The organism is Spirosoma arboris, from assembly GCF_009754945.1.
GTDB lineage: Bacteria > Bacteroidota > Bacteroidia > Cytophagales > Spirosomataceae > Spirosoma > Spirosoma arboris.
This window is the reverse complement of sequence record NZ_WPIN01000004.1, coordinates 576,714-753,652: the sequence shown is the minus strand read 5'-3', so window position 1 is coordinate 753,652 and position 176,939 is coordinate 576,714. Positions and strand designations below refer to the sequence as shown.

Sequence of the window (176,939 nt, the reverse complement as noted above, 5' to 3'; positions counted from 1 at the left end):
GGCTTCGGGAAATGATTGACTGGAAACCCGTTTTAGGATGTCGGCAACATCCGGATTATCATCGACCAGCAATATGGTAAATTGAGCAGGCATTGAACCAATTAAGTAAACGCAGCGTGGCAAATATAAACGTTTATGTATAGGCTCTATAAAGATCTCTAGGTCATTTTCTCCTCTTTTCAAGCAAAAGATTTAGGGATTGCAGATATAAAGAATACATCGCTAGAGTTATACGATTTTTGTTCCCCTCACCCCTGTTGATGGTTGGACTTTTCTCACCTACCAAATCCTGTTGTTGACCCGCCAAATGGGGTCATTCACAACATTTGCTTCAATTAGTAGCCGAACATATGTTACTTTTGGCTACTTGTCCACAGGAAACTTTCCTTTTTTAACCTTAAAGCCCCTGACCAGCTATGGCAGGGGCTTTTCCATTGTCTCAGTTTCTGCAACAAATTATGCCTTCAGTGAGTAGATAAGACCAGTGATAATTTTCAAGAAAGGTAAACAGCCGTTACTTACTTAGGTGGCGGCTGTTTCGTTTACTAGTCTAACTCTTTTCCCCAATAGACAGCCCCCTGTATAGTTGAGAAGGCCTTGTCCTCACCTTTCGGTCAAGCATAAATCCTTAATCAGGCGCAATGTCTTAAGGCTGGACTCATTGCCGCTTTTAGCCCCCCGCATAGCCAACGTTATACAGTTTAACAGGGTTTTGGAGTTACTCCAATGGAAAGAGTATTGGGTTGGTTGAGGTCGTTGTGGGGCTCCGTAGAAGTCAAGAAGTTCGTTAAGATCACTCGTCATCATTAGTATACTGTTTTGTCTATAGTTCTATAGTCTATATGTTAATATTTTTCAATGTAAAGTCAAGTAATAGTATTTGGACTAAAAAAATGTAGTATGGTAACAAAAAAAATGCTGGCCCTATCCGTAGGACCAGCATTTTGGTCTAACCTATAAGAGCTCGCCCTCTCAGGCAATCAACACATTAAGTGAGTGTTTAGCTAATAAGTTAATTTAATTACTTATCGGTAACATCGGTCTTTAGTAGCCTATTTACTAGCCCTATTTCTTTACTTGATGTAGAAGTACCTAGCCATCATCTGCTTAATTGGTGGCTGATTGATTCCGTCTCTATCCAAATTACGTCCTGGCCTACTACTTTGTTTCTAGTTCAGGGAAGAAAAAGCCCTTATGGGAGTAGAAGAAACGGATTAGCAGAGGTGATAAACGAAATCAGGTCATACCCAACAGGCATGACCTGATTGACTCACCAAAAGGATTTTTAGATTAGTAAAACTCACTCACGCCTAAAATACTCTTAGGGAGTGAGGGAATGGGCTATCAAAAGCAAGGTATTAAAGGCCACCAAAACTAGTTCCTGTTAATCTTATAGTTTCTCTGGGGTTCTAATGCCCATTGCCTTACTACTTTAAACCAACGAAAAGGTTGACTAGTACTAGCAACCAAATGATCGCTGTTTCAATCAGGTCAATCAGCCGTTATCTACTAGGTGGCGGCTGATTTGTTCAGAAAAAAAATGAAATACGGGCACTAGTTGGTGTGCCCGTATTTTTGTTAACAAGTATACTCGTTAACGGCTACTACCGGATCTGGACCGTAGTCCCTATTTCACTGGCTGGGTATGAATTAGAGCGAAGATTAATCCGGTATAAGCTTCGTTTCAGACTGTCAGCACGCGTTTGGCTAATGGCTATTTTTGTTAACAGATAGGCAACCACATAATCAATTAGTTTGCAAACTATAAATCTGACATCAAATTTGTTAATGATTCATGTCTAACAGTTCGGTTAGCTTGCAAGCTCTTATGGGTTAGGAGAAAACGTTGGCACTAGTAGGACCAACGTTTTTTTATGTGTCCAAAATACACGTTCAGAGTCTCAATAATACCGACGTGAATCTAACCCATAAGAGCACGTACATCATAAAGAAAGTGTTGGCCCTGCCCTCTCGGAGGATGGGGTTCTTTTTTTCAGCGAAAACTGCTCTTAATGTGCCTGGTTACGCTCCAATGCGTATGGATATTACTACTAAAAGGGAGCTTATGTCTATTCAGTAAATATGATTTAGCCAACATTTATACCTGTTCGCTGCTTGTAGGGGTATGACTACCCAAACCACTGGCCTTTCGCTCACGGAGTCGAGTGGACGCCAACTACTTCAATCCTCCATTGCCGAGTATGTTTCCTTTCTGCGTCGCCAGCCTGCCATCTGTGGCACGCCTGAGCAACATGAGGCACTGATTAAGCATGTGGCTAAAGGTCACGAATTAATCAAGCTGGTAGCCTCAGAACGACTGAAGATTACCCGCCAGCTTGACAAGCAGAAGCATGACTGGATGGAGGTAGAGAAAGAGATGACTGCCCCTATCCTGACAGCTATACAGCCCCTTAAGGACGCTGTTGACCATTACAACCGGGAGTTGCTTCGAGTACGTGAACACCAGAAGGCTGAAGCGGCTCAGCAAGCCTCTGCGACTCCTACTGGTGAAACTAATTGGCTCACACCCGAGGTTTCTCTGGCGGCCATGCCCAAGGGTGTACAACTAAAGTGGGCCATTGAGATTGTCGACCCTAACCAGGTACCCAATGGCTACTGGATCATTGATGAAGCCTCCATTAAGGCTGATATTGCGAATGGTGCGCGGGACATACCAGGTGTACGGATTTACGAAGAGGCTATCACTACTTACCGTAAATAACAGGGCGATTGGTACCATTACCTTATTTCAGGCAATACGCTATTCCCTTTTCAGCAGTCAATTTGTTTACTCAATCAATTGACGATGTCGTAAACGAGCTAGACACATGAAAAAGATACAAATCGCCGTAGCCGTGGTTTTGCTGGCTGGAACCTTACAGGCACGGGCTCAATCCGGAAGTACTCAAACCCCAAACAATAGTCAGCTAGAGGGTAAAGGTGTTCCCTACAACAAGGACACTAAACAGAAAGGTAAAGCTATACCTAAGCGGGCGGATCATCCACTGCCTGCTTCATCAGTCGGCACGGGAGTTGACGCAGCAGCTAACCCCAATAGTGGTGTTTCCCCCGGTAGTCACACGGCTCAACGGGAGACAAAGATGGATTATAAAGCGACTGGAAAGGGCAAAAGTACTTTAAAGGGCAAGCAATAAGCAAGCAGAGAAAACGCCCCTTACTAGTTGCCTCTAGATCTCGCTCACTCTATGCATTCAAACCAACCTATGAATTAAATGATAACAGCCCCGTCACTAGGCGAGGCTGTCTTTTTATTGACTGTTATAGGTCAATTAACACGCGGGGATATCTGCTTCGCCCCTTGCCGTATGGCCTTCTAAACCTGCCTAATTTATTGATTGCGTTCCTTAGCCGACTTCCGGGCGTGGCAGGACTTGCAGAGGCTCATTAAGTTGTTTTCGTCCAGGAATCCACCACCTAATCGAACGGGTTTCTTATGGTCCACCACAGTAGCTGGTGTTAATTTCTTATTGTCCAGACAGTATTTACAAAGCGGCTCTTTCTCTAGCTGGAGTTTACGGGTACGTCGCCAGGGTGCGTTGCGATAGTCCTGATTTCGTATGCCGTTGTAGGTCTCGTTTGCCCAGCGGGATTTAGGCTTTTCCTTAGGCATCATCCAAGGGCGTACAATCTTTTTTAGTGTAGGCATGTTCGTAATTTGTTTATAAGTAAAAATAACCTAATTACCCTGATTATCAATGGGAAAGGCGAGATATTTCGATATTAATAGGCACCTACCCCAGGGGTGGGTAAAATCTTGAAAGCCGTCGCCTGCACGAATCGCAGTCCTAGTCTCACACGCACCGTGTCAAAATTGGGAATGGGGGTTACCAGTAGCTTCATATGTTCCTCCCCATCGATTATAACCCCATTGCCTCCTCAAATTCGTCCCGCTCCTTGACCTGCCCCATACCGATCCGGGTCCGGGCTGAGGGAGTAAAGCCATACTGACCCGCAATCTTTAGCGCCCGATCGAGGGCCTGGTTGCCGATCCCCATCCACGGGTTAGGCATGGGGTAGCCATTGTGCGAGGTGATCACCTCCCCCTCAAGGGCCAATTGCTCCTGAGCCTTCCAGTACCGACTCACCTCTGCACAATAGGTGGCCAGTAGACGCATATCGACAACGGTCAACATCTTTAAGGCTTCAAGGGCGGCTGTGGTCTCATACCACACTTGCTTGGCCAATGCATTCCCCTCAAGCTGTTCTGGGGGGCTAGGAAGCGTCTGCAAGGGTTCGGGAGCCATTTGGTCAGGTAGCACCCGGTCAGATCGTGCCGTGCCCTGTAAGCGCTTTAATTCAGTGGGTGTGTTGGGTCTACCAATCATGAGTTTCTAGCAATTAAAATGGATACAACATGCAGGGCATTAGGCAACTTTAAAGACGCCTTCCCGGTCGGCCCGCTTATTCATCAGGGCTTGCAGTTTGCTTTCTGCCGGTTTCTTTTTAGGTACTGGTACGTTCTTTCTTGACACGGGGGTAAAGCCAAATTGAGCACCCCACTTCATAGCTGCCGCGCTGGCCTCATTGTAGATCTTCAGAAGTGGTGGCGTTTCGACATAATAGATTTTACCGTCCTCATCCCGGCATTCCCGAACCACACCTTTCTTTAACTCTTCAGCGGCTTCCTCCGCAATTTGCAAATGCATGCAGTATAAACCCAGGGAATCCAGGTCAGTTTCGGCCAGAATACACTCATTTTGGAGTAGTTTGGTGTACTTTTCCACTGTTTTCGCCCCGTTTTGGTCAGGTATACCGGCGCTTCGGGCAGAGTTTCTATGGGCTGAGGTTGCACAGAATCGGGCTCTACGCGATCCTTTCGGGCTGTTCCTAGTAATTCTTTCTCTTCCTGGGTCTTTCTTGGATTGGGCATGATGATCATTTTTAGTTTTGAACTGACACCGATTTTTTTGGGGTGGACATGCGATTCGCGGAGAGGCCGTCTTTAGGGATTTGACCTACCCCTCCCCTACCTAGTTTACCATTGCTCTTGCAAGACTTATCAAGCCATGCTGATAAACTCTTAAGTCCTGCCGACTAGCAGTTGTAGTAGACTGATTGATCTTTGCTTTATTAACCTCTTGTCTGAAGATCATGAACCTAATCGAGCAAATAGAGCAGGCTGAACAAGCCCTTATCAAGGCCCAGCTAGCCTCCGACGCTGACACGCTGGATACCTTATTGGCAGATGATTTACTCTTTGTAGGTCCCGATGGTGAGCTGTATGATAAAGCAATGGATCTGGCCTCACACCGCGCTCGTACCATGTATATCACTAGTCTGGTAGCCCACGAACCTACTATTAAGTCCATAGATAATCTGGTGATTGTGTCGAGGAAGGCCGATATACAGGGCGTATTTGACGGGCAGGAAGCGGGTGGGCAGTACCGGTACTTCCGGGTGTGGGCTAATCGGCAGGGTCGTTGGCAGGTCATTGCGGGTAGCATTACATTAGTTGCTGGTGCTTAATGGATACTCGGTTAATGAAGGGATACTATTACCCGTCTCGGGCTCGTATTCGATGGGGAAGTGCATATGCAGGATATCATCCAGTTCAGCCATTTCCCCGTCTATAGCGACGCGGCTAAAGACCACACGCAGAATGGTTTTGAGCATACTTACCTCCTCATCCATCGGCTTATTATCAGTTTCCAGGTAGAGATCATCTACCAGGAAGAAAAATCGATCCATGTACTTACCCACAATGGGGTGATTCATATACTCGGGCTTTTTGTACTCTTCAGGATTAATCATGATTGTTATAATTGTTTGTTTAAAGAGCTAAGCCTAATTGGCTAAATGATGGATTTTGACGCTGCCACTCGAAAAATGAAAGCGGCTTAATTGTCGGTACCGCATCGGGCGGGTTGGGTTCATCCCATTCAGCTGGATAGCTATCACAGGGCTCAACAACTAAACGCTCGATCTGGTCCTCAATAGGCTTGATTACACCGACAGGGGTTGTAATGTTCGTTACTACCTGAACTGCTTGATCGTCCGGTTCCAGGCAGCGTTGTAGCGCTTTGTGAGCAGCTATCTTATTCCACCATAGCGGAGGATGTCCGAATAGACTCCATTTGTAGAGTAGTGACTTGGGTAACTTGATCGTTCGTTGATTTAATTGCGAATCAACCCTTGTATTTACGGGCTCAGTTTCTCTAACGGTTACCAATATACGACCATCTGTTTCTTCAAGACTTTTGTAGGTTTTGTAGGTAGGTAGAGTACTCGTTTCTGATTTATTTTTGAGCAATGTCGTTCGCTCTGGTGGCTCATACGGCAGCAGTTCTTTCCAGGTAATACCCGAATCCCGGCAGCGGCAAAAAAACGTTTTTAGCTGAACCTCTTTATAGCTCCTGAGGCAATGCGTATACTGCTTGTCACAACTGACCGTCTGGTACTCGGGGTGACACTGGCTAATAATATGAAAGTAGTCCCGGCCATTTTCGCCAAATGTGCTGGCGATATCACAACCGATGGCGTACCAATTGTTGTAACCACTGGTAATATCGATGTTTCGCTTACTGATCTCACCAATGCACACCTCTACCCGTTGGCGCTCGGTATCCGCATCCGCTGTTGGGGCAAACTCACGGGTAGCTACCGGTTGAGGCTCATCGTAAAGCTCAAATAGCATTACCTTCTCGGCAAAATAGCCATCTGGGTCATACGAGTAACCGCGCAGGCTGGCCACGTTTCGGGGCTTATCATCCAATCTGATCTTGTAATGAGCAAATACCCGAAATAAGGCGTCAAAGTGCTGTCCATGCCGCTCCGGATGGGCAATAGGAACAAGGCCCCAATAGCCAGTTCCTGACACAGACAGACCACAGTAGGCCACAAAAGGTAGTTTAGCCAGTTGTGCTTTCAGATTAGCATAATTACGAATATGTGGATTGTCTTTGAAGTCAATATCGAACTGAATAAACCCACTATGGCCACTCGGCACCAGGCTTGATGCCTGTCGATAGGTAAATACGCCACTCGGAGTAATAGCGGGCAAGGTAGCTTTGAGAGCATCCCGCTTGAGCTTGTCTGATTCTGCCCGGATTGTCAATACTCTATCCCGGTATTTAGCATTGATGAGCCACAGGTAGAGGTTAACAGGCTTCGGGTTGCCAGGTGTGTTGTAGTTGGCAAAACAGGACACCTCAACATTTAGGGCTTCTCGAGTATCTAGATAGGTAGCCATATATTTTTGAAATCATGCACTCGACCTACCTACAGAACCTACAAAAGGTCTAAAACGGGGTTTTGTAGGTTCTGTAGGGTGGTAGACTACTCGTTTTTAAAAATTAATTGTGGATGAATCAGATAGTGGGGTGCTTCGGGTCTGCCGTTGGCTGGCGTGGGCGGAATTATTTCTTTAAGCCAGTTTCGGGTAATTAATTCGGATAGTGCTGAATCAACTGCATCGGCAGTCGTCAGCCCAGCCCACCCTTTTTGGCGCACCTCACGAACCTTGAACCCGTTTTTCAAATCGCCTGCTTTCAGGTGCTTCAACAGGTCTTTGGCTGCTACAGCGCTCACTGTGTCTAATAGCCCATAAACGCGCCGTGCATGGGATTGGAGATATTCGCACCACTTAACGGCCATCCTGGCCGCGTCGATGGACACAAGCCGTTTTTGTGAACCAGGCACCTCAACTGGATTTGATTCGCAGTTCACTACGTGAAAGATTAGCGCCAGTGAGGGCATCAGCGAACGGTATTTGGTGAAATGTTCCAGTAATAGCCCAGTTTCATTGGGTAGTACCTGCGTTTCCCACTCGGTTAGCCATTCCTTAAAAACCTGCTGGGCTTGGGCTTCGAAGCGAGTGTAGGGAAGCCGGTTATACTCATCCGCATCATAGGCAATGTCGGCAAAGTCGGCGTCAACGAGCTGCTGAATCAGGGCAAACGCTTTGTCGCGAGCCCACTTATCAGGATATTCATCGGTATAGGTCCAGGGCACTTTGTCGGGGTAAACGGCGAGCTGTAAACGTTGCACAAAACCATCATTGTCATGTCCTGTTGCTGCTTTCAGGTACCCTAGCAGTTTTGAGGGTTGAATCCCCCCGAATAAGGCAATACAGACATTTTTAACGTGGGTTGTGCCTCTGGCCATTCGATCAATAATAATTGAGCCATTCCCATTCCAGCCTTCCAAATAAAAAGCCCTATCCTGCTCCCGTCCCGCCTTATCCCAGGCGGCAATTAAAGCGATCAATTCATCCCGGCAGACCAGCATCCCAGTCGGATTCTCATTGAGCAGATCAGCTAACTTTTCAATGGTTGGATCATTGGCTATAAATCGCCGTTCGATCGGCTTCTGGGGTGCTTCGGGATAACCTACCGGGCTTTCTACCGGTTTACCTTTCATCCGGTCCTGTTCCTGCGACTGATAGACCTTCTTTTGGACCTCATAGGTTACCTGTTCAGCTTCGTAGCGTTGGAATTCCTCTTCGAACTGTTTTCTGGCTTCAATACTGATCCGGTGGAGAGGTTTAAACACCTCACTGACCGATGGGGTTTTCATGCTTGAAGGGTCTCCAATAACCGCCCCCCATAAATTAGGGACAATAGTCCAGTCGTCTCGATTTTTTGGCTGAATCGTCAACCTAGTTCCAATCAAGGAGGAGAACATGTTAATGCTGGCCACTACCACATAGTCTAATGGGCATTTCATTCGGTAAGCAATGTCCGTTAGCCAGGGACGCAATGGCTCTGGGATCATCTCTGACTCCAGCTGTAATACAGGGAGTAAATTAGTCGTGATAGGTTGAGGAGAAGGCCATTCTTCAGGCTTTTCGTTGGCTGTATCACCAGGCTTTTGCTCAAACTGAGATGGATCAAATTCATCAATATCTACATCAATTTGTGTATCTTTGTCCTGTTCGGGTGTCATAAAATCAATGAGTTAAGCGGGTTGGTGCGTGGTGGCATCAGCCCGTTTTTTGTGGTAGTGGATGGAGCCCAAGGAGGTATAATCGAAGTAGCACATCAGAAAGACGGGGTGATTAGTTCGGCGTAGAACTTCTCGAAATCATCAAACGAGCGAACGATCAGGTAAAAGCCTCCAGCGCTGTTGATCTGCAAGGCGATTTGCTGTTGCTTTTTGCTCAATCGGTCGGCTCCGATTTTAATCTCCAGGCCCACGAAATGGCCCTCAATACAGGAGATCACATCCGGTACGCCAGTAGTAGCTCCCGATGGTCGGTACTTACCCAGCTTCTCATCGTAAAGCCCCGTCGTGTTGATACGGGCGGCAAAATGGCCACGATTCCGTAAGAAGGAAATTAGTCGTTTTGTTAGCGCATTTGCCGTTTCTGGTTTCGGCCCTTTCAGTCTACTCTTACGAGCAGTATTTGCTCCAATGAAATTTTGGAGTTGGCGGAAGGCAGGGAGTTGGTTCATGCATTTCGCCCTTTTAGATCTGCTCTAACTTCGTCCACACATTCCGCAGTGGTCTTTTTACGGCCAGCACGAATCCAGCTTTCCAGTTCCTGGCGCGAGAAGTACAGCTTTTTAGCCCTCTTCATAAAAGGAATTTCGTTGCGCCCAACCATACTATATATGGTCGGAACAGCAAGATTCACGAACTCAGAAGCTTTCTTGATTGTGAGTAAATCTGGCTCAGAGATAGAGACTACCGGTGTAGTATTAAATATGGATGTCGATCCATATTTAATAGCCGCACTCACCGCATCAGCGATAAGTGTTTGTAATTCTAGGGGAGTTGTGATTATAATTTTATTTGCTTCCATGTCTATTTAACTTGGTAGAACATGGCAGCAAGTAAGGTCTAAGCAATTCCGGCAATTCCGGCAATTCAAGAAATGGAATTACATACTATTTCTATTTATTTATCATTGCTAGGAATATCGTCTTATACTGTTGTTGAACATCGTTCTGTTTATTGAACATGCCTGGGTCTTTAGTTCCCATATTTAAGCCGGAGAAATAAGAGTTAAGCAGTTCTGCCAAATGGCAACGGTCAATTTGTGGATAAATTTTTGCCCTTATCTCCAAAACTTCGATCCAGGCTACTAAGACTGATATACTACTATATGAACCACGTTTTTTGCCAATCCAGCCACCTGCATCATTTATAACGGGAGTCTCTAGTTTATATAAGGCTTCAACGCAGCTGCTAATGTCATCGGGATTCCTAAAAATGGATGTAAAATTATCGTAATGCTTAACTAATACTTGGCGTTTTCCGGTCTTTACAGGTAAAACAATATTAGGAGATTGTTTATGCCTTGCTTTCTGTTGCTCAAACTGTAGTTCATCTTCTACGGCTAGTTTAGCAACAACGTCCTTAAATAAGCTAATGAAATCTGAGTCATTTAATGACGCCAACTCTTTATTGTCTCCTGCGTAATCAATTAGATCATAACAAGCGTATTCAATATGGTGCGCAAACGACTCAAAAGGCATTTCATTTGCCTTTTTGACTAAATACATCTCCCATTGTTTTAGTAATCGCCTGAACATCTTTTCTTTATCAGCAAGCAGCTTCAGGCGCTCCTGAAAAGTAGGATCGTTCTTAAGCCTTTCAAAAAAGGCCCTAATGCCTTCACTGTGAATTCTTAAATCATTTAATAAGTTAGCAGTAGGCTGAAAGGCTTTTCGGATTGATTCAGCATAGATAATGATATTCGGGGTAGCAAAGCCCTTTACAATTGGAATATTAAAGTTTGAAGCAGGTATGGTAAGAAGGGGTTTAACTGAATTTATTATAGAGGAAGCAGCAGATATTGACGGAGAGGAAAGGGAGGCCATTGCATTTTTAACCGCCAAATTCATGATTTTTTGCTGCTCTATAATAGGACGAACCATTGCACTCCATTTCTCAATCTGAGCCCTACCTTCTTCAGTCATTGGAATTTCTCCCTTTTCCATCTTTGCTAATTCGCGGAAAGGAATTCGATTATTACTCATATACTAGGATTTGAAGTTTAGCAAGTTACTGGCATACTGCCGTTTGACATCATCCTCAAAGCTATCCAGGTAGTTCTCGGTAGTGCGTAAATCATGATGGCCAAGGCTTTCACTGATGAATTCAATAGGAGCTCCAGAACGCTTTAAAACAGTGCTAAATGAATGCCTAGCAGTGTATGTAGTCACAGGCTTATCAATTCCTATCTCAATGGCCATTCTGCCCACGTACTTATTCATTGAGCGCGTCAAGTATTGCACCAGTTCCCGTTCTCGCTGGGGTGTTACGTCCATGGGTAGAATTGGAAATACATAGTTATCGGGCAAACGATGTTTAGTGCCCCATTTATCCAAAATAGCGCGTGACACATCGGTTAGGATCACAACAACCGCCTTTTGATTTCGACGCTTGGTCCTAGCTGTCTTGGCTCGAATGAAGCTTACCCGGTCCCCATCGATATCTTTCCAGCGCAGGCGGCAAATGTCCTTAACATTGATCCCATTGCAGAGATAGGAAAAGAACCAGAAGTCTTTAGCCCGATCAGGTAGGCTTCCGACTTCCGTTGAGAATTGATAGATCTTCTCAATCTCCGAGAGTGTCAAGGCTTTCTTTACATTACGGGCCGCAGGTACTTCATATTGATTCTTGCCGAACGGGTATTCTTCAGGTGCAATAATCCCTTTAGCCTTAGCCTGGTTGACGATGGTACGCAGGTTACGCAGGTAAATACTAACCGTTGTAACAGACTTTCCTGCACCTGTAAGGTAGTCGTCATACTTCTCCAGAAACGAAGCGGTAACCTCTTCAAATCGCAGGCGAGGCTTAAAGCCCTTCAATGAGTTTAGCGTAGTCTGGTAAATGGATGCCGTTGAAGCGCTGCCCTGCTTGGCCATCTTTTTGATTTGCTCCTCAAAGGCGTGATAAACATCCTCAGCTCTGGCTTTGGTATCAATCGTGTGATCAGCAAAGTAATCTTTCTCAAAGCGGGCAAACGTGAAATGCGACAGGTCTTTCAGAACTGTATCGGCATCGCTTTCGTAGGTCTTGATTTTATCCCGAATCTCCCGAAGCTTTTCATCGCGCAAACGCTCCCCATTTAGTTTTTCCCATTCGGGCTGGGTTAAATCCGGTAGCTTGACACTATAGTACTTACGGTCACGCTGAAACGTCACGCGCAGTCTTAGAGGGTAGGTGCCATCCTGTTTCTGTCGACGCGTATCCAGCACAATAGCGGCTGTAGGTTTGGGTTCCTTCGGCGTTTTTGCCATAAATTCAGGGGCCTTTTATATAGTAGGCAGAGGATCGATAGTATTCAGGCGTTTGATACACAATTTGATACACAAATCTAATCAATAAAACGTAATAACCATAAGATAGTAGAAATAGAATAATTGTTAACCTATTGATTAATAGCTATATTTGTAAGCAAGAAGAGATAAAGAGAGGAAACGATAAAGGGATAGATTCTGCCTTACAAGCAGAGGGTCGGCGGTTCGAACCCGTCAACTCCCACTAGTGAAAATCAAGCACTTAGCATCTAAATGTTAAGTGCTTTTTTCATTTCTACTAACACGTTTACTAACACACCCGATCAATTCGGGCCAAGCCCAACAGTTGTGGAGGGCGTTGTTTTTTTCTAGGCTTGTGTTTTCGAACCAAGTTCATTTGTTTTAGAGGGCCACATACCCCTGATCAAGTTACTTTTACTCAATTTCATTCTGGATCATTTTGAGCTTATATTGGTCGATCAGCATGCACAGACCTTGCATCTGCACCTTGAGGAATTAAATAATCAACCTAAAGAGCAGCAAAAGGACAATTTGTTGTCTAAGGGTTTGTTTTCCTGCATTACCGTACAAAATTTCCCCATGCGGAGCCATCAGGTCTTGCTTCATATCAAACAGTGCCGATGGCTCAATCTAGCCCCGACTGAATCGTTTAATACCAAAATCAAGGCCTTTCGCAATCAATTCTGTGAAGTTCGGAATGTGGAATTCTTCCTTTATCAACTGACTCATTTATATGCCTAAGCCAAGTCGCTCCACAACATTTAGATTTGATCCATCAATAAGCCAAACCCTTTTTAGGAGAAATAAACATAATAAAACGAGTTCAGTAGGTAGTGACTTTAAGTTGATAAGTCGTGACACTGCGTTTCAATCGTCTTCAATCAGTCAACAATACCAGGGTTTTCCTGATCGAGATCGATAGAAAGTAAGTTTGTACTATTATTAGATGTTATAAATACTATTTTTTACCAAGCTAGCCAGTATAATATTGTATAATTCATAGGAGCTAACGAATGACATAGTTACCTTCATTAATCGGGCACAGTTAAGTAAATCCAGAAAAAAAATTGTTTAGGAGCGAAATGATCAGGCTCATTATTCAATAAATTTTACTGAACTTCGACATCCATGCTGTATCTGCAAAGGGGGGGTTGGGGCTTCTTTAAGGTCGGAACCCTAATGAATAAGCTTGGCTAGTGTTCTACAAACTCATCTATACCTATCAAAATGATACGTTGATATGAGAGATGTCAATTTAAGACTGGAAAGCAAGTGGAATATAGGGTAGTAGATGCACGACGAATTGGAGTTATCGGGCACAGTGAAGGAGCAACCATTGCCGCTTCAAGGATTCCGAAAATCAGATGTATGCTCGCCCTCAATGGCCCTGTCTTGCCTGGCTACCAAGATATTTTACTATCTACCGAGCAGCGGCTACGAGAAGCAGGTATATCCGAAGATACTATTGGTTCCTATCTAACCAACATGCGACTTTATTTAGGTCGCCCTGCTTCTACTACACTGGAAAAAAGAAGGCTAGCCGCCCAGTACATCGTTCGGTTTGAGATTAATAGACTACCTGTTGGCCAACGAGCTAAGATCACAAAGGCAGATCTACAGTGTCCTTTATTCCGACCGCAATGATTTTACCGGATTCATCAACGCAGCTTTGAGACTCTGAAAACTCACCGTCAATATGGCAATGCCAATGGCCAGAAAAGCGGCCACAACAAATACCCACCACGAAATAGCGACGCGGTAGGCGAAGTTGTCGAGCCATCGGCTCATGGCGTACCAGGCAAGGGGCGATGCAATCAGAATGGCAATGGCAACCCAGACAATAAATTGGCGCGACAACAGAAACAGGATTTCGGGAATACTAGCCCCTAACACTTTACGGATGCCAATTTCTTTGGTGCGTTGCTCGGTTATGAAAACGGCCAGACCAAACAAGCCCAGGCAGGCAATAAAGATGGCCAGGGCCGAAAAGACCGTAGCGATAATACTCGTTTTTTGTTCCGATTCGTAAAGTCGGGCCAGCCGCTCATCTAAAAACGAATAGTGACATTGTTCCGTTTTTTCGAATCGTTGCCAGGTTTCTTCGATGTAATCAATCGCATTTTTTGTGGCATTGGGCTGAATTCGGATAGTTAAAATACTGGTGGCTTGCCGAACGGGACTAAGGTGAAACACCAAAGGACGAACCTGGCGGTGAAGCGATTCATAATTGAAGTCTTTTATAACACCAATGATTCTATAGGTTTTAGAGCCATTTACATCGACTTCGGTCAGTTCCTGATCTAACGGGTTGTTCGTATTAAATGCGTGAAGGGCCGCTTCGTTGATGACCACGGCAGTGCTGTCGGCCGGCCGATCGTTGGAGAAAAAGCGCCCGGCTTTTAACGGCACCGCAAACGTTTTTACGAAATCCGCATCGACGTCTAGAAACTGGCTTAAAATGGGATCAGTACCCGACCGTTTCCCCAACAAATAAGCACTTCCCGGAATACCGTTTGCAAATAATAAGGATGAGTTGCTGACCGATAATATGGCTGGATTTTTCAATAACTCAGCTTTAAATGGTTTGAGTTTATCGCCTAGTGCTGCTCCATTGTTGATCGAGAGTAAGTGCTCTTTGTTGAATCCAAGGTCTTTATGCTGAAGATACCCTAATTGGTTTCGGATGATGATCATACCCAGAATTAGCGTAATGGATATCGAGAACTGGGTAATCACCAACAGGCTTCGTAAGGAGGATTTTCGTTTTTGTACGCCCGATTTTAACACCTCGACCGGCCGAAAAGACGACAGGAAAAAGGCGGGATAACTTCCCGCCAGCAGGCCTACGAGAAGTGTAAAAGCAAGTAGCGCCGGAAGGGTATACGCATTGGTAAAAAGCGGTAGTGTCAACTGCCGACCTGCAATCTGGTTGAAGCCGGGAAGCATGAGTTGTACCAAAAACAACGCCACAAGGACCGAAAGACCGGTCAGTAGTATGGATTCGGTCGTGAACTGCCCCATTAGTTTTAAGCGACTCGAACCAATGGCTTTTCGGATGCCTACTTCTTTGGCGCGCTTCTCAGAACGGGCTGTCGATAGGTTGACGAAATTGATGACGGCAATCAGCAGAATAAATAACGCCACCACCGAGAAAATATACACATACGTACTGTCGCCAATTCGGGCGTTACCCCACTCGGTATTGGGGTCGATATTGTATTGCCGTTTTGCGTGCAGATAAATGGATAATAACGGTTGCATCCGATACTCAAATACATTGCCGTTAGCCAGAAATTGCTGCATAGAAAAACCCAATGCTTTTTCGATCTCAGGTCCTAAACGGCCAAGAATGGCTTGCTGCATTTTGCGCTCGACCCGCGTAGGATCTGCCCCCTCTTTGAGAACAATGTAAGTGGAGTAATTCCCCTGCAGCCAGTTTTGTTGATTAACCTCGGGATAGGTCGACATCGACAACAGGAAATCGCAACGGAAATGCGACTTAGCGGGAAAGTCTTTCATGACACCCGTAATCTGATATGAGTTTGTTCCGTCGACCAGAAACGATTTTCCCGTCGGGTTTTCCTGTCCGAAGTATTTGCTGGCCATGGTTTCGGTCAGGACAATGCTGTTCGGATTTTTGAGGGCAATCGACGGATCACCATGAATGAAGGGAAGCGTAAACACATCGAAATAGGTGGAGTCGGCCGTGTAGATGCTGTTTTCCCTGAAAATCTTGTCTTTATACCGCAAATCATGTACACCAAAGTAGCCGATGCGTGTTTGGGTGAGCACTTCAGGGAGCATCTGCACGAGTGTAGGACCAGCCGGAGGTGCCGTCTTGGCATTGTTCGATTCTTCGTTGTTAATCGAACTGTGAACGTAAAGCCGATAGGTCTGGCTGGCTTTTTTATTGAATGCGTCGAAGTTTAGCTCATCGAGAATGAACAGGAACAACACGATGGAACAGGCAATCCCCAACGCAAGTCCGATGATGTTGATGGCCGAAAATCCCTTGTTGTTGAGCAGGTTACGGTAAGCTATTTTGACATAATTCAGTAGCATGGCAGGGCTAGTAAAAAGGAGATGTATATGGTTCTTGATAATATGGTCGGGATACCGCACCACCCGCACCGGTCATTACGATCTGGTGCGACGGATCGAGGTTTCATCAGTTGCGTTCACCCACCCAGAAAAGCCCATTTCATGGTTTGGTTATTTTCTCCTATAATTCCGGACAAATAAAAGACCAATTGCCTACATCAGCTCTGATTTGCGTTTGACGCGGTTTTTGACAGATTGCGTGTAAGTTAATTGTCCGATTCTGGACACGTGATGTACCTAAAACGGACAGAAATTGTAGGAGGTAGTTAAATGCGTACCGTTGAGCGACGACCTATCTATGGTGGGTTATCTGGCTTCGTCGGCGATCAATTTCCTGGCCAGAATTTGAGAGCATAAAAAAGTTTGAGGTGCTCCAGGTTATTGACTTAACGAGCGACTTGTCCCAGATGATTTCGGATAGGAGTAGCAGCCGGTTTTTGCTCAAAAGCAACCTGTCTTTCCGTAGATCCGCTACTTTTGAGTAAGTCTACTGGTTGCCTAACATAATTCACCTCAGTTTTTTTTATGGTCTCCCTTTGCTTTACAAATAGGAACAATCTCCTAAAACGCTAATTTTACTAGGTTGGCCATTTTCAATGGAGCATCAAATCGTCGAACGCTTTTGTAAACTTGGTCTATGAACACCAGCATCACCCTTCAACAGGGCATGACCCATCAGCAGGTTCAGCAAACACTGGAAGCCAGATGGCCGCTCTTAACAATTGTCCTTTTCCAGCCCTCACCCGGCTTTTACAAAGCGGATCGATTTGATGAGGAGGCCTATGTAGCCCCTGACTATGTGCTGAGCAAAATGGGCCGATCTACTGACCCGATTCAGATTCAGGGAGACATGGCTGAATCCACCGTGCGTAGGCTGCTTTATGAGACTTATGGTCTCGAATCGATCATTGCTTATCGCTACAACCCGTATGGAAGGCATGTGCCGGGCACCACGTTGGACCAGCAACAGGAAACAATGCGGTCCTGGTGGGAGGCATTTATCGAGACGCACCAGCGTAGCCCTACTATCGATGATCAGTTCATCCCCTACTAACCTTTCCACTTAGTTATCTAGGTCAAGACTACTCCCAGTAGATTATCAGTAAAGCTAAATTTCATGGTCTCAAAAAAGGCTCCCGCCTGAGACGAGATGTATTTCCCTTTTATAGGGCGTTTTATGGGATGCTTGAATACAATGTCTATGAAAGAATAATACCTGCCGAATGCTGAGGCTTTAAACGAAAACGAACCTAATCCCCAAATTGAACTTTTCAAGAAAGCATCTTTGGACTTTTCAAGAAAGCTGACGGACCTATGAGGCCGGATATTTGCAGCATCATTTTTTGAAAATAAATTATGTCAAAGATTAATTTGAAAAATCGTTCGCAGCCCAAGGCCTTTATCATTACTGGCCCTACCTCAGGGATTGGCCTAGCCACGGCCTTCGAATTGGCCAACTACGGCACACTCATCCTGGTTGGCCGCAATGCCGACAAGCTTGCCGACGTTCAGTCGAGCATTCGGCAAAAAGGTCAACAGGCCATCACAGTCGTTTGCGACTTATCGGATTTGGTAAGTGTTCGCCGGGCTGCCCAGGAGATCATAGCCTTAGATATACCCATTGCAGGACTACTCAATAATGCCGGAATTTCGCCTATGAAAACGGCTAAAAGTGTACAAGGCTGGGATCTAGTGTTCACCACCAATCATCTAGGTCCATTCGCCTTGGCCGACGCGCTTATTCCTCACCTGCCTGATGGAGCGAATGTCGTCTTCATTGCGTCCGCCGTGGAAGACCCAGACCGCAAGCCGGTGAGGTTCTTAGGCATGAAAGGCGCTCGCTTTCTGTCAGTAGAAGCGAGTGCGAAAGGAGAGTGGAAACATCCCCTTTCTAAAGCGCCCGGTGCTGATGCTTATGCCACGTCCAAACTGTGCGTGCTGGCCACGGCAATGGCCTTAGCTCGGGAAACACCCAGGCTCCATATCAATGCGGTAGAGCCCGGTATCACACCCGGAACCGGGCTGGGAGGAGATGCCCCCGCTATCCTTCATTTCCTGTTTGGCCGTATACTCACCTTATTTCCGCCCTTCGCCCAGTACAGAAGTACCCCCCAAAAGGCAGCACGAATCATCACCCATGTGCTGACCGATGAATCGGGGAAAACCGGAGTGTATTTTGATGAAAAAGGGCAGCCGATGCTCGGCTCAAAACAGGTGCGGGACGCCAAATTTCAAGACATGGTCGTCTCCCAGACCCGTGCCTTTTTGTCGAAAGCCCCCCAGACGCTTCCTGAGTAAAACCAAAACTAGTCTTGGCGACTAATTGTCAATCGTAAAATCCCTAGTATTGTGTTGATTGTAAATACATGATCAACTCGGTAAGATCATCATGAAAGCCTCTGTCAACAAGACTTGTCTGATTGGGCCTGCCCTACGGGAGGAACAGTTTATTGCTGAACACTTATTTTTCTATTTGAAAAAGGGAACCATCAGTGGGTATGCTAGTGGTAAACACTATACCTTGCATGCGGGTGAGTACGGTATCACTCGTAAAAACCGGTTAAGCCGACAGGATCCATCAAAAGTAACGGAGGAAGTAGAAAAAATAATTTTCGTTTTTGATGAGTCCTTTTTGCGGACATTTCAGGCAAAGCACCAGTTAATTACCACCCCATTTAACTCGGAAGAGTCCTTTATACGGTTATCAGGCAACGTGTTGTTCCTCCATTTTATTGATTCGTTGACACCTTATTACAATGATCAGGGGCAGATGGATGCCGCTTTTTTCGATGTAAAACGGGAAGAACTGTTGCTAATTCTCTTGCAATTGGAGCCCGAATTAGCTGGACTATTCTTTGATTATGGCGTTCCTCAAAAAATAGACCTGGAAGCCTTTATGAACCGTAATTATCGGTTTAATGTGACTATCGACCGATTTGCGTATTTAACCGGCAGGAGTTTATCAGCTTTCAAACGGGACTTCCACAATCTATTTAACGAAACCCCAAGCCGCTGGCTGCTTCGAAAACGACTGGAGGATGCCTATAACCTACTCGAAAAACGAAGTCAAAAGCCATCGGATATTTACCTGAATTTAGGCTTTGAAACTTTATCGCATTTTTCAGTTTCTTTTAAAAAGCGATTTGGTCATAACCCCACTGATTTGACCGGGCCCAAGAGAAAAGTTGCGGCTAACTAAATCGAACCCTGAATAAGTAGTCTGTTGCTGGTAGCAAACCCGGTGGTCGATCGTCACGCAATCTCAAAATACCCTCGATTTTAGCATTAAACTCGATTAGTTTTAGCGACTCCTGCGCGAGTGCTTAACGATCGCTCGAATACCCAATATAAGGGCGACTGGGATGGCCACATACCCGACTAGCTTAAGGACCACAACTAACCAATACAAAACGTAGTTCATACCGATTGGAGACAGCTTGATTAAGGTTGCTTGACGAAGATACCAGGAAAGCTACTCATTTTCTACCTACTGAGCACAAAGTGAAAGGTTTACACGGCAGAATGGCAACCCGTTGTTAGCGATAATAGGAATAATCTTGACCAAGAGATACGTTCACAGTACCTAAGAAGCTGACAAGGCCAATTGAAAGCCAATTGAAAGCCAACTTAAAGCATACCTAGTGCATTCATTCGACGAAAATTTGTCATGAACCAATCCTTCTCAAAACCGAAACGATCAAACGCATTTGGCATACTCGCTAGTGCATTTGCCCTTATTGGCTGGGCAATACCCATCGAACTTCTTTTCAGTCTGTTGATCGTAGTAGCTGCTTGTGCGATCATTGGATTGGGGAGCGACCGAACTAAACTGTTTAGTGGGCTAGCGATCGGTATGGGTTTACTGCTGTACTTTATACGGTATCGATATGACCTGGGAGCCGATGAGTTAGATAAGCAGCGATACGAAGTACGTTATGAGGTGGATTGCCAGGATTGTAGTGTCCGATTCACGAATTCTTCGGGTGGTGTAGACGAAGAAAAAGGGGTTCGTGGTGGCTGGAAGAAGGTCATTCATGCCCCTGGAAATTTATTTATCGATCTTACCGAACGGCGCTGATCCAACGGCATCTGTTCGTCTGTTTGTGAATGGTACCTATATGGCTGGACAGCGTTCGTCAGGTCATTATCTGGCCGCCTTTGCCAGTTGTCGCCCCCGCGATTATTACGATAAACGCTAACCTGTTCGAGACAACTTTGACTACATTATTTCCCTTCAGCTTGCTGGTTTAGCTGAGTAACATCGTCTCACTAAATCGCTCTTTTGGGGGATCGCATGGCGCACATAAAAGCCAAAAGAATTAAACCGAAGACCTAAACATCCAGCAAGCCCCGTTCATTATATACATTCTCTTCTTTTAACAGCGCATCGACTTGCTTGTCAAGTTTGGGCAAGTACATGGCCTGGATATAAACAACATCCACGGGATTATAGGAGACACCGCCGGCTAACTCGTAGCCACTGGACAACCGATCAACCACTTGCGATTCGAGCAATTCAAGGGTTTCGGCGGCTTCAACGACATATAACTTCATAACAATAAGAATCTGGTCAATACGCTGGCCATCCTAAAGGCTGGCCTGTATATACTACTAATTACTTGACTTATTAGTTTTCGATTGACGAGTAGTCCCACCTGTAGAAGCCTTTATCTACACTTCTGCCTACAATGACAGTCTACTTCAAGATCTCAATATACCCTCCCACTTGAGACGTAATTAAGCTTTATGGGATACTTCTTAAAATCGCCAGGCTGGATCGCCAATGCAACACCGTCTCCGAAAGCTAACGCATAAGATCCATTAAATTGACATTAAAACTGGATTCACTCAAAACCGGATCGCGTTAGCGGAATGTCAAGTAGTTATTTTTGAAGACTATCAACTACGCACTCGCTTTGACCCATGTGCTCAATCTCAATCGCTCAGTTCGGTTTTGTCTGTTTAGGGCTGCTAGCCGCACTTCCTCGGTTCACTTTAGCCCAAAATGACTATGTGGCCAACACCGCCAATGCTTCCTCGCCAGGCTCCTATAATACATTAGTAGGCCCCAGCGCCGGGAGTAATATTACCAGTGGTATCAGTAACAGCTTTGTGGGCCATCAGGCGGGCTACAACAATACCAGCGGTAACTATAACAGTTTTGTGGGTGCTTCAGCGGGATACCTTAATGCCACTGGAAACTATAATAGTTATGTGGGTACGTCAGCGGGCTACAGCAATTCCCGAGGTAATTATAATAGTTATTTAGGCTTTCAAGCGGGCTACAACAATATCAGTGATGCCAACTGCTTTGTGGGCTATCACGCGGGCTACACCAATACGAGTGGATTCGCCAACTGCTTTATGGGCTTTGAAGCGGGACTCAAAAATACCACGGGAGTCCAGAATAATTTTGTGGGCTATGGAGCAGGGACGAGCAACACGACCGGTGCTTCCAACAGTTTTTTTGGCACTGATGCGGGCTATTATAATACGACGGGTAGTAACAATAACTTCTTTGGTTATTCAGCGGGTCAATCAACGACAACCGGCAGCAATAATGTGTTTGCGGGGTATCAGGCGGGCAGTGCCAATACGTCAGGCTACAGTAATGTGGCCACGGGGATACGGACGGCCTATAAAAATAGCCTGGGTCATAACAATGTTGCGGTGGGGGATTCGGCAGGCTATAATAATACGGTGTCTGGCAACACCTTCATTGGCTCCAAGTCAGGCTACAATAACACCACTGCAACGAACAATACTTTCCTGGGCTATCAGTCGGGCTACAACGTCACCACGGGTAGCAACAACATCATCATTGGCCCCACCTCAGGTACCGCTATTTCCGAAGGTAGTGATAACGTGTTGATAGGCTACAATAGCCAAGCTAATGAAGGGATTTTTAATGGCATTGCCATCGGCTCTAACAGCTGGGTAGCCAGCAGTAATTCACTAATCCTGGGTAATGAAGTGAATGTGGGCATTGGCACATCGGCACCCATGGATCGATTGGAGGTCGTGAGCCCAGCACCCGATAAAAGTGGTGTTCGTCTGACCAAGCTCACAACGTCGAGTCCCGCTTTGCTGGCCACTGATCAGTTTTTAACGGTGGATGAGTGGGGCGAAATTGTCAAAGCTCGCTACCAGCTTCGGATTACCCATCCCAGTGAGTGGAGCGATAAGGTATTTTCACCCGCTTATCAGCTACGCTCGTTGTCATGGGTTGCTGCTTACATTGCTCAGCACGGGCATTTGCCGAATGTTCCCTCGGCAGACGAAGTGGTTAAAGAAGGGGTTGATTTGGTAAAGATGAATGCCACCTTGCTGGAAAAAGTGGAAGAGTTGACCTTGTACTCCATTGATCAAGATAAAACCAATCAACAGCAACAGAAGCAGATTGAGGATCAACAGCATAAAATTGACCGACTGGAGAAGCTAGTTAACCAATTGCTGGAGAAAAAGTAAGCGTATGCTTCCAGGATTGGGCTTAATTCAATCTGATGGTTGAACGGTTTGATAGCTTTTCCTAGAAAAGCTCACCAAACCCTCCTACATGAGACGAAAGCGTCCATAGTTTCCTTTATCTAAACTTGTTGGGAATGCGGTTGGCTAGATTTAACAAATTCAGCGCCATGAGATAAGGCATGATGAAGGGGAAAGCAGGGATGGACACTAAATAAGTGGCAATCTCCAATGGCTCAAATGAAAACGAGGGGAGCACACCCAGCAAAGCACCGACTAAACTGAAAAACACGTAGAGACGACAAGCCTTGGACCTGAACCAGTTGGCTGATTGTAGGGCCAATCCAAAAGCAGCCGTAACCAAATACAAAAGGGCTACTTCCACTCCGCTAATCCAATTAAAAAGGGCACGCATGGACAGGTACCAATCGGGCCTTTTCGCCAGCGAAGCGGCCGAAAAGTTGGTAAACGATTCACCTAAAAAGCTACCCCAATAGGCCATGTTGAGAATAAATAAAGGTAATGCAACGCCCATCGCCAGCAAACCCAGTAACCAATAGGGCTGCTCACCGCTCTGACGGAGTTTGTTAGCCAGCAAAGTCAACGCAACCGTAATCAGAATCCCCCCCGCTATAAGCAGTGAATAGCGGATCTGTTGTTCGGTAACCGTGTTCAACCATTCGGGTATAGAAGTGGGCGGAGGTCCCATGCCCGCGAAAACGGTAAAACCAATCCAAGGAATAATTACTAACAGGGCAATGTTACCGAGTTGCCTTTGCTCAGGATCGGGATTGAAAAAGCAATTCTTTCCCAGGCCCCAGACTGCGATTGCCATCAGGGCTGCATGGGCCAGCCAGATAGGTAGATAGAGTTGGGGGCTGCTATGGCCAAGGCCAAGGGCTACTCCAGCAGCTAAGAAAGGCACAAGAGTAAGGTAGAACCGGCTAAGGGCTTGTCGATTGGTCATAGTGAATTAAGGTAGCAAATTCTGCTTGGACTTGCAACAAAATACTGGACAACTCTTTAAGGAACATGGTGAAATTGTCCACTGTGATAATCAAAAGGGGAAAGATAATCCAGTACGGAATGCCTCCGCTGCCTGTTGTACCGCACGGGCGGCTCCGCAGATTTCCACATATTCAAAGACTGCCTGCTTAGCCATCGCTCGATTAGGAAACGCTTGTTGATAGACCAACTCTGACTTTAATGTCTTGAAAAAGCTTTCTGCCACGGCTTATTAACAAGAATTTATTACTTCAAAGCCTCATGGTATCTATTACAGTTGAATGGATGGATTGCTGCTAGTATGGTATTGATCTGAGAATGTGAATTTTACTCACTTATTACTTATCAATTTAGTCGTTAACTTTATAACAATATTTAATTTTATAGCACTCATATTCAGATACTTAATATTGAATTGACATAATAATACTCTTAGTATGGGATGTAAGTTTCTTCCTACATGTCTTGGGCCACTAGTATCAGGTCTAGTGACCATCTTTGTTATACCAGGATATTTTGCAAATGCGCAGCCTGGTGCCGTAGTATATAGCGACTTAGCCCGACAGCGATTGTTAATCCGCATTACGGCGCAATACATCCATACCATTAGTCAGGGACAAATCGATATGGACAGTGCCATACGTATTCCCTGCAAAGTCTATGCGTTAAGTCCTTTGCTTGCCTACAATGAGGGATTTAGTAACGGAGATGGAAAACCCTCAGCGGGCACCAGGTTGCTGGATGCAGGAAGAATAGCAGAAGCCAAGGCACTGCTTGGCACGCAGCGACGGGAAGCACGGCTTCGGTTGTTGCTGGAGTTGGGCAGTTACTTCGTTTTTAAGCCGGGCGCCGAAAAGGCCGATCTTGAGCAGGCATCAAAATACATAAACGAAGCGTTACTTCTGAGTAAGAAAGCCCCCCTTCTATGGAAAGTTGAGAGTATGGCTCTTCAGGCTCATTGGCTTGAACAATCCGGGCTTGCCGCTGAGGGCCAGAAGGTATTTGATGAACTAGTGACCTTATGCGATCTATCGGGTAACGTACTGACATCCGCCCAGGTATTGCTGCGTGCCGGAGAAGTACTTCATTATGGAGACCCTGCAAGACTTATAAAACTTGAAAAAGCCCTGTCTATTTTTAGAAAAGCAAATGCAAAAGAAAAAGAAATTGAAACGCTGTCTCTGATTAACATTGACTATTTTGTTTCCAAAAAGTATGATGTAGCAGAAAATTATTTGCGCACAATTGTCAACCTTCAAGCCCTCATAAACTTTCGTCATCAACAATACCCATACGATGCATTATCCTGGCTGGCTTACCGAAAAGGAGCCCTTACCGATGCGTTGTCCTACTCTAATAAAAGTTTGGCGAGCCTGACCTCCAAGGCCGATTCTACATTTATTAGTTATTTCTACATACGAAGGGGACTTATCTATGAGCGACTGCTTAAATTAGACGAGTCTCTTACCTGGTATGACAAAGGGTTGGAAAATAAGACACCCGCAACACGTTTATTTTGGTACAAAGCCCTCATAGGCAAAGTACTAACGCTTAATGAAGTTGGTAAAGCAAACGATGCCTTGCTTCTGCTCAAGGAAGCAAAAAGAAACTATCCGCCTAACACATACTTTGACAAGATGCACTTTGCCTTCCTGCTTGGAAAGACGTATGACAATTTAAAAAAATTTAGCCTCGCAGAAAGCAACTACCAGATCTTTTTGACCATGGTAGAAAAATTTCCGGTAGAATATATCCATGACGAATTCCCTTCGGCATTTTTTCAGATTTCTACCTTTTACCGCACAATTGGTAAAACCAGCCAAGCAAGAGAGTATCTTGAGCGGGGAAAAGGGTATATTTCTTCATTCGATATATTGGCCAAGAACAATTATTATTATAATCTGTTCAAAATCGATTCGATAGAGGGGCGTCATCTGGACGCGATCAGGCATCTTAGGCTTAGTTACGAGTTTACCGACTCGGTGTTTAGTTATGACCAACGGAAACGAACAGAAGAATTACTGGTGAAATATGAGGCTGAGAAAAAGGACAAAAACATCCAATTATTGAACAGTCAAAATCAGCTGGAGCGTATAAGAACCGAACAGGCGCACCGAACCAGGAATATTATGTTGGCAGGTTTGGTGCTAACGTTGATCATTATCGCGCTATTATTTAACCGTTATCTCATCAAACAACGAACGAACCGTAAACTTGTAGCGAATCAGCGAGAACTGGATCAAAAAAATAGTTTTCTAGAAACTCTGAATACCGAGCAGGACAAACTCCTCAAAGAAAAAGAATGGTTGTTAAAGGAGGTTCATCATCGTGTTAAAAACAATCTTCAGATGGTAACCAGCTTGCTTTATTCTCAATCGGTGTATTTGCAGGATGACACGGCCAGACTGGCCGTAAAGGACAGCCTTCGCCGGATGCAAGCTATGGCCTTGATTCACCAAAAGCTTTACCAGGATGAAAATACGTCCAGCATCGCCATGCCGGAATACATTAATGAGCTGACGTGTTACTTGCAGGAGAGTTTCGATGACAGTGGCCAGATCACGTTTCGACAGACAATTGAGCCCTTATCTCTTGACGTATCACAGGCAATTCCCCTTGGGTTGATCGTCACTGAAAGTATTGTCAACACCATTAAGCATGCTTTTCTAAATGGACAGAAAGGCGTTGTGAGAATAGAACTTCAACAGGATGGACCTGATTATTTAGTACTAAAAATAGCAGATAATGGTATTGGCCTACCCGCAGGACTTGACCTAAAGGAGTATAACTCGCTTGGTCTTGAACTGATGCAGGGGCTGGCGAAGCAATTGAATGGGCACTTCAAGATTGAAAACAATAACGGTGTACTGGTGACCGTCAGGTTTATAACAGTAAGCAAACATTACTCGGACACATCCTCACCTGAAAAAATTTCGTAATCAACCTGTATGAATACCAAAATACTGATTGTTGAGGATGAGTTTGTGGTTGCCAATTCGCTCCGTATACTTTTAAGGCAGGCCGGCTACAGTGTGAGTGGTATCGCGGTTTCGGCTGAGGAAGCCTATGAGATTTTGCAAAAAGATAAACTCGACCTTGTGCTGCTGGATATCAGATTGAATGGAGCCGAGTCTGGTATTGATCTCGCCAGAAAACTAAAAGCTGAAGATATTGCCTTTGTTTACTTATCCGCCAATTCAAGCCAAAAGGTACTAGAAGAAGCGAAAAAAACGGAACCGTACGGGTTTCTCGTCAAGCCATTCAGGGAGAAGGATTTGCTGGTAGCATTGGACATTGCGGTGTATCGTCACAAGAATAGGTTCGAATCAAAATTGCGACAGGAAGCACTATTGGAAAGGCAACTGCTGGAGATTAGCCATGAAACCTCGGATGCCAGGCAGACGTTTTTAAAGATTGCCCGGGCAATACGAGCGTTTATACCATTTGATCTTATCGTATGCGAAACCAGGCCGCTTACGGCTTCCCAAATTAGTGATTACGGTTATTTACGTGTCGGCTTTGATGAATATCAGTTCATTGGTAAAGAAGAGTTACTAACAATTGCAGGTTTAAAAAGCGACGTTTTATCCGTAATCATAGAAAATAGTTCTACAGATAACCATGTGGCTACGTATAACAATGGGGGAACGACTGATGCTGTACCCGTTACTCCGATGCAAAAGGTTTGGCTAAACTGTTTCAAGATAGAGTCATACCTGGTATTTCCGGTCGCCCTCAGCAATGGATCTTGGGTTCACTATTCTTTTTATAGTCGTCTGCCCGATATGTATGCGCCAAGTCATGTGGCCTTGCTGAACCTTTTCGTAAGCAGTTTGACCAACGTTACTAAGAAATTAGTCCGGTCTGACGTGTCATTAACGTCCACAACACGGCCATCTGCCGATAGGAAGCATGAGAACACCAAGGATCATCAAGGCTCTGTTACGGAATTTACCAGCATTATTGGAAAGCATCCGCTTTTACTCGCAGCCTTAGATCTTACGACACAGGTGGCGCCTTACAAAACTTCAGTGCTACTACTTGGTGAAAGCGGTACTGGAAAAGAAAGCATTGCGCAGGCCATTCACACACTCTCTGCACGGAGTAACGGACCCTTTATAAAAGTCAATTGTGCGTCTATTCCGGCGTCACTAATAGAATCCGAGCTTTTTGGCCATGAGAAAGGAGCATTTACTGGTGCCATAGAAAAGAGGAAAGGAAAATTTGAACAAGCCCATGAAGGGACTTTATTTTTAGACGAGATCGGAGAAATGCCGTTGGACATGCAAGTGCGGCTGTTGCGGGTTTTACAGGAAAAGGAAATTGACCTCGTAGGGGGCAAGTCGCCCAGGAAAGTCGATGTGCGTATTGTAGCAGCTACGAACCGAAATCTGGAACGTGAAGTTGCCGAAGGCCGGTTTAGGCTTGATCTTTATTATCGGCTTAATGTTTTCCCGATCACATTACCGCCACTTCGTGAACGAAAAAGTGATATACTGGCACTGGCGTTTTATTTTGCCAACCGGTTCTGCAAAGAGTTCAGCAAGGATTTCAACGGGATAGCGGCATCAATGATCGGCGAATTGCAGGCTTATAACTGGCCGGGAAATATTCGTGAACTCGAGAATGTGTTGGAGCGGTCGGTGATACTCAATGACGGTAAATCTGAACTGGAACTAAAGCAAAATCTCATGGGTATAGAAGCCCAGTTATCCGGCAAGCAAGAGATCGAAACGTTCGGGGATGTTAGGCGCATTCAAAAAGAGACAGAGCGGGAATACCTTATCTCCGTTCTCAGAAAAACGAACGGCCTTATACGAGGTGCCAATGGGGCCGCCGAATTACTGAAAATAAAGCCGACAACCCTCGAAGCAAAACTTGCTAAATTGGGTATTCAGCGGGGGGATTTAGGGATCTGACAAGGCTGTATAAGCTTTGCGTAACAACATCACCTCCAATAATTTGGTAGTTGGATACTTTTCGCTCCAATATTTTTGGAGTGAAAAGTATCCGTTTTAAAGTTTGTAAATTATAGCATATATTTTAATATACTGATATTCAGATCTTTATATCAATTAGTTGTTTTTTTTTCTTCTCGATGATTGAATGGTACGAAATTGTTTACCGTCATTTTATCAATGATAGGGTAGTTCAAGCTGTTGGCATTAGGTTTCATGAATCCAGGAAAAACCCCTACGACATCCGTTTTCCCTAACAATGAGGGCCGGAATGTTTTTTATAGAAACTGGGCCACGCGTAACGAACCAAAGGGGATAGTCCTGATCGTTCATGGATTGAATTCCCACAGCGGGTATTATGAAAAGTTTGCTGCGCAGCTAACCGAAAATGGATATGATGTTTACGCAATGGATCTTCGAGGCCGAGGAATGTCTGAGGGTGAACGATATTACATCGGTGATTATCATGACATTGTAAGTGACATTGATTTATTAGTAGATATTGCAAGATCGGCACATCCAACCATTGCTATTTTCTTATTGGGCCATAGTGCAGGTGGTGTGTTTGCTTCGGTTTACGCGGTAGGTAATCAGGACAAGCTAAGTGGGCTTATTTCCGAAAGCATCGCATTTCAGATTTCTGCCTCTGGCATTGCCCAGGCCATCATTAAATTCATAGGTTATGTTATTCCGCATATGCGTCTGATCAGGTTGAAAAATAAAGATTTTTCCCGTGACAAGGCTATGGTGGACAAAATGAATAACGATCCCCTGCTGGAAAATGAAAAGCAGCCAGCACGGACAATGCAGCAACTCTTTCTGGCGGCAGCGTATTTAAAAAAGGAAATGCCTCATATTAAACTCCCGCTTCTTATACTTCATGGTACCGCCGACAAAGCAACTAAGTCCACTGGAAGCCAATACTTTATGGATCATGCATCTTCGACGGATAAGCAACTGAAATTATATGAAGGGTATTATCATGATTTGCTCAACGACAAGTATAATGGAATCATCATCAAGGACACCATACGTTGGCTCAACCAAAGAGTCTGATTAGAAACTAGTATCTGATTACGTATATATGCTACCGTCAGCAGGCAGTAAGAAAAAGCATGCCGTGCGTATCTGTATCGAAAGTTAATCGGAAGGGTATCCCTGCTTAAGCCCCAGGCCTGCAAGTGGCGCAAACGCACCGAGAGCCTACAGCCAATGGAAAGTCGACATCATTTGGCTTTCCCGATCCGACTTGGCCAAAAAGTAACGAACGCCTATTTAATCAATTAACAACTCTAAGTTTTCAATTATGAAAAAGAAAATTTTGTTTATGGTAACTAGTGCAGGCCTCATTGGCCCCAAAAATCGTAAGACCGGAAGTCTGCTTACAGAATTGGCCCACCCCTATGAAGCGTTTAAAAAGCAAGGGTATGATATCGACATTTACAGCGTCAAAGGAGGAGAAGCACCAATAGATTTGGTCGAATTAGATGATCCGATCAATCAGGCATTTCTTAATGATGAAGGACTTACCAAAATGAAAACCACCAAGAGCATAGACAATTTATCGATTGACGGCTATGATGCGGTGTTCGTTCCAGGCGGTTTGGGACCGGTCGTTGATATGACGGACAATCCGCCGGTACAGAAAATTTTGTCATCTTTTTATGAAAGTGGCAAAGTGGTGAGTGCGGTCTGCCATGGACCGGTATCCCTGGGCAATGTCAAATTGAAAGATGGCTCTTATTTAGTCAAGGGCAAAAATGTAACGGGTTTCAGCGCTGTCGAGGAAGCGAACTATGCGAAGGAAGATGTCTCATTTGAGTTGGAAGACTTATTAAAGGAGCGCGGGGCCAATTACAGTGCCGTCGACCCATGGCAGGCTTACAGCATTACCGACGGACGATTGGTTACTGGACAAAATCCGGCATCCGCTCAAGGCGTAGCCGAAAAGGTAATAGCGATTTTAGAATCCAATTTTTGAAATACATTAAAAAATTAACTTTCAAAAAGTATGAACGGAGGTGTGATTAACACAATTGCAGAATGGCGAACGAAAGATGGTCAGCTCGAAACGGTACTGAAATTACTGGCCGATGTGGCAGAAAAAAGTACGGAGGAGGAGGGCAATCTTTTCTATACTGTATATCAAAGCTATGCCGCTCCAAATACTCTTTTTTTAGTCGAGGGATATAAGGATGAAACGGCATTGGATAAACACCGCGATTCAGCGCACTTTCAGGGTATAGTGGTCGAAAAAATTGTCCCACTACTCGAATCGAGAACGGTCGTCCGGGTTAGCGCATTAAATCTTGATGACTTCAAGAAGGATGAATAAAGGTCAGCGCAATTTTCGCATAAACGTAAGCTAATTGCTGGAGTCGTTTAAAAATTCATACTCCCTTACTAATTACAACGCCGATCTGGCACTGAAACAGGCTGAATAATCGATTTTTTCATTCATTTTATAACCAAAATCTCATGAACAGCTTAGCACTACTTTTACTATCAGGAGCAATCTTATCTATTTCAAATTCGGAGGCTCAGACAAAAAAATCTGATCCCGTAAAACCTACCATTATTCTTGTCCATGGTTTATGGGCAGATGGATCGTCATGGAGCAAAGTTATACCATCCCTAGTTGCTCAAGGGTATAAGGTCATATCTGTACAAAACCCGACTACCTCACTTGAGAATGATATTGCTGCCACCCAACGAGCTATAGCTCTTGCTGGTGGTGATGTAATTTTGGTTGGTCACTCCTGGGGAGGCTTCGTGATCACTGAAGCCGGAGATAATCCACAGGTAAAAGCATTGGTTTATGTGGCGGCCTATGCACCCGACAATGGTGAAACCATTTCCTCGTTAAGTGACAAAGCGGCACCGACCCAACTTACATCATTTTTACAAGCGGAAGGTGGGTTCATAAGTCTTACAAAAGAGGGTGTAACGAAAGCATTTGCCAATGATCTTTCGGCTCAGGAACAGGAGTTGGTTTTTTCTGTACAACAGCCAACCTCCCCTGAAGTATTTAAAGGAGTGGCGAGTAAAGTTGCCTGGAAACAGAAACCTTCCTGGTATATAGTGGCTTCTGAAGACAAGACCATCAACCCCGATTTGGAACGCTTGATGGCTCAACGGGCAAAGGCCAAAACCACCACCTTAAAATCATCCCACGTAGCTATGTTATCCAAACCCAACCAAGTTTTAGAGGTAATTTTAGAAGCTGCAAAACATGTAACTCAATAACTCAAACAATATAGATAATATGCAGACTCCTTCCTCAGACAGCTACATTCATTTCGGAACAAGGGCTTAATGTTTCCTACAAAAATTGGAAAGCAGTCAATAGTCCAAAAGCCATTCTCGTTTTTGCTCACGGATTTAATTCGCACAGTGGTTATTTCCAATGGGCTGCCGAACAATTATCTGCCCAACATTATGAAGTATACGGGATTGACTTTCCGGGCAGAGGGAACTCTGACGGAGAAAGGTATTACATAGCTGACTATGAACAGTTTGTAAAAGATCTTGATAAATTAGTGGACATTGTACAGTCAGCACATCCAGATTTGCCAACATTCTTGTTAGGTCATAGTGCAGGAGGTGTTTTGTCGGCCATATATGCGGTAGAGCATCAGGATAAACTCAGCGGTTTTATTTGTGAAAGTTTCGCGTTTCAGGTACCTGCCCCTGATTTTGCCGTAGCCGTTTTGAAAGGGCTAAGCCACTTATTTCCTCATGCACACGTATTGCGACTGAAAAACGAAGATTTTTCCCGTGATCAGGCAGCGGTTGACTTTATGAATAATGACCCGCTCATTGCGGATGAAGTTCAGCCTACTAAAACCATACAACAATTATCACTTGCCGACGAAAGACTGAAGGCGGAAATACCTACCATAAAACTGCCACTGCTGATACTTCACGGCACAGCCGACAAAGCAACTAAGCCAAGTGGAAGCCAATATTTTTATGACAATGCCTCATCAGAAGACAAAACACTAAAATTTTATGATGGACATTATCACGATTTATTAAATGACATAGACCGAGAAATTGTAATGAACGATATTCTAAGTTGGCTAAACAATAAAATAAGCTAACGAAAACTGCCACCGACCGGCTTTTGACAAAAGCCGGTCGGTGGCAGTACTGATTAGTTGTCGGAAGTAGGTTAACAGTCGTAATTCTGTTTGGCCGATATATGGAAAAATCGCCAAAGGCGATAACTAATTCTGTTTCAGCGGGCAATTCATCTAAAATTCACCATTCATGAAAACCTCAATCGGTATCTCGGCTGAAAACCGGGAAGTTGTTGCCCATCAATTAGCCAAACTACTGGCTGATGAATTTGTGCTCTATACTAAAACACTAAATGCACATTGGAATCTGGAAGGGATGGACTTCCATTTGGTTCATCTGTACTTCGAAGAACTCTATACGCAGTCGGCCGAGATTGTCGACGATGTAGCCGAACGCATTCGTCAATTAGGGCACTATGCCCCGGCCACGCTGAAAAATTTTCTTCAACTTACTCACCTGACCGAGCAGGATGAGAATGGTAATGACAGTCGAAGTTTGATCAAAAAACTGCTGAGTGACCATGAAAGCATTATTGACTTCATCCGGGGTAATATTGATGAGTTTGTCGAGGCCCATAAGGACGCAGGCACTAGTGATTACATTACCGGCCTACTGGAGAAACATGAAAAAATAGCCTGGATGTTACGAGCACATCTTAAGTAGATAGGGCAAATCCAAGACAATTAGTATGAACTAGTAATTCCAAAACTACCACCACATACAATAGACGCTCCCATTTATTCGATAGCGATTTTTAAAATTACAAAATCTGCAATTCACTGATTATTAATAATTTAATTTATTTTTAGTGTTAATATAAAAACTTTTTCAGGTTGGTATTTTATTGGTTAAGTAGTTCGCAGGGATTATAGTTGAACCGATAGATGGGCGCTATCGACAATCAGTTTTGAGCCGGTAGGTGTGAAATACCTACAGCTAATAACCCCAAGGATAGTAAAAGAGCTTTCATTAGACGCCGTGATCATGGGGAAGACTACGTATGATATACTGGCACCTGATCATCTGCCCTTCACCAAATAGGGAACAACGGTTGTGCTAACGCGGGACAAACAGGCCCAATCAGCTAACGCAACGGTAGTCTTTACCCAAGCAACTCCCGCTGACATAGTCCAGATGCTCACAAAGCGAGGGCATACCGAAGCAGTTATCATTGGCAGGGCTATATTAGTGAGTTTGTCAAAGCTAGTTTGGTGACTAATCTTTATGTAGTACTGAAGCCCGTGCTGTTTGGAAATGGTTTATCCCTACTAACTGGAGTGGAGATTGATTTTAAATTAAATCTAGTAGAGATCAAAAAACTAAATACCAACACCGTCCAGCTACATTATGCAGTAGATCACTAATCACCTTTGAGGTCTACTGCACCCACCCTATGTGTATTTTAATAGTCAAAATAAAAAACACCTGATTTTTGCATTGTTAATCCGTCTTGGTCTCAAGAAGGAGCGATTTATGAGATTGAGTCAACGGGAAGGACAAAATATTTATACGCTTTGTACATCTACCAGGGTAATGTCCCATACGGTATAGCTTTTGTCTCAAACGAGATAGTCCTTCCTTATATCAGCTGCTTATTTTGGCATGCCATACGCGTGTCTGCTGACGGGCTTTCCTCTTTCTATACACCCATGAACCGCTTTTTTTTACCCTTCCTTTTTCTGGCAAACCTTACGATTCTGTCCAGCGGATTGGCTCAGCAATCGGCTAGCCGGTCGAATGGAACGCTGCCTCATCAGACCCCTCAACGCATCCGCTTCGAGCATCTGACAGTGGCTGATGGATTGCCCGAAAATAGCATTGAATGTATGCTACAGGATCATTTAGGCTTCATATGGCTGGGTACGCAAGGAGGGCTAGCTCGATACGATGGAACCACGCTAGTCTCCTATCAGTATGATCCCCAAAAGCCGAATACCCTGAAAGGAGGACTGATTAAGGCGTTGTATGAAGATCGCAACGGGGATATCTGGATCGGTTGTGAAAGCCTCTTCCGCTATGAACGGGCTACCGGACGATTTATTGAATATCCCCAAAACTCCCCTGAAAAACTGGATCAACGTGTGGGATTCATCAATTTTATTAAGGAAGACAACCAGGGGAATTTATGGACGATTACAGTTAAGGATCAATTGCAGATATGGGTGCTTGATCGGCTAAATCCCCGTACCAAAACCTGGACCTACTTTCGACATAATCCTAAAGACAGCCATAGTTTAGCGAATAATGGTCTTTACTGGAATACCATAAATTCAATCCCTGATTGGTCTTTCGCTGAGGATGCGAATGGGAAAATATGGGTCGTAACCGAGGGCCCTGAAGGGAAAACGCTGCATTGGTTCGACCAGCAAACGGATCGTTTTACTCGTTATACACCTCCTGCTGCATTGACTAGTGCTTTTAAGGAAATCACTACGGTAAGCGTCGTTAAGCAGCAGCTCTATCTGGCGAGTAATCACCGAGGGTTGTTTCGATTAAATCTGCAGACGGGACAGCTTGACCAGCTTACCCATCAATCTACTCAGGCAAATAGCCTGCGTTCGGATACCGTGGTACAAACCCATCAGGATCGCTATGGGGTACTATGGGTGTCTACGAAACAAGGGCTGGACCGGTTGAATCTCGAAACAGGCGCGTTTACCCACGTTATCTCGAAGGCGAATGATTCGTCTACCCCCAGTGGCGGTATATTGAAATTTCTGCAGGAGATGCCCAACGGCGATCTATGGTTTGTTACCCGTAATGGGCTAAATTTTTATGATCGGCAGACTGGTCAGTTTGTACGCTATGAGCTCGACCCAACGCTGGGCGAAGGCACACTGCACGGCCGGGCAATTAACTCATTTTTAGTGGATAAAACAGGGTTGGTTTGGGTGGGTTCCTGGTCAGGTGGCTTGAGCAAACAAAGTCGGCTACTCACGTTTCCGTTACTGACCTCCGATCCCCAAAAACCGAATAGTCTACAAAGTCCGAGCGTTTCGGCGGTTTATGAGGCACCATCGGAACCAGGAATTATCTGGTTTGCCACGGAAACGGGCCTGGATCGATTCGATAAAAAAACAGGTATATACACCCATTATAAGTACAACAGGCTAAATAGTCACTCCATTGGTGAAGGCAAGGTAGTCGCTATGGCCGAAGACCGGAAGGGGCGATTCTGGGTCGCTACGGGTAGCAACGGCCTATATCAGCTAAATCGAAAAACAGGCCAGTTCACACAATTTGCTCATAATCCGGCTCAGCCTAATAGCTTGATGATTAATTACCTGAATAAGTTGCTGGCGGCTTCGGACGGAACCCTCTGGATAAGCACCGTCGTTGGACTTGACCATTTCGACCCCGATCGCCAAACATTTACCCATTATTATAAAACGGAGTCCACATATACGCCCGCCCTATTCGATCAAATTAACCAGTTAGCTATCCCGAAACGACAGGTAGCGGCCATTGTACGGCCTGGGCCGAATGTAGACAGAACCGTAAACTTTAGCTTAACGCAGCCTGAAGACCTGTTCGTTGTCGCTGGAGTTGACGTGTTTACATTCGAGAAACTTAGTTATGGCTGGATCGAAGATGCTGCCGGGAAAATTGTCTGGGAGTATTCGGCATCCAACAGCGTAATCGATGGAGCTTATCCTAATGTCAGACTGCAGGCCAATGTAATTCGGCTACAGGCTGGTCAGTATCGACTCCGCTATCACTCCGGTAAAGAATATGCTTATGGAAAGTGGACACACGCTCCGCCCACCCACCCTGAATTATGGGGCGTTCAGCTTATCCAACTAAATTCGCCGGAAGTCCTGACTCTGAATCGTTTACTGAAAAAGCGATTTTCAAACGGAATGTCCAATGCGTCTCTCTTTCCGCTTCGGGCAGATGCCAGCGGGCGCATATGGATTGGTTCCAACAGTGGGGGAGTCGTCGTGTTTTACCCTGCTACGGGGGCGTTTAAATCGCACTATGATTTTTTTGAAGGGCCTATTTCTACGCCAACGCTATTGGCCGATAAACAAACAGGCGGTTTCTGGGTAGGCGATCTCACGCGTGGCTTATTATTGCTGGATCAGCAGGGCAAAACAACCAAGCGCTACAGCCTAACGGACGGTTTGCCAAGCAATACAGTACGTTCCCTTCAACCAGACAAGGAATATCTATGGATCGCCACCGACAATGGCTTGTGTTGGTTAAATCCCCAAACTGGACAGCTTCGGTCTTTTGGCCTACGAAATGGCTTACAAAGTTTGGCCTTTACAACCGATGCGTCGTGTAAAACCAGCGATGGCGAATTATACTTTGCGGGACCTAAAGGAGTAAATGTCTTTTATCCTGGCCAGCTCCAATTCGACTCAGCCGTCCCCCCTGTAGTCCTAACAGATCTGTTCATCAATGGCCAGCCCGCTACGCTTGGCCCTGATGGGCAACTACCCAATCATATTTCGATCACGAAAGAAATTACCCTGCCTCATGGCCAAAACGATCTTACGTTACAGTTTGCTGCGCTGAGCTATAACCGAGGTAGCGAATCGCAGTATGCCTTTAAATTATCTCCGATCGATACCGCCTGGGTGCCCATAGGAGCCACTCGGCAGGCTCGCTTTCTGGATTTACAGCCCGGTACCTACACCTTTCAGGTCAAAGCGGCCAATGCCGATGGGGTCTGGAATGAAAAAGGAACGAGTGTTCAAATAACGATTTTGCCTCCCTGGTGGCGTACCTGGTGGGCGTATTTACTTTATTTATTGTTTTTTGGCGCTCTGTTGCGAACCTATATCGTGTACCGTTCACGAACATTGCGTTGGGAGAATCGGATGCTGGAAGAAAAAGTGGCCCAGCGCACCAACGAAGTTCAACAGCAGAAGGAAGAAATCGAAACCCAGCGAGACTATCTGGAAGAAACCCTAACTGAACTGAAATCCACCCAGGATCAACTTATCCAGAAAGAGAAACTCGCCAGCCTAGGCGAATTAACAGCCGGTATCGCCCACGAGATTCAAAACCCCTTGAACTTTGTCAATAACTTCGCAGAAGTCAGTGCCGAGCTCGTTGAAGAATTAAAAGACGAACTGGATCGGGGTGATACCCAGGAAGCCAAAGCCATCGCGAATGACCTGACACAAAATTTGCAAAAGATTCATCACCACGGTGGCCGGGCCAGCAGCATCGTCAAAGGTATGTTGGAACACTCTCGTACTGATTCGGGCGAAAAGCAGCTTACCAACCTGAACGCCTTGGCCGATGAATACCTCAAGATAGCCTACCATGGCTTCAAGGCTAAAAATAAAACTGGATCATCGGACCGTTTTAACTGCGAGTTAGTCACCGACTTTGACCCTACCCTAGCGCGGATAGAAGTGGCTCCTCAGGAAATAGGACGAGTATTACTAAATCTGTATAACAATGCTTTCTATGCCGTTTCTGAGCGAGCCAGGCAAGTCAACGATCCCGAATATAAACCGACCGTTGAGGTCCATACGAAGCGCCAATCGGATCGAATCGTCATTCAGGTGCGAGACAATGGTACGGGAATTCCCGAGTCAGTAAAAGCTAAGATTTTCCAGCCGTTTTTCACCACCAAGCCTACGGGAGAAGGGACAGGATTAGGCTTGTCGATAAGTTATGATATTATTACGAAGGGGCATGGTGGAACACTCGCCATGGAAAGTGCAAAGGAGAAAGGCACAGAATTTACAATTAAGCTACTGCTAAAAGCTCTATAAGTTATTTTCGATCTAACAACATCGCCTTTTACTGAACTTAGCAAAATTAAATCTCTTATAACTATGCTAAAAAAAATACTCACTGTTATAGGCTTATTAGTCATTTATTCAGCAAATGCTACTGATACCTTATTTGTTGTGAGAGACACTATGCTGCTCAACAAAGACTATATTCGATTAAGACCTATTACTTGGAAGTTTCATGAAGGCAAAAATGAGAAATGGGCTGTAAAAGATTTTGATGATTCAAGCTGGCAGGAAGCTACACTTGAAGAGGTCGAAAAAATGCAAACAAATGCTAAAGACTACTGCTTTAGGCTTCATTTTAGAACAGAATCTTCTCCCGATAATCCATTATATATTCGTACGAGTTTAGGGATACCATCTTTACTATTTCTAAATGGGAAACAGATTAACCATGATAAAAAAGAGTTCAGTTTTAGTGATTACAAGATTGATTATACAATAAATAATCCGGTTCTGATAGATATGTATAAAGAAAACACAATTACAATCTTTTCGGATTTCAGCGTTAGAAATTTTATAAAAAATAAAACTTGTATAGCCCCATCGATTCAAGTTAGTCCTCAATTAATAACTGCCAAGTCGATGCAAAATCAAAAAATCAGGATTCAGAGGTATTATATGATGCTTAGCTCAACAGCAGCGGCACTAGCCTTACTTACATTTTTTTCCTGGTTTTTAGTATTTCAGGACAGAAAAGATAAAAGTATGGTATGGATAACTACCATTATATTTATCCAGTTAGCCGGAGGAATATTAAATCTTTTTAGAGAAGAACTCACTTTATATTTAAAAGATCTTACTATTTTTGATTTAATTAACAATCTTATTACTGTACTATGGGTATGTTTAATTCCAGCCGTAATTTCAAATGTTGTATTAAATAAAACAGATAAAATTGCCAAATACTTTTCCATATTTAGCCTAGTTGCTTATGAGGCTCCAGACTTTTTCACTACTAGTGTTCTCGTTGAAAAATTTGGAGGCATTTTCAAGTTAGCTTTAGGTATTATTATTGTCATCTATATTGTTGTCTTATTCAAAAATAATCTATCAAAACTAAGCAAGCCACAATGGGCTGTAATACTAGGTTTATTTATAACGCTTATGTCAGGAATCATTACAATTGTAATGGACTCCTATTTTTCAATAGAGTATACAACCTATTATTTATTAACATTTATCACTTATATTTCATTTCCTGTTTCTCTGTTGATTTACGCATCTCTAAGCTTGAGACAAAATTTTGTTACTATTCAGGAAAAAGCCCATCAGGTAACTAAACTAAGTGCCGAGAAAGAAAAAATTCTAAAGGATCAAAACCAACTCCTCGAACAGCAGGTCGAAGCCCGTACTGCTGAATTAAAAGCCTCGCAGGTTCAACTCATCCAGAAGGAAAAACTGGCTAGTCTGGGTGAACTAACGGCGGGCATTGCTCACGAGATTCAAAATCCCTTGAACTTTGTCAACAACTTCTCGGAGGTCAGTGCCGAGTTGGTTAGTGAAATCCAGGATGAAGAAGCCAAATCTGATCGCGATGTAGAATTGATTCAGGATCTGCTCACCCACCTCAACAGTAATCTGCAAAAGATCCATCACCACGGCGGTCGGGCCAGCAGTATCGTTAAAAGTATGCTCGAGCACTCACGCACCGAATCGGGCGAGAAACGACCTACAGACCTGGCCGCTCTGGCCGATGAATACCTTAAGATTGCCTTTCATGGGATGAGGGCCAAGGACAAGTCCTTCAACTGCGAATTAATCACCGACTTTGACCCAGGTCTGGAGCAAGTCGTAGTCGCCCCTCAGGAAATCGGCCGGGTACTGCTTAACCTATATAACAATGCCTTTTATGCGGTTTCGGAACGGGCTAGACAAGGTAAAGATTCCGATTATAAGCCAAGGGTTGAGGTTCGTACAATTCGTGACTCGAACTTTCTCCAGATTCAAGTACGGGACAATGGCATCGGTATTCCAGAGTCGGTAAAGAGCAAGATTTTCCAGCCGTTCTTCACTACCAAGCCCACGGGCGAAGGAACGGGATTGGGCCTTTCGTTGAGCTATGATATTGTCACCAAGGGACATGAGGGAACGTTAAGAGTGGACAGTCAGGCGGGTGAAGGGACTATGTTTGTCATTGAATTACCACAACGACAAAAAAACAATTTCTAGGTGTAACCTCGTACCCTAAAACGCCCCAATTAAGCAGCAGACACATGTGCTCCTCATCATTTCAGTTGGGAGGGTATTTTGAGAATGTCCGGTTTAAATTTAATAGCTGTCCGACCCAATCTCTAGTTTACCGATTTGCCCTCAATTCAAATAATGCTTTTTGTAGTGGTTAGGGCTAATCCCGGTTTGTTTCTTGAATAAGCGGGAGAAGTAAGGTGGGTTTTCAAAACCTAGCCGATAGGCAGTTTCCACCACGGTATAAGCTCCGCCATTGAGCAGATTCTTGGCCTCCGAGACCAAGGCGATGTGAATGAGCTCCAAGGCGGTTTTCCCCGTTTCCTGCTTCAACAGATCGCTCAGGTATCGTGCCGACATGTGCAGCTCAGCCGCAATCATAGCCACCGTAGGTAATCCTTTTTCCTCTAACAATCCTTTCTCAAGGTACGCTGATAAAATGGCATTGAACTTAGTCGCTGTTGTTCCGGATCCGATCGTACGATTTAGGAACTGTCGTTTATAAAAGCGCTGGGAGTAGTTGAGGATCGATTCAATATGGCCCAGAATAATGTCCCGGGTGAACTCGTCCTGGTTGTTCGTATATTCGACCTCTATTTTCCAGTAAAGCTCCCAAATAATCTGCTGCTCCTTTGGGGATAGATGAAGTGCTTCATTCAGTTCGTAGTTGAAATAGCTGTACTTCTTAATGGCCGTATGCAGCGGATGGCCGCTTAGGTAATCGGCATGAAACCAGATCTCGAAGCCTTCACTTTCCAGGGCGATATCCTTCATTTGTATAGCCTGCTGTGGTTTCATAAAATACATCGATCCGCTCTGGTGGTCGTAGCGTGTCCTGCCGTAGCGGATCTCCCCGGAGCGAAGTGGTTTCAAGGCGATAATGTAGAAATCCGTCGTCACTTCATAGCTGGATATGCTCCGCAACGGGTTACAGGTAAAGAGCGTCAGTAGCGGATTTTCCGGTCCTGGATAATTATTGCAGTGATGTACATCACTCAGGCTTTTGAAATGCATATGATGAAACGTTACGATCAGCCTAGACACAGGCCCAGGCTGATCGGTTATAAACGGACGACTACTTGATGCCCCTAGAGGCCATGGGCTTCAATAGCAACCGGATTCCACTCTTCCCAGCTAGCCAGCCGCTGCTCATAAACCGCTTTGGCCAGCGGGAGCGCTTTTTTGCCCAGGAACAAGCGCAGCGGAGGATTTGTTGCATCGACTAGTTTTAGAATAGCTGCCGCTGTTGCTTTTGGATCGCCGTAGGTATCACTTTCGGTCATGGCCGGATTTGAATAAAGCGCGGTCCGTACCTGGTCGTAGGCTGTAACAGGCTTACTTTGGATCGTTGATGCCGTAAAGTCGGTAGCAAATCCATTTGGCTCGACGATCGTGACATGAATACCCATGTCTTTGGTTTCCAGGTAAAGGGCTTCACTAAAGCCTTCGACCGCAAATTTACTGGCACTGTAGATCCCTACGGAAGGAAATGTATAGACACCCAGCGCACTGGATAGTTGCAGAATATGGCCACTGCCCTGTGCTCTTAGTATGGGTAAGGCAGCCTGGGTGATCCATAGTGACCCAAACAGATTCGCTTCAATGATGTCCCTCGACTCCTGCTCGCCGAGTTCTTCCACCATGCCAACGACACCCATTGCTGCATTATTGATTACGACATCCACCCGACCAAAATGAGATTTTGCCTTTTCCAGTGCTGCAAAGCAGGCTGCCCTGTTGGTTATATCCAGTTCTAGCGGCAGCACCGCGCGGCCATACTTTTCGACCAACTCGGTTAGTCCGCTACCCTTTCTTGAGGTAACAACGACCTGGTCACCTCGCTCCAAAAAAGCTTCTGCCCAAATTCTGCCAAATCCGCGGGATGCCCCCGTAATAAAAATTGTCTTCACCATTGCCTCTTCTTTTTTTTGATGAGGCAAAATTACCCGGTTGGCCACCCGCGCTCCTTATACAAAACAGCAGAATACGGATACGATTTTACGACGAAGCCAAAGGAAAGCTGTTCCAGTACCGACTTGTAAAGGATGACTAGTGGCGGAAGCGTCGCGTAAAATACCCAATTAAAGAAGTTGATACTTGAGATTTTCTTCGTCGCACACAGGAGGGTATTTTGAGATTTTCTAACTGTCAGGTACAAAATGAATTTGTGTAATTAACTTATCGGGGTAGGTCCTGACCCGAACAAGATAAAAACTAGTTGTCCATCTACATTTTACCGTTAAGTCATTTCATCTAACGATTATTGTTTGGAGACAGCTCTTTTTACCCGTTGGCCCTCTGGAAAGATTCCGGAAGCATGGCTAAAGCCAAACCTGTCTGAAAGCTTTTGGGATGCTGCCTTTAAAACACTACCTGTTGAGGATTATATCAGAGCGATGCTTGAGCATAAAACCATATTAGACCCGACAGTATTCATTGATAAAAATGGGTCAACAAACCCGGCCAGAAGCCAAGCTGCTAGAGTGCGTACAACAGCCCATTGGGAAATTGATAAACGTTTTACTAAGCTGGCTTTGGACCGCGGGGTACCCGTCTGTACAGGTACCGATACGGACAAGGAAAAATTCGTTCAGCAGGAAATAAAAACGCTAGTCCACGATTGTGGCTTTAGCCCTATGCAAGCTATTGTTAGTGCAACGAAACATGACGCAATGGCACTTGGTATTGATGATAGAACAGGCACAATCCAGCCAGGGAAAATAGCGAATCTGGTTATCTTGTCCGCTAATCCGGCTGAAAACATTGATAATTTAGACAAAGTGGCGTTGGTCATTAAAAATGGACGAATGTTCAACGCCAAATAATGATCCATAAAAATACTTTAGTATCACTTAAAACGCCCAATTTATGGGGATGTTCAGGGAGCAATGACCAAGAATCAATCGTTGCCCCCTGAACGAGCGTTTACAAGCCGCTGATAACGCGGGCATAGACATTATTACTCAAATTTCCATCGTAGGTCAGGCTCAGATCATCGGCAAAGGATAGCAGAAAACTCTTTTGTTTCTTAAAGCGACACCTGTATCCATTGACAATCTCACCACTGAGCAAATCAGCTTATTAGGTTTGGGTCGTTCTAGGAGAATGGCAGTCCTTTGCTCTGGATGATGAGGCCCCTGCTTTATTAGGGCAGATTGGTTTGCCCTCAAATCGCGTGATTGGCAATATACAAGTAAGCGGCTTTGTCAAAAGCGATTTTATAAAAGCCCTTTCAACCTATTTGATAGCGTATCCATAAATACAAATACAGTCCATTAAATTATAATTAAAATACTGATTATCAGCCAATTAACTTAATCGAAATTTAATACCGTTCACTCAATTTATGATAGATAGTCTATGGCCTATGAATGACATTTGAAAGCACCCTTTAAACTTTCAAGAGTCACAATGGAAACGAACTTGAGTATCGATCAGTGTAGAATAGTTCCCAATGTGGAAAATCAAATAACCGATTTTGTAAAGAGTAAGCTAGTTCCCTCTCTTAACCCGAAATGACATAAAAATCTGAATGTCAGCAACTTGCTCAACGATAAGTTCCTACCTCGCTTATGAAGTACTTTATCTGTTTCCTGTTACTCGTCCTCATTTCCTGTAAGCACAATCAAGATACCCCAGTAGCGACCAACACAAACGCGCCGACCTCATTTGACCAGATCAGACAGGTAGTCGTTCGCTCAGCCGACAGCCCGCTGGGACAGGTTTTCCATAGCCCAGACATCAACAAAGATGTACTGGTATTCGGCACCAAAAACAGTTACGGCTACCTCAAGCAGGTGCAGTTCGTGCTTGTTACGGATGCCAGCACAAAAGAGTGGATTTTATACGAATTCAATTCCAGCTACTTACCTATCTGGGCGCGGCTGTCGAAGGGCTATACGATCGGCTTTACGAATTACAATATGACCAGCAGAACGGTGACCATAACGGGTTACCAGACCGACACGCGAGCTAAGCTGGGGGCTATGGATGGGGTCAAACTAGACCAGAATGTATTTGACTGGGCCAGTGGGGCGCAGACGATACTTGATCAGGACCTGCGAACGGCGCGGGTAGCCAGTCAGTGCAGTCAGAGCCAGTACAAGGCAGCAGCAGCCGGGTATTTTGCGGTCAATGCGGCTGGTTGTGCGTTGGGAATCAGCGAATTCGGCACTGGCATTGGCATTCCTGCTGCCATTCTGAGTATCTACAACACCTATCAGAGTTGTAAAAGCGCACTGGGCGTATTGGGCAATATTGCCTCCGGCCAGCCAGCTGTCGGTTGCCCATCGGCTCAGGACATTGCCAATAATGGAGCGTCCTGTCTGGAAGGTGAGCTGAACGCATTTTCGGGCAATCCCTACAATTTCGTGCAAAGCTGCGCGTCGGGCATTCTGGCCAACGCAGCGGCAGCGGCTGCCTGTGACTGCAAGCCGACCGACGATCCCCTACCCGCCCGCAGCACAGGTGACCCACACCTGCGCACGCTCGACGAACTCTATTATGATTTTCAGGCCTACGGCGAATTTACCGCCCTAAAAGCGACGGCGGGTGATCTGGAAATTCAGGTTCGGCAGGAAGATTACAACAATACGGGCGTGGCAACGGTCAACACGGGCGTGGCCGTTCGGATGGGCAGTGATGTGGTTTGCGTACTGGTGAACCCCAACCGACTGTACGTCAATAAGGTACTAAAAACGGACGCGTTTACTAGTTTACCGCTCAGCAATGGCACCACGCTCACTAAAGATGGCAACGACCTGACCTTGACCAACGCCCAGAATGAAAAAGTAACGATTGAGTGGCGTGGCGGTTATTATTTGCTCGATTATCTGGTAACCCTCAAAGCGGCCCGGGCCGGGCAGGTAAGCGGTCTCTTGGGGAACTTCGATGGCACACCGGGCAATGACCTTATGCTCAGCACCGGTGCGGCTGTCAACCGCTTTACTGACAATATAACGGGTCCGTACGCCGATAGCTGGCGGATTCAGCAAGCGCAGTCGCTGTTTGTCTATGAGTCCGGGAAAACGACGGACTCCTATACCAATCGCAACTTCCCACGCACCAGCGTGACCCTGACGGATGAGCGCAAACAATGGGCCGAGGGTATTTGCCAGAATGCCGGCATCTCTGATCCTGATTATCTGCAGGACTGCATTTACGACGTAGCCATAACGGGTGAACCAACGATTGCGGAATCGGCCGCCTGGGGCCAGAAAGCGGATGGCGTTCCAACCTCACTGCCACTGGCGGCCAACAGCGATTTTAACCAATTCCTGAATGTACGAATGGAGCTTTCGAGTACACAGACCGATCTGGACCAACTAAATCTGCTCGACTTCGATGCTGGTAAAGTGTATAAACTGCGTGATGGTGCAGCCCACGCAGCTACGATCGACGCCGTTGGAACGGAGTACTGCGGTAGCAACCTGACAACACCTTTCACGCTCAAAACATGCGATCAGTCGTGTGGCACGGGCCCGATCTGGAACGTGATCAGCAGTCAAAACTGGCCGACGCTTCAGCGGGGAACGCTGCTTTATGTGGGCGCTAACAATAATCCGGGCATTCTGTTAAGCCAATGGAACAGCATTCAGCAGTCCAGTGATATAAAAGCGCTGGTCCGCTCTAATTTCGACAAAGACAATACGTTCTCATCGGTGGTATTGGAGAGTAGTGGTACCGACCAGAATACGTGTTTGCCGACCTATCTTCAGAATCGGTTTCTGTATACGTTTATAACGGGTCAGGGCAAGCTTGGCCTGTTTCGGATTACGGGCAATGGCACCACGGCCGAAGGACGCCGGTGGTATACTATGGACATTAGAATTCAGAAATAGGGCGTTCGCATCGTTGAATCGAGCGGTATCACTGGTCGATTCAACGATGCGAACGCCCGGTTGCGTCATGGGATGAAACGGCGCATTGCGAATATGCTCAATGCGTTCCCCTTTCAGATATTGCTTTAGATAATCAGACACATAGGCAGGCCCATTGTCAGACAGCATGTGGGGATGTTGACCGCTTTTCAGGTTGCTCGCTTTCAGAGCCGCTTGCATGTAAGTAAGCGTGTAGTCCCACATTGAGCTGGTTTACCCTCTTTTATTATTGGGATTGACATGTTCAAAGAAACCTCTTCCCGTTTTAAATGTCTGATTGTAATAGATGCCAATACGAACAAACCTACCGATCACAGTCAGCCAGTGTGGCGGTCACGATCCGTTGCTTACCGTTGTTCTCAATGGTCTGTTTGGTGGCAATGTTACGGCTGTTCTTAACTACGTTGATCAGTTTATACTCTGTCACTAAAACGGCTTTGCCGGTCGGGTCTACTTCATAGCCTTTTATGCTGGTATAACTATTGCTCATCCAGGGTAAGGTGTAGAAAATATCAAAAGGCAATCCGTGCGCAGATAAGAGTGACTCGGCATTGGTAGTAGTCCGATCAATGGTAACATCTTCATAATAATACCCGCCCTTTCCATCTGGCTCACTAACTCTGAAATTACCCTGAGTATCGTAGCTATATTGAGTTTCAAACGATGTACTGATCGTAGGGTCGGCATCGGCTTGTATCTTGGTAATTCGATCCCGTTCGTCGTAGGTAAGGCTGGTCGTTAAAAACGGCTTATTGCCTAGCTTATCCACTAGTTTGGTCAGTTTTCCATCTGTCCAGGTAAAGCTAACGGCATCACCAATACCTCTGTCTGTTACCTTGGCAGGTGTTTTTCCGTTCACAGTAATAGTCGCTTCCCTAATCTGATTCGTGCTGGTATAGCTGAAGGTGTAGAGATAGGTGTCCTTAAGGGAAGTCGTATTTTTTGGGACATCGATCATCATTTTGGCAATAAAACCGGCCTCATTGTAGGTGTACGTATAGGTGTACCCATTCCCCCGGTCGATAAATAGAAGTTTGCAACTGGCATCTGTCTGGCCGGGTGGATTTACATCCGACGGATTGCAGTTCAATATGATTTGCGCCATCATACAAAGTACAAGGGCAAGGCGAAGCTGTTTCATGGGGTTGGTGTGTTGCTGAGATCAGGCCAGTAATTTCTCAATTGACGCCTGGCATAACTGGTGAGGATGGTAGGTCATGAATTCTTCGCGTAGGCGCTTTACATTACGCTGGTACGAAGGGTCGGCCAGCACCTTCTTCACACTTTCCCGAACTTGAGCCGAGGTGGGTGTTTCGGTTTTTAGGCTGACGCCCAACCGGAAGTAATTGATACGAGCGGCAATTTCACTTTTGCCTTCGTGTATCCCGGCGGCTACCATGGGTAAGCCATTCTGAGCAGCCATCAGTACGCCACCGTAGCCAGCATTGGTAACGAACACACTGGCCAGTGGCATTACCTCCTGAAAATCAATATAATCCTCAATCAGTAGATTTTTTTCTGAAAATCTGGCTCGTAAGGCAGCTGTACCTGTCCCGCCCGTTGTGGCGATAACCAGCGTGTTCGGGTCGTTTCGGAAAGCCTCGAGTGTAGGAACCAGCAGCTTTTCCGGGTCACGCTCTACGGTTCCCTGCGTAACTAGTACAATCCGTTGATAGCGATTTAACTTAACAGCCGGATAGAATGGGCGTTGATCACCTGTCTGGTGCGGTAAGAGTGGCCCAACAAATTGAACGGTTGGACTGACCACATTTCGTGGATACTCAAAGCCAGGTACGCCACTCTGCCAGTAGATATCCACTCGCCGAACTAACGTATCGAAAAAGAGCCTATCTGTTACAGCCAAGCCGTATTGTTTCGCGAATGTGTTGAACAGGTTAGTACAGGGTTTAAATAGAATATTCGTGGTTACGTACCGAAGGAAATCCTGCTTCAGGCGACCCCAAAACGCAGGGGAAGGCTCCAATCCCATGCCCGCTGGTGGAAGATTCGTAGAGGTTTCCCCCAGGGGGGCAATCCCAACGGCAATGACGGGCACCTTGAGTACGCATTTTATGAATGGAGAGGCCATAAAAAAAACGTCACAAATCACCAGGTCAAATGGGAACTCCTCCTGAATCGCTTTTAGATCGGCCATAAACTCAGGAATCCGCAATAGGAAGATGTTCTTCATGTCGAAGCGCAGACGATCAACGGTACCTTTTATGCGTTGTCGTTCGGGGAAAACCTGCTCCAGATTGAGCTGATTAATCTCCTGTGCCTGTCGAAAGCTGTAATAGGGAATAGACAATTTTTGAATGGCTGGCGCATAGCTCGGGCCACTGTACCAGCGCACGTCGTAGCCCTGATTCTGGAGGTGAACGGCCAGCCCTGTCAGTGGCTTGAGATGGCCATCCATCGGCATGGTGGCGAACAGGATTCGTTTAGAAAACATTTGGTTTGATACAGAATTGCGATGTTTAAGACAAAGCAAGTCTATACCTGTCGGTTTGCCCGGCGCACTTATTTAAAAGCACTGAATGAGTATGTAAAAGCCCGTTTCATCCTGTCGATGTGAAACGGGCCCTGAAGATAATGATGCTTATAATTAATCTGTTACACAGCTTTTATCACATCGACTTAGCGTAAAAAGCCTTTAGATTATCCCGGTAATTACGCGTCCATTTCAACTGTTGACCGTTTTTTAATTTGACGATATAGTCCCCATTGAAATAGGTTTCTACTTCAGCAATGTAGTTCAGGTTAACAATATAGGAACGGTGAATACGGACAAAATCGGCCGGATCGAGTTTTGTTTCCAGACTGGTCAGGCTTTCATAGATAGTATGCCGTTCCAGTCCTGCTCCGGCGTTTCTATCACTCCGGTTCTCTGTGTGTAGTGTAATATAATTCCCGTCGGCGTCAAGATGACTTATTTCATCGGTGTTAACGAAATACATTCGCCCCGTTTCTTTGACCAGAATCCGGCGCAGGTAAGCACCCCTGGGTTGCGAAGCCTGTTCTGTTATTAACTGATTGACCAAGGTTTCGATGCGGGGCTGAGCTTGTTGAGCCAAACGCTCCTGCACACGTCCGAGTGCCTGATAAAACCGCACTTCGTTGAATGGTTTGAGCAGATAATCAATAGCGTTGACCTCGAAGGCCCGAAGGGCATACTGGTCATATGCCGTAGTAAAAACGACAAATGGCTGGTGATGGGGCCATATTTCTGTTAATACTTCGAAGCCGTCAAACTCGGGCATCTGAATATCCAGAAAAATAAGATCAGGCCGGTGCTGTAGAATTTTGATAACAGCTTCCGCACCGTTTCCGGCCTCATCGACGATGTTAATTGACGGATCGGTTTGCAGAAACGTGCGAATGACCCCTCGGGCCAGCACTTCATCATCAATGATGATTGAGCGATAGATGGGCATGATTGGATGTGGTTAGCAAGCTGGTTTGACAGGGGAAGGTTAGTAGAACGATGGTACTACCACCAGTTGGTTGATCAAATTCGAAATGAGCGGCTTTCCCATAGGCCTGTTGCAGGCGCAGACGGGTATTGTTCAAGCCCAGGCCGCTACCGCCACTCCGCCCATTCCGGCGTTGGCCGACGCCATTGTCAAAAACAGTAATCTGAATATCTCCAGACCGTTTTCGGGTTGTGATCCGAATCAGCGCATCGGTCGTTAAGCCCGATATTCCGTGCGTAACGGCATTTTCAACCAACGGCTGTAGCAGGAGTTGAGGCACCAGGCAATTCTCTGTGTCAGGGTCAATGTCGTACTCGATGCGTAGCCGGTCCTGAAAACGAATCTGCTGAATAGCCAGATACTGCTGGGTCAGGTTTAGCTCATCGCGCAGGGACAGGAAGTTCGTGTCCTGGTGGGCGAGTACTCCTCGTAGCAGATCACTTAAGGCTGTGACCATGTCGATTGCTTTGCGCGTGTCATTTTGTAGCATCAGGCTCACAATGGCGTGGTGTGTATTGAACAGAAAATGAGGATTCAACTGCATCTTCAGCGATTGAAGCTGGGCGCTGGTCAACTGCGTTTTTAATTGCTCATTGTTCAGTTCATAGGTAAGATTTTGCTCTTTAAGTGCCTGAAATTGATACGTATAAACGATGATACTATAGCCTACCACAACCAGCAGATAAGTAATAACCGAGAGTGAGTATGAATAAAAAAACCAGTATAGGATATTGACAGGACCAATCCATTGCCCGGTTTCATAGAAGAATAAATGTAAGAGACACCCATACGAAACAACCGCGATCAGCAGCGCATACAGCGACGCAATCAGTACATGGATCACAATCATCTTCCCCCAACTGGCTTTGTTTTCCATGAGCCGAATGGGAAATCGGTGGGCTGCGTATAGAATCAACGGTGTAAATCCCAGCCACATCAAATACGTAATTAGCCATTGAACCGAAGACGCGATATACATCTTCGACTTTCCCTCCACCAGCCAAACCAGTGTGTGCTGGATATAGGAAATAATGGATAGAATCCCCCAAAACACAAAAGCGTATCGCCAGAACTGTCGACTGGAGATGGGAATGTTGGCTTGCTTTAAAAGTTTGTCGATGCTCGTCATGGTTGATGGGCGATAAATCGAACCGTCAAGATAAGATTGTACGGACTGTTTTCTACGCTTAAACTAGTCAATCTGAATGAATTGAGCTTGTTTACTTAAGTTTAACTCCAAGGACTTCATGGGCCAGTTGCCAGGCGCCCTGTCGCTTTCGCCAGATGCGAATATAACCTTGCCGAGACTGATTGAAAGTCGCATAACCATAACTAAAACCAAAATCGCCAGCCGAAGACACAATCACCCGAACAGGCTGATAATCAATTTTCTGACTGGAAGCTTTGCCAAGATTTTGGGCTGCGAGCCCTGAGTAAACCAGACTACCTTCCCGCAATAGGCGAATCGAGTCACTGGCAGGCAACACTAGCTGGTAGGCGGCTTGCAGACTTTGCGTGTGGGCTACCTGTACAAAGGCAACTTCGGTTTGCATTAACTCTCTACCAACTACCGATGTATCCACGATCCCTGTGGCTTTCCTGGCAAATTGAGTGGGGAGTACTAGCGTAGCCTCTGGTCGATCAGGCTTTCCATGCGAGCAGCCAAAATCCAGTAACGCTTTCCATTGGCCCGTTGCCGTTTTGTGCCAAACGCTGGTAAACTGCCCGTAGCTAACCGGTTCCTCGTTCATTGAGTGCGGACGAAATTCAAATGGCCCAGTTGTGTAGCCCATAGTGCCCGAAGCTGAGATTTCAGCGTAGGTAGGTCGCCAGGTTAATTTCCCCTGTCCGTCTAGTATGTGTTGGTATGTTGATTTGCCGGGCAAAAAGCGATTAGTCAAAAAGACTACGGATTGTTCATCCAGATTTTCAACGAAGGCTTTTGGTATTCCCTGTTCGAGAGCCAGTCGGGCAAATGCCTGCTCGGCGGCAACCAATTGTTCGTAATCGGCCTGAACCGTGAGCGGATCGGGAAGAAAGGAATATACCCATAAAGTACCAGCAAAAAGCCAGATGATCTGACGCATACAAGTTTATGATGAAGTCGTTAAGAAATGGTGTAGCAAACTAAGGTGCCTGGCCATCTACCAGCAGGATTTATTATCTCAACTGGATGATTGGTTATTTGAATCGAGTGAAATGCTGGTTGAAATTTTTATAAGCTAGCAGGAGAAGGGCTTGGCCCAAACACAGCGGAGTATTCATCTTAAAAAATCCGATATAGGACAATTGATCCCGGACCAGAAAAGATAGACTCGCTCATCTTAATCCAGATGACAAAAGTTGCTCTACAAATAATGGTTACTATCGTTCAGCGCATCTTGATTTACGCCGAAACGCCTGGATTCTAGCTTTGTAGACCGATTGAAAAGCAGTCAGGAGACTCGAACCCCCTGTTTTCAACGATTACAACCAAGCGTCTTTTTAAATCAAAATGTATGAAAAAAACAGTTTTAGTAGGCACACTTGCTATTGCCGCTCTAGTATGGAATTGTAAGGAAAATGAAGGTGTAATGGCTACTACCTATGTACTCGACGACACCAAGTCGGTAGCCGAATGGAAAGGATATCTTCGTACGGGTTATTTCAATGAAGGATCGATTCAAATCAAGAGCAACAACCTGACAGTTCAGGACGGGAAGGTGACAGGGGGAACGTTTAGCATTCCGCTTTCGTCAATCAAAAATTTCAACTTGCCGATCGACTCCCTCAAACAGCTATTGATTCATCACTTACAAAGTGAAGACTTCTTTAACATGGCACTCTACCCTGACTTATCTTATACGATAACAAGTGTAGCGCCTTATGATGGTACTGTGGGTATTGCCGGTGCGAACTATCAGGTAAACGGAAATCTTACAATGCTGGGCAAAACGAATCCGGTTTCGTTTCCTGCCAGAATCAATCTAAGCAATAATGACTTTACAGCCGAAGGAACGCTCAAAGTAAACCGGACTCTGTGGGGAATAACGTATGCTTCTGACCCGGCCCTGCCTGACGCCAGTTTCATTAAACCCGACATTGATATTCACCTCAAATTAGTCGGTAGCCATCTGTAATTTGAGAACGTTCTTCACCAGTCAACCCAAAGCGACTATTCAGACTGATTTTCATCTGGATAGTCGCTTTGGGTTGACTGGTGAAGATATGGCTGCTTTATTAAGGTTCTTTATACTCCAGAAACATACAGTTTGTACACGACCAGTACGGGACTTCACCATAAAAATCCATCGTTGCCGAACCATCGGCAGAGTAGGTTCCATCTACTCGATTTCGTAACAGCAACTTCGTACCAGTTGGCTTGTAGATTGCCGTGATTTTGTACCGCCCGATCGGCACATCGGGAATGCGATTATAGTAGGTATCGTATCGATACACCATTGATTTTCCGGCAGTTCCGTCAATGAGCGGGCCAACGGGTGTGAATGTAAAGTCAATATTCTGGGTATCATAAGGGCCTTTCCCTAATTCGTTGGCCACATCCACCGAACCACCATAGAAAGCGCCCGGATTGTCGGGTTTTTCACCCGACAGTTTCCATTGAAAATTACGGACTGCCCCATCGTTTCCTAAAAAGGCATCAGGCTTATCCGCTTCCAGATCCAGTATATAACTCTTACCATTATACGTTCGCCGAATTTGGGCGGTAGCTACCCAGCTTCCATTAGGTGTTTGGATACGGTAATTGCCGCTGGCGTCGCTAGTTGCCAGAATATTATTGTTGTAGAACATTGTATTGTCGGCAATGATGGTAACGCCCGGCAACGGCTTCCCCTGCGTATCAACTACCCGCCCCGACAGATGGCCTGCCGTTTGTTTGCCAGGTTCAGGGTCGGCCCCTGATGGTGTGCAGCCGCCACCCGTTAGCAGGCCTAACAAAGTAAAAGCGGTGAAGACGCTATACACTTTTTTGTTCAGCACTTTATTCATCGTTACTTCCCGATTATTTTTCAATGAGAATGGATCCCTGGGCATTGTTTTCAAATTTATTGGCCGTGGCGGCATCGGCATTCAATTGATTTCTAGCCTCATAGGTTGTGAAAATCCCATAGCCTGCACTTTGGCTGATTACTGAATTTTTGATCGAAAAGCGGGTCGTCGAGCCACTTATAGCAATGTTCGTTTTCTGACCTGAAACCAATTGGCTACTGCCACCTCCACTGATGTTGACGTAGTCAAGTTTATTATTCAAGCTAGCTGAATAACTAAAGTGCAATCCGCGCCATTGACCAGCGCCGGCTTCAACGCCACCGAACGTTATTGGTCTGGTAGCAGTGCCAACGGCAGTCAAATAGCCTTTACTATCGACTAGAATAGAAACATCTCTACTTAGTTGAAGCACTACGCCGGGATTTAATCGTAGTCCGGTTTGAACGCCCAGATTCGTCAAGATCCGGTACGGAGTTTTATCGGCAAATCCTTTCCAGACCGTTTCTGTCGTTTTAGTGGATAGGTTGGATTTAAGAACCTCAATTACATTGCGCCCGTTATTACTGCTAAAAACAGACAATGAATCCAGCGTTTTTACATTGTCGGCAGACACGTAAGCACCCGATTCGGTGTTATTGCTAAACGTGTTAGCGACGAATTCTCGTAACGTGCTTCCATCGCCGGCATGCAACCCATACCCATCCGACTGGCTGACAAGGCTGTTTTTCAGGCTGAGTTGAGCCTTACCGCTTAAGGTAAGTCCAGCCTTTACAGCCATGTAGACATCCCGTCCACCCCCATGCAGGATCTCAACGTTTTCCAGCACGTTGGCGCTACTTTCAGAGGTGATCCACAAACCCTGCCAGGAGCCTTTAACGGCTTCCTTCCCCACCAGCCTGATTTTTTTGGCTGCTTCGCCCTGTGCTATCAGACTACCGCCATCGTTGGTTACATTGAACTGGGCATCCCGGGCGAAGGCAATCACGACTCCGGGTTTGAGCGTCAGTTGGGCTTTGACGTCCAGTTTCTTGTCGACTACATAGTCGGGGAAAGCCGGGTCCTGAATACGATCTTCCAGCACAGTGTTGGCGCGAATTTGCTCACTTAAGGGCGCGGCTTGTGTAGGTGTGACGATTACCGTGACTTTATCGCTACTCTTATTCTGACCGTTGGAAATCGTTACTTCAAACGCATATTCCCCCGCCTGATCCGGCACAAACGAAGGCCTGGCAGTTGCACTATTACCGAGCGTTACCGTGCTGGCTGCGGGTTTTTGGATAATAGACCACTGGTACGTAAAGGGCTTATTGTCGCTGTCTTTGGAGGCACTGCCATCCAGGGTAACTGTGATACCAACCTGAGCCGTTTGGTTTAGGCCAGCATTAGCGGTCAGCGTACCGGGTGTACTAGTTGGAGTAGGATCGGGATCTTTTTTACAGCCCGATACGAGTAAGGTAACCGCGATTACGGCTACCAGAAATCTGTTGAGTACCATTTGTCTAATTAATAATAAGGGGTAAAAATTAGAAGGGGTAATTATACAGGCGAAGGCCAGCCTATGGGAACGATGTTCGAGGGCGCAACGGCCACTTCAGCAGAAGCTTCCTTTCAGACAACCGCTTAGCAGACCTAACCAAATCAATGATTTCACCGGTGCTATGACTAGACGGCTTTCCAGATCATGGTGCCGGTATAGGTTACCCCACTTTCCTCAAATCGGCTAATCGTTTTAATTGACGCACCAGCTGATGTCACTTCCCATTCGGTCTGTATAGTGGGGTCATCCCGGTCGGTAATTTTTAGGACACTCCGGGATTCATCGTAGATCCACGTTCCCCCATTCAGATCATTGGGGTCGTCGTCCGGGCATTTCGACGCTCCAAAACCCACAGTGATTTTGCCGCCGGTATCAAACCTAACGGTATTATCTAACTCACAAGATGCCATCAGAATGGTTAAATCGGTATCTGGTTTTTTGTCTCCATCGAGATCAATAGCAGGATCTAAGGTAAAGGTATCCAACTGGTAGGTTTTGCCGACAAAGGGTGGACCAGACGGGACTGGATCAGGATCGGTTTTGCAGGACGTAGTGAATAAGAGCAGGCCCAGTGTCAGGCCATACAAGGGACGTGTCAACGACAAGTTCATATACTGAGATTTAAATAAATGAAACGGATATAGTTTCTTATCAGTCAATTAGTTAACCGATTTATACTGCAAAAAAAGGAGCAGGCAACCGTTGAGCCGTTGTGGATTATCCGAAATGGATTAGTGATTATGTAAACCTGTAGGCTAAGCGGGTAAAATTGACGTTTCGCCGGGTCATCTGCCTATAGCTCGTCTGAATGGACTTTTTTTATAGGTGTCGTCTGGATGGAAAACAGCTAGCATCACTAATCGCTAGTCAAATCAGCCTTTCAGGCATCTACCAGCAAGATTGATTTGTATTAGTCATTAGCTATAAGCAAAACACGGCCTATTGACCCCATAAGAATATATTTTCAAATACTGGTTGCACCAGTTCGGATAATCGCTTCTAACCAACTCACTACTTCCGTGTTGCTTTGCCTTAACGTTTGACTGATCGGTCTAGTCGGCGCGAATTATGGATGCCATTCAACTCAAAATCCTGGTTCACTTGTTTACTAGTAATACTATGTATCATAAACATCTTATTATAATAGCCTTCCTACTTGTAGGGTGCAAATATCCAGATACTGTCAATGGAGGGGAAACCTCCAATTGGGATGAACATCCCGCTTTAAGCGTATATTGGTATACGGTCAACGGCTATGGGTGGCTTGTATTCCGATAAAATCTAATAAGTCCATTCTGGTTAAACACGCCAGGATTTTCGACTTACAAACATCTTTCGAACTGGCCTCACCGGGTGAGCATGAAATGACCAGAGGTCAGGCATCAATCGTTGAAATAGAACCTTCAGCCTGATTAGATGGATCATTACTCCAGAACAAGGATCAATATAGTATACTGGACATACCGGTAGTTTATCCGAAAACCAGCGGTAACCAAGTTTAGGCGGAAGAAAGGCACTTCAGCATTCGATTACATCAACGCTCAATTTTGGGCTTTTCTTTTTTAATTTTATGATTACTATCCGACTCTCAACGGTTATTCAGCGATCTGTAGCTGATGTTTACGACTTCCTAGGTTGTTACGAAAATGATATCCACTGGCGTACTGGCGTTGTGGACATGCAGCAGAACACCTCCGGTACTGCCAGAATTGGTATGGAAACGCGGGAAGTAATGACGTTTATGGGTAGCCGAACGGTTACCACCGCCAACGTAATTGCTGCCGAAACAAACCGCCGAACAGCATTTCGGTCAGTTGAAGGTCCTGTCAAGGCATGGGGCCAGCGGCTGTTTGAAAAGCACCCCACAGGTACTCGCTTTACCTACGAATTGAATCTGGAGCCGACTGGCATTTTGGCCTTACTCTCTCCCATTGTTGGCTATCTGTTTCGCCAGCAAATGACCAGCGACTTATCCAAGCTCAAACTACAACTCGAAACTGGCCAGCTAATTCAATGAATAAACTCCTCTCATTCACAACCTGCGGCCTACTCACGATGGCTTCATTCACCAATACTTGCTCAAATCGAATACAAGTCGCCGAGATATCCGCATTTGTCTCCACTCCCGATATGGCACTCTGGGTATCAGCGATTACCGGAAAACTTTGGTTGGCACTGGCGCAACAAACGGTCTGCACGACCCTTCAGATTCTGAATGAAGAGGAGGTTCTCTATAATACCTCACTCGATTCACGCCAGACGACGATTAGCCAGGCATTTGACTTATCTGACTTTGGAGATGGCACTTATCATGTTGCGATTAGCATTGGCAGTCAACTAATCTCGAAAGAGTTGATAATTACACCCCTATCAACCACCAGAACTATTCAACTCATCTAGCTCATACAGGATAAAAATGGATTCTACACTAGCTTTTGTCATGAAAAAACACCTTATTCTCTTTACCGCCCTGTTCAGCTTGTTGGTGCTGGCCTGCAAGCCCGATGCAGGCAGTAGAGACATTAGCCCACAAAAAGGTTATGTCTCGGGCACTGTAACGGATACAAAAGGTAAGCCCATTGAAGGGGCCTTCGTATTCATTAGCAGCACGGGCCCATACTCAAGTGGCGCATCTGCGCACACAGATAATAAGGGTCACTATCGCATAAAAATGGATTACGGTGCCTACCGAATCTACGCTACCTTCGACAAACAGTACGCGGGCAAAACCTATGAAATCCAGCTCAAACCAGGCAACGCAGATAGTTTTTCGGTCGATGACAGTCCCATTATTGATTTTAGCTGGGTGTTATCAGGTAGTAAACCCGTTCCGCTACAGGGCTATTTTGGTGGCTACATTGGTCTTTATCAGGGCGAGACGAATATTCCTAAGAACGAAGTCGAATTCACCTTCACTGCTTCGGAGCTTATCGACGGAAGCGTACCAGGTGGGCCAATTGTACTGAAACCCGCCAATGCCAGTGTCCAGTATCTGGAGGATTTACCACTTGGTAAATACAGTGTCAAAGCAGTTCACAAACCCTCGGGTGGTACGGCCCGACTACTGGCTTTAAAAAATAAAGATACCGGTGAAATCAGTGCGTCGAATGGAGCCATCAGCATGGAGTTCAACCCTGAATCAGGTGGATTTTACCGGGCAAACATTGAGTTTTTTGAACGTTGATTACACCGAATTGAGCCATGCTGACAATAGCCAGTAAGAAAATCAATTTTAAGGAATATGGCGGAGTACGCGATAAACAAGCCATTGTCTATTGAACAAATGATACAAACAAGGAAAGGGCATTACCCTTCTGCATGTGATCATCCTGTTCTTCCTGAGCCATACCCGCTGCAACTCATTGGCGATTAGGGAGTAAACCATATGAATCATTAAGGAGGGGCACATGCGGTGTGAACTAGTTCACATATTAAAGCACTAATCGGAGAACTGATGCGCTAAATCTGAAAATATACACCCAACAACGCACACAACAGAGCGGTAATGCTGCATGCCTCACGCCAGTACATATACGCCAGCCATTGATCACGTATCGTAGCCCAATTAGCCGGATAGTCGGTTAGTGACCAACTTTGTATCAATTGATTCAGGGGAATATTGCCCTTTAAGGCAATGGTCAGATCAATGAGGATAAGGACTAAGATTCCTGTTGAGAGCAGAAACGAAAATGACCCAACCTGCTGACGAAGCAATATCAGCACCACTGTACTGACTAATACACTAATTAAATAGATCACTTTCAGGTAAGGGCCGATCACTAAGTCAATTGCTTTTCGTTGTTCGATGAACGTACTGGCCGATACATTTTTCAGGCCAGCAGTGCCTCCTATCAGGAAAAAAAAAGCCTGCCCGGCAATAATGCATAACAGCAGGGTTTGGATAAATTGGGTTGTTTTCAGTGCCATAAATCAAAAGAAAATAGTATCAAACAGGGTTCGTTCAGCCAGACTCCCTATTGAACCCAGTTATTGGTGTCAAAACAAACCTGCCGTTACCTGTTTTGCTTTATGGTTTATCCAGATTACCTGAAAAGATGTCTGAACGCATATTTTTGCCATGTCAACTGAAAAGTGATATGGTTTAGTCGAAGTATCGCTTGGCGTTCTGCCAAAACTTGTCTAGTGGCTTGTTAGTTGGGTATCAGGCTTGGGTGCTTATCGTTCACCTGGTGTAGCAAATCAGCTATTTTCCACTCGCATTTGTCCACTTTCGACTGACGACGTATAGCCGGCAAAAAGGGTGTTTTTACAAGAAATTTATAGGTGGGACCGTTTTTTGTGGCTTAGTTTGGTACAAAAAGTTAACCTATCACTAACGCAACTTTAGTGGTCTGGTTTGACTCTTGCATTAAGATGCATATATAATTGTACTTATTACTTAACTACAGTCCATCTACTACCAATGAAACAATGCCTGTACCTGTTCCTAATTCTAGTAAGTCCTCATTTACTTGCTCAATTCCCACCAACCGACTATGTTGCCAATTCTAGTAACGCATACTCACCTGGTTATTATAACGCGCTCGTTGGTTCCCAAGCAGGGCTCAATATCACAATCGGTTCTGGCAACAGTATACTAGGCTATGATGCGGGTCGTAATACTACCACCGGTAATTACAATAGTTACGTAGGTTATTCAGCGGGCTTCGTCAATTCCACCGGAAATTTTAATAGTTATCTAGGTGCTTACTCCGGTTCTCTAAATACTTCTGGCTTCAATAACAGTTTTGTAGGGTCTTATGCCGGTGCCATGATTAAGACTGGCTATGCCAATACGGCTGTGGGTATGAACGCTTTGTACAATAACAATACTGGCAATAATAACGTCATGATAGGAGATTCGGCTGGGTTTTATAACACCGTCTCGGGTAACATCTTTGTGGGGTCTAAGGCAGGCTATATAAACACGATAGGTTCACAAAACACCTTTATTGGCTATCAGGCAGGCTTTAACGTTACTGCATCGGCTAACACCTTTGTGGGTTATCAAGCTGGCCGAAGCGTGACGACAGGTAACAACAACATTATAATTGGACCCAACTCTGGCACGGCAGTGACAGACGGCAGTGAAAACGTCCTCATGGGCTATAATAGCCAAGCCGAAGATGGGCTCTACAACGCGACGGCCATCGGTGCTGGTTCGCGAGTAGCCATCAGTAACGCCTTTATCCTGGGTAACAACGCCAATGTGGGAATCGGCACCTCAGCCCCTAAATCACGACTGGAAGTCGTTAGCGAAGCGTCAGGGACTAGCGGGATACGGTTAACCAATCTAACTAGTCAGCATCGGACGGCTCAGACTACTGATCAGTTCTTAACTGTCAATGAGCATGGCGATATAATCAAGGCCCGATACCAATTACGCATCAACAACGCCAATGAGTGGAGTGACAAGGTCTTTTCAGCTGCCTATCAACTACGTCCGCTGGGCTCGGTAGCCGATTATATTGATCAGCATGGTCATTTACCTGGTGTACCCTCCGCAGACGAGGTCGTCAATCAAGGAGTAGATTTAGTCAAAATGAATGCGACCCTATTGGAAAAGGTTGAGGAATTGACCTTGTATAGCATTCAACAGCAAAAAGAAATTGACCAGCTTAAACAATTGGTCAGACAATTAGTAGAAAAGAAGTAGACGTAATAAGCTTAGCAGTCCCATCTGTGACGATAGGGCTCGTTTTATCAAAAGACAGTTGTGATGATAATGCTAGTACCCCGGTGACTGTGATAGCAGGTGCCTTACCTGTATCACTGGTGTCCTTTACGGCAAAAGCACAGGCAGATCATACGGTTTCACTAGCCTGCACAACCTCTCTTGAAAATAACAACAAGAGTTTTTTGGTCGAGCGAAGTAAAGAGTTGAAAACCTTTGATAAAGTGGGCGAAGTAACCGATTTAGGAGCCAACAGTAATGCGCTAAAGAACTACCACCTGGCCGATTTCACTCCCTATCAGGGTACTAGCTACTATCGTCTGACTCAGACTGATCTGGATGGCAAGACGACGGTTTACCCAGTGGTGCCGGTGGTATTGCGTTTAGTTGTTGAATAGATTTTTTTACAATGACTATCTGGGATAGGTCATAAAGCGCAGCTGTTTTGATGTCAATCAGGGTCAGAAAGCCTCTTCTATCTGGTTTAGCCTTTTTCCATTCCCTCACTTTCGGCAACAAACCATTTGCTTCCTGTGTAATAGAAAGTCAGTGATAATCTAAAGTTTATACAGCCGACATCTGCTTAGGTGTCGGCTGTTTATGCTAAAAAAATGCCGACTCGATCCGGGTCGGCATTTCATTCTAATCCACACCAATATGTACCTGAGGGGTACACAACTTTTGGTGTAAAAGGTTGTTGCCAAGCGGTTTTACTATTAAAAAACGCTGGCCCTACCAGTGCCAGCGTTGAAGACCTACCGTTAACTGATTGCAGCATGGCAATCGCTGATTAGACTACAAAGAGATAGTGAGCGTCACAAGAAAAACGCCAGCCCCAAGTGAGACCAGCGTTTCCAGGCAAATGTCTCGATTGGGACCATTGGGTAAGGAGAGATTATTCATTAAAGTGAGCCAAGTTGGAATTAGCTAACTTGACTCACTCTAATGAATAGTCTTAGAATAGACATTCAATTCTCTTTGACTATTCGTCATTCATTTTGGCAAACATATGGCCCTCCTGACAAAAATTAAACGCTCACTTTTTATCTGGATAGCTATTGGGCTGGTGGTACTGGTTAGTTCATTCGCACTGATCTACTGGCTGGGCTTAGGTAGCGGTAGTCAATCCTCAGTACTATACGGGCAAGCCTATTCAAGTCCTCAGCTAACTCAGAATCCCATTCTGGTAGTGGTTTTGCACGGGGATGCCCCTTTCAATAAGCCCACTTATCAATATAAACTAGCTCAACAAGGAGCCCAACAAAATAATAATGTGGTAGCCGTGGGTTTGCTTCGGCCAGGTTATACTGACCTGGAGGGGCATCACTCAGCGGGTCAACGCGGCTGGACAACAAGTGATAATTATACCCCATCCATTATTAAGGCAGTAGTCTTAACTATCCAGGACTTAAAGAAACGCTATCACCCCCGCAAAATCGTAGTGGCAGGTCACTCGGGCGGAGCGGTCATTACTGCTGATGTAATGAGTCAATATCCAGATTTAGTTCAGGCAACCTTGTTAGTAAGCTGCCCCTGTGATGTTGACGCCTTTCGGAGGCACATGGCTGATCAACAAAACAATTTACTTTGGCGTATACCGGTTGAGCGTTTATCGCCCATTGAACTGGTGCATCAGGTTAGTCCTTCAACTCAGATCACCTTGGTAACAGGGAGTATTGATTCAATTGCATTGCCCACTTATACGTACCGCTACGCCACTCTACTCCGCAACAAGGGCATATCGGTCAAGACAGTGACATTGGCGAATCAGGGACACGAGATTTTTCTGCGACCAGAAGTATTACTTCAGCTAAAAGAGTTAATTAACCTTTAAGCAACGAGATTCGTATGCTGCTGATTCTATGTCATGATTTCGTGCGGTCAATGACCATATACTAATTCCAGCGGGATCGGATTTGATCGTAGGTTGCGGGTATTCATCTGATCAGGAGTTACATACTCCAGATCTAAGCTGCTATCTCCTGCTTTTTGGTAATAATCGAGCTTAAAGGAATAAAAGCCTTTTTGTAGCGGAACTATATAGGTTCTTCCTTTTCCTTCAGGTAGGCTGTCATTACCGATGAGCAACTGCCCACCGAGTGAGAGTCGGGAGCCATCGTCCGATTCAAGGGCGAAAATATAATAACCGGCTACTTTTATTTCAATCTGGCCGCTCAGTACCAGGCCGAAATTCGTACGACGGGGCAACTTTGCCAGCTTGAAATCTTTATCAGCCCGTCCTTCCTTAACGGCTTGCAACGTATCGAAATCAGGTAAGTGGTTCCACTGGCCTTCATAGTAATGATAATGAAAGCCTCCTGGCGTGAGGTTCTTGTCCCGCTTACCTGGTAGCAGTGCGTTGCCCGCCTTGAATACACCAGTTGTTAATTTGTCATAGGTAGGATTAGCCGTAAAGGCTCTGGTGATCACAGTAGTTGGTTGACTGATGGTCAGTACCTTATGAATGAGTGAAGACGTTTGCGAAGGCGTCGTTCCATCGGTGGTATATCGGACTTTCGTCGTATCGTCAAAGTTCCATAGTCGGATAGGCTTACCGGTTAGCAAAATACCGTTCATCGGATGAAATACTGGCGCTTTGTCGTGATACCCTTCGTAAACGTACCGTAGCCCATCATAAATGCTTTTCAACCGAATGGTACCATGTGTTTCGCCCTCGTAGGCTACCGTTTTCGCCTGTATTTGTGCCGGAGCATAGCGTTGTAGAATAGAATCCATTCGGGTAATGCCCATCTCGTTCATACCTTGTCCTTGCCGTCCACTGATGTAGAGCCGCTTGAGTGAAGGATGTAGTTCAGGTAGTGTTTTAATGGCCATTCCCATCATTTGCCTGTTCCCCCACCAATAGCTCGGATCAGCCGCTATATAGCCAGAAAAGAGTTCGGGTTCGTTCAGGAGGGCATACGTTACGAATAAACCACCAAACGAGTGTCCCCAAAGGAGATGGTTGCTATTGGCGGGATACGTCTTGGCTATATAAGGAATGAGCTCCTTCTTAATGAAAGTCAGGAAATCCTTTGCTCCTCCAGAAGTTGGATGATCCTCTTCATGGGTCGGGGTCAGGTCTTTATTCCGGTCGATGTTATTGATACCAACAATGATAGCTGGAGGCATAAAGCCCTCGTGATGAATGAATTGAGCTATCTGGCTGACCAACGGCGTGTTTCCGTCGCCATCCAAGACATAAATCACATCATATTTTTGCGCGAGCGCTGCCTTATAGTTTTCAGGCAGTATGACCTGAATGAAGCGTTGTTGATTTAAGGTAGTCGAATGAAGCGAATCTGTTTTGATGAGTGAAGACTGAGCTCCCACATAGCTGTAAGCCAGCAGACTAAGCAACAGAGAGCCAATTAGTTTCTTGAAGTGCATACGGAGGCCGTTTTGATACAGGGAAGATGTTCAATTGGCGCTATTGGTTGCAGTAGTTGATCTATTAATTTATCAATCCAATAGGGTTTTCTTGAAGTCGCAAAACTATTTTCTATCTGACTCCTGAAAGCAGGCAGAAGGAATCATTTCTGTTCGTCGGCATTGAGATAAAGCCGTTTGCCCAAACGCCAGTATTCATCTCACAATTATAGTGTAGATTATACAACAGTCTTTCCAACGCTTATCGTTTAATCTCGGTCTACTCAGGAAAACAAATTTATGAAGCGCTTTAAATGGCCTTTAATTCTACTTATTGGGTTGTTAGGTTGTTCAAAATCTACTCCTGATCCCGCTCTTAGCGGAGACACGAATGCGATGCTGAATGACCAGGCTTGGGGTGGGTTTTCCACTACCTGGAGAAATCCCAGTGACTCTTGTGGGATTAATACGATAAATCTGAGTATTGAAAATAAGCTACCTTATCCTAAAGCCCGCTTACAAGCTCCTGCCTTATGCGCAGGGTATTGTGGCGATCAAGCGCTTACGTTTCTTAGAATACCTCTGGCGGTTGGCGTGTACACTCTCTCAACCCCTCAACCTTGCCAGGCTAGTACGAATAAAGTTGGTGTAAGCTTTATGACATTAATTGGGGGCGATGTGATTCGCGATCAATACCAACTAGATTTAACTAAAACCGGAACGATCAAGATTACAAAGTATGACCCGCAAAGAGGTGAGATTGAGGGCACTTTCGAGGTGTCTTTAATCAGGGACAAAAGCAGACAAACCACATCCGATGCCGCAGAAACGGTCAATTTTCGAAATGGATTATTTAGGGCTAAGCTACTTTAAGTAATTTTCTAGACGGGCTAAAACAAACTCAATCTACCCTCTAACTTGCCTTAAAAATCAGTATCTGTCAGTTCGAAATTCTGCTTGACACGAATGGTGCCGTTTTCCTCCGTACCAGGAGCATAAATAATGCGTTCGGGTTGAATAGCCTTCTGCACATTACCAATGTCGCGCTTTCGGTTGGCGTTGGCGTCAATAATCAGTCGGACGCGGTAGAGGCCCGGTTTAAGCCGACCAAAACTGTAGGCTGGCGTTCCGTAAGCCGTTCGGATTACTTTGTATTTATCATCCAGCAACTCTACAATGAAGTTTTTTCCTGCTGAGCCAATGGTTGCTGGGCTAACATGCCCAGCAATCAGGCCGTAACTATCTTCCTCAGCAATGGTATATCTGGCAGAATATTTGGCCAACGTATCGCCCTGAACGCTAATAAATGAGCCTTTTTGCAATCGGAACAGCAGACTATCGCGCAGGTTGGTCGATTGTTTTATAACCAATCGGGAGTTGTTATTACTCCACGTCAGATTAGCTGGCGTGAGTGTAAAGGGTTTTGTGCTATCGGGCCCGATAATGATCAACTTTGTGTCGTAACGAAATACTGGCTTACTAAACACCAGGGTAAATTCCAGATTGTTGTCAATCGGTTCGCCTGCCGGAGGGCTTATCTGAACCGTCAGCGCGGATCGATTTTTGGCCCTCGTTTTCAGGGGAGAAAAGTAAATTCGTTCTCTAAGTTCGGTAACATTTCCAACCGAATCTTCAGCTACAATAGTGAGGTGTAGTGTATCGTCGGCAGCACGGTTGGCTGGTCGGAATAGGCGAATCATTTTAGGGTTTTCCAGAAATGACACCAGCGTATCACCTGTATAAGGAGCTTCAGTAATCGTTGTAGACGTTGCCGAGGTGGATACAGCCGTTGTTGAAACCCCAGTCGTGGATGTAGCTGTTGAGGAAATGGCCGACGTAGACACAGGTTTACCGTATCGCAATTTATAGCTGGCAATACCGCTACTTAGCTCTAATCCCAGTGTTTCGTCGGTTCGTTCGCGTCGGCTGATTCGTGGTTTACCGTATCCACGAAAGGCCACCATATTGATATCGCTATAATTTCGATTGAGATTCAGTACACTGTCACGAAAAGCAACCCGCTCCCCTGGCGTATTATTCACAAGATTCAAATCCTTATCGTCGAAGCCATACACTTTATAAGGTCCAGCCTTTACATTTTCAATGCGGAAATTGCCACTACTATCTGTCCGGGCAAAATATTGAGGACGTTTCCGGTTGATTGGCAATGTATCGGTAGATGCAAAAAGACCAACAACAAAGCCTAGCAGAGGTGTTCGACTTTCGTCGTCGACAACGTTGCCCGTTAGAAAAAGCGAGTCGATAACAGGGCCCGTACTGAACACAACTTTGGTATTTTTGGCAATATTTCGCTCCGTGATGTCCTTAATCCCATCCGCAAAATCAATGGTATAGGTGGTGTTGGGCAGGAACGGTTTATTAAAGTTCAATCGGAGGCCCTGAGGCAGCGATTTCACGACGAATGTATTGCTGTCCTGGGGCGTAATCGTAATTTTCTGCTGGAGGTTTTCGCTGTTCACATATTCGTCAAACTCCAGTTCAACGGTTTTTCCTTTATAATTTAATTGGCGGGCGGCTGGCATACTACTCACTAACTTTGGTGCCAATGTATCCTTCTTGCCGCCGGGCGGTTGAGCTACCTGAGCGCAGTTTTGGAGCAGAATCGGAAGAGCCAATAAGAAAATTACTACGAGGTGGCGAAGCGTCATGTTTGAATTAATCAGACTACAAAGGTAAACGTCCGTTTATCGTTAATCCGTACCGATTGACATAAAATGGATGGTGGCTTCGTTAGGTTGTATAGAAATTTAAGAAAAATTAACCGTTCATGACCCACCTTCGTTTTTATGTACTCATACTTCTTGTTGTATCGGCGGGATGGCTGTCGGGCTGTTCCAGTTCGGCAGATCATTTAGACGAACAAATTAGTGATGCGCTGGACGACAACACCATCGACGTAGCCGAAGCTGACGCCCTCCGGGTATTTGTAGCGCAGGAAAGCAAAGAGCTTGGTAAGGATAAAAAAACGGCAGCCCTGCTCACTCCCGATGGTAAACTCGATGAATCGGCTCTACTGGCCTATATTAAACGTAATCGTGTTTATCGTAAGTTAGCCAAAGACGGCAAAACGCCCACCGTAAATTTGTCGGGTACAGTGGCTTCTGGCAAGCCGTTACGCTTAAAACTCTATCTGGAAGCCAGCGGAAGCATGTTTCCTTACGACGCGCCTGGTGGAAACGGGGCTTTCAAGCGAACTCTCAACGATGTGCTGACCGAGTTCGATGCTGTCAATCCCGGTCAAGGCAAACTGTTCGTCGTGAATACTGAGGTCAATGACCTCGGCTTGTCGTTACCACAGTTCTTCAAGGAGAAAAATATATTTACGGTTGCTAAAACCAAAGGCAAGACGACCAGCACCGATTTCGAAGGGATTTTTACCGAAATCCTGCGTAATACATCCGGCGATGACTTGAGCGTTCTGGTCTCCGATCTGATTTATTCCGACCCTAATCTGACGGGTATGAGCGCTCAAAAAACGCTCGATGCAGCCAGCTCATTGCTCACAACGGTATTCAATCCCTACGCCAATACACACTCGATGCTGGTGCTGAAATTCAACGCCGACTTCGACGGGACGTATTATAGCTGGAACAATGCTAAGAAAAAATATGTGGGCGAACGACCTTATTATCTCTGTCTGATTGGCCGTAACGAAACCATCCAGCGACTTTATCAGGACCAAACTTATCAGACCATCCGGCGATTCGATCAATTGCCGGGCTTTGCCGATTCGTGGTTCTTTGGTCGCGATGAAAAAGCTGTAACCCCATTTTATACCGTGCTGGTCACTGATCCCGCTCGTAAAGGTCGTTTTAAACGGTCTGACGAAGAAGTTCGAAGCCACGCCAAAGCTGTTCACGCCCTTACGGATGTACAGCCTGACGTGACCGACAAAAGCCTGACGGTTCCGATAGCCGTAGATTTGTCAGCCTTACGTTTACCAGCCTCCTTATTGACCGATGCCAGTCAGTATGTTGTGGATGGAAAAGACAATTTCAAGGTTTCTGGTGTTCAGACGTATGCGGGTGCGAATGGTACAACTCACAAACTGTTGCTCACTACCGACAAACCTGCCCGAGGTGAACGTACTGCCACGATTCGGCTACGTCGGCAGTTTCCGCCCCGCTGGATTGCCAATACCAATACAACCAATGATGCAGAACCCGATGCAAATTCGACCTTTGGCATTCAAAACCTCTTACAAGGTGTCGAGCGCGCTTACAACCCAAATAACCAAACCGAATATTTTACACTTATTATCAATTTACAATGAGCGAAAGAGTGAATAAGCGAAAGAGCGGGCTGGCGATCCAGCGAAAAGCTGACGCGAATCTTCTTTCACTCATTCACTCTTTGGCGCTTTCACTCATTAAACCATGGAAGAATCACTCTATAACTTTTACAACCTGTTCGTTAACGGAGCCTTGCTCGAAGATTTATATCAGGAAGAATTGCTGTCGCCCCTAACCTGGACAGCTATCGGCCTTGCCTTTGTGGTGGCGTTTGCGTTCTACATCTGGCCATTCAACAAAGTAAGTTTCAGCGGTATGGGTAGCTGGTTGCTCATGACGGGTGTCAGTGCGCTATTACTGTTCATTATTACCCTGGTTACCTGCTATCAAAAAGCCAATCAGGACATTCCCCGCGACGAAGCCGATTCTAATCAGGGTACTTTGTTCGACCAGGGCATTAGCGTATTCCTGAGTTATGCATTCGAAATGGCTTTACTAACCGCTCTTATTTTCTTCATCATTTCGATGGTGATGAAAAATTTCAGTAAAAACGCGAAACACCGGCCCATGCTGTGGCCGTCGAAATAACTCTTTTTTTGTCATTCCGACGATAGGAGGAATCTCAAAGTTGTGTATTAATCAAGCTTGAGATTCCTCCTATCGTCGGAATGACAAAAGGAGCCTAACATTAAAAAAACATGGCTAAACTATTTGTCTTCGCCATTGGCGGAACTGGCTCGAGGGTGCTGAAAGCCCTGACGTTTTTGCTGGCCTCTGGCGTTAAATTGAACAATACCGACGAGGTGATCCCGATTGTGCTGGACCCCCATGCCACCAACGACGACCTCCTTCGAACCAAAGATCTGTTGCGTGAATACGGCAACATTCGCGCGGGCATGCAAACCAAACCAACCTCTGGTTTTTTTAGCACCGAAATCAAAACGCTTAATCGGTCAATCGGTGGCAATGCCACTATTGCAGATACCTATGTTTTTGAATTACAAGGCGTTCAGCAAGAGAAATTCCGGGATTATATCAATTACGAAGGATTGGATGGACCGAGCAAAGCCTTCGCCAGTCTTCTGTTTTCAGAAGAAAATCTGGAAACCAAAATGGACATTGGTTTCGTTGGCAACCCCAATATTGGCAGTACGGTACTGAATCAGTTCCGGTATTCCGATGTGTTTCAGGCATTTGCAGAAAACTTTGGTGCTAATGACCGAATCTTTATTGTCAGTTCTATTTTTGGTGGAACCGGCGCGGCAGGCTTTCCAATTTTGCTCAAAAACATTCGGGGAGCACAGGCGATTGGCCAGATTCCCAATCCGGCTTTCCTCACCAATGCGAAGATCGGTGCGGTATCAGTGATGCCGTATTTCAGCCTGACGACCAACGACAACAAGTTGATCGATCCGGCTTCGTTCATCGCCAAAACCAAAGCGGCTCTGAACTACTATCAGAAGGGCGTGAATCCATCCGTAAACGCACTCTATTACATTGGCGACGATCAGACGAAAGCCTACACGTACGACCCAGGCGCGGGCGGACAGAAAAACGAGGCCCATTTTGTGGAAATGGCGTCGGCGCTGGCCATCGTGGATTTTATGAATATGGACGATAGCAGTCTGGCCGTTACGAATGGTCGTCCTGCGAACCCAGTGTATAAGGAATTTGGCATTGAACAGGATGGCATCAGCATTCAATTAGGCAACCTTGCCGCAGCCACCAAGCAATTGATTAGCTTGCCCCTGTCGAAAATGGCGCTGTTCAGCACATACTTAAGTCAACGACTTCGGCAGGCGGCTGGCACGGTACAATGGTCAAAAGCCAATCCGACTATTTCAACCTCATTTCTGAATTCCGGCTTTTTCAATAGCGTCAAAAATTTCGATACGGCGTTCCGGCAATGGCTTTCCGAGATGCGCGAGAACAAGCGATCGTTTGAGCCGTTCCTGCTCGATGCGGGCAATCTCGGCCATACTGTACGGGGCTTCGAGCCGAAAAAGAAAGGCATTTTCGGTGGTGAGTCGGATGTGAAATTAGATATTGTGGACGACTTCGACCAGACGCTCAACAAAACCGCCGAAGGCAAAGCCTATGGCAGTGAAGCGGATAAATTCATACAATTATTTTCAGAAGGCACCGATCAGTTTGTCCGCGAACGACTGCCTAAGGTGATGGATTATTAAACTTTTCAGTCTGATTTTTTTGTCATTCCGACGATAGGAGGAATCTCAAAGTTGAGTATTAATCAAGCTTGAGATTCCTCCTATCGTCGGAATGACAAAAAGGATTTAGTCCTTTACTCATGCCAACAACATTCAGCTTACATAACCCTACCCCTGGCCTGCACTGGTACGTTAGCAAACCGCTTGGTACCGACCAGATAGCCGCTATCCGTGACCCGCAGGGTGGTCAGACAACGAAACAGCCGACATCTATTCCGAGTCCGTTTGCCCGGATGGATCTGGTGCGTTCGGCCTTTCTGAATCTGGCCCTTAAACCCGACCTTAGTGGTACGATGAACGACCAGCGTATCGTGTCGGATGCACTTGATGTAGGTGAGTTGTTTTTTAATTACGACAAACTTAAAACCTATGTCACAATCACCCCGTTCGACGTCCATACCGATCTCAATCGGTTGCGACAATCGACAAATCAAGGGCATAAACGACTGGGCGATGCGCTGAAACTGTTTCTGGATCAGGATGCGCCTGAATACAACTTTGGCGACATTAATCGACTTTTCGTACTCAGCTATCGGGGGCGAGTAGTTGGTGGAACTTCGCCAAAAACCTTGTTCTTCAGCTCGGGCAACGACCTGAGCTGGGTCGATGTATCGATGGGGAACGACCGGTTGTTCGATGCCTCAGTTTGCCCCCTGCACCAGCGCGACATTGAATACCAGAAATTCTGGTACGCGATTAAGCAGTTCATGCCCAACTTCCGCGACCGTTTCCGCGAAGTGGACGACTACCTGAATCGAAGCCGTAGTTTGTTGCAACAACAAAACCCGTCTATGTTCTATGAGCATATCGAGTCGCACAATGGGCAGCCGCTGTTGACACGCGAAAAATTCGATCAGGATTTTGATGAACTAACTACGGGGCCCGGTGACATTGTAGAAGTGTTAGGCTTCCCGCTTCGCAAGAAAAAGTCCGATGCCCGCGCCATTGACAAGGTCAGTGATTTTATCATCAAATCGGACAAATACGCCCGATTGAACCCGAGTCAACCGCGGCCAATGGCGTTGCAAAACCGCTTTTTCCGGCAGTTTACGTATGTGCCCCAGGCGCAGTGGAATTCGAATACACCCGTGCCTTATTACGCTCGCGAATCGTGGCGCGACAACCAGCGGCCACTGCCGGGCCAGCCGGGAAATTATCCCTGGCTGACGGTCAGCGACTTGCTGGAACCGTATTTAATTCGGCTTCCTTTCCCAACCGATCGGGGTCGATTCTTCGATGGAAACCTTCAAACACCCGCAACTGATAAAGGATTTCTGCTCCCGCTCAAAAAGGATTTCTTTGATTTCTTCGATGTCGATGATCTGCTCATGGGTCGCGTTCGGTTGAAAATGACTCCTCAGGCTGGCGGTATTAATGTTACGCTCGACATTCCCGTTACGGCTCCCAATCAACCCGGCAACCAGTTCGTCACTTTCGAACGACTTTATAGTCAGACAGTTGGCAGTTCTGGCGCGCCCAATGAACTAACAAACGAGGGAATAATTATTGAAAACTCGTTTACGGTCAATATTTATCCGTTTGTTCGGTCAGGCGCTGTAACTGTGCCCGCCGATTATCGGGTTCAACTCATCGAATCGGGTTTTGATAGCCAGAATCAGTATGAACTAACCTACTTCGGTCAGAAGAACAATACAGAAGTAAAAGTTGAATCGAAACACCAGCGCACGGTTCGCCAGCAGAATACGGACGGTTCGAGCGTGTATTATGTATTGCGTGAGGAATTCGATTATCTGCAAACCAATATTCGTGGCGACGGTCGCGAAATGAACGGCATTCTGGTTCCACGCTGGCAGGTATACAACGGTGGTAGTAAGCAGTTTGAATTCTCGGTAGATTTCGGAACGACCAACACCCACGTTGAATACAAAGTGGACGGTGGATCGCCCCGCCCGTTCGACGTAGCCGAACTGACGCCACAGGTCGCTACGTTGGTAGCTCCCGCACAGTACAATCCAGCCTTGTTCGAGTTGTTTTTGCTATATGACCTGGAATTTGTACCGCCAACCATCGGTCCCGGTCGACCAGACAATTTTCCGACACGCACGGCCATTGCTGAGCCAATGAACCTAAGTTTCAATCAGCAGACTCAGGCGCTTGCCGACTTCAATATTCCGTTCTACGTAGAGCGTCAACCAGCGGGTTCTAACCGCATTACGACCAACCTGAAATGGGCAAAAACCAGCGATCAAACTGAACGGCGGGTAGAGGCTTTTCTGGAAGAGTTGCTGATGCTCATTAAAAATAAAGTCTTAACCGAAGGGGGTAATTTAGCACAAACGACCGTTTACTGGTTCTTCCCGGCCAGTATGACTCCTGGTCGCGTGAGTCAACTCCGCGCCGACTGGCAGCTGCTTTATGATCGATACATTGGTGGAGCAGCTGGGCGACTACGTGAGGTGTCGGAGTCGGTAGCACCGTTTTACTATTATAAGCAAAACCCAACGTTAAGTGCCTCGGCCCGCCCCGTTATCAACGTGGATATTGGCGGTGGAACGTCCGACGTGGTCGTTTATGAACGCAACGAACCCAAGTTGTTGACCTCATTCCGGTTTGCGGGCAATGCCATTTACGGCGACGCCTTCAGCGAGTATGGTGCAGCCAGTCACAACGGGTTTGTGCGCAAATACGCCGACCGTATTCAGACGCTGCTAGACAGCCAGAGCCTCGGCAATCTGAGCGACAATAACCGACGAATTCTGGACACGAACCGCTCAGAAGACATTATGGCATTCTGGTTTTCCATCGAGAAAAGTAACGATGTGAAGGCGAAAAGCATGCTGTCATTCAATGGAATACTGGCCAAAGATGAAGATCTAAAAGTCGTATTCGTACTGTTTTACACGGCGCTGCTCTACCACGTGGCTCGGTTGATGAAACATCGGAATATTAGTCTACCGGGGGCCATTACCTTTAGCGGAACAGGCTCTAAATTGCTCACCATCATCAGTTCCGACGATCAGATGCTGGGCAAACTGACGAAGGCTATCTTCGAGAAAGTTTACGAGCAAACTTATGATACCAGCGGACTGACGCTATTTTATGAGCGTAAAGGGCCAAAAGAAGTAACCTGCAAAGGCGCACTTATGCAACCCACAAACAGCCGTCCGGTCGATACAGAGGCTATCAATTATGTGTATCCAGCGACCTTCAACGACGAGTTCCCAGCCCTGACCTATGCTGACCTTCGGAAGCCAGAAGTGATCGACTCGCTGCTCAAAGAAACCAATGCGTTTATCGACTTCTTCTTTGCGATCAACCAACAATTTAGTTTCGTACGGAATTTGAATGTATCGGCGAGGTCGTTGGTAACTGCACAACAGGAATTGCGGACACATCTGGATACATCGCTTATGGATGGTATTCAGCGGAAAGAGGGCGATGTAGCTGCCGAGTACAGCGGCATGACGGATGCCCTTGGCGCACCTATTGAAGAAACGTTGTTTTTCTACCCGCTCATTGGCGCTATTAACAAATTAGCGAATGCGCTGGCGTAGTATTGGGCAAGTTGCGTGCTTTGCTCTGCTCCGTGCTGTCAGATTCTTAAATCTGACAGCACGGAGCAGCTACTATCTGCCGTTAGTTATAAATGACTTAGATGATCGGCTACTTAACCTTCTTTTATGCTAAGACTATCTTTTATAAGCTTCTTCGCACTACTTACATCAGTAACATTCGCCCAAAATATCAACCAGTCGGCGGTTGATACGATGACTAAAGATGTGGCGATCGCTGTGTTTGCGAAGATTAATCAGCCGAAAGCGCAGGAAATCCATACTCAGTTGTTGAACTGTGGCGACGGTTGCGATCCCCAAATGATTATCCGTACGGTAGGCAGTTGGGATCAGGTTGGGGTGAAAATGCAGGAATTAAATGAGCTAAAAAATACCGCTCCTTTTATTGCAATGTCGCCAGAAGAAGCAAATGTGGCCATTCGGAAGCAACTGGCTGATTTCTACGCCCGTTACAAAGCCGACAATAACTATGGAAAACCCCTTAGCCCAGCCATTCAGACACGGATACTGGCTAAAATTGACCAGATGTTACCTCCGGCTGCGCCCGAACCAGTCCCAGCAGTTTCGGACAGCTCAACTGCTTCTCAGGTCTCACCAGGAGACGAAGCAGATATAGATCCGACAGTTTTTAAACAGGGTCAATTGGAGAGTCGGGTAAAAGAGGCAGAAGCCAAACAACTCTGGATGATGATCGTAGGTGGTATTGTTGGATTGCTGGTTGGCGCGGGAGCCATTTATTTACTGTTGTATCGGGCAGCACAGGCTGAAATCAACGCGTTACTGACGGAGAACAATCGATTATCAAATTCTTTAGAATCACTCCGGCGACCTACTAAACCCGTCAACGAAGTCAATTCTTTACGAGTCGATTATCGCCCAAAAGCGGATGCCTACGATAAGATTGTTGCCGAATTAGGCACAGACAATCCGCTGATGGCCATACGGCAGTTGAAACAGCAGTTTAGTAAACCAACGCCTAAGCCAGCACAGATTGAGCCCACCATACTACCCGAACCGGTTCAACTGCAGGAGCAAATTCCTTTTGTTCGACTACCAGATCCCATACCTACTCCTCCCCGTTCCGAAGTATTTTACTTCCCTCCACCCGATCCCAACGGTCAGTTCGATCTAGCGCAGAAATCGGACTCTCTATCGCCCGAATCAGCTTACCGCTTCAGCGTTAGTGCCGATAATCCGTCGGTAGCCTCATTCCGGTTTGAGGCTGAACCTGGTCGTGTAGCCCGGTTTCTGACCTATCGAAATTATATGATTGAACCCGCCTGCGAGAGCGAGAATAGCTATACCGCTGCATATACTCGCATTGCCATGCGTCAGGATGGTCAGGCCATACTCGACAATGGTGTTTGGCGCGTGAAAACGAAGGCGCTGATCCGGTATGAGTAATTATTGTAGGAGTTTCGCAACAAGCGGTGAAAAGCCGTGCCACGGTTATTACATGACGCTCAAATAAACCGTGGCACGGCTTTTCACCGCTTGTTGCGAAACTCCTATATTGTTATGCTCCACTGGGTTAACTGATTTGAACGAAATGATGAATACCTGATCAACTACTAGTTAGGGCTAACTATTTTCTCATCAAGCGATTGTCTTTAAATTGGGAGACTTTTTGAACAAGCGTCCAACTCATAGTTAGTGGTTTTCTAACTATCCACTCAAACATCATCTGGCGAAATGGCAAGGTCTGTTTACGTCTCTAGTCAATTATTGGCTTCTCGATGGGTGTTTTTCGGGTGGATAGGCTTTGTTTTATTAATTCCCAATTCGCTCTATGCGCAATCGTCGGTGGAGCGAACGGTTCAGCAACTTACTAAAAGCGCCGACAACGAATCTGATCCTGCGAAAGCCGAAGCCCTTTATACAAAAGCCCTACAACTGCTTCCTAATGCTGATGCGGTTCGCATTGGGCGAGCTATTGTTCGTGGTCGGCTTGGACGCTATGCAGAAGGTATTGCCGATGCCACAGCCGCTATTGCGCTAGTCGACACAGCTGCTCGCTATTATGCGCAGCGGGCTTATTTACTAGTTCAGATAAGCGAATATGATCGTGCAGCCTTTGACTATAGTCGTGCCATTCAACTCAAACCTAAAGAAGCTACTTACTATAGCGGACTGAGTTACTGCCGAGTTAAACAAAATCGTCTTGCCGAAGCCCTGACGACCGCTCAAAAAGGCATCGACCTAAATCCTAACTCACCTTATCCATACCGAAATCGGGGTCGGGCGAAGCTCTACAGTGGTAAACCCGATGAGGCTATCGCCGATTTCCAGCGTAGTCTGGACCAACAGCACGGTGAAGCCTACCGTGTATTAACCGACCTTGGTGAAGCGTACGAACTAAAAAAAGACTACGCCCATGCAGCTGATTATTATACCAAAGCGCTGGCTCAGAAACCGGGTTACCCGGATGCCGAAGTACGTCAGCAGGGGTTACTTAAACAGGGTTTATTACCTTCAAAAACAAGCGGAATACCGAATACCGGCGTTACAAAACCTGCCGAAACAAATGCTGTCGCGTCTACATTCACTGGCAAACGAGTGGCTTTGGTGATTGGAAATTCTGAGTATCTAAACATTGCACCTCCTCTTCAGGATCAGCCCATAAACGATGCTAAAGCCATAAATACCCGACTTCGGGAATTAGGATTTTCGTCTATCATCGAGACAAACACGGAAGAAAAAACGCTTCGGGACAAGCTCAACGATTTTTACGAAACCGCTACTGATGCCGACTTAGTTTTCTTTTATTTCGCCGGGCACGGTCTGCAATACAATGGGGCCAATTACCTGCTCCCAACTGACATTGAAGTACATCCAACCATACCCAAACGATACGATGAAGATCTCACGAAACACGCCTTTTTGATCACGACACTGATTGAGCAATTGCAAAAGAAAAATCCACGATTCTGTGTCATTGTGCTCGATGCCTGCCGCGAAGACCCATTAAAAAACGTCAAAGCTCCAGTCGATGGTGCCGATGGAATGCCTCGTTTTACTCCTCCACCCTTTACACCCATTGTTGTGGAGAATTTCATCCGAAACTGCTGTGTGGCGCAGGCAACGACTGCCGGAAACCGCGCCTGGAACGGGCCGGGCCGCAATGGATGTTATACGGAAGCCCTATTGCGTCATCTAAAAAAAGGACACACATTAGAACAGGCGCTGAAAAGTGTGCGCAGCGAAGTACTCGAAACCTCGCAGAAGGCAGGCACGTTACAACGACCCGAATACCTGAACCAGACCACCGACGAGCTTATTTTCTGATGATTCCTCTACCTGACTCCATAAACAATGAAAAATATATGCTACCTCATCCTGCTTCTGTTGCTGCTGACGAACCAATCGGTTGCTCAGGCGCAGTTGAATGAAGTACCACTCGACAAGAAATTCACGAACGCTACGGTACTTAGCTTCGCGCCACCCTATTATACAATGGAGGTGTATCTCGAAGATGATCCTGACGCCCGGTACTCAAGCATCAATATTTCGAGTAGTACGCTCCTTCTAAAGCGATTTCGAAAGATCGACAAAGTAAAACCTGAGGATAAACTCACGCCAGCCGCCATTGTCCCCGGAATGAAAGTTAATCTGTACATCGATCATTATCAGCGCAGTCTGAAAAATATTGCCAAAGAAGTCGTGCTGTCCGACAACTATTATGGCTCGGTTACGATAACGGGACTATTTGAGTTTCTGGACGGGAAACGGGCTTCGGTCGATGGCCAATTGGTGATTCTCGACAAGGACGCTGTAGTGAAGGGACAGAATGAATGGAAAGACAAAAAATTCACCTCGTTCAGCGAACTCCAGTTAGGGTGCGAACTAACCTTACACGGCCAGCGCGAAACGGATGGCCTCATCTACATATCGCGCGGCACCGCCCGGCCCGTTGAGGAAAATACCGATGATCAGATGCTGCGTCGGGCGGTTGATTTGGGGATGAAGGTTGACCGAAACCGACTTAGCATCGGCAAGACATTCACCAAAGTCTTCGTTACTGACAACACACTTCAGGATTATGTGAATAGTATTGGTCGTAAACTCGTTCCACAATACTTACGAACGCTCCCCCCGCAACACCCTGATCATATTGATTTTAAATATTATTTTGTCGAAGATGAGTCAATGAATGCGTCGGCATTTCCGAACGGCACTGTCGTGATTCATACTGGTCTGTTAAAGAACATCGCTAATGAAGCGCAATTGGCTGCGATTATCGGCCACGAAATTGCGCACGTAACGCAGAAACATCAGGCTAAAAATTATCGGAATCGCAAAAGCTGGAAAACCATTACGGATGTATTATCGGTAGCAACTACCGCCGGGGTAAACGCATCGTCCCAGCAAACTAACCGGGCAAATCAGCGATCAAACCAGATGGTCCGAACGAATCCAACGAACCAGGGAAGTCGAACATCGGTGAACACAATGGGACCAGGTGGGTTTCCAATCGCTTTCCTGAATATACTGTCGGAAATGTATATCAGCGAATACAGTCGATCGCAGGAAATGCAGGCCGACCGTATTGGGTTACGCTATATGTACGATGCAGGTTATGATCCCCGTGAAGCAGCTAACATCTGGAAAAAACTAGCGCAGGATGAAAAAGGGGCCAAGCGCGACGTAGAGGCAACCAACATGATGATGCAGATGATGGATGAACCTACGGCGGCAAAGACTTCCTCTGAAAAATCAGTACCACCCGAAAAACGCGAGTCGATTTATGCCTCTCACCCTCGCTCTCGGGATCGTTTCAATCACATTAGCTTCCTGCTCTCAACGGCTTATATCAACGCCGATTTGTCGCAGGCAGTCGTCAACACGGAGAAACATGAACGAATGGTAGGGCTAATCAAAAGCAAAGCGACTCGCAATCGTCCGTCAACAGCAAAAGGGCCCAAACCATGAGACATACACTGGCAATCGGGTTGATCCTTAGCTTATTGGTAGTGAGTCCGTTGGTAAAAAGCCAGACGCTTCATTTTATTGTATTTGCCGATACCGACGATCCGAGTATTGGTGGCAATGACATGAAAACGTACAGCTCACTCACGGGCAATGGTGGCCTGGCTCAGACTATTGCCCAATACAGTGGTCTAACGCTGAATATGGCCGGATTTTATGGCCCTAAGTGTCAGGCGGTTGAAGTAGATAAAAAACTAAATGAGCTAAACCCCGGCAAGGATGATGTCGTCTTTTTTTACTTCGTGGGACATGGCTTTAACAGTCGCCAGAATGCTTACCCATCACTGATTTTCGGAAAAGCCACCGCCGATATCGCCACCATCGACGCATCGGCCCGTAACCTGCGCGAGTTATACGCCCGCATTCGGGCGAAGAAACCGCGCCTGACCATTGTGATGGGCGATGCCTGCAACAAAGAACGAACCGACCCACCCGTACCTATTACCAGCGGACGACCTATTGATGTGATGCCTCCAACCAATCTGAATCCCGAGCGTATCAAAAGCTTATTTCGAAACTGGCAGGGTGGTTTTTTTATGAGCAGTTCACAACGGAATCAGTTTTCGCACAGCGACCCCAAAGGCGGATGGATGAGCATATCGTTTCAAAACGCCCTGCTCGATTGGTGTTCCATTAATCGGAAAGGGTTACTGACCTGGAAAACACTGCTTGATGATGTTGTGAAACGTACCGAAGCTATGGCCAAGCAAAATCGCCAGACACAAAGTCCGCAATTTGAACAGGAACTTACTCCTTTCTCCGTCGCGCAACCAACTCAGCCAGCCCTTGTGAGTCGCTCGCTCACGAACACCAGACCCGCCGATGCACCCTGTCCTTCACTCGATCAATTTGTAAATGAGGTGGCCCTTGCCGGTATTCGGGAAGATATGCCGTTGCTTCGCGATATGAACAATTCCATAACGACGAATAATGCGGATGCCTATGCCAAGTCATTCTCCCTATTTTACAGGAATCAGAAGCCATTTTACGAAAGCCTAAATCGAATTCTGTTCAATCGAATTGGCGATTTGTCGCCCCGATGTCAGCAGCAATTCGATACCGATACAAAATGGGTTAAAGAAAGCACCGACGAGGTCAATGAGCGGTATCAGGTTATTCAGAAGTACGCACAACGACCTATTCAGTTAGTTCAGCAGGCCCGCAGCGATTTGCCTTCAATTATTCGCCGACTGGAAGAAATTCTGGAGCGGCTTGATAAATAAAAAATAGAAACACAACAATGCGTATCCTGAACCTTGGATTTATCCTTACGTTACTGGCCACGTTAACAGTGAACGGCCAGGCAAAATACCGGGTTGGTTTATGCCCTGGCTCAGTAGAAGGGTATCATACACTGGCGAAACAAGTGGCTAGCCTTCCCGTGCCGGACCAAGGCCAGAACGAAGCATTACTTCAGAAATATCTGATGGATTGGCGGAAAAACGAAAAGCTGGTCCGTTTTCAGGTAGCGATTCATTATCCCGACAAAAAAGTCCGTTTCTGGCAGGCGTCGGCTGGCGAGAAGGGACTCTTTTTTGAACAGTCGGTTAGTGCAGCCGCCGGCCGAGGAGGCCTGGATACCAATGCAAAGCCGGGCGATAACCAGCGTTGTTTTTTTCAGGATACGACCGTTGTACTGGACACGCTCCGTATTCGACTAGGTGACTTTACTCCCGAAACCCGATTTACACTTACAGTTGGCCAGAAAAACTATGCGTTGCCACTCAATGCTGCACGCACAGAGTTGTTGCTGTATGCAGGTATGTTTCCAGGATTGACAACAGGTCGCAATTTGCCCGCTCAAGTAGGTATAGATGGCGAAACACACTCAGTAACCTTTTATTTTCTATCGCCGGATGAGCGTGCTCAACTTGTTCGTTCGCTGCGAGGATGGACTATGGATCAAGCGCCACCCTGCTCCGAGCTACCCGAACTATTGGTCGCTTACCTGACCCGCAACTGGGGTGGAAAACAATGCGTTAGTCCGGCACTTTACCTCTCGGCCCAGCGGAGGGTCGTTAAAAGTCTGCTTCAGAACGAACAGATCACCTGTACTCCATGATTAGTCTCGAACTCGAATCGGAACACGGCTGGCTACTCGAAACACTCCTTTTTCTAGTCGTTTTCGGGGCCGTTTATCTGTTACTAAAATCTCTCCCCCGGCAAACATTTCGATGGGTATTTCCAATCGTAAATGCGCTACTGCTTACCGTATTCACGGTTTTCTATTCGGGTCAATTTCCCTTGCTACTTAAGGAGCAAGTTGCTCTGTTTTCTGGATTACATCACATTCAAAGCCAGTTACATCAGAATCAGTCGATCAACGCACTGCTGAAGGATAACCGCCTGTTACTGGTCGATGTGTCGCACGATCTGGCTTTAATTCCTGATTCATCCCTTAATGCCAGTTGGCGATCCAATCAGCTCATTACAGATCGACAGAAACTTGCCCAGTTTTTGAAATCGCTGACGAATGAGCAGGATTCGAGCCGTTATTTTGTCGATATGGTGGTTTGTGATCTGACGTTTGGCTCCTTATCGCCAAACAAAGCGCAGGATGAGGCACTGCAAGCCGCTTTCGATTCACTGAATGCGCAGCATCACTTACTCATAGCCAAGAGTGATCTGACGGAGAGTAAATCTGTACATGATAATTCGGCGGTTAATACCGAAGTGCTGGATGGTGGATCGGTCGATATTACGAAGTACTACGACGGAACATTCTTTACCTATGACTTTTTTGATTCGACAGAGCGCCACCTCGCAAGCCTGCCAACTGTTCTGTATAATCGACTCATGGCTGCTCCGTCTAAGCCGGGTTGCCCACCCAGTTCGTCTGCACAAGCTAAAGGTTTCATAAAATCTGACTTATTTGTGCCCGAATTCTGGATCGATAATGAGGATGTAAGTCGTGAGACGGAATCAGAGTCAGAGAGCGCCCATCCCTGGCTACCGCCTTTATTCAACTGGGGAGAAGCCGAATCGGACACTAGTTTGGAGAATGCTACCGGTCGGCTTTTGCCCAATCTTTTCCGGTTAGGCGAAGTCACCGATCCCGACACAACTGAATTCGGTGGGCGAACGGCCTTTCTGGAGCAACTTCGGGATAACTACAATCACTGCAAACGAAGCATTGTATTCATTGGACTGTTTGAAGATTCTGATCGTGATATGCACCATACCCTGGTGGGGCAAATGCATGGGTCCATTCTACTGATAAACATGTTTATGAACTTGCTCGCTGGTAGCCACTTAATCGGGTTTGGCTATTTGCTTTATTTAATGGCTGGATTTTGGGGCGTAGGCTATCTGTTGATGCAGGAACCGCATCACTTGAAAAAAAAGGCACCCTCTAAAAAGTCGGGTTCATGGATAAAATTAACAAACTGGCTACGTGAGAAGGGTTATACCTTTGCGCAGAGACTAATTAACAATCAGGCGTACATCCTTGCCTTTCTAGTTCTCCTGGGCGCTATTGCCTTTTTCAACCATCTTATCAATCTGGTCGTCATTGGCGTTTACATAGCTACCGTAACGGAGGTATTTGAGGAATTATATCATCACGAATCAGAACATCACGAATAACTTTTTTCGACAGCCTCGTAAATCCTGTCAAAAAAATATGAGGCAAGGTGTCGTGTCTGGGTCTCTCATTCGTTACATAGACATGAAAACCACACACGCCCACTTAATGGCTATCAGGCTCATTGCATTCCTATGCTTATTGGTCATGACTATCTACCTGTCAGGCTGTTCGGGTTGCTCGCGGTCGGGGAGTCATCAGCCGCGCAAAAAAAAGGGTAGCAAGACAGACCAACCAACCAGCCAAACAGCTGAACCTGCAACGCCAGCCCCTAAGCCGACACTCACTCAAATTGGAAGTGGGCCTACGGAGGTCATTATGGAAAAAGATAAGGGCGTTTATAAGGTACCGGTAATTATCAATGGTCATCCCATGAAATTCATTCTGGATACAGGGGCCAGTCTGATCTCCATCTCATCTACCGAAGCCGAATTTATGATGAAGCAAGGTACAATTACTGAAGCTGATATTGTGGGACAGTCGCGCTTTGAAGATGCCAATGGCGATCTGTCGCCCGGCGATATAATCCGGCTTAAATCGGTGCAGATTGGTGATCGGGTTCTGGAAAACGTGAATGCCAATGTGGTACGGAGCACGAAGGCTCCCCTCCTGCTCGGCCAGTCGGCCTTGTCGAAGTTTGGAAAAATTTCTGTGGATTACCGACGTAATGTGGTGACGTTCGACTAAAATTTGATGTTTATTTGCCTATCCGTTAATGCTTTATTTCTGGAGAAATTGACGGATTTTGAGTGCTTTGCATGACTAAAAACGCTTAATTGAGTCAATTAAATGATGACACTATTCCGGTCATTTTGACAACCATGAGCAAAAAACTAGTCGATTACATAAAATCGGTGTTTTCATTCTTCGGATTATTTGTTGCCCGACGATACCCAAATGCGGTAAATGGTCACGAGCTGGCGTATGATCTGAACGTAATTATTCGGAACGATAATCCGGTCTGTTTCGATATAGGAGCCAATCGTGGGCAAACCATTCAATTGCTTCAGGACTGTTTTCGTGATCCAATTATTCATTCATTTGAGCCATCATCAGCTACCTTTGCAACCCTGGCGAGTCAATCGTTTGGGTCACGGGTTCAGCTTCACCAGCTCGCCCTTGGCGAACAGACCGGAGTTGCCGAATTTCGCAATTACACACAATCTGAACTAAGCTCGTTTCTGCCTATGAACGCCGACAAATCGGAAAATATATTTGCGGAAGAAGAGTTGATTCTGACCGAATCGGTTCAGGTAGATACGCTGGATAGTTTCTGTTCAGCACAAGGTATCGAACAGATTGATTTACTTAAAATTGATACGCAGGGATTTGAGCTTCCGGTTCTTCGGGGAGGAGTTGACTTGTTCAAAAAGAAACGAATTAGAGCCGTTCTATTGGAACTGAACTTTTCGTCCTTATACGAAGGCCAGTCTGATTCACTGGAGATTCTTGCACTAATGCGCACCCACAATATGCGGTTAGTTGACTATTATGAAAAAGAACGGGCGCGTGGCCTAGAACTTTCGTGGACAACTGCTTTGTTTATGCGTTATTCTTAAAAATATTGATTTCAGCTGTAAACCCTGACGCGCCATCCAATGACGGAAACCGAACTGACCGACCGACTTCGTGAAGCCATTGTTCTCGACGGGCCCGACGTTTGGCGAACTAACGGCTATCTTCAGGATGCACAACAGGCAGGCCTTTCGTTGGCCGACGCACTCAAACGAGCGAACGAAGTAAGCCAGGAGGTCGCCAACAATAGCCTGCTGTTTCAAAACATACAGGCTCGTATTGCCCGATTAGCCCAACCCTCTCGTGCGCATTTGATTGAGCAGGATTTAAGCCAGATTATTAATGCCGCAACCTCTCTAAAGCTCTCACCCGACTTTGTCAGGAATCGATGGGTGCCTCTTGTCCTACAACGTCTGGCAGCAAGCTCGGCTCCAAAAACTCCGGAAGCTCCAGCTGTAGTAACTCCCCCAACGGTTAATACGCCGGCAACAAAACCCGACATCGTTGAGGAGTTGATCAAAAGCGAACCTGAACGACCTGAGCCAGAGCCTCAAAAAATTACGATACGAGACCCTGAACCAGTGGTACCACCTGTCGTGCCGCCACCTGTTGTTGTTGAAAAGGCAGATCCTGAATCTTCGTTTAACCTGTATGAGCCCCCGCCCATTGTACGGTCGTTTACTGCTACGCCCGCTCGTATACACAAGGGACAGTCGGTAACACTATCCTGGGAAGTTGAGAACCTACTGGCCGTCACAATTGATGATTTAGGCGAAGGGTTATCACCGACTAATCGAGGCTGGGTAAAACCAGCAAAGAGCACAGATTACACGCTTTTCGATGCCAATAATAATCCACTGAGTACCGTGCGGGTAGACGTAATTCCACGTGACCGAAGTGGTGTGTACGGCGTTCTATTCGCGCTGGCGCTGCTGGCTATTATTTACTGGTTTATTAAAAGCAGCAACTCAAAGAGCAATGAGCCGAAACCCAAGCCTAAAACCGAAAAGGCAACCAGTTCCTTGCAGGAGGAGCGGCCAGCAGGAGTTTCAACGGTAAGTCATCAGCAGCCCGACAAAGAACCGGAAACAACAGAAGCAACAGATACGCCAACTGAAGCTCCCAATACCCCGCCTGTTGCTTCAACTGATGTTCCGAAAAAAGAAGATAAACCTGTCAATAAACCCGTCGACGATACGCCTACGGCAGCCGTGTCAGCCCCGAAACCAGCTTCTCCTACCGATGCCCGACAAGGAAAATATGAAGAAGCTTTTGGCAACAAACCGTATGACAAAGTAGAACTGGGAACCGACGACCGCGGCTGGCGACGCGCTCGGAGTCATGGTCGCTGGGGATACATTAATGAAGCGGATGAATGGGTTATTCAGCCTGAATATGAAGCCGTAACGCCGTTTCGGGGCAATACGGCTTCTGTATTTCTGAACGGCCAGCTCATGACCATCAATCGCAACGGCGAACAGGTGAGGAATTAATCTCTCTATCACAACCCTAGCGTGACGCTTAGTTTCTGGAACGAAGTCCAATATCCAGAGGCCATTATACCAATGCCATTCCCGGAAAGTATTTTGAACTGATACGGACTCGTGCGAATTTCCTGATTATTAATGTAGAACCGTATCGTGTCGCCCTTACGCTGTATCATGAGTCTATTCCGATTTTTTTCGACGGATACACCCGGTGAGAAATAATCACCTGACATATAATCGCTAAATGTCCTCCCATTGGCTACTCGAATAATCGACACTTCGCCTTTCACATTCAGCATAAAAGCGTTGTAATTGAGTGAGTCTTTCACGCCAAAGAGTATTCCGCCCGTTGGTACCTGCCCCGAATCAGCCAGCACATCAACCTTTATCGTGAATATATCAGCCTTATTTAGGTTTATATCGACGGGCAGTTCAACTGCACTGAACGCCACCTGCTGAGTGCGTACATTCAGTTTGCGAACACTGTATCGACCCATACCGATCTGGTAATTGTAATCGCCACGATTACCGGATCTCCAGCCATTCCGATTGGTCGCAAAATCCCCTACAAAAGCCGGTCGGAAGTCGATATTGGCAGATGACGACGGGCCGGCAGAAGTAGCTTCCATCCGATCGCTCAATTGCGTTACAGACGGGCTTACCACAGCAGTCTTGCTAGTAGTAGTTAGGCGTGCAGTTGCTTTGAGCGTTACTTTCTGCCAGTCACTAGATGCCGAATAAATTGCCGATTTCGCACGTCGCCCCGTCGACTGCGCCAGGCTGATGACCGATGCCAGTGCTATAAAGCAAGTTGTCAGGAATAAACGCATGATTAATGTGTGACTTTTGAATGAACGATTGAGTAAATTTTGATGACGCATTAGTGAATCAGTCAAAATTAAAATGAGTACCGCACAACAGCTGTTACCTGCCCCGCCTGAATCCCCGGCCGAAGCATGACCGATTGACTATGTTGGGATGCTTTCTGCAGTTGACTATTGCGAAGTCCTTTAATAAACGTCAGAATCACATCGGCTGCCGCTACAACCATAGCCCCTCGTGTGGCCATAAAGTAATGATGGTGATGATCGTTGGCTGTTTGATAATACGGTTCACCAGCAGTCATGTTTTTCTGGTCCACATAAATGGCGTATTCATCCTGCGATTTCTTTCGCTCCGACAATCCATAGGCAATCAGGCCGTAGCACCCTATTGTCAGCAACGGACGTAACCCTACTTTAGGCTTCGGCATCTGTACAAAAATGTTACCGATACCTGGCGCCACGGCTGATAGCAAAGCCCAGGCAGGACCAGCGTAACGTGTTTTGGGTGGTCTCGTCGAATCAGGTACCATAGTTGCCGGAGCAGATTCCGAAGTCGGAGTCACAGTTGCAGGTTGAGGTGGATTCTGTTTAGGTGCTGGCGTCGAAACTGCTACTGAAGCTGGCGGTTGTGGGGCTGGTGTTACAACCACGGGAGTCGCAGGAGTTGTGGTAGCCGGAGCCGATGGCACCTCATCCAAGGCAAAAACGGACGGCTTTGTCGGTGTTGTTTTTTTTCGGCGAGCTGATTCTGCTGGTTCTGTTGTCGATGCAGACTCAGTTACGGGCTTAGTAGCTACCGGTTGAGAAGCCATGAGCGGGATACCTGTTTTTACGAGTACTTTTGCCTGCACTTCTTCATTCAGCGAATAGCCGTTGGCTAAGGCATCCCAGATTATTCGCCGATCAGATCCTGCTGTAATCTGAGTTCCTATATCGCCCCGTACAAACTCGGGCAAAATGCGCAACGGTCCGCGTAGTCGACTGCGCACCTCAAAATAAACAGAATCTCCAGGGCGCGCATTGATCAGATCATAGTGAATTTCGAGCTGCACTGAATCAACTACATAGATCTGAACATGACGAACGCGCTCCTGCGCCCGGCCCGGTAAAACCAGAAATAGGCAAAGAAAAAAAAGGAGTAATAGACGCATAATACGTTAATTGCTGACAGTAATTTGCCGGGTTGTTGTAAACTTATCATCGCACGAATTGGCAATATTGAGCGTAATCGTATACGTGCCTGGCTGATCATAGTTGTAGGTTACCCGCGTTCCAACACGAGTTTTGCCTTTATTATCGCCGGGGTCCCAGCCAGCAACGCCGATATCACCTTGTGGATTATCTAGAAAAAAAGTAACATCTAACTGCCCAACCGTATAGCCAATGGAAGCCGACGGTTTCGCACATACCGGAAATTTTTTCTTCTCTAAATCAAATGATTCACAGGCCATTGTGGTCAGCCACACCAATAAACAAATAGAATACCTTATCATAGTTATTTGTTGAGACACAACAAAGTAAGCAATACTTCTGCAACTGCGTATAGTCTAACGGGGAAATCCGCTTCTTATGTCGATTGTCATTTATAGATTTAGTCGTTAGCGGAACCCAACATTTTCGTAAATTTATACAACTCATTGCCTTACCCTATGCGCTGGTCTGCCAAAACCAAAGATGAATTAGTGGCCGAAATTCAACGACTACATCACGAACGCGACGGACACTCCCTGTCTGAAGCACAGCCTATATTCGACGTTCGCCAAACGGTTGGTCAACTCAATTTAGTTGGCCTTACTATTGAGCGCGACGGAACACTTAGCTATGCCAACCCGTACACCTATCGCGTAACGGCCTGGCAACCAAGTGACATTATTGGTAAAAACTTTTTCGAAATCTTCATTCCCCCTACCGATCGTGCCCGACTCGAAATTGAATTCGAAGAGGCTTTGGTCAAAGGAGGTTTCCCTGAGCAGAAAGAAATTACGCTTCTTGCCCGCTCTGGGGCCTTTCGAAATGTGCAACTCAACTCGGTCATTATTAACAGTGTTGATGGTCACGTTTCTTCCTTTACGGTTATTGGCGAAGATGTAACGAATAAACGTCGTGTTGCCTCAGCTCTGTCCAATACGAATGCGCAACTGCAAGACCTGGTCGACAACACCTCCGACCTGATCCAGTTGCTCACGCTCGATGGCAAATTCATCTTCGTAAACCGTGCCTGGCGTGAAGCCCTCGGCTATACCTCCGACGAGATTTCGGCGCTTAACCTGCGTGATGTCCTCCATCCCGATTATGCCACCAGCACGCTGGGCTTGCTCAAACGTATTCAGGACGGAGACAAACTTCCTTATGTCGAAACTGTTTTTCGGAGCAAAGCTGGCAAAACTCTGTTTTTATCCGGTAGTGTCAACTGCCGGTTCGATAATGGTCGTCCTACTGCCTTCCGTTGCATTCTGCACGATACAACTGGCAAAATTCGGGCCGAAAAATCGCAGAAATTGTACTATAGCATTGCCAACTGGACAATCAATACGCCTAACCTTGGTGAACTATATCATAAAATTCATGAAGAACTGGGCAACATTATTGATGCCCGCAACTTCTTTATTGCCCTCTATGACTCCACCAAAACGTATTTATCCTTCCCGTACTACGTCGATGAATACTTTGGGAGTAATATGCGGTTCACCAAGCGGAAACTGGGCAATGGCATTATCGAGTACACAATTCTGGCCAACAAACCTTTATTTCTGTACGAACGAGACATTCGTCAGTTAGAAGATCACCATAACATTGATCTATATGGCCAGCGCCAACCGCAGGTGATGTTAACAGCACCGCTCCGCATTGGCGACGAAATTACGGGGATCATTGGCGTGAAGTCGTACGATGATGCCCAGACGTATGGCCCCCGTGATCTGGAGTTGCTGGAATTTATTTCGGGGCAAGTGGCACTGGCCATTGCGCGTAAACAATCGGAGGCTCGTCTGGATAAGCAGAACGCCCGGTTGAATGCTATTTTCGACAGTAGTACGTATTTAATCTGGTCAGTAAATAAAGCGCTTCAACTGACCTCGTTCAACAAAAACTACGCTCGGCTGATTGAATACCAGGGCAACGAAATGCCTTCCATTCAGGCGCATGCGCCCGAACTTGGCTGGCGCATGGTTGGGGATGAAAATCGTAAACGACTCGAAGAGCGATATCGGCAGGCGTTCCGGGGGCATCCACAGAATTTCGAACTGCATTTTATGACACCCAGCGGTGAGACGTATTTTGAGTTTCACCTCAATCCAATTTTACTGGCGGGTGGTGTTATTGATGAGGTTTCGGGTATTGCCCGGAACATCACCAACCGCCGACGGGCTGAAATCGCTACCCGTCAGAGCGAAGAAAAATTCCGGGGTATCTTCGAAAATCTACAGGATATATACGCCCGTGTAGATCGGAAAGGGCGCGTTACGATGATCAGCCCGTCGATCTTCAAACGGATGGGGTACACACCCGACGAAGTGATGGGCCAGGAGATAACTAAATTTTTCATCGACGAAAATGCGATTCGCCACGCCATGTTTAAACTGGGTCGTAATCGTAGCCTGAGAAATTTCGAAGCCAGTATGCGTCGAAAAGATGGTAGCGAACGGCAGTACATGTTTAACATGCTGATGTTGAACGACGATCCAGGCAGTAATTCGGTCGTAGCCGTACTGGCTCGCGACATCACGGAATTAAAGAAGCAATCGGCCGAATTAGTGAAAGCGAAAGATGAAGCCGAACGATCGCTGAAAGTAAAAGAGCAGTTTCTGGCCAATATGAGCCACGAAATCCGAACGCCGATGAACGGAATTATCGGTATGATCGACCTGCTGAACGATACCCAATTGGATGAGGAACAACGCAGCTATGTAAAAACCGTCAAACGTTCGTCGGAAACGCTGTTGAACATTCTGAACGACATTCTGGACCTTTCCAAAATTGAAGCCGGCAAAATGGTTCTCCATGAATCACCGGTAGCGTTTAAGGAAATTTTCGAGAAATTGATTGCGCTATTTGGGCAACAGGCCAACTCTAAAGATAATACCCTGACCTATCACCTCGGCTCAGATCTTCCTACGTTCGTTATTGCCGACCAGACACGGCTTTTGCAAATTCTGTCGAATCTGACCAGCAATGCTATTAAATTCACAGAACACGGCGCCATCCGGGTCGAAGCATCGCTGATTAGTAAACGGGGCAAATTCAACCGCATGCGTGTAGCCGTTGTTGACTCGGGTATTGGCATTTCTCCTCAAAACATTAACCTATTGTTTAACTCGTTCAGCCAGGTAGATACATCTTCCCGAAAATCGTTTGGCGGCACGGGTTTAGGATTAGCTATCTCGAAAGAACTAGCCCATCTGATGAAAGGCGAAGTCGGTGTAGAATCGACAGTCGGTATGGGTAGTACATTCTGGTTCACGATTGAACTGAAAGAGACTGCCATTAGCCCAACGCAGCAAACAACGGAAGTGGCAGAAATTGCCCTGGCAAATTTCTTCAGTACCTACCATCCGAATGTGTTGTTAGTGGATGATAACGCCGTAAACCGTAAAGTAGCGAGTGAGATTCTGCGAAAGGCTGGCTGTATTGTCACCACCGCCGACAGTGGTCCGGCTGCTATTCGGGAGGTAGAACTAAGAGAAACCGTCGAGAATACCGAAGGATACGCAGGCTTCGATGTCATTTTTATGGACATTCAGATGCCCGACATGGACGGTGTTGAAACCACTCGCTTGTTGCGTGAACAGTTCGGTAAAAAGCTACCAACTATTGTCGCTATGACGGCTTACTCGATGAAAGAAGATCGGGAACGCTTCATCAGTCAGGGGCTCGACGATTACATTGCCAAGCCTATTCGTGCCCAGAGTCTGGTGGCCAAAGTTAAAGAACTCACAGATGCCAATCGGGCCAAGCATACGCCTGAATCTCCTTCGTTACCTGCTCCTAAACCTGCTGTAAAAGCAGTCGAACCCGCACTGCCCATTATCGACGCCGAGATTGTTGGACAGCTTCGGGATATTGGCGGTCAGGATCTGGTAGACAGTATTATGGAAGAGTTTGTGACAGAAGCAAGCGATTTAGTAAACGGCTCTCTGTCAGCCTATTCATTAGGCGACATTCCAACCGTGAAAAGCCACTTGCATACGCTGAAAGGAAGTGCCGGAACCATCGGGATATCCCGCGTAGCCGACATTGCCCGCACCGCCGAAGGCAAGTTGAAAGTCAATGATACCAGTGGCTTGGCCGAGGCTTTACACGCTCTAGAACACGCATTCGAGGAGTTTTTGACAGAGTGGAAGAAGTAATTATAGCCGCCTGGCTGGTCATAATCCAGGCAATATTCACAAAAAAACGGAGCCGTAACAGCTCCGTTTTTTGTATCAATAAGCCAATCAGCCTATTACAAATTTGCGTCTTCGCGGCTGTTGAAGGTATCGCCCTGGTTGATATCGCCCGTTTTAAGTCCCTTTTTGAACCAATACACCCGTTGAGCCGAACTGCCGTGGGTGAACGCATCGGGTACGACTCGACCTTGCGTTTGTTCCTGAATTTTATCGTCACCAATAGCATTGGCCGCTGTCAGGGCCGACTCAACGTCATTCTCATCGATCGCAATACTCTGACCCTGTGCATGGTGTGCCCAAACGCCCGCAAAGAAATCAGCCTGTAACTCCAGACGAACTGATACCCGATTATATTCCCGTTCGCTCATATGTTGGCGCATGGCATCTGTTTTATCCATAATTCCCAGTTGCTTCTGCACATGGTGTCCTATCTCGTGTGCCACGACGTAAGACATTGCAAAATCGCCGGGGGCCTGAAATCGCTGGGCGAGTTCATCATAGAACGAGAGGTCGATGTACACTTTCTGATCGACCGGGCAATAGAAAGGACCCATAGCCTCCTGTGCTGTACCACAACCAGACGAGGTTACTCCCCGAAACATCACTAAAACCGGCTTCTGGTACTGTGCGCCCTGTTCGGCAAACAGTTTCGTCCAGACCTTCTCTGTGCTGGCTAGTACTTTTCTTGTAAAATGGGCTGCATCATCATCAGCCTGTGGTCCAGATGGAGCCTCCGACGTTGCCTGATCAGGTGAACTACGGTTGAGCACTTCTGACGGATCGCCACCCAGTAACATGACAATAATGGCTATCACGACGGTGCCAATTCCACCGCCAACGAGTAAGCCTCCTCCACCGCTTCCCCGGCGGTCTTCGACATTATCACTCTCGTCTCCTCCTAACCAGCGCATAAATTTTCTCAGTTAATAAATGGTGATTACTTAATAAAAAATCATTGTGTTATAAGGTCATTATCAGTCCATTGCTTATCAATAACCCAGTTACTGAATGATGAATAGCTAATCTCTGCTGGCAAGATTACTGTTTCTGGCGGCAAAATGTTTATTTCCAGCGCAATTATTCATCGGGGGCGTGCTCGTTCATACTGAACCGGCCAGCTAATGGCATTATCCATAGCATGGGCAGCATGCAGTGGAAAATACGGGTCTCGTAAAAACTCGCGGGCCAACAACACCAAATCGGCCTGACCAGTTGCCAGAATCGTATCGGCCTGTTTGGGCGATGTAATTAATCCCACTGCAGCTGTCATGATATCCGCTTCCTGCTTAATACGCTCTGCAAAAGGAACCTGATAGCCGGGCTTCAAAGGAATTTTAGCACTTGCCACATTACCTCCTGTTGAACAATCCACAACATCAACTCCTTTTGTTTTCAGAATACTCGCTAATGCAATCGAATCGTCGGCAGTCCAGCCGCCTTCGGTCCAGTCGGTAGCTGAAATTCGAACAAAAAGCGGTAACTCTTTTGGCCATACGGTTTGGACGCGCTCAAGCACTTCGAGTAACAGCCGTACGCGATTATCGAAGGAGCCGCCGTATTCATCCGTTCGATGGTTGCTCAACGGCGACAGGAATTGGTGTATCAAATAGCCATGAGCGGCATGAATTTCAATCACCTGAAATCCAGCAGCATGTGCACGCTGAGCAGCCGACTGAAAATCAGTCAGTACCTTTTCGATACCTTCTGTAGTCAATGCCACAGGTGCAGGTTCTGATTCCTGGAATGGAATAGCACTGGGCGCTACGGTTTGCCACCCTCGTTCGGCAGTTGGTGCGATCATGTTGCCACCCTCCCAGGGTCGGCGGTGACTGCCTTTTCGTCCGGCATGAGCCAACTGAATACCAGCTATAACACCATTTTGTCTGATAAACTGAGTAATTCGTTTTAACCCTGGAATATGGTCGTCTTTCCAGATTCCCAAGTCATCGGGCGAAATTCGGCCTTCAGGAGAAACGGCTGTTGCTTCCGTAAAAATCAGGCCGGCTCCCCCTACAGCCCGGCTTCCCAGATGCACCAGATGCCAGTCATTTGAGAAACCATCTTCGCTGGAATACTGGCACATGGGCGAAACAACAATGCGATTTTTAAGCTGAATGCTACGAATGGATAGCGGAGAAAAAAGAATTGACATAGCTTTTTAGTAAGACCTAATGGCCTGTAAACATTCGATTCCCGATTATCGTTGATGAAGAAGCTGGTTGGATTAATCTTCATCCAATATTCAATCCAAATAGCATTTAAATCTAATCAAACAACTCAACGATCATGGCAAACGACCCTAAAATTGATCGGCGCGACGACGTAAAGCCGACAGAAGGTGAGCACAAATATGGCGACGTTGAATTCGCCGATCGGACGAACAAAAAATATCCAATCGATACGCCTGAGCACGTTCGGGCTGCGTGGAGTTATATCAACCACAAAGATAACGCAGCCAAATACGACTCGGATGAAGTGAACACCATTAAAGAACGAATTAAAAAGGCTGCGAAGAAACACGATGTGGCTATTCAGGACTAGTAGCCACTAAACTACTAGAACAGGTAAATTAGAAATCAATTATCACTGACAATGAGCTGAATATGCTCATCAAATCTGACATCTAATTGCCAGACTTGATGAGCATATAATTTTTATAGCCACAGGTGAGGTTATTAAATTCTTTCCCGATTCGGTCAACACTCAAGAAGTGTTATTAAATTTGCCCATCAGTTAAACGAATGCTTCCTCTCGGTTGGAATAAGAACCTCCTTGACTCTCGTGCTGACTTATTCAACTATATTAATCGGGGCACTTGAGCGTTAGTATTGTACTATTCGCCTGCTGCACCCAACTTTCGGCTACCGTTCCTCGATTAATTTTGAAGGCCAATTTTATGTTAAAGTCTTAAGAGTGAGGTGCTCAGTCCCAAAAAACCATCCCATAAAGCCCCATCAATTTTGGTTGAATTTCCGCTAAACGCCAGAGCGGATGAGCCTGCATTTTAGCCCATTTTCAATCATTTTTCTACGAAAAAATCAATCAAAAACTCAAAGTACAACCAGTTTGTACTTAATACGGAATGATTAAAGCTATTTACCAAGCATTTTTTTTGTGCATAGTACCCTATCTTCTCCAGGCTCAGTTTATTATTAACTCCCCCATGACCCGGTCGGTCATTCAACGGGATACCGCCAATCGGGCTCAACTTACTATCGCCGGTAAAGCACCAGGAACAGCCGCAACGATCGAAGCTCGACTCATACCCATGGCGGTTGGACAAGGTACGCCTAGTAACTGGAAACTTGTTGCAACTGTCAACGATGATCGAACATTTAGAGGAAATCTAGCGGCCCACGGCGGCTGGTATCGACTCGAGATACGAGCCAAATCTGCCACCACTGTGGTCGCCGATACCGCCGTTAGCCGAGTCGGCGTTGGGGAGGTGTTCGTCATTGCAGGACAATCCAATGCCCAGGGGGGAATCGCCACCGATGTCCCACCAGCCATCGACGACCGAGTCTCCTGCATCGACTTCTTCCAGCGTGACCAGATTGACAGCCAGACATTCCCCTTCCTGTTCAGTCATGTCAGTGCAGGAGCCAGCATTGGACCATCCAATGCGCCCTATCTCTGGGGAATTTTGGGTGATAGTTTGACTAAACGACTCAATGTACCGATTCTGTTTCTGGGGGCCGCCCAGGGAGGCAGTAACAGTACCGAGTGGACCAAAAGTGCTGCGGCAGCACCCATCACCCTCCCCTATCAGCGAGTCAGTACTACACTCTTATACTATATTAGTCGGCTGGGTATGCGAGCCATCTTATGGCATCAGGGCGAAAGCGACAGCGGTATAACTGAACAGACGTACTTTAACAATGTCAGCTCGCTCATCACAAAAAGTCGTCAGCAACTGAGCCATAGCCGTCTGGCCTGGCTGGTCTCGCGGGCCAGTTATATCTCAGGGACAACCAATAGCCAGGTGATTTCGGCTCAGAACCGGTTAAGTCACGAGGTCGCCGATGTGTATGCGGGTCCGGCAACCGATGGGTTGACTGGCCCCGACAACCGTGTGGATGACATCCATTTTGGCGGTCAGGGTCTGGTGCGTGTGGCTAATTTATGGAATCAGAGTCTGACCAACCTGTTTTTCAGTCAGTCGATTCCGTTCTCTCCCTCAGCTGACACGATTCGGACCGATGCAGGCTGGCAAGCTGTTACAAGTGGCACCGTGTTTAGCAGTCTACAGCGGGTCGGGTATCGGTATGAATCGTCGTCGCACAATTTTTTCCTGTTAGTTGGATCAAGTTCGCCCGTCGAAGGGCGGTTGGAGCGGCTGGATAGTGGTGATTTCACAGATACTTCCTGGACTACTCTTACCCGCATAGATACTTCAGGCTATGCCAATCCTGGCTTCAGTGATTATGGGTCGTTACGTTTTTATGCTCCCCAATCGCCTGGCGTGGGGGGTATATCACCAGGAAGTTATCGGTTATCTGTGCGCCCGGTTGGTGACAGTGGTCCAGGTTATCAACTCGAAACGGTCTTACACGATTTCCGCAACACGCTCTTCATTGGCAATGAGCCTACACCGCCCCCGCTCGTTATTCAGCAGGCCGATTTGAGTATGGCCATGCAAACCGACCGACGCATTGTAACAGTAGGCCAGCCGATTACCCATCAGCTATTTGTGATGAACAACGGGCCCCAGGCTGCCACTGGCGTGCGCCTACAGAGTCAGTTACCTGCCGGGCTCTCGTTTATTGATAGCCCACAAGCATCTGTTACGGCACTGAATGGTCTTGTTACAGCAGCATTCGATACCCTGCCCGCCAACACAACCAGGATGGTCACTATCCGAACGGACGTAACAGCGCCAGGACACTATGTTGTGGCCGCTCAGATTACGGCTGCAGACCAATTTGACCCAGACTCTACTCCAAACAGTGGTACAACAGATGGAGAGGACGATATGGCAACAATTGATTTTAGAACCAATGGCATTATCCGCTATGACTCCCCTAATCCCGGTGGACGAACAGCTGCTTCTAGTCCAGTAGATCAGCCTATTCCTGACCCTACCAAAGCCGACCTAAGTTTAGCCATACAAACCAGCAGTACCGTAGAACCGGGCGCATCGCTCACCATCGTTTGTGCCGTAAGTAATGGGCAAGGGCTAGCCGCAACTAATGTCGCGATACAAGTGGTCCTACCTACTGGCTGGCAATTACTTAATACAAATAGTTTCACCATCAGTGGACAAACCGTCACAGGTACACTTGCTCAGGTTCCAGCCGGTAATACTTCGCGGCTTATGTTGGTTGTGCGCGCAGGTTCTACTACCAATCTCGCCCAGCTGACCGGCCAAATCTCCCACGTCGACCAACCCGACCCTGACTCCACGCCAGGCAACGGCTACAATCGTGGCGAAGATGATGAAGCCACCGCTGATGTGCGAGTGCCATGAGCTTAGGTGAACCGTAGAGCGATCACTGCACGAAATGACTAGATTCAACAAGCTACTTCCGGTTTAAAAGCTGCTTTAGCAAGCCTTCTAACTCTGCCTGCTTTTGCTCCAATGTCTGTAGCTTTCGCTGATCCTGCTGACGTTGCTGCTGTTGCAGTTGGTTAGCTTTTTCTAGTTGAATACTATATAAGGTCAACTCCTCCACCTTCTCAAGTAGGGAGGTATTCATCTTAACCAAATCAATGCCTTCCTTTGCCACCTGCCCGGCAGATGGAATGCCGGGCAAATGCCCATGCTGACCAATATAGGCTTCTACAGAGGCCAGCGAACGCAGTTGATAAGCAGGGGTAAAAACTTTATCGCTCCACTCGCTGGCACTACTAATTCGCAGTTGATAGCGAGCTTTCACTACATCACCTTTTTCGTTGACCGTTAGAAATTGATCCGTAGTATAGGCTGGCACACTCCGACTGGTAAGGTGAGTTAGCCGTAGCCCACTGGCATCGGAAGATTCGCTGACGACTTCTAACCGGGTAGCCGGGGCTGAGGTACCGATACCCACGTTGGCTTGATGACCCAGAATAACGGCATTACTGATAGCGACTTGACTGTTAGACCCGATTGCAGTGGCATTATACAAACCATCTTCGGCCTGGCTGTTATAACCCAGCAATATGTTGTCGTCGCCGGTTGTGATGGCAGTGCCCGAGTTGGGGCCAATGATAATATTATTAGAACCCGTAGAGCTATTGAAGCCTGCCCGGTAGCCGCTAAATATATTATAATTACCTGTGGTATTGTTCTGTCCCGCAGAACTACCTATAAACACATTAAAATTACCCAGGTTGCTGAGGTAGCCCGCATTATTACCATTAAATACATTATCATGACCCATGGTATTGTGATACCCCGAATTGTTACCGGTAAATACATTACTCGTTCCGCTGGTGTTGGAATATCCTGCCTGACCACCACTAAACACATTAAAACTACCCGTGTCATTGAGTAAACCGGCGGCTCGGCCCACGAACGTATTGAAATCACCCGTAGTGTTCTGCCGACCCGCTTCATAACCCATGAACACATTTTGGGAGCCCAAGGTCGTCTGCTGACCCGCATCTACCCCGTAAAAACAGTTATTATAACTCATGGTCATTGAGCGGCCTGCACTGTAGCCCACCACCGTGTTTCGGTTGCCTGTCAGACTACCACTGCTACCCGCCCCTGGACCTAACAGCGTGTTAAAGGTGCCATAGGTAGCTGTAGCAGAATTATTGCTGGTAACGACTACGTAATTCCCCTGGGCACTGAGCCAGCCTGGGAGACTGCTCAAAACGATACAGAAAAGTAAACTTGTTTTCATAAACCAATTGATCAAAGTGAGTAGGACTTATCCCAATTGACTCAATATCAGAGAGGAAATCAATGGTTTAATTAAATTTTAATTCACCTTTTGAGCAACCGGTAAATGCCATTTAGCACTAGCGAACTCCTAGTTCAAGCCATCAATTTCTCATTCTGACAGCTACGAAATAACATGATTTGCCTTCTGAATTTGTGAATTCTCTGGGTTGAGTAGCCGTTCTCTAATCTGGCGAAGCGTTTTGATGCTGGCTTTATTACCCACCTTGGCAGTCGCAATGGCCAGTTTTACACAGTGGCGGAGGTTATTCGTACTGGCATACCGGGAGATGGTAAACGGAGTGTCGGGCAAACAGCGGCCCTGGTAATAATCAAGGAGGTCGTCAAGCTCGTTCATATGCAGGAGTATACCAATAGGAACATCTGTTGGTTTGCAAAAACGAGCGTTATTTTTTTAACGGTAGCTATCTGGCTTATCCGTACCAACTAGGGCATAAAAAAAACCCCAACTGCAAGGAAGGGGCTTTTACTATTTATGGGTATATGAACTGCTCTTATGGGTTATTGTTGAACAGCAATCATTTAGAATGTAATTCTGTCATTGGGTCACAAAAAAGCGCTGACTCTAAGAGTGCCAACGCTTCCTAACTAACCCATAAGAGCCTGCTACCTGTTAATAAGAAGCAATCGGCCGCAAAATAAATAACTTAGTATACATTCGATAACTTATTGACTAGACGGGAGCGTTGTTGAGTAGACGGTTGGCTGCTGAACAAACTGTGCCAATTTGTTTAGAGTAGCCTACCCATTATGTAGTGGCGTTTATCCCCAAAATTCCACGTTCCTGTACTTTTTTTTCTAGTTGCTAACAGATTTTGTTGCTTTGAGTCAACATAGCTGATACACCCTTGAAAAATCAATTATCCCTTTATTGGAAATGCCAGTTGACGGGTTGGTCACTGGCCGCTCTTTATTGGGGATACATCGGTATCACAGGCGGGAGGTTTAATATAGCCTTAGGCATTTTTCAGTTTGTTACAGATGTTGCGGTGTATAGCCTGATCACGCACCTGTACCGAAATTTTGCGTTACGACACCACTGGACAGATCTGGAAATCAATCCGTTACTAAAGCGACTTATTCCAGCAGTTTTTGTTTTAGGGCTTGTTTACGTGGTGGTTACTTTAGCCAAAATCTTTTTATTCCGGCTGTGGTTCACCGTTGGACCACAACAAGATTTTTTCCCATTTATCCGGCTTAATGGTGTAACGATTTTTATTGCTGGGGTCAGGCTGATGTCAATATGGCTGCTTGCTTATCATCTATACCATTATGCACAACGGGAAGTTAAGTCTACTAAGGAGAAGGCCCGGCAGGAAATCATCACCCGAGACGCCCGTTTGAGTAATCTCTCCGCCCAACTTAACCCGCATTTGCTGTTCAATTCCTTAAATACGATCAAGGCATTAGTGCTTGATGAGCCGGAGACGGCCAGACATGCAATAGATTTATTATCTGATCTGCTAAGAACAGGTTTGTATACGGGAGATGATGTACTTATTTCGGTCAAGGACGAACTGGAGCTGGTTATATATTACCTGGACCTGGAAAAACTTCGTTTTGAAGAACGATTGACCTATCAGCTGGACTTGGACGATTCGTTGGCATCGGTTCAGGTGCTACGTTTATCCATCCAAACATTAGTGGAAAACGCCCTCAAACATGGAATAAGCACCCGGAAGGCTGGTGGCCTGGTTCGTATCAAGATCTCGAAAGAGGGCGAATTTATCAGGATCATGGTTCAAAATCCCGGTTGTCTTGACTCGCGTATACCCGTGACCGGTGTGGGGTTGGCGAATTTAGCGGAACGGCTACAGCTGAAATTTAATGGTAAAGCCAGTTTACGCCTAGTGAATGAACCAGAGGCTGTTGTCTCCGCTATCGTACAGATACCTATCTCATGAGAAAGATAAACATACTGGTCATCGATGATGAGCGTCATGCCCGATCGGAGCTTAAGCGGCTAATTGCCGGTTTTCCTGAACTGAATTATATCGGTGAAGCAAGGAACGCTGATGAAGCACAACAACTTATCGAGGATAAACAGCCTGATTTGTTGTTTTTAGATATCCAGATGCCAGAACGTACTGGATTTGATTTACTGGAAGCTTTAGCGAATGTACCAGAAGTCATTTTCACTACGGCCTTTGACCAGTATGCCGTAAAAGCATTTGAGGTAAATGCATTGGATTATCTGTTGAAACCAATCCGGGCAGAACGGTTTGCGCAGGCGATCGCCAAATTGACCATGAAATCGGCTTTTTCCGGCCAGAGCAAACAGATTTTTGTAAAGGATCGGGATCAATATCATTTTGTCCGCTGGGAGGAGGTTTATCTGATCGAATCCATGGACAATTACGCCCGGTTATTCTTTGACAGGAAAAATGTCTGGCTGAAGCGCTCGTTGAACCAGCTGGTAAAAACACTGGACGAAGCGATGTTCTTCCGCATCAACCGGGCACAGGTGATCAACATGAATTTTATCCAATCGATTCATACTGCTGAAAATAGTCGATTAACAGTTACGCTGACCACAGGGCAAACCCTGAAGGTTTCAGATAGACAATCGGTCAAACTCAAAAACACAGGCAAAATCTAATTCAATCGATAAACTGAAAAATGACATGAAGAAAAAACTCATGATAGGATTAGTATGCCTTTTCATGGCCACTGCATGCCCGGCACAACCATTTAGATTGGCAACCAAAAATACTGCTGATAGCCTCGGCTTTGCGCAGGCGATGCAGGAACTGGCTACGAGCGTTTTAGCTGTCTATCGGCCCCAAACAGGTCAAAAGGACTCTTTCGATACTATTTTCCGCCTACAGCTGGTGACTGGTCAGTATACAGAAGCGAAAAAGAGCATCGCCCTGGTGCGGTCGTTGTCCAAAGATTCCACAGCAAGTTTATTATACAAACAGTATGAGTTGTTCGCCGAAGCCCGTCTACGACAAAGACAGAGCGGAGGTAGTTTCGGGGTGCACTTTACCCCAATACTGACTACTCTTTTTACAACGTTGGATGATCGACGTGCGTTGATTCTCTCAACGGCTTTTGCCAGTCGGAACGGGTTACTATCGCTGCGAAATGACCTGGATAAACTGCTATCTGGAACGAAAAAGGATAGTCTGAATTTGTCTGAGGCCATAGCGCTTTGTAGTCGGTATACTACCTATCTGGTCTATCAGCATGTTGAACCCATTGCCAGAATCGTATTAAAAGCCGATGATGAACGTCGGTTTATCATTGCCGATAGTGTTCTGATTAAAACGAAAGAAGGCGCAACACTTTCAGCCGTAGTCGTTCGTAAACGAGGGATTACGATTCCTCAACCCACAGCGTTGCTCTATTTTATTTACTCCAATACAGATAGGAGCCTGGCCGAGGCAAAATACGCGGCCGCACGAGGCTATGTGGGTATTGTAGCCGATACGAGAGGAAAACGGCTGAGTCCTGATCCTGTGGAACCCTATGAACATGAAGCCAAAGATGTTAACTCGGTCATCGACTGGATCGTTAAACAATCCTGGAGTAATGGGAAAGTGGGTATGTATGGGGGAAGTTATTCTGGCTTTGCCCAGTGGGCGGCTATGAAGTACCCGCACCCGGCCTTGAAGACAATTGTCCCTTATGTTGCAGCGATTCCCGGCCAGGGTTTGCCGATGGAAAACAACGTGTTCCTGAACGCCAATTATCAGTGGGCGTTTTACGTAACCAACAACAAGTATGTAGATAATGAGGTAAATAATGACAATCAGCGCTGGCGTAGCATGCGTAACCGGTGGTATGAATCGGGGGCAGCCTATGCGAAAATCGACAGCATTGATGGGACGCCTAATCCCTGGCTGCAACGGTGGTTACAACATCCTGCCTATGACGCCTACTGGCAAAGCATGGTGCCTTATGGAGCTGACTTTGCGAACATCACGATTCCGGTGCTGAGCATTACAGGGTATTATGATGACGGCCAGATTTCGGCCATGCAGTATGTTACTGAGCACTATAAATACAAACCCAATGCAGAACATTACCTGATCATTGGCCCTTATGATCACTTTGGCGCGCAGCAGGGAGGCATACCTGTTTTGCGGGATTACAAAGTGGACCCCATTGCCTTAATCAATACGAAGGAAATTACATTTGACTGGCTGGATTATGTGCTGAAGGGAGGCAAAAAACCGGACTTACTAAAAGATAAAATTAATTACGAAGTAATGGGTGCCAATAGCTGGCAACATGTCCCCTCCATCGAGAAGATGAGTGCTACGAGCGTAAAGCTTTATCTGACAGACCAAAAAGAAGGAAACAATTATCGGTTGAGCGTGCAAAAGCCTAAAATCCCCGGAACACTTAAGCAGGAAGTGGATCTGGCCGACCGAAGTACCGCCAACAATGATTATTACCCGGACCCAATTATCAGAAAGGAATTAAATCGAAGTAATGGTTTATTTTTTATTAGCGAACCCTTTGCGCATGCTGTTTCTCTCAGTGGGATGTTTTCTGGAGAGCTGAAAGCGGTCACCAATAAAAAAGATATGGACATTGGTATTGTCCTCTACGAGGTGACACCAGCGGGTGACTATTTTGAGTTGTCTTATTTTTTAGGTAGAGCAAGTTATGCCAAGGATGCAAGCCTTCGGCATCTGTTAAAGCCTGGTGTTATGGAAACCATACCTTTTTCGAAGACCAGATTGTTCAGCCGTCAGGTAAGCAAGGGCAGCCGTCTGCTGGTAGTACTGAATATTGATAAAAATCCTTTCGCGCAAATCAACTATGGTACCGGTAAGGAGGTAAGCCATGAGACGATTAGGGATGCTGGTGAGCCGTTAAAAATTAAGTGGTCTACTGATAGCTTTATCCAACTCCCCTGTCAACAAAATTTCGTTCGCTTTTAATGGACCGGAGTTGCTTAGTTGTTTTGAGTCAACCAACAAAAACGCCAACCCTATTAGAGTCAGCGTTTTTCTAATACGTCTACAGGCCCCGCATCCATTCTTCACAGATAGCAGATCGTAAATACATAGCCAACTATCGTGCCAAAATAGTAACAATAAAAAATGCTAACATCAACGAAATCAGTCAGTTAAATCTTCTTGTTTTAGTCAACCAATTCATCTATTAAACTACAATTATCAACACAATAGAAGGTAATTGCATAAAACAGGCACTTACGAATCAATAACGAATACAGGCAAAAACGACGGTTATTGTGCCCTCAACGTTTAGTAACTACCATCAGTTGATGAAGGTAAAGTATACATAAGATGATTACAGGTGATGAATTCCCGAGATGTGTATTAGTAAATCTATCCTTTTCTTTACTATAAATTCATTATTAATTTCATTAAAATCCGTATTTAATATATAAAAGCTACTGTTCGTTATTTTTGTATATTAAATACGGATTGGCATATATTTTGAAAGAAGCTTAATTAAGTTTACTATTTACAATAAACGTAAATATATAAGCCTATTTAGTTACTGAATTTTATATATACAATCTATTATAAAGCATAATTATACAAACGGCATATTCTTTGAAAAGCCTGTAGACGTATAAATACAATACGTCTACAGACCAAGCATATGTCCTTTACAAAAAAGATTAACGGGCTGAAACAGCCCGTTATAAGTATTGGTGCGCGTTCGTCGCCGAGTTCAGGAAAGACAGGTACGTTCTTTGGGAGTATTAATTGGCGTTCAGCTACTCCCAAACTACTTGTTCTGTCAGTCATTTTTACGCTTTCGGTTGGATTTGCGAAAGCTCAGTGCTCCCTTACAATACCTCATGTCACAACTTCCGGTTGCTATTCTGTTAGTGGAACCAGCAAAGCCACCGTTAGCGTCGAAGTAGCCTGGCAGAATCCACCTGCGAATGGTTACATCGTTGTTACTACAGGAGCACTAAGCCGGACAATCACTCCCGGTGTCATTACGGTGTCGTATGGCGGTGGTGGTACGACTACTCCCAGTGGGTCGCAAACTATTGTTTCTCCCCAAGTTGTAGCCTTCGAAGTGGATGCCAACAGCGCGTCAGGAGCAATAAATGCTCATTTTTCGAACAGTACTTCCTGTTCGGCTACAGCTTCCTACACGGCTCCTGCCCCCTGTCAGCCAATTCTATGTCAGTCAGGAGGGTTAGGTGGTCAGGTTTTTAATGACTACAATGCCAACGGCGTAAAGGAGGCCGCCGAAACCAATGGAGTCGGAGGTATTACGGTCACGGTTTTTCCCTGTATCGGTTCGCCCGTTTCTACAACAACGGACGCCTATGGTAACTGGAGTACCAGTGCATCACTGGCCTACCCAGTTCGGGTGGAATTCACAAATCTGCCAGCGGCTTACTTAGGTAGTTCGACTTTACAGGGTAGTGGTAGTCGTACTACGGTTCAATTTGTGGCAGCCAGTCAGTGTAATGTCAACCTCGGTGTTAACGACCCAATTGATTACTGTCAGGATAATCCGCTCCTTGTTTTGCCAACCTATAGTAGCGGTGACCCCTTAGTATCAGGAGCGGCAGGGTCTTATAGAGGCCTCATCGGCTTCCCTTATAACACGGGGGGAACAAATCTAAGTTTTCCGATGACGTTTACCATTCCAGCGTCAGCAGTGGGCACGCTCTGGGCGCAAGCTTACAGCAAAATCACAAAGCGATTGTTTAGTGCTGCTACACTTAAGCGGCATGCGGGTCTCGGACCGGGTGGTATAGATGCTATCTACATTACCAATCTAACGAATCAGGCCAGTCCACCAACGCCAACCTACTTTAAACTTAGTACGCTGGGCATTAATGTTGGCACCGTGCCAACCAATAGTACCCGTGGTCTGGTAGGCGACAAAACCCTACAGTCATCTGACCCTCAGGCATTCAGTCTGATTGGTACGGTTGGCATTGGCGGAATGAGTCTTTCTTCTGATGGGCAGACGCTCTATCTGATGAACATAAGCAATAGCTCTCTGTATGCATTGGATTTGAGTACGTATAATACGACATTGAACCAGGCCGATATTACACTAAAAGGTGGCCCGTATGCAGTACCTAGTCTTGGTTGTACCAATGGCGTGCAACGTTCGTGGGCGGTAAAGTTTTCGAAAGGCAAGGTATATGTGGGTACCGTCTGCAACGCTCTGTCAGGCACTAAGTCCGATTTGCGGGCAGGGATATTTGCGTTCGATCCCAGCACGAATGCGTTTAATAACCAACCTATTTTTGATTTTCCGTTAACGTACCCAAAAGGATATCCGGAAATACAGACACCTAGCATAACAGGTTGGTTTCCCTGGAGTAATACATTCAGTGACTTTGTTACGACAGGAACATTCGGTAGTGGTTCGAGCTTATCGACCAATGTGATTCGTCCGCAGCCTATCCTAAGTGATATTGAATTTGATATCGATGGTTCTATGATCCTTGCCTTAAGTGACCGGGCGGGGTTACAGACGGGTTTCCGTAACTACAATTTGACTGGTTCGGGAGACTACAGTGGCCGGGTTGGGGGCGATCTGTTAAGAGCATTTTCCCGACAAGGTACCTTCGTACTGGAAAATGCGGCTAAAGCCGGACCGTTTGTTGGTAGTAGGCCTAAAAACAATCAGGGACCTGGCTTTGGCGAATTTTATGTTGATGACTCGGGCGCTGGCGATACAGGTTCTAATCTTTATCATACAGAAATTGGTCTGGGTGCCTTAGCACTCCGCCCTGGTTCAGGTGAAGTGGTCGCGGGTGTGATGGACCCAACCGGCTTGAATACAGACTATCCATTTACGGCCTTTTCTGGCGGTGTTAGACATATGGACAATACAACCGGGTTAGTCAACGATGCCTTTGCCCTGTATTCATCACCAACTACGAATACCCGAGATGGTACATTCGGTAAAGCAACCGGGATTGGTGATTTAGAACTGCTTTGCAGTGAACAACAACTAATTGAAATTGGCAATAGGGTGTGGCTCGACGATGATAAAGACGGTATTCAGGATGCTTGTGAACCTATTCTGGCTGGCGTTACTGTTTCTCTTTATAAAAGTGGAACGCTCATTGCGACAACAATTACAAATGCCAATGGGGAATATTACTTCTCTAGCAAAAGCAAACTAACGACTGGCACCTGGAGTGCAACAGGGGCCGATACGACACTACGGCCTACTACAGCCTATCAACTTCTCTTTGGGAATGGCCAGTTTGCCAGTAATATATTGACAATTAATAATGGCAACTATGCCTTAACAACGGCAAACAGTGTTGCCTCAACAGCCAGCGATCTCAATGATTCGGATGCACAAATAGCTACGGTAGCCGGCCTTACTGCTCCTGTTGTTAGTTTAACCACAGGAGCTTACGGTGTAATCAACCATACACTTGATGTTGGTTTTGTATGTCTACCTACCACTGCCGGGAGTATTAGTACTACACTAGCTACCTGCAATATTGGGATTGGTACGGCCCAAAGTAATGGCCGAATCACGGTAACGAATATCCAAAATGCTAACCGGGCATTTCTAGTCACGACCAGTACTATACCATCCTATACTGCCACAAGTAGCCAGCCTATATCAGCATCAGCCGTATCCTTTACCGGCTTGAGCAATCCGACCAGTACCACCGGCACTACTTATAACGTAGTACTTTATAATGGTCCTTACTGCTATACAGTGATCAGTACGACGTTAGCCCAGGCTAGTTGCTGCATTTTGCAAGGTGTAACTGCGGTTCCATCTGTCTGTACGCCAGCCACAAATCTGTACAGTGTATCGGGCACGGTAAGTCTAACAAATAGTCCAGCTCAAAGCCTAACTATCAGCAGTGGCACGGCTATTCAACTAGTGGACGTATCAGCCGGACAATCGTCGGTAAGCTATAGCCTAACAGGGCTAACCAGTGGAACAGGCAGCCATATCGTTACAGTCGCTTCGTCGGCCACAACTAGTTGTGGTAATAGTGTTAGCGCAACCTACACTGCACCGGCCTCCTGCTCAATTGGTTTGACTATAACCGTTTCGCCGGGCCTATGTCAGACAGCTACGAACGGGTATTCTGTGACTGGAACGATTACGTTAACCAACGCCGTTTCGAGCACCGCTACCATCACCGATGGAACTGTATCGACCACTGTCGCAGTCAATGCAGGGGCCACTTCTGTGCCTTATACGCTGACTGGCTTGGCGTCAGGAACGAATTTGCATATAGTAACTGTCAGTTATGTGGGTAAAACCGCTAGTGTAACTTACTCCGCACCAGCCTCTTGTACCATAGCCGTGGCTCTAAGTGTTTCACCCGGCATCTGTCAGCCAGCGACTAATCAGTATAGTATCTCCGGCGCGCTTTCATTGACCAATGCTATAGCCGGGACCGCGACTATCACTGATGGTGCTATGACCACGACCGTCTCGGTCAGTGCAGGAGCCACCTCCCTACCGTATAGTTTGACGGGGTTGAACTCAGGAACGGGCTTACATACTGTAAGCGTCAGTTATGTGGGCAAAACTGCCAGCTTAACTTATACTGCCCCTGTTTCCTGTACCCTAGGGTCGGCCTTGGTTATTACACCTGGCTCCTGTCAATCAGCCACCAATCAGTATACTTTAACGGGTACGCTCTCGTTGACCAATGCACAGGCGGGTGTCGCTACCTTCACCGATGGAGCGGTGTCCACCACTGTAGCGGTGGGTGCTGGGCAAAGTTCGGTCCCCTTCAGTCTGACAGGTTTAATATCTGGTACAGCCAGTCACACTCTGACAGCGCTGTTCAATGGACAGACCCAGACTCAGACCTACTCGGCACCATCTTCTTGTACCGTCGCCGTAGCGCTGAGTGTTACACCAGGCATCTGTCAATCAGCGACTAATCAATACAGTATCTCCGGTACACTCTCGTTGACCAATGCCGTAGCTGGGACCGCTACCATCACTGATGGGGCTATAACTACGACCGTCTCGGTCAGTGCAGGAGCTACCTCCCTACCGTATAGTTTGACAGGGCTGAACTCAGGAACGGGATTGCATACGGTAACTGTCAGTTATGTGGGCAAAACCGCTAGCTTGACTTACACAGCTCCCGCTTCCTGCACCATAGCTATAGCGCTAAGTGTTACACCTGGAGTCTGTCAACCAGCTACCAACCAGTACAGCATATCTGGTACGCTCTCACTGACCAATGCTATCGCTGGTATGGCCACCATTACAGATGGAATCGCTACTACCACCGTGTCAGTCAGTGCAGGGGCCACTTCGGTGCCTTATCTGTTGAGCGGACTGAATTCAGGTACAGGTTCGCACACGATCACGGTGAGTTATGTGGGCAAAACCGTTAGCTTAACTTATACTGCCCCTATTTCCTGTACCCTGGGATCAGCCTTGGTTACTACACCTGGCTCCTGTCAATCAGCCACTAACCAGTATACCCTGACAGGTACCCTCTCGCTGACCAATGCACAGGCAGGTATTGCAACCTTCACTGATGGAGCAGCATCTACCACGGTCGCGGTGACCGCTGGACAAAGTTCGGTACCCTTCAGTCTGACAGGTTTAATATCTGGTACAGCCAGTCACACTCTGACAGCGCTGTTTAATGGACAGACCCAGACTCAGACCTACTCGGCACCATCTTCTTGTACCGTCGCCGTAGCGCTGAGTGTCAATACGGGAGTCTGTCAATCAGCGACTAATCAGTACAGTATCTCCGGTACACTCTCACTGACCAATGCTATCGCCGGAACCGCTACCATTACCGATGGAACAGCTACTAGCACTGTATCGGTCAGTGCAGGAGCCACTTCGGTGTCTTATCTCTTGAACGGACTGAACTCAGGAACAGGTTCGCATACGGTCACGGTGAGCTATGTGGGCAAAACCGCCACTGTGACTTATTCTGCTCCTGAAACCTGTATTACGCAACTGACGTTGACTAAGCGAGTAAGTCAATCTGTAGCAACTGTAGGTAGTGTGCTTACATACACGGTGATTCTGACAAATACAGGATCAATATCCGCAACGACAACGGTTCGAGACTCGCTCAGCACAGGGGCAACTTATCTACCTGGATCATTTAGTGCACCTGCAGGTACGACCTTCACCGCTGGTTTACCTGTTAGTTTATGGATTGTGCCCAGTATCAGTGCAGGCCAGAGTCTAACGCTAACTTTTCAGGTTCAGGTTGATAGTACGGGGATTCTCTACAACACAGCCAGTATTCCAGGCGATACCAGCCGAGTTTGTACCTCAATACCCATCAAACTCTGCCCAGGTGATGAGTATGCTCTGACAGCACCTGCCGGGCGAGCCGCTTATCGCTGGTATCGGGATGGTCAACTCATAGCCGGTGCGACCACCAATGTACTTAGTGTGACAGCAGGTGGAAGCTACAGTCTGGATATTGACAATATCGCCAACTGTCCTGATTTCTCATGTTGCCCATTGATTATCGAAGTCGACTCACTTCCAAGCTTTCAGGCGGTGGCGAATCCAGCTACCTGCCTAGGAAGTTCAGCTCAAAGTAATGCTAAGTTGGTAATTAGTGGTTTCAAATCGACTCATACTTACCAGTACTCGGCAGGGGCTAGCTTCAACCCAACAGCCTCACTGTCGGGGTCGGCTAAGGCGATTCCTGTAACTGGTATACTAGCCAGTAATTTGGCTAACCCAGTCAACGCTCAGTCTTATACGGTCCGGGTTTATAATCAATCGGGTTGTTACATTGATCAGACAGTGACCTTGATTCCTACAATCTGCGATTGTCCAGTGGAGGTATGTGTACCGTATGTGATTCAGCAAACCAAGCGTCCACGGCGCATTGGAGATCCGATTAACTAAAGGTTGGTCCACTTCCAAACAAAAACAAGTTACCCCAAAGACGCTGGTTATACTACTGGCGTCTTTGGGGCTTTTATCTATTGTACTTACTACTTATCCTTATTGAATAGAACTTTCGTGAATAACTGAGTTTAACATTAATTATTTACTAATCAGCAATTTATCAGTATTAACTAGTAGTAACAGAAAGTTATTGGGGTGCATATTGATCCATAAGTCGATACACTTTATCCCGGCTTCGTTTAATCCTCATTTTTACGGTACTAACCTTGAGGTTATATAACTCAGCAATTTCCTCGACACGCATTCCCTGTTCGTACTTAAGCTTTAGCAGTGTCTGCTCATTAACTGATAAGCTGGCCATTGCCTGTCTCAGCAGTTGAAGAGATTGTTCCTGAGTCTGAGCATCCTGCCATTCAGTCGAATAAGCATCTTGATTAGTTTCTTCGTCAAGTTCGGTAAGCGGCAGTCGTTTGGCTAATTTAAGCTGGCCAGCACAGTAATTGTATGTAATTGAATAAAGCCAGGTTGAAAAACTTGATCGTTCATGAAAAGTATCTAACTTACTAAACATCTTGATAAAGATGTCATGAGTAAAATCATGAGCATTTTCAGTGTCTTTGGTTATAGACAAGCAATGCCGATATACTTTGCTGGCATACCGATTATAGAGCGTCTCGAAGCATTGATTAGGTTGATCCGGCATGTATTCCCGAATCAGGGCTTCGTCGGTTAATAACGTAGACATAAATGGGTAGGGTAGTCGTGGACATGTAGTTTTGTGGCATAAAATTGGCAGTAATACACTCGGTGAATGGCTATTATTCGATGAACAGCATGAATTGACGGTTTTTGGGTAATTATTAGTTTCTTTTTTGCCAGACCAATAAGTTAATGTATCGAGAATTGGCCTCCCGCTCCAGTTTGGCTGTAGAATTCAGCAGGTATCTATCAGGAGAGTTATTTTTTAACCTATATAATTATTAAAAACAGGTATCTATTTTAATAATTATTTACATTAGTGCCTCATATGATACTTATAATTAAAGAAAAACAATTATTGTATACTTAAAATGAATAATATAGACGCGTCATTAACTCAACGGGATCAAAACGAGATAGCGATGCAGTTGAGGAGTCGACTAGTTAATACGCCAATTTATTCGCTGGATCTCGATCGACTAAACGAATTATACGGTGATGATACTGAGTATGCTGTCACTATGTTCGAGACGTTCCTAGAGGAAGTATTACCGGAATTCAGTGATTTTGACAGCTTAATTCAGCAACACCGCTGGGAAGAGGTGCGTCAACTAGCTCATAAACTAAGGCCAACACTCGGTATGGTTGGGTTAACGGATTTAGAAACGTTACTAGCTCAGTTTGAAGAACTGATCATAATGAAAGCCGAATCTCAACGAATTCACCGGCACTGGTACTTATTCCAGTCTGATCTACAAAGTTGTAAACCGCTTGTTCAGACTGAATGGCAACGCCTTCTGACAATAAATAAGCTATGATTCTGAAGTGTATAATCGTTGATGACGAAACGATGGCCCGTAAGGCACTACAACGGCTTTGTGACCAGCACGAGTCCCTGGAGGTAGTAGCTATTTGCGAGGACGCCACTCAGGCCTTGAAAATATTAGCGGAACAGGAAATCGATCTGATTTGGCTGGATGTTGAGATGCCCGAACTGTCAGGGTTTGACTTGTTGGATCGCCTTCCTACTATCCCACAAGTCATTCTGACAACGGGCAAAACGGATTATGCCTTCAATGCATTTCAATATCAGGTAACAGATTACCTGAAAAAGCCCATCGCGCTACCCCGATTTAAGCTAGCCGTTGAAAAGGTTCTGGCAGCTCAAAAGAAAAATGAGCAGGTACGGCAGGGCGATAATAAAGCCATTTATGTAAAGAGTGATGGCCGATACGTTCGCGTTCCCTATGATTCGATCATGTATATCGAAAATACAGGCGACTATGTCAAAATCCTGACTAACCACCAGGCATTTGTAGTCTATACGACCATGAAGTCCTTAGAAGAAAAGCTGGGAACCCAGTTTCTACGGGTGCATCGGTCTTACATCATCAACCTCGATAAAATCGTCGATATTGAGGAGAGTAATTTAGTCGTAGCCTCCAAAGTGATTCCCATCAGCCGCGCCAATAAAGCTGAATTGATGAGTCGGTTAAATTTATTGTAACCAGTCAGCCTTCAAATAGCTATCAGAACAGTAAATTTTATATTCATTCCGTTCTACAATTTGACTAATGTACCGGTCTGCGTTGACGATGTTTCTACCGATGCAGTGCGGGAAAGCCCTTTAAATGGATTGATCCGATGCATTAACCGATACCAAAGCTTACTCATTTTTTGAGTTTGCTTTAGCACTTGTCGTCGCCATCCACCAATAGGGTTATATTGATCCCAGGGAGTCATGCGTAGGTAATGATAAAACTCCTCTTGATAGTCTTTATTAGAATCGTAAGATGTATAAATAGGTTTAATACCCGTAAAGTGAATAATATAGGGATTGGGCTCATCATATTGAGCATAGCAATTCCAACGTCTGTCCAGCTCCAGCCATTGATTGGCTAGCACAACATTAAGACCGTACTGATCAGGAAAGACCGCGTATTTAACATTCTCTTCAATGCAACTAATGACACGTTCGGCAATATTCTGCTCACGCCAGGCAACGGGATTAATCAGCAAAAGGCCCGAATTAAAAATTTTGGTATCAGCCGCTAAACCTAATTCCTGGTAATTACGATACCCACCCCAAGAGCTTCCTACTACTTCGGCCCGGTCTATAACAGCACCTAGCAGTTTATCGCCCAAATCAATTGACCATAAAGGCGTTATGTCCTGATGGGCAATCATATCGACATCCAGATAGACAACTTTAGTCAGCTCCTGAGGAATAAAATAAGGAATAAATAGACGAACAAAGACGTTCCGGGGAAAGGTGGAGCGATCCATAGGTAAAACCACACCTGGAGGCAACGTCTCATCGATGGTTAGCCAATGGACACGAAAGACGGCCGGGTTAATGGCCCGTAAAAGTTTATTTTTGGTTACCGAACGAATACCGTCATTAACCAGATAAAGATCAAATTGAGTAGGTGAAGTAAGCTTTACTTCAATTGACTTGAGTAGGGAGGCTAGTAAGAGGGCAAAGCGATTATCACAAATAGTGACAAGGGCGAGTTTTTGATTCGATGGCATGAGTACATTAATGGGATAGACTAGAAGTTCTTGAGGTTGCTCGCACCAGGCGAGAAAGCTTGTTAGTTGTAGGCCATTTTCCAGCAAGAGGTGTTCATGTATAAGGGTTACTCTCTTAACAAATGAACGAAAGACTTAATTGCTTGGGTAGTCAGGGCAATCATTAACTTAGACTGACATAATAACCCATGTGGTAATGGCGGCAATAGCAAGCAGTGCGTAGATTATATAATTTAACAAGGTTGAATGCTGATTACGAGTATCCATAATTTCATAAGTACGGCGAGTAATTTTTTATAGGTTTAGACAGGGCTTGATAGACCAGTCACTATAAATTTATTAAAAGGTAGGTATGGCAACAAAAAACAGGCCAGGCTTAAGTATAATTACATTCATAGACAGGCCAAATACGGCCACGAATCAATAGTTTACGGCTGAACTGCATGGCCCAAAAATAGTTTTGTGACCTGCATAATGCCAGCATGCGTTTACGCACATTAATCAGAAGCAACTAGCCGATCTTCCGGTGTACTAAAATGGACGCCAGCTGTCCACAATCGTACACTTACATGCTTACAAAAAAAATATTTCAGCCTAATTATCAGTATCTTAGCTTTTTGGTATAGTAGTTGAATCGGTACTATCGTTGTTCCATTAATGCACTCAGCTAGGACTACTATATTCGGGTAACAGCATTGCAATGGAGTTTAGGTTAAGAAAACGTGAAGGCCATGCTCACCTTGAAGCATGGCCTTTTTGTAGAGTAGATTTCGGGTAGGGCGCAGCTTCCAATTTTCAGAAATCTCCATTAGCTGTGACCATGAAAAACGTAATCGTTAAAAACTGGCTACTTGTCATTAACCTCCTCCTGGTAGCCGACTATAGCAAGGCATCAACCCCACCAACTCCAGATAAATTAGTTGCACCCACTCAACAAGTCAAATTAACAACCAACGGTTGGAGGCAACTTTTCAATGGCACTGACCTTACCGGCTGGAAACATGTAGGCAAAGGAAGCATGTCCGTCGAAAAGGGCCTGATTCGTGGTCACGGCGGTATGGGACTGCTATACTGGACAAAAGAAAAATTCGGGAACTGTACGCTACGCGTGGTGTACAAAATGCAGAAAGAGAATAGTAATTCGGGTATTTATATCCGCATCCCTCTTGAGCCCCGCGAAGAATGGATGCCTGTTCATTATGGCTACGAAGTGCAAATTGACAACCACCCCGAGACATCAAAGGAAGATGACACCCACATCACAGGAACGCTTTATTCCTTGACTAAACCGATGGCCAAACCCGGCAAACCTGGTCCGGAATGGAATACGATGGAAATTACGCTCGACGGCCCGCGTACCATCATCTCGGTCAATGGTATCAAAGTGACCGATTATAAAGAAGGCGATCCCGTACCAGCACGCAAATTTGATTTCGAGCCTTACCGCGGTCTACGGCCAAATTCAGGCTATATAGGTTTGCAGAATCATGGCGAACACGATGTCGTTTATTTCAAAGAAGTATCGGTAAAGCCACTCACCAAAAACTAGTCCTGTCTACTCTGTACTTTACAGGCGATACCCAAAACTTCCCTTAGTCATCATGAATTACAGCGCAGTCAGTCAGGCAGTTAGTTCTATTTCTCAATACGCCAACAACAATACAGTAGGAAGAAAATTTCTACGTATGGCACTCCTGTTTGCAATAGCAACTTCACCACTTGCGGCTCAGGTACCAAAAGAATATAAAGGCAAACCCTTCAAGGATGCCGAATATACAAAAGGGGCTCAGTTAATACCCGGTCGTGTAGAGTTGGCCTATTATGATCTGGGAGGAGAAGGCGTTGCCTATCATGATACCGATCCGATTAATAAAGGCAGCGGAGAGCTCAATCGAAAACCCGACCATCAGCGTCCGGGTGTGCCCGAATACCTGGTGCATTTTAGAGAAAAAGAAGGCGTAGATATCTCATTTACAAAAGATTTTGCCGATTTCAACCACCCGAATAAAGTCGACCCTAAAGTGAACCAGTTATACCTTGGCTGGCAGGAAGATGGCGAATGGACGAATTATACGGTCGACGTCAAAGTTCCGGGTCAGTACAGAATCATTACGGTCTATGGCTTTCAGGACAACAAATCATCGTTATGGCTGAATAATAAAAAAGCCGTTGATCTAGTCTTACCCGAGAATACGGGTGATTATCATCGTTGGACACAGGCTACAGTTGGCGAAATTACATTTCCGGTTGCCGGTCCAAATCTGCTAACCTTGCATTACAACAAGGGTTCAAACCTGGCCTATCTGGACTTTGTGCTGGTTAAAGAGTTATCGACAGGTAAATAGAAATTCTGCCGATGAAGTTTTGAGGTAGAATTCAGCTAATCATTTGCTAGTATGTATGACCCCTTCAGGGTCAAATGTTTATAGTCAAGTTTACCTCTATAGACATTTGACCCTGAAGGGGTCATACATACTAACGTTTACTGGCTATTCTTAATCAGCGTTACGTAAAACCAGATCGCGTTTTTATAATCCTTAACACCGATGCGCTCATTGGTTCCGTGGACACCTGCCGTTTGTTCTTCCGTGATGGGCATGGGCGAAAACTTGTAGATTGATGGCGTAAGGGCCGCATAAAACTTGGAATCTGTAGCGCCAAGCATGACATTTGGCGCTACGATCACATCAGGGAAAATGCTTCGGATGGTTTTATGAATCGTCTGGAAAGCAAAATTTTCGGTACTAGAAAGTGGCACGGGATTGTTTCCTTTTCCCAGAATACTAACCGTAATACTGTCGTTATCAATCAGTTCCTTCACCCGACTGATAACCCCTTCTACTGTATCGCCGGGTAGCAACCGGAAGTTTACCGTAGCGACGGCGTCAATTGGCAGCACATTGTCTTTGGCTCCAGCCCGGAAAATAGTTGGCGCAGTAGTGGTACGCATCGTAGCATTTCCCGACTTTGTCTCCCCGACGATTTTCTTAATGATTGGACCAAAAAGCCATCGGTTTGCAAAGATCATTCGCTGCCCAAAGGAAACTTCCGAGGCCAGATAATCGATTAACCGATCTACTCCTCCATCCAGTCGAGCCGGGAATGGGTTATGTTCTAATTTACTGACCGCTTCGGCCACCATGCCAATACTGGTTTGTGCAGGCGGCATAGACGAATGGCCACCTTTGCCAATAGCTGTCAGCTCCAGACTTAAATAGCCCTTTTCGGCAATACTGATCAAGGCAACCGGCTTATTGACTCCCGAAACGCCCTCGGTTTTGATAGCTCCTCCTTCATCCAGAATATACTCCAGTGAGATGCCCCGTTTTTTAAGGGCAGTTGCAATGGTCTGGGCTCCATGACCTGATGTTTCTTCGTCTTGCCCAAACGCCAGTAATAGCGTCCGTTCGGGTTGAAAGTTCGTATGAAGTAGGTATTCGACGGCTTCAAGCAGGCCCATCACCCCTACTTTGTCATCGAGAGTACCGCGTCCATATAGATATCCATCATCAATGATACCCGCAAAGGGAGGCCGTTTCCACATACCCTGCGTGCCTTGAATAACCGGAACAACATCGTAGTGGCCCATTAACAAAATGGGTTTCAGTGCCGGATTACGGCCTTTCCATTCATACAATAAACTATATTGATTAAACGCCTGCGGGTTTAGCCGCTGGTGAATAAGCGGGTAGGAAGACCGTATGTAAGTCAGGAATTTATCGAATTGAGTTGTATCTGTCAGCGTGTAATCGGTATAGGAAACCGTCGGGATTCGCACAGCTCCAGCAAAGCGTTGAATGGCCGAATCAGGCACATTAATTGGCGCGGCTGGAGGCACATCTGCTAGCTGATGCGAGGTCAGACGAAGGGTATTAACCAGCAGAATAATGATTATCAGAACGAAGGAAAAAGCGAGGATTCGCCAGAAGAAACGCATGCGTTGAACCAGATAAGTTGTGAAGTGAGCGTTCAGCTAACCCAAATGGTTTCCGCCGAGCAGCTATAGTGGTTCAAAAACGCCAATATTTCAATAAGAACCAAATAAGGTTTGGTTAATCAAAAAAAGTACAAAATTTTCCAGCAACAATCTCTCTTGCCCTATTAAAAAATACGCTATACTTTAATCCTTTTGTCATCCCACCTTTCAGCGGGATGACAAAAATATAATTCTTACTCCACCCCTTTTACCTGCATCGGCAACGTATAAACAGATTCAGATGCTGTGATAAACAACAACTTACGATCTTTACCACCAAAACAGACATTACCCACCCAACGCGACGGTATCGGTATATTGCCCAGCTTAACTCCGGCTGGCGAATAAACCGTAACTCCCCGGCCTGAGATATACAGATTCCCCTGACTGTCGAGCGTCATACCATCCGAGCCCTGCGGAATAAAAAGTTGTCGATTCGTTAACGTACCATCGGCATTGATTTGATACTTGTACGTTTTGCTATCCCGGATATCAGCTACATACAGATACTTCCCATCGGGCGTACCAACAATGCCATTCGGTTGTTTTAGATCACCATCCACCAATACGGCTTCCTGCTTGTCTTTGGGTAAATAATAGACTTTCTGGCCTTCGATGTCTGGTTTTTTCCGCTCCCAGTAGTCGCGCTGGTAATAGGGATCGGTAAAGTAGATACCACCTTTGGGGTCGATCCATAAGTCATTGGGCCCATTCATTCGCTGACCCTGAAAATTGGTTAACAGAACAGTAATTTTCTTATCGGGGCTAATCGACCATAGTTCATCTTTTTCATCTGCACAGGAAATCAAATTCCCTTTTTTATCGAAATACAGTCCGTTCGAACGGCCCGTTTTATCCATGTACAGCGACAGTTTACCATCTGTGTCATACAGCCAGATTTTATCGTTGGGTTGGTCGGTGAAATATATATCCCCCTTCTTATTGACGGCTGGCCCTTCGGTAAATGTAAACTGATTGGATACCTGACGAAGCGTGGCACCGGGTGCCACCACCTTGATCGAATCAAGTCCTTTTCCGGTATTTTGCTGAGCCAATAAATTACTGGAAATAGTCAGTAAGGCCGTCAGGGCCAGTACCGCTTTGCAATACGTAGTCATAGGTAGAGTTGATAAATCTTTTCTACAACCAGTAAGCTCTTGTAAGCAAAAAACTAACCCTCAACCCCGTTTTTTCATAAAAAGAACGGCAGTCTATCGAATGGGCGTGTCTCTCGAATCGGCGTAGGCTTTGCTGAAATCAATTTTCGTCACCTTCCCAGCCACGTAGCGAATGCCCTGAAAGATGTGCTTGATAAACGTAGTATCACTTTCATAATCTGTTTTGGCGTGGCCGAGGGTCGTACACCAGGTATAGCCGCCATCGAAATTATAATACCAGGCCGAGGGGTATAATTCGGTATAGGAGCCCCCAAATAGTTTCACTTTTTCCGGCTCATCCTGATTCAGCGAGGTCAGGTCGTTTGCCATGATCACCGTGGGGCCGGGCGACATATTTTTGGTAAAATAAAACTCATCTTCTTTCTCCCAGATTTTCGGCAAGCCTTGCATAGATGGATGTTTTGTATCAATCACCTCCGCTTTGAATTTTTGAAACTTGGGATGCCAGGCAAACGTACCACCCAGCATTCGTTTAAACCAGGCCCAGTTACGTTCCGTACCCATCACCGAGTGAATGCCAACAAAGCCGCCACCCGCTTCGATATATCGCCGAAAGGCCAATCGCTGTGCATCTGTGTCAAATACGTCGTTGTTGGTGCTGGGGAAAATGAGCAGGGTATATTGCTTAAGATTATCTTCCGTAAAAACGGTTGCCTGACTGGAGGAATCGACACTAAAGCCATTCTGTTGACCCAGTTTCTGGATGCATCGTATGGCATTGGGGATATTGTCGTGAACATAGCCTTTGCCATTCTTCGTGTACACCAGCACTTTCACCTTTTTCCAGTTCACGTTCTGGCTTACTCCAGCACCCAACGTGATCAGGACTAAACACAACGCAGACAACCCTATAGCCGTAACTCGATTCATAATTTGGTAAACGATTTACACCGAAAAGCAAAGCGTATGGGTTATCTACGCTTTCCGGAAACGCAGGGCAAATTCTTTTTCCGACAGGATTAACAGGATTCTAGTACTGGAGAAATCCGGTTAGTCCTGTCGAAAAAATGGCAGCCGGAAGAAGAAAGCAGCTCCATCGGTAATGGTTTTATCCAAACCAATCTGCCCCTTCATACTCTGGATAAATTCGCTCGATATGGCCAGCCCAAGACCGGTACCACTTGACGGCGTTTCTCCGGGCGATGCGTCGCGGGCTTGCCCATTAATAACGTAGCTATCAACGGCTGATGCTTTAAAATAACGGTCAAATACCCGGTCGCGGTGCTCGGGCCGGATACCAGGCCCATAGTCACGAACCCGAAACTCAACTTTGTTTTCCAGCTGGTGCACCGACACATCAATGGTGCTATCTTCGGGGCTATGACGGATGGCGTTGGAAAGAAAGTTCACCAGTACCCACGAGGCTTTATCCGGGTCAGCAGATACAAACGGTAAGCCAGCGTCTACGTCCATGTTAAACGTAATATGCTTGTTTCCAGCCTGTACCCGCAAGGCGTTGGTTGCGTACTTTACAATATCGGCAGGCGCTACGGCCTGTATAGTCAACTGAATCTGGCCTGATTCCACCTGAGCCATATTGAGCAGTTCGCCCGTTAGGTTCAGCAGTCGATTGATGTCGGCTCCGATGTTGCCAACGAGTTGTTTCTGTTCGTCATTTAGCTGACCAATTCGACTGTCTTCCAGCAGTTTGAGACTCATTTTACTACTCGACAAGGGGGTTTTCAACTCGTGCGAAATGGTCGCAATGAAGTTGGTTTTCGCCAGGTCCAGCTCTTTATAAGGCGTAATATTTTCGAGCACCATAACATAGCCTGCCAGTTGAGGCTGACTTTCACCCGTAGGAATTACCTTAACCGTATGCGTCCGTCGATTGAAGTAGCTTTCCTTTCCGCGCGTCGCACTCTCCGATCCTTCTGTACCAGACGGCTCAACACCAGAACTTTCCAGGCCTGGAATCTCCGGTCGGGGATCATAGATTTTAAGAAATCCATTCTGCTCCAAATCGGCCGGTTTATCGGTCATAATATCCTGAATCAGCGTCCGCATTAAATCATTCGAAGCCGCTACGTCTGGGGCGTATTGACCCAGCAATTGCCCCTCTCCGACACCCAACAACCGACAGGCAACCGGATTGGCAAATAGAATCCGTTTGTTCTCATCCATACCGACAATGCCTTCGCTCATGATTCGAATGAGGGTATCAATACGTCGTTTATCGAACAGTACTCTGGCCAGATTCGAATGCTCGTATTCGTCCAGTTTTTGCGCCATCGAATTGAACGTGCGGGCCAATTCGCCAAACTCATCGCTGGAATGAATGTGCAATCGCTCCTGGAAATTGCGTTTGGTTACCTGTCGAAGACCGCGCGTTAGTTCACGTAGCGGATTGGCAATGTAGCCCGGAATATTAATGACGAACGAGAACAGGATCAGGAAGCAGGCCGTCCCAACAACTGATAACCATAGCAGGGCATCCTTCGCCGTTTTTTTAGCCATTTCATTTTTGCGAATGATGGCCTGTCGGTTAATATCGTCCAGTGCGAACAGGTTTTGGTGAATCCGGAAAAGCGTTGCGGAATCGACAGGTCCCGTTCGAAGCCGATTGAATTCACGGCGTAGGTTGCTGGCCACCTCTTTCTCACCAATTTCGGTGATGTTTGTTTCCTGCTTTTTCAAATTGCTTTCGAAATCCGTCAAGGCATCCGGATCAGGTTTGGGCAATTCGGTAAGCATGACCAGCGCCTTCTGCATGGCACTGGCATATTCGAGCGAAATATAGTTGTCCGTCAAAATCGCCTGCGAATCGTCGGAAAGCTCCCGTAAATAATACACGCCCAGTCCACCGAGTGCCAGAATAACGGCAAACATGAAGCCCAGCGCAGCCGCTATTTTACTTTTAATGGACATGGCTATGAAAGGATAATCAGGTCAGTGTCAGAACCTGAGAGTTTATTCAACAACTGATTGAACGCATTCGTCCGGAGAATAATCTGCACAAGCGTGAGGTGTGGTTTGCCAATGCAGACGGTCGTTACGTTACGTTTCTCGACTTCGGCCATAATGCTATTGACGATGTTATTGCTTTTTACCTGAATGACTTCGGCGCCAAGTTCGGTGGCCAATTTAAGGTTATTAATCAGGTGACGCTGCAAGTCCAACTTAATCCGATCGGCACTTTCGGCGGGTGTCTGTACATAGAGCACAAACCAGCGTGAGTTGTAATAAGCCGCCAGTCGGGCTGTTTTACGAATGACACGTCGGGCTATTTCATGATTGGAACTGATAGCGACCAGAAATCGCTCTGGTTTGGCCTTTATACTGGGTGGCACCGATGTCTCAATTTTCCGCTCAACGGCAGTGGCCACTTCGCGTAGTGCCAGCTCACGTAGTTGCAGAATTTTCTCGGCCTGAAAGAAATTCCGAAGAGCAGTCTCTACTTTAGCCGGATCGTAGATTTTCCCTTCCTTCAATCGGGTAATCAACTCGTCGGCAGTGAGATCGATATTCACCACTTCGTCGGCCATTTGGAGTACCCGATCCGGCACACGCTCGGTCACGTCGACACCCGTAATGGCGTGTACCTCATCGTACAGACTCTCGATGTGTTGAATGTTAACCGCGCTGATCACGTTGATACCTGCTTCGATAATTTCGACCACATCCTGCCAGCGTTTTTCGTTTTTCGAGCCCGGAATATTGGTATGCGCCAACTCATCGACAATAACGAGTTCAGGGTGCAGGTTGAGTACTGCCTGTACGTCCATTTCCTCAAGTTGACGCCCTTTGTAAAATAAACTCCGGCGGGGAATTATGGGAAGCCCGGCTACAAGAGCCATTGTTTCGGCCCGGTTATGCGTTTCAATAAACCCAATCCGAACATCAATGCCACCACGTAGCAGCCCGTGTGCTTCCTGCAACATGCGGTACGACTTGCCTACGCCCGCACTCATGCCAATATAAACCTTGAACTTCCCCCGGCGCGATTGACGAAGGAGGTTCAGAAAATGTTCAGCGTTCTGATCGTTTGGGTTCATTGTTTTTATTGATTTTGTCATTCCTACCTCAGGAGGAATGACAAAAAATGAATTAAAAACTTACCGCTAAACTCGTCGTCAATGACGTATTGGTTTTGCTGAGTGTAGTACTCGTTTCAAAAATTGCATCCTGACTATCATATAGTTTACCTTCTACTCTGAACAAGGCGTTTGGTAAAATGAAGTAATCGAAGTTGACAGAATAGCCCCAGGTTTTGAATCCGTTTGGCGTACCTGTTGCAATAATCACCCCATTTTTATCATCGTAATATTCAATCCGGCCTGCCACCTTAACAGCATCACTTACAGCATAGCGAAGAATAGCGACGGGTGAATACCATACATAACTTCCACTGCCTACTCGCTGATTACCAGCGCCAATGGGCTTCCGGTCGGCACCAACATCGAAACCCAGAATAGCGCCGATTTTACCATTCGAATTTATGATTGCGTAAAAGTTGTTGAAGAAGCGGGTTTGTTTTAGTGAGTCTGGCCGGTCACTTCCCAGAAAACTACTCCAGTTCAGTACTAAATTGGCATTGGGTTTAAACTGCACCTGTGTACTTAGTGAAGGCCCAGAATAACCCGGCAATTTGGCGATTCGCTGCCAGCCATTCAGTATCGAACCAAGCAGGGTCCATTTTCCATTCGGCGTGTTGTACGTCACTTTGGCACCGGCCAGATAATAAGGTGAGTTTTCGGCAAGAATGCTTCGGGTCAATGTCCAGCAGTCTTTCGAAATGGCACTTTCAAAACCGATATGCGAACCAAAAATACCCGCATCAAGCCATAGGTCACGTTTTTTCGAAAGCTTCACTCCTACGTTCGCTTCATAAATATTCCTGACCAAACCTTGCTCAGCCGCGTAGTTATATTGCGCATACGTACCCACCTGGAGGGCAAGATTTCCTCGAACCCGTTCGCTCGTGTAAGCCGCTTTCACAAACGCCAGATTTACATTCACTTCGCGGTTGCGTTTGTGGTTATACAAAAAACCGGGGCGTTCCTGACTGGTTTTCGGAGCGGTGAAATCATGCGTATAATAAGCCTCGATGTAGCCCGATAACACCAGTCCGGTATTCGATGCAGTCGCACTGGTTTGCGTTGTTGTCGATGCCGTTGAATCTATTGTTTGCGCCATCAAAGGCATTGCTACCGCCGACCACGTTGTAGTTAGCAGCAAGTGAATTCTATTTTTCATGGTTGTTTTGTTGTACTCAATTCACTGATCCGAACAGGCTCCGGCTGTTCAGGTCTATTTTCATTTCAGCGCATCTAGCGCAACGTTTAATTTCAGTACGTTCACGGTCGACGGTCCCAACAAACCAATGAGCGGACCTGTAGTCTGTGCGTCAACGAGTTTAGTCAACCGATCTGCACTAATTCCACGAGTCTTAGCAATACGAGCTACCTGAATTTTGGCCGCAACAGGCGACAGATCAGGATCTAGTCCTGAACCAGAAGCCGTTACTAATTCAGTCGGAATGTCTTCTTTACGAATACCTGGATTATGTACCAGAAACGTATCGATACGAACCTGAACCGTTTTCAGATAATCCGGATTCGACGGTCCTTTGTTTGATCCGGCAGAACCAGCCGCATTGTACTCCACTGCCGATGGGCGCGAGTTAAAATAACGGTCTTCGGTAAACTTCTGGCCAACCAGCGTATAGCCAACGACCTTACCATTAACCGTAACCGTTTCGCCTTTGCCTCCGCCCGGTGCAAGGCGACCAACGCCAGCAACTACGAGTGGATAAATAACTGAAAGAATAACCAGCAGAACGAGCGTAAGCCGAATGGCCGGGATAATATGAGTTTTCATGATTTTTAGTTGTTTTAAACAAACAGACCCACTACCAAATCAATCAATTTGATGCCAATAAAGGGAGCAATAATTCCCCCTACGCCATAGATAAACAGGTTTCGGCGGAGCAGGGCCGATGCACCAATGGGTTTGTATTCTACGCCACGCAGAGCCAGCGGAATGAGCATTGGGATGATAATCGCGTTGAAAATCACGGCGGATAGAATAGCCGACTCTGAACTGTGCAACCGCATGATATTGATTGCCTGTAAGGCCGGAATCGACATAATGAACAATGCCGGAACGATGGCGAAGTATTTGGCAACGTCGTTGGCAATGGAGAAAGTTGTCAACGTACCACGCGTGATGAGCAACTGCTTCCCAATTTCAACGACTTCAATCAGTTTGGTTGGGTCGTTGTCCAAGTCGACCATGTTGCCTGCTTCTTTGGCGGCCTGGGTACCCGAGTTCATCGCAACACCTACGTCTGCTTGGGCTAGCGCCGGGGCATCGTTGGTACCATCGCCCATCATGGCTACAAGTTTACCGCCGGTTTGTTCGTGGCGGATGTAGTTCATTTTGTCTTCCGGCTTGGCTTCAGCGATGTAATCGTCGACACCTGCTTTCTCGGCAATAAACTTGGCAGTCAGTGGGTTATCACCCGTCACCATTACTGTTTTTACGCCCATTTTTCGTAGGCGCTCAAAACGTTCTGAGATACCCGGTTTGATAATGTCCTGTAATTCGACCACACCACGGACCTGCTCATTCTCGATGACCACCAAAGGCGTTCCGCCATTGCCAGCGATTTTCTTTGCCTGATTCTCAGTTTCTACCGGGAACGTATTGCCTGCTTTCGTAACGATGTTCCGAATCGAGTCGGTAGCGCCTTTCCGAATCCGCACGACCGAACCATTCTTGCCAGCAGGCATGTCGATTCCCGACGAACGCGTTTCAGCCGTGAATTTGATCAACGTAGCCCCCTCAGTAGACAATCGGGAGGTTACTTTTGGGCCAGCCAGCTCAACGATGGATTTACCTTCTGGAGTTTCGTCGGCCAGCGAACTCAGGGCCGAGGCCAGAATCATTTCCGCTTCCGAAACGCCCGGAGCCGGGTAGAAATTGGTGGCTTTCCGATTCCCGATGGTGATTGTGCCTGTTTTGTCGAGCAACAACGTATCGATATCACCCGCCGTTTCAACGGCCCGACCTGATTTTGCAATCACATTGGCACGCAATGCCCGATCCATACCTGCAATGCCAATGGCAGAAAGTAGCCCGCCAATAGTGGTCGGAATCAGACATACAAACAGCGAGATCAAAGCCGCAATGGTGATGGGCGTATTAGCGTAATCAGCAAAGGGTTTCAGCGCCACGCAGACAATTATAAAGATCAGCGTAAAGCCAGCCAGCAGAATTGTCAGTGCGATTTCGTTTGGTGTTTTCTGACGCGTTGCGCCTTCAACCAGGGCAATCATTTTATCCAGAAACGATTCACCGGGTTGGGTTGTCACCTGCACTTTAATCCGATCCGACAGTACTTTCGTACCACCCGTAACAGATGATTTGTCGCCACCCGCTTCCCGAATAACCGGGGCCGACTCACCCGTAATAGCCGACTCATCGATCGTCGCCAGCCCTTCAATAATTTCACCATCTGATGGGATAATATCGCCCGTTTCACAGAGAAAAACGTCGCCTTTAACGAGTTGCGCCGATGAGATAACCTGCACTTCGCCAGTGTACATAGTACCCACTGCTCGAATGACTTTGGCGGGTGTTTCCTGGCGTGTTTTACGAAGCGATTCGGCCTGCGCTTTCCCCCGTGCTTCAGCAATGGCCTCGGCGAAATTGGCGAAGAGAATCGTCAGCAACAGAATCAGTGTGATAGCGATATTATAACCCAGTGAACCTTGCGTCGTATCGCCCGAAATAGCGATGTAGGCTGTTACCAGCACCATCACAACAGTGCCGATTTCAACAGTAAACATGACCGGATTCTTGATCAGAATTGCCGGATTAAGTTTGACAAACGACTCCCGAATAGCCGTGCCAACGAGCTCGCGCTGGAACAGGGACTGGGATGAATTTTGCTTTGCCATTTTTGTATATTGTCAGAACCAGGATTTTTGCGATTGAAATGACTTTCAGGATTGATGGAATACTAGTTCTGACTTCTGATTAGTTAAGTGAAAAATATTCGGCCAATGGCCCTAGTGCCAGTGCGGGAAAAAACGATAGCGCCGTGATGATCATGATTACAGCGAAAGTCATCAAACCGAATGTGCCCGTGTCGATTGGCAATGTTCCTGATGACTCCGGTACGTATTTCTTCTGGGCTAGTAATCCGGCAATTGCGACTGGGCCGATGATTGGAATGAAGCGCCCCAGAATCAGCACAATACCCGTTGCGTAGTTCCAGAAGAAGTTGTTATCGCCTAGCCCTTCAAAACCAGAACCATTGTTGGCGTTAGCGGACGTGAACTCGTAAAGCATCTCCGAGAAGCCGTGGTTACCAGGATTATTGAGCCAGGCTGACGGCTTCACGACCCAGTCGGCGTCGCCATAATTGATGAAAACCCAGGCGGCTAAGGCAACTCCACCTTTCACGAGCAACGTACTCAGTAGCGCAACAATAGACGCAATCTTAATCTCGCGTGCTTCCACCTTCCGCCCGAAGAGTTCAGGCGTACGACCGACCATTAATCCAGAAATGAAAACGGCAATGATGAGGTAGTAATAGTAGTTCAGGAAACCAACGCCACAGCCGCCGTAAAACGCGTTGGTCATCATGCCGAGGAGTTCCATTGTTCCCGACAGTGCCATCGACGAATCGTGCATGGAGTTAACCGAACCCGTCGAAATAATCGTGGTTAGGATACTCCAGTAAGCCGACGCCAGCGGACCAAACCGAACTTCTTTACCTTCCATCGCGCCCGTTGGCTGACTCACCCCTAGCTGTGCAATGGCGGGATTGCCATGTATTTCGGTCACTAAAGTTGGAATGAGCAGACATAGCATTCCGAGTGTCATGACGCCGTACACTACCCACGTAAATCGGCGACGGTTAATCAGGAAACCCAGCGCAAAGAGCATGGCAATTGGCAGTAACACCTGCGCCACCATTTCGACTATGTTGGTGAAGTAATTTGGATTTTCGAGTGGGTGCGCGGAGTTGGCCCCAAACCAGCCACCGCCGTTCGTACCCACGTGTTTGATGGCAATCATACCAGCCGCCGGGCCGCGCGAAACGTTGACCGTGTCGCCTTGCATAGTGACGATCGTGTCTTTCCCATCGAAACTGGCCGGTGTGCCGTTAATCACCAGTAACAGAGCAACTACGAAGGAAATCGGAAGTAGAATTCGGGTAATTGCCTTTACAAAAAACACGTAGAAATTACCCACCGTATCGACTACTTTAGGCAGAAACGACCTGATAATTAGCAGTAAGGCGGCAATCCCCGTTGCGGCTGAGACGAACATCAGAAAGTTCATGACGACCAACTGCGTCAGATACGTGGCCCCTGATTCGCCCGAGTAGTGTTGTAGATCGCAGTTGACCATAAAACTGATGGCCGTGTTAAACGCCAGATCGGGCGTCATAGAGGGATTTCCATCGGGATTGAGGGGCAGCGATCCCTGAAACAGGAGCAGCACGAAGGCAAGAGCAAGCCATACAGCATTGATGGTCAGCAAGGCGACGAGGTTTTCTTTCCAGGTCATTTCGCGGGTAGGATCGATGCCGCCCACGCGGTAAATAAACCGTTCTAGCGGCCCATTGGCCGACCCCGGTTTAAAGACAGTAGCTATGTATTTGCCCAGCGGAATAGCCCACAGGACTGTTAGCCCATACATAACTAAAACGCCGATTAATTCAGTTGACATTTTTTAAAGAGCGAAAGAGTGAAATCGGACCGCGAAGCGGAGCGAAAGATCAGGCGGGGATTCCAGTGGAATCCTCCTCCATTAAATCAGAATTTTTCTGGTTTGATCAATACATATAGCATGTACGCGAAAACCAGCAGCGAGACGATAAACAGGAATGTGAGCATGATTAAAGAGCGAATGAGTGAATGGCGAAAGAGCGAAATGGAGAGTATGAGTGGTTCTGGCATTTTATTGCACACGTTCACTCATTCGCTCTTTCACCTTTAAATACGTTCGAACCAGTCGATGGCTTTATAAAAAGCAGCGAAGCAAAGCAGGGCTGACGCAACGAGGAGCAGGAGTGTACCCATGAGAATTAGTTTGTTAAAAACGTTCGCAGAGGGTTATGCCAAGAAATAGTCCAGATCAACCTGGAAGGCAGAAAATCAACAATAATCCATTGACTATCATATATTTAATATTTTTCCTTTACAAATAGACAGGTCAAAAAAAACGTCAACCTTTCCATTTTGGAAGGGTTGACGTTTCAAACTGATAAGGTATTCTGCCCTTTGGGGAAATCCAGGAGAAGCAAAAAGTTAATTAAAACGGGTTTACAGATCAAAAAGGGATAAGCTAAGAAGGCTGGTTACTGCCATATAAACGTGTGCGTTTTGTGGGACAATAGCCTGTAGTAATCACAATTCTACTCGGTACTATAAAAGGATTCATAGACCCGTTTGGCCAACTCGGATAAATGCTCACGTAGGGCAGATGGCTCTACAACCGTAATGGCACCCGCATAGGGTAATAGCCACGTGGTTATATAGGGAAGGGAACCTACTAAAAACAGCATTTCCAAGCTACCATCTGGTAAAAGCTGCTCATGTACCCAACCATATTGATGTTTGGTATCGTGTAGATGCTGGACCTGAGCAGGAGATACTGCCGTAGGGTTGAAGTTGATTATGACCTTTTCTCGGTCTCTTCGTTTCAATTCATTGGCCCAATAGCGCTCTAATGTTTCAGGGCGTGTTGGGAATATTTCATCTCGAAGCGCCAAGCTCGTAATGCGGTCCAAACGAAAATTTCGAACCGCTTGCCGCAGACGACAAAAGGCAACTAAATACCAGTATTGACTTAGATACAGTCCAATCGGTTCGACCTCCCGGCTAGTTGCCTCGCCTGTTTCGGCAGCCTGGTAGTCAATACGGACAACCCGATGCGATGTCACTGCCGTAACCAACTGTTGGTACGTATTGGGATGCTCTGGCACACTGATAGGGTCCAGCACTTGTATGTAAGGGGCTACCGTTTCGAGGTAATCCCGATCCGAATACCGAAGAGCAGCACGCAACTTATCCATAGCCGCGCCACTTTGTTGAGCTGTTACGGTATCGGTGAGCTTGGAAGCTAGTTTCTCGGCCGTAAGCAGTGCAATCGCTTCCTCGCGAGTAAACATAATGGGCGGGAGTCGATAGCCTTCCAGCATGGCATAGCCTTTCCCTTCCTGGGTTACGATAGGTATACCAGCGCTTTCAAGGGTTCTAATATCCCGATAGATCGTACGGGTACTGACCGAAAAGCGATGCGCTAATTCTGTCGCCGTTAATACACGCTTTGTTTGAAGTAACGTGAGTAAGGTTACCAAACGAGAAAGACGACTTATTTCAGGATCGGTCATTATTCAGGTTTCTTGGCCCATTGAAGGATTTTAGGCTTTAGGTTCTGATCGGTAAATGTAACAATCTCGTTGACTCGTTTTTGTCTCGTTTCTGGTCGTTTCGCCAGTACCAGCCACTGTAGCAAGTTTCGTTTGTCGGACCGGCTTAATTTCTGAAAAAAGGCGTTGGCATTGGGCTTATCAGCCAGGGCTTTCGCAAGATCAGCGGGAATAATGAGCTCTTCTACATCGTCCAGGATGGTCCAGGAGCCATTTTGTTTAGCCACTTCGATGATATCAAACCCGGCTTTTGTCATAAGCCCTGCATCAATGAGTTTTTGAACGTTTGCTTTATTGATTTTCGACCAGACACCTTTGGGCTTTCGTCGGCTAAAAAACTGCATATACCGTTCTTCATCGAAGGGTTTGGCCAGGCTGTCGATCCAGCCAAAGCAAAGGGCTTCTTCTACCGCTTCGGCCCAGGTCAGAGTAGCTATTTTTGCGCTTTTTTTGTAGAACAATAGCCACACCGATGTTTCTCGGGAATGGTTTTCTTCTAACCATTGTCTCCATTCCTGCCGATTGGCCGGGCTAAATATGTTTTTATTTTTTTCCACAAATGCCATGCTGATAAAAGGAATCCAATGAATAACGGGATTTATGAGCGATTTCTACGGAATACCCAAGCAAAAGAGCCCGAAACCGGGCTCTCTTAGAAGACATAAACACAAGAAATTACTTGACTACCGTGGCTTCTAGTTCAATTGATAATCCGCCATACAGGCCTTTCACTTCAACCATAGTCGTCGCTTGCTTTATACCATTTTGGACGATCCAAGTCTGATACGTTTCAACACAACTAGTAAAAAACTCTTGCATTGATGTGGTGTAAATATTCAACCTTACAATGCCACTGGTCGCATAGCCAGCATCACTAATGAGTCGCTCTACATTCTGAATGGCCAGCAGAAACTGCGTATTCATATCAGCTACATGAGGTTCACCATTGGCATCTATGGCGACTTGTCCAGAACAGTACAGCGTGCCTTCTATTTGTTTGACCTCAACGGCTTGCGCTGAATTGGTGTACTTACCCCACTCCCAAGGATCGATTGTTGTCTTTTGCATGGTTATCTTTCGAATTGTGTAAACGAGCAGTTGATTTTGCTTTTACAAAGGTCAAGGCCATCAGTGACAGCCTTATGTCATACCCTGATTCGACAACTCAAAAAAAATAGAAGCAATCAACAGTGCTAACTGGAAATGGCGTCAATTGGACTCCACCCCGATGTTCAGCTACTGCATAAGAAAACTCATGCCAATTGATCAAGCGATGGCTTTACGAACATTTTACATATCGTTTACAATGTTTTACCAGTAAAAAACTTCAGGACGGTTGAGGATCAATACTTTTACGTAGTTGTTTCACCAAATCAATTCTAGTCATGAATAGCTATGGCCTTGCTTTGTTGCTCCTTTGTCAACTCTCCTTTGCGTTAGATAAAGCGTTAGAATTTCCAAAGTCATTCCCTCACCCAGATAGTCAGCAAATACAGAAAAGAGGTAAGCCCGCAGCGGCAAACATCGTTTTTAAATCTACGGATGGCGGGCAGACATGGCAGGACATTAGCGAAGGGTTACCTGAAGGTGCGCAGGCGGAGGATATCATTGAAAAGGATAGAGAGCTTTATATACGGGCTGGAAATGAGATCTATCATGGCAAACCAACTTCCACAGCTCCTTTTTGGCAAAAAGAGAGTTTCCCTAACGAGCATCGCAGCAATGTATGGTCGCCTACGTACACGAATTTTCAACACAAAGGAGTAAACACCGTTTTTGAAACTGCCGGAGGCACCGTTTTCATCGGTTGCAACAACGGCCTTTTTAAATCCACTACCAATGGGGAAACCTGGAAACAAGTCCATACTGGAGGCTGGGTGATGAAATTGGTAGAGTCAAACGGTGTATTGATGGCGACCAGCCAGAGCGGTATATTAAGATCGACCGATGATGGTGAAAACTGGGATTTGGTGATTCGTGAGGGCGGTGTAGGCATCGCTGTAGAACGCATCAAAGGCGGATTCGCTGCCATCACGTACAATACAGAGTCGATGACCAGACGAGTGCGAACATCCTACGACGGCGGCAAAATCTGGCAATCCATTGATGCTGGCCTTCCGGCGACCGCATCCATTGCCTCAATTATTCAGGTTGGCGAATACTTCTTTTGTGGTCATCCTGACGGTATTTTCAGATCATCTGACCAGGGAAAAACATGGAAACTGCTGCTGCCTTCAATCGAAAATAAGGTCTTCAATTTATCTGTTTCAGGCAACGCGATTTATGCCATCCCCAGAGATGGAGGATGCTGAACAGTATGATTAACTAGCAATCGCGGTTAAAAGTATCTCAAGTGGTGGATATGGTCAGCAACTACTCTGCTGAAGATTCGTGTTTGGGCTTCACACGCACGAGTCGGATGTTATTCGGCGGAGTTAGCACTAACGGTACATCTTCAATGACAACGTTGCTTGTATCCAGACCGTAAGCCGCCTGGGGAGGCAATGCAATAGACTTGAGGAAGAAATAGCCCGTCATAATCAATTGAGAACCAATGGGCAGATCATTCTCATACGAAAGAAATGACCGAAACAGTACGAACCGAAAATCACCTGGAACGCGATGGATATTGAGCGACTGATAACGACTGTCGATCGTTACTTCTTTGCCTTTCACCATATCTTCCACCACCATTCTGAACAACAGGTTAATACGCGGTTGCACCCGAAAGCCCAGATAAAACGTAATAAAATAAACATCATCATGAGCCAGCATGTCCACTTTGTAACGCATCACATAAGGCTCATCTTCAACACATACATGAAGAAACCAGTAAATATCTGCTCGTTTGGGCGCTCGATTCAGGATTGAATACAGTGTTTCAGCTTCAATTTTACGGGAGTCTTCGGCAGTGGTCATGTAGACCAAGTGAGTCGCAAATTTGGGAATCTCAAAGTCGTTACTCAGCTTTTTCAATAGCGGCAGATTGTCGGGCAGAGAATCGTAGCGAATGAGTTGTGCTTTGATGGTTTCGCCCCGATACCAGAATAGCATCATGGCCATCAGTATCAGCCCCATCGTTACCGAAATCCAGCCGCCTTCTTCAAACTTCACCAGATTGGCACTCAGGAACGTAGTTTCTACAGCCAGAAATACGCCTGTAATGACAACGATCAATATAGGATTAAAACGCTTTACGCGCAGATAGGTACTCATCAACACTGTGCTCATCAGCATGGTAAGCGTAACAGCTAATCCAAAAGCCGCTTCCATATTTTTGGACTCCTTAAAGTGGAGCACCATCAGAATACAACCCGTCATGAGGCCCCAGTTGACGAAGGGCACATACAATTGCCCACGGAAATCGGATGGATAAACGACGCGCTGACGAGGCCACAGATTCAGTCGCATAGCCTCCCCTACCAGTGTAAACGACCCGCTAATGAGTGCCTGCGACGCAATGATGGTCGCTAAGGTTGCCAACCCAATACTGAACACAACCAGCGGGGCCGGTACGATGGAATAAAACGGGCTGGTTTCACCAACGCGATTGCCAAGGTGCTGCATCAGCCAGGCCGACTGACCGGCATACGATAGCAACAAGGTTAACTTGACATAGGCCCAACTGGCCCGGATATTACCTCGACCGCAATGGCCCATGTCGGAATAGAGCGCTTCAGCTCCAGTTGTGCAGAGAAAGACGCCCCCCAGCAACCAGAATCCGCCCGGATATTCAGCTATTAACCGGAAAGCCCAGACGGGATTTATTGCTTTCAGAACGGATGGCTGCCCCAGCAAGGCCAGAAAACCAATCACCCCAATAAACGTGAACCAGACCAGCATGATTGGCCCAAAGAGCTTTCCTAATTGCTGTGTCCCGAATTGCTGGCTCACAAAAAGAGCAATCAGAATCCCGATAACAATGGGAACGGTATCGAGGTGGGGGTAAAAAATGAGCAGCCCTTCAATGGCCGAAGAGACCGAAATTGGCGGGGTAATCAAACCATCGGCCAGCAGAAACGAGCCACCAATTACGGCAGGATACAACAACCACTTCCCGGTAAAGCGCCGAACAAGTGTGTACAGAGAGAAAATACCTCCTTCTCCTTTGTTATCAGCCTGGAGGGTAATAATTACATACTTGATTGTTGTCTGCAAGGTCAGCGTCCAGATCACACATGACAACGTACCAAGCACCAGCGTTTCGGTCAGGTCTTTACCACGCGTAACAGCCGCCAGCGTATACAGGGGCGACGTACCAATATCACCGAACACAATGCCGATGGCGACCAATAAACCCTGAGCAGAGACTTTATTTATTGACGAATGAGATGTAGACATGAAGCCAATCGGATAGAATTAGTTACCCTCAAAACTACAGCACACCTTCGTTGTTTTGGCTTATTTTACACATTATTTAATCTTGACGATCTCCGCTAATTAATCTCCACCAGCTTTCCGTTCGATTGGCCTAGCTCACGACCCCACTTAGCAACCGCATCCAGAACGGGAAGGAGCGACAGGCCAAAATCAGTCAACGAATATTCTACTTTTAGAGGTGGCTTATCGGTAAATACTTCTCGTCGGATCAATCCATCCTCTTCCAGTTGTTTCAACTGAATACTAAGCATTCGCTCGGTCATTTGCGGAATGAGTTTTCGGAGTTCGCCAAATCGTTTTTTATCATTTCGCAGATACCAGAGCACAACCGTTTTCCACTTACCACCAATGTAATCCATAGTGATGTCCATTGCGCAGTGGTAGCGTTTCCCATTCAGTTCAACAGCAACTTCCTGATCATTTAATTTCATATTCTATGTTCACCATCTGGCCTATTGCCTGAACTAATTGAAAAATTTCGGTACTACCATTTTTGATAGTTATTGCGAAGCTAAAAAGCTATAAATAGGTTTGCAACTATAAATTTTATAGTACAAATCAACCTCAGATATGGAACAGAAAATCGCCGTTTTAGGGACCGGTGTCGTAGGGCAAACCTTTGCCGAACGACTGACCAACTTAGGATACAGTGTTACGATTGGCACTCGCGACGTAGTCGATACGTTGTCCAAAACAGCACCAGGTCCGTATGGCAATCCGCCATTCAGCACTTGGTTAAAAGCGCACGAAACCATTAGCCTGGCCACCTTTGCCGAAGCCGCCCAACAGGCATCGGTTTTGTTCAATTGTACGAAAGGAGATGCTTCTATTGACGTATTAAACCTGGCTGGCGCAGAAAACCTGTCAGGAAAATTGCTGATCGACATAGCCAATCCGCTCGATTTTTCGAATGGCTTCCCTCCTTCTCTGTCGGTTTGCAACACAAATTCGTTAGCGGAAGAAATTCAACGGGCTTTCCCGATGCTAAACGTCGTAAAAACATTAAATACCATGAATGCCAGTCTCATGGTGAATCCAGCATTGCTACCTGGCGAACACACGGTTTTTGTTAGTGGCAACGACAATCGGGCCAAGGAGGAAACCATCGAATTCTTAAAAGCCTTTGGCTGGAAACAGGCCAATATTATTGACCTGGGTGATCTGACAACTGCGCGCGCTACCGAAATGCTGTTACCGATCTGGGTACGACTCTATAGTACGTTGAAAACACCCATGTTTAATTTTCACATCAACATTGGTCAGCCTATCTAGTAAATGAGTTCTGATTACTGTTCGCCCAGTTTACGATAAAGGGTCGTCAGGCCGATATCCAGCAACCTGGCGGCTTCTGCTTTGTTGCCGTTGGTATGGCGTAAAACTCGTCGAATGTGTTGTTGCTCAACAGTAGCTAAATCCATGGCAGCTGGATTAGCGAGCAGTACACCGTCCTGCATATCATAAGGTAACAGATCGGTTGTCAGTTCGGTTGTTCCGTCATCGCGCGTGTCGGCCAGGATTACCGCTCGTTCGATGACGTTCTTTAGTTCGCGAATATTTCCTTTCCAGCTGTGTTGCTGGAGTTTCTGTACAAAGCCAGGATTAAGCCGAATAGTCCGTTTACCTACTTTAGTCGCTTCTTGTTGAGCAAACTGGCCAGCCAGCGTCGGTATGTCGTCGCGCCGATCGCGCAGGGGAGGCAACTCAATACTGAACACCGACAGACGGTAGTATAAATCCAGTCGAAAGTGATTAGCATTGGCCTCTTCCTCTAAACTTCGGTTGGTGGCAGCAATAACGCGCACATCCGTTTTGGTTGGCTTGGTATCGCCCACCCGCAGAAACTCATGGGCTTCGAGCACACGTAGTAGTTTGGCCTGTAGGTCGAGCGGCATTTCGCCAATCTCATCTAAGAAAATGGTGCCTTTGTCTGCTTCGGCGAATAGCCCTTTCTGGTCGCGACTAGCCCCGGTAAAAGCGCCAGCACGGTGACCAAAGAGTTCGCTTTCGAGAATGTCTTTACCCAATGCCCCACAGTTGATGGCTACAAAGGGTCCTGTTCGGCGGGGACTGGCCTGATGAATAGCTTGTGCGAAGACTTCCTTTCCAGTACCGGTTTCGCCCGTTAATAATACGGTGGTATCCGTGACCGCTACTTTTCGGGCGAGGCCAATAGCTTGTTGAATAGATTTTGACTGACCAATGATGCCATCAAATCCATAACGTTGGCCTACACGCTGCTCTAATTGTTTAATCCTGAACTGTAGGGTTGCTTTCTCAACTGCCCGACTCACCAACGGAATAATCCGGTCGTTATCATCGCCTTTGGTGATGTAGTCAAACGCGCCATTTTTAATGGCTGTCACCCCATCCGAAATGGTGCCGTAAGCAGTCAGCACAATGATTTCGGTAGCCGGGTAGAGTTGCTTAATCTGGGCCGATAGTTCAATACCGTTTCTATCCGGCAATTTTACATCGCTGATGACCAGATGAATATCATCCCGTTCGAGAATTTTAAGACCTGCACGGGCATTTTCGGCTTCCAGCACCGTGTAGCCTTCTAGTTGCAGGATGCGGGCCAGAAGCTGCCGCAACCGCGACTCGTCGTCGATAATTAGAATAGTAGCAGCCAAGTTGGGTCTGACGCGGGCATTTACCCATGCCAGACCCAAATCTACTGTCTCATTTCTTAAGATGAACGATTTGCGCCTGTTTTTGCGCTTTTAATGCCAGTTCTGTAGCCAGGAAACAATGTTCCTGCGTCATGGCGGTCTCTGTTCGATTCAAAATGTCGTTTACCAATTGCTCACCATAGGGCAAAGATTCTTTGTTGCAGTCGATATACCGGGTCTCTTTCTTATCAGTGATAAACAAGTGATTACCACCCTCATGTCCGGCCGGGTCAATATTCTTGCGCAGCTCGATAAAGCCTTCGGTGCCAAGAATAGTTAGACGTCCATCACCCCAGCTTTTCAGCCCATCGGGCGTAAACCAGTCAACCCGAATGTAGCCCATACCACCGTCACCACGTAGCATCACATCGCCAAAATCTTCAAAATTTGGGTATTGCGGAAAATGAACATTGCCGATCTGTGAAGCAACAACGTCTGCTTTCTTCGAGCCGGTAAAAAACAAAAACTGGTCGAACTGATGGGAACCAATGTCGCAGATAATTCCACCAAACTCTTTCTTTTCGAAGAACCAGGGCGGGCGCGATGCGGGCGTCATGCGGTGTGGCCCCAAGCCAATAGTTTGGATCACATTACCAATAGCACCGGCCTGCACTAATTCGCCCGCCTTAACGGTCGCCTTATTCTCAAACCGCTCGCTGTACATGATCGAGTAAATACGCTTGGTTTCTTTCTGAACCTTACGCACTTCGGCCAATTGTTCGAGAGTCGTGATGCCGGGTTTATCGGACATATAATCCTTTCCAGCCTTCATGACCCGAATGCCGAGCGGAGCACGGTCAACGGGGATGCCTGCACTGAGAACCAATTGAATGGTCTTATCCTCAAGAATTTCAGCCTCGCTTTTCGCCTGTTTTGCCTGTGGATAGCGTTTGGCAAAATCCGCCATTAGTTCAGGCTCTTTGGCGTAGTAGGAAACAAATTCGCCACCACCTCGAGTAACAGCCCCAACCTGACTGTTAATGTGGCCGTGATTCATGCCAATGACAGCAAAACGAATTCGAGCGGCACCGGTCGGTACTGAATCACTTCCCAGCGATTCGGCACGTACGATAGCGGGCGCGCCGATCAGGTCGCCTGATAGAGAGGGCAATACAACCAATCCAGCCGCCGTGCTGATGGTTTCTTTAATAAAGTTGCGCCGATTGGCGTTTGGTGAGTTCATATTTTAAAGAGCGAAAGAGTGAATGAGTGCAAGAGAGGAGAATAAATGAAACAATTTAATAATCAGGCAATTACTAAAATACCAGCCCGCTCTTTCACTCTTTCGCTCTTGCACCTTTAGATTTTCTGGCCAATTCCAGCGCCTGTGTGGTCGTGTAGTATTTGGCAATCATGTTTGGGACTTCCCAGGTGGGTAGGCTACCGGCTTTCAGATAATCCAGGTATTTCTGGGCAACCCGACCAAAGTGCGCTTCGTGACCTTCTTTGTATTTTTCCGGGATAATAACTTCCCAACCGGCAGCTATTTTCTTTACCTCAACACCCGGAAATTCTTTCTGAATGGTGGGCAGAACGGTCTTCAGCGAAGCTTCCAAACCCTTGTTTCCCCCAACAGCCTCTACGTATAAAGTTGGCTTGTATTGCTGAGCTGCTCCCTGTCGGATCATCAGGTTAGCCTTGGTGCCACGCATGATGGAGTAGTGTGTATCGCCCGCGCCTTCGGGTGCCTTGTAAGCCCAGGTAACTGATACTTTAGCGTGTACTCCTTTCAACTGGTAATTGATTTCACCATTGCTGTACACCTGCAGAATGCTGTCTTTCACTACGTCCTTTTTGAGGTAATCCGGGAAAGCATCCTGTTTGGTTATCGCCTTAAATTGGCTCAGACTCATGTCCGTCGTCCACCGACGTGCCGATGTCAGACTGATGTCTTTTTGATAATCAATCGTTTGCTCAGGGAAGCATTCCCATTGCACTAAATCGACCAGGTGAGTGGTTACGTCTACTATACCTTCGCCCTGCTGAGCCACATCCATAAACCAGGCCGGACGAGTGAGGATACTACCCGATACGTTCTTGTAAAAATGGTGCACACTTTCTTTGGTAACCGCTGGATTTTCAGGCGTACCTTTTTCCAACGTACCAAACACTTCCGCTTGCTGCGAAAACGCCCGTTGCAGCATGGTCGTAATTTCGTACCGCTCTGTCATGATGTCGTAAAGCATCACCTTGTTTTTTTCAGCAGTAGCAAACGACTCTTTCAACTGGTCGAAGTTCGACGCGCTAATTACCATTGGCTTATCGGCTAGTACGTTGAAGCCAGCCCCAACTGTTTTCTGGATATAGTCCGTCTTCAGGCGGTTGTTACCTGCCATGACCACTACGTTACCAGCTTTGTCGGCGATCATCTTATCGAAAAAGTCGGTGCCTTTGTACACCTCTTCTTTCCAATGGGTTGGGTTTTCGGCACGGGTGTTGTAGCCCTCAATTTTATCGAGATGCAGTTGTAAATCTGGGCCATCGGGAGCATACACATGCACAACCGAATCGACGCCCTCGTACATGATTTTCTGAACCAGTGCCGCATGGAAATGGCCGGGATCTAAGGTAATCAGGCGGATCGCTGATGTATCGATTTCATTCTTCGATGACTGACAGGCAGTAATCAATGCAGCCATAAGTAGGCAACCAACGGTGGGGTATAACTTCATTGACATGGTTTTTTAAACACGGAGATAACGGAGGTTTCCACGGAGAACACGGGAATAAAATACAAATAGAAATCTCTATGTTCTCCGTGAAAACCTCCGTTATCTCCGTGTTTAACTAATTAATTAAGATTATTTGGCTGACGCTACCATTTTAATCGCGTAGGGTGCCCGTTGCGGACGCGATAGGAGTTTGTTGGCTTCGGGATCATTTTTGAATTGTTCCTTCTTGGGGTCCCAATACAGTTTGCGGTTCAGTTTCATGGCTGCATGATGTAACAAACAGGCTGAGCACGAACGGTGGCCCACTTCGGCAGGAGCGATGGGTTCTTTTCGGCTTACGATACTTTCCAGCCAGTTGCCGTGATGCTCCTTGCTGACAGTCAGGTGAGTTTCGTTGGGTCCAATAACCGACGTCAGGATTTTTGGATCACTGGCATCGAGTTTCTTGGCCGCGTTTTGTTTGGCAATCGGGTCACTGGCCGTCACAGCCGCATCACCCCGCGAAACGAAAATCCAGCCCTTTGTTCCTTCAAACCGAATGCCGTTAGCTATTTCGTTGGTTACGATCATGTGTACGCCATTCGCATACATGGCTTCGGTTTTGAAGATGCCATGTACATCCCACAAACCACTTTTTGGGAAATCGGCGTGGCCCCATATTTCAATCGGGCCAGTATGTTCCGTATCCATAGCCCAGTGCGCTGAATCAACGTGGTGCGCACCCCAGCCGGTAATCATACCTGCGCCAAATTGCTCGCAACGCAACCAGCCCGGACGGTCATAACCAACCTGCGGATGCACCCGTTTTTCGGTATAATACACTTCGGGTGTTGTGCCGAGCCACATGTCGTAGTTGAGGTTTTTCGGGACGGGCATTTGCGGTTCTTCATCGCCCGATGGATCACCCGGCAGACCAACATATACAGTTTTCAACTCGCCAATCCGGCCATTACGTACCAATTCGGCAGCATATCGAAACTGCTCCGACGAGCGTTGCTGGCTGCCCACCTGCACAATCTGACCAGATTGTTTCACCGCGTCGGCCATCATGCGTCCTTCGGCAATGGTGAGCGACGCAGGTTTCTGCATATAAACATCCTTCTTAGCCCGAACAGCATCAATCACAATAGGCGCGTGCCAGTGATCTGGGGTGCTGACAATGACAGCGTCAATATCTTTATTGAGTAACAATTCGCGATAATCGGTATAAGCCCGAACGCCATCGTAATTATCCTTACCTGTTTTCTTGGCATACACGCCATTAACGAGTTGCTTCGCTTCTTCGGCCCGTTTGCTGTCCAGGTCGCAAACGGCCATAATGAGTGCGTTATCGTACTGCCAAACGCCCGGCATGTCGTGCCCACGGGAGATACGTCCGGTACCAATAGCGGCCACATTGATTCGGTTGCTGGGGGCATTTTTACCAAATACCGAAGCGGGTACAATCGTCGGAAAACCACTGATGATTGCAGATGATGCGAGGGTACCTTTAGCTGCCAGATCAATGAATTTTCTCCGGGAGACAGTTGATTTTTTTTCAGTTGACATAATCGGCAAGGTTCAGGGACGATTCATATGCTACAGAAGATCTGGCGTAGTGATTTTTACTATTCTTTTTACCTGTAAACCGCTTGCCCAGCTAAAGATTATACCTCTTTTCTGTCACTATTCTACCCCTCTCACCGTCTCATACCGATAACTAACGTAGCGATAACTACGGATTTTGTTTCAACTGAATTTCCCGTTCTTTACTGCTTGATTATTAACTATTTGTTTCTTGTACTTATGCGGCAACGCTTCTTCCTTTTCCTCTTTCTGGCCGGGTTTACTTCATCCTGTATGTTTGGCTCTTATCCATCCGGTTACCCGTCGGGTGGTGGGCAACAATACCCACCCAGTGGGCAGCAATCGCCCGATGATACGTATCCAAACTCAGGCAATCAGTCGGGTAATTACCCCAATTCAGGTACTCAACCGGGGTCTGGTCGATCCGCCGATCCTGGTGTAACCGTCAATAGCATTCGCCTGACAAAGGATTACACCATTTTGAATCTGACATTTGTCAATACAAACCAGCCCCAGAGAGACCGAAATGGCCAGCTAATGGGACAGGAATTCATTGAATTCGATCCAGCCGGGCAACTGGTAGCTGCGAATGGAGCCAGGAAGTTTGGGTTCCTCAAAGCTGAGGGCATCCCCTTGAAATCAATAACTCCTAAACTCGATCGAAATGGCCAAAGAATTCAAGAAGGAATAACCACGCTCCCTGGCGATAAAGTCACATTCACACTCTATTTTGAGCGATTAGACAAAGGGTTGGAAAATTTTGATTTGTTTGAATGCAACGACTATGATCAGATCGTTTGCTGGAATATCTACAACCTCTACGTCAATAACCCTGCCGACCCAATCGTTTATAATCCCCCAACTAAGCCAGCACAAAAACCAACGCCCGTACCTAACCTTCCCAAAAAGAAAACAAATCTACCTCCAGCTCCGTCGGGCGAATCGGGTGGTGAAATGGAGTCTCCAAAAACTAAACCGACTCCTGCTCCAACACCCGTAATCACGATTGTGAACGTATCGGGCATCGTAAGCGATGCAAAAAACAAGCGTCCCGTTACAGCCACGATCGACTATCAACTTTCGGCCAGCAAGCAGGCTATCGACTCTGTGCAGAGTTTTGCCTCAACTGGAGCCTACAGAATGAGTCTGCAAAAAGGTCAGGTTTACACCTATATCGCATCGGCACGAGGCTATCAGTCGGCTAGTGGTGTATTGGATTTAAGCAAAATAGCCGGCGGTCAAAAACTCACACGAGATATTGCGCTCACACCCTTAGCCGTGGGCGATAAAGTAACGCTGAAGAACATTTATTTCGAGATGTCGAAATCGGATCTGCTCTCAGCCTCCTATGCTGAGTTAGACAAGTTGGTTTCCATGATGCAGGACAATCCAAATATGAGTATCCGACTCGAAGGACACACCGATATCATAGGTGACCACGACAAAAACCTGCAACTCTCCCGCGACCGGGTCATTGCCTGTCAGCGCTATCTGGTTCAGAAAGGCATCGACATCGACCGAATCCAAACCGTGGGCTACGGTGACACACGACCTATTCTAACTAAAGGAACGGATGAAGAGCGGAAGGTCAACCGCCGGGTGGAGTTTGTGATTCTGGCGATTTAAGTGTTCACCTCACCCCTACCCCCTCTCCTAAAACAGGAGAGGGGGAACTCAATTACCCTATTTTTCACCCCTCTCCTGTTTTAGGAGAGGGGCTGGGGGTGAGGTGATATTAATTCACATCTTTCCCTTGACTCAACACGCCGAGTAACCGTTCCACATTGGCTTTATTAGCTGCATCCGGAGCGAGTGCGAGTGCTTTTTTGCCCCAGTCCGTAGCCGACTTATAATCACCAACGGCTGAGTAAGCCCGCATCAGTCCCATATCCGAGATGAATACGTTCGGGTATTTTTTCGCTACTTCCTGAAAGTGCATTAATGCTTCTTTTGATTTTTTCTGGCCGATGAGTTGCCGACCATATTGATACGACTCCTGCAAGCTGGCCAGCGGTATTGCTTCTTTCATGAGTGCATCAGCTTCCGCACTTCGATTCATCAGGGTAAGTATACGCGCTTTGGTACTTAGCGTGCCAAACGTCTTTTCGCCCACAAACTGGCCATTAATCGAATAATCAGCCCAGCGAAGGCCTTCTTCAAGATCCGTTTTATGGTCGGCGGTATAGGCAGCCGCTTGTTGATAGGCATCGGCTCTAAAGCCTTTTTCGCCCCGCAGCTCGTTACGTAGTGACACCAGTTGGGTTTGCACCAGATTAACCTTCACGGTAAACGGAATTACCCATTTTTCCCAGAGCAACGCAACTACGGCTGAACTATCGGTTTCATTCATAAACTCGTACCTAAGCCGCTCGACGGTTGGCTGATCTTTGATTGGCTTCACCGTAACACGTAGCGCATCTTCCTTAGGATCATAGAAATAGCTACCCCACGAACTGGCATTTTTCGAGAAAACAACCGTCACATCATTTTCCTGCACACCCATCATCAGGCCATAGGTTCCGGCGGCTAAGGGTTTACCTTCAATCGTTACGTCGGTGCTGAATGAAATGGTCGTGTTCTCATTGGCACCCGCCCGCCAGGGCGCTTCCTTACTAGTACCGAAGTTTAAATCTTTAAATCCATAGTGCACCAGTTGACCCCAAATTTTACCCTCACGTCCTTTCAATGCCGGGCGATTGTACTGAATGGTCACGGCTGTAATGCCAATATCTTCACTTACAGATGCTTTTTTATTCCCGCCATCCGCAGGAAATCTGAGTTGAGCAATAGCCGATAACGAACTCAAATACAGGCAAAATGCGCTGAATAGCAACGTAGTTCTTTTCATGATTTAGTTGTTGATAAGTGTTTAGGAAATAAATGATTGATAAGGCTTCAAGGTACTGATTTGTACCTTGGTCAGGCAAGGCGAATTACATGAGCGGTTTAGTCCTGCCCTTTTATTCAACAACTTACGAATTGATAGACTCAATAAGACTCAGCAGCTCGTCGGCAGGTATGATATTAACTTTAGGAAACGGAAGCGTCTTCAATACCCCAAAATGCCCATCATTTGTAACGATATAATCAGCATTACAGGCCAGGGCACAATCAACGAATTTATTATCGTCGGGATCGACGGTTATCAGTTCCCATCTGTAGTATCGTGTGACAGGCAATGTGTTAGGTGCATTATCGATTGTTTCTAACACGTAGCGGGTTCTCTCCACGCCGAGTCGTTGGTTTAGAATTTCTTCATATTCTTCCAACATGTCAGTCGTCACGCAGAGCGTGAACAACTCATTAATAAATGACTGATAGATAGCGTGATAAGGCGAACGACTGGAGATAGCAACCAACAGAACGTTGGTATCAATGACAACTTTAAGAGATGTTGCCTGAGGGTATTCCAATAAAGATGACATGGCTGTTAAGCAAACTTACCCATTGCTTTCAGCCCCTTTGTCGGCATTGGTGTTTGTCGAGCAAATGTATGACAAAATACAGGTTTGCCAATATGGAAATTAGTATCTGGCTGGCTTATAAGGCGTCCGTAAATGAGTGTTTAAAATCTCGTCTACTTTTTGATCGTCCCAGTTTTGCTCGTCCCAAACCTGATCGGCTCCTTCAATGGCTTTTTGAGCAAAATAATGAACAATCATACGCTTAATAGCCACCCAATCGGCGTCATCCACCTTATGAGAAAACATCTTCAGTAAATCAAGTTGAGGCTCAGTAAGTGGACTATGCAGGTTATTTTCCATACAACTAAAAAGCTATGCCTGTGAACTATGAACGTTATAAACCAGATACTTTGTTCAGCCTTTATACAAAGGTAACTAGAAATGTGGAGTCATTCGCGACCCACCCTATGCCCTAAATTTCCGTATCTTTGCCAATTATTTTTTAACCGCACGACAAGCTCCGGTTCTGACAGGAGATAAATCGTGCTTTTCGATTATGCCAGGCGTGAAGTACCAACAATATGAGTCCCTCGACTACGCGCAGATTGCAGCCGAGGTACTGACTTACTGGAATCAGAATCAGGTATTTGAACAGTCGGTGGCGATCCGCGATGGACAACCCACCTTTACGTTCTACGAAGGACCACCCTCAGCCAATGGGACGCCGGGTATTCACCACGTAATGGCCCGGACGATCAAGGACATTTTCTGCCGCTACAAAACACTGCAAGGCTTTCAGGTCGAGCGGAAAGGCGGCTGGGATACGCATGGTCTACCCATTGAATTGCAGGTTGAAAAAGAATTGGGTATTACCAAAGACCACATCGGCAAACCAGAGTCGGAAGGCGGTATTAGCGTGGAAGACTATAACCGCAAATGCCGCGAAACGGTCATGCGGTTTACGGATCAGTGGAACGACCTGACCCAGAAAATGGGCTATTGGGTGGATCTGGATAACCCGTACGTCACGTACAAAAATGAGTACATTGAATCGGTCTGGTATTTGCTCAAGCAATTGTACGACAAGAACTTGCTGTACAAAGGCTATACCATTCAGCCGTATTCTCCAAAGGCAGGTACAGGTCTGAGTTCGCACGAGTTGAACATGCCGGGTACCTACAAAGATGTGCGCGACACAACTATTGTGGCTCAGTTTAAGGTGAAACCCAGCGGCAAATCGGGCTTTTTGTTTTTCGATTCTGCCGATGCCGACATCTATATCCTGGCCTGGACTACTACGCCCTGGACATTGCCTGCCAACTCAGCTCTGACCGTTGGTGCCAACATAGACTATGTGATGGTAAAAACCATCAACCCGTACACACATGTAGTTGTGCATGTGGTGATGGCGAAAAACTTAGTGGGACGTTGGTTGAACGAGAAAGGCAAAGTCGATTCGCGTAACAGTCCTGCCTTCGATGCTTACCTACCTACGGATAAAATAACGCCCTGGACCATTGTATCTGAGTTTAAAGGCCAGCATCTCGAAGGCATTGAATACGAGCAATTGATGCCATATGTGCAGCCAGACAAGCCAGCTTTCCGGGTTATTCTGGGCGATTTCGTGACAACCGAAGATGGTACGGGGATTGTTCATACCTCGCCTACTTTTGGTGCCGATGACTTTCGGGTAGCACAAGCTGCGGGTATCCCGCCGATCATGGTCAAGGATGAGACGGGAAAAGATGTACCGATTGTGGATAAACACGGCCAGTTTGTGGATGAAATCACAGATTATGCCGGACGATATGTGAAAGAAGAGTATTACTCTGACGAAGAACGTGAAGACCCTGATTTCAAACCGACCGATGTGCTCATCGCGATCAAGCTGAAAGAAGAAAACAAAGCGTTCCGGGTTGAGAAATATGAACACCCTTACCCACACTGCTGGCGGACGGATAAACCGATTTTGTATTATCCGCTCGATAGCTGGTTTATCCGGACAACGGCGAAGAAAGATCGACTGGTTGAACTGAACAAAACCATCAACTGGCAACCCGAAAGTACGGGCACAGGTCGCTTCGGCAACTGGCTCGAAAATCTTGTGGACTGGAACCTCAGTCGTAGCCGTTTCTGGGGGACACCATTACCCATCTGGCGAAGCGAAACAGGCGAAGAGGTTTGCATCGGTTCAGTTGACGACATGAAGAAACATGTCGCGAAAGCGCAGGAATCTGGCAAACTGACGGCTGAGCAGCAAGCGAAGAACGGCGAGTTTCTGCAGAAACTTGCGTCGGGAGACTACGATCTTCACCGTCCTTATGTTGACGAAGTGTATTTCGTATCGGAAAGTGGCCAGGTGATGCAGCGGGAATCTGACCTGATTGACGTTTGGTTCGATTCGGGAGCGATGCCGTATGCGCAGTGGCATTATCCGTTCGAGAATCAGGACATCTTCAAAAAAGCGTTCCCGGCTGATTTTATCTCCGAGGGCGTTGACCAAACACGCGGCTGGTTCTTCACACTCCATGCTATCGGAGTGATGCTGTTCGATTCGGTAGCGTTTAAAAACGTGGTTTCGACAGGGTTGGTGTTGGACAAGAACGGCAACAAAATGTCGAAGCGGTTGGGCAACGCCGTTGACCCATTTGCTACGTTAGCCAAGTATGGTCCCGATGCTACACGCTGGTACATGATCACCAACGCTGAGCCCTGGGATAACCTGAAATTCAATACGGATGGCATTGGTGAAGTGCAGCGGAAGTTGTTTGGAACCTTATCCAATACGTATAACTTCTTCGCACTCTACGCCAATCTGGACAAGTTTTCGTTTGCCGGACGTACTGTTCCAGTAGCCCAACGCCCTGAATTGGACCGCTGGATTTTGTCCAAGCTGCAATCGCTGGTACTCGAAGTTGAAGAGCAATTCGATAGTTATAACCCGACTAAAGCTGGGCGGGCCGTTCAGGATTTTGTGAATGATCAATTGTCGAACTGGTACGTCCGGTTATCACGCAGACGTTTCTGGCAAGGTGAGTTAACGACCGATAAACAGGCCGCATACGAAACACTGCACGAATGTCTGACAACTGTATCACAACTGATGTCGCCCATCGCGCCGTTCTACGCCGACTGGCTTTATCGAAATTTAACAGGGATTGGCACGAATGATGCTTCGGTGCATCTCACAAATTTCCCGGTTGCCAATCAAAACCTGATCGACACAGAACTCGAACGGTCAATGGAACTGGCGCAACAAGTTTCATCTTTGGTACATTCTTTGCGGAAAGGCCATAAATTAAAAGTTCGGCAGCCTCTAAGTCGCGTACTGGTTCCGGTGCTAAACACCGATACGCGTCGGCAAATTGAGCACGTAAGCCCGATAATTATGTCGGAAGTGAATGTGAAAGCCGTTGAGTTTGTCGACGATGCCAGCGGCATTCTGAAGAAAAAAGTAAAACCAAACTTCAAGGCCCTTGGTCCCAAGTTTGGGAAACAGATGAAAGATGTTGCGGCTGTAATCACCGCTATGACACCTGAGCAGTTGAAGCAACTGGAGGAAGCCAACAGCTTACAACTAGGCGCTTACGATTTACAATTAGCCGATGTAGAGATTCTAACGGAAGACATTCCAGGCTGGCTCGTTGCCAGTGAAGGTGGTTTAACCGTTGCGCTGGATGTTAATGTTACAGACGAACTGCGCGGAGAAGGCATCGCCCGCGATTTTGTGAATCGTGTTCAAAATCTGCGTAAAGACCGCGATTTCTCGGTAACCGACAAAATTCGCATTGAACTTGAGCGGAATGATGAAACACTGGCCACAGCTATTGAGAGCAATCAGGAGTATATCCGCCAGGAAGTTCAGGCGGTTTCACTGGATTTAGTCAGTGATCTAAATGGCTCTGCTGTTGAGATTGAAATGGATGAATTCCAATTAAGGCTTAAGGTAGACAGAGTGTAACGTCAATAGTTTTTTCCATAAATAAAAAGTCACTCTATATAAATTATAGGGTGACTTTTTATTTATGGAATTTATTTTTTTTAAACATGCATATTACCCACTATAGAAAAATAAGTACACAACGGCATGAATGTTGTATGTGCAATATTGAGTAAGTAGTTGATTGCTGTGTTAATTCCCTTGCTGCCATTTGTTGAAGCGGGCCAGCCATACTCACATCACTAGCCCATTTGAGAGAACATCAGCTTGCATTAATTAAATCTGCATTCACCTAAAATCTTACGACGTTGATAGACTATTTACGAACTACACTACACTCATTTGTCAATAATTATCAGGCCGTTATGTGGCGTTTGCGTGAGTGTTCGCTCAACGATGAGCAGTTAGGAATTGCCGTGGGCTTGAGTGGTAACGCTATCCGGAATCGACGCAGTAAACCCGATCTCTGGAAATTATCGGATGTTGAGCGATTAGCGGCTCATTTTACGCTACCAGTTACCGCCTGCGTCCAGTTAAATCAGGCGCTTCATGATTTACCCATCAATCTAAAAAAGTTAAGTCCCGAAGAACGCCGACGTACAGAACGAAAGTTGCTTGTTAAGACAGCACAACTGGAATCCTATAATCAGAGCGACTGGCCCGTTCGAAATTTATTGAAGATGCATCAGGCTTTAGACAAAGTATAATTAGTAATTATCTGATTGTTAACAAATTACACCTACTGGCGGAATTGTCGACCAGTAGGTGTAATTTTACGGTGGACTTCTAGTTCACCACATGAAAAATACACTTCTACTCGCTATCATTTTTCTTTTCTTTTTTGTACAGAAAACTGTAGCTCAAGTACCTACTATTGTCCGAGGGCCTTATTTACAGGTATTGACCTCAACCTCGGTCGTTGTTCGCTGGCGTACAGATCAGCCCACAACAGGCCGAGTATGGTTTGGCCCATCTGCCAGCCAATTGACAAAAGATACTCGCGAAACGCAGCCCACCCTCGAACATGTCCTCACGCTCACAGGTTTACAACCCGCAACCCGTTATGCATATGCCATTGGCTATGATGATACACAATTAGCGGCCGGCCCAGATTATTACGTTAAAACTGCCGTTCCCGCTGGCGATACGCGTCCCTTTCGGATGTGGGTATTAGGTGATTTTGGCAGTGGTAATGACAACCAGACAAATGTGTATCAAGCTTACCGAAACGCCACCGCTAATCGCCCGGTCGATTTATGGGTGTGGCTTGGCGACAATGCTTATTCGTTTGGATTCGAAGAAGAATATCAGCGATTGGTCTTTCCGGTTTACGCAGCTACACTTCGCAACACACCTCTATTTATTACACCCGGCAATCACGATTATGCCGATAGTGAAACAAATACCAACACGGCCTACTTCAACCTGTTTTCATTCCCACAGCAAGGCGAAGCCGGAGGCATACCTTCGGGATCAAAATCGTATTATTCAGGCAATTATGGCAATGTGCATTTAATTTCGCTTGACTCGCAAGGCAGGCCAGACGGTCAATATCGCCTTTATGATACAACCTCGACGCAGGTACAATGGCTCAAAAAAGATCTTGCTGCCAACAAGCTTCCCTGGACAATTGTCATTTTCCATCACCCGCCTTACAGTAAAGGGGGTCACAATTCTGACACGGAGGAATCCATGCGACTCATTCGCGAGAATCTAATTCCTATTTTGGAACGCTATGGAGTCGATTTAGTCCTCAACGGCCATAGCCACGGCTATGAGCGAACCTATCGAATTAAGGGATTACGTGGTTTAGCAAAAACCTACGATAAAAGCCAAAATCTAGTCGAAAATACAACTGCCCGTTACGATGGTTCGGCAAACTCCTGCCCTATTCTGACCAAAGGGCAAGGCACCGTATATGTTGTCAATGGATCGGGTGGTCAATTAGGAGGCCAATCTGTCGATTTCCCGCACCCGGCTACGGTTTATAATAACACAACTCTTGGTGGATCAATGCTTTTGGACGTAAACGACAATCGCCTGGATGCGCAATTAGTTATGTCCGATGGTTCGGTACAGGACAAGTTCACGATCATGAAAAACGTGAATAAATCAGCGTCACTAACAACCGAATTTGCCGATACACTCACGTTTTCAGCTTCCTGGGTTGGCGATTACCGGTGGTCAGGAGGGCAGACTGGCCGCACGATTCGTTACGTGGCCGATAAGGCAGGAACATTTCCGGTCGTTGTCAATGACAATCAGCAGTGCCTGACCGATCAATTTACTGTCACTGTCCAGCAACCCCCAAAACTAACGGCCAAAGTATCAGTCAATGCATCAGTTTGTGTAGGCAGTACCTTCGCTGTTACGGCTATACCCGAAAATACGACAAAAGCCGCTGGCTGGCAGTATGACGTGCTGCTGTCTGATGCATCGGGTGATTTCACTACTGAAAAGATTGTTGGCTCAGGCACACTCAACACATTAAGTGCAACGATTCCGGCCAATTTAGTGCCCGGAGCAGGCTATCGGTTGCAGGTGAGGCCACGCGGTATTCCCTATGCACAGCTTATTGCCAGTGGTGGATTTGCAGTTAAACCTTTACCAACGGCTACCCTATCCGGTTCGACAACTGTATTGCAGGGACAGTCAATTAATCTCTCACTCAGTTTCACGGGCGATGGCCCCTGGAAAGGAACACTATCCGACGGTACGGCTTTCTCCAGTAGTGTAACGCCAACAGCCCTGACGCTCCAACCGACTAAATCTATTGTCTACACCGTAGCTAGTGTCGAAAATAGTTGCGGTAAAGGCAGTACTTCGGGCCAAGCGTCAATAACAGTTCTTTTACCCACCGCCGAAGAAGAGTTTTCTGGCGGACAACTACGAGTTTATCCCAACCCAACTCATGAAGTTGTCTATGTGGAGTTGACGACGACGCAAAAAAAGGAAGTCAGTGTAAGCCTTCGTGATTTGCAGGGCCGGGCGATATTTCAGAAACAATTCGGTACGGTTTCATCTGTGAATGAAACGATCCCGATGCCACATACCGCAGGAACGTATCTGCTTACTATTCAGGCTGGGCAAAATAAGATAACCCGAAAGGTTGTGCGACAGTAGAAAAGGGCGGGTTAATTTAAAGAACTTGGCCTACCCCAAAAAGCACGACAAACAACAGGGTTGTAAGAGCAAGCTGCCCAAGACGAGCGTTGAGTTCAACAGGATTTTTGTGCGTTGCGATAGCTCGACCATTCAGAATAAACAATGGGAACGCTAATAGATAAACGTAGCTGAACCAGTTGGCACCTGTCAGAAACGAGTAAGCAACAGCACAGAACATTCCGGTTAGAAGAAGCCCCCAGTGATACCGAATAGCTAATGATAGTCCAATCCGTGCAGGAATAGAGCGTTTGCCAGTCATTGTATCAGTTTCGATGTCGCGGATGTTGTTGACGTTCAGTACACCTGTTGCAAATAGACCAACACTGGTTGCAGGTAAGAGCAAGATAGCATTGAACGAGAGCGTATGCAGAAAATACGTCCCTAATACGCCCACCCAACCAAAGAAAATCAAGACGGCAATATCACCGAAGCCTGCATACCCATAAGGCCGTTTGCCATTTGTATAGCCAATGGCGGCTGCAATACTCAGTAATCCCAATACCAGGAAAAACCAGAAAACCGTAGCCCCAGCGTCATAGAAAGCCAGGATAAGCAAGCCGATTCCGGAAACCAGCGAGAGCACTGACATGATTATAATGCCTCGCATCATCGCTTCTTTGGTAATGTCGCCGGTGGCAACCGCCCTGCGAGGCCCAACACGAAGTTCAGTGTCTTTACCCGATACCGCATCGCCGTAGTCATTGGCAAAGTTGGACAGGATTTGCAGGAAGATGGTCGTTAGAGCGGCTAATAGGGCTATCGACCAGCTAAAATGATGGTCGGCCGAGGCCAGAAAGCTCCCGAGAATAATACTGGCTAAGGATAGCGGTAACGTACGCGGCCGAGCGGCTGCAATCCAGCTCTTTATCATGTGTGCAAAGAGCGAAAGAGCGAAAGAGTGAAAGAACGAAAGAATGATTAAAGCTTGCGCCTATGATTCACCCTTTCGTTCTTTCACTCTTTCGCTCTTTCACCAATTAATTAAATACCAATCGCTTTCTTAAATTCTTCATCTTCTGGCTTCACTTTCGAGCCGAAGAAATTGGTCAGTTCACCTTTTTCGTTGATGACATACTTGCAGAAATTCCAGGTAGGCACCTGCTCATTCCAGCCATTCATAGACTTGGTTGTCAACCATTTGTAAAGTGGAGCCTGATCGTCGCCCAGTACCGATACTTTCTCAAACATCGGGAAGGTTACGCCATAATTTTTCTTGCAGAACTCAGCAATTTCTTCGCTGGTACCAGGTTCCTGACTTTTAAAATTGTTAGCAGGGAAACCCAGAACGACTACTTTGTCGCCATGTTCTTTGTAGAATTTTTCCCAATCGGCATACTGAGGGGTAAAGCCGCATTTCGACGCAACGTTCAGAATGACAACTTTTTTGCCTTTGTAGGCTTTCAATGCTACGGGCTTACCTTCAAGCGAATTTACCGTGAAATCATAAAGGCTTTTTGTGGGGGCTGGCGCATTGGCTGGTGCAGAAAGAGCAGCCCGCTTATCGCTGAAAATGCCTTTGACAAGAACAGAAAAGGACATAAAACTAGTGAGTGAAAAAACGACCGCAACCGCGACCAGGGAAACAATGAGATTCTTTTTCATGGTTAGTTTGACAATTTTGTAGAAAGTTTGGCAAAGGAACGTATTTGTACTGAACCTGAATAACTTAAACTACATTTTTTCAGGCACTTCTATTCCCAATAAACCCATTGCCTTCTGAATAGTTTCACTAATGGATTTTGATAATATAAGGCGGGTATGCAATTTAATTGGGTCAGTTTCTTTTAGGATCGAGAGCCTGTCATAAAACTGATTGAATGCCTTAGCTAGCTCATAAGCATATTGGGCAATATAGGAGGGTGCATAGGCCGTTCCTGCCTCGGCTACCCGCTCCGGATACTGGCTCAACAAAAATACCAATTGCTGCTCAATCTCATCAAGTTGTGTTGCTGCCACCGGCCCTTCCAGCACGACATTCAGTTCAGCAGCTTTCCGCAAAACAGACCGGATTCGGGCATGAACATACTGGATATAGGGACCAGTATTTCCGTGCAAATCCACTGATTCAGTCGGATTGAACTGCATCCGTTTTTGCGGATCGACTTTCAGCAGATAGTATTTCAAGGCACCTAAACCAAGCGTTTGAAAAAGCGTAGCTTTCTCTTCCTCGCTGAAATCTTCCAGTTTACCCTTGGCCGCGTCATCGGCAGCCGCAGATGCCGCGTCAACGGTTTCCTGAATCAGGTCGTCGGCGTCGACAACGGTACCTTCACGCGATTTCATCTTACCCGTTGGCAGATCAACCATACCATAGGAGAGGTGATACAGCGCTTCGGCATACGTCCGACCTAACTTGCGCAGAATGGCGAACAGTACATTGAAATGGTAATCCTGCTCATTACCAACCACCCAAATCTGGCGGTTATTATGAAAATCCTGGTACTTCAAATCCGTTGTGCCGAGATCCTGAGTCATGTACACCGATGTACCATCGGAGCGCATCACCAGCTTCTGATCCAGGCCCTCTTCGGTCAAATCAATCCAGACAGAACTGTCATCTTTCCGGTAAAAAACACCTTTCTGAAGCCCTTCTTCGACAACTTCTTTCCCTAACAGATAGGTATTCGATTCGTAGTAGGTTTTATCGAAACTAACGCCGATTCGTTTATAGGTGGCATCGAAACCAGCATACACCCAGGCATTGAGCTGACTCCAAAGAGCGACTGTTTCAGGGTCACCCTTCTCCCAAAGGCGCAGCATCTGCTGAACTTCGAGCATGAGTGGAGCCTTCTTTTCCGCTTCTTCTTTCGGGGTGCCCTGCCCTACCATCTCTTCGATCTGCGCTTTGTACGCTTTATCGAAAAGCACATAGTATTTCCCAATCAGGTGGTCGCCTTTCATACCCGCTGATTCTGGCGTTTCGCCATGGCCCGATGCATCGGTTCCAAATAGCTTGTAAGCCAGCATGGATTTGCAGATATGCACACCCCGGTCGTTAACGATGCAGGTTTTCACCACATCATAACCGTTCGCGGCCAGAATCTTGCTGACCGAATCACCCAGGAAATTATTGCGTAAATGACCAAGGTGAAGGGGCTTGTTGGTGTTCGGCGACGAAAACTCAACCATCACCGACTGCTCTTTTGTGGGAAGTATACCGAAGTTCGGATTAGCGACTATATCATTCAACAGCCCAACCCAGGCCGTATCGGCAATACTTATATTCAGGAAGCCCTGAACTACATTGAACGCGCTGACAACTGTACTGTTTTTCAATAGCCAGGCACCAATTGCCTGCCCAATCTGTGCGGGAGCCTGTCGGAGAGCTTTGGTGAGTGGAAACGTTACAAAAGTGTACTGTCCTTCAAACTCTTTTTTAGTCGGCGTAAGCTGTACGTCGCAGGAATTGCCGGGATAGAGTTCGGCGATTGACCGTGTAATATCGGTTTCTACTATTGATTGAATATCCATTTCCTACAAAAGTACGAAATGTAGCGCTTATGTATATGTAGCGTGGACATCCTGTCCGCGTTACTACGGCTTCAATACGGTGGTTTCTTCAGCAACAGACTTTACTTTTTCTTTGGAGAAATACACTGGAAAATACTTGTTTTCGGCCCAGATCGGAAATAGGTCGCCGTAGTGCGGGCTATCGGGGTTTCCCGACTGACCGGGGGTATTGATCCCGAGCGTTTTATCCCAGTCTTCGGTATCGACCAGAATTCGGAACGATGCGCCGTGCGTTTGATTAAGATTGGCACTGGTTGCATTCACGGTTTCAGCATAGCCCCCCCGAACCGCTGGACCAAGGTTAATTTTCTTCCGCATCGCGTTATCAACCAGGTTACTAAGCGGATGTGTAATGGTAATATGCTTGTTCTTAGTTTGACCATATACCCACTTAGTCATGTCGCTACCGAGTCGCTCGGTGAGTTCGGCCACAGCACGATCCATACACAAAAGCAACAAACTATTACGAGTAGCCGTCGGAGTAAGAAGTGCATCAATTACCCGTTTCGATGGAAAACTTGTCAGATAAGGTTGGGCTATTTCCGGCACTTTCTGCTGGTAAATTGCCAATTTTAGTTGCCCCTCCCAGGCCACATAAATAGAAGCTGCAATCGAATTAGGATCAAGTTTATAATCCCATCGACGCAGGTATTCTAAAGCCTGCGCTGTCCGGTCAATAGGCGACGACAAGTTTTTCACTAAAGGGACCAATGTCCGGGCAGGAATGGACAGATAATCTGCCTGCAAAGCCATAAAATCCACCAGAGTTTTGCGTTTCCCATCGCTCAGTACTTCTTCAATACGGTGCGCCCGACTCGGTGAAGCCCATGTCCAGCCAACCGCATCGCGATGAGGAAAATCGATAGAAGTTAGGTTATTGTTTGCCGTTGCTACGTAGCCTTCGGGAGGGTTTAACTTATTTGGAAGTTGAAGAATAGGAAGGTAACCATCCCATTCAAATCGGCCATCACCTGGCACTGGAACCAGTCCTGTGAAATTCTTGCGAATCGGTGCTAAACCTACTGCCTGCCAACCAATTGTTCCCGTCCTGTCCGACCAGATCATGTTCTCACCCGGCACCCGACTATAGGTACATGCCTGCCGAAATTCCGTCCAGTTCTTCGATTGGTTCATCCGTAAGCTTGCCAGATAAGGAGCGCAACCTGTTTCGAGCCATCCTGCCCGAATAGCATACGCTTTGTGATGTTGTATATCCTCAAATACAACCGGCCCGTGACGCGTATATTTTAGCTCAGCCCGAACCGATTTCCCATCTTTCATCGGAATCGTTTCGAAGAGCGTTTTCATATTTTCCCAGCTATAGCTCGCTCCTTTACCTTTATAGCGGTATTGATTGGGGTTTGCCGGGTTTGTATCGTAAACGTACAGATCTTCGTTATCAGTCTCAAAAATCGTTAAACCCCAGGCCCCATAGTCGTTGTGACCGATTGAAATACCAGGTAAGGTTGGTTCACCTGCTCCAACTACATTCCAACCCGGCGCGTTTAGATGCACCCAGTACCGGAGCGAGGGAGTCGATTGTGAGCGGTGCGGATCGTTGGCCAGCATTGGGTATCCACTCGCCGACTTGCTACCCGAAATAATCCAGTTATTCGAACCAACGAACTGTTTTTCTGTCTCAAACCAGTCATCTACTGATTTATTGGATCGGCTCGCTTCGTCTTCATAGGCTTTGGCTAATTTGCCATTAAATTTCAACGGCAAGCGAAAGGCCTCGTAGATTCCCAGGATTGGCTGAAACAGTTCCTCACCATTCACGTGAAGTGTCAGATCCGGCTCACTCGGTTTCGACGCGGGATGAAACCATTGCAGTTCGCGAAGTTTTTCGGGGCCGATCAGTTTAACCAATCGACCATAATTCAGCTCATCACGAACATTGCCCAAGAGCCCCTGATGCCGACTAATCACAACTTCGGGCGTCCAAAAAGCGGGTTTTGTGTTAAGGACCCGAAACTCAAAGGGTAGCTTTTCGGGCGTTTTCAGTATTTCGGTAATGTAGGCATTGATTCCCTCGACAAATGCTCCAACGATCTGTGGACCATGTGGATGGTAGTGAAGCAGTTCTTTATTGATATCTCCCCGAAATCGAAACAGTCGTGTACCAATATCACGTTTGGTTTCCTGCGGACCAAGCAGTTCAGCAACGGTACCGGTAGCCTGCCGACGCCAGATTTCCAGTTGAAACAAACGGTCCTGAGCAGCAGAATACCCTTGCGCAAAAAAAAGATCGTGCTCGTTTTTGGCGTAAATGTGGTTGACACCCCAACGATCTCGGATAATTTCGACGGGTTGCTGCAAGCCCGTCATTTGTCTTGTTTGAGAATTACAACTAATTGGCAAAAAAGCAATAATCAGGCAAAGTAGCTGGCGCATAGGCTTATATTCTACCCTGAACATACGAATTTTTACCATTCGTTCGACGGCATCTGGCAAGCTAAAACCCTTAATGAGGCTCCGGATGCTCTAGTGTCAACGTAACTTCGGCCACACGCCCACCACTTAACTGGCGCGCCTTTGTATAGGCCCGAAACACAAACGGTATTATTGACGGAACAACACCCTTCTAAATCCCTATCAACCAACTCATCAGCAGTGCATTCTCTAGTTCACTAAAAAAGGGGGCAGATTCGATAATCTGCCCCCTTTTTTAGTGAACTAGAGAATGATTACCCTTTTGTACTACTCAAATACGTTTTGTTGCCATTCTTGTTAATATAATATTTACCACCCCGTGGGCCGGTCATCACTTTCTCGCCATTAGGGCCTTTTTTTGACGGGTCAACGGGCGCATTGTAATCGGCGGGGGTTGCTTTTTCTTCTTTCACAGCGGGTGTAGATCCTTTCGCCGTTTTACTTAATTTATCGTCTTTTAGACCTGTATTATCTGCCTTCTTCGCTGCTTTATCCACTTTCGCGTCGGTAGTAGTAGCTCCCTTATCAGCAGCATCCTTTTTAGCGTCTTTAGCCGCTCTCACCTTCGCCATCTTCTCATTCATAGCAGCCTGTTTAGCAGCATCAGTCGTCGCATCTGCGGTGCTTTTTGATTCTGCTTTAGTCGCTTTGGCGGCATCCTTAGTGGCTTTCTTATCAGCCTTAGCTTGATCTTTAGCCGCTTTGTCAGCATCGGTCACTGCATCTTTTTTAGCATCTTTTACGGCGTCTTTAGCTGCTTTTTTCTCCGCTTTGGCAGCTGATTTAGCCGACGCATCGGCATCGTTCTGTTCTTTCTTCGCTTTATTTTTCGACGATTTATCGTCCTGAGCCACACCATCAAACATAACCAGCATGCCGAGAGCAAGGCATAGTATTGAAAGGGTCTTTTTCATAGTAATCGGATTGGGGTTTATGATAAAATAAGAAACTTTGGCTCTTATGACGGAAAGATGAGCATAAAATCACGGTTCTGTCACTAAAAATAACTTAAATTTTTCTTAAATTTGATAGTAGGATAGTAGTCTGCAATCGGTCACCAACAGCTGTTTAACTCGTCTTAGCTTTGTCTGTTTTCCCGATGCTTAACCTACTCAGAAAGACGCAATGATTAGTACAAATCCGTCTCGTACGCTCACCCCAGCCGATTATCTCAAGCGTTATTATGGTTATGATCGCTTTCGCCCGATGCAGGAAGCAATCATTCAGTCCATTCTGAGCGGTCGCGACACGGTGGTCCTGATGCCAACCGGCGGAGGAAAATCCGTTTGTTTCCAGATTCCGGCCCTCATGCTCCCCGGCTTAACGGTTGTCGTTTCGCCCCTGATCGCGCTCATGAAAGACCAGGTAGGTGCCTTGCATATGAACGGTATCCAGGCGGCTTTTTATAATAGTACCCAGACCAGTCGCGAGCAGCGCGATATTGAAGACGATTGCATTAGCGGGAAACTCAAACTACTCTACGTTTCACCCGAAAAATTGCTGACGGAGTCATTTTTTCATTTTCTGCAACGAGTCAACCTTTCCCTGTTCGCCATTGATGAAGCGCACTGTATTTCATCTTGGGGGCACGATTTCCGACCTGAATATACGCAACTGCATATTCTGAAAGAGCAGTTTCCTACCGTTCCGACTATTGCACTCACAGCCACTGCCGATAAGCTCACTCGCAACGACATTGCCACGCGGCTCGGCATGAACGACCCGGCCGTATTTGTCGATTCGTTTAACCGTAAAAACCTGAGTTTGCAGGTATTACCCGGTCAGAATCGGATTCAGCAGATTGTCCGATTATTACAGCAGAAACCCGATACATCGGGCATTATTTACTGCCTCAGCCGAAAATCCACCGAATCGCTGGCCGCTAAGTTGCAGGAGAAAGGGTTCAGCGCTGCGTTCTATCACGCCAAAATGGACCCTGATGATCGGTCGAAAACTCAGGAAGCTTTCCTGCGCGACGATGTGCGTATTATGTGTGCGACGATTGCCTTTGGTATGGGTATCGACAAGTCTAATGTACGCTGGGTGATTCATTATAATATGCCCAAAAATATCGAGAGCTTTTACCAGGAAATCGGACGGGCAGGGCGCGACGGGGCAGCAGCCCAGACAGTTCTCTTCTATAGCTTTGCGGATGTAGCAACCTACAAAGAGATGCTGGCCGAAAACAATCCGGCTAATCTTGGCTTACAACTGGCCAAGCTCGAACGGATGCAACAGTATGCCGACGCCCACACATGCCGACGTCAGATCCTACTCTCGTACTTTTCGGAAGACCTTCCCGAACCCTGCGGTAACTGTGATGTGTGCCGAGATCCAAGGATTACCTTCGATGGTACTATTCTGGCTCAGAAAGCGCTGTCGGCCATGATTCGTACAGGCGAGCGAGTTCCGATGAATTTATTGATTGATATTTTGCGCGGTTCACGAAGCCAGCAAGTAATGCAGGGTGGCTACGATCAGGTGAAAACGTATGGTGCAGGTAAAGACCTTAAGTTCGAAGACTGGCGAAACTATATACATCAACTCATTAACATTGGCGTCATTGAAATAGCCTACGATCAGCACTATGCGCTTCGCCGGGGCATTCTGGCTGATCAGGTATTGTACGGTGGCCGAAAAATTGATTTGGTGCGGCCCGACGATGCGCCCAAACCAGTGGTCGAGAAAACGAAGACCAAAACCGAAACCCAGCGCGACGATCTGTTCGAGCGGCTCCGTGTTCTGCGCAAACAACTTGCCGATGAGCAGAACGTACCTGCCTACGTTATTTTTACAGATACAACCCTCGAAGACATGGCCCGTCAGCGGCCAACCACGCCCGATGCATTACGGAATGTAAGTGGCGTAGGCGAACGCAAACTCCAACTGTTTGGAAAGCAGTTTCTGAGTGAGATTCTCGACTATGTACGGAGTCGGGTGCAGGCCGGAGAAAAACCCAAAGGATCGACCCAATTAGTAACCCTCGATTTGTATAATAATGGTCTTACGATTGACCAGATTGCAGCCGAGCGACAACTCACAACCGGGTCTGTTGCGAGCCATTTAGTACAGCTTTCAAAATCGGGCTACGATATTGATTTAGTCTCACTTATTGACCCCACAGATCGGCGTGAAATTGAAAAGGCCATTGCCGCTGTTGGTATAGAAGAAGGGCGTTTAAAGCCTGTTTTCGACTATTTAGGAGGTCGGTATGACTATGGCAAACTGACGCTTGTCATGGGGCTATTGTAAAGATAAAATCCATTTTTCCACTGGACCGTTGGATAATTCTTAGGGAAATAGTTGGTATATACCACAGAATCAGTTAAGTTCGTATTCTAGTAGTAATCAAGCCCGTTATATAAAGACGGGTTTTGTTGTCTATATGTATCACAACAACTAATGTAATTTTGATAAAAGAAGTAAGTTTTTCACTGCTCATGGCCGCCGTAAAAACGGGGCCGGGTGTCGTTACAACGACTCATCCGTTCTCCATTTTCACCTCTGACACGAGCCGAATTCTTCCCTCAAACGGTCTCAACAATCCTGAATTATTAGTCGTCGATTCGACCAAACGTTTGTTTCCTATTTACTTCTGCGGAGAAGAAGTACCGGTTAACGAACGCAAAGTATCGCGTCGATGGGCACAAACATTACGTACGTATGGCGCACAGGAAGAATTTCTATTTGACCTTCGTGCTCGCGCGGCCGAGTTCTTCCCGATCATTGACCCAATTCTCCGCAAATACAAAATCCCCCGCGATTTTCGGTTCATGCCGCTGGCCGAAAGTGCGTTAGATAATCGTAGTGTATCGTACCGAGGGGCCGCTGGTTACTGGCAAATTATGCCTGGTACAGCCCGCGAATTAGGTTTGAAAGTAAATGGCAGCGTGGATGAACGCCTGAATCTGGAAAAATCAACGATTGCGGTCTGTCGCCATTTACACCAGCTTTATCGGGAATTAGGTTCCTGGACATTGGTAGCAGCAGCTTACAATGGTGGCATCACGCACGTCATGAACAAAATGGAACAGCAGGGCCAAACAAGTTATTATCGGCTCCGACTGCATCGCGAAACAAGCCATTACCTATTCCGGATTTTGGCGTTTAAAGAATTATTGACGAACCCACGCCAGTATGCCCTCCTATTGCGCGGTTCAACAATTGCCGAGCTAACCAAGCCGCTCCCCAGTTGGCATAAGCCGTTAGCGCTCCCGAAAAAAATTAAGGATGCGCCAACCATCGAACTGGTTGATGAAGATTATACTGATCCTACCTGGGGCCCACGCCCAAATACCGCGTTAACTAAAGCTCCATCAGATACAGATCAATTAATTGCGGATGCTGCATTGGCTAAAAATACGCCTAATGCTCCGGCCGCCGACCTGGAAAAGCAAGGCCAACATTTGCCCATTAAGAAACTTATGATGGGATTGATGGTTCTTCGATTCCGTCGACCTCGGTTTTTACAATGGAAAAAAGGAGAAGGAATTCGCCCACTTCACTTCTGGGACTGGTTATAAGCTACTCATCACTGCTATTACAAAACACAAAAGCCACTCTCATCGAGTGGCTTTTGTGTTTTGTAATGCAACAGTCTACACTAAAAAAAGAAGAGTAATATATTGTTACCATAGACTAACTATTGAGTCTAAACAGATAACCCATAAATTTATTTTTGCTCTTTAATGAACTTGTTATCTTCTCTTTCTCTAACGACTGGACTGATAGTAACAAGTGTTTCTAATCTCCCTTGTTTGCTCCACACCCCAGCAGATAGGCCATTTACGCCCTATACCACAGTTACTAAAGTTGTTGATCCTGGCCTGACCAGAATGTTGCCTCCGGTCTATTTTTGTGGCGAATCTGTCCCGTTGCATGAAGAAGCCGTTGCCCGTCGGTTAGTATCTGCTTTGGCACGGAATACGAACCAGAATCGGGTATTTTATCGTATCCGACAACGGGCGGCCGTGTTTTTTCCGATTATTGAGCCCATTCTATCCCGGCACCGTATTCCACTGGATTTCAAATATTTACCTCTAGTCGAAAGTGCACTGACGGGCATGGCTGTATCGCCCAAGGGGGCCGTAGGATATTGGCAGTTTATGCCTGCCACGGCTCGTGAGTTAGGCTTAACTATTCAGCCTGGTTATGACGAACGGCAAAATTTAGTCAAATCAACCGATGCAGCCTGCCGATATCTGCGGTATCTGTACAATCGGCTAGGTTCCTGGACGCTAGCAGCTGCAGCTTATAATAATGGCATTGGGGCGTTACTGGGTAATATTCGCAGGCAGCAGCAACGAGACTATTATTACCTGCGCCTGAACGCCGAAACAGGTAAATATCTCTATCGCATTCTAGCGTTTAAAGAGCTGTTTTCCAACTATAAATCGTACGATCATCTTATTCCAGAGCGGATGATGGCTTATTTGAGCGAGCCCCTCATACCCGGATCAGATCAGCAGGAAGATGAAGTACTTCTGCCAGAAGTGATTATGGAAGAAGCTACCAAGCTGGCTGTAAACACGACCGTACAGGAAACATTGAAGCCAACTGATGGACAAACAGTCGACTTACCACTCCCAAACGCAGCCGATGTTTTTCGGGGAGGTATCAAGGCTAAGCTGATTGAGTCGGCTGGTGTAGAACGAGGCCAGGTGTGGGTGTTTCATCTTACCCGCAATGGCATGGCCGATGGTAAGCAAGTTGAAGAAGGAGATGTTTTGTATGCGATTGTAGAAGATGTTGATCCCAAAACCGAGAAAATCTATTTACGAGCCGACCGACTTTATTCGGCCAGTGAAAAACATACGTACACCATGAATCTGTCGGCCATTGATGCATCAACAGGCCGTATTGGCATTAAACTGCCCGATGTAGATCAAATAAAAGCAGGCTGGATTCTAACCTGGAAAACGTTGTGATTTGGTGGAGTGGTGAAGTAAGTGTAGTAGGTGCAGTGAGTGGAATAGGTTAATCAGTCACCTACGCACTACACCTACTCCACCAATCACAAACTGAACTAAACCCTAAATGCGATTCGTTGTCTATTGATCTGACCAACAGCTTTTTATTTTGATAGTAGGCACTAGATGCATTATACTCTTGTTTCTGAGCATTTTATCGTTTGGATCATTTGCCATAGCACAGAAAAAAGCAACTTCTGGAAAAACCACACCAATTCATAAAGCAATAGCCCGACCTCGCTCATTAAGCGACCCACAGCGATTGCATTTTTGTGGTGAGGTCGTTCCGACCGAGCAGGGAGAGGTATCGGCTAAGTTAGCATTTGCGCTAGCGAGTAGTTCAGGTTATATCCGTCACTTAAATGGTCTCAAAGCACGTTCGGCACCATTTTTTGCGATTATAGAGCCCATTCTTCAGAAGTATAATATCCCAACCGATTTTAAATATCTGCCACTTATCGAGAGTGCCTGGCAGTCGAATGCGGTATCGTCAGCAGGGGCAATTGGCTACTGGCAGTTCATGGACGACACGGCTCAGGACATGGGACTTTCCATAGCGCCCGGCAATGATGAACGTACCGATCTTCTTAAATCGACAGAAGCTGCCTGCAAATACTTAACGTTTCTCTATCGCAAGCTAGGTTCCTGGACACTTGTAGCAGCTGCCTATAATGGGGGCGTGGGCATGGTCCAGCGTAAAATCACGAAATCGGGCCACCGCGACTATTATGCCATGACCATGAATCCCGAAACAGGCTACTACCTATACCGGATTCTGGCCATGAAAGAGTTGTTTACGAATCCATCCTACGGCCTTGGCTCAGTCGGTACAATGTTGGCCTACTCAGGTAACTTGTATGAACAGGAACGCGAACAGGCACGCCGTATGGGTTGGCTCCAGGACGATGAGCCTGAGCCAGCAGGCATTCCGATTGAGTCGTTACACGATTCAGGTAAGCCGACTCAAAATGAAGCGATGGTCATGGACAGTCTGCTAACAGAGTTGCTTAAAAATAAGCCAACTTCTGTTCCCGTCTTTGTAGGTGACGTAACTACCCGTTTGGTGCGCGCCGGCCTACCTAAAGTGGGTCAAAGCTGGACGTTTGCACTGACAGAGGACATTCAGATTGGCGATGATGCGCTGAAAACTGGCGATATACTCTATGCCATTGTCGATGATGTAGACACGCGCGGTAATTTATTCCTACGAGCAACCAAAGCCGTTTCGGCTCAGGAGAACATCACTGTTTCACTCACCTTATTAGCCATGAATCCCGCAACTGGTTTAGCAGGTATTCCCCGTCCAAAAGTTATAAAACCCGGCTGGGTGGTGCAGTGGAAACTATAACCGGGATTTAGCAGATTTATGGATTTACGAGATTTTGTTTTTAAACAGATTCGCGTCTTTGACGCGCAAACAAAATCTCGTAAATCCATAAATCTGCTAAATCCCGGTTCTGAATCACCATCCCTCAGGCTCCAAAATCGGCACATTACCATAAGTAGCCCGGCAATCGCCATCCGGGATGATCTGACTACTGATAAAACTTAATAAGGCCGAATAGAACACCGCACTTGGAAAACTCTGCTGTCTGTAGCGTCGTCGGGTAATGGAGGTTACGGCAAAGTAACCTCTGGCTAAATCGGAGGGATCGCTGGTGTTGACCAGATTACCCGTTACGGGTGCGGGTAACGGATCGAAAATGCTACCAGTTCGGGCGTTTTGTTGCTGATAGAGTTTCCAGAACTGATAATTGGCTTGAGTAATGCCATATTGCTGAACCTCAACCAACTGCGGCCCAACTGCATAAATGGGGACCTGCAAGACAAACCGACCTCGAAGCGGGTTTCCATTAATAGCCTCATCACTATACACATTGACGATATCGTTCGACACACTAACCCAACAGCGGGTGTTACAGCGCGTTGGATTACCCAAACTACATGGCACCCCCATTGACAAACGAGTGGTATATCCATAAGCAGACCAACGATAGTAGTTTTGTTCATTTGCGGGATCAGTGGTATTTACAGCATATGAGAGCGCATAGGGAGTAACGATGCTGCCTGTTTTAATCAACGTCGCCGAAACACTATCGATTACGGGCACAGCAGGCATACGTTCCGATTTTGTCACGTATCGTTTACCATCGGCCAATACTACACTCAAACTATAGGCCCGTCCCACTTGCCCGCGAAAAGTTGAATCGGTCGTTTGATATAAACCCAGCCCCATCGACACAAATCGCGCTGAACGGCCCTGATCATCAGCAACGGTAACCTGGGCCTCTTTAACGTACTGATCATTCACATTTTGTCCGCCTGTACCACCATATTTACCCGTGTAGGTAAGCCGCACGGTATAAGGTGGAGCTTCGTTAGTAATCTGGCCCTCAACCACCAAACGGGGTTCTTCAGTGCGAATAGGTAAGTCCACCTGATCGATGCAGGCTGCAACTAAAACACTGGTAAGAAGAATAACGAAGAGCCGGTACATAACTAGAAATAGAAATTGTAAGCGATAGACGGAATCATTGTGCCGAATACCGACAGCCGGTACGATTCTGTTCGCTGGTTATAACGGGTGAAGTAAATCGAGTACGGGTTTTTGTGGGCGTAAACATTATAAATACCCAGTGTCCAGATACCGTATCGCTTTTGTGATTTATTGAAACGGGTATCTTTTGAGAAGGCCACGTCTAAACGATGGTAGTCGGGAATACGGTCGGCATTTCGACGGGAGTAGTCCTGCACAACATCGCCGTTATACGTATACTGCCCGTCTGGATAGGTGGCTGGTACACCCGTGTAGTACACGAAGTTTGTCGAAAATGTCCAGTTGTGCGACATTCCCCAACGGGCTTGCATATTAAGCGTATGTGGCCTATCGATATAAGATGGGTAATAGTCGCCACCATTAATACGAAGCTCATCGAAAGGCGTTTGTACCGCAATCAGCGAGCGGGCGTAGGTATAATTGAATTGGCCTGTCAGCCGCCCCGTATTCTTGCTTAACCCAAACTCAACACCATAGGCGCGTCCAGCAGCATGTAAAAGTGCTGTTTCGAGTTTCGGGTTTAAAATCAGGTTGGCCCCATAACGATAGTCAATCTGGTTCTGAAGCCGTTTGTAATAGCCTTCCACACTTATCTCAAATGCATTATCCTGCAAATTCTGAAATAGGCCCAACGATACCTGATCTGCAATCTGAGGTGGTAAATAACGGTCGCTCAATTTCCAGAAATCGAGTGGTGTAATAGCGGTTGTGTTCGAGATAAGGTTCAGGTATTGGCGCGTTCGACCTGCGCTGGCTTTAAGGGCCGTATTTTTAGCGATTTGCACCCGTAAGGCCAATCGAGGTTCAAAGCCCCCATATGCCTGCGCCACTTTCCCACTGCTATATTGAACCGAATCAACAACAGTTTCGGGAGATGGGGGCAAATTTTCTGCATAGCCATAAACGGTTTGTGGTCCCAAAAGGGCAAAAGCCGAATACCGCAGACCGGCCATTAATGTAATGCTGGGCGTTAACTCCCATTCGGTGTTGACATATGCCCCAAGTTCCCGGCCTCGTTCAGGATTAACTTGCCTGGCATTGATACTGGAGTTTTCACCCATTGGTTGAATAGCCCCCGTCTGATTTCCATACAGAATCGCATTGACGCCAAACTGAACTTTAAATGACTTATTTACGGTGTAAAACACATCTGCTTTACCCTCCTTCTGCTCAATGTGCGAGGTAAAGCGGAAGTTAAGATTAGGCGAAACCCCATCTACGTTCAGGAAATAACCGCTGTAAAGGGCCGACAGATTAACTTGCAGACCCGGACGAACGAGGTAACTCCAGCGACCTGTCAGCACATTCGAGTGCCAGCCATAGAGCGTATCTCCTGGAAATCGGAAATTATCCTGACTCCGATAGGCCGACAGGGAAATCGTGTTCTGTTCGTTGGGGGTATAAGTTAGTTTGATGTTACCATCGTAGAAAAACGCCCGGCTATTTTTGACACTGGCCGACGGGAATGACTGGAGCAAATAGTTAGGAAAAGCGACGCGCCCACCTGCCAGCAGCGTTAGTTTTTTAGAGATGGGCCCATCCACTACAGCCCGCACACTCACCGGACTCAACCCACCTGACACCCGCCAGCCATCTTTATTCCCATTGCGGGTACTCATCAACAACAACGATGATACCCGTCCGCCATATTGCGCCGAAAAAGCCCCTTTGTTCAGGCTTACGTCCTGCACCATATCGGGGTTGATGTTCGTGTAGAAACCAAGCAAGTGCGAGGTATTGAACAGAGGAGCCCCATCGACCAAAACCAGATTCTGATCGGCACGCCCGCCACGAACGTTGAAGCCGCCTGCTCCTTCACCCGCCGTAGTCACCCCTGATTGTAGTGTGAGGGCTTTTAAAATATCGGGTTCTCCCAAAACGACTGGCATGCGCTTCAGTTCGGGCATACTGATGAGAATCTGCCCCATCTGCACATCCTTAATATTCTTATCCTTGCGCGTTGCCCGTACGTCTACTTCTTCCAGATCGGTCGAGCGAGGTTGAAGAAAATACTCGACTCGCTTGTTGAAATCCAGCACAACTGTTTCCCGGCCTCGAAAATACCCAACCGCCGAAACATAAATGGTTAGAACGCCCGGTGGGTGAGTAAGCGCAATGACACCTGCACTATCGGCACGCGCGCCCAATTTTGTTTCAGCAACGAGCAGACTGGCACCCGGAATTGGTTTTTTAGTAATACCATCGCGCACAACGACGCTCAAACGAAGCCGCTGTTGGGCTATTACTGATGAAGAAAACGCAAACAGACAGCAGAAACAAAGCAGGGTGAGCCGCAACTTCATAAGGCCGAGTAATGGAATAATCTATGAAAAGAACCGTAAGCTACAAAAAGGTTGTCATTGTGGCCTATTTACCCCAGAATCAATTAACTAATTTTTAATTAGCTTGCCTTATCTCTTGCCAGTGCTTTCCGGTAGGTATCTATGGCACGTTGACGAGCTATAGTGTGCTCAACTATGGGCTTCGGATAATTCGGCTGGTCAATTTCAGGAACCCAATGACGAATATAAACCCCTTTCGGATCGAACTTCTTAGCTTGTAGAGTTGGATTGAAAACTCGGAAATAGGGTGCCGCATCAGTGCCCGACCCAGCGGCCCACTGCCATCCCCCATTATTGGCAGCGAGATCATAATCCCGAAGCTTTTTACCAAAATAGGCCTCACCCCAGCGCCAGTCAATCAGCAGATGTTTGCATAAAAAACTGGCCGTGATCATCCGAACGCGGTTGTGCATCCAACCAATAGTATTTAACTGGCGCATCCCGGCATCTACGATCGGGTAGCCCGTTTGTCCCTGACACCACTTCTCAAACTCGTCTTCATTATTACGCCACTTGATCTGGTCATACTCGCGTCGAAAGGAGTGCTTTTCAACGTGCGGGAAATGGTCGAGTACCTGAAAGTAAAAATCACGCCAGCAGAGTTCGTTCAAAAACGTCTTATCATTGGCTGCTTTGGCCTGACGGGCCAACTCCCGGATACTAATCGTGCCAAATCGCAGGTGTATCCCCAATTGACTCGTTCCGTGTGGCAGAGCGGGAAAATCACGTGTTTTAATATAGGTATCAAGCAATTCGTCAGGTACGGTTCGGGCTGGAAATGAATCGCCTACCGGCTCAAAATTCATCTCCTTCAAGGTGAGCTTTTTTTCAGGTTTAGCCTTACAGAATTGTCTAAAGTACGTTTCTGTTGGATACGACTTCAGATAAAAATCGCTCAGCTTCTCACGCCACTTACGACTATAGGGCGTGAAAACGGTGTACGGTGTTTTTTTGCCGGTAAGCACCTCATCTCCCTCAAAAATCACCTGATCCTTACTGGTATGAAGCTCAATACTATGCTCGTTCAGCAGTTTATTAATGGCCTTATCCCGTTCTTTGGCGTATGTTTCATAGTCATGATTGGTGAATACCTCGGCTATGGTATACTTCGAGAGAAGTTCTTTCCACACGTCAATGGGTTTGCCATACCGAACGAGCAAGGTCGACCCCATTTTGGCTAATTCATCTTGCAAGCGACTAACCTCCTGAACCAGAAATTCAACCCGACGGTCATGCTGGTCATCCAGGTCATCGAGAATAATCTGGTCGAAAATAAAAACAGGAAGGACAGGACGACCGCTTTTAAACGCGTGGTATAAAGCAGCATTATCATGCAGACGCAGATCGCGCCGGAGCCAAACCAGCGAGATTGGTTCAGACATAGGTTCAGATGGATTTGATTTGTTTATCGGCTAACTCGTGGTGGATCGAAAAAGTTAAGGCATAAAAAAAGTCAGCGACTATCAGAAGCTGCTGACAATCGCTGACTATCTATCTGAAACTAGCTTCACTAAGGTTTAAAACGAAGCCGAACAGTATGTACCTGTTGGGCAAATTCGCTCAAATCGTTCTGATAACCTTTTAGTTTAATACCGGTCAGTTGGCGAAGTAATTCACTATTAAGCTGTTCATTCTGACTAAAAACCTCTACCTGGCATAGTTCATTTGCAGAGTTTACCCGGAATTGCACAACAACAATACCTGCCTGTTGAGTCGACTTGAGGGCATCCGGGTAAGATATGTACTTCGACAGTTGTTGCTCCAGAGTCGCTTTAGCGGCTTTCGGTTTGTGCGTAGTGATCGGCGCAGCGTAGGCTTGCGTTGCCAGGAAGCCTACCAGCATGAGAAGAGTAAAATTCTTTTTCATGACTTCAAATGAGTTAAGTGATAGAACAACGCGCTCTCGACTCAAATTACCCGGGAGCTTTTGATAACTAATATTAAGCAAATATTATGTCAATATTAAATTTGTGTTATCATTTTCATTCTTCGACTTAATCAATTAGCTGTCAAGCTATTCGACGATATTTAATGGATTAATTATTATATTTCGAATTTCCCTTATTTTCAATACAAAATATACTAATACCTTATCTTGATAAATCAATATTCAGAATATTATTTTTCCACTTCAATGTTAACTAAATGTTAAGAGAATATTGATTTTTTATTGTTGGTAGCCTGCAAAAGAAAATAACTAGAACCCACAGAGCTGTTTTTTGACATTTGCCAGTAACTAAGGGTGCCTAAAACAAGAAAAGTCCGGAAGCAGCTTCCGGACTTTTCTTGTTTTAATTCTATGTATCTATCAGGCAACCTCTAACTCACGGTCGCCTTTTCGGGAACGGGAACGATCGGTCGGTTGAATACGTAGCAAAATACGCTTTTTGATGCGCATCCAACGCTCGTAGAGTTTCGATTCCTTCAGGAAATTCCATTTTTCGTCTTTCTCCTCTTTCTTATGCTCTTCAGGATCGTAAAGCATACCTGTGCAAAGGCAGTGTTTCCGATTGGTACGCGTCAGAATATCGAAATTAGCGCAGGTCTGGCATCCTTTCCAGAACGACTCATCACCAGGCAACTCGCTAAGCGTAACGGGTTGATAGCCCAGATCGGAGTTGATCTTCATAACGGCCAGGCTGGTTGTAATACCAATAATCTTGGCCGTTGGGAACATTGTCCGTGAGAGCTCGAACGCTTTGGCTTTAATATGTGTAGCAATGCCACTCTTACGATAGCTGGGATGGACAATCAGGCCCGAGTTGGCCACGAATTTGCCGTGCTCCCAAGTTTCGATGTAGCAAAATCCTACCCACTCGCCCGATAGGGTCATGGCAATAATTGCTTTTCCTTCGAGCATTTTCTCCATCACATAAATGGGCGAACGTTTGGCGATACCGGTTCCCCGGGCTTTCGCACTTTCTTCCATTTCGCGGCAGATGGTTTCTGCTAATCGCAGGTGGTCTTCGTTAGCCACCTGAATAATGTATTGATCGTTGATTATTTCTGGGGTGATCATTGTCGTTTATTGGCGGTTGTGAAGCCGCGAAAACGGAGACAGCGTAATCCGAGCTGGTTTGTTGTGAATAGATAAAACGAGAAAAAAGACGGAAATAGTTTACCACATAGGCAAACAAAATGATATAGTCCTTTCGGACCTAAACCGAAATGGCGTAGTATGGAAGAAGGTCGGTAAGTAGACGAGCTTTGCCATTGGTTTGTGCGAAAACGCGGACAATGTTAGAGAGATTATCCGGGTCTTGCAATAAAATAACGGATTTTTTTCAGGATAGTTCGCCAACGGTCAAAACATACTAACTAATCGTTAAGCGAAATATCGTTACACTGCTAAAAATCAGGCATTCACATTAATTGAAAGGTCTAAAACTATCTAAACGGCCTAATTGACGCCTAGTGGCAAGTTCAGATTTTGGTGAGTAGCTTGCATCTCTACCGACCGTTCGTACTATGTTACATCTTCGCAAATCACTTTATCGTATCCTCGAAACTTCGGCAGGTAAGCGCCGGGGGATAAGTCTGGCCTTCAACCTGGTATTGATTACCATTATTACGCTGAACGCCATTGCCATCGTTCTTCATACTGTACCCGAATACAACCAACGGTTTGCGCGCTTATTTACAGATTTTGAATTGTTTTCAGTAGGTTTCTTTACAATTGAATATATCCTGCGCGTCTGGGTTAGTGTCGAAAATGAAAAATATCACCATTGGTTATGGGGGCGTCTGCGCTACATTTTCTCAACCAGCGCCCTTATTGATATTCTGGCCATTTTCCCATTTTACTTCTCGCTATTCGCTACCGATTTAGCCATTGTTCGGATTCTACGACTGTTCCGTATTTTCAGGCTATTTCGTATTTCGCGCTACTCGCACGCCTTTCGTCTGATTCAGAATGTAGTGAAAGAAAAGAAAGAAGAACTGATTCTTAGTACAATGCTGGTGGTTTTTATGCTCATTATTGTGTCGAGTGTTATGTATTATGTAGAGCATCCAGCCCAGCCCGATAATTTCTCAAGTATTCCGGCAACTATGTGGTGGGGGGTTACGGCCATGACAACAGTGGGTTATGGCGATATACATCCAATTACACCATTGGGAAAATTACTGGGTGGCGTCACAGCGATTGTAGGTATTGGCCTGTTTGCCTTACCAACGGGTATCTTAGTATCTGGCTTTAACGAGCATATTCGTGAGCACAAAACGCCCCGACGAAAGGTTTGCCCTCATTGCGGGAAGGAAATTTAGTGAAGTAGGTGGAGTTAGTGGAGTAGCCACTTCACCCAAACCACTAAATACCTTTTGCCTTTCATGCCCGACAGTACTAACTTGCAGTATGGAAAATTTCGTGGTCTCGGCCCGCAAGTACCGTCCCGCTACCTTCGACACCGTCGTGGGTCAGGAGCACATTACTACCACACTTAAGAATGCAATCAGAACCAATCACTTAGCGTCGGCATTCCTGTTTTGCGGACCACGTGGTGTTGGTAAAACGACTTGTGCCCGGATTCTGGCCAAGACAATTAACTGTCAAAACCTGACGACTGAAGGCGAAGCTTGCGATACTTGTGAGTCGTGCGTGAGCTTCAATCAGAACGCTTCGTTTAATATTCACGAACTGGATGCGGCCTCCAACAACTCAGTCGAAGATATTCGCAACCTGATTGACCAAGTCCGTTATCCACCCCAATCGGGCAAATACAAGATTTATATTATTGATGAGGTGCATATGCTCTCGTCGGCGGCTTTCAACGCGTTCCTGAAAACGTTGGAAGAGCCTCCCTCCTACGCCATTTTCATTCTGGCAACAACCGAGAAGCACAAAATTCTGCCGACGATTCTGTCGCGCTGTCAGATTTTCGACTTTAATCGGATTCAACCGGGCCATATTGCCAATCATTTGGCGAAGATTGCCGAGAAAGAAGGGATTACTGCCGAACCAGAAGCTCTCGACCTGATTGCTCAGAAAGCCGATGGGGGTTTGCGCGATGCACTGTCGATGTTCGATTTGAACGTAACCTTTGCTGCCGACCGGATTATTCGTTATAAAGAAGTGCTGGATAATCTGCATATTCTTGATTACGACTATTACTTCAAACTGACAAATTTATTGCTGGCGGGAAATCTCCCAAAAAGCCTCCTGACGGTCGACGAAATCCTGCGGAAAGGTTTCGATGGACATCAGTTTGTGGTTGGATTGTGCCGCCACTTCCGCGATTTGCTGGTTTGCAAAGATGCCGATACGGTGCAGTTGCTGCAAGTGACCGAAAACGTTCGTCGTCAATACCTCGACCAATCGGCCCAGGCGCCGATGTCGTTTTTATTGTCGGCACTGAGTCTGGGCGGCCAGTGTGACATGAATTATAAACAGGCTAAAGACCAGCGACTGCATACAGAATTGTGGCTGATGAAGCTGGCCAATCTGCGAAATCTGCTCAACTGGGAAGCACTGCCTGATTTGTCGCTCAATGGCGCACATAGTGGAGATGCATTAACAGTCGGTCAGGTGATCGCCGAAAAAAAAAACGCCAGTCCCCAATCACCGCCTGAAAACAACCAACTGACCGAAAATCATCCCATCACGAGCGAACCGGTGAATGGTTACTATCCCACACCACCTACGAATGGCAGTGATGTGGTGACAAATGGGATAGCTCATTCAAATGGCCATTCGACGGCAACAAACGGTATAGCAACGGTAGTGGCACCAGCGAGCATTCCTGAAACACCTAAACCGAAGCCTATTCCACCTACACGACCAGCGAGTAGTCGCCTGCGTCCGACGGTTGCCCTGACATCTGGCCCGATTCAACCTGTAGCCGATGCCGACGAAGTTCCAATTGCAGTAGCACAAACTCGCCCTGATAAGCCGTTTGACCTAGAGGAGTTACAGGAAGCCTGGGCAGCTTTTGCCAGGATTCGACGGGAGAAAAGCGATATTACCACTGAGCAGGTTGTGTTGAATCGCGATCTGACTCTCGATGGTACAACCATTCGCCTTAACCTCGACAATACACTACAGGTAGATTTCCTAACAGAGCTGAAACCCGACCTGTTGGGCTACCTCCGCAGCGAACTTCAGAACAGTCAGATTAAGATTGAGCATCAAGTGATTGTGCAGGAAGTGAAGAAAATGATTTATAGCTCCCAGGATAAATACAATTACCTCGCCGAGAAAAATCCCGCCCTGCATGAGTTGAGAAAGGTACTGAATCTGGAGGTAGATTATTGATATGTATGATATAGGATGTATGGCTGGCGCGAAATACATCCTATATCATACACCATACATATTATTTATACGCTTTCGCTTCGCGAATCAACGATTTATATTCGCCTACAGCAAGCGCTTTTTTATAGTAAACTCTGGCTTGATTTCGGTCATTTGCGCGAGCTGCTATACGAGCTAAACCTGCGTAGGCAAAAGCGCGATATTCTTTCGTATAAGCATCATTAGATGGCAATTTGAGCGCTGTCTGGTAGGCTTCAGTAGCTTCTTTGTCATCTTTGTCGGCCAGTTCAGCCAGCATTCCCGTAAACGTATTAAATGCCAGTGGCACTAATTTATTAGGCATCTGCTTTAGCCGCTGTACGTAAGGTCGAGCCTCTGCATAGCGGCCCGATAACAACAACGATTCAGCATAGGTCATGGCAAACAACGGATTATTAGGGTATTTGTCAACCAGATACTTCGTATAGATCGTGGCTCGGGCGGGGTTTGTTTCGTGTTTCATCAGCAGATGAGCCAAATAATAATTGGCCACCGGGCGCATAAATATCGCTTTGCGAGTCGACGTGTCCATTTGCTTGATTCCTAAGGCAATGTCTCCATCGGCAAAGAAAAACATGAACGGCTTGACAATTGGATGATCAATCGGGTACCGCTCGACGTAGTAATTATAAAGCCCGGTTGTAAAATAAAAATCCGGGTTTTTGTCCATCAGTTTGATCCCGTCCCGAAGGTAATTGTACGCCTTCTTCGATTCGCCAACGGCCTTTAGTGACTCACCCTGATTGTTATAGAGCGCTGCCATGTAACTATGACAGGTCAGCATAAAAAACACGGCTTCGGGGTCTTCTTCATTTTTGGCAAGCATTCGCTTTGACAATTGTAATGCCTGCCCAACCGTTTGCTCAAATTGCGCCGTAGCTGCTTTATTTTCTACTAAAGGCAAGTTTTGTATATCCAGTTGCGTAGCCCGCAAAATGAAAGCAATCGGGTGTTGCGGATACCGAGTCTGAAGTTGTCGAATCAGGTCATCGGCCTCCGCGAACTCAAGATTATAGATATCGTCTAAAGCTTTCACGATGGTCTGCTGAGCAACTGGGTCACT

At 46.4% G+C, this 176,939-nt stretch carries 135 protein-coding genes and 1 pseudogene (1 of these 136 only partly in view); 68 read left to right on the top strand and 68 right to left on the bottom strand.

Annotation, left to right across the window (positions count from 1 at the left end; translation table 11 throughout):
* Positions 1-2,125 precede the first annotated feature (2,125 nt).
* Both GO755_RS14170 and GO755_RS14165 read left to right on the top strand, forming a co-directional pair.
* Entirely contained in the window at positions 2,126-2,722 is a 597-nt protein-coding gene (locus tag GO755_RS14170) for a hypothetical protein (protein WP_157585796.1), read from the top strand.
* 106 nt (positions 2,723-2,828) lie between these two features.
* On the top strand, positions 2,829-3,155 hold the full coding sequence (locus tag GO755_RS14165; protein ID WP_157585794.1) for a hypothetical protein: 327 nt from the start codon (positions 2,829-2,831) through the stop codon (positions 3,153-3,155).
* 194 nt (positions 3,156-3,349) lie between these two features.
* Here GO755_RS14165 and GO755_RS14160 read toward each other — a convergent pair whose 3' ends face one another.
* From GO755_RS14160 to GO755_RS14150, 3 genes are all read right to left on the bottom strand, one after another.
* A complete protein-coding gene (locus GO755_RS14160; RefSeq protein ID WP_157585792.1) occupies positions 3,350-3,667 on the bottom strand; it encodes an HNH endonuclease signature motif containing protein in 318 nt (105 codons plus the stop codon).
* 211 nt (positions 3,668-3,878) lie between these two features.
* Positions 3,879-4,346, bottom strand: a complete 468-nt coding sequence (locus tag GO755_RS14155; protein ID WP_157585791.1) for a phage terminase small subunit P27 family — start codon at positions 4,344-4,346, stop codon at positions 3,879-3,881.
* A gap of 39 nt (positions 4,347-4,385) precedes the next feature.
* Positions 4,386-4,745, bottom strand: coding sequence for a P27 family phage terminase small subunit (locus GO755_RS14150; protein ID WP_157585789.1), 360 nt, complete (start codon positions 4,743-4,745; stop codon positions 4,386-4,388).
* Between the two features lie 367 nt (positions 4,746-5,112).
* Between GO755_RS14150 and GO755_RS14145 the strand changes: the two genes are divergently transcribed.
* Positions 5,113-5,487, top strand: coding sequence for a nuclear transport factor 2 family protein (locus GO755_RS14145; RefSeq protein ID WP_157585787.1), 375 nt, complete (start codon positions 5,113-5,115; stop codon positions 5,485-5,487).
* Here the strand turns inward: GO755_RS14145 and GO755_RS14140 are convergent.
* The 7 genes from GO755_RS14140 to GO755_RS14110 form a co-directional block, all read right to left on the bottom strand.
* Positions 5,470-5,772 (bottom strand): hypothetical protein, encoded by a 303-nt coding sequence (locus tag GO755_RS14140; protein WP_157585785.1) that lies wholly within the window; start codon positions 5,770-5,772, stop codon positions 5,470-5,472. The two genes, GO755_RS14145 and GO755_RS14140, sit on opposite strands and share 18 nt — an antisense overlap.
* Before the next feature lie 19 nt (positions 5,773-5,791).
* Complete coding sequence (locus tag GO755_RS14135; RefSeq protein WP_157585783.1) at positions 5,792-7,210, bottom strand: BT4734/BF3469 family protein; 1,419 nt, start codon at positions 7,208-7,210, stop codon at positions 5,792-5,794.
* Positions 7,211-7,296: 86 nt separating this feature from the next.
* Positions 7,297-8,904, bottom strand: a complete 1,608-nt coding sequence (locus GO755_RS14130) for a YfjI family protein (protein WP_157585781.1) — start codon at positions 8,902-8,904, stop codon at positions 7,297-7,299.
* A gap of 95 nt (positions 8,905-8,999) precedes the next feature.
* Positions 9,000-9,413 (bottom strand): VRR-NUC domain-containing protein, encoded by a 414-nt coding sequence (locus tag GO755_RS14125; protein ID WP_157585779.1) that lies wholly within the window; start codon positions 9,411-9,413, stop codon positions 9,000-9,002.
* On the bottom strand, positions 9,410-9,763 hold the full coding sequence (locus GO755_RS14120; RefSeq protein WP_157585777.1) for a helix-turn-helix domain-containing protein: 354 nt from the start codon (positions 9,761-9,763) through the stop codon (positions 9,410-9,412). The genes GO755_RS14125 and GO755_RS14120 overlap by 4 nt, the downstream gene beginning before the upstream one ends.
* 91 nt (positions 9,764-9,854) lie before the next feature.
* The gene (locus tag GO755_RS14115; RefSeq protein WP_157585776.1) at positions 9,855-10,943 is read right to left on the bottom strand and encodes a Nif11-like leader peptide family natural product precursor; all 1,089 of its coding nucleotides are present in this window, start codon (positions 10,941-10,943) and stop codon (positions 9,855-9,857) included.
* Between the two features lie 3 nt (positions 10,944-10,946).
* A complete protein-coding gene (locus GO755_RS14110) occupies positions 10,947-12,209 on the bottom strand; it encodes a site-specific integrase (RefSeq protein ID WP_157585774.1) in 1,263 nt (420 codons plus the stop codon).
* 414 nt (positions 12,210-12,623) lie between these two features.
* Here GO755_RS14110 and GO755_RS42320 point away from each other — a divergent pair, with 414 nt between their 5' ends.
* Positions 12,624-12,971 carry an ISAon1 family transposase N-terminal region protein gene (locus tag GO755_RS42320; RefSeq protein WP_449448583.1) on the top strand — a complete coding sequence of 116 codons (348 nt, stop codon included), beginning with the start codon at positions 12,624-12,626 and terminating at the stop codon, positions 12,969-12,971.
* A gap of 627 nt (positions 12,972-13,598) precedes the next feature.
* Entirely contained in the window at positions 13,599-13,874 is a 276-nt protein-coding gene (locus tag GO755_RS14105; protein WP_157585772.1) for a hypothetical protein, read from the top strand.
* On the opposite strand, the gene GO755_RS14100 is transcribed toward GO755_RS14105, so the two are convergent.
* Positions 13,857-16,292: an ABC transporter permease gene (locus GO755_RS14100; protein WP_157585770.1), complete on the bottom strand. Its 2,436-nt coding sequence runs from the start codon at positions 16,290-16,292 to the stop codon at positions 13,857-13,859. The genes GO755_RS14105 and GO755_RS14100 overlap by 18 nt on opposite strands.
* 676 nt (positions 16,293-16,968) lie before the next feature.
* On the opposite strand from GO755_RS14100, the gene GO755_RS14095 reads away from it, so the two are divergent.
* The 5 genes from GO755_RS14095 (at position 16,969) to GO755_RS14075 (ending at position 20,530) form a co-directional block, all read left to right on the top strand.
* Positions 16,969-17,385 (top strand): hypothetical protein, encoded by a 417-nt coding sequence (locus GO755_RS14095; RefSeq protein WP_157585768.1) that lies wholly within the window; start codon positions 16,969-16,971, stop codon positions 17,383-17,385.
* Positions 17,386-17,687: 302 nt separating this feature from the next.
* Positions 17,688-18,629: an SDR family NAD(P)-dependent oxidoreductase gene (locus GO755_RS14090; protein ID WP_157585765.1), complete on the top strand. Its 942-nt coding sequence runs from the start codon at positions 17,688-17,690 to the stop codon at positions 18,627-18,629.
* Between the two features lie 91 nt (positions 18,630-18,720).
* Positions 18,721-19,530 carry a helix-turn-helix domain-containing protein gene (locus GO755_RS14085; protein ID WP_157585763.1) on the top strand — a complete coding sequence of 270 codons (810 nt, stop codon included), beginning with the start codon at positions 18,721-18,723 and terminating at the stop codon, positions 19,528-19,530.
* A gap of 468 nt (positions 19,531-19,998) precedes the next feature.
* The gene (locus GO755_RS14080) at positions 19,999-20,409 is read left to right on the top strand and encodes a hypothetical protein (protein WP_157585761.1); all 411 of its coding nucleotides are present in this window, start codon (positions 19,999-20,001) and stop codon (positions 20,407-20,409) included.
* The gene (locus GO755_RS14075; protein ID WP_157585759.1) at positions 20,366-20,530 is read left to right on the top strand and encodes a hypothetical protein; all 165 of its coding nucleotides are present in this window, start codon (positions 20,366-20,368) and stop codon (positions 20,528-20,530) included. The genes GO755_RS14080 and GO755_RS14075 overlap by 44 nt, the downstream gene beginning before the upstream one ends.
* A 133-nt stretch (positions 20,531-20,663) precedes the next feature.
* Here GO755_RS14075 and GO755_RS14070 read toward each other — a convergent pair whose 3' ends face one another.
* The gene (locus tag GO755_RS14070; RefSeq protein WP_157585757.1) at positions 20,664-20,885 is read right to left on the bottom strand and encodes a hypothetical protein; all 222 of its coding nucleotides are present in this window, start codon (positions 20,883-20,885) and stop codon (positions 20,664-20,666) included.
* A 369-nt stretch (positions 20,886-21,254) separates the two neighbouring features.
* Between GO755_RS14070 and GO755_RS14065 the strand changes: the two genes are divergently transcribed.
* The gene (locus tag GO755_RS14065; protein WP_227686952.1) at positions 21,255-22,799 is read left to right on the top strand and encodes a hypothetical protein; all 1,545 of its coding nucleotides are present in this window, start codon (positions 21,255-21,257) and stop codon (positions 22,797-22,799) included.
* A 115-nt stretch (positions 22,800-22,914) separates the two neighbouring features.
* Here the strand turns inward: GO755_RS14065 and GO755_RS14060 are convergent, their stop codons facing one another.
* Complete coding sequence (locus tag GO755_RS14060) at positions 22,915-23,763, bottom strand: hypothetical protein (protein WP_157585755.1); 849 nt, start codon at positions 23,761-23,763, stop codon at positions 22,915-22,917.
* Positions 23,764-23,819: 56 nt separating this feature from the next.
* Positions 23,820-24,030 (bottom strand): annotated as a pseudogene (locus GO755_RS14055) (IS3 family transposase); the annotation flags it as partial.
* A 259-nt stretch (positions 24,031-24,289) separates the two neighbouring features.
* On the opposite strand from GO755_RS14055, the gene GO755_RS14050 reads away from it, so the two are divergent.
* From GO755_RS14050 to GO755_RS40915, 10 genes are all read left to right on the top strand, one after another.
* Entirely contained in the window at positions 24,290-26,740 is a 2,451-nt protein-coding gene (locus GO755_RS14050) for a sensor histidine kinase (protein ID WP_317165866.1), read from the top strand.
* Positions 26,741-26,749: 9 nt separating this feature from the next.
* Positions 26,750-28,720 carry a sigma 54-interacting response regulator gene (locus GO755_RS14045; protein WP_157585749.1) on the top strand — a complete coding sequence of 657 codons (1,971 nt, stop codon included), beginning with the start codon at positions 26,750-26,752 and terminating at the stop codon, positions 28,718-28,720.
* A 255-nt stretch (positions 28,721-28,975) separates the two neighbouring features.
* On the top strand, positions 28,976-29,815 hold the full coding sequence (locus tag GO755_RS14040; protein ID WP_157585747.1) for an alpha/beta hydrolase: 840 nt from the start codon (positions 28,976-28,978) through the stop codon (positions 29,813-29,815).
* A gap of 250 nt (positions 29,816-30,065) precedes the next feature.
* The gene (locus tag GO755_RS14035) at positions 30,066-30,740 is read left to right on the top strand and encodes a type 1 glutamine amidotransferase domain-containing protein (RefSeq protein WP_157585746.1); all 675 of its coding nucleotides are present in this window, start codon (positions 30,066-30,068) and stop codon (positions 30,738-30,740) included.
* Between the two features lie 30 nt (positions 30,741-30,770).
* Positions 30,771-31,094 carry a putative quinol monooxygenase gene (locus tag GO755_RS14030; RefSeq protein WP_157585744.1) on the top strand — a complete coding sequence of 108 codons (324 nt, stop codon included), beginning with the start codon at positions 30,771-30,773 and terminating at the stop codon, positions 31,092-31,094.
* Between the two features lie 143 nt (positions 31,095-31,237).
* On the top strand, positions 31,238-32,005 hold the full coding sequence (locus GO755_RS14025) for an alpha/beta fold hydrolase (protein ID WP_157585742.1): 768 nt from the start codon (positions 31,238-31,240) through the stop codon (positions 32,003-32,005).
* Between the two features lie 14 nt (positions 32,006-32,019).
* On the top strand, positions 32,020-32,862 hold the full coding sequence (locus GO755_RS14020; RefSeq protein WP_317165871.1) for an alpha/beta hydrolase: 843 nt from the start codon (positions 32,020-32,022) through the stop codon (positions 32,860-32,862).
* A gap of 169 nt (positions 32,863-33,031) precedes the next feature.
* Positions 33,032-33,505 (top strand): Dps family protein, encoded by a 474-nt coding sequence (locus GO755_RS14015; RefSeq protein ID WP_157585740.1) that lies wholly within the window; start codon positions 33,032-33,034, stop codon positions 33,503-33,505.
* A gap of 986 nt (positions 33,506-34,491) precedes the next feature.
* Positions 34,492-38,577 carry a two-component regulator propeller domain-containing protein gene (locus tag GO755_RS41985; RefSeq protein ID WP_157585738.1) on the top strand — a complete coding sequence of 1,362 codons (4,086 nt, stop codon included), beginning with the start codon at positions 34,492-34,494 and terminating at the stop codon, positions 38,575-38,577.
* Positions 38,578-38,640: 63 nt separating this feature from the next.
* Entirely contained in the window at positions 38,641-40,773 is a 2,133-nt protein-coding gene (locus GO755_RS40915; protein WP_227686951.1) for a sensor histidine kinase, read from the top strand.
* Between the two features lie 141 nt (positions 40,774-40,914).
* On the opposite strand, the gene GO755_RS14000 is transcribed toward GO755_RS40915, so the two are convergent.
* Both GO755_RS14000 and GO755_RS13995 read right to left on the bottom strand, forming a co-directional pair.
* The gene (locus GO755_RS14000) at positions 40,915-41,802 is read right to left on the bottom strand and encodes a helix-turn-helix domain-containing protein (RefSeq protein ID WP_157585736.1); all 888 of its coding nucleotides are present in this window, start codon (positions 41,800-41,802) and stop codon (positions 40,915-40,917) included.
* Between the two features lie 74 nt (positions 41,803-41,876).
* Positions 41,877-42,701 carry an SDR family NAD(P)-dependent oxidoreductase gene (locus tag GO755_RS13995; protein WP_157585734.1) on the bottom strand — a complete coding sequence of 275 codons (825 nt, stop codon included), beginning with the start codon at positions 42,699-42,701 and terminating at the stop codon, positions 41,877-41,879.
* A 354-nt stretch (positions 42,702-43,055) separates the two neighbouring features.
* Here GO755_RS13995 and GO755_RS13990 point away from each other — a divergent pair, with 354 nt between their 5' ends.
* Positions 43,056-43,613, top strand: coding sequence for an amidohydrolase family protein (locus GO755_RS13990; protein ID WP_157585732.1), 558 nt, complete (start codon positions 43,056-43,058; stop codon positions 43,611-43,613).
* Between the two features lie 747 nt (positions 43,614-44,360).
* Positions 44,361-46,628, top strand: coding sequence for a VWD domain-containing protein (locus tag GO755_RS13985; protein ID WP_157585730.1), 2,268 nt, complete (start codon positions 44,361-44,363; stop codon positions 46,626-46,628).
* A 343-nt stretch (positions 46,629-46,971) separates the two neighbouring features.
* On the opposite strand, the gene GO755_RS13980 is transcribed toward GO755_RS13985, so the two are convergent.
* From GO755_RS13980 to GO755_RS13960, 5 genes are all read right to left on the bottom strand, one after another.
* A complete protein-coding gene (locus tag GO755_RS13980) occupies positions 46,972-47,808 on the bottom strand; it encodes a hypothetical protein (RefSeq protein ID WP_157585728.1) in 837 nt (278 codons plus the stop codon).
* Positions 47,809-47,829: 21 nt separating this feature from the next.
* A complete protein-coding gene (locus GO755_RS13975; RefSeq protein WP_227686950.1) occupies positions 47,830-49,119 on the bottom strand; it encodes a glycosyltransferase in 1,290 nt (429 codons plus the stop codon).
* A 175-nt stretch (positions 49,120-49,294) separates the two neighbouring features.
* The gene (locus GO755_RS13970; RefSeq protein WP_157585726.1) at positions 49,295-50,101 is read right to left on the bottom strand and encodes a LytR/AlgR family response regulator transcription factor; all 807 of its coding nucleotides are present in this window, start codon (positions 50,099-50,101) and stop codon (positions 49,295-49,297) included.
* A complete protein-coding gene (locus GO755_RS13965; RefSeq protein ID WP_157585724.1) occupies positions 50,073-51,269 on the bottom strand; it encodes a sensor histidine kinase in 1,197 nt (398 codons plus the stop codon). The genes GO755_RS13970 and GO755_RS13965 overlap by 29 nt, the downstream gene beginning before the upstream one ends.
* Before the next feature lie 91 nt (positions 51,270-51,360).
* Complete coding sequence (locus tag GO755_RS13960) at positions 51,361-52,227, bottom strand: YybH family protein (protein ID WP_157585722.1); 867 nt, start codon at positions 52,225-52,227, stop codon at positions 51,361-51,363.
* A 411-nt stretch (positions 52,228-52,638) separates the two neighbouring features.
* On the opposite strand from GO755_RS13960, the gene GO755_RS13955 reads away from it, so the two are divergent.
* Positions 52,639-53,259 carry a YceI family protein gene (locus GO755_RS13955; protein WP_157585720.1) on the top strand — a complete coding sequence of 207 codons (621 nt, stop codon included), beginning with the start codon at positions 52,639-52,641 and terminating at the stop codon, positions 53,257-53,259.
* Between the two features lie 100 nt (positions 53,260-53,359).
* On the opposite strand, the gene GO755_RS13950 is transcribed toward GO755_RS13955, so the two are convergent.
* The 3 genes from GO755_RS13950 to GO755_RS13940 all read right to left on the bottom strand — a co-directional run bounded on the left by GO755_RS13950 (position 53,360) and on the right by GO755_RS13940 (position 56,278).
* Entirely contained in the window at positions 53,360-54,175 is an 816-nt protein-coding gene (locus tag GO755_RS13950; RefSeq protein ID WP_198174831.1) for a carboxypeptidase-like regulatory domain-containing protein, read from the bottom strand.
* Entirely contained in the window at positions 54,144-55,625 is a 1,482-nt protein-coding gene (locus GO755_RS13945; protein ID WP_157585716.1) for a PKD domain-containing protein, read from the bottom strand. Before GO755_RS13945 ends, GO755_RS13950 begins: the two co-directional genes overlap by 32 nt.
* A 167-nt stretch (positions 55,626-55,792) precedes the next feature.
* The gene (locus GO755_RS13940; protein WP_157585713.1) at positions 55,793-56,278 is read right to left on the bottom strand and encodes a hypothetical protein; all 486 of its coding nucleotides are present in this window, start codon (positions 56,276-56,278) and stop codon (positions 55,793-55,795) included.
* A gap of 959 nt (positions 56,279-57,237) precedes the next feature.
* On the opposite strand from GO755_RS13940, the gene GO755_RS13935 reads away from it, so the two are divergent.
* The 3 genes from GO755_RS13935 to GO755_RS13925 are packed head-to-tail and all read left to right on the top strand — an operon-like array spanning position 57,238 to position 58,851.
* Positions 57,238-57,684 carry an SRPBCC family protein gene (locus GO755_RS13935; RefSeq protein WP_157585711.1) on the top strand — a complete coding sequence of 149 codons (447 nt, stop codon included), beginning with the start codon at positions 57,238-57,240 and terminating at the stop codon, positions 57,682-57,684.
* Positions 57,681-58,067, top strand: coding sequence for a hypothetical protein (locus tag GO755_RS13930; protein ID WP_157585709.1), 387 nt, complete (start codon positions 57,681-57,683; stop codon positions 58,065-58,067). Before GO755_RS13935 ends, GO755_RS13930 begins: the two co-directional genes overlap by 4 nt.
* Before the next feature lie 40 nt (positions 58,068-58,107).
* Complete coding sequence (locus GO755_RS13925) at positions 58,108-58,851, top strand: carboxypeptidase-like regulatory domain-containing protein (RefSeq protein WP_198174830.1); 744 nt, start codon at positions 58,108-58,110, stop codon at positions 58,849-58,851.
* A gap of 275 nt (positions 58,852-59,126) precedes the next feature.
* Here GO755_RS13925 and GO755_RS13920 read toward each other — a convergent pair whose 3' ends face one another.
* Complete coding sequence (locus GO755_RS13920; protein ID WP_157585705.1) at positions 59,127-59,594, bottom strand: hypothetical protein; 468 nt, start codon at positions 59,592-59,594, stop codon at positions 59,127-59,129.
* 496 nt (positions 59,595-60,090) lie between these two features.
* Between GO755_RS13920 and GO755_RS13915 the strand changes: the two genes are divergently transcribed.
* The 3 genes from GO755_RS13915 (at position 60,091) to GO755_RS13905 (ending at position 63,175) form a co-directional block, all read left to right on the top strand.
* Positions 60,091-61,323, top strand: coding sequence for a hypothetical protein (locus GO755_RS13915; RefSeq protein ID WP_157585703.1), 1,233 nt, complete (start codon positions 60,091-60,093; stop codon positions 61,321-61,323).
* A gap of 83 nt (positions 61,324-61,406) precedes the next feature.
* Entirely contained in the window at positions 61,407-61,739 is a 333-nt protein-coding gene (locus GO755_RS13910; RefSeq protein ID WP_157585701.1) for a hypothetical protein, read from the top strand.
* Positions 61,740-62,350: 611 nt separating this feature from the next.
* On the top strand, positions 62,351-63,175 hold the full coding sequence (locus tag GO755_RS13905) for an alpha/beta hydrolase family protein (RefSeq protein ID WP_157585699.1): 825 nt from the start codon (positions 62,351-62,353) through the stop codon (positions 63,173-63,175).
* Positions 63,176-63,222: 47 nt separating this feature from the next.
* On the opposite strand, the gene GO755_RS13900 is transcribed toward GO755_RS13905, so the two are convergent.
* Complete coding sequence (locus GO755_RS13900; RefSeq protein ID WP_157585697.1) at positions 63,223-64,731, bottom strand: alpha/beta hydrolase-fold protein; 1,509 nt, start codon at positions 64,729-64,731, stop codon at positions 63,223-63,225.
* A gap of 279 nt (positions 64,732-65,010) precedes the next feature.
* On the opposite strand from GO755_RS13900, the gene GO755_RS13895 reads away from it, so the two are divergent.
* A complete protein-coding gene (locus tag GO755_RS13895; protein ID WP_157585695.1) occupies positions 65,011-65,583 on the top strand; it encodes a hypothetical protein in 573 nt (190 codons plus the stop codon).
* Positions 65,584-65,633: 50 nt separating this feature from the next.
* Here the strand turns inward: GO755_RS13895 and GO755_RS13890 are convergent, their stop codons facing one another.
* Positions 65,634-67,379, bottom strand: coding sequence for an Ig-like domain-containing domain (locus tag GO755_RS13890; protein ID WP_157585693.1), 1,746 nt, complete (start codon positions 67,377-67,379; stop codon positions 65,634-65,636).
* A gap of 119 nt (positions 67,380-67,498) precedes the next feature.
* Between GO755_RS13890 and GO755_RS13885 the strand changes: the two genes are divergently transcribed.
* The 13 genes from GO755_RS13885 to GO755_RS13825 all read left to right on the top strand — a co-directional run bounded on the left by GO755_RS13885 (position 67,499) and on the right by GO755_RS13825 (position 86,301).
* The gene (locus tag GO755_RS13885; protein WP_157585691.1) at positions 67,499-69,004 is read left to right on the top strand and encodes a hypothetical protein; all 1,506 of its coding nucleotides are present in this window, start codon (positions 67,499-67,501) and stop codon (positions 69,002-69,004) included.
* Between the two features lie 103 nt (positions 69,005-69,107).
* Positions 69,108-69,551, top strand: a complete 444-nt coding sequence (locus tag GO755_RS13880) for a hypothetical protein (protein WP_157585689.1) — start codon at positions 69,108-69,110, stop codon at positions 69,549-69,551.
* Between the two features lie 110 nt (positions 69,552-69,661).
* Positions 69,662-71,152, top strand: a complete 1,491-nt coding sequence (locus GO755_RS13875) for a hypothetical protein (RefSeq protein ID WP_157585687.1) — start codon at positions 69,662-69,664, stop codon at positions 71,150-71,152.
* Positions 71,153-71,271: 119 nt separating this feature from the next.
* A complete protein-coding gene (locus GO755_RS13870) occupies positions 71,272-74,706 on the top strand; it encodes an acetate and sugar kinases/Hsc70/actin family protein (RefSeq protein ID WP_157585685.1) in 3,435 nt (1,144 codons plus the stop codon).
* Between the two features lie 126 nt (positions 74,707-74,832).
* Complete coding sequence (locus GO755_RS13865) at positions 74,833-76,128, top strand: hypothetical protein (RefSeq protein WP_157585683.1); 1,296 nt, start codon at positions 74,833-74,835, stop codon at positions 76,126-76,128.
* A gap of 288 nt (positions 76,129-76,416) precedes the next feature.
* Positions 76,417-78,009, top strand: coding sequence for a caspase family protein (locus tag GO755_RS13860; protein WP_157585681.1), 1,593 nt, complete (start codon positions 76,417-76,419; stop codon positions 78,007-78,009).
* 27 nt (positions 78,010-78,036) lie between these two features.
* Positions 78,037-79,653, top strand: a complete 1,617-nt coding sequence (locus GO755_RS13855) for a M48 family metallopeptidase (protein ID WP_157585679.1) — start codon at positions 78,037-78,039, stop codon at positions 79,651-79,653.
* A complete protein-coding gene (locus GO755_RS13850; RefSeq protein ID WP_157585677.1) occupies positions 79,650-80,933 on the top strand; it encodes a caspase family protein in 1,284 nt (427 codons plus the stop codon). Before GO755_RS13855 ends, GO755_RS13850 begins: the two co-directional genes overlap by 4 nt.
* Positions 80,934-80,950: 17 nt before the next feature.
* Positions 80,951-81,772, top strand: a complete 822-nt coding sequence (locus tag GO755_RS13845) for a hypothetical protein (RefSeq protein WP_157585675.1) — start codon at positions 80,951-80,953, stop codon at positions 81,770-81,772.
* Positions 81,769-83,295: a CHASE2 domain-containing protein gene (locus tag GO755_RS13840; protein ID WP_157585673.1), complete on the top strand. Its 1,527-nt coding sequence runs from the start codon at positions 81,769-81,771 to the stop codon at positions 83,293-83,295. The genes GO755_RS13845 and GO755_RS13840 overlap by 4 nt, the downstream gene beginning before the upstream one ends.
* Before the next feature lie 82 nt (positions 83,296-83,377).
* Positions 83,378-83,980, top strand: a complete 603-nt coding sequence (locus tag GO755_RS13835; RefSeq protein WP_157585671.1) for a retropepsin-like aspartic protease family protein — start codon at positions 83,378-83,380, stop codon at positions 83,978-83,980.
* Between the two features lie 134 nt (positions 83,981-84,114).
* Positions 84,115-84,852: an FkbM family methyltransferase gene (locus GO755_RS13830; RefSeq protein ID WP_157585669.1), complete on the top strand. Its 738-nt coding sequence runs from the start codon at positions 84,115-84,117 to the stop codon at positions 84,850-84,852.
* Positions 84,853-84,891: 39 nt separating this feature from the next.
* The gene (locus tag GO755_RS13825) at positions 84,892-86,301 is read left to right on the top strand and encodes a WG repeat-containing protein (protein ID WP_157585667.1); all 1,410 of its coding nucleotides are present in this window, start codon (positions 84,892-84,894) and stop codon (positions 86,299-86,301) included.
* An 8-nt stretch (positions 86,302-86,309) separates the two neighbouring features.
* Here GO755_RS13825 and GO755_RS13820 read toward each other — a convergent pair whose 3' ends face one another.
* The 3 genes from GO755_RS13820 to GO755_RS13810 form a co-directional block, all read right to left on the bottom strand.
* On the bottom strand, positions 86,310-87,125 hold the full coding sequence (locus tag GO755_RS13820; protein ID WP_157585665.1) for a hypothetical protein: 816 nt from the start codon (positions 87,123-87,125) through the stop codon (positions 86,310-86,312).
* A gap of 68 nt (positions 87,126-87,193) precedes the next feature.
* The gene (locus GO755_RS13815; protein ID WP_157585663.1) at positions 87,194-88,270 is read right to left on the bottom strand and encodes a hypothetical protein; all 1,077 of its coding nucleotides are present in this window, start codon (positions 88,268-88,270) and stop codon (positions 87,194-87,196) included.
* A 6-nt stretch (positions 88,271-88,276) separates the two neighbouring features.
* The gene (locus tag GO755_RS13810) at positions 88,277-88,612 is read right to left on the bottom strand and encodes a PKD domain-containing protein (protein WP_157585661.1); all 336 of its coding nucleotides are present in this window, start codon (positions 88,610-88,612) and stop codon (positions 88,277-88,279) included.
* A 156-nt stretch (positions 88,613-88,768) separates the two neighbouring features.
* On the opposite strand from GO755_RS13810, the gene GO755_RS13805 reads away from it, so the two are divergent.
* A complete protein-coding gene (locus tag GO755_RS13805) occupies positions 88,769-92,464 on the top strand; it encodes a PAS domain S-box protein (protein WP_157585659.1) in 3,696 nt (1,231 codons plus the stop codon).
* 95 nt (positions 92,465-92,559) lie between these two features.
* Here the strand turns inward: GO755_RS13805 and ypfJ are convergent, their stop codons facing one another.
* Positions 92,560-93,414 (bottom strand): KPN_02809 family neutral zinc metallopeptidase, encoded by an 855-nt coding sequence (gene ypfJ / locus GO755_RS13800; RefSeq protein ID WP_157585657.1) that lies wholly within the window; start codon positions 93,412-93,414, stop codon positions 92,560-92,562.
* Between the two features lie 170 nt (positions 93,415-93,584).
* Complete coding sequence (gene namA, locus GO755_RS13795; protein ID WP_157585655.1) at positions 93,585-94,655, bottom strand: NADPH dehydrogenase NamA; 1,071 nt, start codon at positions 94,653-94,655, stop codon at positions 93,585-93,587.
* Between the two features lie 134 nt (positions 94,656-94,789).
* On the opposite strand from namA, the gene GO755_RS13790 reads away from it, so the two are divergent.
* Both GO755_RS13790 and GO755_RS13785 read left to right on the top strand, forming a co-directional pair.
* Positions 94,790-95,044, top strand: coding sequence for a DUF6582 domain-containing protein (locus GO755_RS13790; RefSeq protein WP_157585653.1), 255 nt, complete (start codon positions 94,790-94,792; stop codon positions 95,042-95,044).
* 541 nt (positions 95,045-95,585) lie between these two features.
* Positions 95,586-97,970: a sialate O-acetylesterase gene (locus GO755_RS13785; protein WP_157585651.1), complete on the top strand. Its 2,385-nt coding sequence runs from the start codon at positions 95,586-95,588 to the stop codon at positions 97,968-97,970.
* A 52-nt stretch (positions 97,971-98,022) separates the two neighbouring features.
* Here GO755_RS13785 and GO755_RS13780 read toward each other — a convergent pair whose 3' ends face one another.
* Both GO755_RS13780 and GO755_RS13775 read right to left on the bottom strand, forming a co-directional pair.
* On the bottom strand, positions 98,023-99,333 hold the full coding sequence (locus GO755_RS13780) for a hypothetical protein (protein ID WP_157585649.1): 1,311 nt from the start codon (positions 99,331-99,333) through the stop codon (positions 98,023-98,025).
* A 162-nt stretch (positions 99,334-99,495) separates the two neighbouring features.
* On the bottom strand, positions 99,496-99,729 hold the full coding sequence (locus GO755_RS13775; protein ID WP_157585647.1) for a DUF6965 family protein: 234 nt from the start codon (positions 99,727-99,729) through the stop codon (positions 99,496-99,498).
* A 511-nt stretch (positions 99,730-100,240) separates the two neighbouring features.
* Here GO755_RS13775 and GO755_RS13770 point away from each other — a divergent pair.
* From GO755_RS13770 to GO755_RS13755, 4 genes are all read left to right on the top strand, one after another.
* Complete coding sequence (locus GO755_RS13770) at positions 100,241-101,296, top strand: sensor histidine kinase (RefSeq protein ID WP_157585645.1); 1,056 nt, start codon at positions 100,241-100,243, stop codon at positions 101,294-101,296.
* The gene (locus GO755_RS13765; RefSeq protein WP_157585643.1) at positions 101,293-101,991 is read left to right on the top strand and encodes a LytR/AlgR family response regulator transcription factor; all 699 of its coding nucleotides are present in this window, start codon (positions 101,293-101,295) and stop codon (positions 101,989-101,991) included. The genes GO755_RS13770 and GO755_RS13765 overlap by 4 nt, the downstream gene beginning before the upstream one ends.
* A gap of 97 nt (positions 101,992-102,088) precedes the next feature.
* A complete protein-coding gene (locus GO755_RS13760; protein ID WP_227686949.1) occupies positions 102,089-104,287 on the top strand; it encodes a CocE/NonD family hydrolase in 2,199 nt (732 codons plus the stop codon).
* Between the two features lie 691 nt (positions 104,288-104,978).
* Complete coding sequence (locus GO755_RS13755) at positions 104,979-111,200, top strand: SdrD B-like domain-containing protein (RefSeq protein ID WP_157585641.1); 6,222 nt, start codon at positions 104,979-104,981, stop codon at positions 111,198-111,200.
* A 190-nt stretch (positions 111,201-111,390) separates the two neighbouring features.
* On the opposite strand, the gene GO755_RS13750 is transcribed toward GO755_RS13755, so the two are convergent.
* On the bottom strand, positions 111,391-111,948 hold the full coding sequence (locus GO755_RS13750; protein ID WP_157585639.1) for an RNA polymerase sigma factor: 558 nt from the start codon (positions 111,946-111,948) through the stop codon (positions 111,391-111,393).
* Positions 111,949-112,273: 325 nt separating this feature from the next.
* Between GO755_RS13750 and GO755_RS13745 the strand changes: the two genes are divergently transcribed.
* The gene (locus GO755_RS13745) at positions 112,274-112,720 is read left to right on the top strand and encodes an Hpt domain-containing protein (protein WP_157585637.1); all 447 of its coding nucleotides are present in this window, start codon (positions 112,274-112,276) and stop codon (positions 112,718-112,720) included.
* Positions 112,717-113,409, top strand: coding sequence for a LytR/AlgR family response regulator transcription factor (locus tag GO755_RS13740; RefSeq protein WP_157585635.1), 693 nt, complete (start codon positions 112,717-112,719; stop codon positions 113,407-113,409). The genes GO755_RS13745 and GO755_RS13740 overlap by 4 nt, the downstream gene beginning before the upstream one ends.
* Before the next feature lie 53 nt (positions 113,410-113,462).
* Here the strand turns inward: GO755_RS13740 and GO755_RS13735 are convergent, their stop codons facing one another.
* The gene (locus GO755_RS13735) at positions 113,463-114,434 is read right to left on the bottom strand and encodes a glycosyltransferase family 8 protein (RefSeq protein WP_157585633.1); all 972 of its coding nucleotides are present in this window, start codon (positions 114,432-114,434) and stop codon (positions 113,463-113,465) included.
* Positions 114,435-115,254: 820 nt separating this feature from the next.
* Here GO755_RS13735 and GO755_RS13730 point away from each other — a divergent pair.
* Both GO755_RS13730 and GO755_RS13725 read left to right on the top strand, forming a co-directional pair.
* Positions 115,255-115,983, top strand: coding sequence for a 3-keto-disaccharide hydrolase (locus GO755_RS13730; protein ID WP_157585631.1), 729 nt, complete (start codon positions 115,255-115,257; stop codon positions 115,981-115,983).
* Positions 115,984-116,035: 52 nt separating this feature from the next.
* A complete protein-coding gene (locus GO755_RS13725; protein ID WP_157585629.1) occupies positions 116,036-116,779 on the top strand; it encodes a carbohydrate-binding protein in 744 nt (247 codons plus the stop codon).
* Positions 116,780-116,916: 137 nt separating this feature from the next.
* On the opposite strand, the gene GO755_RS13720 is transcribed toward GO755_RS13725, so the two are convergent.
* The 9 genes from GO755_RS13720 to kdpA form a co-directional block, all read right to left on the bottom strand.
* On the bottom strand, positions 116,917-118,371 hold the full coding sequence (locus tag GO755_RS13720) for a M20 family peptidase (RefSeq protein WP_157585627.1): 1,455 nt from the start codon (positions 118,369-118,371) through the stop codon (positions 116,917-116,919).
* A 233-nt stretch (positions 118,372-118,604) separates the two neighbouring features.
* The gene (locus GO755_RS13715) at positions 118,605-119,528 is read right to left on the bottom strand and encodes an SMP-30/gluconolactonase/LRE family protein (RefSeq protein ID WP_157585624.1); all 924 of its coding nucleotides are present in this window, start codon (positions 119,526-119,528) and stop codon (positions 118,605-118,607) included.
* Between the two features lie 93 nt (positions 119,529-119,621).
* Positions 119,622-120,458: a ThuA domain-containing protein gene (locus GO755_RS13710; protein WP_157585622.1), complete on the bottom strand. Its 837-nt coding sequence runs from the start codon at positions 120,456-120,458 to the stop codon at positions 119,622-119,624.
* Positions 120,459-120,578: 120 nt separating this feature from the next.
* Positions 120,579-122,456: an ATP-binding protein gene (locus GO755_RS13705; protein WP_157585620.1), complete on the bottom strand. Its 1,878-nt coding sequence runs from the start codon at positions 122,454-122,456 to the stop codon at positions 120,579-120,581.
* Positions 122,457-122,458: 2 nt separating this feature from the next.
* Positions 122,459-123,583, bottom strand: a complete 1,125-nt coding sequence (locus GO755_RS13700; RefSeq protein WP_157585618.1) for a sensor protein KdpD — start codon at positions 123,581-123,583, stop codon at positions 122,459-122,461.
* Positions 123,584-123,635: 52 nt separating this feature from the next.
* Positions 123,636-124,784: a porin gene (locus GO755_RS13695; protein ID WP_157585616.1), complete on the bottom strand. Its 1,149-nt coding sequence runs from the start codon at positions 124,782-124,784 to the stop codon at positions 123,636-123,638.
* A gap of 60 nt (positions 124,785-124,844) precedes the next feature.
* The gene (locus tag GO755_RS13690) at positions 124,845-125,408 is read right to left on the bottom strand and encodes a K(+)-transporting ATPase subunit C (RefSeq protein ID WP_157585614.1); all 564 of its coding nucleotides are present in this window, start codon (positions 125,406-125,408) and stop codon (positions 124,845-124,847) included.
* Positions 125,409-125,422: 14 nt separating this feature from the next.
* The gene (gene kdpB, locus GO755_RS13685) at positions 125,423-127,492 is read right to left on the bottom strand and encodes a potassium-transporting ATPase subunit KdpB (RefSeq protein ID WP_157585612.1); all 2,070 of its coding nucleotides are present in this window, start codon (positions 127,490-127,492) and stop codon (positions 125,423-125,425) included.
* Positions 127,493-127,571: 79 nt separating this feature from the next.
* A complete protein-coding gene (gene kdpA / locus GO755_RS13680) occupies positions 127,572-129,275 on the bottom strand; it encodes a potassium-transporting ATPase subunit KdpA (protein ID WP_157585610.1) in 1,704 nt (567 codons plus the stop codon).
* A gap of 18 nt (positions 129,276-129,293) precedes the next feature.
* Between kdpA and GO755_RS42315 the strand changes: the two genes are divergently transcribed.
* The gene (locus GO755_RS42315) at positions 129,294-129,545 is read left to right on the top strand and encodes a hypothetical protein (RefSeq protein WP_449448582.1); all 252 of its coding nucleotides are present in this window, start codon (positions 129,294-129,296) and stop codon (positions 129,543-129,545) included.
* Between the two features lie 418 nt (positions 129,546-129,963).
* Here the strand turns inward: GO755_RS42315 and GO755_RS13670 are convergent, their stop codons facing one another.
* The 3 genes from GO755_RS13670 to GO755_RS13660 form a co-directional block, all read right to left on the bottom strand.
* Positions 129,964-130,941 carry a helix-turn-helix transcriptional regulator gene (locus GO755_RS13670; protein WP_157585608.1) on the bottom strand — a complete coding sequence of 326 codons (978 nt, stop codon included), beginning with the start codon at positions 130,939-130,941 and terminating at the stop codon, positions 129,964-129,966.
* Entirely contained in the window at positions 130,941-131,537 is a 597-nt protein-coding gene (locus GO755_RS13665) for a YdeI/OmpD-associated family protein (RefSeq protein ID WP_317165864.1), read from the bottom strand. Before GO755_RS13665 ends, GO755_RS13670 begins: the two co-directional genes overlap by 1 nt.
* Positions 131,538-131,655: 118 nt before the next feature.
* A complete protein-coding gene (locus GO755_RS13660) occupies positions 131,656-132,048 on the bottom strand; it encodes a RidA family protein (RefSeq protein ID WP_157585604.1) in 393 nt (130 codons plus the stop codon).
* A gap of 317 nt (positions 132,049-132,365) precedes the next feature.
* Here GO755_RS13660 and GO755_RS13655 point away from each other — a divergent pair, with 317 nt between their 5' ends.
* Positions 132,366-133,292 (top strand): sialidase family protein, encoded by a 927-nt coding sequence (locus GO755_RS13655; protein ID WP_157585602.1) that lies wholly within the window; start codon positions 132,366-132,368, stop codon positions 133,290-133,292.
* A gap of 61 nt (positions 133,293-133,353) precedes the next feature.
* Here the strand turns inward: GO755_RS13655 and GO755_RS13650 are convergent, their stop codons facing one another.
* Positions 133,354-135,321 (bottom strand): KUP/HAK/KT family potassium transporter, encoded by a 1,968-nt coding sequence (locus GO755_RS13650; protein ID WP_157585600.1) that lies wholly within the window; start codon positions 135,319-135,321, stop codon positions 133,354-133,356.
* A gap of 95 nt (positions 135,322-135,416) precedes the next feature.
* On the bottom strand, positions 135,417-135,791 hold the full coding sequence (locus tag GO755_RS13645) for a winged helix-turn-helix transcriptional regulator (protein WP_157585598.1): 375 nt from the start codon (positions 135,789-135,791) through the stop codon (positions 135,417-135,419).
* 139 nt (positions 135,792-135,930) lie between these two features.
* On the opposite strand from GO755_RS13645, the gene GO755_RS13640 reads away from it, so the two are divergent.
* Positions 135,931-136,632, top strand: coding sequence for an NADPH-dependent F420 reductase (locus GO755_RS13640; protein ID WP_157585596.1), 702 nt, complete (start codon positions 135,931-135,933; stop codon positions 136,630-136,632).
* A gap of 14 nt (positions 136,633-136,646) precedes the next feature.
* Here GO755_RS13640 and GO755_RS13635 read toward each other — a convergent pair whose 3' ends face one another.
* The 4 genes from GO755_RS13635 to GO755_RS13620 form a co-directional block, all read right to left on the bottom strand.
* Positions 136,647-137,990 (bottom strand): sigma-54-dependent transcriptional regulator, encoded by a 1,344-nt coding sequence (locus tag GO755_RS13635; RefSeq protein ID WP_157585594.1) that lies wholly within the window; start codon positions 137,988-137,990, stop codon positions 136,647-136,649.
* Between the two features lie 49 nt (positions 137,991-138,039).
* Positions 138,040-139,212, bottom strand: a complete 1,173-nt coding sequence (locus GO755_RS13630; protein WP_157585592.1) for a Gfo/Idh/MocA family protein — start codon at positions 139,210-139,212, stop codon at positions 138,040-138,042.
* Between the two features lie 94 nt (positions 139,213-139,306).
* A complete protein-coding gene (locus GO755_RS13625; RefSeq protein WP_157585590.1) occupies positions 139,307-140,701 on the bottom strand; it encodes a putative oxidoreductase C-terminal domain-containing protein in 1,395 nt (464 codons plus the stop codon).
* 129 nt (positions 140,702-140,830) lie between these two features.
* On the bottom strand, positions 140,831-142,249 hold the full coding sequence (locus tag GO755_RS13620) for a Gfo/Idh/MocA family protein (protein WP_157585588.1): 1,419 nt from the start codon (positions 142,247-142,249) through the stop codon (positions 140,831-140,833).
* A 237-nt stretch (positions 142,250-142,486) separates the two neighbouring features.
* Between GO755_RS13620 and GO755_RS13615 the strand changes: the two genes are divergently transcribed.
* A complete protein-coding gene (locus GO755_RS13615; protein ID WP_157585586.1) occupies positions 142,487-143,893 on the top strand; it encodes an OmpA family protein in 1,407 nt (468 codons plus the stop codon).
* A 109-nt stretch (positions 143,894-144,002) separates the two neighbouring features.
* On the opposite strand, the gene GO755_RS13610 is transcribed toward GO755_RS13615, so the two are convergent.
* The 3 genes from GO755_RS13610 to GO755_RS13600 all read right to left on the bottom strand — a co-directional run bounded on the left by GO755_RS13610 (position 144,003) and on the right by GO755_RS13600 (position 146,031).
* Entirely contained in the window at positions 144,003-145,115 is a 1,113-nt protein-coding gene (locus tag GO755_RS13610; RefSeq protein ID WP_157585584.1) for a DUF2911 domain-containing protein, read from the bottom strand.
* A 124-nt stretch (positions 145,116-145,239) separates the two neighbouring features.
* On the bottom strand, positions 145,240-145,692 hold the full coding sequence (locus GO755_RS13605; protein WP_157585582.1) for a putative toxin-antitoxin system toxin component, PIN family: 453 nt from the start codon (positions 145,690-145,692) through the stop codon (positions 145,240-145,242).
* A 99-nt stretch (positions 145,693-145,791) separates the two neighbouring features.
* Positions 145,792-146,031, bottom strand: a complete 240-nt coding sequence (locus GO755_RS13600; RefSeq protein WP_157585580.1) for a hypothetical protein — start codon at positions 146,029-146,031, stop codon at positions 145,792-145,794.
* A gap of 196 nt (positions 146,032-146,227) precedes the next feature.
* Here GO755_RS13600 and ileS point away from each other — a divergent pair, with 196 nt between their 5' ends.
* The 3 genes from ileS (at position 146,228) to GO755_RS13585 (ending at position 152,734) form a co-directional block, all read left to right on the top strand.
* Positions 146,228-149,632, top strand: a complete 3,405-nt coding sequence (gene ileS, locus GO755_RS13595; protein WP_157585578.1) for an isoleucine--tRNA ligase — start codon at positions 146,228-146,230, stop codon at positions 149,630-149,632.
* Between the two features lie 287 nt (positions 149,633-149,919).
* Entirely contained in the window at positions 149,920-150,318 is a 399-nt protein-coding gene (locus tag GO755_RS13590) for a hypothetical protein (RefSeq protein WP_227686948.1), read from the top strand.
* 91 nt (positions 150,319-150,409) lie between these two features.
* Positions 150,410-152,734 (top strand): metallophosphoesterase, encoded by a 2,325-nt coding sequence (locus tag GO755_RS13585; RefSeq protein WP_157585576.1) that lies wholly within the window; start codon positions 150,410-150,412, stop codon positions 152,732-152,734.
* A 16-nt stretch (positions 152,735-152,750) separates the two neighbouring features.
* Here the strand turns inward: GO755_RS13585 and GO755_RS13580 are convergent, their stop codons facing one another.
* From GO755_RS13580 to GO755_RS13560, 5 genes are all read right to left on the bottom strand, one after another.
* The gene (locus GO755_RS13580) at positions 152,751-153,644 is read right to left on the bottom strand and encodes a 1,4-dihydroxy-2-naphthoate polyprenyltransferase (RefSeq protein ID WP_317165869.1); all 894 of its coding nucleotides are present in this window, start codon (positions 153,642-153,644) and stop codon (positions 152,751-152,753) included.
* Between the two features lie 113 nt (positions 153,645-153,757).
* A complete protein-coding gene (locus GO755_RS13575; protein ID WP_157585572.1) occupies positions 153,758-154,378 on the bottom strand; it encodes a glutathione peroxidase in 621 nt (206 codons plus the stop codon).
* 69 nt (positions 154,379-154,447) lie between these two features.
* Complete coding sequence (argS, locus tag GO755_RS13570) at positions 154,448-156,247, bottom strand: arginine--tRNA ligase (RefSeq protein ID WP_157585570.1); 1,800 nt, start codon at positions 156,245-156,247, stop codon at positions 154,448-154,450.
* A 63-nt stretch (positions 156,248-156,310) separates the two neighbouring features.
* Positions 156,311-158,680: a penicillin acylase family protein gene (locus GO755_RS13565; RefSeq protein WP_157585568.1), complete on the bottom strand. Its 2,370-nt coding sequence runs from the start codon at positions 158,678-158,680 to the stop codon at positions 156,311-156,313.
* A 293-nt stretch (positions 158,681-158,973) separates the two neighbouring features.
* Positions 158,974-159,633 carry a hypothetical protein gene (locus tag GO755_RS13560; RefSeq protein WP_157585566.1) on the bottom strand — a complete coding sequence of 220 codons (660 nt, stop codon included), beginning with the start codon at positions 159,631-159,633 and terminating at the stop codon, positions 158,974-158,976.
* A gap of 211 nt (positions 159,634-159,844) precedes the next feature.
* On the opposite strand from GO755_RS13560, the gene recQ reads away from it, so the two are divergent.
* From recQ to GO755_RS13540, 4 genes are all read left to right on the top strand, one after another.
* Complete coding sequence (gene recQ, locus GO755_RS13555; RefSeq protein WP_157585564.1) at positions 159,845-161,971, top strand: DNA helicase RecQ; 2,127 nt, start codon at positions 159,845-159,847, stop codon at positions 161,969-161,971.
* A 188-nt stretch (positions 161,972-162,159) separates the two neighbouring features.
* Positions 162,160-163,242 (top strand): lytic transglycosylase domain-containing protein, encoded by a 1,083-nt coding sequence (locus GO755_RS13550; RefSeq protein WP_157585828.1) that lies wholly within the window; start codon positions 162,160-162,162, stop codon positions 163,240-163,242.
* 165 nt (positions 163,243-163,407) lie between these two features.
* On the top strand, positions 163,408-164,646 hold the full coding sequence (locus tag GO755_RS13545) for a lytic transglycosylase domain-containing protein (protein ID WP_157585563.1): 1,239 nt from the start codon (positions 163,408-163,410) through the stop codon (positions 164,644-164,646).
* Between the two features lie 181 nt (positions 164,647-164,827).
* Positions 164,828-166,036 (top strand): lytic transglycosylase domain-containing protein, encoded by a 1,209-nt coding sequence (locus GO755_RS13540; protein WP_198174829.1) that lies wholly within the window; start codon positions 164,828-164,830, stop codon positions 166,034-166,036.
* Positions 166,037-166,150: 114 nt separating this feature from the next.
* Here GO755_RS13540 and GO755_RS13535 read toward each other — a convergent pair whose 3' ends face one another.
* The 5 genes from GO755_RS13535 to GO755_RS13515 all read right to left on the bottom strand — a co-directional run bounded on the left by GO755_RS13535 (position 166,151) and on the right by GO755_RS13515 (position 172,606).
* Entirely contained in the window at positions 166,151-167,185 is a 1,035-nt protein-coding gene (locus tag GO755_RS13535; RefSeq protein WP_157585560.1) for a DUF4249 domain-containing protein, read from the bottom strand.
* A 2-nt stretch (positions 167,186-167,187) separates the two neighbouring features.
* Positions 167,188-169,548 (bottom strand): TonB-dependent receptor, encoded by a 2,361-nt coding sequence (locus GO755_RS13530; RefSeq protein WP_157585558.1) that lies wholly within the window; start codon positions 169,546-169,548, stop codon positions 167,188-167,190.
* A gap of 98 nt (positions 169,549-169,646) precedes the next feature.
* Positions 169,647-170,969, bottom strand: a complete 1,323-nt coding sequence (locus tag GO755_RS13525; RefSeq protein WP_157585556.1) for a cryptochrome/photolyase family protein — start codon at positions 170,967-170,969, stop codon at positions 169,647-169,649.
* Positions 170,970-171,097: 128 nt separating this feature from the next.
* The gene (locus tag GO755_RS13520; protein WP_157585554.1) at positions 171,098-171,454 is read right to left on the bottom strand and encodes a hypothetical protein; all 357 of its coding nucleotides are present in this window, start codon (positions 171,452-171,454) and stop codon (positions 171,098-171,100) included.
* Between the two features lie 441 nt (positions 171,455-171,895).
* Entirely contained in the window at positions 171,896-172,606 is a 711-nt protein-coding gene (locus GO755_RS13515; protein ID WP_157585552.1) for a GNAT family N-acetyltransferase, read from the bottom strand.
* 449 nt (positions 172,607-173,055) lie between these two features.
* Here GO755_RS13515 and GO755_RS13510 point away from each other — a divergent pair, with 449 nt between their 5' ends.
* Both GO755_RS13510 and GO755_RS13505 read left to right on the top strand, forming a co-directional pair.
* A complete protein-coding gene (locus GO755_RS13510; protein WP_157585550.1) occupies positions 173,056-173,853 on the top strand; it encodes an ion transporter in 798 nt (265 codons plus the stop codon).
* 88 nt (positions 173,854-173,941) lie between these two features.
* A complete protein-coding gene (locus GO755_RS13505; RefSeq protein ID WP_157585548.1) occupies positions 173,942-175,837 on the top strand; it encodes a DNA polymerase III subunit gamma/tau in 1,896 nt (631 codons plus the stop codon).
* 61 nt (positions 175,838-175,898) lie between these two features.
* Here GO755_RS13505 and GO755_RS13500 read toward each other — a convergent pair whose 3' ends face one another.
* Positions 175,899-176,939: the 3' portion of a tetratricopeptide repeat protein gene (locus GO755_RS13500; RefSeq protein WP_317165862.1), read on the bottom strand. The gene runs 3 nt beyond the window's last position; 1,041 of the gene's 1,044 nt are visible here — the last part of the coding sequence; its start codon lies off the right edge, out of view; its stop codon occupies positions 175,899-175,901.

What these genes read in the sequence shown, in the direction of transcription:
- GO755_RS14170 (WP_157585796.1), top strand. Translation starts at nt 2,126, where the DNA reads ATGACTACCCAAACCACTGGCCTTTCGCTCACGGAGTCGAGTGGACGC.
- GO755_RS14165 (WP_157585794.1), top strand. Translation starts at nt 2,829, where the DNA reads ATGAAAAAGATACAAATCGCCGTAGCCGTGGTTTTGCTGGCTGGAACC.
- GO755_RS14160 (WP_157585792.1), bottom strand. Translation starts at nt 3,667, where the DNA reads ATGCCTACACTAAAAAAGATTGTACGCCCTTGGATGATGCCTAAGGAA.
- GO755_RS14155 (WP_157585791.1), bottom strand. Translation starts at nt 4,346, where the DNA reads ATGATTGGTAGACCCAACACACCCACTGAATTAAAGCGCTTACAGGGC.
- GO755_RS14145 (WP_157585787.1), top strand. Translation starts at nt 5,113, where the DNA reads ATGAACCTAATCGAGCAAATAGAGCAGGCTGAACAAGCCCTTATCAAG.
- GO755_RS14140 (WP_157585785.1), bottom strand. Translation starts at nt 5,772, where the DNA reads ATGATTAATCCTGAAGAGTACAAAAAGCCCGAGTATATGAATCACCCC.
- GO755_RS14135 (WP_157585783.1), bottom strand. Translation starts at nt 7,210, where the DNA reads ATGGCTACCTATCTAGATACTCGAGAAGCCCTAAATGTTGAGGTGTCC.
- GO755_RS14130 (WP_157585781.1), bottom strand. Translation starts at nt 8,904, where the DNA reads ATGACACCCGAACAGGACAAAGATACACAAATTGATGTAGATATTGAT.
- GO755_RS14125 (WP_157585779.1), bottom strand. Translation starts at nt 9,413, where the DNA reads ATGAACCAACTCCCTGCCTTCCGCCAACTCCAAAATTTCATTGGAGCA.
- GO755_RS14120 (WP_157585777.1), bottom strand. Translation starts at nt 9,763, where the DNA reads ATGGAAGCAAATAAAATTATAATCACAACTCCCCTAGAATTACAAACA.
- GO755_RS14115 (WP_157585776.1), bottom strand. Translation starts at nt 10,943, where the DNA reads ATGAGTAATAATCGAATTCCTTTCCGCGAATTAGCAAAGATGGAAAAG.
- GO755_RS14110 (WP_157585774.1), bottom strand. Translation starts at nt 12,209, where the DNA reads ATGGCAAAAACGCCGAAGGAACCCAAACCTACAGCCGCTATTGTGCTG.
- GO755_RS14105 (WP_157585772.1), top strand. Translation starts at nt 13,599, where the DNA reads ATGCTCGCCCTCAATGGCCCTGTCTTGCCTGGCTACCAAGATATTTTA.
- GO755_RS14100 (WP_157585770.1), bottom strand. Translation starts at nt 16,292, where the DNA reads ATGCTACTGAATTATGTCAAAATAGCTTACCGTAACCTGCTCAACAAC.
- GO755_RS14095 (WP_157585768.1), top strand. Translation starts at nt 16,969, where the DNA reads ATGAACACCAGCATCACCCTTCAACAGGGCATGACCCATCAGCAGGTT.
- GO755_RS14090 (WP_157585765.1), top strand. Translation starts at nt 17,688, where the DNA reads ATGTCAAAGATTAATTTGAAAAATCGTTCGCAGCCCAAGGCCTTTATC.
- GO755_RS14085 (WP_157585763.1), top strand. Translation starts at nt 18,721, where the DNA reads ATGAAAGCCTCTGTCAACAAGACTTGTCTGATTGGGCCTGCCCTACGG.
- GO755_RS14080 (WP_157585761.1), top strand. Translation starts at nt 19,999, where the DNA reads ATGAACCAATCCTTCTCAAAACCGAAACGATCAAACGCATTTGGCATA.
- GO755_RS14075 (WP_157585759.1), top strand. Translation starts at nt 20,366, where the DNA reads ATGCCCCTGGAAATTTATTTATCGATCTTACCGAACGGCGCTGATCCA.
- GO755_RS14070 (WP_157585757.1), bottom strand. Translation starts at nt 20,885, where the DNA reads ATGAAGTTATATGTCGTTGAAGCCGCCGAAACCCTTGAATTGCTCGAA.
- GO755_RS14065 (WP_227686952.1), top strand. Translation starts at nt 21,255, where the DNA reads ATGTGCTCAATCTCAATCGCTCAGTTCGGTTTTGTCTGTTTAGGGCTG.
- GO755_RS14060 (WP_157585755.1), bottom strand. Translation starts at nt 23,763, where the DNA reads ATGACCAATCGACAAGCCCTTAGCCGGTTCTACCTTACTCTTGTGCCT.
- GO755_RS14045 (WP_157585749.1), top strand. Translation starts at nt 26,750, where the DNA reads ATGAATACCAAAATACTGATTGTTGAGGATGAGTTTGTGGTTGCCAAT.
- GO755_RS14040 (WP_157585747.1), top strand. Translation starts at nt 28,976, where the DNA reads ATGAATCCAGGAAAAACCCCTACGACATCCGTTTTCCCTAACAATGAG.
- GO755_RS14035 (WP_157585746.1), top strand. Translation starts at nt 30,066, where the DNA reads ATGAAAAAGAAAATTTTGTTTATGGTAACTAGTGCAGGCCTCATTGGC.
- GO755_RS14030 (WP_157585744.1), top strand. Translation starts at nt 30,771, where the DNA reads ATGAACGGAGGTGTGATTAACACAATTGCAGAATGGCGAACGAAAGAT.
- GO755_RS14025 (WP_157585742.1), top strand. Translation starts at nt 31,238, where the DNA reads ATGAACAGCTTAGCACTACTTTTACTATCAGGAGCAATCTTATCTATT.
- GO755_RS14015 (WP_157585740.1), top strand. Translation starts at nt 33,032, where the DNA reads ATGAAAACCTCAATCGGTATCTCGGCTGAAAACCGGGAAGTTGTTGCC.
- GO755_RS41985 (WP_157585738.1), top strand. Translation starts at nt 34,492, where the DNA reads ATGAACCGCTTTTTTTTACCCTTCCTTTTTCTGGCAAACCTTACGATT.
- GO755_RS40915 (WP_227686951.1), top strand. Translation starts at nt 38,641, where the DNA reads ATGCTAAAAAAAATACTCACTGTTATAGGCTTATTAGTCATTTATTCA.
- GO755_RS14000 (WP_157585736.1), bottom strand. Translation starts at nt 41,802, where the DNA reads ATGCATTTCAAAAGCCTGAGTGATGTACATCACTGCAATAATTATCCA.
- GO755_RS13995 (WP_157585734.1), bottom strand. Translation starts at nt 42,701, where the DNA reads ATGGTGAAGACAATTTTTATTACGGGGGCATCCCGCGGATTTGGCAGA.
- GO755_RS13985 (WP_157585730.1), top strand. Translation starts at nt 44,361, where the DNA reads ATGAAGTACTTTATCTGTTTCCTGTTACTCGTCCTCATTTCCTGTAAG.
- GO755_RS13980 (WP_157585728.1), bottom strand. Translation starts at nt 47,808, where the DNA reads ATGAAACAGCTTCGCCTTGCCCTTGTACTTTGTATGATGGCGCAAATC.
- GO755_RS13975 (WP_227686950.1), bottom strand. Translation starts at nt 49,119, where the DNA reads ATGTTTTCTAAACGAATCCTGTTCGCCACCATGCCGATGGATGGCCAT.
- GO755_RS13970 (WP_157585726.1), bottom strand. Translation starts at nt 50,101, where the DNA reads ATGCCCATCTATCGCTCAATCATCATTGATGATGAAGTGCTGGCCCGA.
- GO755_RS13965 (WP_157585724.1), bottom strand. Translation starts at nt 51,269, where the DNA reads ATGACGAGCATCGACAAACTTTTAAAGCAAGCCAACATTCCCATCTCC.
- GO755_RS13960 (WP_157585722.1), bottom strand. Translation starts at nt 52,227, where the DNA reads ATGCGTCAGATCATCTGGCTTTTTGCTGGTACTTTATGGGTATATTCC.
- GO755_RS13955 (WP_157585720.1), top strand. Translation starts at nt 52,639, where the DNA reads ATGAAAAAAACAGTTTTAGTAGGCACACTTGCTATTGCCGCTCTAGTA.
- GO755_RS13950 (WP_198174831.1), bottom strand. Translation starts at nt 54,175, where the DNA reads ATGCCCAGGGATCCATTCTCATTGAAAAATAATCGGGAAGTAACGATG.
- GO755_RS13945 (WP_157585716.1), bottom strand. Translation starts at nt 55,625, where the DNA reads ATGGTACTCAACAGATTTCTGGTAGCCGTAATCGCGGTTACCTTACTC.
- GO755_RS13940 (WP_157585713.1), bottom strand. Translation starts at nt 56,278, where the DNA reads ATGAACTTGTCGTTGACACGTCCCTTGTATGGCCTGACACTGGGCCTG.
- GO755_RS13935 (WP_157585711.1), top strand. Translation starts at nt 57,238, where the DNA reads ATGATTACTATCCGACTCTCAACGGTTATTCAGCGATCTGTAGCTGAT.
- GO755_RS13930 (WP_157585709.1), top strand. Translation starts at nt 57,681, where the DNA reads ATGAATAAACTCCTCTCATTCACAACCTGCGGCCTACTCACGATGGCT.
- GO755_RS13925 (WP_198174830.1), top strand. Translation starts at nt 58,108, where the DNA reads ATGAAAAAACACCTTATTCTCTTTACCGCCCTGTTCAGCTTGTTGGTG.
- GO755_RS13920 (WP_157585705.1), bottom strand. Translation starts at nt 59,594, where the DNA reads ATGGCACTGAAAACAACCCAATTTATCCAAACCCTGCTGTTATGCATT.
- GO755_RS13915 (WP_157585703.1), top strand. Translation starts at nt 60,091, where the DNA reads ATGAAACAATGCCTGTACCTGTTCCTAATTCTAGTAAGTCCTCATTTA.
- GO755_RS13905 (WP_157585699.1), top strand. Translation starts at nt 62,351, where the DNA reads ATGGCCCTCCTGACAAAAATTAAACGCTCACTTTTTATCTGGATAGCT.
- GO755_RS13900 (WP_157585697.1), bottom strand. Translation starts at nt 64,731, where the DNA reads ATGCACTTCAAGAAACTAATTGGCTCTCTGTTGCTTAGTCTGCTGGCT.
- GO755_RS13895 (WP_157585695.1), top strand. Translation starts at nt 65,011, where the DNA reads ATGAAGCGCTTTAAATGGCCTTTAATTCTACTTATTGGGTTGTTAGGT.
- GO755_RS13890 (WP_157585693.1), bottom strand. Translation starts at nt 67,379, where the DNA reads ATGACGCTTCGCCACCTCGTAGTAATTTTCTTATTGGCTCTTCCGATT.
- GO755_RS13885 (WP_157585691.1), top strand. Translation starts at nt 67,499, where the DNA reads ATGACCCACCTTCGTTTTTATGTACTCATACTTCTTGTTGTATCGGCG.
- GO755_RS13880 (WP_157585689.1), top strand. Translation starts at nt 69,108, where the DNA reads ATGGAAGAATCACTCTATAACTTTTACAACCTGTTCGTTAACGGAGCC.
- GO755_RS13875 (WP_157585687.1), top strand. Translation starts at nt 69,662, where the DNA reads ATGGCTAAACTATTTGTCTTCGCCATTGGCGGAACTGGCTCGAGGGTG.
- GO755_RS13870 (WP_157585685.1), top strand. Translation starts at nt 71,272, where the DNA reads ATGCCAACAACATTCAGCTTACATAACCCTACCCCTGGCCTGCACTGG.
- GO755_RS13865 (WP_157585683.1), top strand. Translation starts at nt 74,833, where the DNA reads ATGCTAAGACTATCTTTTATAAGCTTCTTCGCACTACTTACATCAGTA.
- GO755_RS13860 (WP_157585681.1), top strand. Translation starts at nt 76,417, where the DNA reads ATGGCAAGGTCTGTTTACGTCTCTAGTCAATTATTGGCTTCTCGATGG.
- GO755_RS13855 (WP_157585679.1), top strand. Translation starts at nt 78,037, where the DNA reads ATGAAAAATATATGCTACCTCATCCTGCTTCTGTTGCTGCTGACGAAC.
- GO755_RS13850 (WP_157585677.1), top strand. Translation starts at nt 79,650, where the DNA reads ATGAGACATACACTGGCAATCGGGTTGATCCTTAGCTTATTGGTAGTG.
- GO755_RS13845 (WP_157585675.1), top strand. Translation starts at nt 80,951, where the DNA reads ATGCGTATCCTGAACCTTGGATTTATCCTTACGTTACTGGCCACGTTA.
- GO755_RS13840 (WP_157585673.1), top strand. Translation starts at nt 81,769, where the DNA reads ATGATTAGTCTCGAACTCGAATCGGAACACGGCTGGCTACTCGAAACA.
- GO755_RS13835 (WP_157585671.1), top strand. Translation starts at nt 83,378, where the DNA reads ATGAAAACCACACACGCCCACTTAATGGCTATCAGGCTCATTGCATTC.
- GO755_RS13830 (WP_157585669.1), top strand. Translation starts at nt 84,115, where the DNA reads ATGAGCAAAAAACTAGTCGATTACATAAAATCGGTGTTTTCATTCTTC.
- GO755_RS13825 (WP_157585667.1), top strand. Translation starts at nt 84,892, where the DNA reads ATGACGGAAACCGAACTGACCGACCGACTTCGTGAAGCCATTGTTCTC.
- GO755_RS13820 (WP_157585665.1), bottom strand. Translation starts at nt 87,125, where the DNA reads ATGCGTTTATTCCTGACAACTTGCTTTATAGCACTGGCATCGGTCATC.
- GO755_RS13815 (WP_157585663.1), bottom strand. Translation starts at nt 88,270, where the DNA reads ATGCGTCTATTACTCCTTTTTTTTCTTTGCCTATTTCTGGTTTTACCG.
- GO755_RS13810 (WP_157585661.1), bottom strand. Translation starts at nt 88,612, where the DNA reads ATGATAAGGTATTCTATTTGTTTATTGGTGTGGCTGACCACAATGGCC.
- GO755_RS13805 (WP_157585659.1), top strand. Translation starts at nt 88,769, where the DNA reads ATGCGCTGGTCTGCCAAAACCAAAGATGAATTAGTGGCCGAAATTCAA.
- ypfJ (WP_157585657.1), bottom strand. Translation starts at nt 93,414, where the DNA reads ATGCGCTGGTTAGGAGGAGACGAGAGTGATAATGTCGAAGACCGCCGG.
- namA (WP_157585655.1), bottom strand. Translation starts at nt 94,655, where the DNA reads ATGTCAATTCTTTTTTCTCCGCTATCCATTCGTAGCATTCAGCTTAAA.
- GO755_RS13790 (WP_157585653.1), top strand. Translation starts at nt 94,790, where the DNA reads ATGGCAAACGACCCTAAAATTGATCGGCGCGACGACGTAAAGCCGACA.
- GO755_RS13785 (WP_157585651.1), top strand. Translation starts at nt 95,586, where the DNA reads ATGATTAAAGCTATTTACCAAGCATTTTTTTTGTGCATAGTACCCTAT.
- GO755_RS13780 (WP_157585649.1), bottom strand. Translation starts at nt 99,333, where the DNA reads ATGAAAACAAGTTTACTTTTCTGTATCGTTTTGAGCAGTCTCCCAGGC.
- GO755_RS13775 (WP_157585647.1), bottom strand. Translation starts at nt 99,729, where the DNA reads ATGAACGAGCTTGACGACCTCCTTGATTATTACCAGGGCCGCTGTTTG.
- GO755_RS13765 (WP_157585643.1), top strand. Translation starts at nt 101,293, where the DNA reads ATGAGAAAGATAAACATACTGGTCATCGATGATGAGCGTCATGCCCGA.
- GO755_RS13755 (WP_157585641.1), top strand. Translation starts at nt 104,979, where the DNA reads ATGTCCTTTACAAAAAAGATTAACGGGCTGAAACAGCCCGTTATAAGT.
- GO755_RS13750 (WP_157585639.1), bottom strand. Translation starts at nt 111,948, where the DNA reads ATGTCTACGTTATTAACCGACGAAGCCCTGATTCGGGAATACATGCCG.
- GO755_RS13745 (WP_157585637.1), top strand. Translation starts at nt 112,274, where the DNA reads ATGAATAATATAGACGCGTCATTAACTCAACGGGATCAAAACGAGATA.
- GO755_RS13740 (WP_157585635.1), top strand. Translation starts at nt 112,717, where the DNA reads ATGATTCTGAAGTGTATAATCGTTGATGACGAAACGATGGCCCGTAAG.
- GO755_RS13735 (WP_157585633.1), bottom strand. Translation starts at nt 114,434, where the DNA reads ATGCCATCGAATCAAAAACTCGCCCTTGTCACTATTTGTGATAATCGC.
- GO755_RS13730 (WP_157585631.1), top strand. Translation starts at nt 115,255, where the DNA reads ATGAAAAACGTAATCGTTAAAAACTGGCTACTTGTCATTAACCTCCTC.
- GO755_RS13725 (WP_157585629.1), top strand. Translation starts at nt 116,036, where the DNA reads ATGAATTACAGCGCAGTCAGTCAGGCAGTTAGTTCTATTTCTCAATAC.
- GO755_RS13720 (WP_157585627.1), bottom strand. Translation starts at nt 118,371, where the DNA reads ATGCGTTTCTTCTGGCGAATCCTCGCTTTTTCCTTCGTTCTGATAATC.
- GO755_RS13715 (WP_157585624.1), bottom strand. Translation starts at nt 119,528, where the DNA reads ATGACTACGTATTGCAAAGCGGTACTGGCCCTGACGGCCTTACTGACT.
- GO755_RS13710 (WP_157585622.1), bottom strand. Translation starts at nt 120,458, where the DNA reads ATGAATCGAGTTACGGCTATAGGGTTGTCTGCGTTGTGTTTAGTCCTG.
- GO755_RS13705 (WP_157585620.1), bottom strand. Translation starts at nt 122,456, where the DNA reads ATGTCCATTAAAAGTAAAATAGCGGCTGCGCTGGGCTTCATGTTTGCC.
- GO755_RS13700 (WP_157585618.1), bottom strand. Translation starts at nt 123,583, where the DNA reads ATGAACCCAAACGATCAGAACGCTGAACATTTTCTGAACCTCCTTCGT.
- GO755_RS13695 (WP_157585616.1), bottom strand. Translation starts at nt 124,784, where the DNA reads ATGAAAAATAGAATTCACTTGCTGCTAACTACAACGTGGTCGGCGGTA.
- GO755_RS13690 (WP_157585614.1), bottom strand. Translation starts at nt 125,408, where the DNA reads ATGAAAACTCATATTATCCCGGCCATTCGGCTTACGCTCGTTCTGCTG.
- kdpB (WP_157585612.1), bottom strand. Translation starts at nt 127,492, where the DNA reads ATGGCAAAGCAAAATTCATCCCAGTCCCTGTTCCAGCGCGAGCTCGTT.
- kdpA (WP_157585610.1), bottom strand. Translation starts at nt 129,275, where the DNA reads ATGTCAACTGAATTAATCGGCGTTTTAGTTATGTATGGGCTAACAGTC.
- GO755_RS13670 (WP_157585608.1), bottom strand. Translation starts at nt 130,941, where the DNA reads ATGACCGATCCTGAAATAAGTCGTCTTTCTCGTTTGGTAACCTTACTC.
- GO755_RS13660 (WP_157585604.1), bottom strand. Translation starts at nt 132,048, where the DNA reads ATGCAAAAGACAACAATCGATCCTTGGGAGTGGGGTAAGTACACCAAT.
- GO755_RS13655 (WP_157585602.1), top strand. Translation starts at nt 132,366, where the DNA reads ATGAATAGCTATGGCCTTGCTTTGTTGCTCCTTTGTCAACTCTCCTTT.
- GO755_RS13650 (WP_157585600.1), bottom strand. Translation starts at nt 135,321, where the DNA reads ATGTCTACATCTCATTCGTCAATAAATAAAGTCTCTGCTCAGGGTTTA.
- GO755_RS13645 (WP_157585598.1), bottom strand. Translation starts at nt 135,791, where the DNA reads ATGAAATTAAATGATCAGGAAGTTGCTGTTGAACTGAATGGGAAACGC.
- GO755_RS13640 (WP_157585596.1), top strand. Translation starts at nt 135,931, where the DNA reads ATGGAACAGAAAATCGCCGTTTTAGGGACCGGTGTCGTAGGGCAAACC.
- GO755_RS13630 (WP_157585592.1), bottom strand. Translation starts at nt 139,212, where the DNA reads ATGAACTCACCAAACGCCAATCGGCGCAACTTTATTAAAGAAACCATC.
- GO755_RS13625 (WP_157585590.1), bottom strand. Translation starts at nt 140,701, where the DNA reads ATGAAGTTATACCCCACCGTTGGTTGCCTACTTATGGCTGCATTGATT.
- GO755_RS13620 (WP_157585588.1), bottom strand. Translation starts at nt 142,249, where the DNA reads ATGTCAACTGAAAAAAAATCAACTGTCTCCCGGAGAAAATTCATTGAT.
- GO755_RS13615 (WP_157585586.1), top strand. Translation starts at nt 142,487, where the DNA reads ATGCGGCAACGCTTCTTCCTTTTCCTCTTTCTGGCCGGGTTTACTTCA.
- GO755_RS13610 (WP_157585584.1), bottom strand. Translation starts at nt 145,115, where the DNA reads ATGAAAAGAACTACGTTGCTATTCAGCGCATTTTGCCTGTATTTGAGT.
- GO755_RS13605 (WP_157585582.1), bottom strand. Translation starts at nt 145,692, where the DNA reads ATGTCATCTTTATTGGAATACCCTCAGGCAACATCTCTTAAAGTTGTC.
- GO755_RS13600 (WP_157585580.1), bottom strand. Translation starts at nt 146,031, where the DNA reads ATGGAAAATAACCTGCATAGTCCACTTACTGAGCCTCAACTTGATTTA.
- ileS (WP_157585578.1), top strand. Translation starts at nt 146,228, where the DNA reads ATGCCAGGCGTGAAGTACCAACAATATGAGTCCCTCGACTACGCGCAG.
- GO755_RS13585 (WP_157585576.1), top strand. Translation starts at nt 150,410, where the DNA reads ATGAAAAATACACTTCTACTCGCTATCATTTTTCTTTTCTTTTTTGTA.
- GO755_RS13575 (WP_157585572.1), bottom strand. Translation starts at nt 154,378, where the DNA reads ATGAAAAAGAATCTCATTGTTTCCCTGGTCGCGGTTGCGGTCGTTTTT.
- argS (WP_157585570.1), bottom strand. Translation starts at nt 156,247, where the DNA reads ATGGATATTCAATCAATAGTAGAAACCGATATTACACGGTCAATCGCC.
- GO755_RS13565 (WP_157585568.1), bottom strand. Translation starts at nt 158,680, where the DNA reads ATGCGCCAGCTACTTTGCCTGATTATTGCTTTTTTGCCAATTAGTTGT.
- GO755_RS13560 (WP_157585566.1), bottom strand. Translation starts at nt 159,633, where the DNA reads ATGAAAAAGACCCTTTCAATACTATGCCTTGCTCTCGGCATGCTGGTT.
- recQ (WP_157585564.1), top strand. Translation starts at nt 159,845, where the DNA reads ATGATTAGTACAAATCCGTCTCGTACGCTCACCCCAGCCGATTATCTC.
- GO755_RS13550 (WP_157585828.1), top strand. Translation starts at nt 162,160, where the DNA reads ATGGCCGCCGTAAAAACGGGGCCGGGTGTCGTTACAACGACTCATCCG.
- GO755_RS13545 (WP_157585563.1), top strand. Translation starts at nt 163,408, where the DNA reads ATGAACTTGTTATCTTCTCTTTCTCTAACGACTGGACTGATAGTAACA.
- GO755_RS13535 (WP_157585560.1), bottom strand. Translation starts at nt 167,185, where the DNA reads ATGTACCGGCTCTTCGTTATTCTTCTTACCAGTGTTTTAGTTGCAGCC.
- GO755_RS13530 (WP_157585558.1), bottom strand. Translation starts at nt 169,548, where the DNA reads ATGAAGTTGCGGCTCACCCTGCTTTGTTTCTGCTGTCTGTTTGCGTTT.
- GO755_RS13525 (WP_157585556.1), bottom strand. Translation starts at nt 170,969, where the DNA reads ATGTCTGAACCAATCTCGCTGGTTTGGCTCCGGCGCGATCTGCGTCTG.
- GO755_RS13520 (WP_157585554.1), bottom strand. Translation starts at nt 171,454, where the DNA reads ATGAAAAAGAATTTTACTCTTCTCATGCTGGTAGGCTTCCTGGCAACG.
- GO755_RS13515 (WP_157585552.1), bottom strand. Translation starts at nt 172,606, where the DNA reads ATGATCACCCCAGAAATAATCAACGATCAATACATTATTCAGGTGGCT.
- GO755_RS13510 (WP_157585550.1), top strand. Translation starts at nt 173,056, where the DNA reads ATGTTACATCTTCGCAAATCACTTTATCGTATCCTCGAAACTTCGGCA.
- GO755_RS13505 (WP_157585548.1), top strand. Translation starts at nt 173,942, where the DNA reads ATGGAAAATTTCGTGGTCTCGGCCCGCAAGTACCGTCCCGCTACCTTC.